Source organism: Neorhizobium sp. PAMB6716, assembly GCF_058242805.1.
In genome coordinates, this window is the sequence record NZ_CM177835.1 from 171,190 (window position 1) to 398,531 (window position 227,342).

General features: G+C 60.9%; 210 protein-coding genes and 1 tRNA gene (2 of these 211 only partly in view). 118 read left to right on the forward strand and 93 right to left on the reverse strand.

Going from position 1 to position 227,342, the window contains the following annotated elements:
- Together AC4CWH_RS00820 and AC4CWH_RS00825 are read right to left on the reverse strand one after the other, a co-directional pair.
- Nucleotides 1-153 carry the 5' portion of a hypothetical protein gene (locus AC4CWH_RS00820; RefSeq protein ID WP_491283736.1) on the reverse strand. 24 nt of this gene lie to the left of the window's left edge, so 153 of the gene's 177 nt are visible here — the first part of the coding sequence; its start codon is at nt 151-153; the stop codon falls past the left edge of the window.
- Between the two features lie 185 nt (nt 154-338).
- A complete protein-coding gene (locus AC4CWH_RS00825) occupies nt 339-713 on the reverse strand; it encodes a hypothetical protein (RefSeq protein ID WP_491319992.1) in 375 nt (124 codons plus the stop codon).
- A gap of 187 nt (nt 714-900) precedes the next feature.
- Here AC4CWH_RS00825 and AC4CWH_RS00830 point away from each other — a divergent pair, with 187 nt between their 5' ends.
- Nucleotides 901-1,401: a sigma-70 family RNA polymerase sigma factor gene (locus tag AC4CWH_RS00830; protein ID WP_491283738.1), complete on the forward strand. Its 501-nt coding sequence runs from the start codon at nt 901-903 to the stop codon at nt 1,399-1,401.
- A gap of 145 nt (nt 1,402-1,546) precedes the next feature.
- The gene (locus AC4CWH_RS00835; RefSeq protein WP_491319993.1) at nt 1,547-3,892 is read left to right on the forward strand and encodes a glucose/quinate/shikimate family membrane-bound PQQ-dependent dehydrogenase; all 2,346 of its coding nucleotides are present in this window, start codon (nt 1,547-1,549) and stop codon (nt 3,890-3,892) included.
- A gap of 77 nt (nt 3,893-3,969) precedes the next feature.
- On the opposite strand, the gene AC4CWH_RS00840 is transcribed toward AC4CWH_RS00835, so the two are convergent.
- The gene (locus tag AC4CWH_RS00840) at nt 3,970-4,245 is read right to left on the reverse strand and encodes a BON domain-containing protein (RefSeq protein WP_491283740.1); all 276 of its coding nucleotides are present in this window, start codon (nt 4,243-4,245) and stop codon (nt 3,970-3,972) included.
- Nucleotides 4,246-4,298: 53 nt separating this feature from the next.
- A complete protein-coding gene (locus AC4CWH_RS00845) occupies nt 4,299-5,855 on the reverse strand; it encodes a PAS domain-containing sensor histidine kinase (RefSeq protein WP_491319994.1) in 1,557 nt (518 codons plus the stop codon).
- 161 nt (nt 5,856-6,016) lie between these two features.
- Between AC4CWH_RS00845 and AC4CWH_RS00850 the strand changes: the two genes are divergently transcribed.
- From AC4CWH_RS00850 to AC4CWH_RS00880, 7 genes are all read left to right on the forward strand, one after another.
- On the forward strand, nt 6,017-6,622 hold the full coding sequence (locus tag AC4CWH_RS00850) for a TetR/AcrR family transcriptional regulator (RefSeq protein ID WP_491283742.1): 606 nt from the start codon (nt 6,017-6,019) through the stop codon (nt 6,620-6,622).
- Nucleotides 6,623-6,681: 59 nt separating this feature from the next.
- Nucleotides 6,682-7,815, forward strand: coding sequence for an efflux RND transporter periplasmic adaptor subunit (locus tag AC4CWH_RS00855; RefSeq protein WP_491319995.1), 1,134 nt, complete (start codon nt 6,682-6,684; stop codon nt 7,813-7,815).
- Nucleotides 7,816-7,843: 28 nt separating this feature from the next.
- Nucleotides 7,844-10,993 (forward strand): efflux RND transporter permease subunit, encoded by a 3,150-nt coding sequence (locus AC4CWH_RS00860; RefSeq protein WP_491319996.1) that lies wholly within the window; start codon nt 7,844-7,846, stop codon nt 10,991-10,993.
- A 213-nt stretch (nt 10,994-11,206) separates the two neighbouring features.
- Nucleotides 11,207-12,193 (forward strand): thiosulfate ABC transporter substrate-binding protein CysP, encoded by a 987-nt coding sequence (cysP, locus tag AC4CWH_RS00865; RefSeq protein ID WP_491319997.1) that lies wholly within the window; start codon nt 11,207-11,209, stop codon nt 12,191-12,193.
- Between the two features lie 99 nt (nt 12,194-12,292).
- Complete coding sequence (gene cysT, locus AC4CWH_RS00870; RefSeq protein WP_491319998.1) at nt 12,293-13,114, forward strand: sulfate ABC transporter permease subunit CysT; 822 nt, start codon at nt 12,293-12,295, stop codon at nt 13,112-13,114.
- Between the two features lie 4 nt (nt 13,115-13,118).
- A complete protein-coding gene (gene cysW / locus AC4CWH_RS00875) occupies nt 13,119-14,000 on the forward strand; it encodes a sulfate ABC transporter permease subunit CysW (RefSeq protein WP_491319999.1) in 882 nt (293 codons plus the stop codon).
- Complete coding sequence (locus AC4CWH_RS00880) at nt 13,997-15,019, forward strand: sulfate/molybdate ABC transporter ATP-binding protein (RefSeq protein ID WP_491320000.1); 1,023 nt, start codon at nt 13,997-13,999, stop codon at nt 15,017-15,019. The genes cysW and AC4CWH_RS00880 overlap by 4 nt, the downstream gene beginning before the upstream one ends.
- Nucleotides 15,020-15,022: 3 nt before the next feature.
- On the opposite strand, the gene AC4CWH_RS00885 is transcribed toward AC4CWH_RS00880, so the two are convergent.
- The 3 genes from AC4CWH_RS00885 to AC4CWH_RS00895 form a co-directional block, all read right to left on the reverse strand.
- Nucleotides 15,023-16,129, reverse strand: coding sequence for a DNA alkylation repair protein (locus tag AC4CWH_RS00885; protein WP_491320001.1), 1,107 nt, complete (start codon nt 16,127-16,129; stop codon nt 15,023-15,025).
- Nucleotides 16,130-16,252: 123 nt separating this feature from the next.
- On the reverse strand, nt 16,253-17,689 hold the full coding sequence (locus tag AC4CWH_RS00890) for an NAD-dependent succinate-semialdehyde dehydrogenase (protein WP_491320002.1): 1,437 nt from the start codon (nt 17,687-17,689) through the stop codon (nt 16,253-16,255).
- A 208-nt stretch (nt 17,690-17,897) separates the two neighbouring features.
- Nucleotides 17,898-19,085 (reverse strand): acyl-CoA dehydrogenase, encoded by a 1,188-nt coding sequence (locus tag AC4CWH_RS00895; RefSeq protein ID WP_491320003.1) that lies wholly within the window; start codon nt 19,083-19,085, stop codon nt 17,898-17,900.
- 99 nt (nt 19,086-19,184) lie between these two features.
- Here AC4CWH_RS00895 and AC4CWH_RS00900 point away from each other — a divergent pair, with 99 nt between their 5' ends.
- The 16 genes from AC4CWH_RS00900 to AC4CWH_RS00975 all read left to right on the forward strand — a co-directional run bounded on the left by AC4CWH_RS00900 (nt 19,185) and on the right by AC4CWH_RS00975 (nt 34,839).
- Nucleotides 19,185-20,102 carry a LysR family transcriptional regulator gene (locus AC4CWH_RS00900; RefSeq protein WP_491320004.1) on the forward strand — a complete coding sequence of 306 codons (918 nt, stop codon included), beginning with the start codon at nt 19,185-19,187 and terminating at the stop codon, nt 20,100-20,102.
- 13 nt (nt 20,103-20,115) lie between these two features.
- Nucleotides 20,116-20,790 carry a phosphoribosyltransferase gene (locus AC4CWH_RS00905; RefSeq protein ID WP_491320005.1) on the forward strand — a complete coding sequence of 225 codons (675 nt, stop codon included), beginning with the start codon at nt 20,116-20,118 and terminating at the stop codon, nt 20,788-20,790.
- A 112-nt stretch (nt 20,791-20,902) separates the two neighbouring features.
- Nucleotides 20,903-21,958 carry a dipeptidase gene (locus tag AC4CWH_RS00910; protein ID WP_491320006.1) on the forward strand — a complete coding sequence of 352 codons (1,056 nt, stop codon included), beginning with the start codon at nt 20,903-20,905 and terminating at the stop codon, nt 21,956-21,958.
- Between the two features lie 54 nt (nt 21,959-22,012).
- A complete protein-coding gene (locus AC4CWH_RS00915; protein ID WP_491321319.1) occupies nt 22,013-23,638 on the forward strand; it encodes an ABC transporter substrate-binding protein in 1,626 nt (541 codons plus the stop codon).
- Nucleotides 23,639-23,659: 21 nt separating this feature from the next.
- Complete coding sequence (locus tag AC4CWH_RS00920; RefSeq protein WP_491320007.1) at nt 23,660-24,724, forward strand: ABC transporter permease; 1,065 nt, start codon at nt 23,660-23,662, stop codon at nt 24,722-24,724.
- Nucleotides 24,721-25,653, forward strand: coding sequence for an ABC transporter permease (locus AC4CWH_RS00925; protein WP_491320008.1), 933 nt, complete (start codon nt 24,721-24,723; stop codon nt 25,651-25,653). The genes AC4CWH_RS00920 and AC4CWH_RS00925 overlap by 4 nt, the downstream gene beginning before the upstream one ends.
- Nucleotides 25,650-26,483, forward strand: coding sequence for an ABC transporter ATP-binding protein (locus AC4CWH_RS00930; RefSeq protein ID WP_491320009.1), 834 nt, complete (start codon nt 25,650-25,652; stop codon nt 26,481-26,483). Before AC4CWH_RS00925 ends, AC4CWH_RS00930 begins: the two co-directional genes overlap by 4 nt.
- Nucleotides 26,480-27,232: an ABC transporter ATP-binding protein gene (locus AC4CWH_RS00935; RefSeq protein ID WP_491283758.1), complete on the forward strand. Its 753-nt coding sequence runs from the start codon at nt 26,480-26,482 to the stop codon at nt 27,230-27,232. Before AC4CWH_RS00930 ends, AC4CWH_RS00935 begins: the two co-directional genes overlap by 4 nt.
- A 33-nt stretch (nt 27,233-27,265) precedes the next feature.
- Nucleotides 27,266-28,198, forward strand: a complete 933-nt coding sequence (locus AC4CWH_RS00940; RefSeq protein ID WP_491320010.1) for a LysR family transcriptional regulator — start codon at nt 27,266-27,268, stop codon at nt 28,196-28,198.
- A 137-nt stretch (nt 28,199-28,335) separates the two neighbouring features.
- Nucleotides 28,336-29,868, forward strand: a complete 1,533-nt coding sequence (locus AC4CWH_RS00945; protein ID WP_491320011.1) for an ABC transporter substrate-binding protein — start codon at nt 28,336-28,338, stop codon at nt 29,866-29,868.
- Between the two features lie 169 nt (nt 29,869-30,037).
- On the forward strand, nt 30,038-30,991 hold the full coding sequence (locus AC4CWH_RS00950) for an ABC transporter permease (protein ID WP_491320012.1): 954 nt from the start codon (nt 30,038-30,040) through the stop codon (nt 30,989-30,991).
- Entirely contained in the window at nt 30,991-31,809 is an 819-nt protein-coding gene (locus AC4CWH_RS00955) for an ABC transporter permease (protein ID WP_491320013.1), read from the forward strand. The genes AC4CWH_RS00950 and AC4CWH_RS00955 overlap by 1 nt, the downstream gene beginning before the upstream one ends.
- 21 nt (nt 31,810-31,830) lie before the next feature.
- Entirely contained in the window at nt 31,831-33,225 is a 1,395-nt protein-coding gene (locus tag AC4CWH_RS00960; protein ID WP_491320014.1) for an amidase, read from the forward strand.
- A 280-nt stretch (nt 33,226-33,505) separates the two neighbouring features.
- A complete protein-coding gene (locus AC4CWH_RS00965) occupies nt 33,506-33,826 on the forward strand; it encodes an ElaB/YgaM/YqjD family protein (RefSeq protein WP_491320015.1) in 321 nt (106 codons plus the stop codon).
- Nucleotides 33,827-33,828: 2 nt separating this feature from the next.
- Nucleotides 33,829-34,275, forward strand: a complete 447-nt coding sequence (locus AC4CWH_RS00970; RefSeq protein WP_491320016.1) for a hypothetical protein — start codon at nt 33,829-33,831, stop codon at nt 34,273-34,275.
- A 51-nt stretch (nt 34,276-34,326) separates the two neighbouring features.
- Nucleotides 34,327-34,839 (forward strand): Dps family protein, encoded by a 513-nt coding sequence (locus AC4CWH_RS00975; protein ID WP_491283767.1) that lies wholly within the window; start codon nt 34,327-34,329, stop codon nt 34,837-34,839.
- A 50-nt stretch (nt 34,840-34,889) separates the two neighbouring features.
- Here AC4CWH_RS00975 and AC4CWH_RS00980 read toward each other — a convergent pair whose 3' ends face one another.
- The gene (locus tag AC4CWH_RS00980; protein ID WP_491320017.1) at nt 34,890-35,648 is read right to left on the reverse strand and encodes a Crp/Fnr family transcriptional regulator; all 759 of its coding nucleotides are present in this window, start codon (nt 35,646-35,648) and stop codon (nt 34,890-34,892) included.
- 131 nt (nt 35,649-35,779) lie between these two features.
- On the opposite strand from AC4CWH_RS00980, the gene AC4CWH_RS00985 reads away from it, so the two are divergent.
- Complete coding sequence (locus AC4CWH_RS00985) at nt 35,780-36,160, forward strand: hypothetical protein (protein ID WP_491320018.1); 381 nt, start codon at nt 35,780-35,782, stop codon at nt 36,158-36,160.
- Here the strand turns inward: AC4CWH_RS00985 and AC4CWH_RS00990 are convergent.
- Nucleotides 36,140-36,706, reverse strand: coding sequence for an RNA polymerase sigma factor (locus AC4CWH_RS00990; RefSeq protein WP_491283770.1), 567 nt, complete (start codon nt 36,704-36,706; stop codon nt 36,140-36,142). The genes AC4CWH_RS00985 and AC4CWH_RS00990 overlap by 21 nt on opposite strands.
- The gene (locus tag AC4CWH_RS00995) at nt 36,703-36,885 is read right to left on the reverse strand and encodes a NepR family anti-sigma factor (protein ID WP_491285182.1); all 183 of its coding nucleotides are present in this window, start codon (nt 36,883-36,885) and stop codon (nt 36,703-36,705) included. Before AC4CWH_RS00995 ends, AC4CWH_RS00990 begins: the two co-directional genes overlap by 4 nt.
- Nucleotides 36,886-37,050: 165 nt before the next feature.
- Between AC4CWH_RS00995 and AC4CWH_RS01000 the strand changes: the two genes are divergently transcribed.
- Complete coding sequence (locus AC4CWH_RS01000; RefSeq protein WP_491283771.1) at nt 37,051-37,845, forward strand: response regulator; 795 nt, start codon at nt 37,051-37,053, stop codon at nt 37,843-37,845.
- 351 nt (nt 37,846-38,196) lie between these two features.
- On the forward strand, nt 38,197-39,207 hold the full coding sequence (locus tag AC4CWH_RS01005) for a sensor histidine kinase (protein ID WP_491283772.1): 1,011 nt from the start codon (nt 38,197-38,199) through the stop codon (nt 39,205-39,207).
- Nucleotides 39,208-39,531: 324 nt separating this feature from the next.
- On the opposite strand, the gene AC4CWH_RS01010 is transcribed toward AC4CWH_RS01005, so the two are convergent.
- The 3 genes from AC4CWH_RS01010 to AC4CWH_RS01020 form a co-directional block, all read right to left on the reverse strand.
- Nucleotides 39,532-40,395 carry an ABC transporter permease gene (locus AC4CWH_RS01010; protein WP_491285184.1) on the reverse strand — a complete coding sequence of 288 codons (864 nt, stop codon included), beginning with the start codon at nt 40,393-40,395 and terminating at the stop codon, nt 39,532-39,534.
- 49 nt (nt 40,396-40,444) lie between these two features.
- Entirely contained in the window at nt 40,445-41,455 is a 1,011-nt protein-coding gene (locus AC4CWH_RS01015) for an ABC transporter permease (protein ID WP_491320019.1), read from the reverse strand.
- A 71-nt stretch (nt 41,456-41,526) separates the two neighbouring features.
- Nucleotides 41,527-43,227, reverse strand: a complete 1,701-nt coding sequence (locus tag AC4CWH_RS01020) for a peptide ABC transporter substrate-binding protein (protein WP_491283774.1) — start codon at nt 43,225-43,227, stop codon at nt 41,527-41,529.
- 313 nt (nt 43,228-43,540) lie between these two features.
- On the opposite strand from AC4CWH_RS01020, the gene AC4CWH_RS01025 reads away from it, so the two are divergent.
- The 12 genes from AC4CWH_RS01025 to AC4CWH_RS01080 all read left to right on the forward strand — a co-directional run bounded on the left by AC4CWH_RS01025 (nt 43,541) and on the right by AC4CWH_RS01080 (nt 57,585).
- Nucleotides 43,541-44,704, forward strand: a complete 1,164-nt coding sequence (locus AC4CWH_RS01025) for a M20 aminoacylase family protein (RefSeq protein ID WP_491320020.1) — start codon at nt 43,541-43,543, stop codon at nt 44,702-44,704.
- A 27-nt stretch (nt 44,705-44,731) separates the two neighbouring features.
- A complete protein-coding gene (locus AC4CWH_RS01030; protein WP_491320021.1) occupies nt 44,732-46,579 on the forward strand; it encodes an ABC transporter ATP-binding protein in 1,848 nt (615 codons plus the stop codon).
- Between the two features lie 152 nt (nt 46,580-46,731).
- Complete coding sequence (locus AC4CWH_RS01035) at nt 46,732-47,685, forward strand: sugar-binding transcriptional regulator (protein ID WP_491320022.1); 954 nt, start codon at nt 46,732-46,734, stop codon at nt 47,683-47,685.
- 145 nt (nt 47,686-47,830) lie between these two features.
- Nucleotides 47,831-49,147: an ABC transporter substrate-binding protein gene (locus AC4CWH_RS01040; RefSeq protein ID WP_491320023.1), complete on the forward strand. Its 1,317-nt coding sequence runs from the start codon at nt 47,831-47,833 to the stop codon at nt 49,145-49,147.
- 224 nt (nt 49,148-49,371) lie between these two features.
- A complete protein-coding gene (locus AC4CWH_RS01045; RefSeq protein ID WP_491320024.1) occupies nt 49,372-50,244 on the forward strand; it encodes a carbohydrate ABC transporter permease in 873 nt (290 codons plus the stop codon).
- Nucleotides 50,245-50,247: 3 nt separating this feature from the next.
- Nucleotides 50,248-51,078, forward strand: a complete 831-nt coding sequence (locus AC4CWH_RS01050; protein WP_491283780.1) for a carbohydrate ABC transporter permease — start codon at nt 50,248-50,250, stop codon at nt 51,076-51,078.
- A gap of 28 nt (nt 51,079-51,106) precedes the next feature.
- On the forward strand, nt 51,107-52,105 hold the full coding sequence (locus AC4CWH_RS01055) for an ABC transporter ATP-binding protein (RefSeq protein WP_491320025.1): 999 nt from the start codon (nt 51,107-51,109) through the stop codon (nt 52,103-52,105).
- Nucleotides 52,102-52,878: an L-iditol 2-dehydrogenase gene (locus AC4CWH_RS01060; protein ID WP_491320026.1), complete on the forward strand. Its 777-nt coding sequence runs from the start codon at nt 52,102-52,104 to the stop codon at nt 52,876-52,878. Before AC4CWH_RS01055 ends, AC4CWH_RS01060 begins: the two co-directional genes overlap by 4 nt.
- A 62-nt stretch (nt 52,879-52,940) precedes the next feature.
- Nucleotides 52,941-54,422: a mannitol dehydrogenase family protein gene (locus AC4CWH_RS01065; RefSeq protein WP_491320027.1), complete on the forward strand. Its 1,482-nt coding sequence runs from the start codon at nt 52,941-52,943 to the stop codon at nt 54,420-54,422.
- Nucleotides 54,423-54,431: 9 nt separating this feature from the next.
- Nucleotides 54,432-55,118, forward strand: a complete 687-nt coding sequence (locus AC4CWH_RS01070) for an HAD family hydrolase (RefSeq protein WP_491320028.1) — start codon at nt 54,432-54,434, stop codon at nt 55,116-55,118.
- A gap of 74 nt (nt 55,119-55,192) precedes the next feature.
- Nucleotides 55,193-56,773 (forward strand): FGGY-family carbohydrate kinase, encoded by a 1,581-nt coding sequence (locus AC4CWH_RS01075; RefSeq protein ID WP_491320029.1) that lies wholly within the window; start codon nt 55,193-55,195, stop codon nt 56,771-56,773.
- Between the two features lie 65 nt (nt 56,774-56,838).
- The gene (locus AC4CWH_RS01080; protein ID WP_491320030.1) at nt 56,839-57,585 is read left to right on the forward strand and encodes a sulfate transporter family protein; all 747 of its coding nucleotides are present in this window, start codon (nt 56,839-56,841) and stop codon (nt 57,583-57,585) included.
- Here AC4CWH_RS01080 and nth read toward each other — a convergent pair.
- Nucleotides 57,538-58,290, reverse strand: coding sequence for an endonuclease III (gene nth / locus AC4CWH_RS01085; protein ID WP_491320031.1), 753 nt, complete (start codon nt 58,288-58,290; stop codon nt 57,538-57,540). The genes AC4CWH_RS01080 and nth overlap by 48 nt on opposite strands.
- 46 nt (nt 58,291-58,336) lie before the next feature.
- Between nth and AC4CWH_RS01090 the strand changes: the two genes are divergently transcribed.
- From AC4CWH_RS01090 to AC4CWH_RS01105, 4 genes are all read left to right on the forward strand, one after another.
- Nucleotides 58,337-58,846, forward strand: a complete 510-nt coding sequence (locus AC4CWH_RS01090) for a DUF2244 domain-containing protein (RefSeq protein ID WP_491320032.1) — start codon at nt 58,337-58,339, stop codon at nt 58,844-58,846.
- Between the two features lie 91 nt (nt 58,847-58,937).
- A complete protein-coding gene (locus tag AC4CWH_RS01095) occupies nt 58,938-59,816 on the forward strand; it encodes a methylated-DNA--[protein]-cysteine S-methyltransferase (protein WP_491320033.1) in 879 nt (292 codons plus the stop codon).
- Nucleotides 59,817-59,862: 46 nt separating this feature from the next.
- Nucleotides 59,863-60,099: a CopG family ribbon-helix-helix protein gene (locus AC4CWH_RS01100; RefSeq protein WP_491320034.1), complete on the forward strand. Its 237-nt coding sequence runs from the start codon at nt 59,863-59,865 to the stop codon at nt 60,097-60,099.
- Nucleotides 60,100-60,103: 4 nt separating this feature from the next.
- Entirely contained in the window at nt 60,104-60,391 is a 288-nt protein-coding gene (locus tag AC4CWH_RS01105) for a type II toxin-antitoxin system RelE/ParE family toxin (protein WP_491320035.1), read from the forward strand.
- A 12-nt stretch (nt 60,392-60,403) separates the two neighbouring features.
- On the opposite strand, the gene AC4CWH_RS01110 is transcribed toward AC4CWH_RS01105, so the two are convergent.
- On the reverse strand, nt 60,404-61,384 hold the full coding sequence (locus tag AC4CWH_RS01110; RefSeq protein ID WP_491320036.1) for a sugar-binding transcriptional regulator: 981 nt from the start codon (nt 61,382-61,384) through the stop codon (nt 60,404-60,406).
- Between the two features lie 178 nt (nt 61,385-61,562).
- Here AC4CWH_RS01110 and tal point away from each other — a divergent pair, with 178 nt between their 5' ends.
- Nucleotides 61,563-62,522, forward strand: coding sequence for a transaldolase (gene tal, locus AC4CWH_RS01115; RefSeq protein WP_491320037.1), 960 nt, complete (start codon nt 61,563-61,565; stop codon nt 62,520-62,522).
- A 61-nt stretch (nt 62,523-62,583) separates the two neighbouring features.
- On the opposite strand, the gene AC4CWH_RS01120 is transcribed toward tal, so the two are convergent.
- From AC4CWH_RS01120 to AC4CWH_RS01135, 4 genes are read right to left on the reverse strand one after another with little or no spacing between them, the layout of a single operon-like run.
- On the reverse strand, nt 62,584-63,426 hold the full coding sequence (locus AC4CWH_RS01120) for a metal ABC transporter permease (protein WP_491320038.1): 843 nt from the start codon (nt 63,424-63,426) through the stop codon (nt 62,584-62,586).
- Entirely contained in the window at nt 63,423-64,283 is an 861-nt protein-coding gene (locus AC4CWH_RS01125) for a metal ABC transporter permease (protein ID WP_491320039.1), read from the reverse strand. Before AC4CWH_RS01125 ends, AC4CWH_RS01120 begins: the two co-directional genes overlap by 4 nt.
- The gene (locus tag AC4CWH_RS01130) at nt 64,264-65,172 is read right to left on the reverse strand and encodes a manganese/iron ABC transporter ATP-binding protein (RefSeq protein WP_491320040.1); all 909 of its coding nucleotides are present in this window, start codon (nt 65,170-65,172) and stop codon (nt 64,264-64,266) included. Before AC4CWH_RS01130 ends, AC4CWH_RS01125 begins: the two co-directional genes overlap by 20 nt.
- Complete coding sequence (locus tag AC4CWH_RS01135; RefSeq protein WP_491321320.1) at nt 65,169-66,047, reverse strand: metal ABC transporter substrate-binding protein; 879 nt, start codon at nt 66,045-66,047, stop codon at nt 65,169-65,171. Before AC4CWH_RS01135 ends, AC4CWH_RS01130 begins: the two co-directional genes overlap by 4 nt.
- Nucleotides 66,048-66,318: 271 nt before the next feature.
- Here AC4CWH_RS01135 and AC4CWH_RS01140 point away from each other — a divergent pair, with 271 nt between their 5' ends.
- Nucleotides 66,319-67,503: a hypothetical protein gene (locus AC4CWH_RS01140; protein WP_491320041.1), complete on the forward strand. Its 1,185-nt coding sequence runs from the start codon at nt 66,319-66,321 to the stop codon at nt 67,501-67,503.
- A gap of 73 nt (nt 67,504-67,576) precedes the next feature.
- Here AC4CWH_RS01140 and lysS read toward each other — a convergent pair whose 3' ends face one another.
- The 5 genes from lysS to AC4CWH_RS01165 all read right to left on the reverse strand — a co-directional run bounded on the left by lysS (nt 67,577) and on the right by AC4CWH_RS01165 (nt 74,381).
- A complete protein-coding gene (gene lysS, locus AC4CWH_RS01145) occupies nt 67,577-69,073 on the reverse strand; it encodes a lysine--tRNA ligase (protein WP_491320042.1) in 1,497 nt (498 codons plus the stop codon).
- 177 nt (nt 69,074-69,250) lie between these two features.
- Nucleotides 69,251-70,708, reverse strand: a complete 1,458-nt coding sequence (gltX, locus tag AC4CWH_RS01150; protein WP_491320043.1) for a glutamate--tRNA ligase — start codon at nt 70,706-70,708, stop codon at nt 69,251-69,253.
- A gap of 112 nt (nt 70,709-70,820) precedes the next feature.
- Nucleotides 70,821-72,593, reverse strand: a complete 1,773-nt coding sequence (locus AC4CWH_RS01155; protein WP_491283800.1) for an SLC13 family permease — start codon at nt 72,591-72,593, stop codon at nt 70,821-70,823.
- A gap of 124 nt (nt 72,594-72,717) precedes the next feature.
- The gene (locus tag AC4CWH_RS01160; protein WP_491320044.1) at nt 72,718-73,482 is read right to left on the reverse strand and encodes a TerC family protein; all 765 of its coding nucleotides are present in this window, start codon (nt 73,480-73,482) and stop codon (nt 72,718-72,720) included.
- Between the two features lie 215 nt (nt 73,483-73,697).
- Entirely contained in the window at nt 73,698-74,381 is a 684-nt protein-coding gene (locus AC4CWH_RS01165) for a TetR/AcrR family transcriptional regulator (protein ID WP_491320045.1), read from the reverse strand.
- A 137-nt stretch (nt 74,382-74,518) separates the two neighbouring features.
- Here AC4CWH_RS01165 and AC4CWH_RS01170 point away from each other — a divergent pair, with 137 nt between their 5' ends.
- From AC4CWH_RS01170 to xylA, 5 genes are all read left to right on the forward strand, one after another.
- Nucleotides 74,519-75,733, forward strand: a complete 1,215-nt coding sequence (locus AC4CWH_RS01170; protein ID WP_491320046.1) for an HlyD family secretion protein — start codon at nt 74,519-74,521, stop codon at nt 75,731-75,733.
- Between the two features lie 30 nt (nt 75,734-75,763).
- A complete protein-coding gene (locus tag AC4CWH_RS01175; protein ID WP_491320047.1) occupies nt 75,764-77,341 on the forward strand; it encodes a DHA2 family efflux MFS transporter permease subunit in 1,578 nt (525 codons plus the stop codon).
- A gap of 141 nt (nt 77,342-77,482) precedes the next feature.
- Nucleotides 77,483-78,508, forward strand: a complete 1,026-nt coding sequence (locus tag AC4CWH_RS01180; RefSeq protein ID WP_491320048.1) for a LacI family DNA-binding transcriptional regulator — start codon at nt 77,483-77,485, stop codon at nt 78,506-78,508.
- 27 nt (nt 78,509-78,535) lie between these two features.
- The gene (xylB, locus tag AC4CWH_RS01185; RefSeq protein WP_491320049.1) at nt 78,536-79,990 is read left to right on the forward strand and encodes a xylulokinase; all 1,455 of its coding nucleotides are present in this window, start codon (nt 78,536-78,538) and stop codon (nt 79,988-79,990) included.
- A gap of 162 nt (nt 79,991-80,152) precedes the next feature.
- Complete coding sequence (gene xylA / locus AC4CWH_RS01190) at nt 80,153-81,463, forward strand: xylose isomerase (protein ID WP_491283806.1); 1,311 nt, start codon at nt 80,153-80,155, stop codon at nt 81,461-81,463.
- Nucleotides 81,464-81,529: 66 nt separating this feature from the next.
- Here the strand turns inward: xylA and AC4CWH_RS01195 are convergent, their stop codons facing one another.
- Entirely contained in the window at nt 81,530-81,931 is a 402-nt protein-coding gene (locus tag AC4CWH_RS01195) for a RidA family protein (RefSeq protein WP_491320050.1), read from the reverse strand.
- 141 nt (nt 81,932-82,072) lie between these two features.
- Here AC4CWH_RS01195 and AC4CWH_RS01200 point away from each other — a divergent pair, with 141 nt between their 5' ends.
- Nucleotides 82,073-82,666 carry a TetR/AcrR family transcriptional regulator gene (locus tag AC4CWH_RS01200; protein WP_491320051.1) on the forward strand — a complete coding sequence of 198 codons (594 nt, stop codon included), beginning with the start codon at nt 82,073-82,075 and terminating at the stop codon, nt 82,664-82,666.
- Between the two features lie 10 nt (nt 82,667-82,676).
- Here the strand turns inward: AC4CWH_RS01200 and AC4CWH_RS01205 are convergent, their stop codons facing one another.
- Nucleotides 82,677-83,696, reverse strand: coding sequence for a LacI family DNA-binding transcriptional regulator (locus AC4CWH_RS01205; RefSeq protein ID WP_491321321.1), 1,020 nt, complete (start codon nt 83,694-83,696; stop codon nt 82,677-82,679).
- A gap of 195 nt (nt 83,697-83,891) precedes the next feature.
- On the opposite strand from AC4CWH_RS01205, the gene AC4CWH_RS01210 reads away from it, so the two are divergent.
- The 4 genes from AC4CWH_RS01210 to AC4CWH_RS01225 all read left to right on the forward strand — a co-directional run bounded on the left by AC4CWH_RS01210 (nt 83,892) and on the right by AC4CWH_RS01225 (nt 88,733).
- Entirely contained in the window at nt 83,892-85,418 is a 1,527-nt protein-coding gene (locus tag AC4CWH_RS01210) for a sugar ABC transporter ATP-binding protein (RefSeq protein ID WP_491320052.1), read from the forward strand.
- 89 nt (nt 85,419-85,507) lie between these two features.
- A complete protein-coding gene (locus tag AC4CWH_RS01215) occupies nt 85,508-86,518 on the forward strand; it encodes an ABC transporter permease (protein WP_491320053.1) in 1,011 nt (336 codons plus the stop codon).
- A 75-nt stretch (nt 86,519-86,593) separates the two neighbouring features.
- Complete coding sequence (locus AC4CWH_RS01220; RefSeq protein ID WP_491320054.1) at nt 86,594-87,538, forward strand: substrate-binding domain-containing protein; 945 nt, start codon at nt 86,594-86,596, stop codon at nt 87,536-87,538.
- A 142-nt stretch (nt 87,539-87,680) separates the two neighbouring features.
- On the forward strand, nt 87,681-88,733 hold the full coding sequence (locus AC4CWH_RS01225) for a sugar phosphate isomerase/epimerase family protein (protein ID WP_491320055.1): 1,053 nt from the start codon (nt 87,681-87,683) through the stop codon (nt 88,731-88,733).
- Between the two features lie 265 nt (nt 88,734-88,998).
- Here AC4CWH_RS01225 and AC4CWH_RS01230 read toward each other — a convergent pair whose 3' ends face one another.
- Nucleotides 88,999-89,634: a CatB-related O-acetyltransferase gene (locus AC4CWH_RS01230; protein ID WP_491320056.1), complete on the reverse strand. Its 636-nt coding sequence runs from the start codon at nt 89,632-89,634 to the stop codon at nt 88,999-89,001.
- A 194-nt stretch (nt 89,635-89,828) separates the two neighbouring features.
- Here AC4CWH_RS01230 and AC4CWH_RS01235 point away from each other — a divergent pair, with 194 nt between their 5' ends.
- From AC4CWH_RS01235 to AC4CWH_RS01270, 8 genes are all read left to right on the forward strand, one after another.
- On the forward strand, nt 89,829-91,001 hold the full coding sequence (locus tag AC4CWH_RS01235) for a Gfo/Idh/MocA family protein (RefSeq protein WP_491320057.1): 1,173 nt from the start codon (nt 89,829-89,831) through the stop codon (nt 90,999-91,001).
- Between the two features lie 249 nt (nt 91,002-91,250).
- Complete coding sequence (locus tag AC4CWH_RS01240) at nt 91,251-92,624, forward strand: GH1 family beta-glucosidase (RefSeq protein ID WP_491320058.1); 1,374 nt, start codon at nt 91,251-91,253, stop codon at nt 92,622-92,624.
- 67 nt (nt 92,625-92,691) lie between these two features.
- Nucleotides 92,692-93,444: an EAL domain-containing protein gene (locus tag AC4CWH_RS01245; RefSeq protein WP_491320059.1), complete on the forward strand. Its 753-nt coding sequence runs from the start codon at nt 92,692-92,694 to the stop codon at nt 93,442-93,444.
- Nucleotides 93,445-93,597: 153 nt separating this feature from the next.
- On the forward strand, nt 93,598-94,230 hold the full coding sequence (locus AC4CWH_RS01250) for an NAD(P)H-dependent oxidoreductase (protein WP_491283822.1): 633 nt from the start codon (nt 93,598-93,600) through the stop codon (nt 94,228-94,230).
- Nucleotides 94,231-94,601: 371 nt separating this feature from the next.
- Nucleotides 94,602-95,669: a methionine ABC transporter ATP-binding protein gene (locus AC4CWH_RS01255; RefSeq protein WP_491321322.1), complete on the forward strand. Its 1,068-nt coding sequence runs from the start codon at nt 94,602-94,604 to the stop codon at nt 95,667-95,669.
- Nucleotides 95,659-96,327, forward strand: coding sequence for a methionine ABC transporter permease (locus AC4CWH_RS01260; RefSeq protein ID WP_491283823.1), 669 nt, complete (start codon nt 95,659-95,661; stop codon nt 96,325-96,327). Before AC4CWH_RS01255 ends, AC4CWH_RS01260 begins: the two co-directional genes overlap by 11 nt.
- Before the next feature lie 48 nt (nt 96,328-96,375).
- Nucleotides 96,376-97,155, forward strand: a complete 780-nt coding sequence (locus AC4CWH_RS01265; protein ID WP_491320060.1) for a MetQ/NlpA family ABC transporter substrate-binding protein — start codon at nt 96,376-96,378, stop codon at nt 97,153-97,155.
- 143 nt (nt 97,156-97,298) lie between these two features.
- The gene (locus AC4CWH_RS01270) at nt 97,299-99,503 is read left to right on the forward strand and encodes a putative bifunctional diguanylate cyclase/phosphodiesterase (RefSeq protein ID WP_491320061.1); all 2,205 of its coding nucleotides are present in this window, start codon (nt 97,299-97,301) and stop codon (nt 99,501-99,503) included.
- Between the two features lie 24 nt (nt 99,504-99,527).
- On the opposite strand, the gene trhO is transcribed toward AC4CWH_RS01270, so the two are convergent.
- The 5 genes from trhO to AC4CWH_RS01295 all read right to left on the reverse strand — a co-directional run bounded on the left by trhO (nt 99,528) and on the right by AC4CWH_RS01295 (nt 104,848).
- Nucleotides 99,528-100,472, reverse strand: coding sequence for an oxygen-dependent tRNA uridine(34) hydroxylase TrhO (trhO, locus tag AC4CWH_RS01275; RefSeq protein WP_491320062.1), 945 nt, complete (start codon nt 100,470-100,472; stop codon nt 99,528-99,530).
- A gap of 156 nt (nt 100,473-100,628) precedes the next feature.
- Entirely contained in the window at nt 100,629-102,365 is a 1,737-nt protein-coding gene (locus AC4CWH_RS01280; protein WP_491320063.1) for a methyl-accepting chemotaxis protein, read from the reverse strand.
- A gap of 82 nt (nt 102,366-102,447) precedes the next feature.
- Nucleotides 102,448-103,317 carry a hypothetical protein gene (locus AC4CWH_RS01285; RefSeq protein ID WP_491320064.1) on the reverse strand — a complete coding sequence of 290 codons (870 nt, stop codon included), beginning with the start codon at nt 103,315-103,317 and terminating at the stop codon, nt 102,448-102,450.
- A 141-nt stretch (nt 103,318-103,458) separates the two neighbouring features.
- On the reverse strand, nt 103,459-104,376 hold the full coding sequence (locus AC4CWH_RS01290) for a CHAD domain-containing protein (protein ID WP_491320065.1): 918 nt from the start codon (nt 104,374-104,376) through the stop codon (nt 103,459-103,461).
- On the reverse strand, nt 104,351-104,848 hold the full coding sequence (locus AC4CWH_RS01295) for a CYTH domain-containing protein (RefSeq protein ID WP_491320066.1): 498 nt from the start codon (nt 104,846-104,848) through the stop codon (nt 104,351-104,353). The genes AC4CWH_RS01290 and AC4CWH_RS01295 overlap by 26 nt, the downstream gene beginning before the upstream one ends.
- 170 nt (nt 104,849-105,018) lie before the next feature.
- On the opposite strand from AC4CWH_RS01295, the gene AC4CWH_RS01300 reads away from it, so the two are divergent.
- From AC4CWH_RS01300 to AC4CWH_RS01315, 4 genes are all read left to right on the forward strand, one after another.
- Complete coding sequence (locus AC4CWH_RS01300) at nt 105,019-105,657, forward strand: 2-dehydro-3-deoxy-phosphogluconate aldolase (RefSeq protein ID WP_491320067.1); 639 nt, start codon at nt 105,019-105,021, stop codon at nt 105,655-105,657.
- Nucleotides 105,658-105,731: 74 nt separating this feature from the next.
- Nucleotides 105,732-106,430 carry a tellurite resistance TerB family protein gene (locus AC4CWH_RS01305; RefSeq protein ID WP_491320068.1) on the forward strand — a complete coding sequence of 233 codons (699 nt, stop codon included), beginning with the start codon at nt 105,732-105,734 and terminating at the stop codon, nt 106,428-106,430.
- Nucleotides 106,431-106,525: 95 nt separating this feature from the next.
- Nucleotides 106,526-107,221, forward strand: a complete 696-nt coding sequence (locus AC4CWH_RS01310) for a GNAT family N-acetyltransferase (RefSeq protein WP_491320069.1) — start codon at nt 106,526-106,528, stop codon at nt 107,219-107,221.
- Complete coding sequence (locus AC4CWH_RS01315; RefSeq protein WP_491320070.1) at nt 107,218-107,427, forward strand: hypothetical protein; 210 nt, start codon at nt 107,218-107,220, stop codon at nt 107,425-107,427. The genes AC4CWH_RS01310 and AC4CWH_RS01315 overlap by 4 nt, the downstream gene beginning before the upstream one ends.
- 9 nt (nt 107,428-107,436) lie before the next feature.
- Here the strand turns inward: AC4CWH_RS01315 and AC4CWH_RS01320 are convergent, their stop codons facing one another.
- The 3 genes from AC4CWH_RS01320 to AC4CWH_RS01330 all read right to left on the reverse strand — a co-directional run bounded on the left by AC4CWH_RS01320 (nt 107,437) and on the right by AC4CWH_RS01330 (nt 110,085).
- On the reverse strand, nt 107,437-108,462 hold the full coding sequence (locus AC4CWH_RS01320) for a nickel/cobalt transporter (protein ID WP_491320071.1): 1,026 nt from the start codon (nt 108,460-108,462) through the stop codon (nt 107,437-107,439).
- On the reverse strand, nt 108,456-109,097 hold the full coding sequence (locus tag AC4CWH_RS01325; RefSeq protein ID WP_491320072.1) for a DUF1007 family protein: 642 nt from the start codon (nt 109,095-109,097) through the stop codon (nt 108,456-108,458). The genes AC4CWH_RS01320 and AC4CWH_RS01325 overlap by 7 nt, the downstream gene beginning before the upstream one ends.
- Nucleotides 109,098-109,191: 94 nt before the next feature.
- Nucleotides 109,192-110,085: a LysR family transcriptional regulator gene (locus tag AC4CWH_RS01330; RefSeq protein ID WP_491320073.1), complete on the reverse strand. Its 894-nt coding sequence runs from the start codon at nt 110,083-110,085 to the stop codon at nt 109,192-109,194.
- 528 nt (nt 110,086-110,613) lie between these two features.
- On the opposite strand from AC4CWH_RS01330, the gene odc2 reads away from it, so the two are divergent.
- The 6 genes from odc2 (at nt 110,614) to AC4CWH_RS01360 (ending at nt 115,720) form a co-directional block, all read left to right on the forward strand.
- On the forward strand, nt 110,614-111,747 hold the full coding sequence (gene odc2, locus AC4CWH_RS01335; protein ID WP_491283837.1) for an ornithine/lysine decarboxylase: 1,134 nt from the start codon (nt 110,614-110,616) through the stop codon (nt 111,745-111,747).
- Nucleotides 111,748-111,835: 88 nt separating this feature from the next.
- Entirely contained in the window at nt 111,836-112,426 is a 591-nt protein-coding gene (locus AC4CWH_RS01340) for a GNAT family N-acetyltransferase (protein WP_491283838.1), read from the forward strand.
- 214 nt (nt 112,427-112,640) lie between these two features.
- Entirely contained in the window at nt 112,641-113,327 is a 687-nt protein-coding gene (locus AC4CWH_RS01345) for an OmpW/AlkL family protein (RefSeq protein WP_491283839.1), read from the forward strand.
- Nucleotides 113,328-113,547: 220 nt separating this feature from the next.
- On the forward strand, nt 113,548-114,591 hold the full coding sequence (locus AC4CWH_RS01350) for a serine hydrolase domain-containing protein (protein WP_491320074.1): 1,044 nt from the start codon (nt 113,548-113,550) through the stop codon (nt 114,589-114,591).
- A 125-nt stretch (nt 114,592-114,716) separates the two neighbouring features.
- Complete coding sequence (locus AC4CWH_RS01355; protein ID WP_491283841.1) at nt 114,717-114,956, forward strand: hypothetical protein; 240 nt, start codon at nt 114,717-114,719, stop codon at nt 114,954-114,956.
- Between the two features lie 71 nt (nt 114,957-115,027).
- Complete coding sequence (locus tag AC4CWH_RS01360) at nt 115,028-115,720, forward strand: SDR family oxidoreductase (protein ID WP_491320075.1); 693 nt, start codon at nt 115,028-115,030, stop codon at nt 115,718-115,720.
- A gap of 30 nt (nt 115,721-115,750) precedes the next feature.
- Here the strand turns inward: AC4CWH_RS01360 and AC4CWH_RS01365 are convergent, their stop codons facing one another.
- From AC4CWH_RS01365 to AC4CWH_RS01385, 5 genes are all read right to left on the reverse strand, one after another.
- Nucleotides 115,751-116,737, reverse strand: a complete 987-nt coding sequence (locus AC4CWH_RS01365) for a WD40 repeat domain-containing protein (RefSeq protein ID WP_491283843.1) — start codon at nt 116,735-116,737, stop codon at nt 115,751-115,753.
- Between the two features lie 72 nt (nt 116,738-116,809).
- Nucleotides 116,810-117,946, reverse strand: a complete 1,137-nt coding sequence (locus AC4CWH_RS01370; RefSeq protein WP_491320076.1) for a CobW family GTP-binding protein — start codon at nt 117,944-117,946, stop codon at nt 116,810-116,812.
- 107 nt (nt 117,947-118,053) lie between these two features.
- Nucleotides 118,054-118,446 carry a type II toxin-antitoxin system VapC family toxin gene (locus AC4CWH_RS01375; RefSeq protein WP_491320077.1) on the reverse strand — a complete coding sequence of 131 codons (393 nt, stop codon included), beginning with the start codon at nt 118,444-118,446 and terminating at the stop codon, nt 118,054-118,056.
- A complete protein-coding gene (locus AC4CWH_RS01380; RefSeq protein WP_491320078.1) occupies nt 118,443-118,757 on the reverse strand; it encodes a type II toxin-antitoxin system Phd/YefM family antitoxin in 315 nt (104 codons plus the stop codon). The genes AC4CWH_RS01375 and AC4CWH_RS01380 overlap by 4 nt, the downstream gene beginning before the upstream one ends.
- A gap of 53 nt (nt 118,758-118,810) precedes the next feature.
- Nucleotides 118,811-119,608, reverse strand: a complete 798-nt coding sequence (locus AC4CWH_RS01385) for a creatininase family protein (RefSeq protein WP_491320079.1) — start codon at nt 119,606-119,608, stop codon at nt 118,811-118,813.
- 86 nt (nt 119,609-119,694) lie between these two features.
- On the opposite strand from AC4CWH_RS01385, the gene AC4CWH_RS01390 reads away from it, so the two are divergent.
- From AC4CWH_RS01390 to AC4CWH_RS01400, 3 genes are all read left to right on the forward strand, one after another.
- Nucleotides 119,695-120,204: a MarR family winged helix-turn-helix transcriptional regulator gene (locus tag AC4CWH_RS01390; protein WP_491320080.1), complete on the forward strand. Its 510-nt coding sequence runs from the start codon at nt 119,695-119,697 to the stop codon at nt 120,202-120,204.
- Between the two features lie 93 nt (nt 120,205-120,297).
- Nucleotides 120,298-121,320, forward strand: coding sequence for a LacI family DNA-binding transcriptional regulator (locus tag AC4CWH_RS01395; protein WP_491283850.1), 1,023 nt, complete (start codon nt 120,298-120,300; stop codon nt 121,318-121,320).
- Nucleotides 121,321-121,340: 20 nt separating this feature from the next.
- A complete protein-coding gene (locus tag AC4CWH_RS01400) occupies nt 121,341-122,303 on the forward strand; it encodes a 2-hydroxyacid dehydrogenase (RefSeq protein WP_491320081.1) in 963 nt (320 codons plus the stop codon).
- Nucleotides 122,304-122,310: 7 nt separating this feature from the next.
- Here the strand turns inward: AC4CWH_RS01400 and AC4CWH_RS01405 are convergent, their stop codons facing one another.
- Entirely contained in the window at nt 122,311-123,057 is a 747-nt protein-coding gene (locus tag AC4CWH_RS01405) for a gamma-glutamyl-gamma-aminobutyrate hydrolase family protein (protein ID WP_491320082.1), read from the reverse strand.
- A 288-nt stretch (nt 123,058-123,345) separates the two neighbouring features.
- Between AC4CWH_RS01405 and AC4CWH_RS01410 the strand changes: the two genes are divergently transcribed.
- Nucleotides 123,346-124,452 (forward strand): TRAP transporter substrate-binding protein, encoded by a 1,107-nt coding sequence (locus AC4CWH_RS01410; RefSeq protein WP_491320083.1) that lies wholly within the window; start codon nt 123,346-123,348, stop codon nt 124,450-124,452.
- 312 nt (nt 124,453-124,764) lie between these two features.
- On the opposite strand, the gene AC4CWH_RS01415 is transcribed toward AC4CWH_RS01410, so the two are convergent.
- A complete protein-coding gene (locus AC4CWH_RS01415) occupies nt 124,765-126,651 on the reverse strand; it encodes a TRAP transporter large permease (RefSeq protein ID WP_491321323.1) in 1,887 nt (628 codons plus the stop codon).
- A gap of 13 nt (nt 126,652-126,664) precedes the next feature.
- On the reverse strand, nt 126,665-127,225 hold the full coding sequence (locus AC4CWH_RS01420) for a TRAP transporter small permease subunit (RefSeq protein WP_491320084.1): 561 nt from the start codon (nt 127,223-127,225) through the stop codon (nt 126,665-126,667).
- A 308-nt stretch (nt 127,226-127,533) separates the two neighbouring features.
- Here AC4CWH_RS01420 and AC4CWH_RS01425 point away from each other — a divergent pair, with 308 nt between their 5' ends.
- The 4 genes from AC4CWH_RS01425 (at nt 127,534) to AC4CWH_RS01440 (ending at nt 130,948) form a co-directional block, all read left to right on the forward strand.
- Nucleotides 127,534-127,758 (forward strand): aa3-type cytochrome c oxidase subunit IV, encoded by a 225-nt coding sequence (locus tag AC4CWH_RS01425; RefSeq protein ID WP_491321324.1) that lies wholly within the window; start codon nt 127,534-127,536, stop codon nt 127,756-127,758.
- 88 nt (nt 127,759-127,846) lie between these two features.
- On the forward strand, nt 127,847-129,127 hold the full coding sequence (locus tag AC4CWH_RS01430) for a Re/Si-specific NAD(P)(+) transhydrogenase subunit alpha (protein ID WP_491320085.1): 1,281 nt from the start codon (nt 127,847-127,849) through the stop codon (nt 129,125-129,127).
- Entirely contained in the window at nt 129,127-129,537 is a 411-nt protein-coding gene (locus AC4CWH_RS01435; protein WP_491320086.1) for an NAD(P) transhydrogenase subunit alpha part 2, read from the forward strand. Before AC4CWH_RS01430 ends, AC4CWH_RS01435 begins: the two co-directional genes overlap by 1 nt.
- A gap of 10 nt (nt 129,538-129,547) precedes the next feature.
- Nucleotides 129,548-130,948, forward strand: coding sequence for an NAD(P)(+) transhydrogenase (Re/Si-specific) subunit beta (locus AC4CWH_RS01440; RefSeq protein ID WP_491320087.1), 1,401 nt, complete (start codon nt 129,548-129,550; stop codon nt 130,946-130,948).
- A 59-nt stretch (nt 130,949-131,007) separates the two neighbouring features.
- Here the strand turns inward: AC4CWH_RS01440 and AC4CWH_RS01445 are convergent, their stop codons facing one another.
- From AC4CWH_RS01445 to rpsU, 3 genes are all read right to left on the reverse strand, one after another.
- Nucleotides 131,008-131,895, reverse strand: coding sequence for a phosphotransferase (locus tag AC4CWH_RS01445; RefSeq protein ID WP_491320088.1), 888 nt, complete (start codon nt 131,893-131,895; stop codon nt 131,008-131,010).
- A gap of 58 nt (nt 131,896-131,953) precedes the next feature.
- A complete protein-coding gene (locus AC4CWH_RS01450; protein ID WP_491320089.1) occupies nt 131,954-132,853 on the reverse strand; it encodes a tetratricopeptide repeat protein in 900 nt (299 codons plus the stop codon).
- Nucleotides 132,854-132,972: 119 nt separating this feature from the next.
- Complete coding sequence (gene rpsU, locus AC4CWH_RS01455; RefSeq protein WP_491283862.1) at nt 132,973-133,203, reverse strand: 30S ribosomal protein S21; 231 nt, start codon at nt 133,201-133,203, stop codon at nt 132,973-132,975.
- Nucleotides 133,204-133,518: 315 nt separating this feature from the next.
- Here rpsU and AC4CWH_RS01460 point away from each other — a divergent pair, with 315 nt between their 5' ends.
- The 5 genes from AC4CWH_RS01460 (at nt 133,519) to AC4CWH_RS01480 (ending at nt 139,748) form a co-directional block, all read left to right on the forward strand.
- The gene (locus AC4CWH_RS01460; RefSeq protein WP_491320090.1) at nt 133,519-134,502 is read left to right on the forward strand and encodes a zinc-binding dehydrogenase; all 984 of its coding nucleotides are present in this window, start codon (nt 133,519-133,521) and stop codon (nt 134,500-134,502) included.
- 151 nt (nt 134,503-134,653) lie between these two features.
- A complete protein-coding gene (locus AC4CWH_RS01465; protein WP_491320091.1) occupies nt 134,654-135,907 on the forward strand; it encodes a sarcosine oxidase subunit beta family protein in 1,254 nt (417 codons plus the stop codon).
- A 13-nt stretch (nt 135,908-135,920) separates the two neighbouring features.
- Entirely contained in the window at nt 135,921-136,247 is a 327-nt protein-coding gene (locus AC4CWH_RS01470) for a sarcosine oxidase subunit delta (RefSeq protein ID WP_491320092.1), read from the forward strand.
- Complete coding sequence (locus AC4CWH_RS01475) at nt 136,244-139,207, forward strand: sarcosine oxidase subunit alpha (RefSeq protein ID WP_491320093.1); 2,964 nt, start codon at nt 136,244-136,246, stop codon at nt 139,205-139,207. The genes AC4CWH_RS01470 and AC4CWH_RS01475 overlap by 4 nt, the downstream gene beginning before the upstream one ends.
- Nucleotides 139,200-139,748 (forward strand): sarcosine oxidase subunit gamma, encoded by a 549-nt coding sequence (locus AC4CWH_RS01480; protein ID WP_491320094.1) that lies wholly within the window; start codon nt 139,200-139,202, stop codon nt 139,746-139,748. The genes AC4CWH_RS01475 and AC4CWH_RS01480 overlap by 8 nt, the downstream gene beginning before the upstream one ends.
- 69 nt (nt 139,749-139,817) lie before the next feature.
- Here the strand turns inward: AC4CWH_RS01480 and AC4CWH_RS01485 are convergent, their stop codons facing one another.
- The 3 genes from AC4CWH_RS01485 to glgX all read right to left on the reverse strand — a co-directional run bounded on the left by AC4CWH_RS01485 (nt 139,818) and on the right by glgX (nt 144,986).
- Nucleotides 139,818-142,082, reverse strand: a complete 2,265-nt coding sequence (locus AC4CWH_RS01485) for a methyl-accepting chemotaxis protein (protein ID WP_491320095.1) — start codon at nt 142,080-142,082, stop codon at nt 139,818-139,820.
- Between the two features lie 394 nt (nt 142,083-142,476).
- Nucleotides 142,477-142,962 carry a MaoC family dehydratase gene (locus AC4CWH_RS01490; protein ID WP_491320096.1) on the reverse strand — a complete coding sequence of 162 codons (486 nt, stop codon included), beginning with the start codon at nt 142,960-142,962 and terminating at the stop codon, nt 142,477-142,479.
- Between the two features lie 77 nt (nt 142,963-143,039).
- Entirely contained in the window at nt 143,040-144,986 is a 1,947-nt protein-coding gene (glgX, locus tag AC4CWH_RS01495; protein WP_491320097.1) for a glycogen debranching protein GlgX, read from the reverse strand.
- 122 nt (nt 144,987-145,108) lie between these two features.
- Here glgX and AC4CWH_RS01500 point away from each other — a divergent pair, with 122 nt between their 5' ends.
- Nucleotides 145,109-145,555 (forward strand): SRPBCC family protein, encoded by a 447-nt coding sequence (locus AC4CWH_RS01500; RefSeq protein WP_491320098.1) that lies wholly within the window; start codon nt 145,109-145,111, stop codon nt 145,553-145,555.
- A 46-nt stretch (nt 145,556-145,601) separates the two neighbouring features.
- Here AC4CWH_RS01500 and AC4CWH_RS01505 read toward each other — a convergent pair whose 3' ends face one another.
- The 10 genes from AC4CWH_RS01505 to AC4CWH_RS01550 all read right to left on the reverse strand — a co-directional run bounded on the left by AC4CWH_RS01505 (nt 145,602) and on the right by AC4CWH_RS01550 (nt 163,505).
- Nucleotides 145,602-147,230, reverse strand: coding sequence for an alpha-D-glucose phosphate-specific phosphoglucomutase (locus AC4CWH_RS01505; RefSeq protein WP_491320099.1), 1,629 nt, complete (start codon nt 147,228-147,230; stop codon nt 145,602-145,604).
- Entirely contained in the window at nt 147,230-148,675 is a 1,446-nt protein-coding gene (gene glgA / locus AC4CWH_RS01510; protein WP_491320100.1) for a glycogen synthase GlgA, read from the reverse strand. The genes AC4CWH_RS01505 and glgA overlap by 1 nt, the downstream gene beginning before the upstream one ends.
- Before the next feature lie 19 nt (nt 148,676-148,694).
- Entirely contained in the window at nt 148,695-149,957 is a 1,263-nt protein-coding gene (glgC, locus tag AC4CWH_RS01515; RefSeq protein ID WP_491320101.1) for a glucose-1-phosphate adenylyltransferase, read from the reverse strand.
- A gap of 28 nt (nt 149,958-149,985) precedes the next feature.
- A complete protein-coding gene (gene glgB, locus AC4CWH_RS01520) occupies nt 149,986-152,199 on the reverse strand; it encodes a 1,4-alpha-glucan branching protein GlgB (protein WP_491320102.1) in 2,214 nt (737 codons plus the stop codon).
- The gene (locus AC4CWH_RS01525) at nt 152,199-154,661 is read right to left on the reverse strand and encodes a glycogen/starch/alpha-glucan phosphorylase (RefSeq protein WP_491320103.1); all 2,463 of its coding nucleotides are present in this window, start codon (nt 154,659-154,661) and stop codon (nt 152,199-152,201) included. The genes glgB and AC4CWH_RS01525 overlap by 1 nt, the downstream gene beginning before the upstream one ends.
- 232 nt (nt 154,662-154,893) lie before the next feature.
- Complete coding sequence (locus AC4CWH_RS01530; RefSeq protein ID WP_491320104.1) at nt 154,894-156,171, reverse strand: TadE/TadG family type IV pilus assembly protein; 1,278 nt, start codon at nt 156,169-156,171, stop codon at nt 154,894-154,896.
- Between the two features lie 115 nt (nt 156,172-156,286).
- Entirely contained in the window at nt 156,287-157,168 is an 882-nt protein-coding gene (locus AC4CWH_RS01535) for a transglutaminase family protein (RefSeq protein ID WP_491320105.1), read from the reverse strand.
- 3 nt (nt 157,169-157,171) lie between these two features.
- The gene (locus AC4CWH_RS01540; RefSeq protein ID WP_491321325.1) at nt 157,172-159,574 is read right to left on the reverse strand and encodes a circularly permuted type 2 ATP-grasp protein; all 2,403 of its coding nucleotides are present in this window, start codon (nt 159,572-159,574) and stop codon (nt 157,172-157,174) included.
- A 10-nt stretch (nt 159,575-159,584) separates the two neighbouring features.
- A complete protein-coding gene (locus AC4CWH_RS01545) occupies nt 159,585-162,926 on the reverse strand; it encodes a transglutaminase family protein (RefSeq protein ID WP_491320106.1) in 3,342 nt (1,113 codons plus the stop codon).
- Nucleotides 162,927-163,301: 375 nt separating this feature from the next.
- The gene (locus AC4CWH_RS01550) at nt 163,302-163,505 is read right to left on the reverse strand and encodes a DUF2735 domain-containing protein (RefSeq protein WP_491283879.1); all 204 of its coding nucleotides are present in this window, start codon (nt 163,503-163,505) and stop codon (nt 163,302-163,304) included.
- 432 nt (nt 163,506-163,937) lie between these two features.
- On the opposite strand from AC4CWH_RS01550, the gene AC4CWH_RS01555 reads away from it, so the two are divergent.
- Nucleotides 163,938-164,978, forward strand: coding sequence for a glutamine synthetase beta-grasp domain-containing protein (locus AC4CWH_RS01555; protein ID WP_491285200.1), 1,041 nt, complete (start codon nt 163,938-163,940; stop codon nt 164,976-164,978).
- Nucleotides 164,979-165,089: 111 nt separating this feature from the next.
- Here the strand turns inward: AC4CWH_RS01555 and AC4CWH_RS01560 are convergent, their stop codons facing one another.
- Nucleotides 165,090-166,880 carry a chloride channel protein gene (locus AC4CWH_RS01560; RefSeq protein ID WP_491320107.1) on the reverse strand — a complete coding sequence of 597 codons (1,791 nt, stop codon included), beginning with the start codon at nt 166,878-166,880 and terminating at the stop codon, nt 165,090-165,092.
- A 328-nt stretch (nt 166,881-167,208) separates the two neighbouring features.
- Here AC4CWH_RS01560 and AC4CWH_RS01565 point away from each other — a divergent pair, with 328 nt between their 5' ends.
- Nucleotides 167,209-167,562: a hypothetical protein gene (locus tag AC4CWH_RS01565; protein WP_491283881.1), complete on the forward strand. Its 354-nt coding sequence runs from the start codon at nt 167,209-167,211 to the stop codon at nt 167,560-167,562.
- 109 nt (nt 167,563-167,671) lie between these two features.
- Here AC4CWH_RS01565 and AC4CWH_RS01570 read toward each other — a convergent pair whose 3' ends face one another.
- The 4 genes from AC4CWH_RS01570 to cpdR1 all read right to left on the reverse strand — a co-directional run bounded on the left by AC4CWH_RS01570 (nt 167,672) and on the right by cpdR1 (nt 169,737).
- Complete coding sequence (locus AC4CWH_RS01570; RefSeq protein ID WP_491320108.1) at nt 167,672-168,325, reverse strand: polysaccharide biosynthesis GNAT family N-acetyltransferase UppQ; 654 nt, start codon at nt 168,323-168,325, stop codon at nt 167,672-167,674.
- Between the two features lie 212 nt (nt 168,326-168,537).
- Nucleotides 168,538-168,915 (reverse strand): PH domain-containing protein, encoded by a 378-nt coding sequence (locus tag AC4CWH_RS01575; protein ID WP_491320109.1) that lies wholly within the window; start codon nt 168,913-168,915, stop codon nt 168,538-168,540.
- 279 nt (nt 168,916-169,194) lie between these two features.
- A tRNA-Val gene (locus tag AC4CWH_RS01580) sits at nt 169,195-169,269 on the reverse strand.
- 105 nt (nt 169,270-169,374) lie between these two features.
- Nucleotides 169,375-169,737: a response regulator CpdR1 gene (gene cpdR1, locus AC4CWH_RS01585; protein ID WP_210105567.1), complete on the reverse strand. Its 363-nt coding sequence runs from the start codon at nt 169,735-169,737 to the stop codon at nt 169,375-169,377.
- Nucleotides 169,738-169,915: 178 nt separating this feature from the next.
- On the opposite strand from cpdR1, the gene AC4CWH_RS01590 reads away from it, so the two are divergent.
- Both AC4CWH_RS01590 and hisN read left to right on the forward strand, forming a co-directional pair.
- Nucleotides 169,916-170,800: an N-formylglutamate amidohydrolase gene (locus AC4CWH_RS01590; protein ID WP_491320110.1), complete on the forward strand. Its 885-nt coding sequence runs from the start codon at nt 169,916-169,918 to the stop codon at nt 170,798-170,800.
- A gap of 306 nt (nt 170,801-171,106) precedes the next feature.
- On the forward strand, nt 171,107-171,877 hold the full coding sequence (gene hisN, locus AC4CWH_RS01595) for a histidinol-phosphatase (RefSeq protein ID WP_491320111.1): 771 nt from the start codon (nt 171,107-171,109) through the stop codon (nt 171,875-171,877).
- Between the two features lie 9 nt (nt 171,878-171,886).
- On the opposite strand, the gene AC4CWH_RS01600 is transcribed toward hisN, so the two are convergent.
- A complete protein-coding gene (locus tag AC4CWH_RS01600) occupies nt 171,887-172,855 on the reverse strand; it encodes an alpha/beta fold hydrolase (protein ID WP_491320112.1) in 969 nt (322 codons plus the stop codon).
- 501 nt (nt 172,856-173,356) lie between these two features.
- Here AC4CWH_RS01600 and AC4CWH_RS01605 point away from each other — a divergent pair.
- Nucleotides 173,357-173,839: an Hsp20 family protein gene (locus AC4CWH_RS01605; protein WP_491320113.1), complete on the forward strand. Its 483-nt coding sequence runs from the start codon at nt 173,357-173,359 to the stop codon at nt 173,837-173,839.
- 100 nt (nt 173,840-173,939) lie between these two features.
- Here the strand turns inward: AC4CWH_RS01605 and AC4CWH_RS01610 are convergent, their stop codons facing one another.
- The gene (locus AC4CWH_RS01610; protein ID WP_491320114.1) at nt 173,940-174,938 is read right to left on the reverse strand and encodes a bile acid:sodium symporter family protein; all 999 of its coding nucleotides are present in this window, start codon (nt 174,936-174,938) and stop codon (nt 173,940-173,942) included.
- Between the two features lie 87 nt (nt 174,939-175,025).
- Here AC4CWH_RS01610 and AC4CWH_RS01615 point away from each other — a divergent pair, with 87 nt between their 5' ends.
- Nucleotides 175,026-175,886, forward strand: a complete 861-nt coding sequence (locus AC4CWH_RS01615; protein ID WP_491320115.1) for a LysR family transcriptional regulator — start codon at nt 175,026-175,028, stop codon at nt 175,884-175,886.
- 18 nt (nt 175,887-175,904) lie between these two features.
- Here the strand turns inward: AC4CWH_RS01615 and AC4CWH_RS01620 are convergent, their stop codons facing one another.
- Complete coding sequence (locus tag AC4CWH_RS01620) at nt 175,905-176,957, reverse strand: threonine aldolase family protein (RefSeq protein WP_491320116.1); 1,053 nt, start codon at nt 176,955-176,957, stop codon at nt 175,905-175,907.
- A gap of 472 nt (nt 176,958-177,429) precedes the next feature.
- Between AC4CWH_RS01620 and gltB the strand changes: the two genes are divergently transcribed.
- From gltB to AC4CWH_RS01640, 4 genes are all read left to right on the forward strand, one after another.
- On the forward strand, nt 177,430-182,157 hold the full coding sequence (gltB, locus tag AC4CWH_RS01625; RefSeq protein ID WP_491320117.1) for a glutamate synthase large subunit: 4,728 nt from the start codon (nt 177,430-177,432) through the stop codon (nt 182,155-182,157).
- Between the two features lie 52 nt (nt 182,158-182,209).
- Entirely contained in the window at nt 182,210-182,452 is a 243-nt protein-coding gene (locus tag AC4CWH_RS01630; protein ID WP_491320118.1) for a hypothetical protein, read from the forward strand.
- A gap of 36 nt (nt 182,453-182,488) precedes the next feature.
- On the forward strand, nt 182,489-183,943 hold the full coding sequence (locus AC4CWH_RS01635) for a glutamate synthase subunit beta (RefSeq protein WP_491283893.1): 1,455 nt from the start codon (nt 182,489-182,491) through the stop codon (nt 183,941-183,943).
- Nucleotides 183,944-184,036: 93 nt separating this feature from the next.
- Nucleotides 184,037-184,627, forward strand: a complete 591-nt coding sequence (locus AC4CWH_RS01640; RefSeq protein WP_491320119.1) for a nucleoside 2-deoxyribosyltransferase — start codon at nt 184,037-184,039, stop codon at nt 184,625-184,627.
- Between the two features lie 3 nt (nt 184,628-184,630).
- On the opposite strand, the gene AC4CWH_RS01645 is transcribed toward AC4CWH_RS01640, so the two are convergent.
- Together AC4CWH_RS01645 and AC4CWH_RS01650 are read right to left on the reverse strand one after the other, a co-directional pair.
- On the reverse strand, nt 184,631-185,791 hold the full coding sequence (locus AC4CWH_RS01645; protein ID WP_491320120.1) for an SGNH/GDSL hydrolase family protein: 1,161 nt from the start codon (nt 185,789-185,791) through the stop codon (nt 184,631-184,633).
- 92 nt (nt 185,792-185,883) lie between these two features.
- On the reverse strand, nt 185,884-187,107 hold the full coding sequence (locus AC4CWH_RS01650; RefSeq protein WP_491320121.1) for a lytic murein transglycosylase: 1,224 nt from the start codon (nt 187,105-187,107) through the stop codon (nt 185,884-185,886).
- A gap of 206 nt (nt 187,108-187,313) precedes the next feature.
- On the opposite strand from AC4CWH_RS01650, the gene galU reads away from it, so the two are divergent.
- Nucleotides 187,314-188,198, forward strand: coding sequence for a UTP--glucose-1-phosphate uridylyltransferase GalU (gene galU / locus AC4CWH_RS01655; RefSeq protein ID WP_491283897.1), 885 nt, complete (start codon nt 187,314-187,316; stop codon nt 188,196-188,198).
- 66 nt (nt 188,199-188,264) lie between these two features.
- Here galU and AC4CWH_RS01660 read toward each other — a convergent pair whose 3' ends face one another.
- On the reverse strand, nt 188,265-189,722 hold the full coding sequence (locus AC4CWH_RS01660) for an outer membrane beta-barrel protein (protein ID WP_491320122.1): 1,458 nt from the start codon (nt 189,720-189,722) through the stop codon (nt 188,265-188,267).
- 190 nt (nt 189,723-189,912) lie between these two features.
- On the opposite strand from AC4CWH_RS01660, the gene AC4CWH_RS01665 reads away from it, so the two are divergent.
- Nucleotides 189,913-190,908 carry a KpsF/GutQ family sugar-phosphate isomerase gene (locus tag AC4CWH_RS01665; protein ID WP_491320123.1) on the forward strand — a complete coding sequence of 332 codons (996 nt, stop codon included), beginning with the start codon at nt 189,913-189,915 and terminating at the stop codon, nt 190,906-190,908.
- Between the two features lie 7 nt (nt 190,909-190,915).
- Here AC4CWH_RS01665 and AC4CWH_RS01670 read toward each other — a convergent pair whose 3' ends face one another.
- Nucleotides 190,916-191,377, reverse strand: coding sequence for an NfeD family protein (locus AC4CWH_RS01670; protein ID WP_491320124.1), 462 nt, complete (start codon nt 191,375-191,377; stop codon nt 190,916-190,918).
- 4 nt (nt 191,378-191,381) lie between these two features.
- Nucleotides 191,382-192,422, reverse strand: coding sequence for an SPFH domain-containing protein (locus AC4CWH_RS01675; protein WP_491320125.1), 1,041 nt, complete (start codon nt 192,420-192,422; stop codon nt 191,382-191,384).
- Between the two features lie 173 nt (nt 192,423-192,595).
- Here AC4CWH_RS01675 and queC point away from each other — a divergent pair, with 173 nt between their 5' ends.
- The 5 genes from queC to AC4CWH_RS01700 all read left to right on the forward strand — a co-directional run bounded on the left by queC (nt 192,596) and on the right by AC4CWH_RS01700 (nt 196,039).
- Nucleotides 192,596-193,303 (forward strand): 7-cyano-7-deazaguanine synthase QueC, encoded by a 708-nt coding sequence (gene queC / locus AC4CWH_RS01680; protein ID WP_491320126.1) that lies wholly within the window; start codon nt 192,596-192,598, stop codon nt 193,301-193,303.
- A 5-nt stretch (nt 193,304-193,308) separates the two neighbouring features.
- Complete coding sequence (gene queD / locus AC4CWH_RS01685) at nt 193,309-193,665, forward strand: 6-carboxytetrahydropterin synthase QueD (protein ID WP_491320127.1); 357 nt, start codon at nt 193,309-193,311, stop codon at nt 193,663-193,665.
- Complete coding sequence (gene queE, locus AC4CWH_RS01690) at nt 193,644-194,399, forward strand: 7-carboxy-7-deazaguanine synthase QueE (protein ID WP_491321326.1); 756 nt, start codon at nt 193,644-193,646, stop codon at nt 194,397-194,399. Before queD ends, queE begins: the two co-directional genes overlap by 22 nt.
- A gap of 78 nt (nt 194,400-194,477) precedes the next feature.
- Nucleotides 194,478-195,287, forward strand: coding sequence for a GNAT family N-acetyltransferase (locus AC4CWH_RS01695; RefSeq protein ID WP_491320128.1), 810 nt, complete (start codon nt 194,478-194,480; stop codon nt 195,285-195,287).
- Nucleotides 195,287-196,039: an MBL fold metallo-hydrolase gene (locus tag AC4CWH_RS01700; protein WP_491320129.1), complete on the forward strand. Its 753-nt coding sequence runs from the start codon at nt 195,287-195,289 to the stop codon at nt 196,037-196,039. Before AC4CWH_RS01695 ends, AC4CWH_RS01700 begins: the two co-directional genes overlap by 1 nt.
- Nucleotides 196,040-196,088: 49 nt before the next feature.
- Here AC4CWH_RS01700 and hemH read toward each other — a convergent pair whose 3' ends face one another.
- From hemH to AC4CWH_RS01725, 5 genes are all read right to left on the reverse strand, one after another.
- Nucleotides 196,089-197,123 carry a ferrochelatase gene (gene hemH, locus AC4CWH_RS01705; protein ID WP_210105667.1) on the reverse strand — a complete coding sequence of 345 codons (1,035 nt, stop codon included), beginning with the start codon at nt 197,121-197,123 and terminating at the stop codon, nt 196,089-196,091.
- A gap of 148 nt (nt 197,124-197,271) precedes the next feature.
- Nucleotides 197,272-199,203 carry a 5'-nucleotidase C-terminal domain-containing protein gene (locus AC4CWH_RS01710; RefSeq protein WP_491320130.1) on the reverse strand — a complete coding sequence of 644 codons (1,932 nt, stop codon included), beginning with the start codon at nt 199,201-199,203 and terminating at the stop codon, nt 197,272-197,274.
- 219 nt (nt 199,204-199,422) lie between these two features.
- On the reverse strand, nt 199,423-199,788 hold the full coding sequence (omp10, locus tag AC4CWH_RS01715) for an outer membrane lipoprotein Omp10 (RefSeq protein ID WP_491320131.1): 366 nt from the start codon (nt 199,786-199,788) through the stop codon (nt 199,423-199,425).
- 147 nt (nt 199,789-199,935) lie between these two features.
- Nucleotides 199,936-201,387, reverse strand: coding sequence for a homospermidine synthase (locus tag AC4CWH_RS01720; RefSeq protein ID WP_491283911.1), 1,452 nt, complete (start codon nt 201,385-201,387; stop codon nt 199,936-199,938).
- A 130-nt stretch (nt 201,388-201,517) separates the two neighbouring features.
- Entirely contained in the window at nt 201,518-202,432 is a 915-nt protein-coding gene (locus tag AC4CWH_RS01725) for a heme-dependent oxidative N-demethylase family protein (protein WP_491320132.1), read from the reverse strand.
- A gap of 75 nt (nt 202,433-202,507) precedes the next feature.
- Here AC4CWH_RS01725 and AC4CWH_RS01730 point away from each other — a divergent pair, with 75 nt between their 5' ends.
- Nucleotides 202,508-202,759, forward strand: a complete 252-nt coding sequence (locus AC4CWH_RS01730; RefSeq protein ID WP_491320133.1) for a hypothetical protein — start codon at nt 202,508-202,510, stop codon at nt 202,757-202,759.
- Between the two features lie 2 nt (nt 202,760-202,761).
- Nucleotides 202,762-203,052: a type II toxin-antitoxin system RelE/ParE family toxin gene (locus AC4CWH_RS01735; protein ID WP_491320134.1), complete on the forward strand. Its 291-nt coding sequence runs from the start codon at nt 202,762-202,764 to the stop codon at nt 203,050-203,052.
- 13 nt (nt 203,053-203,065) lie between these two features.
- Here the strand turns inward: AC4CWH_RS01735 and AC4CWH_RS01740 are convergent, their stop codons facing one another.
- From AC4CWH_RS01740 to AC4CWH_RS01750, 3 genes are all read right to left on the reverse strand, one after another.
- Nucleotides 203,066-203,728: an aminotransferase class IV family protein gene (locus tag AC4CWH_RS01740; RefSeq protein ID WP_491320135.1), complete on the reverse strand. Its 663-nt coding sequence runs from the start codon at nt 203,726-203,728 to the stop codon at nt 203,066-203,068.
- Nucleotides 203,677-204,852 carry an aminodeoxychorismate synthase component I gene (locus AC4CWH_RS01745; RefSeq protein ID WP_491320136.1) on the reverse strand — a complete coding sequence of 392 codons (1,176 nt, stop codon included), beginning with the start codon at nt 204,850-204,852 and terminating at the stop codon, nt 203,677-203,679. Before AC4CWH_RS01745 ends, AC4CWH_RS01740 begins: the two co-directional genes overlap by 52 nt.
- A gap of 127 nt (nt 204,853-204,979) precedes the next feature.
- The gene (locus AC4CWH_RS01750; protein WP_491321327.1) at nt 204,980-206,833 is read right to left on the reverse strand and encodes a M3 family oligoendopeptidase; all 1,854 of its coding nucleotides are present in this window, start codon (nt 206,831-206,833) and stop codon (nt 204,980-204,982) included.
- 206 nt (nt 206,834-207,039) lie between these two features.
- Between AC4CWH_RS01750 and AC4CWH_RS01755 the strand changes: the two genes are divergently transcribed.
- Nucleotides 207,040-208,572, forward strand: coding sequence for a sigma-54-dependent transcriptional regulator (locus AC4CWH_RS01755; RefSeq protein ID WP_491283917.1), 1,533 nt, complete (start codon nt 207,040-207,042; stop codon nt 208,570-208,572).
- Between the two features lie 361 nt (nt 208,573-208,933).
- Nucleotides 208,934-210,715, forward strand: coding sequence for a peptidoglycan L,D-endopeptidase MepK (locus AC4CWH_RS01760; protein WP_491320137.1), 1,782 nt, complete (start codon nt 208,934-208,936; stop codon nt 210,713-210,715).
- A 90-nt stretch (nt 210,716-210,805) separates the two neighbouring features.
- Here the strand turns inward: AC4CWH_RS01760 and AC4CWH_RS01765 are convergent, their stop codons facing one another.
- The 3 genes from AC4CWH_RS01765 to AC4CWH_RS01775 all read right to left on the reverse strand — a co-directional run bounded on the left by AC4CWH_RS01765 (nt 210,806) and on the right by AC4CWH_RS01775 (nt 212,294).
- Nucleotides 210,806-211,078: a DUF2312 domain-containing protein gene (locus AC4CWH_RS01765; RefSeq protein ID WP_491283920.1), complete on the reverse strand. Its 273-nt coding sequence runs from the start codon at nt 211,076-211,078 to the stop codon at nt 210,806-210,808.
- Between the two features lie 94 nt (nt 211,079-211,172).
- A complete protein-coding gene (locus AC4CWH_RS01770; protein WP_491320138.1) occupies nt 211,173-211,478 on the reverse strand; it encodes a DUF1244 domain-containing protein in 306 nt (101 codons plus the stop codon).
- A 24-nt stretch (nt 211,479-211,502) separates the two neighbouring features.
- Nucleotides 211,503-212,294, reverse strand: a complete 792-nt coding sequence (locus tag AC4CWH_RS01775; protein ID WP_491321328.1) for an N-formylglutamate amidohydrolase — start codon at nt 212,292-212,294, stop codon at nt 211,503-211,505.
- Between the two features lie 228 nt (nt 212,295-212,522).
- Here AC4CWH_RS01775 and AC4CWH_RS01780 point away from each other — a divergent pair, with 228 nt between their 5' ends.
- From AC4CWH_RS01780 to AC4CWH_RS01790, 3 genes are all read left to right on the forward strand, one after another.
- Entirely contained in the window at nt 212,523-212,954 is a 432-nt protein-coding gene (locus tag AC4CWH_RS01780; RefSeq protein ID WP_491285207.1) for a DUF1036 domain-containing protein, read from the forward strand.
- On the forward strand, nt 212,954-214,393 hold the full coding sequence (gene pyk / locus AC4CWH_RS01785) for a pyruvate kinase (RefSeq protein WP_491283922.1): 1,440 nt from the start codon (nt 212,954-212,956) through the stop codon (nt 214,391-214,393). Before AC4CWH_RS01780 ends, pyk begins: the two co-directional genes overlap by 1 nt.
- 130 nt (nt 214,394-214,523) lie before the next feature.
- Nucleotides 214,524-215,084 carry a pyridoxamine 5'-phosphate oxidase family protein gene (locus AC4CWH_RS01790; RefSeq protein ID WP_491320139.1) on the forward strand — a complete coding sequence of 187 codons (561 nt, stop codon included), beginning with the start codon at nt 214,524-214,526 and terminating at the stop codon, nt 215,082-215,084.
- 48 nt (nt 215,085-215,132) lie between these two features.
- Here the strand turns inward: AC4CWH_RS01790 and AC4CWH_RS01795 are convergent, their stop codons facing one another.
- From AC4CWH_RS01795 to AC4CWH_RS01825, 7 genes are all read right to left on the reverse strand, one after another.
- Nucleotides 215,133-215,747, reverse strand: a complete 615-nt coding sequence (locus AC4CWH_RS01795; protein WP_491320140.1) for a LysE family translocator — start codon at nt 215,745-215,747, stop codon at nt 215,133-215,135.
- Between the two features lie 310 nt (nt 215,748-216,057).
- Nucleotides 216,058-217,050, reverse strand: a complete 993-nt coding sequence (locus tag AC4CWH_RS01800; RefSeq protein WP_491320141.1) for an alpha/beta fold hydrolase — start codon at nt 217,048-217,050, stop codon at nt 216,058-216,060.
- Between the two features lie 46 nt (nt 217,051-217,096).
- Nucleotides 217,097-217,726: a hypothetical protein gene (locus tag AC4CWH_RS01805; protein ID WP_491320142.1), complete on the reverse strand. Its 630-nt coding sequence runs from the start codon at nt 217,724-217,726 to the stop codon at nt 217,097-217,099.
- A 111-nt stretch (nt 217,727-217,837) separates the two neighbouring features.
- Nucleotides 217,838-217,963, reverse strand: a complete 126-nt coding sequence (gene ykgO / locus AC4CWH_RS01810; protein ID WP_062279996.1) for a type B 50S ribosomal protein L36 — start codon at nt 217,961-217,963, stop codon at nt 217,838-217,840.
- Between the two features lie 146 nt (nt 217,964-218,109).
- Nucleotides 218,110-219,168, reverse strand: a complete 1,059-nt coding sequence (locus AC4CWH_RS01815) for a 5-(carboxyamino)imidazole ribonucleotide synthase (RefSeq protein WP_491320143.1) — start codon at nt 219,166-219,168, stop codon at nt 218,110-218,112.
- Nucleotides 219,165-219,632, reverse strand: a complete 468-nt coding sequence (gene purE, locus AC4CWH_RS01820; RefSeq protein WP_491321329.1) for a 5-(carboxyamino)imidazole ribonucleotide mutase — start codon at nt 219,630-219,632, stop codon at nt 219,165-219,167. Before purE ends, AC4CWH_RS01815 begins: the two co-directional genes overlap by 4 nt.
- A gap of 50 nt (nt 219,633-219,682) precedes the next feature.
- Complete coding sequence (locus AC4CWH_RS01825; RefSeq protein WP_210105600.1) at nt 219,683-219,886, reverse strand: YdcH family protein; 204 nt, start codon at nt 219,884-219,886, stop codon at nt 219,683-219,685.
- Between the two features lie 375 nt (nt 219,887-220,261).
- On the opposite strand from AC4CWH_RS01825, the gene AC4CWH_RS01830 reads away from it, so the two are divergent.
- On the forward strand, nt 220,262-220,438 hold the full coding sequence (locus tag AC4CWH_RS01830) for a YdcH family protein (RefSeq protein ID WP_491283928.1): 177 nt from the start codon (nt 220,262-220,264) through the stop codon (nt 220,436-220,438).
- 195 nt (nt 220,439-220,633) lie between these two features.
- Here the strand turns inward: AC4CWH_RS01830 and AC4CWH_RS01835 are convergent, their stop codons facing one another.
- Together AC4CWH_RS01835 and AC4CWH_RS01840 are read right to left on the reverse strand one after the other, a co-directional pair.
- Nucleotides 220,634-220,894, reverse strand: coding sequence for an ArsR/SmtB family transcription factor (locus tag AC4CWH_RS01835; protein WP_491283929.1), 261 nt, complete (start codon nt 220,892-220,894; stop codon nt 220,634-220,636).
- 84 nt (nt 220,895-220,978) lie between these two features.
- Complete coding sequence (locus AC4CWH_RS01840; protein WP_491320144.1) at nt 220,979-221,755, reverse strand: sulfite exporter TauE/SafE family protein; 777 nt, start codon at nt 221,753-221,755, stop codon at nt 220,979-220,981.
- A gap of 197 nt (nt 221,756-221,952) precedes the next feature.
- Between AC4CWH_RS01840 and AC4CWH_RS01845 the strand changes: the two genes are divergently transcribed.
- The 5 genes from AC4CWH_RS01845 (at nt 221,953) to AC4CWH_RS01865 (ending at nt 226,976) form a co-directional block, all read left to right on the forward strand.
- Nucleotides 221,953-222,606 carry a thiamine phosphate synthase gene (locus tag AC4CWH_RS01845; protein ID WP_491320145.1) on the forward strand — a complete coding sequence of 218 codons (654 nt, stop codon included), beginning with the start codon at nt 221,953-221,955 and terminating at the stop codon, nt 222,604-222,606.
- An 8-nt stretch (nt 222,607-222,614) separates the two neighbouring features.
- Nucleotides 222,615-223,778: a tetratricopeptide repeat protein gene (locus tag AC4CWH_RS01850; protein WP_491320146.1), complete on the forward strand. Its 1,164-nt coding sequence runs from the start codon at nt 222,615-222,617 to the stop codon at nt 223,776-223,778.
- 178 nt (nt 223,779-223,956) lie between these two features.
- Entirely contained in the window at nt 223,957-224,757 is an 801-nt protein-coding gene (locus AC4CWH_RS01855; protein WP_491283933.1) for an inositol monophosphatase family protein, read from the forward strand.
- Nucleotides 224,758-224,897: 140 nt separating this feature from the next.
- Nucleotides 224,898-225,941, forward strand: coding sequence for a flagellar motor protein MotA (locus tag AC4CWH_RS01860; protein WP_491320147.1), 1,044 nt, complete (start codon nt 224,898-224,900; stop codon nt 225,939-225,941).
- A 3-nt stretch (nt 225,942-225,944) separates the two neighbouring features.
- Nucleotides 225,945-226,976 carry a peptidoglycan -binding protein gene (locus AC4CWH_RS01865; RefSeq protein ID WP_491320148.1) on the forward strand — a complete coding sequence of 344 codons (1,032 nt, stop codon included), beginning with the start codon at nt 225,945-225,947 and terminating at the stop codon, nt 226,974-226,976.
- A 33-nt stretch (nt 226,977-227,009) separates the two neighbouring features.
- Here AC4CWH_RS01865 and AC4CWH_RS01870 read toward each other — a convergent pair whose 3' ends face one another.
- On the reverse strand, nt 227,010-227,342 hold the 3' end of the coding sequence (locus AC4CWH_RS01870) for a Bug family tripartite tricarboxylate transporter substrate binding protein (RefSeq protein WP_491320149.1). 639 nt of this gene lie beyond the right edge of the window; the window shows 333 of its 972 coding nt (coding positions 640-972); its start codon lies beyond the right edge, outside the window — the gene reads right to left on this strand; it ends in the stop codon at nt 227,010-227,012.

A 227,342-nucleotide genomic window follows, 5' to 3' on the forward strand; every position in this document is an offset into this window, starting at 1 on the left:
GTTCAGGGCTTTTTGTAGCTGACGCGCCAGATCAAGCAGCCGGTCCGGCACAGGTTCCTTTTCGATCTCGACGAGGAGATCGGCAACCTTGTCGCTGACTTTGGTTCCCAGAACTGTTTTTCCGCCGGCCATCTTACCCGAATTTCTCGTCATCCCGACCTCTCGGCGGAGCCTTTGCCTGTCCCAATCGGCTGCTGCGCACGTTCCCGTCTTACGGCAGCACCTTCTAAACTACTGGAAAGCGCGGAAAGGTCCCGCTTGTCAATGGGCACGGCACGCAAAGCAACGCCCGGCTGCACGATCTGCAGCCGGGCGTGACTTATCGATCAGTTTTTTATTCAGCTGCGGCCGGGGATCGAGGTGATGGTGGCCGAGACCGGATCGCTTGCCGGAAAGCTGTCTTCAAGCCCTTCATTCAGCTGCTTTTCGATGTCCTGCCCGTTGTGGCGATCGGATTCCAGCGGCCGCTGCGTGCCAGGGCGGGCTGCTTCCTGTGCCGGTGCCGCCTCCACCATCTCATCCGACAGTTCGCCCTGCGAGACAATACGGCCGAGAAATTCCTTTGCCTTTACAATGGCATTGCCGCGCGTCAGCTCGGATGTGTTCGAGCGCAGGCTGACGGACACCACATTACCATCCTCTTCGACGAATTCGACGGTATAACCGGCCTTGCCGCCACCTTCTGCAATCACCTGCGTGCCAACGATGCTCATGATGTAACCCTTTCCGGTTTCGTTTGTTGGGCAAAGAACGAAAACTGTCCTGAGTTTGTTCCGCAACGCGGCGGATCGCACCCCCTGGGAGGACAACTGCAGATCGACATATTCAAGCGGAACCAAATAGACGTAACCGACGTTTGCCACCTCGATCCCACCACCGATACTGGAGAGGTTTGCAACGGTGTCCGAATCACAGTTGAGTCGCGATCCTGCCCGCGCAGACATTGTCAGACTCATCCCCGCTCTCCGCGCGTTTGCCCGCACCTTTTGCCGCAATTCGTCCGATGCGGATGATCTGGTGCAGGAAACCCTGATGAAGGCCTTGGGGAACCTCGACAAGTTCGAGCCGGGAACCAAGTTGAAGTCCTGGCTCTTCACGATCATGCGCAACACATTTTATACCCGCGCCAAGGTGCTCGGCCGCGAAGCGCCGGGGCTGGAGGAATGCGTGTCTGGCGATACGCCGATGGAGGCGACGCAGGAAATCCAGGCAAGGGCTCGCGAGGTGCAAAAGGCACTGGCAAAGCTTCCGCCGCATTACCGTGAGGTCCTGACGCTCGTGGCCATCCTTGGCGAAAGTTATGAATCGGCCGCAGAAATCTGTGACTGCGCGATCGGAACGGTCAAAAGCCGCCTCAACCGCGCCCGTCACCAGATCCTGCAGGAGCTGGGCGAGGACTGACCGTCCCGTTCAGCCGGCGGCGGCGCAAATCCCATTATGGCAAGTTTCGGGCAAAACCTGGAACCTTTTTGTCCGTGTGCAGTTGTCCGGGCGGTTACGGCTTTGCGCCGTACTCCCTGCACACGATTTTTTTGGGATTTTCGATATGTCCGTTACGATCACAGCGGTCCTGTTCTCTTTGATCGGGATTGCTTTGGCGGCCGGTGGCGCCCAGCTTTTGATGCTGGGCGGAAGCGCCTATTACCTCATCACCGGCATTGCTTTTCTCCTCACCGCCATCCTGCTGTTCCTGCGCCGCGCGGCAGCGCTCTGGCTTTATTCGCTGATCATTCTCGGATCGCTCGGCTGGTCGCTGTGGGAGGTTGGCTTCGACTGGTGGCAGCTTGGGCCGCGGGGCGGCGTCATCATCGTGCTCGGCATCTGGTTGCTGATGCCGTGGATCCGCAGGCCGCTTGGCTTCAGGAGCCCGACAACCGGCTTCCGTTATGGCGCAAGTGCGGGACCGCTTGCCGCGTCGGTGACGCTGGCGATCGTCATTGCCGTCCTTTCGATGGTGATCGATACAACGGACACACATGGAAATCTGCCGGAAGAGCAGGTGGCTGCCGCGCCAAACCTCGGGGGCGATGTGCCGCCAGGCGAATGGCACCAGTATGGCCGCACGCCTTATGGCCAGCGTTATTCGCCGCTCGATCAGGTGAATGTCGAAAACGTTTCCAATCTGCAGGAAGTCTGGCGTTTCCAGACGGGCGACGTCAAACTTCCGCAGGATGTGGGTGAAACCACCTATCAGGTGACGCCGCTCAAGGTTGGAAACTCGCTTTTTGTCTGCACGCCGCACAATTGGGCAATCGCCATCGACGCGACCACAGGCAAGCAGCAGTGGAAGTATGACAGCAATTCCGGTCTCAACCCTGACCGCCAGCACCAGACATGCCGCGGCGTGACCTATTATGCGGATCCGGCCGCAGCGCCGGATGCTGCCTGCGCCACGCGCGTCTACCTGCCGACATCGGATGCCCGCCTCATCGCTCTCGATGCGAAGAATGGCGAAGTGTGCACGGATTTTGCAGACCAGGGTACGCTGCATCTGCAGGCCGGCATGCAATATAATCCGGCTGGCTATTATTATTCGACCTCACCGCCGGTCATCGTCGGCGGCAAGATCATCATCGGCGGTGCCGTCAACGACAACTACTCCACCCATTCGCAGTCCGGCGTCATCCGAGCCTTCGACGTGAAGACCGGTGCCCTGGTGTGGAACTGGGATTCGGGCAACCCGACGCAGACGGCGCCTTTGCCGGACGGTCAGAGCTATACGACCAATTCGCCCAACAGCTGGTCCGTCTTCAGCTATGACGAGGCTCTTGGGCTCGTCTATATTCCGCTCGGCAACCAGGTGCCCGACCAGCTCGGCATGAACCGCTCGGAAAGCGTCGAGAAATACTCCTCCTCCATCGTCGCACTCGATATCAACACCGGTGCCGATCGCTGGGTGCGCCAGACCGTGCATCATGACCTCTGGGACATGGACGTGCCGGCCCAGCCGGTGCTGATGGACCTGACCAAGGCGGACGGAACCCAGGTTCCGGCCCTGATCGGCCCGACCAAGCAGGGCGACATCTATGTACTCGACCGTCGCACCGGCGAGCCGATCATCGATGTCACCGAACAGCCGGCCCCCGGCGGTGCGATCCCTGAAGACCGCACATCGCCGACGCAGCCGATCTCGGCGCTCAACTTCCGCCCGCGTCCGCTGGAAGGCCGCGACATGTGGGGCGTCACCATGTTCGACCAGATGGTGTGCCGCATCCGCCTGAAGCAGCTGAAATACGAAGGCCAGTACACGCCGCCGTCGCTTCAGGGCTCGATCGTTTATCCCGGCAATTTCGGTACGTTCAACTGGGGCTCGGTTGCTGTCGATCCGGAGCGCATGGTCATGTTCGGCATGCCGACCTACCTTGCCTTCACCTCGCAGCTCGTTCCGCGCTCGGAAGTCCCGCCGAAGGGGTCTGACGAGAAAGGGTCCGAACAGGGGCTGAACCGTAATGAAGGCGCACCTTATGCCGTGCGCATGGGACCCTTCCTCGGCCCGCTGCAGATCCCCTGCCAGGCACCGCCTTGGGGTTATGTCTCCGGCACGAACCTGCGCACCGGTGATATCGCCTACAAGCTGAAGAACGGCACCGTCTACGACATGACGCCACTGCCGCTGCCCTTCAAGCTTGGCGTTCCCGGCATCGGTGGCCCGATGATCACCAAGGGCGGCGTCGCCTTCCTTGGGGCTGCCGTCGACAACTATCTGCGCGCCTACAACCTCACCAATGGCGAGCAGCTGTGGGAGGCACGGCTTCCGGCCGGTGGCCAGTCGACCCCGATGACCTATTCGGTGGAAGATGGCCGTCAGTTCGTGGTGATGGTGGCCGGCGGTCACGGCTCGGTCGGGACCAAGCCAGGTGACTATGTCATCGCCTACGCGCTTCCGCGCTAAGCGTCAGGTTCGGACAAAATAGAAAGCCCGGCGCGTGAACCTCACGCGCCGGGCTTTTGTCGTTCAAAAAGAGGATATCAGAGGGGTTGCTGCGCAGTGATGCTGTTGACGACCGATCGGATGCCCGGCACGGAGAGGGCAACTTCCTCGGCGCGGGCGACCTCTTGCGGGCGCAGCACCGTTCCGGCAAGGTTTGCCTGCGATCCCTTGACGACAACGGTCACGTCCGTCGCATCAAGTCCGCCGGCTCCCGCAAGCGCTGCTGCAACGTCGGTCTCAAGCACGGCTTGCGGCGGAACCTCGCGCTCCACCGTCGGCTCCTGTTCATGAAAGGTCTGTGGTTTGAAAACCATGGGGCATCCTCCTGAGGTTGCGGTCTGCTTCAACGCTTCAGGACGATGTTGGTTCAGCCTGCCTGCAGTGCAGAAACGATGGAGGCCTTCAGCTGCTGCTGGGAAAACGGTTTTGGCAGGCGGGGCAGCTGGATGGTTTCACCGGAGGGCAATTCCGCATAGCCGGTTGCCAGCACGATCGGCAACTGCGGCTGCGTTGCACGAATGCGGTGAGCAAGCTCGGCCCCCGTCATCTTCGGCATCGAATGGTCGGTGATCACCATATCCACCACCTGGCCGGATTCCAGAACCTTCAGCGCTTCTTCGCCATTATAGGCCTCGATCACCGTATGGCCGAGGTCTTCCAGCATCAGCGTCGTGTTCATGAGAACCAGCGCATCGTCATCGACGGCCAGAATGGTCAGCGCGCGGTGGAGATGGGGCATGTCGTTCATGGGGGTCACCTCTTCCTTCGGCAACAGGTGTACGGCATCCTCTGCGACGACCGCAGGCAGCAGCATCGTAACGGTGGTGCCGAGACCCTTTTCGCTTTCCAGCAGCAATTGCCCGCCGGATTGTTCCGTCAGGCCTTGCACCATTGATAGACCAAGTCCGGTGCCTTTGCCTATTCCCTTGGTGGTGAAGAACGGGCTCGTTGCGCGCGCCCGTGTCTCTTCATCCATGCCTTCGCCGGTATCGCTGACCGAAATGGCGACATGGGTGCCGGCTGCCAGCAGGCCCCGCGGTTTCGGAACCTCTCTGCTGGCTGCCGATATACGGATGGTGCCGCCCGACGGCATGGCATCGCGTGCATTGACGACAAGGTTGATCAGCGCCGTCTCGAACTGGTTGGCATCGGTCAGAATGCGCGGCAGGCCCGGTTCGCAGGCCACGTCGATCACCGTATTGGCGTCCAGCGAGCGGCGCACCAGTTCCAGCATGCCGTGAATCAGCTCCTCCACATCGACGGCGCGCACGTCGAGTTCCTGGCGGCGTGAAAAGGCCAGCAGCCGCTGCGTCAGCGCGGCACCTCGCTCGGCGCCGCGAATGGCATTGGTCACAAGCGGCATCAGCTGCGGATCATCGGGCATACGTTTTTGCAGGATCTGCAGGCTGCCGAGTACGGCCATCAGCAAATTGTTGAAATCATGCGCAATGCCGCCGGTCAGCTGGCCGATGGCTTCCAGCTTCTGTGCCTGGAACAGGTCTTCACGCGCCTTGGCCAGTGCCAGCTGCGTGTCGCGCTTTTCGCTGATGTCGCGGGTGATCTTGGCAAAGCCGAGAAGCGTGCCGGTGTCGTTGCGGATGGCGTCGATGACAACATTCGCCCAGAAGCGGCTGCCATCCTTGCGGATGCGCCAGCCTTCCTTTTCGAAGCGGCCCGTGCCGCGAGCAATCGCCAGCCCCCGTGCCGGTTCGCCGGCAGCCAGATCCTCCTCGGTATAGAAGCGTGAAAAATGCGCGCCGATGATTTCGGACGCGGCATAACCCTTCACCCTCTGCGCTCCGGGGTTCCAGCTCGCCACATAACCCTCGGGGTCGATCATGTAGATGGCATAATCGCTAATGGAATTGATCAGCAGCCGGTAGTGATCCCGCGTCTCCAGCTGCCCTTGGAGGCCATCGGCCATTGCACCCCTCATTCTCGCATGGGTTATGCGACCGCAGATAACGGCTGGCGTCTGAAATGGTTCCAAAAAATTGTGGGCCTGAACATTCAGATTGACAAAAAAGAGAGAAATGATACGACTGACGAAAATGTAAATTCGTCAGTCGTTATCTGAAAGCTTTCATGAACGATCAGCCCGCTCCGACCCAGGACACCACACGCAAGGACAACGTCCAGCGAATCCTTGATACGGCCGAGCGCCTGTTCATGCATTACGGCTATGCCAAGACGAATGTTGCGGATGTGGCGCGCGAACTGTCCATGTCGCCGGCCAATATCTACCGGTTCTTTTCTTCGAAGGCAGAGATCCACCAGGCGATAGCCCGGCGCATGCTGGAACATCAGTATGCCGTCCTGTCCGCCAATGCGCGCGCAAGTGCGTCTGCGGCGGAACGGCTGACAAATCACCTTCTTCTTCAGCATCGCGTCACGGTCGAGACCATGCTGGACGAGGAAAAGGTGCATGAAATGGTGCTGGTCGCCATGGAGCAGCAATGGCAGGTGATCCAGGAACATATTACGCGTCTGCGCGACCTGATCCGCTCGATCATCGAGGATGGTATTGCGGCGGGCGAATTCCGTGCGCAGGACAGTCTGTTGTCGGCCGAATGCTTCATGCAGGCGGCAACGGCTCTCTGTCATCCGCAAATAGTCTCGAAGAAAATGGCACAGGATGAAGTGGCCGAGCCGGCGGATCTGGCGGCCTTCATCCTGCGCGCCCTCAGATAAAACCTAAAAAGGCAGTGGATCCGCAGCGATCCCTCTTCGTATTTCGGTAGGAGCCGTCAATGTTGGCGCTAAAGACGATGTCATGGACCAAAATCGCGCTGGCTGTTTCGCTTGCAGCGCTTGTGGGTTGCAGCGAGGAAAAACAGGCGAGTGCGCCGGATGTGCGGCCGGTCAAGGTCGTGACGGTGACAGCGCCTGACGAGGGGCGCCTTCTGCAATATTCCGGTGCCGTCAAGGCGCGCCGTGAAATCGCACTCGGCTTCCGGGTGGACGGCAAGATCACCGAGCGCCTGGTCGATGTCGGTCAACGGGTAAAGTCCGACGACCTGCTCGCACGCCTCGACCCTGTCGATTACGAATTGTCCGTGCGCCAGGCGGAGGCCGAATTGGCGTCTGCCCAGAAACAGGTGGATATCACCCGGCTTGCGCTACGCCGCGCCGAGATCCTGCAGGAAAAGAACGTCACCTCGCAATCTTCGCTTGAGCAGAGCCAGCTGTCGCAGGATCAGGCTGTTGCCGCGCGCGATGCCGCCGTCTCGGCACTCGAACAGGCCCGCAACAAGGTGGCCTATGCCAGCCTCAACGCCGGTGTCGATGGCATTGTGACCGCCGTCAACGCGGAAGCGGGCCAAGTGGTTGCTGCCGGCTCTTCCGTCGTCACCGTTGCAGCCGATGGTGCAAAGGAAGTCGAAATCGCCGTTCCCGAAGTCGATATCGCGCAATTTTCCCCGGGCAAGGGGGTGAAGGTCACCTTCTGGTCCACAAGCGGCCTGACACTCGATGGCAAGGTGCGCGAAATCGCCGGCAGCGCCAGCAGCCAGTCCCGCACCTTTGCCGTGCGCGTCAGCCTTCCTGATGATCCGCAGGTGCGCCTTGGCATGACCGCAACGGTGAAAGCAAACACCGATGGTGCCACCCCCGCCTATGTTCTGCCGCTCCCGGCGCTTGCCAAACAGGATGGCAAGCCCGTCGTCTGGGTCTTCGACCAGACCACAGGCACGGTCCATATGCGCCCGATCACCGTTGGCGGTTTCTCCGATGACGGTGTGCGCGTGACCGAGGGCATTGCCGAGGGTGATGTCGTGGTGGCCGCCGGTACGCAGTTCATGCGCGAGGACATGAAGATCCGCCTTTATCAGCAGGCGCCCGAAACCGCAGGCGAGGCTCAGCCCACGCCTCCGGCCCGTTCTTGAACCCGCGGTTGAGGCCAGGAAAACAGCCATGACATCCTCCCGCAAAGACACATCCGGCAAACAGCCGTTCAACCTGTCGCGATGGGCGATTGCCCATCCAAGCATCGGCCGTTTCCTGTTCGGCATCATCATCGTCATCGGTGGCCTTGCCATCATGAACATGGGCCAGAAGGAAGATCCCGATTTTACCTTCCGCGTCATGGTGGTGCAGGCCGTCTGGCCGGGCGCTTCCATTGAGGAAATGCAGGATCAGGTGGTCAACAAGATCGAGCGCAAGCTGCAGGAAACCCCGCATCTCGACTGGGTGAAATCCTATACGCGCGCCGGCACCTCGATCACCACGCTGCAGATCAAGGGTGACACCAGCTCGGCCCAGGTGGCGGACGCCTTCTATCAGGTGCGCAAGAAGATCGGCGATATCGAGCAGGATCTGCCAAGCGGGCTTCTCGGCCCCTATTTCAACGACGAATTCGGCGATACCTATATCACGCTGCATGCGCTGACCGGTGAAGGCTACAGCTATCCCGAGCTGAAGACCTTTGCGACCGAAGCCCGCGATATGCTGCTTGCCACCAAGGGCGTCGAAAAAGTCTCGATCCTCGGGGCGCAGGACGAGAAGATCTATATCGACGTTTCGTCGAAGACACTTGCCGAACGCAATCTTACCTTTACCGATATCCAGAATGCGCTGGCCGGCCAGAACACTGTCGATCCCGCCGGCACCGTCCAGACCGCAACCCGTTCGGTGCGCATTTCGGTCGAAGGCGGCGTGCGCACACCTGAGGACATCCGCGAACTGCGCATCAAAAGCGGTAACCAGGTGTTTCGCCTCGGCGACATCGCGACCGTCAGCAACGGGCTGATCGAACCTTACGATCGCAAATTCCGCTTCAATGGCAAGGATGCTGTGGAAGTCGGCGTGGTCATGCAGAACGGTTACAAGGTCACCGATGTCGGCCAGTGGGTCGAGGAAACCTACAAGCGCTTCGAAGACGCGCTTCCGGTCGGCGTGGCCGTGGAGCAGATCTCCAACCAGCCGGAAGTGGTGCATGAGGCCGTCGGCGAGTTTTCGCAGGCGCTTCTCGAAGCGCTGGTCATCGTGCTTGTCGTATCGCTGCTGTCCATCGGCTGGCGTTCGGGCATCGTCATTGCCATCTCCATTCCGCTGGTGCTCGCCGCAACCCTTGCCATCATGTACGAGCTTGGCATCGAGCTGCAGCGTATCTCGCTTGGCGCCCTCATCATCGCGCTTGGCCTTCTGGTCGATGATGCGATGATCGTGGTGGAACTGATGGAGCGCAAGCTGGAGGAGGGGCTCGAAAAGCTCGACGCCGCCACGTTTGCCTATTCCTCAACCGCATTTCCGATGCTGACCGGCACGCTGATCACCACGGCCGGCTTCATCCCCGTCGGCTTTGCCGCCTCGACGGCCGGCGAATACGTGCGCTCGCTGTTTTTCGTCGTCGGCATCGCGTTGGTCACCTCCTGGTTCGTGGCGGTCTATTTCACGCCCTGGCTGGGTTATATGATCCTGAAGCAACGGGCCCATGCCGGCACCCATCACGACAGCTATGACACGCGCTTCTATCGCGGCTTGCGCGCGACGGTCGGCTGGGCGGTGAAACACCGTTTCCTCGTCATTCTGATGACGTTGATGGTGTTTGCGGGCTCCCTCTACAGTTTCAAGTTCATTCCGCAGAGCTTCTTCCCGCAGTCCTCGCGCCCGGAAATCCTGGTCGACATGTGGTTGCCAGAGGGCACTGCGATCGCGGAAGTCGAACGCCAGGCCAAGGCGCTCGAAGCAAAGATCATGGACGATCCGGACAAGAAGTTCGTCGCAACCTTCATCGGTGAAGGCGCGCCGCGTTTCTTCCTGCCGCTCGATCAGCAGCTGCGCAATCCGAATTTTGCCCAGCTTCTCATCATGTCGAACGGGCTTGAAGAGCGCGAGCGGATGATCGTCAAGCTGCGCAAGATCCTTGCTGACGATTTCCCGACGGTGCGCGGCAAAGTGGATCGCCTCTTCCTCGGTCCGCCGGTTGGCTGGGCCGTACAGATGCGCGTGACCGGTCCCGATCGTGCCGAAGTGCGCCGCATTGCCGATGAGGTGAAGGAACGTTTCCATCAGAACCCGGTTCTTGGCACCGTGCATGACGACTGGCTGGAGCCGGTCACCGCCATGAAACTCGTCATCGATCAGGATCGCGCTCGCGCGCTTGGTGTTACCTCCCAGCGTGTACGCCAGATGCTTTATGCCACGATGAGCGGCGCCTCGCTCGACCAGTTCCGCAATGGCGAGGAAACCGTCTCCATCGTCGTTCGCGAACCGGATGCGACCCGCAACCTGCTGACGGCGGTGGATTCGGTTTATATTCCGACTGACAGTGGAGGCTTCGTACCGCTCTCTCAGGTGGCCCGCGTGGAACCTGTGCAGGAAAACGGTATCGAGTGGCGCCGTGATCGCCTGCCGGCGGTCTCCGTCAAGGCAACCGTGCCGGATGGCGTGGAACCCAATGATCTGGCGCTGAAGATGTATGCCGGCATGGCCGATCTGCGCAGCGCTCTTCCGGCGGGTTACAAGGTCGAGATCCAGGGCGGTGCCGAAGATGCGGCGGAAAGCCAGATGTCGATTGCCGCCAAGGCGCCCGTCATGCTGTTCGTCATCGTCGCGCTTTTGATGATCCAGCTGCAGCATTTTGGCAAATCCATGCTGGTGCTGGCGACTGGTCCGCTGGCCATCATCGGGGCATCCGCCGCGCTGCTCATCACCGGGGCACCCTTCGGCTTCGTGGCGATCCTCGGCGTTATCGCGCTGCTTGGCATCATCATCCGCAACTCGATCATCCTTGTTGACCAGATCGACCAGGATATCGCGTCGGGCATGGCAAGGGCCGAAGCCATCGTTGGTGCTGCCGTACGCCGTTTCCGCCCGATCATGCTGACGGCGCTTGTGGCGGTTCTGGCGCTCATCCCCATCTCGCGCGGCCTGTTCTGGGGGCCGCTTGCCTATGCCATGATGGGCGGCATTCTTGTCGGCACGGTTCTGACCATTCTGGTTCTGCCGGCCGCCTATGCGCTGTTCTTCGTCCGCGAGCCGAAATCCAAACATACCACTGGCGAAAATGACGATCGCCGTACGGACCCATCGTCGCTCACTCTTCCCACCGCCGCGGAATGAGCGACAGGCGGGAAGCGGTACCCCTGCTGCTTCCCGCCACCCCTTTTGGCCTCCTTTCAGGAAGGAGTAAGGGCCATTGGAATGACTATCGCCGTTCGACCTCCGATTGAGTGGAAAATTCCCGAACGGTCGGCACCCGCAGGTGAGCGGTTTCTCGCGTTCCAACAGCCCAGACCGTAAGTTCCGCTCAATTGCAGTTGACCGGAGATTTCCATGAACCGCCTCCTTATTCTTGGCACAGCGCTTGCGGCACTTTTTGCAGCACCTGCCTTTGCCGATGGCCCGAACAAGCTTCTCAACGCTTCCTACGATGTCGCCCGTGAAGTGTTCGCCGCCGAAAACGAGGCTTTCATCAAAAGCCATCCGGGCATCACCATTGACCAGTCCCATGCCGGCACCTCCAAGCAGGCGCGCGCCATCGTCGAAGGTCTGGAAGCCGACGTGGTGACCTTCAACCAGATCACCGACATCGATTTCCTGGTGAAGCAGGGTTTTGTCTCCGCTGACTGGCAGAAGGATTTTCCGAACAACGCCTCACCCTTCTATTCCTTCCCGTCCTTTCTGGTGCGCGCCGGAAACCCGAAGAATATCAAGGATTGGAACGACCTTGCCCGCGACGACGTGAAGGTGATCTTCCCCAATCCGAAGACGTCAGGCAATGCCCGCTACACCTATCTGGCCGCCACCGCCTATGCCAAGGAAGCCTTCGGCGGCGACGAGGAAAAGGTGGAAGCCTTCCTGAAGAAGATCTTTGACAACGTGCCGGTCTTCGACACCGGAGGCCGTGCTGCCACCACCACTTTCGTGGAGCGTGAAACCGGCGACGTGCTGATCACGTTCGAGGCGGAAACGCGCGGCATTGCCAAGCAATACGGCGCCGACAAGGTCGAAGGTGTCATTCCTTCCGTCAGCCTGCTGGCCGAATTCCCGGTCGCCGTGGTCGACAAGGTTGCCAAGAAGCACGGCACGGAACAGCTGGCCAAGACCTATCTCGATTTCCTCTACAGCGAGGAAGGCCAGCGGGTTGCGGCTGAGTTCGGCCATCGCGTTCACAATGAAAAAGTATCTGCCGAGTTCAAGGACCAGTTCCCGGCCATCCGCCTCGTTAATGTCAATTATGTCTTCGGCGGCTGGGACAAGATCCAGAAGGAACAGTTTGCCTCCGGCGGCACGCTCGACAAGCTCTACGGCAGCCGTTAACGCCATCATCGGCAATCGATGCAAAGCCCGGCGGGATCTGTTCCGCCGGGCTTTGCCATGACGATAAGGAAAGACCATGATCCACGAAAGAGGCGCATCGTGAGACGCAATGTCCTGCCCGGACTGCATCTGTCGCTCGGCATCACCCTGTTTTATGTCGGCCTGATCGTGGTTCTGCCGCTGGCAGCGCTGATCTTCAAGGCATCCAGCCTGGGGTTTGCCGAATACTGGACGATCGTCTCGTCGCCGCGCTCGATTGCCAGCTACCGCGTCACGGCCTTGGCAGCTCTTGCCGCCACCGTCTTCAACCTGTTCTTTGGCCTGGCGCTCGCCTGGGTGCTGACGCGCTATCGTTTTCCCGGTCGCAGGCTCGTCGATGCCATGGTCGACCTGCCGTTTGCGCTGCCAACGGCGGTTGCCGGCATTTCGCTGACGGCGCTGTTTTCCGCCAATGGCTGGTTCGGGTCAGTTCTCTCGGATTTCGGCATAAAGGTTGCCTACACGCCTCTCGGCATCATGATTGCCATGTGTTTCACCAGCCTGCCGTTTATCGTGCGCACCGTGCAGCCGGTGCTGGAAGATCTCGATCCGGCGCTGGAAGAGGCGGCGCAGTCGCTCGGCGGTTCCGACTGGACGATCTTTCGCAAGGTCATCCTGCCGCTTCTGGCGCCGGCGCTTCTTGCCGGCACCTCGCTCTCCTTCGCCCGCTCGCTCGGCGAATTCGGCGCCATCATCTTCATCGCCGGCAACCAGCCGATGTCGACGGAGATCACCGCACTGCTGATCTTCATCCGGCTGGAGGAATATGATTATCAGGCGGCGGCTGCCATCGCCTCGGTGCTTCTGCTGACGGCTTTTGCGATGCTGGCCGTCACCAACTGGCTGCAGGCCCGCGCGCTGCGCTACACGGTGAAAGGATAACCGGATGAGCACCCTGCGCAGAAAACCGCCGCGCGTCGGCGACAATCCGCTCTTTCGCCGCCTGCTGATCGGCATCGTGCTGATCCTTGGCGCTTTGCTCATCCTTGCGCCGCTGATCGTCATCGGCGTCGAAGCGTTTCGCCAGGGCTGGAAGGTCTATGTCGCGACGCTCACCAATTCCGATACGCGCCATGCTATCCTACTGACGGTCATCACCGCGCTGATTGCCGTGCCGCTCAACACCATTTTTGGCGTGGCCGCCGCCTGGGCCATCACCAAGTTTGACTTTCGCGGCAAGCGGCTGCTGCTCGTCGTGACGGAAATACCCTTCTCCGTATCGCCCATCGTCGCCGGTGTCGCCTATCTCTTCGTTTATGGCCTGCAGGGCATTTTTGGCCCGCTGCTCGATGCCTATGACGTGAAAATACTGTTTGCGCTGCCGGGCATCGTTCTTGCCTCGATGTTCGTCACGGCGCCCTTCGTGGCGCGCGAACTGATCCCGTTGATGCAGGCGCAGGGGCGTGATCTGGAAGAGGCCGCCACTTCGCTTGGCGCATCCGGCTGGCGCACCTTCTTCTCCGTCACGCTGCCCAATGTGAAATGGGCGATGCTTTATGGCGTCGTGCTCTGCAACGCCCGTGTGATGGGCGAGTTCGGTGCCGTCTCCATCGTGTCGGGCAATATTCGCGGCCAGACCAACACGCTGCCGCTGCGTATCGAACTGCTGTACCATGATTATCAGGCCGCCGGCGCCTTTGCCTCGGCGTCGATCCTCGCGGTCATCGCCGTCTTTACCATCATCGCCAAGGTGGCGCTGGAAGGCCGGGGCGCCGGCCGCCGCGTCAAGCCTGCCGCCATTCTCGCCACGCCGGAAACACGCCCATGAAAATCCGCCTCGACACCGTCATCAAGACATTCGAGACCTTTCGCGCCGTGCATGGCGTCTCACTGGAGATTGAAAGCGGCGAGCTTGTCGCGCTGCTCGGCCCGTCCGGCTCCGGCAAGACAACCATTCTGCGCATGGTCGCCGGCCTCGAATATGCCGATGAGGGCCACATCTATTTTGGCGATCAGGATGCGACGGATATTCCCGTGCGCGACCGCGGCGTCGGCTTCGTCTTCCAGCATTACGCGCTTTTCCCGCATATGACGGTGGCTGAAAACATCGGCTTCGGCATGAAAGTGTCGAAGGTGAAACGCGACAGATCGGAGATCGCCGCCCGCGTCGCCGATCTTCTGCGCCTCGTGCGGCTCGAAGGCCTCGGCGACCGGTTCCCCGGCCAGATCTCCGGCGGCCAGCGGCAGCGTGTGGCGCTCGCCCGCGCGCTTGCCGTCGATCCGAAGGTGCTGCTGCTCGATGAACCTTTTGGCGCGCTGGATGCCAATGTGCGCCACGACCTGCGCCGCTGGCTGCGCGAGATCCATCAGGAGCTGGGCATCACGACCATCTTCGTCACCCACGATCAGGAAGAGGCGCTGGATCTCGCCGACCGCGTCGTGATCCTGAGAGAAGGCAAGATCGTCCAGCAGGGCACGCCGCAGCAGGTCTGCCGCGATCCGAAGGATGCGTTCGTCATGAAGTTTTTAGGGGATGCCAACCGGCTGACCGGCGCGGTAAGGGCAGGAATTGCCCATGTCGGCGATGCGCAGGTGGATGCCCAAGGCATCGCCGATGGCCCCGCCGAAATTTTCGCCCGCCCGCGCGATCTCGACTGGTCGAAAAGCGGGCCGGGCGTTGCGGCGACGGTTGATCGCGTGCTGGATCGTCCGGGGGAGCGCCGGGTCATTGCCACGGCTTCGACTGGCGAGACGCTGGAATTTGATGTGGAGCCGGAACAGGCTGTTGCGACGGGTGAGGCGGGTTTCGTCACCTTGCGCCGCGCAAAGGTGTTTGCGGTCTCCTGACCGTCAAAACACCAGTTCGAACTGCGCCGTGGCAAGAACGGCGCCGTTTACCATCAGGTCTACCCGGTGTGTGCCCGCATAATGCGTGCGTGTCGTGAAGTCGCGCATGGCGCGCCGGATGGATAGCGACAACGGGGCATCGGGCCCAAGCGTCAGTTCTTTCCATTTGAAAACCTTGGCGGAGGTCCCGCCGGATTTTTTCACATAGTGGACGACGTAATCCACCACCAATCGCTGCTCCCGCGTGCTCAAGGAAACGATATCCGCCGCGATTTCGACCGCGCTTCCGAGACTGACCTTTTCTGGGGTGGCGGTAAACCTGACGATGTCGATCTCCGCCGCCTGCCCGGCGCCCAATTGGGCCAGGGCGCGCGGAGTGCCTTTCTTCACGAGGCTCCGCAACGCCTGCCGGATGATCCACACCGTCTGCGGATTGCCTGACGGCCAAGCGGCCATCTTGTCCAGCACCCAGTCTGGATGGTCCTTGGTGATGTCGTTCAGGTGGTTTGCCACGGATTTTCGCACATAAAGGCTCGCATCGGCACGCAAGGTGTCAAGGATCGGCCAGACAGGATCGGGGTTGGCGATCAGGTCTTTCAACTGGAAGGACCACGGCAGTCGCGGGCGGCATCCCTCGCTTGCCAGCCGGCGCACATGTTCGTTTTCATCCGTGGCCCAGCGCTGCATGACGGCAAGTGTGCCCGTCATATCCTGCTGCAGGAAAGGCCGGACGGAAAATTCCGAGGAACCGAAACGCGTAAAAAAACGCAGGGCGTCCAGCGATATCTCGGGATGGTGCAGCCCATGCAACGCCACATATTCCGACAGCGTGATCGACGCAAAGCCGTGATTGATGCGCGGCGCAAGTGCCTTCAGGATCTCGAGATTTTCGAGATAACCACCGGGCAGGACCGCATGGAAACTCTGTGCGATCTGCCGCAATCTCTGCATGATCGAGAGGTCGGCGAGATTGTCGGACGCCAGTTCGATAAACCGCGTCTCGTCAAAGCCTTCATAAACAGCGCGTGTTTCGCGCGCGAAATGCGCAAGGCGATCACGGTTGAAAATCTCCTTCAGCAGGGGAGGTGAATCCGTTTCGCCTTCGACCATCTTGCCACCTTCGTGTTCACGATTTGTTTCGTAGCCTGTTCAAGGATTTTCGGCAAGAGGATATGAAAAAACCGGCCGACATGGGTCGGCCGGTTTCGTGGTCACGATAATGCGGGGATCGTATCAGCTCATCTGGCTGACGAAGCGGGTTTCCATGTAGGCTTCCACCGCTTCCGAGCCGCCTTCCGTGCCGTAGCCGGAATCCTTGATGCCGCCGAAAGGCACTTCCGGGATGGCAAAGCCATTGTGGTTGATGGTGAGCATGCCGGCTTCCATCTGGCGGCCAAGCGCGTGTGCGGTCTTGACCGAGCCGGTGAAGGCGTAAGATGCAAGACCGAACGGCAGGCGGTTGGCTTCTGCCATGGCATCATCGATCGTCGAGAAGCGGTTGACGATGGCGATCGGGCCAAAAGGCTCTTCGTTCATCATCTTGGCTGTCGTCGGCACGTCGACGAGAACCGTCGGCTCGAAGAAGTGTCCCTTGTTGCCGATGCGCTTGCCACCGGTCTTCAGGATGGCGCCCTTCGACACGGCATCATTGATCATGTCTTCCATGGCCGGGATGCGGCGCTCGTTGGCGAGCGGACCCATGGTCACATCACCTTCGAGGCCGTTGCCGACCTTCAGGCCCTCGGCATATTTCACGATGCCGTCGATGAACTGGTCGGCCACGCCGTCCTGGATGAGGAAGCGCGTCGGGGCAACGCAGACCTGGCCGGCATTGCGGAACTTGGCCGAGGCCGACACTTCGATGGCCTTTGCCAGATCGGCATCGTCGAAGACGACAACAGGCGCATGGCCGCCGAGTTCCATCGTTGCACGCTTCATGTGCTTGCCGGCAAGTGCCGCCAGATGTTTGCCAACCGGCGTGGAGCCGGTGAACGAGATCTTGCGGATAACCGGATGCGGAATGAGGTATTCCGAGATTTCGGCGGGAACGCCATAAACGAGGTTGACGACACCTGCGGGAATGCCGGCATCGGCAAAGGCGCGGATGAGTTCGGCCGGCGATGCCGGGGTTTCCTCAGGGGCCTTGATGATGATGGAGCAGCCGGTGGCAACGGCGGCCGAAAGCTTGCGCACGATCTGGTTGATCGGGAAGTTCCACGGTGTAAAGGCAGCAACCGGGCCGATCGGGAATTTGACCGCCATGTTCGACACGCCGCCGAAGCGGGCCGGGATGATCTGGCCATAGGTGCGGCGGGCTTCTTCGGCAAACCAGTCGATCGTGTCGGCGGCATTGATGATTTCAGCCTTGGACTGGCCAAGCGGCTTGCCCTGTTCGCGCGTCATCAGCCAGGCGATGTAATCGATGCGCTCGCGCAGAATGTCGGCGGCCTTGCGCATCATCTTGGAGCGTTCGAAGGCGGACGTGTCACGCCAGATCTTAAAACCCTTGTCGGCAGCCTCAAGCGCCAGGTCCAGATCGGCCTTTTCCGCATGGGCAATCTTGCCGATGATTTCCTGCGTTGCAGGGTCTTCCACGGTAATGGTCTTGCCGCTGATGGCATCGCGCCATTCGCCGTTGATGAAAAGCTTTACGTCAGGATAGCTATGCATGGAGGGGCCTCAATTCTTAGTCTTTTAAAACGGATGGTGTGGGAGGCAGGGCGTGGGAGGAGCGCCGCCTGTTCTGGAAGGTTCACCCCTCAGTTAGGACAAAAAGGCGCGACATTCAACGGCAGAGGCGAAAAGTATGACTAATAAAAAGGACCGGGAGAGGCATCTCCCGGTCCTTTTCAACTGTGTGCGGCGCTGTCTGAACGGATCAGAAAAACGCCTGGATGCCGGTCTGCGCGCGCCCGAGGATGAGCGCATGAACGTCATGCGTGCCCTCGTAGGTGTTGACGGTTTCGAGGTTCTGCGCGTGGCGCATGACATGGTATTCAATCTGGATGCCGTTGCCGCCATGCATGTCGCGGGCCTGGCGGGCAATATCGAGCGCCTTGCCGCAATTGTTGCGCTTCATGATGGAGATCATCTCCGGCGCCATCTTGTGTTCGTCCATCAGGCGGCCGACGCGAAGAGAGCCCTGCAGGCCAAGGGCGATCTCGGTCTGCATGTCGGCAAGCTTCTTCTGGTAAAGCTGCGTGCCGGCAAGCGGCTTTCCGAACTGCTTGCGATCGAGACCGTATTGACGCGCGCGCAGCCAGCAATCTTCGGCAGCGCCCATCACGCCCCAGGAAATGCCGTAGCGGGCACGGTTGAGGCAGCCGAACGGGCCTTTCAGGCCAGAGACGTTGGGCAGCAATGCATCTTCACCCACTTCGACGCTATCCATGACGATTTCGCCGGTGATCGAGGCGCGCAGCGACAGCTTGCCGCCGATTTTCGGCGCCGAAAGTCCCTTCATGCCCTTTTCCAGCACGAAGCCGCGGATCTCGTTATTGTGCGCTTCCGACTTTGCCCAGACGACGAAGACGTCGGCGATCGGCGCGTTGGAAATCCACATTTTGGAGCCGCGCAACCGGTAGCCGCCCTCGATCTTTTCGGCGCGCGTTTTCATGCCGCCGGGATCGGAGCCGGCATCCGGCTCGGTGAGGCCGAAACAGCCGATGAGTTCGCCAGACACGAGGCCCGGCAGATATTTCTGTTTCTGCTCGTCCGAGCCATAGGCAAAGATCGGGTAGATAACGAGGGAGGACTGCACGCTCATCATCGAGCGGTAACCGCTGTCGATGCGCTCCACTTCGCGGGCAACGAGGCCGTAAGCCACATAACCGGCATCGGCCGCGCCATATTCTTCCGGCAGGGTAACGCCCAATAGCCCGGCCTTGCCCATCAGCCGAAAAAGTTCCGGCTCGGTGGTTTCGGACAAATAGGCTTCCTGAATGCGGGGCAGAAGCTCGGCCTTGCCGAAGGCGGCGGCCGCATCGCGAATCATCCGCTCGTCTTCGCTCAACTGCTCATCGAGAAGAAAGGGATCTTCCCAGGAAAATGCTGCACGGTCGCTCAATGGAACCTCCACTTTCAAACTGTGGGGGAGTTATCGGCCATGCGCGCCTTAGCGTCCAGCGCCGTTTACTCACGATGACATGAGCTATAGGAATGCGGTATGTCCAATGTCAGCCGCAAGCTTTTACCCTCCACCAGCGCTCTCGCCGCCTTCGAATCCGTCGCGCGGCTCGGCAGCTTTTCCAATGCCGCCGACGAGCTTTCGTTGACGCAAGGGGCGATAAGCCGCCAGATTTCCGGCCTTGAGGACCAGCTCGGTATCCTGCTCTTTGATCGCTCCAGCCGGGGCGTGGCGCTGACGGAAGCCGGCCGCGCCTATGCCCGCGCCATCGGCGGCGCCCTGTCACAGATCCGTGCCGCCTCGCTGCAGGCCATGACCAAACGGCATGGCGATACGCTGAACCTTGCAATGTTGCCGACCTTTGGCACGCGATGGCTTTTGCCGCGCATTCCCCGTTTTGTCGCCGCCCATCCGGAGATTACGCTGAACTTTGCCACCCGCATCGGCATGTTCGATTTCGAGCAGGATGGGCTGGATGTCGCGATCCATATCGGCCAGCCCAACTGGCCGGGCGCCGATTGCACCTTCCTGATGGACGAGATGGTGGCGCCGGTGTGCAGCCCGGCATTCCTCGCAAAAAATCCGATTTCGCAGCCGGCCGATCTCCTGCCGCTGCCGCTTCTGCACATGGCGTCGCGCCCCGGCGCCTGGACGCATTTTTTCGAAAGCCTTGCAGTCTCAGGCACGCCGGCGCCGGGTATGCGGTTTGAACAGTTTTCAAGCGTGGCGCAGGCCTGTAGCGCTGGCCTTGGCGTGGCGCTGATGCCGCTGTTTCTCATCGAATCCGAACTTGCGGCGGGAGATCTGGTGCAGGCACTGCCGCAGCAGGTGCGCAGCCCCAGTTCCTATTATGTCGTTGCCCCCATCACCCGCGTCGAGTTCCGTCCGGTCAAGCTGTTTCGCGCCTGGCTGATCGAGGAAGTCGGCCGCTGGCGCGATGAGCCCTATTATGCCTGATCCGGAGTTTTTGATGCAGCCCCACGAGTTCTGGCAGGAGGTTCATCCCCCCGCAAGTTTTCCTGACGACGGCCCGTTCGAGACCTTTTATCCCGCAGGCTTTGCCGATGGCCGCCAGCTTCGCCTGCCGATCCGGCCGCTGCCGGATGGTCGCCATGCACTGGCCTCCCTTATCATCAACCAGGCCAGTTTTGCCGTGGTGGAGGCGCTCGCCGCAGATCTTGCAAACCGCATCGCGCCGCTGAAGCCGGATGTGGTCGTGGGGCTTCCGACACTGGGTCTGACGCTTGCCGCAGCCCTTGCCCGCCATCTTGGCCATCAGCGTTATGTGCCGCTCGGGACCTCTCGAAAATTCTGGTACGAGGAAGGTCTTTCCGTGCCGCTCTCTTCCATCACCACGCCCGAGCAGGTGAAGCGGCTTTATGTCGATCCGCGTATGCTGCCGCTGATGGAGGGCAGGCGCGTTGTCCTGGTCGATGACGTGATTTCGAGCGGCAGTTCGATTGTCGCGGGCCTCGGCCTCATGCAGGCGGTGGGCGTTGCACCGGTCGCCATAGGCGCCGCCATGCTGCAGTCGGAACGGTGGCATGCCACGCTTGATACCTCTGGGGCCGGGTGGCGGCCGCTGGTGCAGGGTGTGCTCAAAACGCCGATGCTGACGAAACTTGCAGACGGGCGCTGGCAGTAATCGCCGGCAGTAGTTGTGCGTTGCGGCACTTTCCTCCTTGCCGACAGTTTGTAGATAGGCCTAGGATCAACATCTGATCGAGTGCTTTTGTATGACAATTCGGAATTCTGTAATGGAACCTGTGTTCGACGGCCACAATGATGTTCTCCTGCGGCTGTGGCGCAACAAGCGCAATGGCGCCGATCCGGTGGCGGAATTCGTCAAGGGAACACGCGAGGGCCATATCGATGGGCCGCGCGCCCGCGCCGGCGGTCTGGTGGGCGGTCTTTGCGCCATCTACATTCCCTCCGGCGACCTCATCCTCAAGGAACCCGACGTCAACGGGCACTATTATACGCCGCTGGCCGCCCCGCTGGAACGCGCTGCTTCCTTGGATATTGCGCTCGAAAAATTTGCCATTGCGCTGAAGCTGCACGAAGCGGGCGCCTGGCGGATCTGCCGCTCCGTGTCGGAGATCCGCGAGGCCATCGGCGAAGGGCAGTTTGCCGCTGTCATCCATATGGAAGGCTGTGAGGCAATCGATCACGATCTGTCTGTGCTTGAGGTCTTTCATGCGGCCGGCCTGCGTTCGCTAGGCCCCGTCTGGAGCCGCCACAATGCCTTTGGCCATGGCGTGCCCTTTGCCTATCCGTTGTCGCCGGATACAGGGCCCGGCCTGACCGATCTCGGGTTTGAACTGGTGAAAGCCTGCGACCGGCTGGGCATCCTCATCGATCTCGCCCACATCACTGAAAAAGGTTTCTGGGATGTCGCAAACACATCGACCCAGCCGCTGGTGGCCAGCCATTCCAATGTCCATGCGCTAACGGCGGTGGCGCGCAATCTTACCGATCGGCAGATGGATGCGATCCGCGAACGCAAGGGCATTGTCGGTCTCAACTATGCCGTCACCATGTTGCGAGCCGATGCGCGCGATGACGCCAATACCAGCCTCGACCTGATGGTGCGCCACATTGATTATATGGTGGAGCGTATGGGCATCGATTGCGTCGGCCTGGGTTCCGACTTCGATGGCGCCACCGTTCCTGCTGATATCCGCGACGCCAGCGGCAACCAGAAACTGGTTGCGGCCCTGAAAGCTGCGGGCTACGCTTCCGAGGATCTTCAAAAACTGTGCCGCGAAAACTGGCTGCGGGTTCTGGCAACCGCCTGGCACGAGGCCGACTGAACGCTTTCCGACGTGTTTAAAAACCTATAAAAACAGGGGACCATCATGACTGTCATGCACCGCAACCTTAGCCTTCTGGCAACCAGCGCGCTGCTTTCGCTTGCCGTTCTGTCGGCGCCGCAGGCCTTTGCCGCAACACCCGCCGATACGCTGGTCGAAGGTTTTGCCATCGACGATATCATCACGCTCGATCCCGGCGAGGCGTTCGAGCTTTCGGCAGCGGAAGTCACCGCCAACACCTATAGCAAGCTCGTCATGCTCGATCCCAAGGACACGTCCAAGGTGATCGGCGAACTCGCCGACAGCTGGACGATTTCCGATGATGGCCTGACCTATACGTTCAAGATGAAGCCGGGCCTGAAGTTTGCCTCCGGCAACCCGATCACCGCAGCCGATGTGGCCTATTCCTTCGAGCGCGCCGTCAAGCTCGACAAGTCGCCGGCTTTCCTGCTGACGCAGTTCGGTCTCACCGGCGACAACATCACCGACAAGGCGAAAGCCGTCGATGACCTCACCTTCGCGTTCACCGTCGACAAGCCCTATGCGCCGAGCTTCGTGCTGAACGTGCTGACCGCAACGGTCGCCTCCGTCGTCGACAAGCAGTTTGTCGTCTCCAAGGCAAAGCCGGTGACGCCGACAGCCGAATACAAATACGACAACGATTTCGGCAACGAGTTCCTGAAAACCGGTTTTGCCGGTTCCGGCGCCTACAAGATCGTCACCTGGCGCGCCAACGAAGCCGTCGTGCTGGAAGCCAACCCGAACTTCTTCGGCGAAAAGGCCAAGATCAAGCGCGTCATCTATCGCCACATGAAGGAAAGCTCGGGCCAGCGTCTGGCGCTGGAAAATGGCGATATCGATATCGCCCGCAACCTCGAGCCGAACGACCTTGCTGCCATCTCGGGCAAGAAGGATCTCGCCACGATTTCCGCGCCGAAGGGCACGCTCTATTATTTCAGCCTCAACCAGAAGAACCCCAACCTTGCGAAGCCTGAAGTGCGCGAGGCATTCAAGTATCTGGTCGATTACGATGCCATCGGCGAAACGCTGATCAAGGGCATCGGCAAGATCCACCAGTCCTTCCTGCCGGAGGGACAGCTCGGCGCCTCCAGCGAAAACCCTTACAAGCTGGATGTGGCAAAGGCCAAGGAACTGCTGGCGAAGGCCGGCCTGAAGGACGGCTTCACCGTCACCATGGACGTGCGCAACACGCAGCCGGTGACGGGCATTGCCGAAGCCGTACAGCAGACGCTCGGGCAGGCTGGCATCAAGCTGGAAATCATCCCCGGCGATGGCAAGCAGACGCTGACGAAGTTCCGTGCCCGCACGCATGATATCTATATCGGTCAGTGGGGTTCGGACTATTTCGACCCGAACTCGAACGCGGAAACCTTCACCAGCAACTATGACAATTCCGACCAGGGCAAGACCAAGACGCTCGCCTGGCGCAATGCCTGGGACGTGCCGGAACTGACAAAGAAGTCGCAGTCGGCGCTTCTGGAAAAGGATTCCGCCAAACGCGCGGCGATCTATCAGGACCTGCAGAAGGAAGTTCTGCAGACGAGCCCCTTCGTCGTCATCTTCCAGCAGGTGGAAGTTGCCGGTTATTCGGCCAAGCTGAAGGATTTCAAGCTGGGTCCGAGCTTTGATACCAACTTCGTCTACACGATCTCGAAGTGATCCGCGGAAAGGTCTGATCCCTTGACGCTTCCTGAAACAACGGGTGCGGTGCGGCCACGTCGCCGCACCGCAAGCCCGGCCTGGGGCCTGCTGCGCTTTGCCGTCACTGTCGTGACGACATTCCTCGGCCTTCTCGCTGTGACCTTTTTCATCGGCCGGGTCATCCCCATCGATCCGGCGCTTGCCATCGTTGGCGATCGCGCGCCGGCCCATGTGGTGGAACGGGTGCGCGAGCAGCTGGGCCTCAATCTGCCGCTCTGGCACCAGTTCCTGCTGTATCTGAAGCAGGTTCTGTCTGGCGATTTCGGTATCTCGGTGCTGTCGTCCAATCCGGTCATGGAGGATATCCGCCGGGTCTTTCCGGCAACGCTGGAGCTTGCGACACTCGGCACGTTGATCGGTGCCGTCTTCGGCATTCCGCTTGGGGTGCTTGCAGCCGTGCGCCGGGGTAGTCTGGTGGACCAGGTAGTGCGTGTCATCGGCCTCATCGGTTATTCCGTGCCGGTGTTCTGGCTGGCGCTTCTGGCGCTGCTGTTCTTTTACGCCAAGCTCAACTGGGTCGCTTATCCCGGCCGCATCGATGTCGTTTACGAATACACGTTCACGCCGATCACCGGCCTTTTCATGCTCGATGCGATCATCCAGCGGCAATGGGATGTGCTGTGGGATCTCTTCCGCCACATCATCCTGCCAGCCTCGCTGCTCGGATATTTCTCGCTCGCCTATATCAGCCGCATGACGCGCTCCTTCATGCTGAACGAACTGGCGCAGGAATATATCGTTGCCGCCCGGGCCAAGGGTCTGTCTGAAACCCGCATCATCTGGTTCCACGCGCTGCGCAATGCCGCCGTGCCGCTGCTGACCGTGATTGCACTTTCCTATGCCGGCCTGCTCGAAGGCTCTGTGCTGACGGAGACGATCTTTGCCTGGCCGGGCATCGGGCTTTACATCACCAATTCGCTGCAGAACGCCGATATCAATGCCGTGCTCGGCGGCACCATCGTCATCGGTGCGGTCTTCATCACCATCAATCTTCTGTCCGATCTTCTCTACCGGACGCTCGATCCGAGGACGCGCAGACGATGAGCATGCCGGACACCACCTTGAAACCCTATAGCCGCGAATGGCTGCTGTCGGACCGTCCCACCTCGCGCCGTCAGGCAAAGCTCGGCCGTGCCTATGTGATCTGGCGGCGGTTTTCGGAAAACCGGCTGGCACTGCTCGGCCTGATGATCATCCTCGCGCTGATCGTCATTGCCGGCCTGGCCGATCTCATCTCGCCGTATAATCCTGTCATCGGTGATCTGCGCAATGCGCGCCTTCTGCCGCCGGGCGCCGATGGTTATATCCTCGGCACCGACGATCAGGGCCGCGACATTCTCTCGCGCCTCATCCACGGCTCGCGCCTCACGTTGCTCGTCGTGGTGCTGGTGGCCATCATTGCAGCCCCCATCGGCCTTATCGTCGGCACTGTCGCCGGTTATGCCGGCGGCTGGATCGATGCGGTGCTGATGCGCATTACCGACATTTTTCTGGCGTTTCCGAAGCTGGTGCTGGCGCTGGCGCTGGTGGCAGCGCTTGGTCCCGGCATTGAAAACGCCATTCTCGCCATCGCCGTCACCTCCTGGCCGCCCTATGCGCGTATTGCCCGGGCGGAAACGCTGACCTTCCGCAATTCGGAATTCATTGCCGCCGTGCAGTTGATGGGCGCCTCGCCGTTTCGCATCGTGTTGCGCCACGTCATTCCGCTCTGCACGTCCTCGCTCATCGTGCGCGTCACGCTCGACATGGCGGGCATCATTCTCACGGCGGCGGGCCTCGGTTTTCTCGGCCTCGGTGCGCAGCCGCCGCTTCCCGAATGGGGTGCGATGATTGCGTCTGGCCGCCGTTTCATTCTCGATCAATGGTGGGTCGCGGCCATGCCCGGTTTTGCCATCCTCATCGTCAGCCTCGGTTTCAACCTGCTCGGCGATGGCCTGCGCGATGCGCTCGATCCGAAGGAGGCCGGCCAATGAACCCGCTTCTGACGGTGGATGATCTGCGCGTGTCCTTCCCAACCCGCACGGGGCAGGTGGATGCGGTGCGCGGCGTGTCCTTCACGCTTGGCAAGGAACGATTGGGCATCGTCGGCGAATCCGGCTCCGGCAAGTCGCAGACCGGCCGCGCCATCATGGGCCTGACGCCCGGCCACGCAAAGATCAGCGCAAAAACGCTGTCCTTCGATGGCATCGATCTTCTCTCTGCGTCCGCCAAACAGCGCCGCAGCCTGCGCGGCAAGCGCGTTGCGATGATCCTGCAGGATCCGAAATATTCGCTGAACCCGGTCATGACCATCGGGCGCCAGATCATCGAGACCCTGCGCACCCACGAGCGGGTGTCGTTTAATGAGGGCAGGGCGCGTGCGCTTGCCATGCTGGAAGCGGTACAGATCAACGATCCCGAGCGCGTCTTCGAGCTTTATCCGCATGAAGTTTCCGGCGGCATGGGCCAGCGGGTGATGATCGCCATGATGCTGGTCTGCGGCCCCGAGCTTCTGATCGCCGACGAACCGACCTCTGCGCTCGACGTGACGGTGCAGCTGGAAGTGCTCGCCATCCTCGACAAGCTCGTCTCCGAACGCGGCATGGGCCTCATCTTCATCAGCCATGATCTGCGGCTGGTTTCGTCCTTCTGCGACCGCGTCATCGTCATGTATGCGGGACGCGTGGTGGAGGAACTGCCATCGGCCAATCTCTCCGAGGCGAAACACCCCTATACGCAAGGTCTTCTGAATTGCCTGCCGACGATTGGAACGCACCGCCATCCGCTTCCCGTTCTGGAACGCAAGCCGGAGTGGGCCTTATGAGCGCGTCAGCCCTTTCCGTCCGCAACATGGTGGTGGCCTTTGATGATTTCCTGGCGCTCGATGGCGTCAGCATTGATGTGCGCGAAGGCGAATCCTTCGGCATCGTTGGGGAATCGGGGTCTGGAAAATCGACGCTTCTGCGCGCCGTGGCCGGCTTGAACAGCTTTGAAAGCGGCAGCCTGACGGTTGCCGGCCAGAGCTACAAGGGCCAGAAGCGGACGAAGGAATTTTACCGCACCGTGCAGATGGTGTTTCAGGATCCCTATGGCTCGCTGCATCCGCGCCAGACGGTGGACCGGCTGCTGCTGGAACCGCTTGCTATCCACGGTTTTACCGATGTCGATGTCCGCATTGCCCGCGCGCTGGACGAAGTGGGCCTCGGCAGCGGTTTCCGCTTTCGTTATTCGCACCAGTTGTCCGGCGGCCAGCGCCAGCGTATCGCCATTGCCCGCGCGCTGATCCTGGAGCCGAAAATCCTGCTGCTCGATGAGCCGACCTCGGCGCTCGATGCCTCCATCCAGGCGGAAATCCTCAATCTTCTGGAACAGGCGCGCAGAGACCGCGGTCTCACCTTCGTCATGGTCAGCCACGACCTCGGCGTCATCAGCCACATGTGCGAACGCCTGACGGTGATGCGCAAGGGCGAGGTGGTGGAAACCGTGTCGGTCGAAGCGCTGGAAAAACGGGAATTTTCAGAGGATTATACCCGTGCGCTGCTGGTGGCGAGCGAAGGGTTTCGCCGGGATTGATGCGGCTTGGCGATGGCGCCACAGGATTAAGCGATGCAGCTTCGGGCCCTCATGTATTTCGACGAACTGGTGCGCACCAATTCGATGCGCGCGGCCGCCGAAAACCTCAATGTCGCGGCAACCGCCGTCAGCCGGCAGATCGAGAACCTTGAGCATTATTTTGGCACGGCGCTGGTGGAGCGCTCCAATCGCGGCATCAAGCTGACCGCTGCCGGCGAGCTTCTGGCGGCGCGTGCCGGGCGCACGCTGCGGGAACTCGAACATGTTCACCAGCTGATCGATGACCTCAAGGGCCTGCAACGCGGCAAGGTCACCATCTTTGCCAATGGCGCGACGGTTGCCAATCTGATTGCGCCTGTGCTGGCGGAATTCAGCCTGCGCTTTCCAAAGCTACGGTTCGAAGTGGCGATCACGAGCGCCAGACAGGCGCTCGATGCGCTGGCCTCTGCCGAAGCAGACCTCGTCGTCACCCTCTTTGCGCCAAAACTGTCGGGTGTTAAAGTGAGGCTGCGCTCCGAAATTACCTATGATCTGATCACTTCCGCCAATCATCCGGTGGCATTGCAGCCGGAGATTTCGCTGCGCGACATCGCCGCTCTGCCGCTGGCGCTGCCGGACAAGAGCTTTGGCGCACGGCAGGCTTTCGAGGAGCAGTTCTTGAAGATCGGCGTCGAACTCGATCCGGTTTTCGTGACCGGCTCACTGGAAATGCTGAAGGAACTGGTGCTGCGCGAGGCGGCAGTGACGCTTCTGCCGGCGCTTGCCGTCCACCGCGAAGTGCGCTCCGGCCAGCTGGCCGCCATCCCCATTTCTGCCGGCAAGGGCGTGCGCACGTCCATCGATCTCTGTGTGGCGCCGGATCGCCAATTGTCTTTTGCGGCCTCCAAGCTCGTCGATTTCATCGAAGCCTTCATGCGCGGCGCCGACCGGCCAAAACCCTCCGCGCGGGCGAAGAAATCGGTGTAGCGATTTCCGCTACACAGGGCACACAAAAATGCTAATTGTGTGTGCGCCTGCGAAGTGCCACTCTCTTCGCATAACCACGTTCCCCTTCGGCTTTACGCAAAGCAAAGGGCAGAGCGAGAACAAGGGGAAGTTCGAGAATGGGAAGCACATTCCTTCGTGCATCGACAGCGCTTTCGCGCCGCGCCGTGCTGGGGCTGGCACTGGCGGGAAGCCTCGTTGCCGGCCTCCACGGCACGGCCGAGGCAGCGGCAAAAACCACGCTGACGCTTGGCATGTCTGTCGAGCCGCCGGGACTTGATCCGACGGTTGCAGCCCCGGTCGCCGTGGGCCAGGTCACCTGGCAGAATGTCTTCGAAGGCCTCGTCACCATCAATGAAAAGGGCGAGATCAAGCCGCAGCTCGCCGAGAGCTGGGTGATTTCCGAGGATGGCCTCACCTATACGTTCAAGCTGCGCCAAGGCGTGACCTTCCACGATGGCGAGGCCTTCGATTCCGCCGTCGCGAAATTCACGCTCGACCGCGCCCGCGGGCCGGACAGCACCAATGGCCAGAAGCGCTTCTTCCAGGCAATCGATACGGTGGAGACGCCGGATGCCACGACGTTGGTCCTGAAGCTCAAGGCGCGTAACAGCAGCCTTCTCTACTGGCTCGGCTGGCCGGCCTCCGTCATGGTGGCGCCAAAAAATGCCGCAGATGCCAAGACCAACCCGATCGGCACCGGTCCGTTCAAATTCGTCAGCTGGACGAAGGGCGACCGCGTGGAGCTTGCCGCCAACCCGAACTATTGGGACAAGTCGGTCAAGGTGAAGCTGGAAAAGGTTGTCTTCCGCTTTGTCGCGGATGCGCAGGCTCAAGCGGCGGCCCTTAAATCCGGCGATATCGACGCCATCCCGGAATTTGCAGCCCCCGAACTCATCGAAGACCTGAAGGCCGACGACAAGCTCGCAACCGTCATCGGCAATACCGAGCTGAAGGTCGTGGCCGGCATGAACAGTGCCAAAAAGCCGTTCGATGACAAGCGTGTGCGCCAGGCGCTGATGATGGCGGTGGATCGCAAGACGCTGGTGGAAGGCGCTTGGTCCGGCTTCGGCACGCCCATCGGCAGCCATTATACGCCGAACGACCGCGGTTATGTGGACCTCACCGGCACGCATCCCTACGATCCGGAAAAGGCAAAGGCGCTACTGGCCGAAGCCGGTTATGGCAGCGGGCTCACCTTCACCATCAAGGCGCCGCAGATGGCCTATGCCCAGCGCTCCTCGCAGATGCTGCAGGCGATGTTTGCCGAAATTGGCGTGACGCTCAACATCGAAACCACCGAATTTCCGGCGAAATGGGTGGCGGATGTGTTCAAGGGCTCCAATTACGACATGACCATCGTTGCCCATGCCGAACCCATGGACATCGATATCTATGCGCGTGATCCCTATTACTTCAACTACAAGAACCCTGCTTTCAACGACGTGCTGAAGAAGGTGGAAGAAACCACCGATCCGGCAGCACAGGAAAAGCTCTATGGCGACGCGCAGAAGATCCTGGCCGACGATGTGCCGGCGCTTTATCTTTTCGTGATGCCGAAACTTGGCGTGTGGAACAAGAACCTCACCGGTCTCTGGGAACACGAGCCGATCCCCTCCAACGTGCTGACCAACGTCTCCTGGACGCAGTGATGCACGCCGGTCCCGGCGCCTGTTGCTCCGCCGGGACCCTTTTCCTCATCCACGAGACGGTTATGATCAGTTCAGGTGCTTGGCCCTTCTGCCACCATGCAGACGGGAAGGGGGATTTTGCGCACGGATTTCAGCCGTGCAGGCAAAGGCCCCGCTGCGGAGAAATGCGATGATCCTGTTGCTGGTCGCGCGGCGTTTTGCCGGGCTTTTGCTGACGCTCCTGATCGTGTCCGTGCTGATCTTCGTCATCATGGATCTTCTGCCGGGTGATCCTGCCTCCGTCATGCTCGGCACGTCGGCCACGCCGGAAACGCTGGCGGCGCTTCAGCGCCAGCTGGGGCTCGATCAGCCGCTGGCGCTTCGTTATCTTACCTGGATTGCGGCGGCCTTCCGGGGCGATCTCGGCACGTCCTATACCTATAGTGTGCCGGTGGCCGGCCTCATCGCCGAGCGGCTTGCGGTCACCGTGCCGCTGTCGCTGCTGGCGGTCGCGCTTTCCATGGCGATTGCCATTCCGCTCGGCGTCATCTCGGCAGGGCGGCGCAACAGCCTTGTCGATTACGGTGCAAGCGTCCTGTCGCAGGTGTTTATCGCGGTGCCCGGCTTCTGGGTCGGCCTGCTGCTGGTGCTGCTGTTTTCGGTCACGCTCGGCTGGATGCCGGCGGGCGGTTTCCCCGGCTGGGATAACGGTGTCTGGCCGGCGCTGAAGGCGCTGATCCTGCCGGCGGTGGCGCTGGCGCTGCCGCAGGCGGGCGTTCTCACCCGCGTTACCCGCACCGCCGTTCTGGAGGTGATGAACGAGGATTTCGTGCGCACCGCCCGCTCCAAGGGGCTTTCGGAAAAGACCGCGCTCTGGCTGCATGCGGTGCCCAATGCGCTGGTGCCGGTCGTCACCATTCTCGGGCTGCAATTCACCTTCCTGATTGCCGGTGCGGTGCTGGTGGAAAACGTCTTCAACCTGCCGGGCCTCGGGCGGCTTGCCTATCAGGCGCTGACACAGCGCGATATCATCGTCATGCAGAACGTCATCCTGTTTTTTTCCGGCCTCGTCATCATCATGAATTTCCTCGTGGATCTCGCCTATCTCGCGATCGATCCAAGGCTTCGGGCGGGAGTGCGCTGATGCGGTATCTGTTGCGCCGCCCGATCCTGCTCTCGGGTCTCGTCATCACCATCTTCCTCTTTGCCGTGGCACTTCTCTCGCTGGTCTGGACGCCGCTGCCGCCGACAAAGATGCAGATCATCCACAAGCTGAAGCCGCCGCTCGATGTCGGCCTTCTCGGCACCGATCATTTCGGCCGGGATATCGCCTCGATGTTGATGGTCGGCGCGTGGAATTCGCTGTCCACCTCGCTTCTGGCCGTCGCGATTGGGGCAACGCTCGGCACGCTGGTCGGCGTGTTTGTGGCGGCCGTGCGCGGTTTTACCGAAACTCTGGTCATGCGCGGCTGCGATATCATCTTTGCCGTGCCACCCATCCTGTCGGCGATGATGCTCGGCGCCTTCATGGGGTCGGGCCGGTTTACTGCAATCATCGCCATTGCCGTTTTCATGGTGCCGGTTTTTGCCCGCGTGACCCTTGGGGCGGCCAACCAGATCTGGACCCGGGATTACGTGACGGCCGCCATCGGCATGGGCCGCAACCGGGCAAAGATTACCATCACCCATATCCTGCCCAATATTTCAAACCAGATCATCGTGCAGGTGACGATCCAGCTCGGCCTTGCCATCCTCACCGAAGCCGGCCTCAGTTTTCTCGGGCTCGGCATGCCGCCGCCGACGCCCACATGGGGGCGCATGCTGTCTGATGCGCAGACCTATCTTGGCCAGGCGCCGTGGATGGCGCTGATGCCGGGCATGGCCATCGCGCTTGCGGTGCTCGGCCTCAATATGCTGGGCGATGGCCTGCGCGACCTTTTAGACCCTCGTGACCAATCCTGATTTCAGATCGAAGACATCACCATGAATGAATTGCTGACACTGACCATCCGGCAGGTCCGGACCCTCTTTGCCGAAAAAAACCTGTCGCCGCTCGAATACTGGCAGGCGGTGGAAGAGCGGATTGCCGCGTTCGAGCCGCATATCGCAGCCCTTTACCTCTATGCCCCCGAAAGCGCCCGCGCCCAGGCAAAAGCCTCCGGCGAGCGCTGGATGAAGGGCGAAACGCTCGGGCCCCTCGATGGCATTCCGGTGACGCTGAAGGAGCTGATTGCGACGAAGGGCGATCCGGTGCCGCTCGGCACCAAGGCCGTCGAACTGGTGCCGGCGCTTGCCGATGCGCCAATTGCCGCCCGCTGCCGGGAAGATGGCGCGGTGATCTTTGCCAAGACCACATGCCCTGATTACGGCATGTTGTCATCGGGCCTGTCGAGCTTCCACAAGCTGAGCCGCAACCCGTGGAATGTCAGCCAGAACCCCGGCGGATCGAGTGCGGGGGCGTCTGCGGCCGCCGCCGCCGGCTTCGGCCCTCTGCATGTCGGCACCGATATCGGCGGCTCCGTGCGGCTTCCGGCCGGCTGGACCGGCATTTTCGGCTTCAAGCCCAGCCAGGGGCGTATCCCGGTCGATCCCTATTATGTCGGGCGCTGCGCCGGGCCGATGACCCGAACGGTGGAAGACGCCGCCTTTTCCATGGAAACGCTGTCGCGGCCCGACTGGCGTGATGGCACGTCGCTGCCGCCCAACGCATTCGACTGGCTGGACCTCGATATGGATGTCCGTGGCCTGAAGATCGGCCTGATGCTGGATGCCGGAACCGGCCTTGCGCTGGAAGAAGAGGTCCGCGACGCGGTGGTGGCGGCAGCACGGATTTTCGAACAGGCCGGTGCTGAAATCGTGCCCGTCGGGCCGGTTATCACCCGTGCCATGCTGGATGGTCTCGACAATTTCTGGCGCTCCCGGTTCTGGGGCGATATCGAGGCGATGCCGGAGAGCCGTCGCGAAACGATCCTGCCCTATATCTATGACTGGGCAAGGGGCGGCGCCGATGTCTCTGGCGTCGATGCCGTGCGCGGCTTTAACCAGACCATCGAGATGCGAAAAACCTGCGGAAAGCTGTTCACCACCGTGGATGCAGTGATTTCGCCGACCAATCCCATTGTCTCCTATCCCGCCGAATGGGCCTCTCCCACCAATGATCCCGCCGCCCCCTTCGAACATATCGCCTTTACCGTGCCGTGGAACATGTCGGAACAGCCGGCCTCCTCGATCAATTGCGGTTTTTCGCGCTCGGGCATGCCGATCGGCCTGCAGATCGTCGGGCCGCGTTATGCAGATCAGTTCGTGCTGAAACTGTCAAAACTGTTCGAAACCCTGTCGGGCGGCATGCCGCGCTGGCCGGAACCGCCTGTGGGCTGACGCTTCCTCACGGCCGTGGTTGATCTCGCTCAAGGCTTCTTCGCGTGCGCGTCTTTAGAACGCAAGAAGCCTTCCAGCTTGTGTGCATCGAGGTTCAACCGGGGCGCCGACATCCTTTGGAACAAAACGACGGCATCGTCGTTGACGGGCGAACCATTGCAGCGCCGGGCATTTGTGAACAATGCGGGAAGGCTGTCTGTAACGCAGTCAGGAGCTTGTCTCGCACGAGGTAGATGCGGGCCAGGCCGTGTCGTCACGTTTCAAGGAGAACCGAATGTCCATGAACTCGCCGAATGAATTTCCGCGCACCGGCTCGCAGGCCGATATCGAATTGCAGCTTCAGCAGCTGCGCGAAGATATTGCAGCGCTTGCCCGCACCGTCGCCGCTGCCGGCTCCAACAAGGCGGAAGATCTGAAGGGCCGCGCCAAGCGCGCTTCGCATGATGCCATGGATGCTTCCGCCCAGATGATGGACGCAGCAAAGGCCCAGGCGATGTCGATGGAACGCGATCTTGAGCGCCAGATCCGCACCAAGCCGTTGCAGTCGGTAGCCATTGCCGCCGGTGTCGGCTTCCTGTTCGCGCTCCTGTCGCGCCGCTGATCATGGGCGGTCTTGCGCCTCTCCTGATGTCGCTGGTGTCGATGGACGTCAGCGCCACCGTCAGCCGGCTTCGACGCAACACGGTTCTTTATGTCATCGCGGCTCTGTTCGTGCTGACGGCCTATGGGGCTGCGGTTGCAGCCTTTGCCGTCTATCTTGCGACCATGATGAGTATTGCCGCAGCGCTCGGCATCGTTGCCGTTCTGGCGCTCGCTTTTGCGCTGATCGTGTTTTCCGTGGTTCTCCTCAAGAACAAGGCCGATGAAAGGCGAAGGCGGGAACAGGCGTCCAGCAACCGTGCGCTGATGATCACGGCCGCACTCTCGGCATTGCCGATCCTCATGAAATCGCGGCCGCTCGCGGCTGCAACCATCCTGGGCGGCATCACGCTCTTTGCGATGCGCGCAATGGGTGGCAACCCTGATGATCCTGCGCAGCCGGACCCGTAACGCCGGCTGCCCTTCCAAATGCTTGATACTTCCCGAAGAAGGAGACGTCCCATGGCGACTGCATCCGCTGTCCTGAAACACAAGTCCCACGACGAGAACATCAATATCGGTCTCGAAAAGGCCTACCGGGATTCCATCGCAGAAAGCCTGTCGCAGATCCTTGCGGCCACCTATCGGCTGACGATCAAGAGCCACATCTACCATTGGAACGTTGTCGGCCCGCTGTTCAAGCCATTGCATGAACTCACCGAGGAGCATTACGGAAAGCTGTTTGCCGCCGTCGACATCATTGCCGAGCGCATCCGCGCCCTTGGTCATCTGGCCCCGGCAACCCTCGGCGAAGCGGCCGATTTCGCCCCAAAATCAGGCGATGTCGGCAAACTGACGGCGCTTGCCATGGTCGAGGACCTGATTTCCGACCATGAAACGGCAGTCAAGGCCATGCGCAAGGCGGCCGAAGACGCGGATGAAGCCGGTGACGTGGTGACGGCAGACATGCTGACCGATCGCCTAGCCTTCCATGAAAAGGCGCTGTGGATGCTGCGCGCCATCGTGTCGGAATAGTCAGCCTCACCGGACACTGGATACGGTTTGTTTCCTCGGGCCAGCGCTCCTCAGATAAAGGGGCGCTGGCCTTCTTCCGTCGGCCGCCAGCCGGCAATGTCGAACAGCTTTTCGCGCTCCAGCACTTCCGAGCCGCGATCGAGCCAGCGCAACACATGGGCGTCTGAAAGGCGGCGTAGCGTCTTGTTGGTGTGAACCAGCGACAGGCCAAGCGTATCGGCCACATGCTGCTGGGTCAGCGGCAGGATCTTTGGGCCTTCCTCGTTGAAGATGCCGGTCACATGGGCGCGGTGATCGAGGAAGGCAAGAAGATAGGCCGCCCGTTCCAGCGCCGTGCGCCGCCCGATGCTCAAGAGGTGCTCGTCCAGCATGGATTCCTCGCGCGAGGCAATCCACGTCAGGTCGTAACCGAGCGACGGATGCTGGCGAAACAGCGAGGTCAGCCGATCGCGTTCGAAGATGCACAGCGTCATCCGCGTCAGGGCTTCCACGGAATGCAGCATTTCGCGCATCAGGTTGCCCTGCAGGCCGACGAGATCGCCGGGCAGGATGTAATTGAGGATCTGCCGACGACCATCCTCCAGGATCTTGTAGCGAAACCCCCAGCCGGCCATCACCGTATAAAGCTGCGGATGCATCTCACCCTCGACGATGATCGTGGCGCCTGGATCGGCGGCCAGTTCGCCGATCTTGAAGCTGGAGACGAAGCCCAGTTCATCCTGCGTGAAATCGCGAAAGTTTTCGCGGCGCCGCAGCGGGCAGAGATTGCAGGGGATGCGGGGAGGACTGAATGGTTTCATTTGAGCCATGAACGGACCGGAGGCGAAAGATTGAACCATTCTAACCCAAGAATGCGACACAGCATGTGTCTTTTTTAAATGACCCCCTGCGATGGGAGTGGTCTACGGCATTGCTCACGTCATCAACCGGGAAACACCGTGTGCATGTCCTCGTTATCGATGTCGAATATCTCGTGGCTCTCGAGGCTGAACAGGTCTTGACCGAACGACTGGGGTGTATGGTGGATATCGCTGTCCCCCGCGAGATCCCGCAATCCCTGGAAAGCCGCCGGTTCGACGTTCTTTTCCTGAACACATTCCTGTTGTCGCCAGCAGTGGAAGACACCGTCCGGCGTCTGCAGGCATCTGGCGTTGGTGTGGTATTCTCATCGATCGATCGCATGCATCAGCGCGGGATGCCGGCTTTTCCCGGCATCCGCGTGATTAAACGTCCATTTGATGATCAGGAGCTTGTGGAAAGCGTGAGCGATGCAGCCGGCGTTCGTGACGCCGTGCGCAGATCAGCTGCCGAAGGCGCGTGAGGTAATTGCCGCATCGCCTGGATCCGGGCCGAAATCGCTTTCGCCGGAAACACCGAGAATTTCCTGCAGTCTTGAGCGGGCGCGGGAGACGCGGCTCTTGATCGTGCCGACGGCACATCCGCAGATCGTCGCGGCTTCCTCATAGGCAAAGCCGGCAGCACCGACCAGAATGATGGCCTCGCGCTGATCGTCAGGCAGCGTGTCGAGCGCCTTGCGGAAATCCTGCAGATCGAGACGGCCATATTGTTCGGGGTGAACGGAAAACCGCTCGCTGAACAGGCCATCGGTATCTTGCACTTCGCGGCCGCGCTTGCGCATCTGGCTGTAGAATTCGTTGCGCAGGATGGTAAAAAGCCAGGCGCGCATGTTCGTGCCCGCCGTGAAGCTGCCCTGGTTTGCCCAGGCCTTCATGATCGTGTCCTGCACCAGATCGTCCGCCTTATCGTGGCGTCCTGTCAGGGACACGGCGAAGGCGCGAAGATTGGGCAAAGATGCCAATAGGTCGCGCTTGAAGGCGCGATCGACGTCCTCGTCCTTGGTGGTCATTTTGATTTTACCGCCTTGGCGTTTTTTTCCGCCTCGTCCAGACGCTCGAGAAGTTCCAGAAACCGATCCGGAATGCCTTCCTCTTGCACAGCGTCGTAGAATTCCCGCAATTTTCGGGATATCGACGCGTTCGGCTGCATTGCGCCCGGCCGGAAGTTGTTCGATTGTGCTGTTGTCATCTTATCTTTGTTTCTGGTCTCGTCGTCACTCATCACAGGCGCCTGTTGCGATATCGTTCCGTTAAATGCGTAGCTCGAAAAAAAGTTCCGCGTGTTTGGAACTTTTTTTTGCCGCATCCGTTGATACCACGTTAATTGCCCGCTGGGCATCAGGGGAGATTCTGAATGTCACTTACCTCACGCGTTGCGTCCCACCTTCCTTACCTGCGCCGCTACGCCCGCGCAGTCACAGGATCGCAGACCTCGGGGGACGCATATGTTGCTGCGGTCTTGGAGGCATTGATTGCAGATGTTTCCATTTTTCCGGAAACGTCCAAGGACCGCGTTTCGCTTTACAAACTCTTTGTCGCCATTTTTGGTTCCACGTCGATCGAGATCCGTCCGATCGAGTCTCCCTTTGCCTGGGAGCAGCGGGCCGTGGCCAATCTTGCCAATTTGCCCTCGCAGGCACGCCATGCCTTCCTGCTGATTTCGGTGGAAGGTTTCACCATCGAGGAAACGGCAGAAATTCTGGGCGCGGAAGTCGAAGAGGCCACGCGCCTGCTCGATGAGGCCTCGCGCGAGATTTCCCGCCAGGTCGCAACGGACATCATGATCATCGAGGACGAGCCGTTGATCGCGCTCGACATCGAGCAGATGGTGCAGGATCTCGGCCATCGCGTCACCGGCATTGCCCGCACGCATAAGGAAGCGGTTGCTCTCTTCCAGACATCGCAGCCCAAGATGGTTCTGGCCGATATTCAGCTCGCCGACGGAAGTTCGGGCATCGATGCGGTGAACGAAATCCTGAAATCCTCCAGCGTGCCGGTGATCTTCATCACCGCCTTCCCGGAACGTCTTCTGACCGGCGAACGTCCGGAACCGGCTTTCCTGGTCACCAAGCCTTTTAACCCTGATATGGTCAAGGCGCTGATCAGCCAGGCGCTGTTCTTCAATGATACGGTGAAGGCTGCGGCCTGATCTGTGTCAAAACATTTCGACGCCCATGATGGCATGACGGTTTTTCGGGAACATTCGTTAGAGCGATGCGTTCAGTCGCAGCTAACAATCATCGGAAGTCGCTCTGTCATCATGGTGTCGAGTGCTTCCCATCAAGAAAAGAAGACAGTTACGGCCGTTGCGCATCTGGCGCGGTTTTAAGATGACGCGTGCCGATAAGGGCATCGGCACCTGTCTTCATTGTGGTTTATTCATGGCCGGTTGGGTTGTCCCTCCCTGGCTTAGGGCCTATAAAGGCGTTTCATTGGCCGGGTTGCGGCGTTTGCAACCTGCATGTTTTTAAGGCCAATAGGAAAGGGCGGAGTAGAATTGTTGTCGCATCAGCTGACATGGCAACAGGCTGGTGAAAGTGACGACAAGCTGCGTGAGTTCTTCATGCCTGCCCTTGTCGATCTGGGTGCCAGCGTGATCATCCAGGATCTCGATCGCAATTACCTGTTTGTGACCAATCTCCCGTCCGTATGGACCGCCGGTTTGACCGAATCCCCGAGCGACAGAAGTCTTTTCGGTGACGATATCGCTGAAAAGCTCAGAATGCTGAAGGATGGCATTACCGAAGCGGGCGTGAAGAAACATCTGGAGATTTCCGTCAATTCCGATGAGATCTACGAGTTTCGGGTCCAGGCCGTCGCCTTGTCGGCAGGCGGCCTTCATCTTGTCACAACCATCGTCGACCGATCGGAGGAGCGCCATCGCGAGCGGCTGCTGCGTGCACTTCTGCGCGAGGTCAGCCACCGCTCGAAGAACCTTTTGGCGATCATCCAGAGCATTGCCCTGCAAACGGCGCGATATTCCGTCTCGCTCGACATGTTTCTCAACAAGTTCCGCGGCCGGCTTTATTCGCTGTCGCAGTCGCAGGATCTGATCACCGATTCCAGCTGGCGCGGCGCCTATTTCTTTGAACTGGTGCGTCAGCAGACGGACAAGTACCTGCCGGAAAACCAGCAGCAGGTGAAGGTGAGCGGTGATGACGTTCTTCTGTCGCCGAATGCGTCGCTTCATCTGGGGCTTGCCCTTCACGAACTGATCGTCAACGCCGTCAGCCATGGTTCACTCGTCAAGAGCGGGCGTGCCATCGGCATCAGCTGTAACCGTGTCCAGGCAAACGGTCAGGATTCGCTGGAAGTGCGCTGGGACGAGGGGCTTGCGCCGATGGCGAACCGCACCGATCCGCGTGAAGAGGAAAACCTCAAGGCGCATTTCGGCAGCACTGTGCTGGAACGTGTTGTGCCGGCGTCCGTCAATGGCAAGGCCCATTACGTGATCACGCCTGAGCGTATCAGCTACAGTCTGGTCTTCCCGCTGGAACACGCATCCGAATAATTGTTTAGCGCGGTCGCTCATGGGCGGCCCATGTCCTCCCGAGTTTTCCCGAAAGTTGCAAGGAACATTTCTGCATAAAAAAACGGTCTCGATTTCCGGGGAAATCGAGACCGTTGGTCTCTTCGAGGGGGATGAAGAGGCATCTGGAAGCTTTGAAGGGCGGGGGACGGGGGCGCTTCCAGATGTACTAAGAACGAGCGGCCCGCTTCTTGGTTCCGCAGTTTCTCAAAAAAATCATTATTTTTTTCGAACCCCGATGCGGCGACCTTACGCCATGGAAAAGGCGCCCCCGAGAGGGCGCCTTACCAGGTGGTTTGTATGGTCTCAGTTGGTGACGGTGCGGGGATCGAGCGCGTCGCGCACGGCATCGCCGACATAGTTGATGCTCAACACCGTCAGCGAGATTGCAAGCCCCGGCCACATGACACGCGAGGGCGTGATCTGCAGAAAGTTCGTGCCGTCAAACAACAGGCGCCCCCAGGTCGGGAAGTCGGAGGGAAAACCGAGCCCGAGGAAAGACAGCGCCGATTCGGTGATGATGGCGGAGGCAATGCCAAGCGTTGCCGAGACCATGATCGATGAGAGCACGTTCGGCAGGATATGCCGGAGCACGATGCGATATTCCCGCATGCCGCTGCTTTTGGCCGCCAGGATGAATTCCTGGCTTTTGACCGCCAGCACATCGCCGCGCACGATGCGGGCAGTGTGCATCCAGCTCGTAATGCCGATGACGAAGACGATCAGGATGAAGATGCCGGTTTCCGGGCCGAAGGCTGTGCGCAGCGTATCGCGAAACAGCAGGATGATCACCAGCAGGAGCGGCAGGAGCGGCAGCGCCAGAAAGAGGTCGGTCAGCCGCATCAGAGGCCCGTCCAGCCGGCGGAAATAACCGGAGAGCACGCCGACCAGTGTGCCGAGCAGCAGCGACAGCAGCATGGCGGTCATGCCCACGGCAAGCGAGATCTGGCCGCCCGCCATCACCTGCGCCAGCATGTCGTGCCCCAGATTGTCGGTGCCGAACGGATGCAGCAGCGATGGCCCCTGGTTCTTGGCGCGGATATCGATCTTGTTCGGGTCGATCGTGTGGATGAACGGCCCGACATAAACGATGAGCAGGATGGCGATGAACACGATGAGGCCGGCAACACCGCCCTTATGAGCGGCAAATTTGCGCCGGAACAGCGCCATCGGCGTCTCATTGGCGGCGCGGGTATCGGCGAGAATTGCGGCGGCTGTGTCAGTCATAGCGGATCCTCGGATCAAGGATGCCGTAGAGCACATCGGCAATCAGATTGAACAAAACGATGAGGACGGCAAAGATGAAGGTCAGCGTCTGCACCAGCGGAATATCGGCGCCCTGCACGGCGGTGATGAGCAATTGTCCAAGCCCGTTCACGCGAAAGATCTGCTCGGTGATGATGGCGCCGGAAAAGATCGTGGGCACGCCAAGCGCAATGACGGTGACGACAGGGATCAGGCTGTTGCGCAGCACATGCACCAGAAGCACGGCCTTTTCCTTGACACCCTTGGCACGCGCCGTGCGCACATAATCCTGGCTGAGATTATCCAGCATGGAGGCGCGCACGAACCGGGTGATCTGCGATGCATTGTAGAGCGACAGCACAAGAACCGGCAGGAACATCTGGCGCATCTGCGCAATCAGGCTCGACCAGTCGTTGACGACGAGATTGGTGTCGTAGATCGACGGAAACCACTGCAGCCAGGACGAAAAGATCACGATCAGCAGCACGCCGGTGAAGAAGGTCGGAACCGAATAACCGACCATGGTGACGAAGGTGCCAACCTGATCGAAGATCGAATATTGCCGATAGGCGGAGATGACGCCGACAGGAATGGCAAGCAGGATGCCAAACACATAGGCCATGCCAACAACCCAGAGCGTTTGCGGCATGCGCTGGACAATGAGGTCCACCACGGGGCTGCGGGTGGCCCAGGAGAGCACGCGCATGCGGTTGCCATCGCCGAACTGCCAACCGGTCATCTGTTCGATGATGTTAAGCGGTTCATTAACGAAGAACTGCTGCAGCCATTTCAGATAGCGGAAAATGAAGGGCTGATCGAGGCCCATGGCGGCACGGATCTGTTCGCGCACTTCCGGCGGAATGGTCAGCGGCAGGTCGCCGAGCGGGTCGTTCGGCGCCAGATCGAGCAGCGCGAAGATGACGAAACTTATGACAAGCAGCGTCGGTACGGCAAACATCAGTCGCCGGATCGTGTAGGTAAACATTCATTGGTCTCCAGACGTCCGCGGAGAAGCAAATGCCGGTTCCGCAGAGAGCGGAACCGGCGTTCAGTGTGTTACTTCTTGCGGGACCAGTCTGCGACGTTCCACAGTTCGGAATCCCAGGCATTCATCTTGACGCCCTGAAGCGTCACGGCCGTTGCCGAAATCTGGCCGCGGTGAATGAGGGGAATGTGGGCGCCTTCGGCCGTCAGCATGTCATTGGCCTTCTTGGCCAGTTCCGCGCGCTGCTTCAGGTCGGCCGTCTTGGACAGCTCGGCGACGATCTTGTCATAGGCCGGGTTGCAGTAACGCGGCATGTTCTGGCCCTGCCAGCCGTTGGCCGGGGCCGGGATTTTGTTGCACAGCCATTCGGTCAGGTATTTTTCCGGGTCTGTGCCATCGAAGTTGTTGGTGTACATTTCAACGTCGGCATAGAACTTCTGGAATGTGTCAGGGCTTGCCGGGTCACCGCCGAAGAAGACGGAGGCCGAGATGTTGCGCAGCTCGCTGGCCACGCCGATCTGCTGCCACCAATCCTTGACGAGAGCCTGGGTGCCCTGGCGAACCGAATTGGTCGAGGTCTGGTAGAGGTAGGAAAGCTTGACGCCATCCTTGGCGCGGATGCCATCGCCACCCTTTTTCCAGCCGGCATCGTCGAGCAGTTTGTTGGCACCTTCGATATCCTGCTTCAGGCACCAGTCATTGGCCGTCGAAATGTAGATATCCGGGGCCGGTACGATGTTGCAGGTGGGCTTGCCGGCTGCGCCATACCCGGCTTCGTTGATGATGTCGCGGTCGATGGCCATCGACAGCGCCTTGCGCACGGCCGGATCCGACAGCGACGGATGTTTGCCGCCTTCGACGGTCGAACGCTTGTCGCCAAGCGCCGGATCGGGGTTCGTCCAGTTGAGGTTGATACGCTCGACCTGCGTACCGAACGCCGTGACGAGCGTGCCCTTGCCGGCCTTCATCATGGTTTCGAGCACTTCCGGCTCGACCTGCATGTTCCAGCCATAATCGAATTCGCCGGTTTCCAGAACCGCACGCGCCGCCGAGGCCGCATCGCCACCGCCCTTCAGGGTGACGGAGGCAAAGGCCGGCTTTGCCGCATCCCGAAAATTCGGGTTGGCGGTAAAGGTGATCACGTCGTTCGGCTTGAATTCCTTGACGACGAAGGGACCAGTACCGATCGGGCCGAAATTGGCGGACGTGCAGCCGGGAGCCTTGGCGCCGACGCAATCCTTGAACTGCGCCTTCTGGATGACAGGAGACTGGGCGCCGACAAAAGCACCGTAGGGATAATATTTCGGCTCGGCGAAGGACACTTTGACCGTCTGCGGATCGACGGCTTCGACCTTCGTGATGCCTTCATACTGGGCCTTCTGGGCGCAACCGCCATCGGGTGCCGTGCAATACTGCCAGGTGAAGACGACGTCGTCAGCCGTAAACGCACTGCCGTCCGACCACTTGACGCCCGGCTTGATCTTCCAGGTGATGCTCTTCATGTCGGAGGCGACGCCGCCATTGGCAACCGTCGGGATTTCGCTTACCAGCCATGGCACCAGCGTTCCGGTTTCGTCGTAACGCGCCAGCGGTTCGATGACCATGGAAGAGCTGTAGACTTCTTTTGTGCCGCCGGAGAGATACGGGTTGAGGGTGGAGACCGCCTGCCAGAACAGGATTTTCAGGTCGCCATCGGTGCCCCGCGCCTGCGCTGCGCCGCCAAGCGCCAGTGCGGCCACGGTGCCGGCCAGCAGGATTTTCAAGCTCTTCATTCTTTTCCCCTTGAAGATATATTTTTGAGATGTCTTGGCCGCGCCTCGGCCCTGGTCGTTTCAGACCTATTCCTGCCCCGCTGTTTCCTCCCAGCCGGGCAGTGAATTGCTTTCCTCGTCTCCTTGCGTGACGGTATCCCGCTGCCGGCCTTTCCGGCTCGTGCAGAGGACTTTGACCAAAATTTAAGCTATCTAAGCACAAGCCTATTTTACGTTCAAGGACGAAAATTGAAGCTTGCAAAATGCGCGAAGGACGTCGCAATATCCCCGTCATCTGAGGGAAACAGCTTAAAAGACAAACGAGGTTGCATCAATGCCAGTTCTCAATCGCGCTGCCGAAATGCAGGACGAAGTCGCCGGGTGGAGACGTCATCTGCATGAAAACCCGGAGCTTTTGTATGATGTCATCCACACCTCCTCGTTTGTTGCGCAAAAACTGAAGGCCTTCGGCTGCGATGTGGTGGAGACCGGCATCGGCCGCACCGGCGTGGTCGGCCTCATCAAGGGAACGCTGGGAGATGGCCCGGTCATCGGCATGCGCGCCGATATGGATGCCCTGCCGATCCTCGAAGACACCGGCGTTCCGTGGGCCTCGAAGACCCCCGGCAAGGCCCATTCCTGCGGCCATGACGGGCACACCGCCATGCTGCTCGGAGCGGCCCAGTATCTCTGCGAGACCCGCCGTTTCGCAGGCTCGGTCGCTGTCATCTTCCAGCCGGCCGAAGAAGGTGGCGCTGGCGGCCTTGCGATGGTCGAGGACGGCATGATGGAGAAGTTTGCCATCAAGGAAGTGTATGGCATGCACAATTCTCCCGGCCTGCCGCTGGGCGACTTTTCGCTGCGCAAGGGTGGCCTGATGGCGGCTGCCGATTCCTTCGATATCGTCGTGAAGGGCAAGGGCAGCCATGCCGCCCAGCCGCATGTCTCCGTCGACCCGGTGCTGACATCCGCCCACATCATCATTGCGTTGCAGTCGATTGCGTCGCGCGGCGTCGATCCCCTGAAATCGGTTGTCGTCTCCGTCACCACGACCCATGGCGGCGATGCCTATAATGTCATTCCGATGGAAGTGAAGCTCACCGGCACGGTGCGCACGCTGGACCCTGACGTGCGCGAGTTTGCCGCAAAACGCCTCGTCGAAGTGGCAGAGGGCACAGCCCTTGCCCATGGTGCGGTGGCCGAAGTCACCTATCACCGCGGTTACCCGGTGACCGTCAACCATCCCGACCAGACGGATTTTGCAGCCTCTGTCGCGGCAAATGTGTCCGGCGAAAAGCGGGTGGAAACCAATGCGGCGCCGAAAATGGGCGCGGAAGATTTTTCCTACATGCTGGAAGCGCGCCCGGGTGCCTTCATTTTCCTCGGCGTCGGCGAAACGGCAAACCTGCACCACCCGGCCTATGACTTCAATGACGAGGCGATCCCTTATGGCATCAGCTACTGGGTCACGCTTGCCGAAACGGCGCTTGCGGCCTGAACCGTCAGCCAGATTAAGGGGAATTTCGTGCTTCTGTCAGACACATTTTCAGCAGGCGCCGGCGGAGCGGTAACACCCGTTCTCTCCGTCGAAAATCTCACCACGTCCTTCCGGGTCAACGGCCACTGGCGCTCGGTGGTGCGAGATATGAGCTTTTCCATTGCCCCGCGCGAGACGGTGGCCATCGTCGGCGAATCCGGCTCCGGCAAGAGCGTCACCTCGCTCTCCCTGATGCGGCTTTTGCCAAAATCGTCCAGCAAGATCGAAGGCAAGGTCATGCTCGGCGGCCGCGATCTTCTGTCGCTGCCGGAAGAGGAGATGCGCAAGGTTCGCGGCAACGACATCTCCATGATCTTCCAAGAGCCGATGACCTCGCTCAACCCGATCTTCCCGATCGGCAAGCAGATCGCCGAAGCGCTCACCGTCCATCAGAACATTTCCTTTGCTGATGCCAAGACGGAAGTGCTGCGGCTGCTCGACAAGGTGCGCATCCCCAATGCCAAGGGGCGCTTTGACGAATATCCGCACCAGTTTTCCGGCGGCATGCGCCAGCGCGTGATGATTGCCATGGCGCTTGCCTCGCGTCCGAAACTGCTGATCGCCGATGAGCCGACGACGGCGCTCGACGTCACCATCCAGGGCCAGATCCTCGATCTCATCAAGGATCTGCAGGAAGAGGAGGGCATGGCGGTTCTCTTCATCACCCATGACATGGGCGTTGTGGCCGAGATTGCCGACCGCACCATCGTGATGTTCCGCGGCGATACGGTGGAAACCGGCGCCACTGACGACATTTTCCATCGCGGCCGGCATCCTTATACCCGCGCGCTGCTGGCAGCTGTGCCGCGCCTCGGCTCGATGCAGGATCGTACGCTGCCGGCGCGGTTCCCGATTATCGATATCCAGTCCGGCGATGCCATGCCGCTCATCGACGTCACCGATACGGTCGCCAAGGGCAAGACGCCGATCCTCGAAGTGAAGGATCTGACGACGCGTTTTGCCATCCGCTCGGGCATTTTCGGGCGCCAGACCGGCGCGGTCCATGCCGTGGAGAAAGTGTCCTTCGATCTCTACGAGGGCGAAACCCTGTCGCTGGTCGGCGAATCCGGCTGTGGAAAATCGACCACCGGCCGCTCGGTCACGCGCCTTGTGGAACCGACCAGCGGGCAGGTGACGCTCGACGGCTATAATGTGATGAACCTCGACCGCACGACGCTGCGCACCATGCGCCGCTCCGTGCAGATGGTTTTTCAGGATCCCTTCGCCAGCCTCAATCCGCGCATGAGTGTCGGGTCTGCGGTCATGGAGCCGTTCATCGAGCACAATCTCGGCTCGAAATCCGACGCACGCGACAAGGCGGCCGATCTCCTCAAAAAGGTCGGTCTGTCGCCGGACATGATGCGGCGTTACCCGCATGAATTTTCCGGCGGCCAGCGCCAGCGCATCGCCATTGCCCGCTCGCTGATGCTCGATCCGAAGGTGATCGTGGCCGACGAGGCGGTGTCTGCGCTCGACGTGTCGATCAAGGCGCAGGTGTGCAACCTGCTTCTCGATCTGCAGCAGAGCCTCAACCTCGCCTACCTGTTCATTTCTCATGATATGGCGGTGGTCGAGCGGGTCAGCCACCGCGTGGCGGTGATGTATCTCGGCGAAATCGTCGAAATCGGCCCACGCGCCGCCGTCTTCGACAATCCGCAGCATCCCTATACGAAAAAGCTGATGGCCGCCGTGCCGGTGCCGGATCCCGCCCGCCGCAGGATCAAGCGCAACTTGTCGACGGACGAGATCAAGAGCCCGGTGCGTGCCGCCGGTTACGTGCCGCCGGTGCGCGAATATCGGCAGGTGTCGGAGGGGCATCTGGTGCAGGTGGAATAGGCTACGGCACAGTAGAAACCGGGCCACACGGCTTGGGCCTTGGCGGTAGTTTGCACGTCCGCGCCGGGCAGGGCGCGGGCATACTGCCCATTTGACAGGGCCGGCACAATCATGCCAGCAACTGAGGCGGGGTTGTTTGCAAGGGTTACCAGATGGCGAGACGGTCGGACACGCAAGGCAGGCTGGACGATGCGGCGCGCGCCGGATGGCTCTATTATGTCGCCGGCCGCACGCAGGATGAGATTGCCGCGGCCATGGGTATCTCGCGCCAGTCGGCGCAACGCCTCGTGTCGCTGGCTGTTGCCGAACGGCTGATCAAGGTCCGGGTCGATCATCCGATTGCTGCCTGCCTTGAACTGTCTGCCGCCTTGAAGGCAAAATTCGATCTCTCTTACGTCGAGGTGGTGCCGTCCGATCCGGCAGGAACCTCCTCGACCGTCGGGATCGCCGAGGCTGCCGCTGCCGAAATCGAGCGCTGGCTGAAAAACCCCGAACCCATCGTGCTCGCCATCGGCACCGGACGCACGCTGAAGGCCGCCGTCGACCAGTTGCCGCCGATGGAATGCCCGCAGCATCGTATCGTCTCGCTCACCGGCAATATCGGGCCGGATGGGTCTGCGGCCTATTACAACGTCATCTTTTCCATGGCCGATGCCATCAAGGCCAGGCATTTTCCAATGCCGCTGCCGGTTCTGTGCTCGTCTGCCGATGAACGCGACCTCCTGCATCTCCAGCCGATCGTGCAATCCACGCTGAAGCTCGGGGCCATGGCCAATGTCACCTTTGTCGGCATCGGCGAACTGGGTATCGATGCGCCGCTCTGTGTCGATGGCTTTCTGGCACCGGAGGAAATGGCGGACCTGATGGCATCGGGTGCGTCCGGCGAGATCTGCGGCTGGATGTTCGATCAGGCCGGGCACCTGCTGGATGATCCGATCAATGATCGCGTCGCCAGTGTGCCCATCCCGCCGCGCGAGAGTGGAACGGTGATTGGCGTGGCGCTTGGAAAACGCAAGGAAAACGCCCTTGCTGCGGCCCTGAAGGGCCGGTTGATCAATGGTCTGATCACCGACGAGGCGACTGCCGGGCATATGCTCGCTCTCTGAGCAAAATTTATTCACTGGAAAATCAAAGGCATGAGCGCTTCGCGCTGCATCGCAGCGATGAATCATGCTTGACATTTGTTGGAGTAAAATGAGTAATTGCCCATGAGCAAAGCGAATGCTCGCAATATTCTTCTGGGAGGAAGATATGACATTGAAGACAATTCTGCTCGGCGCCGTTTCCGCGCTGGCATTTTCCGGCCTTGCCTCGGCCGAAACCCTGACCATCGCCACCGTCAACAACGGCGATATGATCCGCATGCAGAAGCTGACGGATGACTTCAAGGCAAAGAACCCCGGCATCGATCTGGAATGGGTAACGCTGGAAGAAAACGTTCTTCGCCAGCGCGTGACCACTGATATCGCCACCAAAAGCGGCCAGTACGACATCATGACTATCGGCACCTATGAGGTTCCGATCTGGGCCAAGCAGGGCTGGCTGCTGCCGCTCGACAATCTCGGCGCCAAATATGACCAGGCAGACCTTCTGCCAGCGATCAAGGATGCCGTCTCTGTCGATGGTAAGCTTTATGCGGCCCCGTTTTATGGCGAAAGCGCCATGATCATGTACCGCAAGGACCTCTTCGATAAGGCCGGCCTGAAAATGCCGGAAAACCCCAAGTGGGATTTTATTGCCGATGCGGCCCGCAAGATCACCGACAAGGGCTCGGAAACCTACGGCATCTGCCTGCGCGGCAAGGCCGGCTGGGGTGAAAACATGGCTTTCATCACGGCGCTTGCCAATTCCTTTGGCGGCCGCTGGTTCGATGAGAGCTGGAAGGCGCAGTTCGACCAGCCCGAGTGGAAACAGGCGCTGTCCTTCTACGTCAACCTGATGAAGGATGCCGGACCTCCCGGCGCGTCGTCGAACGGCTTCAATGAAAACCTCGCGCTCTTCCAGACCGGCAAGTGCGGCATGTGGATCGATGCGACGGTTGCTGCTTCCTTCGTGTCGAACCCGAAGGAATCCAAGGTTGCCGACAAGGTGGGTTATGCGCTCTTCCCGACCTCGGGTGAACTGACCAACCATGGCAACTGGCTCTGGGCTTGGAACCTCGGCGTTCCCGCCGGCACCAAGAAGGCGGAAGCGGCACAGAAGTTCATCTCCTGGGCAACCGACAAGGCCTATACGGAACTGGTGGCATCGAAGGATGGCTGGGCAAACGTTCCCCCGGGCACGCGCACCTCGCTCTACACCAACCCGGAATACCAGAAGGCCGCACCGTTTGCCGCGATGACTGAGAAGGCGATGACGGCTGCCAATACGGCAAAGCCAACCGTGAAGCCGGTTCCCTATACGGGCGGCCAGTTCGTGGCGATCCCGGAATTCCAGGGCATCGGCACGGCCGTCGGCCAGCAGTTTTCGGCAGCTCTTGCAGGCCAGATGACGGTGGATCAGGCCCTGCAGGGCGCCCAGCAGCTGACCAGCCGCGAAATGGCCAAGGCCGGTTATCCGAAGAAGTAAGAGGCAATAAGCCCTCTCTGCCCTGCCGGGCATCTCCCCCACAAGGGGGGAGAAACCGGGCTGACGCCTTTTGGCCTGCGTCACTGTTCCCAAGGGAACGCCGTGATGCGCCGGTCTTGTCCGGCACGGGTTGCGGCACGTGTCTCCCCCTTGTGGGGGAGATGGCGGCAGCCAGAGAGGGCTTTTTTCCAGTTTCACACTCCAGACAGTAAGCCGGGGCTCCCATGGCAACGACCCACACCCATTCCGCAGCACGGCTGATGATGGCGCCATCGGTCATCCTGCTTTTCGCCTGGATGGCCGTGCCGCTCGGCATGACGATCTACTTCTCCTTCCTGCGCTACAATCTTCTGATGCCGGGCATGGAGGAATATACGGGCTTCCTCAACTACCAGTATTTCCTCACCGATCCCGCCTTCTTGGCAGCGCTCACCAACACGCTTCTGCTGGTCGGCGGGGTGTTGGCCATTACGATTGTCGGCGGCATTGCCTTTGCGCTTCTGCTCGATCAGCCGATTTTTGGCCAAGGCGTCGTGCGCATTCTGGTGATTGCGCCGTTCTTCGTCATGCCGACGGTGTCAGCGCTGGTCTGGAAGAACATGTTTATGAACCCGGTGAACGGGTTGTTTGCCTGGATTGCGCGCAGCCTCGGCTTTGCGCCGGTGGATTTTCTGGCTTCCATCCCGCTGTTGTCGATCATCATCATCGTTGCCTGGCAGTGGCTGCCGTTTGCCACGCTGATCATGCTGACCGCACTTCAGTCTCTCGATGAGGAACAGAAGGATGCCGCTGAAATGGATGGGGCAGGGGCCGTCTCGCGCTTCATCTATATCGTGCTGCCGCACATGGCGCGCGCCATTACCGTCGTCATCCTGATCGAGACGATCTTCCTCCTTTCGGTGTTTGCCGAAATCCTTGTCACCACCAATGGCGGACCGGGCACGGCCAGCACCAATCTCACCTACCTCGTTTATGCGCAGGCACTCCTGCAGTTCGATATCGGCGGAGCATCGGCAGGCGGTATCGTCGCCGTCATCCTCGCCAATATCGTCGCCATCTTCCTCGTGCGCCTTATCGGCAAGAATCTGGAGGCCTGATCCATGGCACGCAAGGTTTCCACCCGCCGCAAACTGGTGATGAGCGCCATCGCCTGGACGCTCGGCATCCTCATCTTCTTCCCCATCCTCTGGACCGTCCTCACCAGCTTCAAGACGGAAGCGGAAGCCGTGGCCTCGCCGCCGTCGTTTCTGTTCTTCCACTGGACGACGGAAAACTATGCGCAGGTTCAGGAGCGTTCGGATTACTTCCTGCACTTCATGAACTCGGTCGTGGTGTCGCTCGGCTCCACCTTCCTCGGTCTCCTCATCGCAATTCCGGCCGCCTGGGCCATGGCGTTTTCGCCAACCAAGCGCACCAAGGACGTGCTGATGTGGATGCTGTCGACAAAAATGATGCCGCCGGTCGGCGCGCTGATCCCGATCTACCTGATCTTCCGCGATGGCGGCCTGCTCGATACCCGCACCGGCCTCGTTATCGTGCTGACGCTGATCAACCTGCCGATCATCGTGTGGATGCTCTACACCTATTTCAAGGAAATCCCCGGCGAGATCCTGGAAGCGGCGCGCATGGATGGTGCCTCGCTGATCAAGGAGATCATCTATGTGCTAACGCCGATGGCGATCCCCGGCATTGCCTCGACGCTTCTGCTCAACATCATCCTCTCCTGGAACGAAGCTTTCTGGACGCTGAACCTAAGCGCCTCGAAAGCCGCACCGCTCACGGCCTTCATCGCCTCCTATTCGAGCCCGGAAGGCCTGTTTTACGCCAAGCTTTCGGCGGCATCGACCATGGCGATTGCGCCGATCCTCATCATGGGCTGGTTCAGCCAGAAACAACTCGTTCGCGGCCTCACCTTCGGTGCGGTCAAGTAGGCGGCGCGGTCAACAAGGAATAAAGACGATGGGCAGTATCACCCTCCGCAATGTCTCCAAGATCTTCGGCGAAGCAAAAGTCATTCCGTCGATCGACCTCGATATCGAAGATGGCGAATTCGTCGTTTTCGTCGGCCCCTCCGGCTGCGGCAAGTCCACGCTGCTGCGCCTGATCGCGGGTCTCGAGGATGTCTCCGGCGGCGAGATCGTCATTGACGGCAAGCCGGCCACCGATGCGCCGCCGGCACGGCGCGGCCTTGCCATGGTCTTCCAGTCCTATGCGCTTTATCCGCATATGAGCGTGCGCTCCAACATCGCCTTTCCGCTGAAAATGGCGGGCATGGACAAGGCCGAGATCGACCGCAAGGTGGCCGATGCCGCCAAGGTGCTGAACCTTACCGATTATCTGGAGCGCAAGCCGCGCCAGCTTTCGGGCGGTCAGCGCCAGCGTGTGGCCATCGGCCGCGCCATCGTGCGCCAGCCGAAGGCGTTCCTGTTCGATGAGCCGCTGTCCAATCTCGATGCGGCACTGCGCGTCAACATGCGGCTGGAAATCAGCGAGCTGCACCAGCAATTGCAGACCACGATGATCTACGTCACCCACGATCAGGTGGAAGCCATGACGATGGCCGACAAGATCGTCGTCCTGAACAAGGGCCGGATTGAGCAGGTCGGCTCGCCGCTCGATCTTTACCGCAAGCCGGCAAACCTTTTTGTTGCGGGCTTCATCGGCTCGCCGAAGATGAACCTCATCGAAGGTGCCTACGCGCAAGCGAATGGCGCCAAAACCGTGGGCATCCGGCCGGAGCACATGGCGCTCTCGCATGATAGCGGCAGCTGGACCGGCACGGTTACCATCGCCGAACATCTGGGTTCCGACACTTTTATGCATATCGATGTCGATGGCATCGGCACGGTGACGGCCCGCGCCGACGGCGATTTCGCCTGCCGCCACGGCGACCGGGTGTACATGACGCCGGACCAGAACCGGCTCTATCGCTTTGACGAGAAAGGACTTGCCCTATGAGCGGAAGACTTCACGGCAAATCCGCCATCATCACCGGCTCGGCCCGTGGCATCGGCCGGGCGTTTGCGGAAGCCTATGTGCGCGAAGGTGCAACCGTTGCCATTGCCGATATCAATCTGGACCGGGCACGGGCCACGGCTTCTGAAATCGGCGCAAATGCCTATGCGGTGGAACTTGATGTGACACAGCAGGCCTCCATTGATGCCGCCGCCAAGGCCGTCGAGGAAAAGGCCGGCGGCGTCGATATCCTCATCAACAATGCCGCGCTGTTTGATCTCGCGCCCATCGTGGAGATTACCCGCGAAAGCTATCAAAAACTGTTTTCGATCAATGTCGAAGGCTCCCTCTTCATGCTGCAGGCGGTGGCGAAATCGATGATCGCCAAGGGCAAGGGTGGCAAGATCATCAACATGGCAAGCCAGGCAGGACGGCGCGGCGAAGCGCTGGTGGCGGTCTACTGCGCCACCAAGGCTGCGATGATTTCGCTGACGCAATCGGCAGGGCTCGATCTCATCCGCCACGGCATCAACGTCAATGCCATTGCGCCTGGTGTCGTGGATGGCGAACACTGGGACGGCGTCGATGCGCTGTTTGCCCGCCACGAAAACCTGCCGCCCGGCGAAAAGAAACGTCAGGTGGGTGCGGCCGTGCCCTTCGGCCGCATGGGCCGCGCCGAGGACCTGACCGGCATGGCCGTGTTTCTTGCCTCGCCGGACGCCGATTACATCGTTGCCCAGACCTACAATGTCGACGGCGGCAACTGGATGAGCTGATCGCCCGCAACCGGGCGTCCGCACTCTGACCTTACAATATGGGACCCTTCGAGGACCGCGCCATGACTGTCAAAATCTCGCTTTCCACCCTTTCCGATGCGGCGGCAACGGCCGCCATTCCCGCCTATGACCGGGCGGCTCTTTCCGCCGGCATCCTGCATTTCGGCGTCGGCAATTTTCACCGGGCGCATCAGGCGGTTTATCTGGATGACCTGTTTAATGAGGGGCAGGATCACGACTGGGCCATTGTCGGCGCCGGCGTTTTACCGTCCGATCAAGCGATGCGCGAAAAGCTGGCGGCGCAGGATTTCCTGACCACCGTGGTGGAGCAGGACAACAACCGGACGGCGGCCCGCGTCACCGCCCCGATGGTCGATATCCTGCCGGTCGGCGACCGCGCAGCCATCATCGAAGCCTTGGCCGATCCCAAAATCCGTATCGTCTCGATGACCATTACCGAGGGTGGTTATTTCATCGATGCCAATGGCGACTTCAATCCGGCGCATCCGTCCATCGTCGCCGATGCGGAAAATCCTGACGCGCCGAGCACCGTCTTCGGCCTCATCATCGCCGGGCTGAAGGCGCGCCGGGAGAAGGGGCTTTCGCCCTTCACCGTGATGTCCTGCGACAACATTCCCGGCAATGGCCATGTGACGGCAAACACCGTCTGCGGGCTGGCAAAACTGTCGGATCCGGATTTTGCTGCCTGGATCCATGACAATGTCGCTTTTCCGAATTCCATGGTCGACCGCATCACGCCGGCAACCGGCGCCCGCGAGATCGACTTCCTGAAAGACACCTTCAACATTGACGACAACTGGCCGGTGTTCTGCGAAGAGTTCAAGCAATGGGTGATGGAGGATCATTTCCCCGCGGGCCGTCCGGCGCTGGAAAAGGTCGGCGTGCAGTTTGTCGAGGACGTGGCGCCCTACGAGTTGATGAAGATCCGTATCCTCAACGGTGGCCATGCTACGATTGCTTATCCGGCAGCGCTACTCGATATCCATTTCGTCCATGAGGCGATGGAGCATCCGCTGATCCGCGCGTTCCTGGCCAAGCTCGAAAAAGAGGAAATCATCCCCATCGTGCCGCCGGTGCCGGATACCAGCCTCGATGCCTATTACGACCTCATCGAGCGACGGTTCCTCAACCCTAAGATCGGCGACACCATTCCGCGCCTCGCGCAGGATGGCTCCAACCGCCAGCCGAAATTTATCCTGCCCTCGACCGTTGATCGTTTGCAGCGCGGCGAGGACATCATTGGCCTGTCACTGGTCTCGGCCCTGTGGTGCCGTTATTTCGCGGGCACGTCCGATAGCGGCAAGACGATTGTCTTTAATGATGCGAGCGCCGAAAAACTGCAGGCCGCAGCGCTTGCCGCCAAAACCGATCCAATGGCCTTCCTTGCGTTTGACGAAATCTTCGGCGCGGTTTCGGGCTCTGACCATTTCCGCGAGCGTTTTGCCCATGCGCTTCAGACATTGTGGACAAAAGGCACCGCTGCCACGCTTCAGCTCTATCTCGACGGCCAGCTGGTGAGCTAGAGTGCTTTCATGATGGAACGGGCGCCGCTGATAATCTTCGACTGTGATGGGGTGCTGGTGGATAGCGAGCCGCTGTCGATCCGTGTTCTCGTGGATACGGTAAAGGCCCACGGCGGCGAACTGGATGAGGCGGAAGCCTACCGGCGGTTTCTCGGGCGAAGCCTCGCCACCATGGTCTCCGTGCTGGACGAGACGTTTGGCGTCGAGGCCGACCAGGCCTTTCTGGACCGGATGCGGGCGGATCTCTACGCCCGGTTCGAGCAGGAACTGCAACCCATCGCCGGTATTGCTGCAGTGCTTCAGACGCTGGACTGGCGGTTCTGCGTGGCCTCTTCCAGCCAGCCGGAACGTATCCGCCTGTCGCTGGGGCTGACCGGCCTTGTCGATTTCTTCGAGCCGCATATATTCAGCGCCACCATGGTGAAGAACGGCAAGCCGGCGCCGGATCTTTTCCTTTACGCGGCAGAGCAGATGGGCGTGGCCCCGCAAAACTGCATTGTGATCGAAGATAGTCCCGCCGGCATTCTGGCGGCACAGAGGGCCGGAATGGCGGTTTTTGCCTTCACCGGCGGCTCGCATGCGGACCGGGAGGAATATCGGGCAGACATCAAGGCGCTGGCACCCGATGTCGAGTTTGACGCCATGTCCGATTTGATCCACCTTGTTCAACACTATATTGAAGGTTGCAACCGGTAGAAGCCAGCCGGCGCACCTTAAGCGCCAGATCTGCAAGTCGTTAGCTTTCCGGGGAAGATGGGGAATATGACCTGATGCGTGCGCACCTGGTGGCGGTCGATGTGGGAACGACCAGCGCGCGGGCCGGCATTTTCGACCGCGACGGCAGGCTTCTTGCCAAGGCGCGGCATCCGATCCTGATGCGGCGCGACGGCGAAATCTTTGCAGAGCACGATTCGGAAAACATCTGGCAGGCCGTGTGCCATGCGGTGCGCGCTGCCATCGCTGAAGCGGGTCTTGCCGCCACCGACATTGCCGCCATCGGCTTCGATGCCACCTGTTCGCTGGTGGTGCGCGACCGCGACGGCGCGCCGCTCACAGTCTCCAACAGTGGCGAGGACCGGTTCGATACCGTCGTCTGGCTCGATCATCGCGCCGTCTTTGAGGCCGAGCAGCTGAGCGCCACTCACCATCCGGTGCTGCGATTTTCAGGCGGCTCGCTGTCGCCGGAAATGCAGATCCCCAAGCTGATGTGGCTGAAGGCGCATCTGCCTGACAGTTGGCAGCGGGCCGGCTATTTTTTCGATCTCGCCGATTTTCTCACCTGGCGCGCCACCGGATCGAGCGCCCGCTCGCGCTCGACGCTGACGGCCAAGTGGAATTACCTTTCGCATGAACCGAGCGGCTGGAACGCGGATTTTCTCGCCACCGCAGGGCTTGCAGACCTCCTCAAAAAAGGCGCGCTGCCGCAGGAAACACTGGCGGTCGGGGCCGCCGTCGGCAGGCTGTCCGCCTCGGCTTCCGCAGACCTCGGCCTTGATGAGCATTGTATCGTGGCCGCCGGTCAGATCGATGCCTATGCCGGTGCGCTCGGTGCTCTGGGGGCAGTGGCCGGCCGGGCGGATCTGCCACGCAATCTCGCGCTGATCGGCGGCACATCGAGCTGCCTGGTTGCGCTGTCGCGCCAGCCGCTGCCGGGACATAGCCTCTGGGGGCCGTATTTTGAGGCGCTGTTATCCGGTCACTGGCTTATCGAAGGCAGCCAATCGGCCACAGGCGCGCTTCTCGACCATATGGTGCGCATGCATGCGGCCGGTGGTGAACCAACGGCAGCCCTGCACCAGCGCATCATTGATCGCATTGCCGAGCTGCGTGCCATTGAAGGCCATCGCCTTGGGGAGGGGATCTTCATCCTGCCGGATTTCCACGGCAACCGTTCGCCGCTTGCCGATCCGCGTGCCACCGGCGTTATCAGCGGCCTGACGCTCGATGCGTCCTTCGACGGGCTTTGCCGGCTTTACTGGCGAACCTGCGTGGCGCTGGTGCTCGCCATCCGCCACATCCTCGAAACCATGGCCGCGTTCGGTTACGGTTTCGACATGCTGCATGTCGCCGGCGGCCATGTGCAAAACCCGCTTCTGGTGGAGCTGTATGCTGATATCACCGGTCACCCGGTGCGTGTGCCGGCAGCGCCCGATGCGGTTTTATCCGGCACGGCGATGGCGACAGCGGTTGCCGGCGGTTTTTATCCGGGTCTTGCCGAAGCGGGGCTCGCCATGGACCGGGGTGGCGCAATCCGCCAACCGAATGAAGCGATGCGCGCCGCCTATGGCCGGGATTACCGCCGGTTCCTCGCCATGTATCGCCATCGCGCCGAGCTTGAAGCGATCACCTGATCCGCTCCTTATTGTTCCTGTTGTGCGGGGCACCTACATTGCGGACAAGAACGGAGACCGCCTGCATGATCCTACAGTCCGCCCGATTGTCCCTCTTGAACCTTTTTGCGCTTGAAACGCGCTCGGCCTTCTGGAAAGTGCTGGGGCTGACGATCCTCGTTCTGATCGGCCTATGGTTTGCGCTGCGCGGCGTGTTCATCGGTTATATCTGGCCTTATGTCGCCGATCTTCTGCCGAGCGTACCGGATTGGGCGGGCTGGCTGACCTTCATCTTCGCTATTCTTGCCGGCATCGGGCTGGCGCTTGGCCTTGCGCTGCTGATCGCCCCGGTGACGGCGCTGATTGCCGGCCTGTTTCTCGATGACGTCGCCGAAGTGGTGGAAAAGCGCGATTACCCGGATGATCCCGCCGGCACGGAAATGCCGCTTGGCCGGGCCATGATCGAATCCGTGCAGTTTTTAGGCGTCGTCATCCTCGGCAACATCATCGCGCTGTTTCTGCTTTTCCTGCCCGGCATCAATCTTATCGCCTTCTTCCTTGTGAACGGCTATCTGCTGGGGCGCGAGTTCTTCGAATTTGCCGCCATGCGCTTTCGCCCGCCGCATCAGGCAAAGGCGTTTCGCCGCAAGCACCAGGGCACGGTGTTTCTGGCCGGTCTGTTGATTGCCGGATTTCTGGCAATCCCGATCCTCAACCTCTTGACGCCGCTCTTTGCCGCCGGCCTGATGGTGCATTTGCACAAGGCGTTGAGCGTGCGCGATCCCTCATTCGCCGTCGTGGAGGGCGCCCGCGCTCAACATCTGCGCGGGTAGTTCTGCAAGCGGCGCCGGCACGTCGCAGGTCTTGGCCGGATAGCGACAGAGATCGGCCACCACGCAGGCCTCGCATTCCGGCCTTCGCGCCTTGCAGGTGTAACGTCCATGCAGGATCAGCCAGTGATGCGCGTGGAAGAGATAGGCTTTCGGGATGACCCGCAGGAGGTTTTCCTCCACCGCATCCGGCGTCGTGCCCGGGGCAAGCTTCATGCGGTTCGCCAGCCGGAAGACGTGCGTATCGACGGCAAGCGTCGGGATTCCGAACGCCATCGACATCACCACATTGGCGGTCTTTCGCCCGACACCCGGCAGGCGCATAAGCTCTTCGCGCGTTTTCGGTACTTCGCTTCCGAACTCCTCGATCAGCATGCGAGAGAGCGCAATGACGTTCTTGGCCTTGTTGCGGTAAAGCCCGATGGTCTTGATATGCTGGATGACACCCTCTTGGCCGAGCGCCAGCATCTTTTCCGGCGTATCGGCGATCTCGAACAGCTTTCTTGTGGCGCGGTTGACGCCGATATCGGTTGCCTGCGCTGAGAGCGCCACGGCAACGACGAGGGTGAACGGGTTCACATGCTCCAGTTCGCCCTTCGGCTCCGGCCGCTGGATGCTGAGGCGGCGGAAGATTTCTTCGATCTCCGCCTTGCTGTAGGCGGAGCGGGCATGCCTGCGGCTTCTCGCCGCGCCATTTGACTTTTGCAAGGTTTGCCTATGGGATTGTCACTTCGAAATTGCCATCATAGCTTCTATGACAAGGCACGCGAGGGAAGGCAACGTGGACAGGCTGGACGATAACCCGGTTTTTGCAGCGGAGTTGACGCCTTATCGCTCGCTCGGGCGAAAAGGTTTTCGTGTGTTACTCGCCATCAGCGGCGGCTTTTGCCTGCTGCACGGGCTGTTTTTCATGGCAACCGGCGCCTGGCCCATCGGAATTTTCTTCGGGCTGGATTTCCTGCTGCTCTACGGCGCTTTCTGGCTGAACTACCGCGCCGGCCGCGCCCGCGAGGAAGTGACGGTGTCGCGCACCAATGTCTCCATCCGCAAATTCTCGCCGGCAGGCCGCATGGTGGAGCATCGGTTCAATCCGTTCTGGGCCCGCTTTCGCGTGCGCCGTCACCAGGAATACGGCATCACCTCGATGCATGTGACGGGCGAGGGCCGCCTGACCGATGTCGGCTCCTTCCTCAACCCGGATGACCGGGAAAGCTTTGCCAAGGCGTTTCGCGGAGCGCTGGCGACGGTCAAGCAGCGGATTTGAGAGCGGGCAACAAAGCTGGCTTTGCGCAAGAAACGGGTGGCGTCTTCCACCTGCCCGTGCTGAATTCATCCTCGAAATGAGGACCTTTCCGATGAACGCCTTTTCGCCCGCACCCGCCACAGACATCACGCCAGAGGGCGAGGATTATGCTGTCGTCAAGCAGGTGATCGAACTCATCACGCTCGATTATCGCGACCAGCCCTCGCTGGAAAGGATTGCCGCCGAACTCAACCGTTCGCCGACGCAGTTGCAAAAGGTATTCACCCGCTGGGCGGGCCTCAGCCCCAAGGCGTTTTTGCAGGCGGTAACGCTCGACCATGCCAAGCGTCTGCTGGGGCATGAGCAATTGCCGCTTATGGAAACCTCCTATGAGGTTGGCCTGTCCGGACCCGGCCGCCTTCACGATCTCTTTGTCACCCATGAGGCGATGAGCCCGGGCGAATGGAAAGCGAAAGGTGGCGGCATCACGATCTCCTACGGCTTCCATCCGTCGCCCTTCGGTCTGGCGCTGGTCATGGCAACCGAGCGCGGCCTTGCCGGCCTTGCCTTTGCCGATGACGAGGGCGGACGCGATGCCTGCTTCGCGGATATGGCAAAACGCTGGCCGAATGCCGCCTATGTGGAAGATCAGGCTGCCACCGCACCCTACATCGCCCGCGCCTTCGAGCCCGGCCGCTGGTGTGCCGAAGAACCGCTGCGCGTCGTCCTCATCGGCTCGGATTTTCAGGTCCGCGTCTGGCAGAGCCTCCTAAAAATCCCTTTCGGCAAGGCCGTCACCTATTCCGATGTCGCCCGCGACATTGGCCAACCTACAGCCAGCCGTGCGGTCGGCGCTGCCATCGGCCGTAACCCGATTTCCTTCGTCGTGCCTTGCCATCGCGCTCTCGGCAAAAGCGGTGCGCTGACCGGCTATCACTGGGGGCTCACACGCAAGCGGGCCATTTTGGGCTGGGAGGCGGGGAAGGTGTGAGGGGATTTTCTTTGCGGAGATAGCCTTGATATGAGAGACTGAACGCATGAAAAACGCCGTCGACCTCCCGGATGACATCTCTCGCCGCATCGACCGTCTGGCCGAGCGTACGAGCCTGACGCGCAGCCGGATTGTCGAGGATGCGCTTTCCCACGGCCGATCTCTCGCGTGGCAGGAAAAATGGATCGCCGGTGTTCAGGCCGGTATCGCGGACGCCGACGAGGGCGAATTTGCCTCGCCGGCTGAAATCGATGCGCTGCTGACCCGATACGATCAGGCCTGACCGGATGCATGTCGTCTGGACGCGGCGGTCTCTCCGGGAACTCGCAGCCATCGGCGATTATATTGCTGAGCATAACCCACCGGCCGCAGCCAGGGTTGTCAGGGACATCCACCGCAGAACCGCCCAGCTTTTATCAGCCAATCCGTTCATCGGTCGCAGCGGCGAGATCGAGGGGACGCGTGAATTGGTGCTGCCGAACCTGCCCTATATCGTTGCCTACCGTGTGCGGGATGAGCAGGTCGAAGTGCTCTTCGTGCAGCACGCGGCACGCGAATGGCCGGACGAGTTCTGAAGCAGGCGTTGCCTACACCTCCGCCAACGCCAACAGTTCCCGCGCTGCTGCCTCGTCGGTGATCAGCGTGTTGCAGCCGATGCGGCGGATGGTGGCGCGGATGGCGAGGGCCCGGTGGGCGCCGCCCGATGACAGCACGATGTGCCGCGCCTTCTTCAGCGTATCAAGATCGACCGACATCACCCGTTCGTTGATCGGGTGGTCGATGGTTTTGCCATCCGCATCGAGAAAATTGAACATGGTGTCGCAGACGCAGCCGGCCGCCACCAGTTCCTCAAGTGCGGCGTGGCTGATGAAGCCTTCCGACAGCGAGGTGGAATGCGGGCCGATATCGCCGCAGGAGACGATGGCGAGGTCGAGGTTTTCGGCGAGATCGTAGAGCGTCTTCAGCCCGCATTCCTCGATCAGCGCCCGCTTGGTCGCAACCGAATCGACCAGAAGCGGCGCCAGAAACATGTAGCATTCGGCGCCGAGCTGGCTTGCCAGCCGCCAAGTATAGTCGATCGGGTTCGTCTGGTGGACAGCAACGATGCCGCCGAGGAGCGAGACGACCTTGCAGTTTTCCCGCCTTGGCGGACGAAAGCCTGAGAGCGATGCCGTCATGGTGCGGCCCCAGCCGACGCCGATGGTGAGATTGTCGGTGACGACTTCCGTCAGAAACTGGCCAAGCGCCAGGCCAACGGCTTTTGCAATCGCACCCGCTTCCGTGCTTTCAGGGGAGGGCACGACCACAGCCTCATCCAAGCCATAGGTCTTTTCCAGCTTCACCGCGAGGTCGACGCAATCGTCGATGCCTTCGCTGATCCAGATCTGCACTTCCGAGCGTTTCAGCGCCTCGTCCAGCAACCGGATGACGGTGGAGCGGCTGACGCCGAGCTTTTCCGCCACATCCTTCTGCGTCAGGCCCTGGTTGTAATAGAGCCAGGCAGCGCGCAACCGGAGCGACGCGGCTTCCGAATAGGCAATATGCGTGTCGCGTCTGAGTTTCGCCACGGCGATCCGGCATCCTTGTTCTGTCGTGAGGCAGATTTCACTATCAGGCGGCATGAAACAAATGTCAAATACACTAGGCAAATGTCTTGACTTTCAGGCGTGTGACCGCAGATACTAAGGATAACGGGAGATGGATTTTCTCCCTCGTTTTTCGATCCAACTTTCAAGGATATTTCGGATGGCGTCCAAGCTCGAACAACTCCGTTCCATGACCACGGTCGTCGCCGATACCGGCGATATCGAGGCTGTGGCGCGCCTGAAGCCGGTGGATTGCACCACCAACCCCACCATCGTGCTGAAGGCGCTCGGCACGCCGATGTTTGCCGACGATGTGAAGGAAGCCGTGTCCTGGGGCAAAAAGCAGGGCGGCAATGAGGACGCGGTGATTTCCGCCGTGTCCGATCGTCTGGCAATTTCCGTTGGTGCGGCGCTCTCCAAGCTCGTTCCCGGCCGCGTGTCGACCGAAGTCGATGCCGATCTTTCTTTCGATACGGAAGCCTCCATCAAGAAGGCGTATGGCATTATCGCCGCCTACAAGGAGCGCGGCATCGAGCGTGACCGCATCCTGATCAAGCTTGCCTCCACCTGGGAAGGCATCAAGGCCGCCGAAGTGCTGCAGACGGAAGGCATCGACTGCAACCTGACGCTTCTCTTCTCGAAGGCTCAGGCGATTGCCTGCGCGGATGCAAAAGCCTTCCTCATCTCGCCCTTCGTCGGGCGCATTCTCGACTGGTACAAGAAGTCCACCGGTGAAGACTACACGTCGGAAACCGATCCGGGCGTCGTTTCCGTGCGCCAGATCTACAACTACTACAAGGCGAACGGCATTGAGACCATCGTCATGGGCGCTTCCTTCCGTAACGCCGGCGAAATCGAAGCGCTGGCCGGCTGCGACCGCCTGACCATCAGCCCGGCGCTGCTGGACGAGCTGGACAAGGCCGAGGGCACGCTGGAGCGCAAGCTGTCTCCCGACAACATCACCGAGGATGCCTTCTTCCCGATTGACGAGAAGAAGTTCCGCTGGATGCTGAACGAGGATGCGATGGCAACTGAAAAGCTGTCGGAAGGCATCCGCTCGTTTGCCAAGGACCTGATCGGCCTGCGCACCATGGTGAAGAAGGAACTGGCTGCGGCCTGACCGCACCCACCTCAAGAAAATCGAAAACGGCTCGCCTCTGGCGGGCCGTTTTTCGTTGTGGTCAGGGTTTCGCCACAATCCGTCGGGCGCGGATCGAGGTGCGGATGAAGGCGGCAATGAAGGCAGCGCTCATCAGCAGCACGATGGTCGGGGCCGGGGCGCTGTCGATGAAGAAGCTCAAATAGATGCCGAGGAAGGATGAGGTCAGCGCAATAGCCACCGCCACCAGCATCATCGTGTGAAAGCGGCGCGTCAGCAGGAAGGCAATGGCGCCGGGGGCAACGAGGATTGCGACGGAGAGGATGATGCCGACCGCCGTCAGTGCGCCGACGACGGTGAGCGACAGCACCGTTAGCAACCCGTAATGCAACAGTTTTACCGGTAGGCCTATGGCCTGCGCATGCTGGGGATCGAAGGCATGCACCAGCAGATCCTTGCGCAGCACGCCGAGAAAGATCACGCAGGCAAGCGCAATCAGGCCCGTCTCGATGAGATCGGACGGTGCGATGCCGAGCATGTCGCCAAACAGGATGTGGTCGAGATGCACGTCGCTCTGGACGGCGACGAACATCACGAGGCCGAGGCCGAACATGCCGGAAAACACGATGCCGAGAACCGTATCCTCCTTGATGCGGCTGTTATCCTTGAGATAACCGGTCGCGAGCGCGCAAACGAGGCCTGCCACAAAGGCGCCGAGCGACAGCGGCAGCGACAGCATGTAGGCAATGACCACACCCGGCAGCACGGCATGGGAGACGGCATCGCCCATCAGCGACCAGCCCTTCAGCACCAGAAAGCAGGAGAGCATCGCCATCGGCACGGCAATCATCATGGTCACGATGAAGGCGTTCTGCATGAAGGGCAGTTGGAACGGCAGGATGGCCAGTTGCATTGTCTCGCTCATGCTGGCTCCTCCAGTGCATGAGCGCGACGGCGGCGGGCGGCGATCAGGCCGTGCTTCGGGGCAAAAACGAAGGCGGACAGAAAGATCAGCGTCTGCAGCACCACGATGATGCCGCCGGTCGCGCCGTTGAGGAAATAGCTGGCATAGGCGCCGACAAAGCTGGTGACGGCACCGATGCCGGCTGCCAGCACGATCAGCCGCTGGAACCGGTCGGTGATGAGGTAGGCGGTGGCACCCGGCGTCACCACCATGGCAACGACCAGGAAGGCGCCGACCGTTTGCAGGGCGGCAACCGTGGAGGCAGCCAGCAGCGTAAAGAACAGCGCCTTCAAAAAGTCCGGGCGCAGGCCAATGGTGCGCGCATGGTTTTCATCGAAGAAGGCCACCATCAGGTCCTTCCACTTCAAAAGAAGGATGACGAGGCTGATGCCGCCAATCAGCACCAGTTGCACCGTATCTTGCGGCGTGATGGCCAGGATATTGCCGAGCACAATGGTCTGGATGTTGACCGAGGTGGGCGACAGCGACACCATGAAGAGGCCAAGGCCGAAAAAGGCGGTGAATATCAGGCCAATTATCGCGTCTTCCTTCAGCTTGGTGCGCTGGTTGAGGAAAAGCATGGCAACCGCCGCAAGCCCGCCGGAGAGGAAGGCGCCGAGCGCAAACGGCAGGCCCAGCATATAGGCGCCGGCAACGCCGGGAACGATGGCATGCGACAGCGCATCGCCGATCAGCGACCAGCCTTTCAGCATCAGATAGGCGGAGAGAAAACCGCAGACGCCGCCGACCAGAGCGCTTACCCAGATGGCGTTCAGCATATAGCCATAGGTGAAGGGCTCAAGAAGCGTCTGGAGCATCCGTCGCCTCCTTCGGCTTCTGGATCGCCGTCTTGCGGGTGCCATTGCCATAGGTCACGTAGGGGCGCTCGTCGTCGGTGATAACGCGCACATGGCGGGCATCCTCGTCATCATGCAGGTCGCGGCCGCCGAGAACGAAATGGCGCAGCACGCCACCAAACGCCTTTTCGAGGTTTTCCTCGTTGAACGTGTCTTCCGTTTTGCCATAGGCGGTCACGGTGCCCTTCACGAAAACGGTGCGGTCGCAGAAGTCAGGCACGCTGCCGAGATTGTGGGTGGAGACCAGCATCACGCGGCCTTCGTCGCGCAGGGATTTCAGCAGCGTGATGATCTGTTCTTCGGTGCCGACGTCAACGCCGGTAAACGGCTCGTCAAGCAGGATCACCTGGCCTTCCTGGGCAAGTGCGCGAGCAAGAAACACCCGCTTGCGCTGGCCGCCGGACAACTCGCCGATCTGGCGCTTGCGAAACTCCACCATGTTGACGCGCTGAAGCGCCTCACTCACCATCTCATGGTCGCGTCGGGTGGGGATGCGCAGGAAATTCATGTGGCCGTAGCGGCCCATCATCACCACGTCTTCGACGAGAACAGGAAAATTCCAGTCCACCTCTTCCGATTGAGGCACATAGGCGATGAGGTTTTTCTTGAGCGCCTGGGCAGCGCTCATGCCGAGGATTTCGACTGTGCCGCCCGAGAGAGGCACGAAACCCATGATGGCCTTGAAGAGGGTGGACTTGCCGGCGCCGTTGACGCCGACCAGAGCGGTGATGGTGCCCTTGGGAACCGTGAAGCTTGCATGCCGCAGGGCTGTGTGCCCGTTGCGGTAGGAGACTGTGACGTCATCGACTCGGATGCCTGAAGGCTGCTGCTTCACCTTTCCCATCATCATTGCGAAAGACCTTTCGCAATCGTGCCCGTCGTGACCTTCAGAAGATCCAGATAGGTGGGAACGGGGCCATCCGGATCACTGAGACTGTCGACATAAAGCACTCCGCCATATTTCGCCCCCGTCTCGCGCGCTACCTGCTGGGCTGGATTGGGGGAAACCGTGCTTTCGGAAAAGATCACCCCGATCTTGTCGGCCCGCATGGCATCGATCACGGCTTTTACCTGCTGGGGCGTGCCCTGGCTGTCAGCATTGACCGGCCAGAGATAAAGCTCCTTCAGGCCGAAATCTCGGGCGAGATAGGAAAAGGCGCCTTCGCTCGTAACCAGAAATCGATGATTTTCCGGAAGCGCATTCAGCGTATCGCGAATGGGCTGTACGGTGGCGCGGATCTTGTCAGAATAGGCCTTGGCGTTTGCGGCGTAGAGATCGGCATGGGGCGGATCGATTTGAGCCAGCGCCTTGCGGATGTTTTCCACATAGATCAGCGCGTTTTCCGGCGACATCCAGGCGTGCGGGTTGGGGCGGCCCTGATAGGCGCCGCCAGCGATCGCCATGGGCACCACCCCGTCAGACACCGTGACACTGGGGACATCGCCGAGGTTCACGAGGAATTTTTCAAACCACTGTTCGAGGTTCAGCCCGTTGCGCAAAACCAGGTTGGCATTGCGGGCACGCAGGATGTCGCGCGGCGTCGGCTGGTAGTTGTGAATCTCCGCACCGGGTTTGGTAATACTTTCGACGTCGGCGGCATCGCCGGCCACGTTCTTCGCCATGTCGGCGATAATGGTGAAGGTGGTAACCACCTTGGGCTTTTCCGCGGCGTTCGAAACAGCCGGCGATAGGCTAAGAACGGTCGCAAGACCGGCAGCGAGCATGCGCAGTAGCACGGAATTCATCCTCTAATGCAACTCATTTGCAATCTAACTTAGCCTCGCTTTTCCACATGTCAATGCTATTGCAAATCATTCGCAACTTCGTGAAGCCTGATTTAACGCGATGTCGTTGTGCCGGGACGGTGCAGGAGGGATCACCCGAAAGCCATCGTCGGTTAAAGCATTCTTCAATGCTCATGGATAAAGATGGCGGCTCGGCCCTGTTGGCCTCAGTTTTGCGTTGAGTGGAGTTGTGCATGCCGGAGTTGCGGGCGTGAAGGGCGTAAAGATACGGCTGTCACGCACCCTCGTGCTGGTTCTCGGTGGCGTCGTGCTTCTCGGCGGCGGCAGCGGCGCCTTGGCGCTTTACATCGGCGCCGACAAGCTCCTTGGCCCCTCCTATCTGGAGATCAACGGGCTGGAATGCACCACGGTGCAGCTGGTGAAGATCAAGCGCGACCACCGCTACTGGGTGCGCAAATATGTCGTCACGGAACCGGGTGATGGTTCGGCGCGGCTCAAAACTGCGCTGCGCGTCGCAAAATCCGTGCAGGCGGCGGAAAAGGCTGATCTGGTGCAGGTCAGCATCCTCGATAAATCCGGGCCGACGCAACGGGCGGGCATGCGTGGGCGCGCCATCGGTGCGCAGGTGGTGTACATTCCGGAGCCTTCGAAAGAGGCGGATGCCTCCGATCCCGTTTACTCCGCCTTCTATTATGATGGTCCTGTTGCGCCGAACGGCGAATATTTCGGATTGCGCATCGATCCGCCGCTGGAGGATATCGAAAAGCTGGCGGCAAGCCTGACCGATAGCGCCGATTGCGTCTCGCCGGTGTCTGAAAGCGATGCCAAGGGCGATGGCCATGGCGCGGCCAAGGGCAAGGACGCCCATGGCGGTGGTCATGAAGCAGCCCCGCCGGCGCATGGTGCAGAGGCAGGCGCCGATGCCGGCCACGGCGGAAAGACCGATGAGCATGGCGCTCCACCTGCTGCGGCAGGCGGCCATGGCGGAGAAGCCGCGCCAGAACCTGAAAGCGGCGGCCTGATCAGTTCGCTGAAAAACATGGTGTTTGGCAAGTCTGAGGAGACGGCTGACGCCAAGGCGCCGGTGGATGCGCATGGCGCAACGGACAAGCCTACTGACACGGCGGATGCCGCCGCGCATGCCGAGCCCAACGTCCAGCCCAGCCCCGAGCATACGGCCGTTGCCGCCGAGCCCGGCCTGTTTTCCCGCATGAAGGCGATGGTGTTTGGCGCGGATGCGCCGAAAACCGTTGTCGAACAGGTGCCGCCAGCACCGACAACCGGCGAACCGCCGCAATCCCATGCCGCAGCGCCAGCGCATGATGGCATTGACCCGATGAAGGTTGCTGCCCCGACGGATGCGAAAGACGCACCGCCAGAACCTGCCGCGCGCCAAGCGGAGCCGGCCGCCAAGGCGGCCACTGTCTCACACTGAGTTTTCCCGACAGCGTCAAACAGAAACGGCCCGCCTGAAGCGAGCCGTTTGATTGTTCTTGCCTGTCGGCTTCTCAGTCTGCCTTGTTGCGGCGGGCCGGGAAGAGGATGATGTCGCGGATCGACGGAGAATTGGTGAGCAGCATGATCAACCGGTCGACGCCAATGCCGAGGCCACCGGCGGGCGGCATGCCCTGGTCGATGGCATCCAGAAACTCGTCGTCGAGCTGCTTGTCCTTTTCGCCGCGGGCATGGGCCTGTTCCAGCTGCTCGACCATGCGCTTGCGCTGTTCTTCCGGATCGTTCAGTTCGGAAAACGCATTGCCCACTTCCCAGGCGTTGCAATAGGTCTCGAAGCGTTCAACAAGACGCGGCTCGCCCGGCACTTCCTTGGCAAAGGGCGAGATGTCTTTTGGAAAATGCGTGACATGGCTCGGCTGGATCAGCGTGCCCTCGACCTTTTCCTCAAAGATGAAGGCGAGGCATTCACCCCAGGTCCAGTCCTTTTCAACCGCAAAACCGGCAGCCTTGGCAGCAGTGCGGGCTTCCTCGTCGGTCTTCATCGCGAGGAAATCGATGCCGGTTGCGTCCTTGACCGCATCCGGCATCGGAACGCGCTTGAACGGGCCCTTGAAGGACAAAGTCTTGTCGGCAAATTCCACATCCGTCGTGCCATGGATCGACAGTGCCAGCGTTTCGAACAGGCGTTCGACCAGCCCCATCATGTCCTCGTAATCGGCATAGGCCCAGTAGCACTCCATCATGGTGAATTCTGGGTTGTGCCGTGTGGAGACGCCTTCGTTGCGGAAGTTGCGGTTGATCTCGAACACCTTGTCGGAGAGACCGGAGACCAGCGTGCGCTTCAAGAACAGTTCCGGCGCAATGCGCAGGTACATGTCCATCTTCAGCGTGTTGTGGAAGGTCTTGAACGGATCGGCCGTCGCGCCGCCATAGACGGTCTGCAGCATCGGCGTTTCGACTTCGAGAAAGCCTTCGTTCTCCAGGAAGCGGCGGAAGCCGGACACGATCTTCGAGCGCTGCTGGAAACGCAGCTTGCTCTCGTCATTGCTCAGGATGTCGAGGTGGCGCTTGCGGTAGCGAATTTCGACGTCAGCAATGCCGTTCCACTTTTCCGGCATCGGCAGTAGCGACTTTGTGAGCATGGTGATTTCATGCGCGTTGATCGTCAGCTCGCCGCGTTTGGTGCGGCGCACGACACCGGTGACGCCGATGATGTCGCCGATATCGATGAGGGCCAGCATCTCGCGGGCAGCTTCCGGCGTGGTGTCCTTGTGGGAAAAGATCTGCACCTTGCCCGAGGCATCGCGCAGATCCATGAACATGCCGGAATTGCGCGAGGAATAAACGCGGCCGGCAACGGTGACGATATCGCCGGTCTCGACGTCGGCCTCGAGGCTCTCGTATTTTTCCGCCAGTTCCGCATTGGTCAACGTGCGGTGGAAATGCGCCGGATAAACGTCGCCCACCTTTTCGCGCAGCAGCGCCAGTTTCTGGCGGCGCACTTGCGTGGCGTCGGAGGAGAGGGCGGTTTCGGTCTTCTGTTCGGTCATCGGTTTTCGCCTTCGAGGCTGGTTGTTCTGGTTCACCGGTGCGGCGGGCTCGGCCAACCCTCCCCCTTGTGGGGAGGGTCGGAGCGTAGCGACGGGGAGGGGTAACCCGGATTGAGAAAGAAAAGGCCCCTCCCTAACCCTCCCCACAAGGGGGAGGGAACCCGTCGCCGCTGGGAATTACTTTTCTGCACCCACCATGGATGCCACCACGGTTGCGGCAATTTTGAGCCGCTGGCGCACGACCGAGCGGCCGAGCAGCGCCATCGAGTCAAACAGGGGCAGCGAGCGCGACGAACCGGACATGGCAACGAACAGCGGCGGCGTCACCACGCGCAGCTTTTTGCCGAGCTTGTCGGCGATGGTGCGCAGTTCCTGGTCGATGCTCTCCACCGACCATTCCGGCATCTTTTCGAAATCGGCCTGTACGGTGTTGATGATCTCAAGCGTATCGGCAGGCGTCGTCTTCAGCCCGGCAAACGAGGCAGGCGTCAGGCCAACGTCGTTGGACAGCAGGAAGCCGGCGAGCTGCGGCAGTTCGCCGAGCTTGGAAATGCGGCTCTGCGAAAGCTTCAGGCCTTCCGTCAGGCGCTGGTTTTCAGAGGCCCATTCGAAGGTGCGCGCAATGAACTCTTCCGGTGTCAGCTTTTCGCGCAGCCAGCGGCCGTTCAGCCAGTCCAGCTTCTGGATGTCGAAGATGGCGCCGGCCTTGGAAAGATTGTCCGGATCGAACTTTTCCGTCAGCTCGTCCATCGTCAGCAGTTCCTCGCCTTCGGCGATCTGCACGAAGAACAGGCCGAGGAAGTTCATCAGTGCTTCCGGCAGGTAACCGAGCGCCGAATAATACGAGATCGAGGTCGGGTTCTTGCGCTTCGACAGTTTTGACTTGTCGGCATTGCGCATCAGCGAGAGATGCATGAACTTCGGCTCATCCCAGCCGAAATACCGATAAAGCAGGATGTGCTTCGGCACAGACGCCAGCCACTCTTCGCCGCGCGCCACATGGGTGATCTTCATCAGATGGTCGTCGATGACGTTTGCCATATGATAGGTCGGCATGCCGTCGGCCTTGATCAGCACCTGCATGTCGACCGAATTCCACGGGATCGAGACGTCGCCATAAACGCCGTCGTTGAATTCGCAGGCACCTTCGGTCGGGATCTTCATGCGCACGACGGATGCTTCGCCGGCCTCCATCTTGGCGGTGACTTCTTCGGCCGAATAGCGCAGGCAGAGGCCATCATAGCCCGGCGCCTTGCCGGCGGCGCGCTGGTCTTCGCGCATCTTGTCCAGCCGCTCGGGCGTGCAGAAACAGCGAAACGCATGGCCCTTGTCGAGAAGGTCCTGCGCGTAGGGCCAGTACATGTCCTTGCGGTCGGACTGGCGATAGGGGCCGTAGGGGCCGCCGACATCGGGGCCTTCGCTCCACTCAAGGCCTGCCCAGCGCAGCGCGTCGAGCACTTTCTGCTCGTATTCCGGCGTCGAGCGCGAGGCATCGGTGTCCTCGATGCGCAAAATGAACTCGCCGCCCATCTTCTTGGCGAAGAGATAGTTGAAAAGCGCGATATAGACCGTGCCGACATGCGGCTCGCCGGTCGGGGAAGGTGCGATACGGACGCGGACGCCGGAAGTGGTCATGGGTGCCTGCTCGAACTGGAAAAGCGCCCGGAAGGGCGCGATTTTTGTTTTCGGGATTGGCAGGCCTTAGCGCATATTCTGCGGGAAGCGTCAAGATTTATGCGGCAGTCCGTCAGTTCACCGGCCAGAACCACATCAGCGCGGGTACGCTCACCAGCACGATCAGAAGCGACAGCGGCAGGCCAAGGCGCGGGTAATCCGAGAACTTGTAGCCGCCCGGTCCCATCACCAGTGTGTTGCACTGGTGGCCGACGGGGGTGAGGAAATCCGAACCGGCACCGATGGCAACCGCCATCAGAAACGCTTCCGGCCGAAAGTGGAGCGTCGTTGCGAAGGAAACGGCAATCGGGCCCATCACCAGCACGGTCGCGGCGTTGTTGAGGAAGGGCGTCACGGCCATGGCAGTGACGAGAATGAGGGTGAGCGCCCCCCAGGGCGGCAGGCTGTGGGCGACCGTTCCAAGCCAGCCGGCAATCAACTCGCTGCCGCCGGACGTTCGCAGCGAATCCGACACCGGGATCAGCGCCCCGAGCATCACAAGGATCGGGCCATCGACGGCCTTGTAGATGTCGCTGATCGGCACGGCCCGGAAAACGGCCATGCCGAGTGCGGCGGCAAAGAAGGCAACGGCGACCGGCGCATAACCGAGCGCCGTGGTGATCATGGCAAGCGCCAGGATGGCGAGCGGGATCAGGGCGCGTCGTTGCGTGCCGAGCATGATTTCCTGCTGCGCCAGCGGCAGAAGCGCCAGATCCTGAAGCACGGTCGGCAGCGTCTTTCGCCCGCCCTGCAGCACGATCACGTCCCCTTCGCGCAGCACAAGGTCACGCAGGCGGTCGCGTACCCGTTCACCACGCCGGCTGACGGCGAGAAGATTGACACCACGCGTATAAGAGAGCGCAAGCTCGCGCGCCGAAAGTCCCGCCAGCGCCGATTGCCGTGAGATCACGCATTCGATGGAAACCAGATCCTGCAGCGGCTGGCCGCTTTCACGCAGCACTTTTCCGGAAAGCTGTAGTTTGGCCCGGGAAATCGCCCGTTCCAGCGCAGAGGACCGGCCCTCCAGCAGGATGGAATCATCCTCGCGCAGGATGAGATCGGGAAACGGCGACATGCGGGCTGAGCCGCGCAGCACCGCGGTTGCCACCACTTCATTGTCGCCGAGTTTCAACAGATCGCCCAGTGGCCTGCCCATCACCGTCGACTGGCCGGTGACCACGGCCTCCGAAGCGTAATTGGAGATTTCGACGGCGTCCTCGATGGAATTGTTCTGCTTGGTACGTTCCGGCACCAGCCAGTAGAAAAACAAGAGGAAGGTGACGCCGACCAGCGTCAGGAGGCCGCCAACGGGGGTGAAATCGAACATGGTGAAGGGCGTGCCGGTCATTTCGCCGCGCAGGCGTGACACGACGATATTCGGCGAGGTGCCGATCTGCGTCATCAGCCCGCCGAGCAATGCCGAAAACGCCATCGGCATCAGGTAACGCGAGGGGGAAACACCGGCCCGGCGCGAAAACTGGAAGGCGACGGGGATCATGATCGCCAGCGCGCCGATATTCTTGATGAAGGCCGACAGGATCGCCACGACGATCATCAGGAGCGCGATCTGTGCGCGCACCGAACTGAGGTTCGGGAAAAATTTCTTGATGGCGATTTCCACAACGCCGGAGCGGGCAACGCCGGCACTGACGACAAGCGCGCTGCCGACGATGATGACGATATCATCGGAAAAACCGGAAAAGGCCTGGTTTGCCGGCACCACGCCGAGAATGACCGCCACCACCAGTGCCGTGCAGGCAACGACGTCGTAGCGAAAGCGATCCCAGATAAACACCGCCATCATGGCGCCGATTACGGAGAAGGCGAGGATCTGTTGCGTGGTCATGCCGCTCCGGGGGAGGGGCGGCGAAGGGCTGCCGCCGGGATAGGAACTTTGGGTGCCACCTCAAATACAGCGGCGCGATAAAAGTTCCAAGCCCGGCGAGAGCCTTGTCGTCAGATCTTCGGCGTCAGTGTGCCGTATCGTGCTTGATGTCACCGTGTTTGCGCTTGCGGGCATTACGCGAGAACATGTTCAGTACCTCCACAAGCGCCGAAAACGCCATCGCGGCATAGACGTAGCCCTTCGGCACATGGAAGCCCATGCCTTCGGCAATCAGCGTCGTACCGATCATCAGCAGGAAAGCCAGCGCCAGCATGACGATGGTGGGGTTCCTCTCGATGAAATTGGCAAGAGGCGTTGCAGCCACCAGCATTACGGTGACGGCGGCGACCACGGCAATGACCATGATCGGCACATGCGGCGTCATGCCGACAGCGGTGATGATGCTGTCGATGGAGAAAACGAGGTCGAGAAGCAGGATCTGACCGATAGCTGCGGCAAAACTGGTTGCCACCTGACCGCCGACCATGTCTTCCTTGTGGTCTTCCGGATCGACGCTGTGGTGGATTTCCTTGGTTGCCTTCCACACAAGGAACAGGCCGCCGGCGATGAGGATGATGTCCTTCCACGAAAAGCCCTGGCCGAATACTTCAAAGACCGGCGTGGTCAGCTGGACGATCCAGGCCACGGTGCCGAGCAGGCCGAGGCGCATCACAAGGGCAAGACCGATGCCGATCTTGCGGGCCTTTTCACGATTTTCGGGCGGCAGCTTGTTGGTGAGGATGGAGATGAAGATCAGGTTGTCGATGCCGAGCACGATCTCCATCACCACCAGGGTGACGAGTGCGACCCAGGCGGCCGGATCCTGGACGAGTATCATCAGGTTTTGCATGTGTGGTGCCCCTTGGCGCCGCAGGAGTGCTGGCGTTCGAAATGTAGACGGGATGTCCGACGAATCAAGCTTCAGCAGCGGGATAAATTTTAGCTATCTGGCTTCTGCGGCGTAAAAAAATGATCAATGAATTTGATGGCTTACGGCGCCTCTTTGTGGTCGAGACGCACGCAATCCCTCCGTTGCGCAAACGGTATACGCAACCTGTGCCCGATTTATTGCATGGACGGGTCAGATTTTTTTACGCCGTAGCCCGCCATGAACAGCTTCATGGCGCCTGTTACCACACGCTCGATCTCTGACGTCGATGGCGGCGTCCGGGCAACGCCGAACAGACAGAGCTTGAAGAAGGTGCCCGTACACAGCTCGATATATTGGCGGGCAGCAAGCGGGATGTCATCGACGCGCAGCGTGCCCCGCGCCACCTGCTGTTCAAGGAAATGTTCCAGCACCGTGCGCACGTTGAGCGTCTCCTGCTGGAAAAACTGCCCGGAGAGCTGCGGCATGCGCGAGGCAACGGCGATCATCGTGCGCATCGCCGACACGGTGCCAACGGCGGTGACCTGCTGGGCAAAGCCGACGCCATAGCGAAACAGCCCTTCTTCCACATCCTCGACACCGGACAGGATATCCAAGAGGGATTGCGCAAGCTGCATCCGCTCGCGCTCCATGATGGCGGCGAACAGTTCGTCCTTGTTGGCGAAATAGACGTAGATCGTGCTTTTCGAGACGCCGGCCTCGCGCGTGATGTCGTTCATGCTGGCCGCGTCGAAGCCCACCGACATGAAGACGCGCTTTGCCCCGTCGAGGATCTGCTCGCGCTTGACCGGATCTTCCCCGGCAGCAAACCGGCCGGCTTGCGCCGCCGTATCGCAGGAGACGGATCTCTCGTCAGACATTTGTGATCCTGAAAGTTAACCTTTTCGAACCGAGTGGTTCGATTGCACTTGATATGTCGGATGGAACTGTCTATGTCAACCTCAATTGAACCGATCGGTTCGATCCGATCGTTCTCCCTGATCAATGGTGCTCCCCCATGAACGCATCCACGAACTCTGGCTCTCTGCGCGTCGTTTCCACAGACGCCGAGGGCGCCGAAAAGGCTGAACTGCGCCAGGAAGCGCCTGTTGGCGAAAAGTCGGCAACGGCCAAGCCCGCAGGTCCGGATGGCAGCCCGGGTGCCGACGCGCCCAAGAAAAAGAGACGCAGCTTTGTCCTGCCGATCCTGGCGGTGGCACTTGTTGGTGCAGGCGGCTGGTATGGCTATAACTGGTGGACCGATGGCCGTTTCCTGGTCTCGACTGATGATGCCTATATCTCCGGCGATATCGCGGTCATTTCGCCAAAAGTGTCCGGTTATGTTGAAAAGGTCAACGTGGTCGAGAACCAGACGGTGAAGGCCGGCGATCCTCTTGTCACGCTCGATCAGGGTGACTACCGCATCGCGCTGGAACAGGCGCAGGCTAATGTCGAAAGCGCCAATCTCGCCGTTTCGCGCATGGATGCGCAGATCGCTGTCGGCGAGGCGAGCCTGAAGCAGTCGCAGGCGCAGCTGGGCGCCCTTCAGGCGGTTCTTCGCGGGGCTGAAATCACCCTGAAGCGCCAGACCGAACTGGCCGCAAAGTCCGTTGGCACCACGGCCGATCTCGACAATGCCCAGATTGCACTGGAGCAGGCGCAGGCAAACCTTGCCGCAGGCGATGCCGCCGTCACCTCCGCCAGCGCCAATATCGATCTTCTGCGCGCCCAGCGCACGGAAGCCGTCAACACTGTTCGCGTGCAGGAACTGGCCGTCGAGCAGGCCAAGCGCGACCTCGATTTTACCGTGCTGAAGGCGCCTTATGACGGCACGATCGGCAATCTCTCCGTCCAGACCGGTGATCTCGTTTCCAGCGGCAAGCGGCTGGCTTCGCTGGTGCCGCTCGATGCGCTTTATATCGACGCCAATTACAAGGAAACGCAGCTTGGCCATATCGTGCCGGGCGCCAAGGTTCGCGTCCATGTCGATGCATTCGACGAGGACACCATTGAGGGGACGGTCGAATCCATCGCGCCGGCCTCGGGTGCCGTCTTCTCGCTGCTGCCGCCTGAAAATGCCACGGGCAATTTCACCAAGGTTGTCCAGCGCGTGCCGGTCCGCATCGCGATCCCACAGGATGTTCTGAACGAGCGCCGGTTGCGCGCGGGCATGAGCGTCGTTGCCGATGTCGACATGCGCACCGGTCCGTCTGCAACCGCTGCCGCCAAGTAACAGCCTCGGTTCGGGCAAAGGAGAACCATCATGGCCGCCACCACAGCGACTGCGGGCGCCATGCCTGTCGATCCCCCCATGGATAAAAGAAAGCTGATTGCTTTCTTTGCCATGGTGGTCGGCATGTTCATGTCCATCCTCGATATCCAGATCGTCTCGGCATCCCTGTCGGAAATCCAGGCGGGTCTTTCGGCAGGCTCGGACGAGGTCGCCTGGGTGCAGACCTCCTACCTGATCGCGGAAGTCATCATGATCCCGCTATCGGGCACGCTGGCGCGTATTCTCTCGACGCGGGTACTGTTTACCGTTTGTGCGGCAGGCTTCACGATGTCGAGCGCGCTCTGCGCCACGGCCACCAACATCGACCAGATGATCATCTACCGCGCCATCCAGGGTTTTATCGGCGGTGGCATGATCCCGTCGGTGTTTGCAGCCGCCTTCACCATCTTCCCGCCCTCCAAGCGCGCCGTGGTCTCCCCGATCATCGGTCTCATCGCCACGCTTGCCCCCACCATCGGGCCGACGGTGGGCGGTTATCTCAGCAACGCGTTTTCCTGGCACTGGCTGTTTCTCGTCAATATCGTGCCGGGCATCATCGTCACGCTGATGGCCTGGACCTTCATCGATTTCGACAAGCCCAACCATGCCCTGATGAAACGGTTCGACTGGTGGGGACTGCTCTCCATGGCCGTCTTCCTCGGCTCGCTCGAATACGTGCTGGAAGAGGGCAACAGCAAGGACTGGTTCAGCGACGAGCATATCGTGCTCGGCACCGTCGCCATGGTCATCGGCGCTGTGGTGTTCTTCTGGCGTGCCTTCAAGGTGGATTTTCCGGTGGTGGATCTCAAAGCCTTCACCAACCGCAATTTTGCCTTCGGTTCGCTGTTTTCCTTCGTCATGGGGGTCGGTCTCTATGGCCTCACCTATATCTACCCGCTCTATCTGGCGCGCATTCGCGGTTACGATGCGCTGATGATCGGCGAGACCATGTTTGTGTCCGGCCTTGCGATGTTCATGACGGCGCCGATTGCCGGCATGCTGTCCACCAAGATGGACCCGCGTGCGATGATGGCGATCGGCTTTTTCGGTTTTGCCTGCGGCACCTATCTGATGACCGGCCTGACAGCCGACTGGGATTTTTACGAATTGCTGGTGCCGCAGATCCTGCGCGGTTGCTCGCTGATGCTGTGCATGGTGCCGATCAACAACGTGGCGCTCGGCACGCTGCCGCCGCAGCGCATCCAGAATGCCTCGGGTCTTTATAACCTGACGCGAAACCTCGGCGGTGCCGTGGGCCTTGCCGTGATCAACACCATGCTGACGCAACGCTCGGACGAACATTATGCACGGCTGTCCGAGCATGTGAATTACGGAAACCCGGCAGCTCTCGAATGGCTGGACAGCGTTGGTGCCAATTTCAACGCCTATGGCATCGATGGCTCCAGTGCCGCCCTTTCCAAGCTCTCCGGTATCGTCACACAGCAGGCAACGGTCATGTCCTTCATAGATGTGTTCATGGGGCTGACCGGCTTGTTTGCCAGCCTCATCCTGCTTGTCATGATGATTTCCAAACCGAAGGCTGCCCCGCCACCCGGCGCCGGCCACTAGGCTTTCAACCTTTTAAGAGATCCACCGCCGACGAAGGGTCGCCGCTTATGCGGCGGCCTTTCTCGCTTATGGGTGCGGTCGTTCCCGAAATTTTGATTTACGTACCTCAAATCTGGCGTTATGTGTTCTCGCGGAGGAAACATGAAGCCAACGGTTCACGATATCGCAGCCCATGCAGGCGTCAGCCTTGCCACCGTCGACCGTGTGTTGAACGGAAGAGCGGGCGTGCGCGAGGTGACGCGGCTGCGCGTGGAGGAGGCGGTAACGGCCCTTGGTTTCGTGCGCGATGTGGCCGCCGCCAATCTTGCCAAGGGCCGGGTCTACACGTTCACCTTCATTCTGCCGGCCAATGACAATTCCTTCATGATCGGCCTTCGCGCCGAAGTGGAGCAGGCGGCGCGGCGCGCATCGGGCGAGCGGATGGCAATCCGCATTGTCGATGTTCCCGCTTTCGATACGGGCGCGCTGGTGGCCACGCTTAACGAAGCGCGTGGCGAGATGCCTGATGGGGTCGCCTTTGTCGCGATCGATGCAGCCGAAGTGCGCGCGGCCGCCGAAAGCCTGCTCGCGGCGGGAATTGCAGTCGTCACGCTCGTCTCCGATTTGGGCGGCACGGCCCGCACACATTATGCCGGCATCGACAATATCGCCGCCGGGCGCACCGCCGGCATGCTGACCGGGCGGTTCCTGTCCGGGCGAGCAGGGCCGGTTCTGCCGCTTGCGGGATCGCTGATGGTGCGCGACCACCGCGAACGTCTGCAGGGGTTTTCCGCCGTCATGGCCGAGCGGTTTCCCGAGCGGGCGATCCTTGCTCCGGTCGAAGGGCGCGATGATCCGGCGACCGCCGAACGGCTGGTTGAAGAAGCGCTTGCCGCCCATGACGGGCTCTCCGGCATCTACAGTTTTGGCGCGGGCAATCGCGGCCTGATCCGCGCCATCGAGCGGCTGCCTGCGCAGATGCGGCCGGTCGTCATCCTGCACGAACTCACCGATGTCACACGTTTGGCACTTGTGGCTGATCAGATCGATGCCGTGCTCAATCAGGATGCCGGCCATGAGGTGCGCAGCGCCATTCGGGTTCTGAAGGCGGCAGCGGATGGTTCAAAAGTGGTGGAGGCGCAGGAGCGCATCCGCATCGACATTTTTTTGAAAGATAACCTGCCCTGAGCGGCAGGCATGAGGAGGACAGGCACCATGTATCTCGGTCTCGATCTCGGCACGTCCGGCGTCAAAGCCATGTTGATCGATGCGGACCAGCGCGTCATCGGCTCGGCCACGGCTGCCATCGATGTCTCGCGGCCCCATCCCGGCTGGTCGGAGCAGAACCCGGCCGACTGGATCCGTGCGACGGAAGAAGCCGTGGCCGGCCTGAAGGCCACCCATGGTGAAGCGCTGGCTTCCGTAAAGGGCATCGGCCTCTCCGGCCATATGCATGGTGCAACGCTGATCGATGTGGACGACAAGGTGCTGCGTCCCTGCATCCTGTGGAACGACACCCGCTCATTTGCGGAGGCTGCAAGCCTCGATGCCGATCCGCGTTTTCGCGCCTTGACCGGCAATATCGTATTTCCCGGCTTCACCGCGCCAAAACTCGTCTGGGTCAAAAACAACGAGCCGGAGATTTTTGCCAAGGTGGCAAAGGTGCTGCTGCCGAAGGATTTTCTGCGCCTCTGGCTGTCGGGTGAGCATATCTCCGAAATGTCGGATTCGGCCGGCACGTCCTGGCTCGATACGGGCAAGCGCGCCTGGTCCGATGAGCTTCTGGAGGCAACGGACCTGACGCGGGCGCAGATGCCGGCGCTGGTGGAAGGCACCGCCGAGGCCGGCCGTCTTCGTCCCGAGCTTGCCGCATCCTGGGGCATGACGCAAAGCGTCGTGATAGCTGGTGGCGCCGGCGATAATGCCGCCTCTGCCTGCGGCATGGGAACGGTTGCGGAAGGCCATGCCTTCGTATCGCTTGGCACATCCGGCGTGCTGTTTGCCGCAAACGGCTCCTATCTGCCAAAGCCGGAAAGCGCGGTGCATGCCTTCTGCCACGCGCTGCCCAACACCTGGCATCAGATGGGCGTCATCCTGTCGGCCACCGATGCGCTGAACTGGCACGCAAAAGTGACGGCTAAGACCGCCGGCGAACTGGCCGCCGAAGTGGGCGACACGCTGCATGCCCCGACCGGCGTCACCTTCCTGCCCTATCTCTCGGGCGAACGCACGCCGCACAATGACGCAAAGATCCGCGGCGCCTTCATCGGCCTTGGCCATGAGACAGACCGTGCAGCACTCACCCAGGCGGTGATGGAAGGCGTGACCTTCGCCATCCGCGACAGCCTCGAAGCCTTGAAATCCGCCGGCACCCGCATTGACCGCGTCACCGCCATCGGCGGCGGTTCGCGCTCGCGCTACTGGCTGGCCTCGATTGCAACGGCGCTCAACGTTCCCGTCGATATCCCAGCCGACGGCGATTTCGGTGCAGCCTTCGGGGCCGCCCGCCTTGGGCTGATTGCTGCGACCGGTGCCGATCCGCTTTCCGTCTGCACCGCGCCGGTCACGGCCGAGACGGTGGAGCCGGTTTCTGCGCTGACGGGCGCCTATGATGCGGCTTACGGGCGCTACCGGGCGCTTTATCCGGCGATCCGGTCGCTTGGCGGCTGAGATCCCCCTCATCCGCCTGCCGGCACCTTCTCCCCGAGGGGAGAAGGGGCAAGCGGCACGCACCGACTTCCCCTCTCCCCCGCGGGGAGAGGGCAGGGTGAGGGGGCCTCACCCGCAACGCTTTTGACCATTCAATGACCCACCACCAAGGAGGAACTACCCATGTCGACAGGCTTTTTCGGCGATATCGCCAAAATCCAGTATGAAGGTCCAGACAGCACCAACCCGCTGGCCTTCCGTCACTACCAGCCCGATGAAATCGTACTCGGCAAACGCATGGAAGATCACCTGCGTTTTGCCGTTGCCTATTGGCACACGTTCGTGTGGCCGGGCACCGATCCCTTCGGCGGCAACACGTTCGAGCGTCCGTGGTTCAAGGACACGATGGATGCGGCAAAACTCAAGGCCGATGTGGCCTTTGAATTCTTCCAGCTGCTCGGCGCCCCCTATTATTGCTTCCACGATGCAGACGTGCGCCCGGAAGGCAGCAATTTTGCCGAAAACACCAAGAACCTCAACGAAATCGTCGATCACTTCGAAAAGAAGCAGGCCGAAACCGGCGTGAAGCTTCTCTGGGGCACGGCGAACATGTTCTCGCATCGCCGTTACATGTCGGGTGCTGCGACCAACCCGGATCCGGAAGTCTTTGCTTTTGCGGCTGCAACGGTGAAGACCTGCATGGATGCCACGCAGCGTCTCGGCGGCGAGAACTATGTGCTGTGGGGCGGCCGCGAAGGCTATGAAACGCTCCTCAATACGGATCTCAAGAAGGAACTGGACCAGATGGGCCGCTTCCTCAACCTCGTTGTGGAATACAAGCACAAGATCGGTTTCAAGGGCGCCATCCTCATCGAGCCGAAGCCGCAGGAGCCTTCCAAGCACCAGTACGACTATGACGTCGCCACCGTTTACGGCTTCCTGAAGAAGTACGGCCTTGAAAACGAGGTGAAGGTGAACATCGAGCAGGGCCACGCGATCCTCGCCGGCCACACGTTCGAGCACGAGCTGGCGCTGGCCAATGCGCTTGGCATCTTCGGTTCCATCGACATGAACCGCAACGACTACCAGTCCGGCTGGGATACCGACCAGTTCCCCAACAACGTGCCGGAAATGGCGCTCGCCTATTACCAGGTTTTGGCCGGCGGCGGCTTCACCTCTGGTGGCACCAACTTCGATGCCAAGCTGCGTCGCCAGTCGATCGATCCGGCAGATCTGCTGATCGGCCATATCGGCGGCATGGATTGCTGCGCCCGCGGTCTGAAGGCGGCAGCCAAGATGATCGAGGACAAGGCCCTGTCGGGACCGCTCGACACGCGTTATGCCGGCTGGGCTTCCAGCGAAAGCCAGAAGATGCTGCGTGGCGAGCTGTCGCTCGACGAGATCGCAGCGCATGTCGAAGCCAAGGACATCAACCCGCAGCCGAAATCCGGCCAGCAGGAGTTTTTGGAAAACGTCGTCAACCGTTACGTCTGATCCAGCGTTTCATGTCTGAAGCTGAGCCGGGGCGCCAAGGTGCCCCGGCTTTTTTGTATTCGCCAATCAGGCGTCGCCGGAGGGCATGCGGGCGATGACCTTGATCTCAAAATCGAAACCGGCAAGCCATGTCACGCCGACCGCCGTCCAGGTGGGGTAGGGCGGCGTACCGAGAAACTGTTGCTTGACGGCCATCATCGTCTCCAGCTGGTTTTCTGGGTCGGTGTGGAAGGTCGTCACATCGATGATGTCGTCAAACGTGCAGCCGGCGGCGGCAAGCGTTGCCTTCAGGTTCTCGAAGGCCTGGGTGATCTGGCCGGCCAGATCCGGCACGGGGGAACCGTCGGTCCTGCTGCCGACCTGTCCGGAGACGAACAGGAGCCCGCCCGCCGGAACGGCTGCCGAATAGCCGTGCTTCTCGTAGAGTGCATGGCGGCCTTCCGGAAAAATTGCCTGGCGCTTTGTCATCTGTCACTTCTCCTGTCTGGTGTGCATGAGGTGTTGCCGCACTTCAAAATCGATGCGGCATCTGATATACGCTGCGTATGTTTAATCCGGATACGGCGCGTATGTCAAATTATATACGCCGCGTATCTGAATGGGGTTGCGATGGCCAGACGACGTGCGGAGACAATGGAGGAAAACCGGGCAAAGCTGATCGCGGCAGCGCGGAAGGCCTTCGCCGAGAAGGGTTATGCTTCAGCCTCGATGGACGACCTGACGGCCGAGGTCGGCCTGACGCGGGGCGCCCTTTACCACAATTTTGGCGACAAGCGGGGGCTACTGGCGGCGGTCGTCCACCAGATCGATTCGGACATGGCCTCCCGAGCCCAAGCCATCGGTGCCCTCCAAAGCAATGAGTGGGATGCGTTGCTGGCCGAGGGGCGCGCCTATATCGAGATGGCGCTTGATCAGGAGGTGCAACGGATCGTCCTTCTCGATGGCCCCGCCGTGCTCGGCGATCCCTCGCAGTGGCCGAGCCAGAGTGATTGCCTGAAGGCAACGCAGCGGGCGATCGAGCATCTTATCGCCGATGGGATCTGCAAACCGCTCGATGCGGAAGCGGCAGCAAGGCTTGTCGGCGGTGCAGCGCTCAATGCTGCGCTGTGGGTGGCGGCGAGCGATCATCCGCAGGCGGTTCTGCCCAAGGCCATCGCGGCGTTTCATGCTTTGGCGGAAGGGCTTTTGGTCAAGCCTCGCTAAACCCCCGGGCTTAACGTCTTCCCGGTTCCGTCACTGATCCGCGCACGATAAGATCCGGCAGAATGAGGATTTCGCGGTGCTCGGGGGCCGTCTGGCCCAGATTTTCGAGCAGCAGTGCCATGGCCTGGCGGCCGATGGCCGAGCGCGGCTGGCGGATGGTGGTGAGCGCCGGCTTCACATAGGTCGCCTGCGGCACGTCATCAAAGCCGATGACCGAGAAATCGCGCGGCAGGTCATAGCCGCGTGCCGATAGCCCACTGATGACGCCAAGTGCCGTCGCATCGTTGACGCAGCAAAAAGCCGTCGGCAGCGTATCGCGCATGAACAGTTGTTCGACGGCAAGCCGTCCGCTTTCAATCGTGCCGTCGCCATCCAGCACCATGCGCTGGTCGGGTGGAATGCGCGCGGCATCCATGGCGAGATCATAACCCTTGCGGCGGCGCTGGTGGCCAAGTCGCGTCCGGCTGTCGCCGATAAAGGCAATGCGGCGGTGGCCGGAGGAGAGAAGGTGTTCCGCCGCCTTTCGCCCGCCCGCCTGATCGTCCACGCCCACATAGGGCGTCGCGCTGCCGAAGACCGGTTCGAACACGGCAACAGACGGCGGCAACCGTTCCGTCATCACCTGATGGCCAAACGGCTGGTGGCCGGTAAACAGCACCATGCCGGCGGCCTGACTGGAGCTTAGAAACTTCAGGTACTCCAACCCGCGCTCCGGGTCGTTCTGCGTGTGGCCGATCAGCACGCCATAACCGTGGGCGCGTGCCTCGTTTTCCAGCCCGATCAGGATCGAGGAAAAATTGGGGTCGCCGATATCGGGCGCCAGCACCAAAATCATGTTGGAGCGGCCCATGCGCAGCGAACGCGCCATGGCATTGGTGGTGTAGCCGGTGATCGCGATGGCCTGGTTGACGCGCTGGCGGGTGGATTTCGCCACCTTGTCCGGCATGTGGATGGCGCGGCTGACCGTTGCAATCGACACCTCGGCGAGGCGTGCAACATCTTCGATTGTGGCTGGCGCGGAACTGGACAAGGCTTGGGCGACCATCTGCTGGAGGTATCCGGCCTTGGACGCCCGGATAGCCGGAGACGTTAGCGGTGCAAACACACAAGAGGAAGCCAGTCGAAGCCGGTAATCCCCTGATTTCGGACAATGTAAACCTTTACATTTGGCGTGTAAAGGTTTACACAGGATCCGGCGGTTGAGGAGCTGCCGGGGAGAGTTTGCATGATATCGGGCAGGGACGAAGCGCGGTTACCCGTGCTCGTGGGGGAGCGTATCTCCAAATCTTTTGGCGAGGTGCAGGTGCTGTTCAGCGTCGATTTCGACGTGGCGCCGGGCGAAATCCATGCGCTGATGGGTGAAAACGGCGCCGGTAAATCCACGCTCGTCAAAATCCTCTCCGGCTTCGAGCAGCCGACCTCGGGCCGCATCCTTCTCGATGGCGAGCCGGTGGTGCTGCCGCGCAATGGTGCGGCCGAAAGCCTCGGTATCGTCATCATCCACCAGGAATTTAATCTGGCCGAACATCTGACGGTGGCGGAAAGTCTTTATCTCGGCCGTGAAGTCAGCCGTTTCGGCATTCTGGACCGGCGTTTCATGCGTCGTGAAACCCGCCGCGTGCTGGACGAGCTGGGCTCGCATATCGATGAAAACGCGCTGATCGGATCGCTCGCCGTCGCCGACAAGCAGATGGTGGAAATTGCCAAGGCGATCAGCCGCGATGCCCGCATCATCTTCATGGACGAGCCGACGGCGGTTCTGTCGCGCGACGAAACGGCGATCCTGTTTCGCGAGGTGCGCAAGCTGCGCGAAAAGGGCACGAGCTTCGTTTTCGTCTCCCACAAGCTGGACGAGGTGATGGAACTGACCGACCGCGTCACCGTGCTGCGCGATGGTCAATGGGTCAAAACCGCGCCGACCACGGCGCTCGATGGTGAAGCGATTGCCCAGCTGATGGTCGGGCGCGAGCTATCGAGCCTTTATCCGGCAAAACACGAGCCTGATGTCGATGAAGAGGTGGTGCTCTCGGTCAAGGGCTTGTCCACCGGTTACGTGCGCGATGCGTCTTTTGATCTGCGCAAGGGTGAGGTTCTAGGCTTTTCCGGCCTGATCGGCTCCGGCCGCACCGAACTCATGGAGGCGGTGGCCGGCCTTCGCCCGCGCGCATCCGGCGAGGTGGCGATTCGTGGGAAGCGTCTCGTGCCGGGGGATTTTCGCGCGGCAAACGCCGAAGGTCTCGCCTACATGACGAAGGACCGCAAGGGGCGGGGCCTGCTGCTCGGCGAGGGCATGACGGTCAACCTCACGCTGCAGGCCATCGACCAGCACCTGCGCCACGGTTATCTCGACCCGAAAAGCGAAGCAAAGGCGATGCTGCGGGCGAAGCGGCGCTTCGATATCCGCGTGCGCGACGATCATGTGCGGGCCGGTCGCATGTCCGGCGGCAACCAGCAGAAGCTGTTGCTCGCCAAGATCATGGAAATCGAGCCGAACATCATCATCATCGATGAGCCGACGCGCGGCATCGATGTCGGCACCAAGCAGCAGATCTATCATTTCATTGCAGCGCTTGCCCGCGAGGGCCGCTCGATCGTCGTGGTGTCCTCGGAAATGCCCGAGGTAATCGGCCTTTGCACCCGCGTTGCGGTCATGCGTGAGGGGCGGATCGTCGGCATGCTGGAGGGCGAGGAAATTTCCGAGCAGCAGATCATGCGCTATGCGGCGGGCCTGCGGCGGCAGCTGGCAAGCTGAGAAAATAAGCCTGTCCAGAGGGCAGGAAAGAACAAGACGACGAGAGGCAGACCGCCGGATGCGGGATCTGCCGGGGAGCCAGAGAACACATGACGAGCGACACTCAAGAGGACGTAAAGCTGCGCCGGGCCAGAACCTGGCGCGATATCGATCTTCGGGCCGTGGCCCCGTTTGCAGCGCTGTTTTTGCTGCTCATCGTCGGCGCCATGGTCAACCCGAACTTCATCGGGCTGAACAACCTCTCCAATGTCGCGACCCGCTCGGCCTTTATTGCCATCATCGCGGTCGGCGCCACCTTCGTCATATCCTCGGGCGATCTCGATCTCTCGGTCGGCTCCATGGTGGCGTTTGTCGCGAGCATCATGATCCTGTTCATGAATTCCGGCGTGATTGCCGATCCGGGGCTGATGCTGCTGGCCGCCATGGTGCTGACGCTCGTCATCGGCTCGCTTTGCGGGCTGGTGAACGGCCTCATCACCACACTCGGCCGCATCGAACCGTTTATCGCAACGCTTGGCACCATGGGTATCTATCGCGGCTTGACCACCTGGCTGAGCCAAGGCGGTGCCATTACGCTGCGCTCGGCCGAACAGCAGGCGCTTTATCGGCCCGCCTATTTCGGTTCGGTGCTGGGGCTTCCGGTGCCGATCCTCGTCATCCTCATCGTCACCGCAATTGCAGCCTTCATCCTCTATCGCACCCGTTATGGCCGCCACGTGACGGCCGTGGGGTCCAGCCGGGATGTCGCGCGTTATTCCGGCATTGCGGTCGACCGGGTGCGCACGATGGCCTTCATCATCCAGGGGCTCTGTGTGGCGATTGCCGTGCTGCTTTACGTGCCACGCCTCGGCTCCACATCGGCGACCACGGGCATGCTTTGGGAATTGCAGGCAATTACCGCCGTCGTTGTCGGCGGTACGGCGCTGAAGGGCGGCGCGGGCCGCGTCTGGGGCACCATCTGCGGCGCCTTCATTCTCGAGCTTGTCGGCAACATCATGCTTCTGTCGAATTTTATCTCGGAATACCTGATCGGCGCCATTCAGGGCACGATCATCATCATCGCAATGCTCGTCCAGCGCTCGCTGGCGCGCAAAACGTGACCTGACCGGGCCTTCGGGGTCGCCCGGTCTCTGTCGAGAACCAAGATCCTGGACACAATGGGAGGAGAACAGGCAATGAAGAAAAGTATTTTGGGACTGGCCTTGGCCATGTCGACGGTGTTCGGCGCCGCGCACGCGGCGGATACCAAAACCATCGGCGTTTCCATTCCGGCCGCCGACCACGGCTGGACGGCCGGCGTCGTCTACCATGCCAATCGCGTGGCAGAGCTGCTGATGAAGGAACATCCGGGTCTCAAGGTCGTCGTCAAGACCTCGCCGGATCCTGCAACGCAGGCAAACGCCCTGCAGGATCTGGAAATCCAGGGCATCGATGCGCTCGTCATCCTGCCGACCGATCCGGATCCGCTGGTCAACGCCATCAAGGAAGTGAAGGGCAAGGGCACGTTCGTCTCCATCGTCGACCGCGCCCCGTCCGTCAACGACAACTCGGTGCGCGATCTCTATGTCGCCGGCAACAACCCGGCGCTTGGCCAGGTGGCTGGCGAATATATCAAGGCCAACACGCCGGAAGCACAGGTTGTCATCATCCGCGGCCTGCCGATCCCGATCGACCAGCAGCGCCAGGACGGTTTCGACAAGGGCATTGCCGGCTCTAAGGTCAAGGTGCTCGACCGCCAGTTCGGCAACTGGAACCGCGACGATGCCTTCAAGGTCATGCAGGATTACCTGACCAAATACCCGAAGATCGACGTGGTCTGGTGCCAGGATGACGACATGGCTGTCGGCGTGCTGCAGGCCATCGAACAGGCCAAGCGCACCGATATCAAATATGTGGTCGGCGGTGCCGGCTCCAAGGACATGATCAAGAAGGTCATGGACGGTGACAAGATGATCCCGGTCGACGTTCTCTATCCGCCGTCGATGGTGGGCACGGCGATGGAACTGACGGCGGCTGCCATCTACGACCAGGTTCCCGTTCACGGCACCTATACGCTGGATGCGACGCTGATCACCAAGGACAACGCGAAGAACTACTATTTCCCCGATTCGCCGTTCTGATCCAAAAACCTTTCCGCTGACTGCGCTGCCCGGGTTTTTCCCGGGCAGATGTTTGCCGCCTTCACATTGCGGTTGTGTCGAAATTCCATCTCCTGTAATCGTTTACGGAAACGTTGCAGGAAGACTCTAGGGAGGAGAATTCATGAAGACGATCAAGGGCCCCGCCATCTTTCTCGGCCAGTTCGCGGGCGATGCCGCACCGTTCAATTCCTGGGATGCGATCACCAAATGGGCCGCCGACAAGGGGTATGCCGGCGTGCAGGTGCCGACCTGGGCCGGCCAGCTGATCGACCTCAAAAAGGCATCGGACTCCAAGGATTATTGCGACGAGTTCGCCGGTGTCGCGCGTGAAAACGGCATCGAGATCACCGAGCTTTCGACCCATCTGCAGGGCCAGCTTGTTGCCGTGCATCCGGCCTATGACGAGGCGTTTGACGGTTTTGCAGCGCCGGAAGTGCGCGGCAATCCTAGGGCACGGCAGGAATGGGCAGTCGAGCAAGTGAAGATGGCGCTGAAGGCGTCGCATCATCTCGGCATCAAGGCGCATGCCACCTTTTCCGGCGCGCTTGCCTGGCCCTACATCTATCCGTGGCCGCAGCGCCCGGCAGGTCTTGTCGAAACTGCCTTCGATGAGCTGGCCCGCCGCTGGAAACCCATCCTCGATTTCGCCGACGAGCAGGGCGTCGACGTCTGTTATGAAATCCATCCCGGCGAAGACCTGCATGATGGCGTGACGTTCGAGATGTTCCTTGAGCGCGTCGGCAACCATGCCCGCGCCAACATGCTCTACGATCCCTCGCATTACGTGCTGCAATGCCTGGATTATCTCGACAATATCGACATCTACAAAGACCGCATCAAGATGTTCCACGTCAAGGATGCGGAGTTCAACCCGACGGGCCGGCAGGGCGTTTATGGCGGTTATCAGGGCTGGGTGGGCCGTGCCGGCCGCTTCCGCTCGCTGGGTGACGGTCAGGTGGATTTCGGCGCGGTGTTTTCCAAGCTGACGGCCAATGATTTCGACGGCTGGGCCGTGGTCGAATGGGAATGCGCGCTGAAAAACTCCGAGGATGGTGCGCGCGAAGGCGCCGAATTCGTCAAGGCGCACATCATCAAGGTCACCGACAAGGCATTTGACGATTTCGCTGCCGGTGGCACTGATGACGCCGCTAACCGGCGCATGCTGGGGCTTTGATCCAAAGACTGCCCAACCCTCTCTCCGTAAGCGGGGAGAGGCAACGCAGAACACGACACTGCCGATGCATCGAATGTCGATGCAGGCAGGAGACGGCGCGGCATATCCCTTCTCCCCGTCCTGACGGGGAGAAGGGTCCGCAGGACGCAGCCGGATGAGGGGCCGTCTGATCGGAACAAGGAGGACACCCATGACCATTAAGGCAGGCAGACCGCGAGCGCCTATCGCAAAAGCGCACCGTGTCCTTACGGGTGCCTGACGCATGTCAGCACACGGCCTCCAGCGCATCGATGTCACCCCGTTCCAGAAGCGGCAGATGAGCCTCGACCTTGTCCAGCGGCCAATCCCACCAGGCGATCTGCAGCAATCGGGCAATAACATCGTCGGGATAACGCATGCGGATCAGCCGTGCCGGATTTCCGCCGACGATGGCGTATGGAGGCACATCGCGCGTCACCACCGATTCCGCCGCCACGATCGCACCATGACCGATGGTGACGCCGGACATGATCGTGGCATTGTGGCAGATCCAGACATCGTGCCCGACGATGGTATCGCGGTACGGCAGGTCGGCATAACCAAAAGTTTCCGGCCTGAAGATGCGGAACGGATAGGTCGTGACGCCCCCCATGGGATGGTTTGCATCGGCACTGATGAAGTAACTGCCGCGGGCGATCTGGGCATAGCGCCCGATGACCAACTTTTCCCGGCTGGTGGGGAAGAGGTAAGGCGCAAGAATGCCCGCCGTTTCCTCAACCGTTCCCGAATGAGTGAAATAGCTGAAGTCGCCGATCTCCATCCGGGGATGGGTAACCGCATGTTTAAGGTGGACGGTATCTTTATAGATGGTGCCGTCGGGAAGCGTGATGGGATGCACGGCATCCGTGTTCAGAAGGGGCATGACAGACCTTTTGTCCTGAGTTTTTCAGCGCGCCGCAGACTGTTGCCGGCGCGCGATGGAGCGGTTCAGGAGCCTCAGCGGAGGCGGGTCTTCGTGTTCATTGCCGTTCTTCCTTCTGCAGGCTGCAAGACTAACCGAGATCGGGCCCGAAGGCTACTTTAGGCTTTTAAAAAAATCCAAGGAGGAGAAAAATCATGACCATCGAAGCCAGCAAATCCGAACAACGTGCGGCAAAAATCCGTCTCGGCATGGTCGGTGGTGGGCAGGGGGCGTTTATTGGCGCCGTGCATCGCATGGCAGCGCGGCTGGACGATCATTATGATCTGGTGGCCGGTGCGCTGTCTTCCACGCCTGAAAAATCGCTCGCCTCGGGCCGTGATCTCGGGCTTGACCCAGAGCGTTGCTACGGCTCGTTCGAGGAGATGGCTGAGAAGGAAGCGGCCCGCGAAGACGGCATCGAGGCTGTCTCCATCGTGACGCCGAACCACGTGCATTTTGCCGCCGCCAAGGCCTTTCTGGAACGCGGCATCCACGTGATCTGCGACAAGCCGCTCACCTCCAATCTGGAAGACGCCAAGGCGCTGAAGGACGTGGCAGACAAGGCAAGCGCGCTTTTCATCCTCACCCATAATTATACCGGTTATCCCATGGTGCGCCACGCGCGCGAACTGGTCGCAAGCGGCGAACTCGGCGATATCCGTCTGGTGCAGATGGAATATCCGCAGGATTGGCTGGCCGAACCGGTGGAACAGACCGGCGCGAAACAGGCCGTCTGGCGCACCGATCCGGCGCAATCGGGCGTCGGCGGCTCCACCGGCGATATCGGCACGCATGCCTATAATCTCGGTTGCTTCATCTCCGGGCTGGAGCTGGATGAACTGGCAGCCGACGTTCACACGTTTGTCGAGGGACGCCGGCTGGATGACAATGCCCATGTGATGTTGCGTTTCAAGGGTGGGGCCAAGGGTCTGCTCTGGTGCAGCCAGGTGGCGACCGGCAATGAAAATGGCCTTAAAGTTCGCATCTATGGCACGAAGGCTGGCATCGAGTGGACGCAGGCCGATCCGAACTATCTCTGGTTCACACGGCTGGGGGAACCCAAGCAGTTGATCACTCGCGGTGGTGCCGGCGCCGGTTCATCTGCTGCCCGCGTCACCCGCATTCCGAGCGGCCACCCGGAAGGTTATCTCGAAGCTTTTGCGACGATCTATTCGGAGGCCGCCGTCGCCATCCAGGCGGCGAGATCCGGTGCGGCGGTTGATCCGGCGGTGATCTATCCGACCGTGGATGACGGTGTGAAGGGCGTCGCCTTCGTCACGGCCTGCATCGAAAGCGGCAAAAAGAATGGCGGCTGGGTGAAGGTGTAAGGCGGGTGTTCGCGTGATCTTAATCAGGGGCGTCGGGCTGAAGGTTGAAGGCAGCCCCTCACCCTGTCCTTTACCGGTAAAGGATGAGGGAACTGCGTCTCCAGGCAGGGAATTGTGAATGAAAACTGCAACGTTGCAGTTTTTAATATCACCCTGTCTTCCCGCGCAAATGCGATTGGTCTAAACCTCAGCGGGAGTTTCAAGGGCGCGCTCCAGCGCCTGTCGCCTGAAATGTGAAGGGAAATCTGCATGATCGATGCAAAAACGCTGGCCGCCCGGTTTCCCGGAGATTTCCTCTTTGGTGTGGCAACCGCTGCCTACCAGATCGAGGGCGCGACCAAGGCCGATGGCCGCAAGCCGTGCATCTGGGATGCCTTTTCCAACATGCCGGGCCGGGTGTTCAACCGCGATAATGGTGATATCGCCTGCGATCATTACAACCGGCTGGATGAGGATCTCGATCTCATCAAGGAGATGGGCGTCGAGGCCTACCGGTTTTCCATCGCCTGGCCGCGGGTGATCCCTGAGGGTGTCGGGCGCATCAACGAGCCGGGGCTTGATTTCTATGACCGGCTGGTTGATGGCTGCAAGGCGCGCGGCATCAAGACCTATGCAACGCTTTATCACTGGGACCTGCCGCTGGCGCTGATGGGCGATGGCGGCTGGACGGCGCGCGCCACATCTTATGCCTTCCAGCGTTATGCCAAGGTGGTGATGGCGCGGCTCGGTGATCGGCTGGATGCGGTCGCAACCTTCAACGAACCCTGGTGCTCCGTGTGGCTGAGCCACCTCTACGGCGTGCATGCGCCGGGCGAAAAGAATATGGAAGCGGCACTTCACGCGCTGCATTACACCAATCTCGCCCATGGCCTGGCCGTCGAGGCGATCCGCCATGTCAGCCCCACTGTGCCGGTGGGCCTTGTGCTGAACGCCCATTCGGTCGTTGCCGGTTCAGAAGCTAAGGCCGATACGGCCGCCGCCGCGCGCGCCTTCGATTTCCACAACGGCGCCTTTTTTGATCCGGTCTTTAAGGGCCACTATCCCGAAAGCCTTGTGGCAGCACTCGGAGACAAGATGCCTGTCATCGAGGATGGCGATCTGGCCGTCATCAGCCAGAAGCTCGATTGGTGGGGCCTCAACTATTATACGCCGATGCGCGTTGCCGATGATGCAACTGTTGGCGCCGAATTTCCGGCAACCGTGCCGGCCCCCTTCGTCAACGAGGAAAAGACCGATATCGGCTGGGAGATCTTTCCGTCTGCGATGACCGACATGGTGGCGGATCTTTATCGTCGTTACGATCTGCCCGACATGTACATTACCGAAAACGGCGCCGCCTATAACACGGGCGTGGTGGATGGCGAGGTGGATGACCAGCCGCGGCTGGATTATTACGCCGCACATCTTTCGGCCGCTGCCGATCTCGTGCGTGATGGTTTTCCGCTGAAGGGCTATTTCGCCTGGAGCCTCATGGATAATTTCGAGTGGGCGGAAGGGTATCGCATGCGCTTCGGCCTCGTGCATGTGGATTACGAGACGCAGGTGCGCACAGTGAAAAAGAGCGGCAAGTGGTACCGCGATCTGGCCGAACATTTCCCGAAAGGTAACCATAAGTTGCCATAACGGGTAAGGGCGGCTGGAACTTCGCGCATGTGCCCTCGTTTCGCCAGCGACAGCAGGGAGAGCGATAATGGCGACAGGATGTGTGGCGTGCAGGGATGGCAAGGCGTTTGACCAGCCGTTTTCCATGGCCTTCCAACCGATCCTTGATCTGACGAGCGGCAACGTTTTTGCGCAGGAAGCCCTTGTGCGCGGCCCCGCCGGGGAAGGGGCGGGCCATGTTCTGTCTGCCGTCACCGATACCAACCGTTATGCTTTCGATCAGCAATGCCGGGTGCGCGCACTGGAGCTTGCCGCCCGCCTGTCGCCGCAAACATCATCGCCGCAGAGGCTGTCGATCAATTTCATGCCGAATGCCGTCTATGAGCCGCGCGCCTGCATCCGGCTGACGCTGGAAACGGCCGAGCGTGTCGGCTTTCCGCCGGATCGGATCATTTTCGAATTCACCGAAAGCGAACGCGTCGATACCGATCATCTCCTCGCCATCCTCACCACCTATCGCTCGATCGGATTCATGACGGCAATCGATGATTTCGGCGCCGGCCATTCGGGTCTCAATCTCCTGGCACGTTTCCAGCCGGATATCGTCAAGCTGGACATGGATCTGATCCGCGCCATTGACCGGGAACCGGCCAAGCGCACCGTGGTGCGTCACACGCTGGCGATGCTTGCCGATTTCGGCATAACACCGGTTTGCGAAGGCGTGGAAACAGTCGGCGAACTGTCTGTCCTGCGCGATATGGGGGTTGAACTCGTGCAGGGTTATCTTCTGGCAAAGCCCGCCTTCGAACATTTCGTCATGCCAGCGGTCCCGGCGGTCTGACGCCGCCTCGCCCTCTTTTGCCTCCCCCTTTTGACCGGCTCCGGGTGGTTTTCAAAAGCGGCCCCCCTTGCGTGGAACATTGGCGTCTTTATCTAGGCCTTGGCCCCCATGTCCTCCCGCAGGGGCCAATACATTTCAAGGAAAGCCCGCTTCATGCTGCTCGAAAAGCTCAACTGGCGTTACGCCGCAAAGAAAATGGACCCCTCCAAGGCGGTCTCCGAAGACAAGGTGGCGCGCATCGTCGAAGCCGCCCGTCTGGCGCCGACCTCCAGCGGCCTGCAACCGTTCGAAGTCATCGTCGTCACCAATCCGGATGTGCGTGCAAAAATCCAGGCGGTCGCCTGGAACCAGGCGCAGATTACCGATGGTTCGCATCTGCTCGTGTTTGCCGCCTGGGACAATTACACCGCCGAGCGCATCAACACGATGTTCGACCTTGTCAACAAGGAGCGTAACGTCACCAACGAAGGTTGGGAAAACTACCGCAAGATGCTGCTCGACACCTATCCGCCGCGCGATGCGGAGGTCAATTTTGAGCACGCCGCGCGCCAGGCCTATATCGCCTTCGGGCTTGCCACGGCCCAGGCTGCCTTTGAAGGCGTCGACGCCACGCCCATGGAAGGTTTTGAACCTGCCAAGGTCGATGAAATCCTCGGCCTTCGCGCGCGTGGCCTGCGCTCGGTCACCCTCCTGCCGCTCGGTTATCGCCAGGCCGATGGCGATTGGCTGGTCAACCTGAAGAAGGTCCGCCGCCCAACGGACGAGTTCGTTTCCTACGTGAAGTGAAACCGGCGGCGCCGCGGAGAAATTCACGGCGCCAATGCACCAGGCGCGCATTTATATTCTCTCCGTTGCGCCTTTCGGGAAAAAGCATCCCTCGGATTCTCCAGCGCCGGATGTCATAAGCTGTCTCACGGTTTGCACCACAGGCAGACCACCCCATCAAAGTGCGTTTTCGAAAGAGGTTCAGGGATGTTGGAGCGACGTCTGATGCGTCGAATGTGTTGCCGGCTTTAAAGCCGGCTGACGCCCCCATCCCGATGGGCCGTAGCGCCTTGCCTTTCTGCGGAAAGCCTCATCTCCCCCAAGAGTTTTGCATGCACACTGTTTCAAATCCGCCGGCGCCCGGGCGCGCCGTTTTACCCTCCGGCGCCGAGATGGCCCCGCCTGTCGCCGCAAGCCCCATGGTTTCCTTCCGTGGCGTCACCAAGCGTTTTGCCGATCGCGGCAGCAAGGGGGAGTTTATCGCTCTCGCCGGCGTCGATCTTGAAGTGCCGAAAGGTGCCATCACCGGCATAATCGGCCGCTCGGGGGCGGGAAAATCGACGCTGATCCGGTTGGTCAACGGGTTGGAAATCCCGACATCCGGCAGTGTGCTGGTCGATGGCGTTGATGTCGGCGGGCTTGACGAGACGAACCTGCGCGGGCTTCGCCGTCAGGTCGGCATGATTTTTCAGCACTTCAACCTGCTGTCGTCGCGCACCGTTTATGGCAATATCGCGCTGCCGCTTGAAATCGCCGGCCTGTCGCGCGCAGCGATCAAGGCGCGCGTGGCGCCGCTCATCGATCTCGTCGGCCTCTCCGACAAGGCGGGCCGTTATCCGGCGGAACTGTCCGGCGGCCAGAAGCAGCGCGTCGGCATTGCACGCGCGTTGGCCACAGAGCCGAAGCTGCTTTTGTCGGATGAGGCAACGTCGGCGCTCGATCCGGAAACCACCCAGTCGATCCTTGATCTCCTGAAAACCATCAACCGCGATCTTGGCCTGACGGTTCTGTTGATCACCCACGAGATGGAGGTGGTCAAATCCATCGCCTCCGAAGTGGCCGTCATCGACAAGGGGCTGATCGTCGAAAGCGGGCGCACCTTCGATGTGTTCACCCGGCCGCGCCACGAAACAACGCGGGCTCTGCTGTCGGGGCTTCCCGGCACAAAACTTCCCGATGCCATCACTCGGAGATTGAAGGCGGACGGCGGCACTGGTGACCGGATCTACACGCGCCTCACCTTCTTTGGTGCAACGGCCGAACAGCCGCTGATCGCGCGCCTGATGAGCGAGCTTGGCGCCGAGGTCAACATCATCACCGGCACGATCGATGAGATTGCCGGCGAACCTTATGGGTCGCTGGTCGTCTCCTATAGCGCCGACCCTGCGGTGCTTTCGCGCGCCGAAGCGTTTTATGCCCAGACGGGCCTGTCGACGGAGGTTTTAGGTTATGGCGCCTGACATGCTTCTTGCCCTTCTCTGGAAGGCGCTCGTCCAGACGGTTCACATGGTTGCCGTCGCTGGCCTCATCGGCACGCTGGTCGGACTTCCGATCGGCGTTTTCCTCGCCAATAGCGGCAGGGGCGAACTGTTTGCCGCCCCCATGGTCAACCGCATCGTTGGCCTCATCGTTAATGCGACGCGCTCGACGCCCTTCATCATTCTGGTCGTGGCGATCATTCCCTTTACCCGGCTGGTTGCCGGCACCTCGATCGGCACCAGTGCCGCCATCGTGCCGCTGACGCTGGCCACCATTCCCTTTGTCGCCCGCCTCATCGAAGCGGCCATCCGTGAGGTGGACCGGGGCCTGATCGAGGCAGCCCGTGCCATGGGTGCAAGCCGCTGGCAGATCGTCACCAAGGTGCTGATTGCCGAGGCCCGTCCCGGCATCACGCTTGCGCTCACCCTGACGCTGGTCAGCCTCATCGGTTATTCGGCCATGGTCGGCGCCGTCGGCGGCGGCGGGCTTGGCGATCTCGGCATCCGTTACGGCTATCAGCGCTTCATGCCGGAGGTGATGGCAGCCGTGGTGGTGGTGCTGATCCTTCTCGTCCAGGCGGTGCAGAGTGCTGGCGACGCGCTGGCGCGCCGTTTTGACAAGCGCAACCGCCAGACCTGATTTTCCAGAACAAGACCAAGACTTTCAAATCGTCCCAAGGAGAACACCATGAAGACGCTCATTCTCGCGGCCTCCCTTGCCGCTCTCATTTCCGCCGGCTCGGCGCTCGCCGAAACCATCAAGATCGGCGTCACCCCCGGTCCGCACGCGCAGATCATGGAACAGGTCAAGAAGGTCGCTGCCGAAAAGGGGCTGGACCTCGAGATCCTCGAGTTTTCCGATTATGTCGTTCCCAATCAGGCACTGGCCGATGGCGACCTGCAGGCCAATTCCTTCCAGCACCAGCCCTATCTCGACAACCAGGTGAAGGATCGCGGTTTTGATCTGGTCAGCGTCGGCCAGACGGTCAACTTCCCGATGGGCATCTATTCCAAGAAAGTAAAGAACCTGGATGAGTTGAAGGACGGCGCCTCGGTCGCCATTCCGAACGATCCCACCAATGGTGGCCGCGCGCTTCTGATCCTTGCCGACAAGGGCCTGATCAAGATCCGCGATGGCGCGGGCCTCAAGGTCTCGCCGGCCGATGTGGTCGAAAATCCGAAGAACATCACCTTTGCCGAACTGGATGCCGCCCAGCTGCCGCGTGCGCTCGATGATGTCGATGCCTCTGTCATCAACACCAATTATGCGCTGGAAGCAGGGCTTGACCCGGCCAAGGATCCGATTGCCCGCGAAGGCGAAAAGGCCCCTTACATCAACGTCATCGCGGTGCAGGCAAAGAACAAGGATGCCGCCTGGGTGAAGACGCTGGTGGAATCCTATCACAGCGCGCCGGTGAAGCAGTTCGTCGCCACCCAGTTCAAGGGCGCCGTCCTCGCCGCCTGGTAAGACAAAGACGTCAAAGTTTGGGAGATAGCTCTTTCCCTTTGCCGGGAAGGAGCTATTTTGCATTTGGCATGCGGCCGGCATCTGGTATTAAGCAAAAGCGAATACATGATCGGCATTGTTCGCATAAGTGCCAGGGCTGACGAATGCGGTTTGTGCCGATTACGTTGAAACACTCCGCTGCCAAGGTCGACCGCCGCTCCGCGGTGCGCTCGATGCTGCTTATTTTTGCAGCGGTGGTGATAGCGGTAACAGGGATGGTTTTTACCGCCCTCGATCGTGTCGGCCATTACGCCAACCAGTTGGACGAGGAACGCTCGCGCGAATCCGTCAGCGGCGCGCTGCAGACATTCCAGCGTCAGCTTGCCGCCACCCTGCATGATTACGCCGCCTGGGACGATGCCGCCGATCACGTCTACCGCTCCTCTGGCCTTGTCTGGGCAAAGCGCAATTTCGGCGCCATGACTGACAACAATGAGCTGTTCGACGTGGCAATCATCGTCGATCACACCGGCCGTATCGTGCTCGGTTATTCCGAAGGAGAGCCGGTCACCGGCAGCCTTGAGGACTATATCACGCCGGAAGTCTGGTCTCTGCTCGACAAGATCCGCTCCGTTCGCGAAGGCGTACTTCCCGAAGAAACCAGCTTTACACGCACGTCCCGTGGTGCGGCGGCTTTCGGCGTTGCCCTCATCCGGATGAAATCCGGCCAGCTGGTGGCGCCACAGGGCGAAGGGCGTTACGTGATCTTCATGCGCCATCTGACGGAGGCGACTGTCGATCGGCTGGCCAACGCCTATGTGCTGCCGGGCCTTCGCATCGAACAGCCGCTGGAGCAGAAGTCGCACCGGGTCCTTATCCTGTCGCCCGCGGGCAAGCCGATCGCGTCGCTGCGCTGGGAGCCGCGTTCGCCGGGCAATATCAGCCTTGCGCAGGTGCGCCCGCTTGTCTGGTGCGCCGTTGCTATGGTGGCGATCTATTTCGTGCTGCTTTTCGTCAGCGGCAGCCAGGCGCTGGCGCGGCTTTCAGCCGACGAGGAAGCGGCGATCAAGCTGTCGCTGACGGACCGGCTGAGCGGCCTTCCCAACCGCACCGGCCTGTTTGCCGATCTTTCCGAACTGGTGGGCACAGCGCAAAGGTCGGGCCTCGATGTGGCCTTGCTTTATCTCGACCTCGACGGTTTCAAGGAGGTCAACGACGCCTATGGTCACGCCACCGGCGACCAGCTGATCCGCGCCGTCTCTGCAGGCCTTGCCGTGCTGGTGGGCGAGGGGGCCGTGCTGGCAAGGCTTGGCGGTGATGAGTTTGCCATCGGTTTCCTCAGCAAGAATGCCGAGGCGGACGCGGCAGCGCTTGCCGAGCGCGTGATGGAATTTCTCGGCGAGCCGCTCACCATGGGCGATCGCATCGCGGTCATCGGCTGCAGCATCGGCATTGCCTGTTCGCCCCTTGGCGCTGTGGCTGGCGAGGAAGTTCTGCGGCGGGCCGACATGGCCATGTACCGCGCCAAGGAAGAAGGCCGCGGCCGCTGGTCGGCCTACGATCCGGCGATGGACGCCGAACGCGAGGAGCGCAACCGGCTGGAGCTGGATCTGCGGCAGGCCATCGAGCGCGAGGAAATTTCCGTCGCCTTCCAGCCGGTCGTGGATGCCCAGCATATGCGCCTTTCCGGCGTCGAGGCTTTGGCGCGCTGGACACGCCAAGGTCATGGGCCGGTGCCGCCGGATGTGTTCATTCCGATTGCCGAAAGCACAGGGCTGATCGACCAGTTGGGCCTTTGCGTCTTGCGCACCGCCTGCGAGGCCCTGCGCGACTGGCCGGAACTGACGCTTGCCGTCAATGTTTCGCCGGGCCAGTTCCGCGATCCCGCCTTTGCTGAGCGGGTGGCGCTGGTTTTTCAGGAAACCGAGATGGATCCGGCCCGCATTACGCTGGAAATGACGGAAACCTATTTCATCCAGAACCCGGCCCGCGCCCGCGATACCCTCAACCGGCTGAAGAAGACCGGGGTGCATATCGCACTCGATGATTTTGGCGCCGGCTTCTCCAGCGTCGGTTATCTGCGCCAGTTCGGCTTTGACCGGATGAAGATCGACCGCTCGCTGGTGGCCGCTGCCGATCTGGGCGGGCGTGCGGTGGATATGCTGCAGGCAACGGTCGCGCTTGCCCGCTCGCTCGATATTCCGGTGACGGCAGAGGGGGTGGAAACCAATGCGCAGGCCGTGGCGCTGCGCATTGCCGGCTGCGATCAGCTGCAGGGTTTCCTGTTTGGAAAGCCGATGCCGATTGCCGAGATCGCAAGGCTTCGCCAGCGTGAAGAACCCCTGTTCAGGCTTTCAGGCCTCGCCTGACCTCCCGACCTTGCGGGATGAACGTCAGCTGCCGAGATGTTTTGCGCCGCGCTTGCGGGCAAGCTCGATCTGCAATTGCCGCTGGCGATAACGGTCCCGATCGGCTTCGCTGCGTGTGTCATAACAATGCGGGCAGGAGACACCTTCCTCGAATTTCGGCGACAGGCGTACATCCGGCGTGATCGGCTCGCGGCAGGCGTGGCAGAGCTTGTGGTCACCTTCCTTCAGGCCGTGCGTCACCGACACCCGCTCGTCGAACACGAAACAGGCGCCTTCCCACAGGCTTTCTTCTTCCGGCACGGTTTCGAGATATTTGAGAATGCCGCCCTTCAGGTGGTAGACCTCGTCAAAACCTTGCTCCTTCATGAAGGCGGTCGCCTTCTCGCAGCGAATGCCGCCGGTGCAGTACATGGCGATCTTCGGCTTGTTGTGCAGGCCGGTATTGTTCTTCACCCAGTCGGGAAACTCGCGGAAGGTTTTCGTCTGGGGATCGACCGCGCCCTTGAAAATGCCGATGGCCGTTTCGTAATCGTTGCGGGTATCGATGAGGATCGTTTCGGGATCGGAGATGAGGTCGTTCCAGTCCTTCGGCTCTACATAGGTGCCGACGATCTTGTTGGGGTCGATATCCTCGACGCCCATGGTAACGATCTCTTTCTTTAGCCGCACTTTCATGCGCAGAAACGGCATCTTGGAGGCCCGGCTTTCCTTGTGCTCGAGGTTTGCAAACTCGGGCAACGATCGCAGGTAGGAGAGCACGCGCGCAATGCCGTCATCGGTGCCGGCAATCGTGCCGTTGATGCCCTCGTGGGCCACAAGCAGTGTGCCCTTCACGCCGTTTTCCTCGCACAGCGCCTGAAGCGGTGCGCGCAGCGCCTCGCAGCGCTCGAACCGCGCAAAATGATAGAGCGCGGCAACAAGGAAAGAGCCGGAAACGCTGCCGGCGGCGGTGGCTTGAATATCGGTCATGATGTCCGCGAAATACTGCCTCTGGCGGCCGGACGCAATGGATTTTAGCTTTCGCGCCGCACTTTGCCTTTTGTCAATCCGCCGATGCTTCGACATGGCAACGGCCCCTGCCGTGGGCGGAAGGGGCCGTTCGGTGTGCCATCGGACGGCAGCAGATCAGGCGGCGCGCGAAGATCGTGGCCGCATTGCTTGGTGTTCAAGCGTGAACTGCACCATCAGGTCACGCAGCCGTGCCGATTCCGCGGCAAGCGCTGCGGAGGCCGCCGAGGTTTCCTCCACCATGGCCGCGTTCTTCTGCGTGCTCTGGTCCATGTGGTTGACGGCGGTATTGATCTCGGCAAGGCCGGTTGACTGTTCGCGGGCAGAGGTTGCGATGGCACCGACATGTTCGTTGATCGTCACGATCAACTGGCCGATGCCGGTGAGGGCCGAGCCGGTGTTGGAGACGAGCTTGACGCCGGCTTCCACTTCGCTTGTCGAGTTCTGGATGAGCATCTTGATCTCGCGGGCGGCATTTGCTGAGCGCTGCGCCAGTTCCCGCACTTCCTGCGCCACCACGGCAAAGCCCTTTCCGGCTTCTCCGGCGCGTGCCGCCTCGACGCCGGCGTTCAGCGCAAGCAGGTTCGTCTGGAAGGCGATCTCGTCGATCACGCTGATGATGGAGGAGATCTGCGAGGCGCTTGCTTCGATCCGGCTCATGGCCTCCACTGCCTGGGCCACCACCTGACCGGACTTGACGGCGCTGTGATTGGCCTCGGTTGCCACCCGGCGTGCTTCTTCCGTCAGATGCAGGGAGGAGGAGACATTGGTGGTGATTTCATCCAGTGCTGCGGCCGTTTCCTCCAGCGATGCCGCCTGTTGCTCCGTGCGGCGCGACAGATCGTTGGTGTTGTCGGCAATGTCGCGGGTTCCGGCATCGATGTTCATCGCGGCCGTCACGACAACCGAAAGCGTCTTGCGCAACTGGCTGACTGCATCGTTGAAATTGGTGCGCAGTTCCTCGTAGTCGGGGGCGAACCGGTCTTCGATCTGCACCGTCAGATCCCCGAGCGAAAGCGCCCGCAGGCCGTCCGCCAGCCCGTTCGTCGCTTTCATCATGCCATTGAGGCGCCGGTTGTCTGCCTCTTCCTGTGCGGCGCGCTGCTGTTCCAGCAGGTCCCGGCTGGTATCGGCGTCGCGCCGCAGCGTCTGGGCCTGATGCACGCTGTCCTTGAAATACTGGACGGCACGCGACATTTCGCCGATTTCATCGACGCGGTTCTGGTTCGGCACCTCCGTATCCAGCGCGCCGGAGGACAGCTTGTTCATCACCTGCGCCAGCGAAATCAGCGGCCGGGTGATCGAACGCAGCAAGGCCATCAGCGCAAGTGCCGAGGCCAGAAGCGTCAGGCCGGCAATGGCTGCAAGCCCGAGCAGCGAACTCCACGTGTTGCGCATGATCGACTGGGCGTCAAACACCAGAACCATGGTGCCGATACCCATGTCCTTGCCTTCTTCGGCATGGCGCAAGGGCACGACGGAGAAACGCAGGTCTGCCGCGTTGTCGCGTGTCTCGCCCGATGTGGAGCGAAGGCCGGCTGCCACCGCATCGGCCTCACCGGAAGAGAAGAACGCCTTGCCGGTGGCATCGAGCACAAGGGCGGCGCGGAAGTCGGGATCGGTGGTCACAGGGTCGAAGGTCGCCTGGGCAAGGCCCTTGTCGAATTGCCACATGGCCAGACTGGCTCCCGCTGCCGTCATGGAGGCGGTGAGTTTCACCTTCCGGTCGAACATGTCACGCGCGGTTTCAGCCTGTGACCAGCCGGAATAAAGGCTGAGCGCCACGCAGCCCGACAGAATAAGCGCAAGCGATGGCAACATCACCTGCATGCGAATGGACTTGCTCTTGAACATGATCAAATTCCTTAAAAATAAGGGAGAACGGCGATGTTTGGACAGGGCATCCGGAAGGCAGTCGGCGCGCGGTGCGGCCCCGTCACTCCTGCGGGTCGAACCAGTATTGTGCGTCCATCGCGAGGATGTCGTCCGGCAGGTTGGGGTTATCGACCTTGATGATCCTGCGTGTCTTCAGGTTGCCCTTGTCCAGGGCAAGCCGGATATCGGGATAGGAAAGGAAGACCTCCTCGAAGGAACCGTCCTGCCACGCCGCCTGCAGACCGCGCATGAGATCGTCGCGCAGGTCAGGTTTGGATTTCGACACATAAAAGATCGAAGCGGACGGATATTGCAGAACCAGCGTCTTCTCCACGGCAAGGCCGGGCGCATCGGGTGCCTGCTTGATCTGTTCGCTGAGAGCCTCGTTGACGCCGCGCGGAAAATAGTCGCCACGCTTTCCGATGGTCATGCGGTAGAGGTTTTTTTGCGGGCCGGTGCGCACGGTGAGGCCCGCCTTGCGCAGCACGTCCACATCGGCCCAGCCGGTGCCCTGCAGCGCTATGAAAGCCTTGAGCGCCTGGAGGTTCTGAACGCGTGCAAATTCATCCTGGCGGGCCGCATCGATGAGGAACAGGCGATAACCGCCAAGCCCCCTGTCGACGGGGAAGGGAACCGAAAGAAGCTTTGCCGAAACCGCCTTTGATGCATTGACCCAGGCAATGTCGATCTGCGCGCCATTGGCGATGGCGTCCACCATGCCGGCATTGGAACTGTAGCCGGCCGGTGATGGCTTCAGCACATACGGTTTTCCGGATTTTTCGATTGCGAGTTGAAGAACCTGGAAACCCAGCGTGTTTTCCTTGTTGCCCGCCGAATTGTAGTAGATCTCGTGCTGTTCGGCACTGTGTGCAACGCATGCCAGAAAGCTCGTTGCCAAAACCAGAGCGCGCAGAAATGTCCGCTGTAACACCACTCAATCTCCCCTGCCGATTGTGAGGAAGACTCCGCTTTTCGGTTTAACAAGACCTGAAAGCCGGACTGCAAGATTTGCAGTCGCAGCGCTGCGAAAGGGCGGCTTGTCAAAGGCAGAGGTGGCTCTGGCGAATGACGCTCACGACAGCGCGTCCGCCGCTTCCAGCCAGAGCCTGCCGATGATGCGGGCTTCGCGCCTGGGCTGGTCTGGAAAGACGACCGCGGCAAGGGACAGCGCTTCGGCGCGGATTGCCTGCTGGCGCGTGATGATGGCGCCGATCAGAAGCGCCAGCGTGTCGCTGTCACCAAACAGTTCCGGGCTCTCGTTGATCGTCTGCGTCAGCACGCTCAGATCATGCTCATGGCCGAGCAGGTCGACCAATTGTTTTGTCTCGCGCTTCTGGGCGGCCATGGCCGATGGCCAGAGATCGGAAAACAGCGTCAGGTACATCCAGCTGGTCTGCCCGCATTTGCGCAGGTCATGGAAGGCTTCGGCGGAATGATCTTCATTGCAGGTGGCAAGTGCTGCAGCCGCCTTCAGACCCTGTTTGCGAAAGGCCTTGACGACACGTCGTGCCGTGCGTGCATTGCCGCGCGGCAGGTTCAACCCGTGAAGCGCTTCCAATGCGTCTTCACAGGCGGCGATCGCTGTCTCGATCGTGTCTGCAAGGTCGCCTTGTGTCGAGGCGATCCGGTCGCGTCGTTCAATCAGCGCGCGGGAAGCAAAGCCGAGCGCTGTAAGCTCTTCGGCGGATACGGCAAGGCCGGCCAGATAGTCGACGGTTTCGACAAGGGCTGTTGCGTCGCGCGCGCCGGACAGGCTTTGGGCTACGGTGCGGATACGAGCGTTTTCCGTGCGCCGGAACTCCTTTGCATCCGGTTCAACCAGTCGGTAGAGGGCGCGCAGCCGCTTGAAGCGTTTGCGCGCCGCATGGATCGCCTGATGCTCTCCTTCGGGGCGTTCGCGCAATACCTCGATGGCACGCCGCAACTGGCTTTCGGCAATGCGGCAAAATTCAGCGGCAAAAGGTTCAGAGGGCCGAATGCGAAATGCCATGCACCAACTCCCCGGCCAGGTCTTCGGTCGCCAGGACCATGTTGGAATAACGGCGGTCGCTGGTCACTTCGCGGCCGATCCAGGACGGCAGCGGCGGGTTTTCCGCCTCGCTCTCCAGTTCCACCTCGGCCACGACAAGGCCGCTGTAGAAGCCGGTGAACACGTCCACTTCCCAGGTGAAGCCGGCGTGCGGCACAAGATAGCGGGTCTTTTCGATGACGGTGCCGATGGCGGCGCGCACCAGTTCCTCGGCATCCTCGACCGGAATGGCGTATTCATATTCGTTGCGAGACAACATGCCGTGGCCGATCTTGATGGTGAGGCGTGCGCTTTCACCATCGATCAGCCGCACCCGGACATTGCGGTCTTCACCAACGGCCACATAGGCCTGCATGTAGGATGCGCCGGGGCTTGCAGTGTCGCGCCACGCCTCGCTTGAAACGAGAAACTTGCGTTCGATTTCCTTGGCCATGCCCATTCCCGTTTTCATCACGAACCTGATACAAACTATTGCAAAGGCTTGGCGGCGACCAGAGCCGAATGCCTGGCAGTGGTCCGTTTTTTCTCGACACTGCCTTTGCCCCGCGCTATCTCAGCGTGGAGTTTCAATCGTTTCAATCCGTCCTGTCCGGGAGGTTCCTCATGAACGCCAAGAGCCAAGCCCTGCTTGCCATCCTGAAGCTGCAACCGGTCGTGCCGGTTCTGATCGTCGATGATGCGGCCTCTGCCGTGCATCTGGCCCGCGCGCTGGTTGCCGGCGGCTTGAAGGCGATCGAGATCACCATGCGCACGCCGGCAGCCCTTGATGCGGTGAAGGCCGTTGCTGCGGAAGTGGAAGGCGCCCATGTCGGTGCTGGCACCATCCTCAACGCGCGGGATTTCGATGCAGCCGTCAAGGCCGGCTCGACGTTCATCGTCAGCCCGGGCGTGGCACCGGGCGTGCTGTCGGCGGCCAAGGATTCCGACGTGCCGCTTCTGCCGGGTGCTGCCACCGCGAGCGAAGTGATGACGCTGCGCGAAGCTGGGTATGACGTCCTCAAATTCTTCCCCGCCGAACAGGCCGGCGGTGCCGCCTATCTCAAGGCGCTGTCCTCCCCGCTCGCCGGCACTGTCTTTTGCCCGACCGGCGGCATTTCGCTGAAGAACGCCCGCGATTACCTGTCGCTGCCCAATGTTGTCTGCGTCGGCGGCTCCTGGGTTGCGCCGAAGGAACTGGTGGCTGCCGGCGATTGGGCGGGCATCACGGCATTGGCATCGGAAGCCTCTGCCCTCAAGGGCTGATTACCCCCTCTATCGTTTGTAAAATGACTTTGGCGTCCTATCTCTCCCTGTGACACAACAGGGAGAGTTTGTTTATGTTCGACGCCAAGAAGCTTCTGGACCAGTTCCTCGGATCCAAGGTTCCCGGTCTTTCGGGAACCTTGCAGGGGAAGGCAGGCCAGGTCACAGACCTTGCGCGCAACAACCCGATGAAGGCCGGCGCGCTGGCGGCCGCCCTTCTCGGCACCAAGACCGGCCGCAAGCTTGCCGGCAATGTCGCAGCCGTCGGCGGCGTGGCCGCCATTGCCGGCCTTGGTTATCTCGCCTACCGAAACTATCAGTCGGGCAAGGCACCAGCCGGCGTCGCCCCTGATGCGCCGGTCATCGAGCCGCCGGTCGATTCACCCTTCAGCCTCCATTCGCCAAGCCTCAGCAATGATTTTGCGCTGACCCTGTTGCGCGCGATGATTGCCGCGGCAAAGGCCGATGGCCATATCGATGCGAACGAGCGCCAGCGCATCATGGAAAAGGTGCATGCCGTGGATCTGGGCGCCGAGGCCGAAGCCTTCATCGCAAAGGAACTCGCCGATCCGATCGATCTCGATGCGCTGGTGGCAGCCGGTCGCACGGAAGAGCAGCGGGTGGAGATCTACACGGCCTCCAGGCTTGCCATCGACCCCGATACCCGCGCCGAACGCGGTTATCTCGATCTTCTCGCCGGCCGGCTGAAACTGCCCGATCCGCTGATCGATCATATCGAGGCGACCGTCTCCTCGGCGAAGGTTTCGCTCTGATCCGTTGTCGGTGTTTTGCCGTGTCCGACGGCAAAGCAGCGATTGCGTTTGGGCGCGCCCTCGCTTAATTCTCTTGGCAGGTGAGGGGATGTTTCATGCGTGATCTCAAGAATTTCAGTGGTTGCCCGGCGCCTCGGCCGGTGCGGCTCGAGGGCCATTATGTCATTGCCGAGCCCTATGAACGGGCGGTGCATATTCAGACGCTGTGGGAGGCACTGGGTGGCGATGAGGGGCTGAACGACCTCATCCATTATTTCCCCAACAAGCTCTACAGCGCGCCGGCAGAATTTGCCGACTGGCTGGAGGGCATGAACAAGGCCGGCAACCTCATCACGCTTGTCTTTCGCGACAAGGAGGATGGCGAGGTTGTGGGCATGGCAAGTTATATGCGGCCGGACCCCGCCAATGGCGTGATCGAGGTGGGCTCGGTGGCGCATGGTGCTGCCATGAAGCGCTCGCCGCTGTCGACCGAAGCGCATTACCTGATGGCCCGCCACGTGTTCGAGGATCTGGGTTACCGTCGTTACGAGTGGAAGTGCCACAACGAAAACGAGCCGAGCAAGAAGACCGCAACGCGTTACGGCTTTACCTTCGAAGGCGTGTTTCGCCAGCACATGGTGTCCAAGGGCGCCAACCGCGATACCGCCTGGTTTTCGATGATCGACGGTGAATGGCCGCTCATCGCCAAGGCCTTCGAAACATGGCTGCAGCCGGAGAATTTTGACGATCACGGCCACCAGAAAGAACGGCTGGAAGATATCCGCGCCGGGCTTCAGGCGGTGGCAGCGTGAGCGGCGGCAAGACACGTTCACCGGCCATTGCGGCCGCCATCATCTTTTTCGGCTTCACACTGCTGTTTCTGGTCATGCCCAGCATCGTTCTGTGGCTGGCGCAGTTTTCGCCGTGGCTGGCGGCAGGTTTCGGCGTTCTGGCTGTCCTGTCGTTTTTCCTGATCTTCTGGCTGCGGGCCCGCCATCAAAGGCGAGACGGTCACTGACTCCTCGGGCTACGCCTGAAGGGCAGCGCCGAGCAGCGAAACGCCCATCAGGATGATGAACAGCGCGCCTGCGATCTCGATGCCGTTGGTAATGCGGCCTGCCGTGCGTGATCCCTTGCCGGCAAAACGCACGGCCAGGTCCTTGGCCGAGACTGCCATCAGCGCCAGCAGTGATACGGTGATCGCGGTGCCCAGCGACATGAACAGCACCGACAGCGCGCCCCCGAGATAAAGCCCGTTGAGGATGGAAAAGCTCATCACCAGGATGGCGCCGGAACAGGGGCGAAGGCCAACGGCAACGATCGCCGACCATGCCTCGTGCAGGCTGAAATCGCGCCCGCCGATGGCCTGCGGGTCGGGAAGGTGCATTTGCCCGCAATCCATGCAGTAGTCACCGGCTGCAAGCTGATCGTGATCATGGCCCACTTCGGTTGCGCGAAACGAAAGGCCCGTCGGACCCGAGGCGGGACTGGCGCTGGCAAAGATCGGTAGCGAAGAGCGGTGCGGGCGAAGCGCATAAAGCTTGCGGGCCAGAAGCCAGCCGCCGAACAGGGCGATCATGGCAAAACTTGCCACCTCCATCGCCTGCGTGGCGCGCGTCATGGTGATGCCGGTGCCGCGCAGAACGATATAGGCCGCAGCGACAAGCCCGATGGCAACGATCCCCTGCAACAGTGCCGAGACGAGCGAAATGACGATGCCGCGCTTCAGTGCGGTCTCGTTGGCGATCATGTAGGAGGAGATGACCGCCTTGCCGTGGCCGGGACCGGCGGCATGAAAGACACCATAGGCAAAGGACAGTGTCACCAGCCCCTTCACCGCCCACGGATCTTCCCGCATGGCTTTCAGCGAGCCGGTCAGCGCCCGATAAAAACTCTGCTGGTAGGCATTGATGAAACCGAAGAAGGGGCCGAGAAATCCGCCGGTGCTGAACGAAGGTTCCGCCGAGCCGACGCCGAGCGGGGATTGCGCATGGGCAAGCGCAAAGGCCCCGAGTGTCATCACGAGGGCAAGGGGAAGGCTGCGTCTCAGCATGTCACCTCCAGGCGCGTCGCAAACAGTTTGGTCATGTCGGTGCCGGTGGGATCATTGAAGAAGGCATCCGTCAGGCTGGTCTTGTTCTGCGCGATCACCTCGTCCGGATCAGGCCTGACGACCTGGTGTTTGCAGGCGGCAAAGGCCTTGCCTTCCGGCACCAGATCGGCATCCGAGGGAAAATCGATCGCGGTATAAAGCGAGGGATCGTAGATGCCGAATGTCATGCGGCCCTTGAGGTGGACCGGCTCCGTTGGCCTCACTGCAAAGAACACCAACACCTGCCCGTCCTTGTAGCTCACATGGATCACATCCGGCTGGGCAATCGGGATCGTCTTGCCGTTCTGGGTGATCGTGGTGAAATAGTGAAAATCCTTGAGCGAGGTGCGCATGACTTCGCCGAGATCGGCCAGTTCGTGCTCGTCGAGCTTCAGGTCGGTGTTCTTGTCGAAGTCGAGAAGCACGCTGGAGGAAAACAATTCGTCGAAGCGCCAGACATTACGCAGTTCGGCAATGGTGCCGTCATCGGCGGCCAGCACTTCCAGCCGCGCATCGACAAAGATGTGCGGATGCGCGAAGGCCGGAAACGGCGCCAGAAGAAAGAGAGTGGCAGAAAGCCACTTTTTGAAAAACATGACCAGATCCCGTCGCGCGTTGTTGCTGCGGTGTGTCGTGCAAATGGGACGGAATTTCGGCTAGCGTCAATCGGGGGGTGAGATCACGAAGCCCTTAACTCTGCTGACGGAACCACGCGGAGAGAAAATCGACGAAACTCCTGACCTTTGCCGGCAGGTAACGGCGGTGCGGGTAGACCGCATAGATGCCGCGATCGGTCGGGATATAGTCATCAAACAGCGAGACCAGTTCGCCCGTCTTCAGGTAAGGCAGCGCGATGAAATCCGGCACCATGGCAACGCCAAGCCCGGCGCGGGCGGCTCTGACCGTGCCCTGCGGGCTGTTGACCTCGATGGAGCCCGCGACGGGAACCGAAAAGAAAGCGCCATCGGGCGCCTGGAAGCGGATGCTGTTGTGCGAGCGAAGGTTCGTATCGATGATGACGGGTTTGCCGGCAAGATCCTGCGGGTGGGCGAAGGGACCGTACTGCGCCACATAAGCGGCCGTCGCGCAGGCATACACGCGAAAATCGGAGAGCTTGCGGGCAATCATGCCCGAATCCTCAAGCTTGGTGATTCGGATGGCGAGATCGAAGCTTTCTTCGATGAGGTCGACGAATCGGTCTTCCGCGACGATATCGAGCGAGACATCCGGGTGTTCGGTGGCAAAATCGATGACAGACTGGCCGACATCGGCATCCATGAAGGTGCGCGGCACCGAGATTCGCAGGCGCCCCTTCAGGTCGGCATTGTTCTCGCGCACGAGGTCGGCGAGATTGTCGATCTCCTTCAGGATATCGGCGGCGGTGCGGAAATAGGTATGGCCCGCTTCCGTCAGCGAAAACTGCCGTGTCGTGCGGTTCAAGAGCAGCGCGCCCAGATCGTCTTCCAGTTCGCGCACATATTTGGAAAGCAGCGCTTTCGAACGTCCGGTGCGACGGGCGGCGGCGGAAAACCCTTCGGCTTCCACCACATCGATGAATGCGCGCATGCGCGTCAGAGTATCCACACCATCATCCTTTTTTCCTGACCTTCTAGGTGGAGTTCGAGCTTTCGTCCTGCAATGTGAAATTTGCGAGGCAGCCAAAAAAATCTCTTGATTATGAAGGCGAATGTTCTTATCTCCCGGTCAGCCCAAAGTCGCACGTGCCCGTGGGTGTCCGCCGACCCTCTATTTGGTGAGGTCATCGGTAAGGTACCTGGAATTAACCCCTCCAGTCGCTATTCCGGCCATCCGGGAAATGCGAGGACATCTGAAGCAACGACGGTGCGGGCCTTTTTGTTCTCTCCCGGCTTTCCAACAGCCGGGGTTACTGAAGAGGCACACCATCATTGCCGGAAGTGCGGTAGGGTTCTCCCTCCAATCCATGGCAGACAAAGCCGGATCATCGTTCTTGGCAGAGCGTTGTTCCACTTACCGCGCGTTTGAGCGTGTCAGGGAATCGGTGTCTCCACCGACTGGTTCCCGGCGCATGTTCATTCGTCCTTTGTCCTCCGGTTCGCAAGCCGGAGCCTTGAGACCTGGAAGGGATTGACCATGACCACTGCTCGCATCCGCGACTTCCTGCGCACCGAACGTCCGGAAGGCCCTTGCCTTGTCGTTGACCTCGATGTCGTGCGCGACAATTTCAAAGCCTTCCGTCATGCCCTGCCGGACAGCGCCATCTATTACGCCGTCAAGGCAAACCCGGAACCGGAAATCCTGAAGCTGCTCGCCTCCATGGGCTCGAGCTTCGACTGCGCTTCCGTTGCCGAAATCCAGATGGCGCTTGCCGCCGGTGCCACGGCTGACCGTATCTCGTTTGGCAATACCATCAAGAAGGAACGCGATGTTGCGCGCGCCTTCGAACTGGGCGTCGGCCTGTTTGCCGTCGACAGCCATGAGGAAGTCGAAAAGGTTGCCCGTGCAGCCCCCGGCGCCCGCGTGTTCTGCCGCGTTCTCACCGATGGCGAAGGTGCCGAATGGCCGCTGTCGCGCAAGTTCGGCTGCGTTCCGCAGATGGCCGTCGACGTGCTTGTTTATGCCCACCAGCTGGGTCTCGAATCCTACGGCGTTTCGTTCCATGTCGGTTCGCAGATGACCAAGGTCGATGCCTGGGATGCAGCCCTTTCCGATGCAAAGCGTGTTTTCGCGCAGCTCGCCAAGCAGGGCATCGTCCTGCAGATGGTCAACATGGGCGGTGGTTTTCCGACCAAGTACCTGCGTGACGTGCCTTCGGCCGAAGCTTATGGCCAGGCGATCTTTGCCGCCCTGCGCAAGCATTTCGGCAACAGCCTGCCCAAGACCATCATCGAGCCGGGCCGCGGCATGGTTGGCAATGCCGGTGTGATCAAGGCGGAAGTCATCCTCGTCTCGCGCAAGTCGGACAATGACACGCATCGCTGGGTCTTCCTCGACATCGGCAAGTTCGGTGGTCTGGCTGAAACCATGGACGAAGCCATTCGTTATCCGATCCGCACCGAGCGTGACGGCGACGACATGGAGCCCTGCGTTCTGGCCGGCCCGACCTGCGATTCGGCCGACGTGATGTACGAGAAGAACATGTATCCGCTGCCGATCACGCTTTCGATCGGCGACGAGGTTCTGATCGAGGGCACCGGTGCCTATACCACGACCTATTCGGCGGTTGCCTTTAATGGCTTTGATCCGCTGAAGGCCTATGTGATCTGATTTCGCAGGCTCCGGCCGTTTCGCCGGAGCCGCACTCACCCTTTGATTTTTGTGCCGCTTAGACCGGTTTTGAGCTTCGGAGGCCAAGATGGCCGCTGTTCTTGACGCTGTGCGCGCGTTCCTCGCGCCAAATGCTTTTGTCATCACGGAAGAAAACCCCGCAGACGTGGTTGCTCGCGAAAACCTGCTCGATCGCGCCATGGGCCGCGACCGCCGCAAGAAGTCGTCGGAAAAGCTGCGCCGGGGCCGCGTGCCGGCGCAGGGGCTGGCCCTTGTCGCGCGTGACCGCGATGGTCACGTGATCGGCACCGTGCGGCTGTGGAACGTCGAAGCCGGCGTTGGCCGCCACGGCGGGCCTGTGGATGCGCTGTTGCTGGGCCCCCTGGCCGTCGATGCGGCCCATGAGGGCAAGGGAATCGGCGCTGCCCTGATGCGGGCCGCCATTGCCGAGGCGCATGGCCGTGGCCACGGCGCTATCCTGCTGGTCGGCGATGCGCCCTACTATGAGCGATTCGGCTTCTTTGCTGAAAAGGCCCAGCATCTCGTCATGCCGGGTCCGTTTGCGCGCCACCGGTTCCTGGCGCTTGAGCTGAAGTCCGGCTGGCTCGATGGCGCCGCCGGCATGCTGACCGCCAGCGGCCGCAAGTTGTCGCAGCAGGTTGAGCGTCGCGCCGCCTGATCGCTTGAAAGTTCAAGTTCTCCAGTCTGCCCCTTCCCGGATCCACCCGGGGAGGGGCATTTTCGTTTGAGACGACAGGTTCGACGGACACTTTTTGCCGCAAAAGCGCTACGGACTTGACCGCCGTCAAGTCGGGTTGATCGAGATCAACGGCCTGCCCTGGCGGGGTTGATAGCCATGCGACATCAAAAGACGATGTCGCAAGGAGAATGACATGATCAGGAACGCAGCCGCCATCGCAGCCCTTCTGGGAACTGCAACGGTCGTTCTTTCAGGCGCGGTACAGGCCGCCGATATGGCGCCGCAAGCCCCGGCACCGGTTGCCGCAGATGCGGTCTCGGCCAAAAGCCCCTGGCAGGTTCGCGTGCGCGCCCTTGGCGTCATCCCAAATGACAAGGGTTCGGTCAACGGGGTTGCAGGCTCTGACCTCAACTACTCGAACTCGGTCACGCCGGAACTCGATATCAGCTATTTCTTCACCGACAACATTGCGGCCGAACTCATTCTCGGCACGACCAGTTCGAAGATTTCCGGTGCCGGTTCGCTTGCCGGCGTCAATGTCGGCAAGACCTGGCTCCTGCCGCCGACGCTCACCCTGCAGTATCATTTCACCGATTTTGGTCCCTTCAAGCCTTATGTCGGCGCAGGCGTGAACTACACCTTCTTCTATAACGAAAGCACGCAACCCGGCTTCAGCAACCTGAAGGTCGATTCGCATGTCGGCGCCGCCCTGCAGGTCGGTTTCGACTATATGCTCAACGAACACTGGGGCCTGAACGTCGACGCGAAGAAGCTGTTTCTCGAAACCAATTGGAGCGCCGACATGGGTGGCACGCCGATTTCCGGCAAGGCCAAGCTTGATCCCTGGCTGATCGGCGCCGGCGTGACCTACCGCTTCTAATCCTACGCGGAGCCACCCAGGCTGAAGCATCGTCCGGATGGGGGCATCCGGCACCGTGGCAGGTAGCTTCAGCCTTGAGGGGAAGGGACGGGAACTGGTGCGATTTTCGCACCGGTTCCCGTTTCCGTTATGGAGGCCGCAGTTGTCGCTGTCGTCACAAGCGTGTGAAACAGCACGCCCTGCCATGGTTCTTGCCCCAAAGCGCGCTATCTTTGAGTCCATGCTGGACAGACGCCGTTTCATTGCCGCACTGCCTCTTCTCTTTGCCGGGATTGGCGCGCGTGCCGAGGAGCAGCCCTCCCCGGAAGCGTTGCAATCTTCCGGCAGTCCTCCCACGAACGGTTCGCTCTCCGACGTGCTGGCGCGCGCCGAAGAGTTGGCGCCGCTGAAGGCGGTTCTGGTGTCGCGACAGGGGGAGCAGCTGGCGGCCCGCGGTTATCATGGTTATTCGCCGGACAGCTCGACCAATATCAAGTCCGCCTCCAAGTCGATCCTGTCGGCCATGGTCGGCATTGCCATCGGCAAGGGCCTCCTGGACGGAGCGGACCAGACTATCGCCCCAATCCTCAAGGCGGATCTTCCCGCAGATCCCGATCCGCGACTGGCAACCGTAACAATCGGCAATCTTCTCTCCATGCAATCGGGTCTCGATCCCTTGTCCGGCCCGAATTACGGACGGTTTGTTGCAAGCCGAAACTGGGTGCGTTTCGCGCTTGCGCAGGATTTCGTCCAGGATCCCGGCGGGCCGATGCTGTATTCCACCGCCTCCACCCATCTTCTGTCCGCCATTCTCACCCGCGTCGGCGGGCAGTCGACGCTTGCACTTGCACGCGCGTGGTTTGCGCCGATCAACGGTTTTCGCATCGGCTCCTGGGATCGCGACCGCCAGGGCATCTATCTCGGCGGCAACCAGATGGCCATGACGTCACGGTCACTTCATGCTTTTGGCGAGGTCTATCGACGCGGCGGGCGCACGGCAGACGGCGTGCAGGTGGTGCCGGAAGACTGGGTGGCCACCTCTTTCGAGCCGCGCACAAATTCGCGGTATTCCGGTGATGGTTATGGCTACGGCTGGTTCTTGAAGAGCATTGGCGGTGAGGATGTGCGCTTCGCCTGGGGTTACGGCGGGCAGATGCTGTATATAGTGCCGTCGCGCGGGCTCACCGTCACCATGACGTCAGAAGCCGATTCGCCTTCAGCCGCCAATGGTTACCGCGACCGTCTTCACGATCTTCTGGCCGCAATCATCGGGGCCACCGCCTGACGCCGGGCGGGATTTCCGCACACGTTTTGTTAAACGCTCTCCGTTCTAACGGCGGCTCCTGATGCAGACGCCAAAGGTTTGCGAACCGCATCCCTGCAGACTTTCGATAAAGAAAGACCATCGATATGAGATTGATCCGCCTTGTCCTGATCCTTGCCATCGGCTTTGCAGGCGTTATCGGCAGCCGCTGGTACAGCTATGTCACCAATACGGAGAGCCCCTATAACGAGACCGGCATCGAGATCAACAGCCGCATGCCCGGCCCTTTGCGCAAATGGGGATGCGACAAGCTGCACGTGACTTTCGGCACTATGCTGCCGCCCTATGGTTGCCAGGCCGGGTCAGAAGGTCGCGACTGGCTTTGAATTTTCCCTTTCGTCCAGTGCGTCGATAGACGGGCTGGACGAACCCCCGGCACGGTCCTATCTGCTTGCCCATGAAAAAAGCCATCATCACAGGCGGTGCCGGCCTTATCGGCACAGGGATCTGCCGGCTTCTCGTTGAGGCCGGGTGGGACGTTGCCTCCTTCGACATGAAGGATACGAGCCAGGACCTGCAGGAGAAGGGTGTCATCCACGTCTTCTGCGATGTCTCGGACGAGGCCTCGGTTGCCGGTGCCTTTGCCGAGCTTGGCTGGGAAAGCCTTGATCTCCTCGTTAACAATGCCGGCATTGCAGCCCCGGTAACCGGGCCGATCGAGGCCTTGTCGCTTGAGGACTGGCGGCGGGTGACCGACAGTCACCTGACGGCTGCCTTCCTGATGACGCGCGCGGCAGTTCCCCTGATGAACGAGGGCGCCAGCATTATCAACATGGCGTCGACCCGCGCCGTCATGTCGGAACCGCAGACGGAAGCCTATGCGGCGTCAAAGGGCGGGTTGGTGGCGCTGAGCCATGCGCTTGCGGTAAGCCTTGGCCCTAAAATCCGCGTTAATGCCATCGCGCCGGGCTGGATTTCCGGCGACGAGGATCTGCGGCGGGAAGACCATGCGCAGCATCCGGCTGGCCGTGTCGGACACGCGCAGGATATTGCCGACGCCGTCCTTTACCTGACGGGCGCCGATTTCATGACGGGTGAGGTGCTGACACTGGACGGCGGCATGACGCGCAAGATGATCTACGCGCCCTGACAGGGCCTGTCCTTGAGGCAGACGAACCGGTTATGCGGAAATGTCGATAATGCCGCAATCGCCGGCTTCCGAGCCGAAGGCGATCAGTTTGCCATTGCCGCTCCAGCTCATGGCGGTGATGGCGCCCTTGCCGGGACGCCGCAGCAGAGCCTCTTTGCCGTCACCGATCCGGACGCCCAATATCATGCCATCGATGAAACCGATGGCCAGCACCTCTTCGACCGGATGGAAGGCGACGCAGGTGGCCATGATATTGGCGCGGGTGCCAAGCTCCAGCGGTGCCTTGCCCATCGGACCGTCCTTGCCGGAAAACGGCCAGACAATGGCCGCCGGCGCGCCGGAGGAGGCAAGCCACTTGCCCTTGGCCGACCAGGACAGCGATTTCACCTTGGCCGGATAACCTGTCATGCGCATGTGACGGGCTTCGCCGGGCTTTCCGTCCAGCTTCCAGCCATGCAGGGCGTTTTCCTGCATCTGGGTCACGACGAACTTGCCGTCCGGCGAGAAGGTGACGCCGTTATGGGCGCCCTTCCACTCCAGATCGACAGCCGCAGAGGTCGTGGCCACCCAATGCAGCGAAACGCCATTGTAGCGGGCCGCGGCAATCCGCAGGCCCTTCGGTGCAAAGGCCAGCGCCTCTACCGTGCGTTCCTCGGCAAATTCCTTCACCGTGCCATCAGCCAGCACAACCGTGCTCGCCTTGCCATAGGCATAAGCGACAGCCCCCTGCGGGCCACCGGCCACCACCGTCACCCACTTGCGCGGCGCTTCGGCGACAAGCGTTGCGCTGCCATCGGCTGCAATGCGCATGACCTTGCCATCCTCGCCGCCGGTGATCAGGCTGACGCTGAACGGATCGCGGATGCAGGTCAGAAGGCCGTTATGGGCCTCCGTCACCTTTTCGCCCCCGTCCAGCCGGCGGATTTCGCCGGCAGCGGTTGCAAAGAAAGGGACATCGCCGAGAAAATGCGTGGCGATGACATGGCCATCGAGATCGAGCGGGGCAACGGTGGGCATCAGGCAGTCTTTCTGGTGGACATCTTGCTTTCCGGGCAAAGCGGCCCGAAGACCGCTTCACCCGGCAGGGGGTCAGGCCGTTGCCTGGCAGGCAAAGAAGCTCTGTTCGATCTTTGCGCGGTCGAGATCACGGCCGATGAAGACCAACCGGCTTTCGCGCTTTTCGCCATCCTTCCAGGCCCGCTGGTGATCGCCCTCGATGATCATGTGGACGCCCTGAACCACATACCGTTCCTCGTCGCCCTTGAAGGCGATGATGCCCTTGAGGCGCAGGATGTTCGGCCCGTCCGTCTGGGTGATCTTCTGGATCCAGGGGAAAAAGCGGTCCGGGTTCATCTCGCCGCCGCGCAGCGAGATGGACTTCACCGTCACGTCATGAATGGCGGATGCCACGGCATGGCCGTGATCGTGACCATGATGATGGTCGTGTCCATGATCATGCCCGTGGTCGTGCCCATGGTCGTGATGATGATCGTGGTCATGTCCATGGTGTCCGTGATCATGGTCATGATGATCGCAGTCGGGGCCGCACACATGGTCTTCGTGGCCGTGCTCAAGGAAATGCGGATCGTTTTCCAGCGCCCGTTCCAGGTTGAACGCCCCCTGATCCAGCACGCGGGAAAGATCGACGCCCGAGCGGGTCGTCTTGTAGATGCGGGCCGTCGGGTTGATGGCGCGAACAATATCCTCGATCACGGCCAGTTCTTCCGGCGTCACGAGATCGGTCTTGTTGACGACGACGACATCGGCAAAGGCGATCTGGTCTTCAGCTTCGCGGCTGTCTTTCAGGCGAAGCGGCAGGTGTTTCGCATCGACCAGCGCCACCACGGCATCAAGCTCAGTCTTGGCGCGCACGTCCTCGTCCATGAAGAAGGTCTGGGCCACCGGAACCGGATCGGCAAGGCCGGTGGTTTCCACGATAATTCCGTCGAAACGGCCGGGGCGGCGCATCAGGCCTTCCACCACGCGGATCAGGTCTCCACGCACGGTGCAGCAGATGCAGCCATTGTTCATTTCATAGATTTCTTCGTCCGACTCGACGATCAGGTCGTTGTCGATGCCGATTTCGCCGAACTCGTTGACGATGACGGCGTATTTTTTGCCGTGGCTTTCGGTGAGGATGCGGTTGAGCAGTGTCGTTTTTCCGGCGCCGAGATAGCCGGTGAGAACGGTGACGGGAATGGGCTTTGCGATTGCAGTATCGGCCATAAAAACCTCCGGGGATGGGCGCTCGCAAGATGGAGCGGCAGCGGTTGGGGACCATATAAGGCCTTGGGTCCGGCAGTTCAAAGGCTTTTGTATGTTATAAGATCACATCAGGCTTTCGCCCGCGCCGCGGCGATATCGGTCAGCGCAAAATCATCGCCGATATAAAGCAGCGGGCAGGAAAGCTCACGCGCCAGCCCATAGGCAAAGCAGTCACCGAAATTAAGGCTTGCGGGGTGAAAGCCCTTGCCGAAGCGACGGTAGGCGGAGGCGGCCGCATCGGCGCGGGCGGCGGTGACGTCGATGATGTCAGTGACCACCAGAGCGATGAGATCGACCATTTCCAATTGGAAATCGCGTCGCGCTGAAACAATCAATGCTTCCGTCAGGGTGCCGGTGGACATTGCAACGCCCTTTGCGTGGCGTAGAGCTTCAAAGCAGGATTTTGCTTCCGGTTCGTCCTTCAGGATGGCGATGAGCGCAGACGTATCAACCACGATCACCGGGGCAAGCCATCATCGTCGTAGAGAAAGTCCTGGCTATTTTCGGCCCGTTCTTCTGGAAAAGGATCTGCCTTCCGGCGAACACGTTCCTGTAGGGCGGCTATGTCCTGAAGCCTTTTCTCTGGCGACGCTTTTTCGGACCGGTTTTGCGAACTGAGCATCGTTGCTGCTGGCTGCCGCTGTTCCAGATTGACAGATACGAGACGTGCAACCGCTCGACCGTCTCTCGTCAGATAAATGTCTTCGCCCTGCTCGGCGCGATCCAGAAGATCGCCGAGACTATTTTGGGCATCTCTGACAGAAATCTGCATGCGATAATCCTCGCTGGCATCTTTCTGCAAGATAAGGGCCTTTTGAACGTCAATCAACTCTTGTCGAAACCCGACACATCAAACCGCTTCACATCGTCCAGCAGCTCCAGAATGCCGCGCACCGCGTGCGTCATCAGCGCCTCGCCACGTTCTGCCGTGGCGGCCGCCGCATTGCCGGCGACGCCCTCTTGGTTGAGGTCGGACATCTTCCAGCCGAAGGCGTGCGGTCCGTAAGCGCGCAGGTGGCGGAAGTCTTTGGCAAATTCCGTCTGGCGGGAGGGAAAGGCGGCAGCCTTTGTCATGTCCACGCGCTCCGGGTAGAGCGCCAGCATGACGGAGGTTTCGATATCGCCGCCATGGATGTCGATGGCCTTGTCCTGCGGTGTAATCCAGCCGTCCGGCTGTCCGAAGCGCGTCCAGCTGGTGGCGACCGCCAGCATGTTCAGCCGCACCCGCGCCTCGGTTGCCACCACCGTCATCAGCGCGGAATTGCCGCCATGGGCGTTCAGCATCACCAGCTTGCGGATGCCGATATCGCTGAGACTTTCGGCAATCGTCAGCCAGCGGTTGATCACCTGGCCAAAGGTCAGCGTGCGGGTGCCCGCGACATCCATATGCTCGACGGAATAACCGATGCGCTCGACGGGCAGGAAGGTGAGCGGCAGGTCGGCTGGCTTTTGTGCGATGAGGCGCTCGACAATTCCGCGAGCAATCAGGCTGTCGGTGTCGAAGGGCAGGTGCGGGCCGTGCTGTTCATGCGCCCCAAGCGGCAGCACGGCGATCCAGTCCGCGCGCTCTGTCGGGGAAAGGCTGCGGTCATTGTCGTCAAAGCGGGGTGTGGGCAGCGGCATCTGGCGGTAACCTCCTGCTTTCGCTATGGATGGTCGCGCACCGTCTATAGCGGGTGTGATCGAGGCGGGAAACCCGGACGGAGCCAATGGCGAAAAAGAAGGGCGATAAAAAGGACGAAAAGAAGGAAAAGGGGACCCGCAAGAAGGACCTCTCGTCACTTGGTGATCTGGCGCCGGTCCTCACGCAGGCAGCGCGCTCGCTGCGCACGGCATTGTCGCATCATCTCGCCGATGCCGGCCTTTATGCCGGTCAGGATGGCGTGATCCTGCTTCTGTCCGACGAGCCGGGTCTGACACCGGGGCAATTGGCGCAGCGCCTTGCCGTGAAGGCGCCGACGATGACGCGCACCATCGGACGCATGGAGGTGCAAGGCTTCGTGGAGCGCAAGGCCGATGGCGCCGATGGCCGGCTGATCAAGGTTTTCCTCACCGAAACGGGCCAGAAGAGCGTGCAGGCGATCCAGTCCGCCATTGCCGAAAGCGGCGCGGCGGCCATCCGAGGCTTTTCGGACAAGGAGGTCCGCACATTGGTCAAGCTCCTGAAAGCGCTCGACCGCAACCTCAATGGCGTGGCCGTGGAGGAAGACGAGGATTGAATTGAAACGTCATTGTGACAAACGATTGCCTACCGGAATTAAAATGTTTAAATAATTTAAATTCGGTAGGGCGAATCCGCCAGGGGAGGGGTTGTGGTTCAAAAGATAAAGCTGTCCACCATTGCAGAAAGTCTCGGGCTTTCGACGGCAACCATATCGCTGGCGCTGAGAGATAGCCCGCTGGTGGCCATAGACACGCGTGAAAAGATCAAGGATCAGGCCCGCGCGCTGGGTTACATCTACAACCGTCGTGCCGCCAGCCTGCGCACCTCGCGCTCCGGCATTATCGGGGTCGTCGTGCATGACATCATGAACCCGTTCTACGGCGAAATTCTCAAAGCCATCGAGAGCGAGCTGGATCGCAGCCGCCACACCTTCATCCTGTCCAACCATTATGACTCGGTGGAAAAGCAGCGCACCTTCATCGAGACGCTGCTGCAGCTTGGCGGCGACGGCGTCATAATGTCGCCGGCCATCGGCACGCCGATCGAGGACGTAAAACTTGCCGAAGCCAATGGCATGCCGGCCATTCTGGTCGCCCGTTCCATGGATGGCGTCGATCTGCCGACCTATCGCGGCGATGACAGCTATGGCATTTCGCTGGCCACCAACCACCTGATCGGCCTTGGCCACCGCACCATCGCCATGATCGGCGGCACCGACCAGACATCGACCGGCCGCGACCGTTATCAGGGGTATGTCAACGCGCTGCGCAAGGCCAATATCGAGGTCGATCCGAACCTGCGTATTCCAGGGCCTCGCTCCAAGCAGGGCGGCTTTGAGGCGGCGGTGCATTTTCTGTCGCTGCCGCAAAAGCCGACGGCTGCCGTCTGCTGGAACGATCTGGTTGCCATCGGGTTGATGAACGGCATTGCGCGTGCCGGGCTTGTGCCGGGCCAAGATATTTCGGTGACCGGTTATGACGATCTGGAGGAAGCCTCCATTGCAACGCCGGCGCTCACCACCGTGTGGAACGGCCAGACGGAAGTGGGCCGGCTTGCCGCCCGCGCGCTGCTCGACCGTCTCTCCGGAAGTCATGATCCGGATGGCATTCACCTCATCAAGCCGGAAATGCGCATCCGGCAATCCACCAGTCCACACCACCCTCGTGCCTGACACAAACAGGATTTAAGCCGATGACCGAACAGAAGACCACCGTGCTCATTCCGGGCCGCATGCATCCCCGCGCACTGGAGCGCCTTCAGGCAGCCTTTGAGGTTGTGCAGACCGCGCCCGGTGCCGAACTCGACCTGCCGGCCGAAACGGTGTCAAAAATCCGCGGCGTTGCGACGCTGAACGGCATGCGCGCCGCGTGGATCGACGCATTGCCGAACCTCGAAATCATCTCGAATTTCGGCGTGGGTTATGACGGCGTCGATGCCAAACATGCCGCGACCAAGGGCGTTCTCGTCACCAACACGCCCGACGTGCTGAACGACGAAGTGGCCGATACCACGATTGGCCTCCTGATCAACACCGTGCGTCGCCTGCCGGTAGCGGAAAATTATCTGCGGGCCGGCCGTTGGGAAAAGGAGGGCCCGTTCGCGCTGACGCCGCTGTCGCTCAAGAACCGCCATGTCGGCCTTCTCGGCCTTGGCCGTATCGGCCTTGAAATCGCCAAGCGGCTGGAGCCGTTCAAGGTGAAGATCAGCTATCACACCCGCACCGAGCGCAAGGATGTGCCCTACACCTATGCAGCCTCGTTGATGGAGCTTGCAACATCGGTCGACACGCTGATCTCGATCATTCCGGCAACGCCTGAAACCCACAAGATCATCAATGCCGATGTGCTGGCAGCGCTTGGCGAACACGGCGTGTTCATCAATGTCGGTCGTGGCACGAGCGTGGACGAGGAGGCGCTGATCGCAGCCCTCAAGAACAAGGTGATTGCGGCTGCCGGTCTCGATGTCTTCTATGATGAACCGCGTGTGCCGGCAGGCCTTTTCGACCTCGAAAACGCCTGCCTGCTTCCGCATGTCGCCTCGGCCTCGGTGCCGACGCGCAATGACATGGCTGATCTCGTCGTCGACAACCTCATCGGCTGGTTCACCGAGCGCAAGGTGCTGACGCCGGTGCCGGAAACTCCCGTCAAGGGATAAGGCTTGTTCAGCAGTTGCGGGCGTAGGTCCGCACCGCCTCGCCGAAGGCTTCGAACAGGGCGCGAGACGGGCTGTCCGTCTCCGCCCAGTATTCCGGATGCCACTGCACGCCGACCGCAAAACCCTTGGCATTGATGACCGAGACCGCCTCGATGGTTCCGTCCTCGGCGGTCGCTTCCACCTGCAACGAAGGGGCAGTTTGTGCAATCGCCTGCCGGTGCAGCGAATTGACCTCTACCGCACCCGACAGGCCAAGGTGATTGGCAATGCACGATCCCTCGCGCACGAACACCGGCTGGCGGATGGCATACATCTCGTCACGGCTTTCCACCGGCGGCTTGCGGTGATCCCAGATGCCCGGCTGTTCCTGGATTTCGCTGGCGAGCGTGCCGCCCAGCGCGACATTCAGCTCCTGAATGCCGCGGCAGATGGCAAGCAGCGGAATACCGCGCTCGATGGCGCGGCGGATGAGCGGAAGCGAGGTCGCATCGCGCGCTGGGTCGAATGGCCCGTCAGCCTCGGTTGCCTCGCGGCCGTAAAGCGACGGATGCACATTGCTTGCCGAGCCAGAAATCAGCACGCCGTCTACCCGGTCGAGAACACCGTCGATGTCATGGCCATCTTCGAGCGCCGGGATGAGCATCGGAATGGCACCGGACACTTTGACGGCCGCATCGACATATTGCCGCTGCACGCCATGCCAGATGGTGTTGTCAAAGCTGCGGATGTCGGCGGGAATGGCGATGAACGGCATGGGGTCTGTCTCCGGCGGGATTATCGCCCGCGTTCTTGATCCGCCGCATCGCCCAAGTCAAGCACGTGCGCGTGGCGCCCCTGAGTGCTTCCGAGGTGTGTCGGCCACGCTATGGTTCTGTCGGACAAGCCTTATTAGACGAAAGTCTCGTGCGTTTGGACACCTTGCGACGCATGAATATTAGCTGGCGCCTTGCCAGCCTTTGCCTGCCATGGTTACTTTCGCAAAGGGCCGGGAGATGGGGGAGAATGGACCTCTCGCGGGCCATCAACAAACGGGAGGGTATTCATGGATCGTCGTTCATTTTTCAAGAAAGCGGCTGTGACCGGTGTCGGCGCTGCCGGTGCGGTGGGCCTTGCGGCTCCGGCCATTGCGCAATCGATGCCGAAGATCACCTGGCGTCTCACCTCATCGTTTCCGAAGTCGCTGGACACGATCTATGGCGGCGCTGAAGATATCGCAAAGCATGTCGCCGCCGCAACCGACGGCAATTTCACCATCCAGACCTTTGCCGGTGGCGAAATCGTGCCGGGCCTGCAGGCCGCCGATGCGGTATCGGCCGGCACCGTCGAAATGTGCCATACCTGCTCTTATTATTACGTCGGCAAGGATCCGACCTTCGCGATCGGCACGGCCATTCCCTTCGGCCTCAACGCCCGCCTCACCAACAGCTGGTTCTATCAGGGTAATGGCAACAAGCTGCTGAACGAATTTTATGCGACGCATGGCCTCGTTGGTTATATCGCCGGCAATACGGGCGCGCAGATGGGTGGCTGGTTCCGCAAGGAGATCAACACGGTCGACGATTTCAAGGGCGTCAAGATGCGCATCGCCGGTCTTGCTGGCCGCGTGGTCGAGAAGCTTGGTGTCGTGCCGCAGCAGATCGCCGGCGGTGATATCTATGCGTCGCTCGAAAAAGGCACCATCGATGCCGCCGAATGGGTCGGTCCCTATGACGACCAGAAGCTCGGTTTCTACAAGGTTGCCAAATATTATTATTACCCGGCCTTCTGGGAAGGCGGCCCGGTTATCCACGCTTTCATGAACAAGGCCAAGTTCGAAGCTCTGCCGAAATCCTATCAGGCCATCCTGCAGGATGCCTGCGCCTTCGCCAACACCAACATGATGGCGAAATACGATATCAAGAACCCGATTGCCATCAAGGAACTGGTTTCGCAGGGCACCGTTCTTCGCCCCTTCAGCCAGGAAATCCTCGAGGCCTGCTTTAATGCCTCCAAGGAAGTTTATGCCGATATCAGCGGCAAGAACGAGTGGTTCAAGAAGATCTACGAAGACCAGGTGGCCTTCAAGAAGGAAGGTTATCTGTGGATGCAGCTGTCTGAATACACCTATGACACGTTCATGATGATCCAGCAGCGCAACGGCAAGCTCTGACAGTCCATCCCAGAATTCCCGCTGGCGGGCTGCAAATGGCAATTTCTGCTTGTCCGGTGCTCACGTGCGTTAAGTACGCTCCGCTCCGGTTCTCGAAATCACCATTTTCGCCACGCCAACGGAAATTCTTGAACAGTCTGTGAGCCAACGCCTGCTTCAATGCTTTCGGCATTAAAACCCCGGCGCAAGATTTGCGCCGGGGTTTTTCATTGTATCCCGAAAACCTCATCCTCGGCGAAAACTGTCTCTGGCTTTGCCCAGAAACGACAAAGGCCCCACGCGGGTGCCTCTGCCTTGTTTCTGTGTCGTCCGTCAAAACTTTGGCGGCTGGCTGAGATCCGGCTGTGCCGGCTTGGCAACTGCCGCTGCCGGAGGCTGCTGGCCGGGCAGCCCGTCCAGCGGTGGCAGGCCGAAGGCTGGCGGGGCGGATGTCGCGGGTGCCGTTGCCGGCGCATCATTGCCGAAGTTGAGTGGCGGCAGGCCCATCTGCGGGGCTGAACCACCGGCACCGCCAGCCGGCTGGAGCGGCGGCAGGCCGAAGGCCGGCATCGTGCCATTGCCCGAGGACGAGCCCTGGTTTCCAAGACCCTGAAGCTGGATCTGCACATCGGCCGGGCTCAGGGTCGTCTGCTCGCTCTTGTAGTGCATGACGAGCCCCGGCACGAAGATCACCACCATGATCATGATGAACTGGATGATGATGAAGGGAACGACACCAAGATAGATCTCACTGGTGCGGACCCCCGGCATGGTCTTGCCCGTCACCTTGTCCACCCAATTGCCGGCCGGCGCGATGGAGCGCAGGAAGAACAGCGAGAAGCCGAAGGGCGGCGTCAGGAACGAGGTCTGCAGGTTGATGCCGAGGATAACGCCGAACCAGACAAGATCGATGCCCAGCTTGTCTGCGACCGGTGCCAGAAGCGGCACCATGATAAAGGCGATCTCGAAGAAATCGAGGAAGCAGCCGAGGATGAAGACGATGATGGTGACGACGATGAGGAAGCCGTATTCGCCGCCGGGAAGCGCCAGCAGCAGTTCTTCGATCCACACATTGCCGTTGATGCCATAGAAGGTGAGGCCGAAGACGCGCGCCCCGATGAGGATCATCATGACGAAGGCGGAAAGGCGCGTGGTCGCGTCAAGCGCGGTCTTGATGGAGGTGAGGGTCAACCGCCCCTTGGCAAGCGCCAGCAGCAGCGCGCCGGTGGCACCCATGGCGCCGCCTTCCGTTGGCGTGGCGATGCCGAGGAAGATGGTGCCAAGCACGAGAAAGATCAGCGCCAGCGGCGGCACCAGCACGATGATCACCTGTTCGGCGAGCCGCGAGATGATCTTTTTGTCCACGCGGCTGTTGAAAATGGCAACGCCATAGGTGGCAAGCACTGCAAAGGCCATAGCGGCCACCAGACGCCATTCCTCGCTGCCGATGCCGGTAAACAGGATGTGGATGCCGAGGAAATAGAGGCCAACCGCAATGGCGATCATCACGATGAGGGACGTGACGCCGTTGCCGAGCGTACGCGCCTCCTTCGGCAGTGCCGGCGCCCATTCCGGTTTGATCAGCGAAACGGCAAAGACGTAGAGGCAGTAGGCGAAAACGATCAGGATGGCCGGATAAAGCGCGCCGACATACATGTCGCCCACGGACCGGCCGAGCTGGTCGGCCATGACGATCAGCACCAGCGAGGGCGGCACGATCTGCGCCAGCGTGCCGGAGGCGGCAATCGTGCCGGCAACGAACGGCCGATTATAGCCATAGCGCATCATGATTGGCATCGAGATGAGGCCCATGGCCATGACGGAAGCGGCAACGACGCCGGTGGTGGCGCCGAGAAGCGCGCCGACCAGGATGACCGCATAGGCAAGGCCGCCGCGCACCGGGCCGAACAGCTGGCCGATCGTGTCCAGCAGGTCTTCGGCCATGCGCGACCGCTCCAGGATGATGCCCATGAAGGTGAAGAACGGGATCGCCAGCAGCGTGTCATTATACATGATCCCGTAGATACGCTCGGGATGCGATTGCAGCAGCGGCCAGAACAGGCGGATATCCGGCGAGATCGTCGACAGTTCCACACCGAAGACGAAGAAGATGAGGCCACCCGCGGCCAGCGTGAAGGCCACGGGATAACCGAGCAGCAGCATGGCCATGACCGTCGTGAACATCACGAGCGGCAGGTTATGCGCGATGATATGGATGATTTCCGCCAGCATCTCAGACCTCCGAAGCCGGGTTTGCCGGGACGGCGTGCTTGTCTTCGCGCGGATCGTCAATGCGGCCCGTCACCACGGCAAAACGCTTGATGATTTCGGAGAAGGCCTGCGCCAGAAGCAGCATGAAGCCGGCCAGCACGACGAATTTCGCCGGCCAGATCGGCAGGCCGCCGGCATTGGAAGAGATTTCGCCGGAGGAATAGGATAGCCAGAACCACGACCAGGAGAGGTAGCTCATCAAGCCGGCGAAGGGCAGGAGGAAGATGATGTGCAGAACGAGATCCATGAGGTCACGGGTGCGCTTGGACCAGCTGCCCGACAGGATGTCGATGCGCACATGCTCGTTCTTCAACAGCGCATAGGCGGCCGCCAGCATGAAGACGGTGCCGTAGAGATACCACTGCACTTCCAGCCAGGCATTGGACGAGATATCGAATGCCTTGCGCATGATGGCATTGCCGGCGCTGATCAGCACGGCGGCAAGCAGCAGCCAGGAAACCCAGCGGCCGATAAAGCTCGTCACCGCATCAATGATGCGGCTGACGGCAAGCAGGATGCTCATATTTTCCCCCAACCCATTTAGTCTTGTTTTATCTTTTCTATGTCTAAAACGCATACCGGCGCAACGCTACGAACGTCGCGAAGACCGCTATTCCCGCACTTCGTTTCGCAAAACCCTCTATGCGCGCAAGCAATGAAAAGCAATCATGGGCAATTGCGCATTCGGCTGTCCGCCGGGCCGCCTCAACACCCATTGCAACACATTGCTCTTTCTGGCCATTTTGTGTAAGGCCTTTACTTGGTAGGTAGGAAATGAGCTTCGCATCGGATGTGTTTTCCGGCGCGGTGCCTGTGTGGGAGAGACGCAATATGGATGATCATCACGGCGGAACGGTCGAAACCGGCGCACCCATGGATTACCGGGAGCACGAAAAGACCTATTCCATGTTCCTCGCCGGTGCCAAGTGGGGCACGATGATGGTGGTCGTGCTGATGCTGGCCATGGTCGGTGGTTTTTATGCCGGCGGCGGCCTGTTTGGCGGCCTCATTCTTTTCATCATCCTGAACGCGGCCGGCTTTTACCTGCTGCGTTGATGCATGCTTTCAGCGGTGGCGTCTGAACGGCCCGTTGCGGCCGAGCGATGGCGCATGGCCGCATTATCCATGAGCGGAAGGGACGGATTTGACAAAGCTGATTTTTGTCGGCCGGGAGGCCGGAGAGGAGAGCCGTGTCGCCGCATCGCCGGAAACGGTGAAGCGGTTGATCGGGCTTGGATTTGAGATCATCGTTGAAAGCGGCGCGGGTCTGCGCTCCGGCGTTCCGGATGCGGATTTTGCCGCAGCCGGCGCCACGGTCGGAACCGCCGCCGATGCCGGCCGCGCCGATATCCTCCTGCAGGTTATCTGCCCGCCAGACGCGGTGATCACTGCTGCAAAACCCGGCGCGCTGCTGCTGGCCACGCTCAACCCTTACGATTCCGCCGAGACGCTGAACCGCCTTGCCGATGCCGGCATCACCGCCCTTGCGATGGAATTGATGCCGCGCATCACGCGCGCCCAGTCCATGGACGTGCTGTCCAGCCAGGCAAACCTTGCCGGCTACCGGGCAGTGATCGATGCCGCCCATGAATATGGCCGCGCCATGCCGATGATGATGACGGCAGCCGGCACCGTTCCGGCCGCAAAGGTCTTCGTCATGGGCGCCGGCGTTGCCGGTCTCCAGGCGATTGCCACGGCCCGCCGTCTGGGCGCTGTCGTGACCGCAACCGATGTGCGCCCCGCCGCCAAGGAACAGGTCGCCTCGCTCGGCGCAAAATTCATCGCGGTGGAGGACGAGGAATTCAAGGCAGCCGAAACCGCTGCCGGTTATGCCAAGCCGATGTCGGAGGCCTATCAGGCCAAGCAGGCGGCGCTTGTTGCCGAGCATATCGCCAAGCAGGATATCGTCATCACGACAGCGCTCATCCCCGGCCGCGCCGCGCCACGGCTTGTGACCCGCGCGATGCTTTCCGCCATGAAGCCCGGCTCCATCGCGGTGGATCTCGCCGTGGAGCGCGGTGGCAATATCGAGGGCTCGGTTGCCGGCACTATTGCCGATGTCGATGGGGTGAAGGTCATCGGTTACGCCAATGTGCCCGGCCGCGTTGCCGCCTCGGCTTCTGCGCTTTATGCGCGCAACCTCTATGCCTTCCTTGAGACTATGGTCGACAAGGCATCGAAGGAATTTTCGTTCAACCCGGACGAGGAACTGGTGAAGGCGACCATGCTGACGCATGAAGGTGCCGTGGTTCACCCGAGTTTTCGCGAGGCCGCCGACGCCGCCCGTCTGGCTGCACCCGCCGTCGTGACACCGCCAACGGAACTGCCAAGCGCGCCAAAACCGCGCGCCCGCCGCAAGGCGGCAGAGAAGATCGAAACACCTGAAGCACCGATGGACATCCTGGACAAGAAGGAGGAGCTGTGATGGCGAACGAAACCATGAACACGGCGCTGAACGCCCTTGATCAGGCCGTCGCTGCCGTCAAATCTGCCGCCGAACAGGCACCCGATGCGGTGAGCCTTGCGGCCCACGGCGTTTCCGGCGGTGCCATCGATCCCTTCGTCTTTCAGCTTGCGATCTTCGTGCTGTCGATCTTCGTCGGTTATTACGTTGTCTGGTCGGTTACGCCGGCACTGCACACGCCGCTGATGGCCGTCACCAATGCCATTTCCTCGGTCATCGTCGTTGGCGCTCTGCTGGCAGTCGGTGTGTCGCTGAGCGGCCTTGCCACCGGTTTTGGTTTTGTGGCGCTGGTGCTGGTCTCGGTCAACATCTTCGGTGGTTTCCTCGTCACCAGCCGGATGCTCGCCATGTACAAGAAAAAAGATCGCTGAGGTCGGCCGGATGTCCCAGAATATTGCAGCCTTCCTCTACCTCGTCTCCGGTGTCATGTTCATCATGGCGCTGCGCGGGCTTTCGCATCCGACGACCAGCCGCAAGGGCAATATCTACGGCATGGCGGGCATGGCAATCGCCATCGTCACGACGCTTCTGCTGGCCACGCCGAATTTCGGCGGCTTCGTGCTGATCGTGCTGGCCATTGCCATCGGCGGTGGCGGCGGTGCCTATATCGCCCGCACCATTCCGATGACCTCCATGCCGCAGCTGATTGCCGGCTTTCACTCGCTGGTCGGTTTTGCCGCCATCATGGTGGCCGCGGCAGCGCTGTATTCTCCAGCCGCCTTCGGCATTGGCGAAATCGGCTCCATCCACGGCCAGGCGCTGGTCGAAATGGCGCTGGGGGCAGCCATCGGCGCGGTCACCTTTACCGGCTCCATCATCGCTTACCTGAAGCTTGACGGGCGCATGTCCGGCAAGCCGATCCTCTTGCCCTACCGCCATGTCATCAACGCCACGCTTCTGGTGCTGACGGTTCTGGCGATTGCAAGCCTTGCCACGAGCGAAAGCCACCTGGCCTTCTGGCTGATCGTTGTGCTGGCGCTGGTGCTGGGCGTGCTCATCATCGCGCCGATCGGTGGCGCCGATATGCCGGTCGTGGTGTCGATGCTGAATTCCTATTCCGGTTGGGCGGCTGCCGGTATCGGCTTTACGCTCGGCAATCTCGCGCTCATCATCACCGGCGCGCTGGTGGGGTCCTCGGGCGCCATCCTCTCCTACATCATGTGCAAGGGCATGAACCGCTCGTTCATATCCGTCATCCTCGGCGGTTTCGGCGGTGAAACGGCAGCCGCCAGCGCCGACGATGGCGTGCAGCGCACGGTGAAGCAGGGCTCTGCCGATGATGCCGCCTTCCTCATGCAGAACGCCACCAAGGTCATCATCGTGCCCGGTTACGGCATGGCGGTTGCCCAGGCGCAGCATGCGCTGCGGGAGCTTGCCGATACGCTGAAGGAACACGGCGTCGAGGTGAAATATGCTATCCACCCAGTGGCTGGCCGCATGCCCGGCCACATGAACGTGCTGCTTGCCGAAGCAAACGTGCCTTATGACGAGGTGTTCGAGCTGGAAGACATCAACGCCGAATTCGCCCAGGCCGACGTCGCCTATGTGATCGGCGCCAATGACGTGACCAACCCGGCCGCCCGCGACGACAAGACCTCGCCGATCTATGGCATGCCGATCCTCGACGTCGACAAGGCCAAGACCTGCCTCTTCGTCAAACGCTCGCTCGGTTCCGGTTATGCCGGCATCGACAACACGCTGTTCTACAAGGACGGCACGATGATGCTGCTCGGCGATGCCAAGAAGATGACCGAGGACATCGTGAAAGCGATGAAACACTGACACTGAAAGAGGCCCGGAGCGATCCGGGCTTTTTCATGCCTGTCGCGCAACGACTTTAATCACAGCAACAGGCCGAGCCGCGTGAGCGTCTGGCGCGATTGACGGCACAAGGCCTCGTTCTTGCCGCCGCGGTAATAGCTGAGGGCGATGACGGCGCCGTAGAGTGCCCAGGCCTTGGCGCGGTGCCAGTCGCCATCCTCGATCGCGCAGTGCGTGCGAAAGACGTCGCGCGCGGACGGGGCTACCCAGGACCAGGCGCTGGCGTAATCGGCGGCGGGATCTCCAACCGCTGCCAGACCCCAGTCGAGGACGCCGGCAAGCGCGCTGCGTCTCGCAATCAGGTTGTCGGCCTTCAGGTCCCCATGCAGCCAGACGCCGGGGCCGGCATAAGGTGCGCCGAGCCCCTCGTGCCAGATGGCTTTTGCTGCGGACACGTCGATCTCATCGCAAAGGGTGTCGATGGAGGACAGCGTGACGTCGTTGAGGTCTTGGAGCGGCACGCCGCGGCGGCTGTTGCGCGGCCCGGCTCTTGGTGCGTCGAGCGTGCTTTTTGCCTGCAGTGACAGGAGAAACCGGGCAAGCGCCTGCGCCGCATCGGCCCAGTTTGTGATGGCATCGGTGGACGCGATGTCGCCGTCCATCCAGTCGAAAATGCCGAATTCGCAAAGGGTGCCAAGATCGGCATGGCCGCGGAAACGAAGATGCGGGACATCGAGGGACAGGCCCTGAAGATGCGGCAGCCAGTCAAGCTCCTTTGCCATCAGGGCGATGGCGGATGGCCGACGTGGCAACCGCAGGACCTGCGCGTCGCCAAGGCGAAAGAGCCAGTTGTCCGTACCCGTCGATGCAAGCGGAGACAGGGCAAGGCCAGCCCATTCGGGCGCCTGCACAGCTATGAGACGGGAAACCGCCTCCTCATCCGCAATGAGTTCATCGACATGCATCATACGGCCGATCTATCAGGCGCGAATGAACCCTCGGTGACAGGCGGATTGCTGTCGGCCCTCAGCCGGCGACGCCACCTGCGCGGGTGCGGGCAACACCGTCCTGCGCGGGCTTGTACTTGGGGTCGAGGCGGGCGGCGTGGTTGTAGGACTTGAAGGCGCGGGCCATGTCGCCCTTGCGTTCATAGACCAGCGCCTGATTGACCCAGGATTCCGCCAGCTTGTTGTTGAGATCGATGGCGTGGTTGAAATCGGCGAAGGCATTTTCGTCGTCGTTCAGCGCCAGATAGGAAACGCCACGGCCGTTATAGGGCTCAGGCGAGGAGGGCGACAGCGAGATGGCCTTGGAAAAATCTTCGATCGCCTGCGCATGCTGGTTGCGCAACTGGTAGATCAGGCCGCGATTGTGGAAGGCGCGTCCATCGGTCGTGTCGAGCTGGATGGCGCGGTTGAAATCGTTGAACGCTTCGTTGGTGCGTCCGGCCTGGCGATAGATATTGCCACGACCGATCAGCGCCACGTCGTAATTCGGATTGATCTGAATGGCCGCGTTGTAATCGTTCACCGCCTCGTTCGGCTTGCCCATGTTGCGATAGACGAGCGCACGGTTCGCATAGGCCTGATAATAGCGCGGGTTCAGTTGCAGGGCGCGGTTGAAATCGTCGAGCGCGTTGCGGAAATCGCCGGCGCGACCATAGGCCGTGCCGCGCACGTTATAACCTTCCGGATCCTGCGGATTGGACTGGATGACGGAGGAGAGCGAGGCGATGTTCTGCTCGGAGCCCTGCGCACGATCCAGACGGATAAGGTCTGTGCTTGTATTGGTCTGGCAGCCGGCAAGGGCCAAGCCTGCCAGAAGAAGAGCTGCTCCCGGCAGGCCACCGCGCGAAATGCGCTTTCTGCGAGTCGGTTCAAAGGACGGGCAGGCAGCATGCGAATTTGCGGCGGTCTTGGCAGCCATCAGGCGCAGATCCTCGTGTCATTCAAGGGAATGGGGCGGTGCGGATAAACCGAAAAAGCGGTGGCGAAAAGATTCGCCCCCGCCCTTAAATCACGGAAAAACGTCGAAAAAACGGCCGATTAACGGGCGACGGGACGCGGTGCAGCAATCAGGCCTTCGCGCTGCATGCGCTTGCGGGCCAGCTTGCGAACGCGGCGAACGGCTTCGGCCTTTTCGCGAGCGCGCTTCTGCGAGGGCTTCTCGTAGTAGTCGCGCATCTTCATTTCACGGAAAATGCCTTCGCGCTGCATCTTCTTCTTGAGAGCGCGGAGAGCCTGATCGACATTATTGTCGCGGACAAGTACCTGCACGTGAATCCCGTTCCTTTGGTTTTGTAAAATCGACCGCCCCGAAACTGCCCAGTCCGGAACAAAACAAATGTGTCGCGCGGCAAAGGCCGTGCAATTCGGGAAGGCACATAACAGAAGGTTTTTTCAAAGTCTAGCGGCCTTCAGCCACGCCAAACGAAATTCTCACGAAATCCCCGCATCCCTTATGCCATAGGGCCTGCACGCCGTTTCAACGCGCCTCGAAACGGGATTTGCGGTTTGCAATCCGGGCCCCCGGCACCATGTTGAGCCCCTGGCCTCGGTTGAGTCTCCCCTTCACGCTTTAAGGAGTTTTCCATGCACAGTTTATCCTATTCCCGTTTCGGCAAGCCCGCCGATGTGCTTGAGCTTTCGGATCAGCCCCAGCCCCAGCCGGGTGCCGGTGAGGTGCGGCTGAAGATGCATCTGTCGCCGATCCACAACCATGATCTGCTGACGATCAGCGGCCAATATGGCTACAAGCCGGACCTGCCGGCGCTTTCGGGCAGCGAAGGCATGGGTGTGGTGGATGCGCTGGGCGAGGGCGTCGAGGGTATTTCCATCGGCCAGCGCGTGGCCGCAAGCGGTCTCAAGGGCGCATGGAGCAATTTTGCCATTACGCGTGCCGCCTCCGTCGTGCCGTTGCCGGATGCAATTTCCGATGAGGTCGGCGCGCAGCTGATCGCGATGCCGCTCAGCGCGCTGACGCTTCTGGACTTCACGGGCATCAAGCAAGGTGAGTGGCTGATCCAGAACGCTGCAAACGGCGCGGTCGCCAAGGTCGTCTCGCAGCTTGCCCGCACCCGCGGCATCCACGTGGTCAATCTCGTTCGCCGTGCCGAAGCCGTTGCGGAACTGAAAGACCTTGGCATCGACAATGTCGTGGCAACCTCCGAGGACGGCTGGAAGGATCGTATGGCCGAGATGACCGGTGGCGCACCGATTGCGGTCGGCGTTGATGGCGTTGGCGGCACGGCCTCCGGTGACCTGCTGTCGCTTCTCGGCGAGGGCGGGCAGCTGATTTCATTTGGCCTGATGTCCGGCCAGCCGATGCAGATTTCGTCCGGTGACCTCATCTTCAAGCAGGCGGTGGTGAAAGGCTTTTGGCTCGCCAAGCTGATGACGGTGATGGAGCCGGAACGCATGCGCCGGCTGCTGTCTGAACTGGTGACGCGGGCGGCAAGCGGCGAGATGCGGCTTCAGGTGGATGGCATTTATACGATGAAGGACGCTGCTGCCGCGATGACCGCCGCCACCGAGCCCGGCCGCAAGGGCAAGGTTCTGCTCAGCCTTCAGGATTGATGGGGGCGGCACGCACAAGCGTGTCGTTATTTCCGCCCGTGTCGAAACAAGAGACAAAATGCGTCGCAAAGCAGCCATTGCGACGCCGGTTGATTTGCGATCAGTATGGCTCTACCCAAGGCTTGGGGTGGCGAAGGAGCTATAGGCGAACATGCGCAAATATTCGGTCTTTGCTGTGGCCCGCGAGGCCATGCGCAGCCACAAGGGTTGGGAACCGCAATGGGTCTCCCCGGAGCCGCGAGCGAGTTATGATGTCATCATCATCGGCGGCGGTGGCCATGGCCTGGGCGCTGCCTATTACCTCGCCAAGGAACACGGCATCACCAATGTCGCGGTCATCGAAAAAGGCTGGCTCGGCGGCGGCAATACCGGCCGCAACACCACCATCATCCGCTCCAACTATCTCTATGAAGAGAGCATGGATATGTACGAGCACTCCCTGAAACTGTGGGAGGGCTTGAGCCAGGAGCTGAACTACAACGTCATGTATTCGCCGCGCGGCGTGATGATGCTGTCGCACAACACCCATGACCAGCAGAGCTTCAAGCGCCATATCAATGCCAACCGCCTCTATGGCATCGACAATGAATGGCTGACGCCGGAACAGGCAAAGGCCTTCTGTCCGCCGCTCGATATTGCAAAGACCGCGCGTTATCCGATCAATGGCGCAGCGCTGCAGAAGCGCGGCGGCACGGCCCGTCACGATGCGGTCGCGTGGGGTTATGCGCGTGCGGCCTCCGACATGGGCGTCCACATCATCCAGAATTGCGAAGTCACCGGCATCCGCCGTGGGCCGAATGGCGAAGTGACGGGCGTTGAAACCGCACGCGGCTTCATCGGCGCAAAAAAGATTGGCGTCTCGGCATCGGGCCATTCGTCCATGCTGATGCAGATGGCCGATGTGCGCGTGCCCTTGACCAGCAATCCCCTGCAGGCGCTGGTTTCCGAACCGCTGAAACCGATCTTCCCCTGCGTCGTCATGTCGAACACAGTACATGCCTATATCTCGCAGTCCGACAAGGGAGAACTGGTGATCGGTGCTGGCACCGACCAGTATCATTCCTACAGCCAGACCGGCGGTTTGCAGATCATCACCCATACGCTGGATGCCATCTGCGAACTGTTCCCGATCTTCCGGCGCGTCAAGATGATGCGTCAGTGGGGCGGCATTACCGACAACACGCCGGATCGTTCGGCCATTCAGAGCGTGACGCCGGTCAAGAACCTGTTCGTCAACTGCGGATGGGGCACCGGCGGCTTCAAGGCAACGCCCGGCTCGGCCAACCTGTTTGCACATCTCATTGCCCGCGGCGAACCGCATCGTCTGGCGTCGGGCCTGACGCTCGACCGTTTCCGCACCGGCCGGCTTATCGACGAAGCGGCTGCCGCCGCCGTCGCGCATTGAGGGGAGGGACACCATGTTTCTGATCAAATGCCCCTATTGCGGCGAGAACCGCTCCGAACTGGAATTCCGCTGGGCCGGCGAGGCGCATATTGCGCGGCCGGAAAACATCGCGGCGATTTCCAATGAGGAATTTGCCGAGTATTTTTTCCTGCGCGACAATACCAAGGGTGTGGCTTACGAGCGCTGGCGCCATATCCATGGCTGCGGCCGCTTCTTTAATGCCATCCGCGATACCGTGAGCGATAATTTCCTCCTGACCTACAAGGCCGGCCTGCCGCGCCAGCCGGTGCCCGGCAGCGCCCCGGTTTCTCCTGATGCCCCTGAAGGCGGTGCCGCATGACGAAAAAATCCTTCCGCATCAAGGGTGCCGGTCGCCTGACGCCGGCCCGCACCGCCCGCTTCACCTTCGATGGCAAGACCTATACGGCCTATGAGGGCGACACGGTGGCGTCCGCACTTCTTGCGAGCGGCATCCACCTGATGGGCCGCTCGTTCAAGTATCACCGCGCCCGTGGTGTGCTGTCGGCCGGTGCCGAGGAGCCGAACGCGCTGATCGACGTGGCGCGCGATGCTGCCCGTCGCCAGCCGAATGTGCGCGCAAGCGTGCAGGAAGTGTTCGACGGCGCCATCATCCAGTCGCAGAACCGCTGGCCGACGCTGGCCTTCGATACGGGCGCGATCAACAATCTTCTGTCGCCCTTCTTCGCCGCCGGTTTCTACTACAAGACCTTCATGTGGCCGAAGGAGGCCTGGGCCAAGCTTTATGAGCCGATCATCCGCCGCGCGGCAGGCCTTGGCGTTGCGCCGAAGGAAGAAGATCCCGATCATTATGCCAACCGATTTGCCCATTGCGATGTGCTGGTGGCCGGTGCCGGTGTTGCCGGTCTGACGGCGGCGCTCTCTGCGGCTGAAACCGGCGCCGAGGTGATCCTTGTCGACGAGCGTGCCGATGTCGGCGGCGCACTGCTGTTTGATACGTCCACGATGATCGACGGCAGACCCGGTTATGACTGGGCGCAGGACGTGCTGGCCCGGCTGAAGGCCATGGCGAACGTCACGGTGCTCACCCGCACCACGGCCTTCGGTTATTACACCCACAATTTTATCGGCCTTGCCGAGCGCGTTACCGACCATCTGCCGCGCCCCAGCAAAAACCTGCCGCGCGAGCGGTTGTGGCAGGTGCGGGCGAAAAAGGTGATCATGGCAACCGGCGCCATCGAACGCCACATGGTGTTTGCCAACAATGATCGCCCCGGCATCATGCTCGCCTCTGCCGCGCGCACCTATCTCAACCATTATGGCGTGGCCGTTGGTGAAAAGATCGGTGTCTACACCGCCCATGACAGCGCCTATGAGGCGGCCATCGACCTGAAACACGCAGGCGTCGAGATTGCCGCCATCGTGGATTGCCGTGCCAATCCCGGCGAGGCCGTGATGTCTGCCGCCCGCGCGCTCGGCATCGAGGTTCTGACGGGCCATTGCGTGCTCGATACCAGCGGGCGCCTGCGCGTCTCCTCCATGACCGTCTCGCCCAATGGTGGTGATGCCAAGCGCCGCATCACTATTGATGCGCTGTTGATGTCCGGCGGCTGGACACCTTCCGTGCATCTCTTCTCGCAATCGCGCGGCAAGCTGAAATTCGACAAGGCCAATGACCGCTTCCTGCCCGATATTCATGTGCAGCAGGGTGTTTCCATCGGCGCCTGCAACGGCACCGACGACCTCTCGGCCCTGCTTGCCGAGGCGGCGGCTGCCGGCGGCGGGCCGCTGTCCGTCTCCGGCAGTTCTGCCTATGGCTGGACAGGCGGCATGATCGGTGCCGCCGAGGGGGCTGGCAAGGACACGGTGGTCAAAGCCTTCGTCGATTTCCAGCACGACGTGACGGCAAAGGACATCCGCCTTGCGGTGCGCGAGGGCATGCATTCCATCGAGCATATCAAGCGCTTCACCACGAACGGCATGGCGTCGGACCAGGGCAAGCTATCCAACATGCACGGTCTGGCGATTGCCGCCGAAGTGCTGGGCAAGGAGATCCCGCAGGTCGGCCTCACCACCTTCCGTGCGCCCTATACGCCCGTGAGCTACGGCACGCTGATTGCGCATTCGCGCGGTGATCTGTTCGATCCCGCCCGCAAGACGCCGCTGCATGGCGAACTGGTGAAGGAAGGCGCCGAGTTCGAGGATGTCGGCAACTGGAAACGCGCCTGGTATTTTCCCCGTCGCGGTGAAGACATGCATCAGGCCGTCAACCGCGAATGCCGCACGGCGCGCGAGACGGCCGGCATTTTTGATGCCTCGACGCTTGGCAAGATCGAGGTTGTCGGGCCGGATGCGGCAAAGTTCCTGAACCTCCTCTATACCAATGCCTGGGATACGCTGAAGCCCGGCAAATGCCGTTATGGCATCATGACCCGCGAAGACGGTTTCATCTATGACGATGGCGTCGTCGGGCGCCTGTCGGACGATCGTTTCCATGTGACGACGACAACGGGCGGCGCACCGCGCGTGCTCGCCCATATGGAAGATTATCTGCAGACGGAATTCCCGGACCTCAAGGTCTGGCTGACATCGACCACCGAACAATGGGCGGTGATTGCCGTTCAGGGCCCGAAAGCGCGAGACATCATCGCGCCACTGGTCGAGGGGCTGGACCTGTCGACCGAGGCCTTCCCGCACATGAGCGTGGCCGAATGCACGGTTATGGGCGTGCCTGCACGCCTCTTCCGCGTGTCGTTCACCGGCGAGATCGGTTTTGAAATCAACGTGCCTGCCGATTATGGCGCGTCGGTGTGGAAAGCGATCTGGGAGCGTGGGCAAGCGCTCGGCGCCTGCCTTTACGGTACCGAGACCATGCACGTGCTGCGCGCCGAAAAGGGCTATCTCATCGTCGGCCAGGATACCGACGGCACGGTCACGCCTGATGATGCCGGTTATGGCTGGGCCGTGTCGAAGAAGAAGCCGGATTTCGTCGGCATCCGTGGCCTGAAGCGCCCTGATCTTATCCGCGATAACCGCAAGCAGCTCGTTGGCCTTTTGACAAAGGATCCGACCGAGGTGCTGGAAGAGGGTGGCCAGATCGTTGCCGATCCGAACCAGCCGAAACCGATGACTATGCTCGGCCATGTCACATCGGCCTACTGGTCGGAAAATCTCGGTCGCTCCATCGCCATTGCCCTGGTGGCCGGCGGTCGCGCGAAGATGGGCGAGACGCTCTACGTGCCGATGAAGGACAAGACGATTGCCGTCGAAGTCACCGACATGGTGTTCTTCGACAAGGACGGAGGCCGCATCCATGGTTGAGTTTGCTACCCGCACCCTGCCGCTGACCGGCTTTCACGGCGGCTCCTCTGTCGCAAGCCTCACGCCCGCCGCCGCCGCACAGCGGGTGTCGCTGCGCGCCCGGCCGGAGGATGTGGCAGCCCTTTCGGCAGCCCTTGGCCTCCCGCTTCCCACCAGCGCGAAAACCTCAGCGTCCGCCGGCCAGCGCACGGCGCTTTGGCTCGGCCCCGACGAATGGCTGGTGATTGATGAGGGTGAGGGCGGTCTGATGGCGGCGCTTGAAACATCGGGCGCGCTCCATTCGGCAACCGATGTCTCCCACCGCAACACGGCAGTTCTCATCTCCGGCGCTGGCGCTTCAAAAACGCTGAACGGCGGATGCCCGCTCGACCTGTCGCTGAAGGCAATCCCCGTTGGCGCCTGCGCGCGCACGCTGTTTGGCAAGATCGAGGTGGTGGTGTTGCGCACCGGCGAAACAGAATTCCGCCTGGAGTTCTGGCGGTCCTTCTCCGATTACGCCTTCGGCCTGCTTGCCGAAGCCGCGGAAGATGCCGCGATCTGATTTTTCCTCTACGTTTACAAGACATAAAGGCGCCGCACGAAATATCCGGGCGGCGCCTTTTTGTTTGGATCAGAAATCCGACCATTCCTTGGTGGCTGCACCGCCTGATGTGGCCATGCGGCGTGCCGGCCGGGCAGACGATGCCTGGCTTGTGCCGGCCGCCATGGAGCGGGAGACATCGCGCAGGGCGCGGGCATCACCAGCGCCATTGTCCAGCTGGAACTGTTCCACAAGGTCGCGCAGTTTTGCCGCTTCCAGGGCAAGCGACGAGGATGCCGCTGTCGATTGCTCCACCATCGCGGCGTTCTGCTGGGTGGTCTGGTCCATGGAATTGACCGCCGAGTTGACCTCCATCAGACCGGTGGACTGCTCCCGCGATGAGGTCGCGATGGAATCCATGTGGCCGTTGATCTCCACGATAAAGCCGCTGATCGTCTTCAGCGCACCGCCGGCATTACGCACCAAGCGCACGCCAGTCTCAACCTCGTTGGAGGAGTTCTGGATGAGCCCCTTGATCTCGCGCGCCGCGTTTGCCGCACGCTGAGCCAATTCGCGCACCTCCTGCGCCACCACGGCAAACCCCTTGCCGGCTTCTCCGGCGCGGGCGGCCTCAACGCCTGCATTGAGCGCGAGCAGGTTGGTCTGGAAAGAGATTTCGTCGATGACGCCGATAATGTTGGAGATCTGCTGTGACGATTCCTCGATCTTGGTCATGGCAAGTTCCGCTTGAGAAACCACCTCGGCTGATTTCGTGGCGGCACTGGTTGCCTGCAGGGCGACGCCACGCGCCTCTTGCGTGCGTTTGCTGGAATTGGTCACGTTGACGGTGATCTCGTCCAGCGCTGCGGCGGTTTCTTCAAGTGCTGCGGCCTGCTGTTCTGTCCGTCGTGACAGGTCGTTGGCGCCCTGGCTCAGTTCTCGCGAACCGCTGTCGATGGCCGCTGTCGTGACGGCAACAGAGTTCATCGCATCGCGTAGCTGCTCCACGGCAGCGTTGAAGTCGCTGCGCAGCCCCTCGAAATCGCTGGCGAAGGGGTCGCGGAAACTGAAGGTCAGGTCACCGGCAGCAATCTGCTTCAATCCGTTCGCAAGGCTGGCGGTGGCGTGCTGCATCTCAACGGAGCGCTTGCGGTCAAGGGTTGACGTGCGGTTGCGTTCTTCTTCACTGATCTGGCGATTGTGATTGGCCTCTTCTTCCAGCCTTCTGGCCTTCAGGCCGTTTTCCTTGAAGATCTGCACGGCCTCGGCCATGCTGCCGATCTCATCCGGGCGGCCGGTTCCGGGAACGTCGACTTGCAGTTCTCCGTTTGCCAGACGTTTCATGGCGCTGGTCATGGCGGCAATCGGCTGCGAGATGGAGCGCGACACCAGCCACATGGCGGCAATGCCGGCGAGAAGCACGGCAAGACCGACGGCTGTCTGCGTCCAGGCGGCGGTCGTGTTGCGGCCTGCAAGAGCCGTGTCGAGTGCGGTCGCCTGGGCAAGCGCCACATCCGCCGGCACCTGAATGAGAACGGACCAAGGGGTTGTTGTTCGGCCAAGCTTGATCGGCGCCAGCGCCCGGAAGGTCCGGTTGCTTTCTGCTGCATCCGGCTTTCCGGCCTGAATGGTCGGCAGCAGGTCTTTCAGCGACGGATCGAGCTTTTCAACGGCGGCGCCAACAAGATCCGGCCGCTCGCTGGAGGCGACCACGAGGCCCTTGTAGCTGATGATGCTGACGGAGGCTTTTCCATCAAACAGGCCGGCCTTGACCTCACCTGCCAGGCGCTGGACGAAGGACAGGTCGAAGTCAGCACCGGCAACGCCGGCAAATTTGCCGTTGACGGTGACCGGCACGGACATGGTGGCGAGAAAGACGTTCTTGCCCTGCACGATATAGGGCAGCGGATCGAGAATGCTTTCGCCCTTGCCGCTCTTCGGGCCAAGATACCAGCCGCCCTTCATCACGCCGTTTGGATGAAGGTCAGCGCTGTCATATTCCACCAGCGGCTGGATGGCGATCTTGCCATCGGCGCCGCGGGTCCAGTAGGGCAGGAAACGGCCGGTCGCATCGGACCCGACCTTGGCATTGTTGCGGTAGGTGTCATCCTGCCCGTCCAGCGCATTCGGCTCCCAAGCGCTATAGGTGCCATTGAACTGCGGATTGTCCTTGAGCAGGTTCAGGAGAACCGCGTTGAACTGCGCGCGCCGCTCGGCGGTCGGAATGGCTGTATTGCCGGCCATCGCCTCAAAGCTGCGGGCGGTGTTGCGGGCGGCATCGAAGGCCTCGTTCAACGTTCCCTGGATCGTTCCGGCCTGCGTGGAAGCGATCGTGCTCAAGCTCTTGATCGTCATTTCTTGTGTCAGCTTCGAAAGATTTTCGCTGACATAGTGCTGGTTGCTGAGGCCGCCAGAATGCCATAACCCAATAACCCGCCCACCGCCGAGAGGACGCAGAAGCCGGAAAGAACGGCGATTTTCATTTTTAGTGATCGGAATTGCATGTGTATCGTCCCCAAGCATTTGTCCGGGAACGGTGCGTATATTATATTTTAGAAATCATTAATTGACAAAGGGCAGGGAAATATTCAGATTTAGACGTAAAGAGCAATCGTCTCAACAGCTTGCAGAGGCCACAGGGTTTGTTCCGAGCCGACGTCGTACGACTTCAGTATAAGAAATAATTTTCATGGAGACGTGCAAAGAGACTATAGTTGCAGGTCTGGATTGTTTTATCGTTGGCACCACCTTAGAGATCCGGCCGGTCCTTCGGATCGAACTGGATAATGGTGCTCCAGGAGGCGGAAAGCGCCGGTTTCTTTTCCTCTTCGATCTCCACCGTCACGTCATAGGTGACCATCAGCATGTGGGCGCCGCGAAAGCGGGCCTCGGTCAGCGTGAAATGCCCGCGCACCCGCCGTCCGGCGCGCACCGGCGAGCCGAAGCGGATCTTGTCAAACCCGTAATTGAGCCCCATCGTCTGTTCGCGGATCGTGGGCACGGCGGAATAGTTCATGGCCGACAGCAGCGAGAGCGTCAGGAAACCGTGCGCGATCGTGCCGCCAAACGGGCTTTCGGCCGCCGCCCGCTCCGGATCGGTATGGATGAACTGGTGGTCATGAGTGGCATCGGCGAAAGTATCGATCATCGTCTGGTCCACGGTGATCCAGTCGGAGACACCGATTTCCTGTCCGACCAGATCCTTCACATCGCTCAGCGAAATCTCGCGCGGCATGGCATTTCCTGTCGTTGATGAACCTGCGGGAAAGTCTTACAGCAAATCGAAGGCTTCGATAGGGTGCAGTGCACACATCAGCATCTGCTTGCCCAGACCACGCTGCGGGGCGGCAATTCGGGCTGGGAGAATCTGTCGCCCGTGACAAGATCCTGCCACTCGCCGTCGGGAAGGCTGATCTTGAGGGGCGCCCCCCCACGGTTAAACAGCACGGCCAGATACGTTTCGCCGCCGGCCTGCCGGTCGTGCGTCTTCAAAACCATCGTCAACTGCGCACAGTCCGGCGTTTCCCAATCGGCAATGGTCATGGGCTGGCCGAGCGCGTTCAGCCAGGCGATATCGCCGGTATCCCCCTTGAAGAAACCGGTTTCAGAAAACACGGAAAATCGCCGGCGCATCGCTGCAAGCTGCGCCGTATGTGTCACCAGCGTGTCATCGAGCAAGGCCCAATTCAGCCAGGTGAGGGCATTGTCCTGCGCATAGGCATTGTTGTTGCCCTTTTGCGAACGCCCGCCTTCATCTCCGGCGGTCAGCATGATGGTGCCGCGCGTGGCAAAGAGCGTGGCCAGCAGCGCTTTTATATCGTCCCGCCGCGCGTCCTGCACGCCACGATCATGGCTTTCACCTTCCACGCCGTTGTTCCATGAATGGTTTTCGTTGTGGCCGTCGCGGTTGTCCTCGCCGTTCGCCTTATTGTGCTTGTGTTCGTGGGAGACGAGATCCATCAGCGTGAACCCGTCATGGGCGGCGAGAAAATTCACACTGCGCGTCGCCGTCTGCCCATGGGCTGAAAACAGCTGCGAGGAGCCGGCAAGGGCAGAGGCGAGTGTTCCGGTCTTGCCCGCATCGCCGCGCCAGAAACACCTGATATCGTCGCGTGCCCGGTCGTTCCATTCGAGGAACGGCGCCGGGAATTGACCGAGCTGGTACCCTCCGGGGCCGATGTCCCAGGGTTCGGCAATCATCACCCGATCCGCCAGCACCTCGTCGTGAAGAATGGCGGCCAAAGTTTCGCTGTCGCGGGAAAAGCCCTGCATGCTGCGCCCGAGAATGGTCGCGAGATCGAAACGGAAGCCGTCTATGCCGGCATGGATCACGAAATGGCGCAAGGTATCGACAATCAGCTGGCGCACCACCGGATGATCGCAGGCCACCGTATTGCCGGTGCCGGTATCGTTGACGAGAACGCCGGGATCATCCGGCATGTGATGGTAATAGGTGAGATTATCGAGCCCGCGCAGCGACAGCGTCGCGCCGAACCGGTCGCTTTCGCCGGTATGGTTGAAGACAAGATCGAGGATCACGCCGATGCCGTTGTCGTGCAGGGTTTTGACGGTTGCCGCAAGCTCGGCCATTCCACCAGGCACGAGGCGCGGATCGAGCGCCATGAAGGCGACGGGATTATAGCCCCAACCGTTGGTGAGACCGAGTGTCGGCAGGTGCCGTTCATCAATCCAGGCGGTGATCGGCATCAGTTCCACCGCATCGACGCCGAGGCGTTTCAGATGCGCGATGATGGCGGGATGGGCAAGGGCTGCCACCGTGCCACGCTGGTTTTCCGGCACATCCGGATGCAGCATGGTGAAGGGCCGCACGGCAACTTCATAGATGAGGCCGCCCGTCTGAAAGCGTGGTTTTTCGCGCTGAACCGGGGCGTGCTGCCGCACCACGGCCTTCGGCACCAGCGGTGCCGTATCGATGCCGACTTGCGAAAGGCTGGGATCGTGCCGGTAGGGGCGATCCAGCTCCGTCGCATAAGGATCGGTCAGCAGCTTGGAGGGATCAAACCACAGGCCGCGGTCGGGATCGTAGACCCCGTCGGCGCGAAAACCGTAGCACGTGCCCGGCTCGATGCCGGCAACGTGAAGGCTGAACAGGCCTTCACCGTCAGGTGAAAGGGGAAGGCGGGTCGTTTCCCGCTCGCCGTCGAACAGGCAGAGGTCGATTTTTTGGGCATGGGCGGAGAAGACGGTAAACCGGATGCCGTCATCCTGAAGAACGGCGCCGAGCGGGCGATGGGTCATGAACACTCCGGCTTTGTTTTCAAGCGGTGCCTTAAAAAAAACGCCGCCCGGCAGGGAAATGTGGCGCGTGCGCCCTAACTTTTCGAACCATAACCTGTGGCGCTTAACGAGGAGGAAAAGCCATGCCTTTCACCATTCGCCTGCACCGTGTTTTCAAAGCCCCGGTCGAACGTGTCTTTCGTGCCTTTACCGATGCGGATGCCATGGTGAAATGGAACCCGCCGCATGGTTTCACCGCCCACATGCATGAGTGTAATCCGGTGGTGGGCGGCAAATTCCGCATGTCCTTCACCAACTTTTCGAGCCGGCAAAGCCATTCCTTCGGCGGAACCTATCTGGAAATCGTCACTGATCGCAAGATCAGCTATTCCGACCAGTTCGACGATCCGGCGCTGCCCGGCGAGATGATCACCACCGTCGAATTTAAATCGGTCACCGTCGGCACGGAAATCCACATCATGCAGGCGGGGATCCCGGACATGATCCCGGAATCCGCCTGTTATCTCGGCTGGCAGGAATCGCTTCGGCAGCTGGCATTTCTGGTGGAGCCGGAGATTTCCGAAGCCTGAGTGCTTCCCTTCGCTTGAAGGCAAAGGGATGCACGCAAGCTACGGATCAGGTGATCACCGTCGGTGCGTCGCGGCCGGTGCGGGTCTTGATCTCGGCGATCTCGTCGGCAACTGCGATGAGGTCGGCCAGTGCTGCCTGCGTCTCGATGCCGTGGCGCGACGCGTCCGGCTCATAACGTTCCACGTAAAGGCGAAGCGTCGCACCTGACGTGCCGGTGCCCGACAGGCGGAAGACGATGCGGCTGCCGCCGGCAAACAGGATGCGGATGCCCTGGTTCTTCGACACCGAGCCATCGACCGGATCGAGATAAGCGAAGTCGTCGGCGCTTTCGACGGTGAGTGCGCCGAACGTCGTGCCGGGCAGGCTTGCCAGCTTGTCGCGCAGGTTGGCAACAAGGCCGTTTGCCGCGTCGGTATCCACTTCTTCATAGTCGTGGCGCGAATAGTAGTTGCGGCCGTATTCGGCCCAATGGCTTTCCACGATTTGGCTGACGCTCTCCTTGCGGGCCGCAACGATGTTCAGCCAGAACAGCACGGCCCAGAGACCGTCCTTTTCACGCACATGGCTCGATCCGGTGCCGAAGCTTTCCTCGCCGCAGACGGTGACCTTGCCGGCATCCATCAAGTTGCCAAAATATTTCCAGCCGGTCGGCGTTTCATACATGCCGATGCCGAGCTTTTCGGCCACGCGGTCGGCGGCAGCACTTGTGGGCATAGAGCGGGCGATGCCGGCAATGCCGGCCTTGTAGCCGGGGGCGCAGGTGGCATTGGCGGCAATCACCGCAAGGCTGTCGGAAGGCGTCACGAACATGCCCTTGCCAACCACCATGTTGCGGTCGCCGTCGCCATCGGAAGCGGCGCCGAAATCGGGGCCTTCGGCGCTCATCACATCGTCATAGAGTTCCTTGGCGTGAACGAGGTTCGGGTCCGGGTGGTGGTGGCCGAAATCGGGCAGCGGAATTTCGTTGCGCACCGAGCCCTTGGCGGCGCCGAGACGCTTTTCGAGGATTTCGACGGCATAGGGGCCGGTCACCGCGCTCATGGAATCGATGACAACGCGGAAACCGGAACCGATCAGGTCGCGGATGGCTGCAAAATCGAACAGCGTTTCCATGAGGTCGGCATAATCGGTCACGGGATCGATGACCTCGACCACCATGCCGGCGAGATCGAAACTGCCGACCGTATCGAGATCGATATCGGCAACATCAACCGTCTTGTAGCTGTCGATCACCTTGGTGCGGGCAAAGATCGCGTCGGTAATCTTTTCCGGCGCCGGTCCGCCATTGCCGATATTGTACTTGATGCCGAAATCTTCGGTGGGGCCGCCGGGATTATGGCTGGCAGACAGAACGATGCCGCCGAAGGCGCCGTATTTGCGGATGACGTGGGAGGCCGCCGGCGTCGACAAAATGCCGCCCTGGCCGACCATGACCTTGCCGAAGCCGGCAGCGGCCGCCATTTTCAGCGCCTTCTGGATGACTTCGCGGTTGTAATACCGGCCGTCGCCGCCGATCACCAGCGTCTTGCCCTCAAAACCTTCCAGGCTGTCGAAAATCGACTGGATGAAGTTTTCGGCATAGTTTTCCTGGGCGAAAACCGGAACCTTCTTGCGAAGGCCAGACGTGCCGGGCTTCTGGTCCTGATAGGGCGTGGTGGAAACGGTCTTGATCATCAATGCGAACCTTTCGGTAGAAGACTGGAATACAGTTTGGCGTAAAGGGCAGCGCTCTTGTCCCAGGAGACATCGCTGGCCATGCCTTGTGTCTGGAGGGAGGCCCAGGTGTCGGGCTCCCGGTAAAGCCGGATGCTGCGGCGGATGGCGCGCTTCAACCCGTCGAGCGTGACGGGGCCGAAGGAGATACCGGTGGCGCTGCCACTGGCAAGCGCTGCCGGATTGGCGTCGATGACGGTATCGTTCAAGCCGCCGGTCCGTGACACCACGGGCACGCAGCCGTAACGCAGGCCGTAAAGCTGGGTGAGGCCGCAGGGCTCGAAGCGTGAGGGAATGAGAATGGCGTCGGAACCGGCCTGCATCAGGTGTGACAGCGGTTCGTTATAGCCGACGGTGATCGCCACCCGGCCAGGATGGCGCGCGGCGGCGTCACGAAGGGCAGCCACCAGCGCCTCGTCGCCGGAGCCGAGCACGGCAAGTTTGCCACCAAGCGCCACCAGATCATCGACGGCGTCCGCCACCAGATCCATGCCTTTTTGCCAGGTGAGACGCGAGATGACGCAAAACAGCGGCGCGTCATCCTGATCAAGGCCGAACTGCGCCTCCATCGCCCGCTTGTTGGCACGTCTTGCCGAGGTGTCGGCGGCCGAATAATCGCGCTCGATCAGAGGATCGATGGCAGGGTTCCACACATCCGTGTCGATGCCGTTGACGATGCCGTGAAGGTCGAGCGTGCGCCGGTTGAGCAGGCCCTCCAGCCCCATGCCGAATTCGGGCGTCAGGATCTCCTCGGCATAGGAGGGGCTGACGGTGCTGATGGCCCAGGCGGTCTGGAGGCCGGCCTTCAGATAACCGACCATGCCGTAATATTCGACGCCTTCCATGGCAAGGGCATGCGCCGGCAACCCAAGCTCGGGGAAGATGGCGGCGGAAAAATTGCCCTGGAACGCGATGTTGTGAATGGTCATCACGCTGGGGATAGCCGGCTTCTCGCCGTACAGCATGTAGGCGGGCAAAAGCCCGGTCTGCCAGTCATGCACATGCACCAGATCCGGCTGCCAGCCGGCAAGCGCGCCGCCGGCAATCTCGGCGCCAGCCTTGGAAAGGGCCGCAAAGCGGCGCCAGTTGTCGGGATAATCTTTACCATCGGTGCCGAGATAGGGCCCGCCCGGCCGATCGAAAAGGGCAGGCGCGTCAAGAACCAGCAGGTCGAGCCCGCCAACACTGGCTTCCAGCACATCGGCGGGCGATCCCAGAAGGTCCTCGAACCGCAGAATGGATTGCGCGGCGCCAATCGCTGCCATCACGGCCGGATAACCCGGCACCAGCGTTTTCGTCTCCACCCCTTGCGCCTTCAGCGCAAGCGGCAGGGCGCCCGCCACGTCGGCGAGCCCCCCGGTTTTGACCAGCGGAAAAATTTCGGAAGCAACCGAAAGAACCTTCATCGTGTCTCCGTGATCCGCCCTAGAGGTCCAGCTTGTCGATCATCGCCTGCGTGATCAGGCAGATGCCATTTTCGCTGCGGCGAAAGCGCTTTGCATCCATGTCCACATCTTCACCGACCACCAATCCTTCGGGAATGGTTACACCGGCATCGATGACGACATTGCGAAGCTGGGCATGACGGCCGATGCGCACGTTCGGCAGGATGACCGCTCCCTCCAGGCGCGAATAGGAATTGGCCCGGACCCCGGTAAACAGCAGGGAGTTGTAAAGCGAGCAGCCGGAAATGATGCAATCGCCTGAAACAACCGAGGAGACGGCCGAGCCACGACGGTTTTCGTCGTCATGGACGAATTTGGCTGGCGGGGTGATTTCCGCATAGGTCCAGATCGGCCAGGACTTGTCGTAGATATCAAGCTCGGGAACGATGCCGGTCAGGTCGATATTGGCCTGCCAGTAGGCGTCGATCGTGCCCACATCGCGCCAGTAGGCCTGCTTTTCGAAATCCGAACGCACGCAGGATTCGTTGAAGCGATGCGCCACCGCCTTGCCGTTCGCCACAATCCACGGAATGATGTCCTTGCCGAAATCGCGGCTGGAATTGGGGTCGGCCGCATCGCGGCGCAGGCATTCCATCAAAAATTTCGTGTGGAAGACGTAGATGCCCATGGAGGCCAGCGCAAAATCCGGCTTGTCGGGCATGCCCGGCGGATCGGCGGGTTTTTCCACGAAGGCGATGATCCGGTCCTTGTCATCCACATGCATGACGCCGAAGCCGGTTGCTTCCATGCGCGGCACTTCCAGGCAGCCGATGGTCACGTCGGCGCCGGAGTCCACGTGCTGCTGCAGCATCAGCTCGTAGTCCATCTTGTAGATGTGGTCACCGGCGAGGATCACCATGTATTCCGGGTTATAGGGCTCGATGATGTCGATGTTCTGGAACACCGCATCGGCCGTGCCTTCATACCACTGCGTTTCGGAAACGCGCTGCGAGGCCGGCAGGATGTCAAAGCTCTCATTCCGCTCCGGGCGAAAAAAGTCCCAGCCGCGTTGCAGGTGGCGGATCAGCGAATGGGCTTTGTACTGGGTGGCAACGCCAATGCGGCGGATACCGGAATTCAGGGCGTTGGAGAGGGCAAAATCGATGATGCGGGCCTTGCCGCCAAAATAGACGGCCGGCTTGGCGCGCCGGTCTGTCAGTTCCTTCAGGCGGCTCCCCCGGCCGCCGGCCAACACATAGGCCATGGCATCGCGTGCCAGCGGCTGTACTCGTTTTGTTGTCATTGATATCCCTCCCTATAGTTTTTGGTGCTCAGATTTCCGGTTCCAGCATGATGGTGGCAAGCGGCGGCAATGTGACCTCCGCATGGATGACGCCGCCGGCAGACACCGCCTGCACCTTGCCGCCATTGCCCTTGCCGCTGCCGCCATAGATTTCCGCATCGGTGTTTAAAACCTCGCGCCAGCGGCCGGCGCTCGGCAGCGGCACGCGGTAGTTCTCACGCAGGACCGGGGTGAAGTTGGTGATGACAGCCACCGGCTTTTCACCCGGCGCCTTGCGCAGCCACGCATAAACAGAGTTTTCCGAATCGTCGGCAATCAGCCACTCGAACCCTTCCGGTTCGCAGTCGCGCTGGTGCAGCGCCTTCTTGGAGCGGTAGGTGAAGTTGAGATCGCGCACCAGCCGGCGCATGCCCTCGTGCGGGTTGTAATGCAGAAGGTTCCAGTCGAGCGACCGCGCCTCGCTCCATTCGCTCCACTGGGCAAACTCCTGCCCCATGAACAGCAGTTTCTTGCCGGGATAACCCCACATGAAACCGTAATAGGCGCGCAGATTGGCAAACTTCTGCCAGTCGTCGCCGGCCATTTTGGCAATCAGTGAACCCTTGCCGTGGACCACCTCATCGTGGCTCAGCGGCAGCACGAAGTTTTCCGAAAAACCGTAGAGCAGGCCGAAGGTCAGCTCGTTATGATGGTGCTTGCGATGCACCGGCTCCCGCTTCAGGTAGCTCAGCGTGTCATGCATGAAGCCCATGTTCCACTTGAAGCCGAAGCCCAGCCCGCCTTCATGCACCGGATGCGACACCTTTGGCCAGGACGTGCTTTCCTCGGCAATGGTCATGACGCCGGGATGGGTGGAATAGCTCACGGTATTGAGCTTCTGGAGGAAACGCACCGTCTCGAGATTTTCGCGCCCGCCATATTCGTTGGGCACCCACTCGCCATCCTTGCGCGAATAATCAAGGTAAAGCATCGAGGCGACCGCATCGACCCGCAGCCCGTCGAGGTGGAATTTCTCCGACCAGTAGAGCGCATTGTTGACGAGGTAGGCGAGCACTTCCAGCCGGCCGAAATTGTAGATCGCCGTATTCCAGTCCGGGTGAAAACCCTGGCGGGGATCGGCATGTTCGTAAAGGGCGGTGCCGTCAAACTCGCGAAGCCCGTGGGCATCGGTCGGGAAATGCGCCGGCACCCAGTCGAGGATCACGCCGACGCCAACCTTGTGACAGCCGTTGACGAAGCGGGCAAACCCTTCCGGCTCGCCGAACCGGGCGCTCGGGGCATAAAGCCCGGTCGTCTGGTAACCCCACGAGGGATCATAGGGATGTTCGGTGATGGGCAGGAATTCGATATGGGTAAAACCCATGTCGACCACGTAAGGGATGAGATCGGTCGCCAGTTCGTCCCAGCTCATGAAGGTGCCGTCAGCGCGGCGTTTCCACGATCCGGCATGCACTTCGTAGATGGAAATCGGCTGGCGGCGATGATCGGCCTTGGCCCAGAACTCGCGGTGGGCGGCATCCTCCCATTTCTGCACCAGTTCCGGCGTAGCGACGGAGGCGGTCTGCGGGCGAAGCTCGGCACGGCGCGCATAAGGATCGGCCTTCAGCGGCAACACTTCACCGGTTTTGCCGACGATCTCGAATTTGTAGGTCGCACCGGGGCGCACATCCGGCGCAAAGATTTCCCAGATACCGGTATCGACGCGCAACCGCATCACGTGGCGACGCCCGTCCCAGGCATTGAAATCGCCGACCACCGAAACGCGTGCGGCATTGGGCGCCCAGACGGCAAAGTGGAACCCGTCCACGCCCTCATGTTTTAGCGGATGCGCGCCCATCTTGTCGAACAGCCGCAGATGCGACCCCTCGCGCAAGAAATAGTCGTCCATCGGGCCGAGCACCGGGCCAAAACTATAGGGGTCGGTCAGCGCCCATTCCACGTCACCACGCCTTGCGCGGTAACGGATGCCGCGGGGTGCGGCAAGCGACACCACGCCTTCGAAAAAACCGTCGGCGTGGCGCAGTGTCAGTTCGCCAATCTCGGCTCCATCGAGCGAAAGCGCGGTGACGGCTTCCGCGCCTGGAATGAAACAGCGGGCAATAACCCCGCTGCCGGCTTTGTGGGTGCCGAGAACTGCGAAGGGATTGCCGTGTGAACCGCGGATGATCGCCTCGATCTCGGGAAGGGAAAGTTCAGTCGTGCCTGGTGCGTCCTTGCCGAGGTGTGTGGGCGTCTGGTTCATCAGGCTCTCCAGATCTCCGTCGCATACTGGCGGATGGTGCGGTCGGAAGAGAACCAGCCCATGCGCGCGGTGTTGCGGATCGTCTTGCCGTACCAGGACGTCTGGTCGGCCCAGATCTGGTCTACCTCGCGCTGCGCGTTGGCATAGGCGTCGAAATCACCTGCCACGAGGAACCAGTCGCTGGTGTAGATGCCGTCGATCAGTTCGGCAAAACGCGAGCGGTCGTCGGGCGAAAACACGCCGGAGGCAATCGCAGCCAGCGCCTGCGAAAGTTCGCGCGAGCCTTCGATGATGGCGCGGGGATCATACCCTTCGGTCCGCACACGCGACACTTCTTCTGCCGTCATGCCGAAGATCACGATGTTTTCGGCCCCAACATGGTCGCGCATTTCGACATTGGCCCCGTCGAGCGTGCCGATGGTGAGCGCGCCGTTCAGCGCAAACTTCATGTTGCCGGTGCCGGACGCTTCCATGCCCGCCGTTGAGATCTGTTCGGAGAGATCGGCTGCCGGCACAATGGTTTCCGCCAGCGTGACATTGTAGTTCGGGATGAACACGACCTTCAACAGGCCACGTACGGCCGGATCGTTGTTGATCACGCGGGCCACGTCATTGGCGAGCTTGATGATCAGCTTGGCATTGTGATAGCTCGGCGCCGCCTTGCCGGCGAACAGTTTTACGCGCGGCACCCAGTCGAGTTCCGGATGCGAGCGGATCTGGTCGTAGAGCGCTACGGCTTCGACGATATTGAGGAGCTGGCGTTTGTATTCATGGATGCGCTTGATCTGGATGTCGAACATGGCCGACGGATCAAGCCTGATGCCCATGCGGCTGCCAACAAGGTTGGCAAGCTTCACCTTGTTTGCCCGCTTCACGGCGGCGAACTTTTCCTGGAAAGTCTTGTCATCGGCAAAGGCATCGAGCGCCTTCAGCGCGTCGGTGTCATCCTCGAAACTGTCGCCGATCGTCTCGCGCAGGAGCCCGGTAAGCCCCGGATTGCACTGCATCAGCCAGCGGCGCGGCGTAATGCCGTTGGTCTTGTTGTTGATGCGCGCCGGGTAAAGCGCATGAAGGTCGGCAAACACCGTTTCCTTCATCAACTCAGTGTGCAGCGCCGAGACGCCGTTGATGGAGTGCGAGCCGACAAAGGCAAGGTTGCCCATGCGCACGCGCCGGTCGCCGTTTTCGTCGATCAGCGAGATCGAGCGGATCTGCCCGTCGCTGAACTTCTTGCCCTTGCGCGCATCGAGCAGGATCTTGGTGTTGATCGCATAAACGATCTGCATCAGGCGCGGTAAAAGGCGCTCGAACAGCGGCACGGGCCAGCTTTCCAGCGCTTCGGGCAAAAGCGTGTGGTTGGTGTAGGAGAAGGTCTTGCGGGTGATTTCCCAGGCCTCTTCCATGTCCATGCCATGCACGTCAACGAGAAGGCGGATGAGTTCGGCAATCGAAATGGCCGGGTGGGTGTCGTTGAGCTGGATCGCCACCTTGTCGTGCAGGTTGGTGAAATCGGGATATTGTTGCAGGTGGCGGCGCAGGATGTCCTGCAGTGACGCTGACGAGAAGAAATATTCCTGGCGCAGGCGCAGTTCCTGACCTGCCGGATTGGCGTCTGCCGGATAAAGAACGCGGGTCAGGGCTTCGGCCTTGTTGCTTTCACGCAGCGCCCCGATGTGGTCGCCGGCATTAAAGGCATCGAGTAGGATCGGGTCGATCGGCTGCGCCGACCAGAGGCGCAGCGTATTGACGCGTTTGCCGCGCCAGCCGACGATCGGCGTATCATAGGCCATGGCGATGACACGCTCGGCCGGCTTCCACACATAACGCGGCACATCGTCGTAACCGCCGACGCTTTCCACCGATCCGCCGTAACCGATCTCGTAGGAGCTTTCACGGCGCTCGAATTCCCAGGGGTTGCCGTGGGCAAGCCAGGTTTCCGGCAGTTCCACCTGCCAGCCGTCAGCCATCTGCTGGCGAAACAGGCCGTGGACATAACGAATGCCGTAGCCGTAGGCGGGAATTTCGACGGTGGCCATGCTCTCCATGAAACAGGCAGCCAGTCGGCCGAGACCACCATTGCCGAGCGCTGCATCAGGCTCAAGCCCGGAAATCACGTTGATATCGACGCCGAGCGAGGTCAGCGCATCGGTGATTTCTTCCATCAGGCCGAGATTGCTCACGGCATCGCGCATCAGGCGGCCGATGAGGAACTCCAGCGACAGATAATAGACGCGCTTGTCGCCGGTCGCATAGACCTTGCGGGTCGATTCCATCCAGCGATCGATGATGCGGTCGCGCACCACCAGGATCGTTGCCGTCAACCAGTCGTGCGGTTTTGCGACCTTGGCATCCTTGCCGATGCGGTAGGTCAGGCGCTCGATGATTTCTTCGGCCATGATCTCCGGGTTCGAGCTGCGGGGTGCCGGCTGCGGGATATCGACCGGGGAAACGCTGTTGTTCATGAGATCACCCAACTTTGCTTTCTGAAACGAGGAGGGACGGTTCTCAACGAACAATCCGCCATGGTGTCGGAACACAGTTTATGCATCGTTGGCAGGCACTTGCAATCATCCTCTGCAATGTTCTTGGCGTTCATCGTGTCGTGCGCTGGAAACCCCTCAACATCCTGAGAAAAAACGACAAGCCGCAGGCTGTCTGATCGGCTGCCGCAGCAAGCTGCATTGCCGCAAGAGCTTAGTTGGTCAGCCGCACCGCTGTCCTTGCGGCCTTGCGGCCGATATCGCCGAACGCCGTCACCAGGTCGCTCATGTCGGAAGAGGCATAATAATTGTCGGGGCCGCTGGCGCAGGCCTGCAGCAGCGCCTTGCCGCGATCAGGCGCCATGAAGGCCACGGTAAAGATGGTGATCTTGTCGTCCTTGGCCTGCTGGCAGGCGGCGCGCACCTTGTCATCGATCGAGCGGTTCCAGGCGTTGCTGTAGCCGGTCATTTCACCATCGGTCATCAGCACGATGAAACGGGCAAAATTGTCATTACCCTTGGCCTTGTGGGCCCTGGCTTCGGCAGGATTGGCCGATTTCAGGTCGGAGAAGGCAACGGCCATCGCGCCGCTTGCATCCGTGCCGCCGGCCGGCACTGCCGGCAGGGCGGTCACGTATGCGGCAGCCGCCGTCGTGCCCCAGGCCGGTTCCTGCGGCGTCTGTGTTTCGTGGGTATAGGAGACGGCACCGATGCGCATGAGGGTGCGGGCAGCCGTCTCCTGCGCGCTGGCATTTGTCGTGTCCGGGGCTGACGCCTTTTTCAACTCGGCAAACATCACGGCTGCGGCGGATTTGAGGGCTGAAATCTTCGTGACGTAATTGGCAACGGTTGCTGTGCCCGGCCGCGTGCAGGTCCGCCAGCCGCAGGAATACTGTTCCTGCACGCTGACTGTCTTTGTCGGGTTGACGGGATCGAGCGTCGTGGTGTCCTCTGCCATGGAGCCGGATTCGTCGAGCACAAGCAACATCGATAGCGCATTACCCTCGCGTGCGCTCTCAGCCGTGCTGGTCACGTTGACCGGCATGGTCTCAAATCCGAGAACGCGGGTCAGGGCGCTCAGCGGCACAAGGGTGCCGGTTGAAAGCGTGACCTCGAAAGCCTTTGAGGAGCCACCGGTGGCGGTGGTCGTGGCGGCAATCTCCGTTTTTGCTACCAGCGCCTCGCGTGCGGCATCCAGTTCAGCCTTCGATGCGCCCGACTGCTCGAGATCGGCCAGGTACTGGCTCGTGAGATAGTTCCGCGCCATCGCCATGGCACTCTCTTCGCTCAAATCTTCATTCGACATGCGGGACGCTGCCGCCAGCGTTGCGGCGTCGGCAATCGATTGCAGGTTTGACTTCTGCTGCATGACATGGGTGACATCGACGGCAATGCCTGTGCCGCCGATCAGCACCGGCAGGAGAATGGCGGTCATCAGAGCGAAATTGCCGCTTCGGTCGCAAAGCAGCCCGTGAAGGGAAAACCTCGCCATTATCGCCTCCATCAACCCATCAATCAGAACCGATGGACTGGATAGGCGCCGAGGCCTCTGAAAATCCCTAATATATTCGGTTGTATTTGATCAAGCCGCACCAGAACCGGGCGTCTCAGGCCTTGACCGGGATGACGTCGACGGCCTGTTCGGTCTTGTGTTTGCCATAGCTTTTCACCACGCCAATCACCGGCGCGACATCGGAATAATCGCGGCCGTAACCGACAACGATATGATCGCAGCTGGCGGCAATATTGTTGGTCGGGTCAAGCTCGATATAACCGGCGGCCTTGCCGCACCAGATCCTGACCCAGGCATGCATGGCATCGGCGCCCTCCAGCCGCTCCTTGCCGGGCGGCGGCAGCGTGCGCAGGAAACCGCTGACATACCCGGCGGGAATGCCCAGGCTGCGAAGGGCGACAATCATGATATGGGAAAAATCCTGGCAGACGCCCCGCTTCAGCCGGAACCCGTCGCGCGGGGTCGTATCGACGGTGGTGGCATCGGGATCGTATTTGAAGTCCTTGTGGATGCGGGCGCAGAGCGCCGTGGCGATTTCGCGCACCGTCTGGCCCGGCTTTAACCCCTCGCGGGCATAGGCGGCAATTTCGGCCACATCCGGCAAAAGCGGGCTGGCGCCCGACAGGTGGTGCGGCGAGGTGGCATCGACCGAAAGAAGGTTCTGCAGCTCCTGGCGCAGTTTTGGGAGTTCCGGCGAAAGGTCGGCCGTTAGGGCCACGCTTTCCACCTGCACGCGCGCCTGCATGCGGATATCCAGCCGGTCATGCAGGGCACGAAACAGGATGGATGTCGTCTGCTGGCCAAAGAAATCGGTAAATGTGCTGCGCTCGTCGGCCGTTGGCGAGACGGTCAGCGATCCCGCAATCAGTCTTTGCCGGTCGGGAAGCGACAGCGGCATGAGACGCAGCATATGCCGCGCGCCGGAGGCGGCCGCCTCGTAGTGATAACCCATGTGCAGCGACAGATCGTAAAGCATGGATTATCCGAAATAGGTCTGGCCGATGAGATCGGAAAGCTTTTCCATCTCCATCTCCAGCTTGCTGTAAATGTCGGTGCTCATGCCTTCCGGCGTCATCACCGCAAGGCTGGAATGCAGGCGCATGGCTTCACGGTCCAGCGCCGACATCTGCCCGTTGCCGAACGGATGCGGCAATTGCTCCACTTCCGTGCGGATCTCGTTCAGCTGGAACAGCACCGAGCGCGGGTTGAGCGGATCGAGCGCCAGAAGATCGGTGACGGTGAGGCGCGCCGTGTTGACATTGTAGCGGCGGCGATGGGTCATCACGCTGTCGCCGATTTCCAAGAGCATATCGAGCGATCCATCGGGCGCATCGGGGCCTGACATATGGCCGAGAAGCCGCGTCATGTGCAGCCCGCGTTCCAGATAACGGCCGATGGAGAGAAAACGCCAGCCGGTGAAGCGATACATGTTTTCATGCACGAGACCGGCAAAACCCGCAAGCTTGCGCAACAGCACGGTCATCGCATGGGCGGCGTCATCGCCACCCTGCACGGCCTCATGGAAGCGGCGGGCGGTCTTTGCCAGATCGTTCAACGCCAGCCAGCCATCGGGCGAAAACCGGTCGCGGATGTTGCTGGCGGAATAGATGGCGCTGTCGATGTTACGGATCAAAGGCTCCGGCACGGCCTTGACCATCTCCATGTCGGTGCCTTCGAGGTAGCGCGCCACGTCGGCTAGCAGCGGCTGCTCGGGATCGGCGGATTCGGCGTAGCGCATGTGCCAGGCGCGCAGAATGCGCAGCGCCCCTTCCGCCCGCTCGATGTAACGGCCAAGCCAGAACAGGTTGTCGGCAGCCCGGCTCGGCAGGCTGCCGGGCATGTTGCGTGAAAAACTTTCCTCCGGTGGCAAAAGCGTCTGGCGCTCCACCGGCTTGTCGGAGACGATCCAGACGTCGGCGGCGGTACCGCCCGCCTGCATGGCAATGGCTGCCACATCGGCGCCGGAGCCGATACGGGCAAAACCGCCGGGCATGATCTGCCAGCCGTTTTCGGTGCGGGCGGCAAAAACGCGCAGCGACATCGGCCGCGGCGTCAGCTTGCCATCGACATAGGCCGGTGTGGTGGAGAGGGTGACGACTTCCTGACCCACGAGCTGACTGCCTTCGGCGGTCAGCCATTCCTCGACCGATTGTTTTGCGTTCTTACGGGGTGCTCCCAGAACGGACTGGCCGCCGTCATCAAAGAAGGGCAGGCGCGAATAGGCGGGGCCGATGACCATGCGGCCAATATTGTCGGCCACGTGCTGGCGCTCGGCCTTTTGCCCGCACCACCATGTGGCGATGGAGGGCAGGATCAGCTCTTCGTTCAGCAGATGATGACAGATGGTGGGCGTGAAGGCGAGCAGTGCCCGCGTTTCAAGGATGCCGGACCCCAGTGCATTGACGATGGAAACCGAACCGGCGCGCAGCGCCTGCACCATGCCGGGTGTTCCGATATGCGAGCTTTGGTTGAGTTCCAGCGGATCGGCATAGGCGGCATCGAGACGGCGCCAGAGAACGCCGACGGGCTTGAGGCCCGCCACCGTGCGCACCATCACCTTGTCGTTGACAACAGTCAGATCCTCGCCCTCGAGCAGCATGAAGCCGAGGTAACGGGCGATATAGGCGTGTTCGAAATAGGTTTCGTTGGCGGGGCCGGGCGTCAGAACCGCGATACGATCATCAGGGCTTTTTTTGTGCGCCTGCAGAGCATTGCGAAACGCGCCAAAGAAGGAGGCGAGCCGATGGACATGGGTTTCGCCATAAATGTCGGAGAAGGCGCGCGTGGTCGCCACGCGGTTTTCGAGCGCAAAACCGGCACCGGAGGGCGCCTGCGTGCGGTCGGCCAGCACCCACCAGTTGCCATCGGGACCGCGGCCGATCTCGAACGAACAGAAATGCAGGTAATGTCCATTGGCCGGTTTGACGCCGACGAGCGGGCGCAAAAATTCCGGATTGTTGGCGACAAGCGCCGGCGGCAGGATGCCCTCCTGCACCAGCGTGTTGTCACCGTAGATATCGGCGACGATCTTTTCCAGAAGATCGGCGCGCTGGATAAGGCCCGCGGAGACCTTTTCCCACTCCTTGCCGTCGATCAGAACCGGAACGTGCGAGATCGGCCAGCTGCGTTCGCCGCTGCCCTTGGGGCCATAGGCCCGGTAGAACACGCCGGCATCGCGCAGATAACGATCGGCGCGGGCAAAACGTTCGTGCAGTTCGGCCTCCGACAGGCGACTGAGCGCATCGATCATGGTCTGCCAGACCGGCCGGATCTCACCGTCGCGGTCGAGCATTTCGTCGGAAACGCCGGGCAGCGCGCGATAACCGAGGATGGGATCCTCGCCAATCGCCTCGCTTTGCGCCTTCAGGTCGCCCGCCCGGATCACTGCCACATCACACTCCTATCGGCCGGCGCATGTCGAGCGTCAGCGGAAACTCCGGCGAGACCCGTTCTGGCGTCACGTCGTAACGGCCAGCCGTATGCCCCCAAGGTTCAAAGCGCGCAAGCCTGCGGGCCTCCGCCTCGTTACCATTGACGGGGAAAGTCTCGTAATTGCGTCCGCCCGGATGCGCCACATGATAAACGCAACCGCCGATGGAGCGGCTGGACCAGGTGTCATAGATATCGAAGGTGAGCGGCGTGTTGACCGGGAGAACCGGATGCAGGCCGGCCGCCGGCTGCCAGGCCTTGAAGCGCACGCCGGCAACCGAAACGCCGGATGTGCCTGTCGGCGCAAGCGGCACGGCACGGCCATTGCAGGTAACCCGGTAACGCTGAGGATTATCCGTCTGCAGCGTGACCTGCAGGCGTTCCACGGAGGAATCCACATAACGTACGGTGCCACCAATGGCGCCCTGTTCGCCCATCACGTTCCACGGTTCCAGCGCCTGGCGCAGTTCCAGCTTCACGCCCTCGTATTCCACCTCGCCGAAGAAGGGGAAGCGGAATTCCAGCTGTGCGGCAAACCATTCCGGGCGGAAATCGAAACCGTTCTGCCTCAAGTCCGCGAGCACGTCCATGAAATCCGCCCAGACGTAATGCGGTAGCATGAAACGGTCGGCGAGCGCCGTGCCCCAGCGCACGAAGGAGCCCTGCAGCGGGTTTTTCCAGAAGCGGGCGATGAGCGCGCGCACCAGAAGTTGCTGGGCCAGCGACATGCGGGCGTTCGGCGGCATTTCGAAACCACGGAATTCCACAAGGCCAAGCCGGCCTGTCGGCCCATCCGGCGAAAACAGCTTGTCGATGCAGATTTCCGAGCGGTGGGTATTGCCGGTGACGTCGGTCAGAAGATTGCGGAACAGGCGGTCCACCAGCCAGGGCAGGGGGGCTGGCCCCGTGCCGGGCAGGGGCACCTGCGCCATGGCGATTTCGAGTTCGTAGAGGCTGTCGTGGCGGGCCTCATCGATGCGCGGGGCCTGACTGGTCGGGCCGATGAACAGGCCGGAGAACAGATAGGACAGCGCCGGATGGCGCTGCCAGTGCAGGACAAGGCTTTTCAGGAGATCTGGACGGCGCAGGAACGGGCTGTCATTCGGATTGGCACCGCCGACCACCACATGGTTGCCACCGCCGGTGCCGGTATGGCGCCCGTCGATCATGAACTTGTCGGCCCCGAGCCTGCTCTGGCGGGCTTCCTCATAGATGGCCGTCGTGATGTCGACGCAGTCCTGCCAGTTGGAGGCGGGGTGAATGTTGACCTCGATGACGCCGGGATCGGGAGCGACGCGGATAACGTTCAGCCGCTCGTCCTGCGGCGGCGCATAACCTTCGATGTGGACGGCAAGGCCAAGCTGGGTCGCGGCGCGTTCAGCAGACGCGATCAGATCGAGATATTCCTCGATGCTGACGGTCGGCGGCATGAAGACGCAAAGGCGCCCGTCACGCGCTTCCACGCTGATGGCCGTGCGCACAAAACCGATGATTTCTTCGCTCACCCGCTGTTGCGGCTGCGCATTTTCGGCGGTCGGCTCGAAATGTGCCGCCGAAAGCTTGCGCTCCTTCTTGCCCTCGGCCGTCGGTTCCTCGTGGAAATCCGGCAGCGGTGTGCGCTCGATGCTCGGGTCCATCGGGTTGATATAGGGATATTGCGAGGGCGGGATATAGGGCAGCGCGTTCAGCGGCAGGCGATAGCCGACGGGGCTGTCGCCCGGCACCAGAAAGACGCGGCCGCGCCGCGTGCGCCATTTTTCGCTGACCCAGCGCGGCCCGGAGGCGCGGCTGTTCCACGCCTGCACCGGCAGCACATACCCGGAGGGGCGGGTGAGGCCGCGTTCGAACACGCGGGCGAGGCGATTGCGCTCTTCCGGGTCCTTCAGCTTGGAATTGGCCGGATCGACATTGTCGGGCAGGTTTGCCTCACGCAAAATCCATTCGCCCGGATCCTCGAAGGCCGGCACCACCATGTCAGGCGTAATGTCGAGTTCGCTGGCAATGGCAGACAGAAGGCGCCCGGCATCCTCTTCGGTCACCTCGTAGTCCTGGCCTTCCTCGGCAATCAGGCTGGGATCGCGCCAGATCGGCTTTTCGTCACGGCGCCAATAAAGCGAAAAGGTCCAGCGCGGCAGGCTTTCGCCCGGATACCACTTGCCCTGGCCGTAATGCAGGAAACCGCCCGGCGCAAAACGTTCGCGCAGCTTGCGGATGAGGATATCGGCCTTGTCGCGTTTGGTCGGGCCAACGGCTGCCGTATTCCATTCCTCCGACTGGAAATCGTCGATGGAGACGAAAGTCGGTTCGCCACCCATGGTAAGCCGCACATCTTCAGCCGCCAGCACCTGATCCACCTTGCGGCCGAGCGTGTCGAGCGCCTGCCAGCTTTCCTCGGAAAACGGCTTGGTGATGCGCGGATGTTCGGCGACGCGCGTGACGCGCATGTCGAATTCGAACGCGGTCTCGGCTTCACCGAAATAACCGCCGGAAATCGGCGCGGCATTGCGGAAATGCGGGGTGGCGGCGAGCGGAATGTGGCTTTCGCCGGTCAAAAGCCCGGAGGTCGGGTCAAGGCCGATCCAGCCGGCGCCGGGAAGATAGACTTCCGCCCAGGCATGCAAGTCGGTGAAATCCACTTCCGTGCCGGAGGGGCCGTCAAGCGCCTTCAGGTCCGGCGTCAGCTGGATGAGGTAACCGGAGACGAAACGAGCGGCAAGACCGAGATGGCGCAGCACCTGCACCAGCAGCCAGCTTGTATCGCGGCACGATCCGAGCGCCGTCTCCAGCGTCTTTTCCGGCGTCTGCACGCCGGGCTCCATGCGGATGACATAACCGATATCGCGCTGCAGGCGGGCGTTGAGGCCAACCACCATATCAACGGTCGGCTGATCCGGTGACCAGTCCACCGTTTTCATGAAGGCCGAGAGCAGCGGGCCTGCCGGTTCCGGCTTGCGGTAGATGGAGAGATCCTCGACGAGATCTTCCGGATAATCGAAGGGCCAGCGGCTGGCCTCTTCTTCTACGAAGAAATCGAACGGATTGTAGACCGTCATGTCGGCAACGAGATCGACTTCGATCTTCAGTTCCGTCACCGGTTCTGGAAAAACGTAGCGGGCAAGATAATTGCCGTAAGGGTCCTGCTGAAGATTGACGAAATGGTTCGCCGGCGAAACCTTGAGCGAGTGACTGATCACGCGCGTTCTGGAATGCGCGGCCGGTTTCAAGCGAATGATCTGCGGCCCGAGGCGGACCGGCCTGTCATATTTATAATGCGTCAGGTGATAAATGCTGGCCTTGATCGACATGGAACTCCTAGTCGGGCCCCTTCAGATGGACCCGGCGCGCATGAAGGGCCGGAGTTTGTGCAATGCAGGAGAAGAAAGCAAGGCACTTCGGCGCTTATCCCGCAAAGCGGGCGCGCCTTGCCAAAGCAAAGTGCAAGATGATTCCGAAACGGCAGGCCATAATGGTTGTTTTCACACCAAGGCCTTTCACAAGATCCCGGCTGTATGGTGCGAAGATCTTGATTTCCTGCCCTTTTATGTTTCTGGCTGCCCTAATATCAGGCGCTTGTGGGAGCGACCCGGAACCGTGGAAGCGGGCATTGCGTGCGAAATGCCCAATCAAAAGGCTTTCGCACAATATTTGCGCTCAAGTGCCTGTCGGATGTGCAAATGTGCTCAGCTGAGCTTGCCGGTCGGAGGGGTCGGGCCAGAGATGGCTTCTTCATGATACCAGCAACCGCCGAACGCGAGATCCGTGTGGTGGGCAGCCTCAGCCTCGAGCTTGACCTCGGGACGCTGGTTGCGCTCACGCAGTCGGCGGACGCCGCCAACGGGGAAGGGAATGATCTGCGCAGTGGTGGGTTCGATTGCCGTGGCCATGGTCTTATCCTTTGTACATTCTTCCATTCCAAAAGGCGATTATGCCTAAATTTCGATCACGATGCATTATTTTGCATCTTTTTGGTGGTCTAATTTTATGCATTATGCCTAGAATCTGGACATTTGGCAACTGTGATAAGTGAGGACTGAGGAATGAGGGCGGAGCGGCTGTTGCGCGCACCCCGACCCTTTCCCTTCAACACGGCGCAGTGCCTGCGGTTCCCCGGAGCGGGGGCAGAAAGCCCCTGTCGCCTACCAGGATCGCGCCGGCAATCGGCATGGTGCGGGCCTCGAAAACCGCAAAACGCGGCCGATGCCGTCAACTGGCACGCAATATGCATTTCCTCTGACAGTCCCGGCGGTGGCGCCCATGATGTGGTGCCCTGGCGCGGGATGTGCTCACACCTCGCAGCATAGAAACGAGAGATGACTATGACGAAATACAAGCTCGAGTATATTTGGCTCGATGGTTACAAGCCGGTCGCCAATCTTCGTGGCAAGACGCAGATCAAGGAATTCGACGAATTCCCGACGCTGGAGCAGCTGCCGCTCTGGGGTTTTGACGGTTCGTCCACCATGCAGGCCGAAGGTCATAGCTCCGATTGCGTCCTGAAGCCCGTCGCCATCTATCCCGATCCGGCCCGCACCAACGGTGCGCTGGTCATGTGCGAAGTCATGATGCCCGATGGCGTCACGCCGCATGCAACCAACAGCCGCGCCACGATCCTTGACGACGAAGGCGCCTGGTTCGGTTTCGAACAGGAATATTTCTTCTACGAAAACGGTCGTCCGCTCGGCTTCCCGGAACAGGGTTATCCCGCTCCGCAGGGTCCGTATTACACGGGCGTCGGCTACAAGAACGTCGGTTCGGTTGCCCGCGAAATCGTTGAAGAGCACCTGGATCTGTGCCTTGCTGCCGGCATCAACCACGAAGGCATCAATGCCGAAGTGGCCAAGGGCCAGTGGGAATTCCAGATTTTCGGCAAGGGCTCCAAGCGCGCCGCCGACCAGATCTGGATCGCCCGTTACCTGCTGCTGCGCCTTTGCGAACAGTACGGCATCGACGTCGAATTCCATTGCAAGCCGCTCGGCGATACCGACTGGAACGGCTCGGGCATGCACTGCAACTTCTCCACCACCTTCCTGCGCGAAGTTGGCGGCAAGGAGTATTTCGAAGCCCTCATGGCCGCTTTTGCCAAGAACTGGGAAGAGCATATCGCCGTCTACGGTCCGGACAACCACCTGCGCCTGACCGGCAAGCACGAAACCGCTCCGTGGAACAAGTTCTCCTACGGCGTTGCTGACCGTGGTGCCTCGATCCGCGTTCCGCATTCCTTCGTCAACAACGGTTACAAGGGTTACCTGGAAGACCGCCGCCCGAATTCGCAGGGCTGCCCTTACCAGATCGCTTCGGTCGTTCTGAAGACGATCGCCGAAGTACCGACTGCCGATTACGCCAAGAACGCTGCATAAGCTTTCTTACCCCAAGACTTTTCATGACGAACGGGCACCGGAGCAATCCGGTGCCTTTTTTCATGGGCGTGGCGGAATGAGAGACAATGTGGCGGTCGGCGCGCCGAAGTTTCAGACCTCGCCCACGGCCTCGCGGCGGCGGCGGTCCAGTTCTTCGCTGTAGCGGCGCAGGGTATGGGCTTCGCTGAGCTGGCCGAGAACCCGCCGCTCGATGAGGTTGTTGATCACAGGCAGCGCTTCGGCGCGGGCCTGGTCGAAGATTTCGGCGGCCTGTTTGGCATTCATCTGCGGCAGCAGGAAATCGTTCTTGTGGCTGATGAAATCCGCGACATCGGTGCGTGGCTGGGCAACATCGGCCTCATCGGCATAGATATCCGGCAGCGAGATCAGGCCGGCATAACGATCCTGGTCGTCGAGCAGGATGACGCGCTTGGCCGAGCCCAGCGGAAACGCCTCGCGAAATTCCGCAAGCGAGGTGCCGAGTTTTGCGCATTTCACATCCGCGCGCATCAACTTGTCCACCGTGAGGTTGCGGATCCAGCCGACGTCATGGGCGCTGCGGATGCTTTCGCCGCGCAGGTGAAAACGCCAGGTGGCAAAGGAATAACCGAATGTGTTGCGAACGACGAGCGACGAGGTGATGACGGCCGCCAGAACCAGCGCCGTGATCGGAAAATCGGCGGTGATTTCGAGCGCCAGAAACGTCATGGTGAGCGGCCCGCCGATGATGGCAACGGCCAGCGAACTCATGCCGACGACGGCAAGGACGGTGGGCGTCAGCGTGCCGGTGGTGATAAAATCGGCCGGCGTGCCAAAGATCTTGCCGATCAGCGAACCCATGAACAGCGACGCAAAAAACAGGCCGCCGCGAAAGCCGGAGCCGATGGAGACGGCAGAGGCCAGCGATTTCAAGAGCAGGATGCCAATGAGGATTTTTGCCGGGGCCTCGCTGTCGAGGTTGAGGTGCAGCGCGCCATGGCCGGCAGACAGAACCTGTGGCGTGATCATCGCCAGAAGCCCGACGACAATGCCGCCGAGCGCCGGACGCACGTAAGGTGGCAACGAGCTTTTGCGCGCCATCTCCTCGACCAGGGCAACGCCCTGCATGATGAGGATGCCGACGCCGGCGCAGATGGCGCCGAGTGCAATGGCCGGCACGTAGTCTGCCGGTGTGATGATGCCGATCTCACCGACTTCGATGATAAAGCTGTTGCCGGAAAAGGCACGCGCCGCAAAGGTTGCGATAATGGCGGCCACCACGACGGGCGCCAGCGCCACCATGCTGTAGGTGCCGATGATCAGCTCGAAGGCGTAGAAGGCGCCGGTCAGCGGCGCATTGAAGGCAGCGGCAATGGCGCCGGCTGCCCCGCAGCCAACGAGGATGCGCATGTCCTCGCGCCGCAGATTGAGTTTGGTGCCGAGCTTGGAGGCAATGCCCGCGGAAAGCTGCGTATAACCGGCCTCCAGCCCCACAGAGGCGCCAAAGCCGTTGGAGATGAGGTTCTGGCCGGCAACGATAATGCTGTCGGTCAGCGAAATGCGCCCGCCATAAAGCGCGTTTGCCTCGATGGGGTCGATGATGGCGCGCTTGCGCCGTTTGGCGAGGATAAAGAGGACGATGCCGAGAAGCACACCGCCGGCAATGGGGGCGGCGAGCACGATCAGCTTGTTTTCGATGGTCGAGGAACTCAGCCAATCCCCCATTGTGATGCCGAAGATCAGGCTGTGCAGGCTGCGTGAAATCCAGCTCATGCCACTGACGGCGGCACCCGCGGCAAGCCCGATCACCATGGCGGACAGCACCAGGCCGATTTCGCTGCCGCGGGCAAAGGCCTTTTTCTTGGCAAGTTTTGTCCAGGTCTGGACCAGACGGATAAACGATGCGGTGGAGAGCGTCTTCATCGGGCTGTTCGCCCTCCTGCATGGGTCTTCTGCCTGATGGCAATCAGTTGCGGCTGTGTCGCCGGTTTTCCGCCACGCTTCGCGGGCGGGTCAAAGCACAAGTCCTGTCCGGGTTTCAAGCTCTTCTCGCGGTTCCAGTCATAGCTAGGCGATTTCCGTCGAATTCGAGGCCGCCATAAACGTTTTTCATGAAAATCATACGTTGGCCGCCAGTTTTCCGCCCGTTTGTAACATCTGCAGGCCCGATGAAGGATGAATGGAGGATTCAGCGAAGGTTCAGGCGGCCGGCTCAATTCTCTGCCCGTCGACTGACACGAGGTAGATGACCATGAAGGCCCTTATTCTTGCTGCCGCACTTGCCACCGTACCGGCCCTGACGGGCACGGGCACGAGCTTTGCCCAGCCCCTGCCGTCTTCGTTTTCCTTCACGCAACAGCAGGCTTTTGAGCCCGGTCTGGTCCAGAAGGTGGATTATGCCTGCGGTCGCGGCTGGCGCCTGACCCGCTGGGGCGAATGTGTGCCGCGTCGCGGTCCGCCGCCGCCGCGCTACTACCGCCCGCCACCGCCCGACTGGGGCTGGGGACCGCCGCCACCCCGTCATCGCCCGCGTGGCGATTGGGGCCCACCGCCACGGGGCGATTGGGGCCCGCCACCGCGGCACTGGGGTGGTGACCGCTGGTAATGTCTCCAGGATAGCCTCTCAAGGCATGAGGAGAGTAACAATCGACAAGGGCGAGCCTGAGATCCGGCCCGCCCTTGTTCTTTAGTGTATGCCTTCAAGCTGTTGCGGATCAGCGCGACGCTGTCTGGCGTAGCAGGCGACAGAGATTGACCAGTGCCGCATCATAGCTTGATGCGTTGATGGTGGCGCAGCGCACCATCATCTGCCGGCGCTCGTCGCCCGACATATTGCGCAGCGTCTGCATCTGGGCGGGCGTCAGGCTTCCGGGGCTACCGTTGCCCGGAGTGCCATTCCCTGGATTGGCGCCCGGGTTGCCGCCGGGATTACCGCCCGGGTTGCCGCCGCCGGGCCGCGTGCCTCCGATCCCGACATTTGCATCCACGTCAACGCCGCGTCCGCCACCGACACCGACGCCAACATCGGCATTAACGCCGCGGCTGCCGCCGATGGAGGCTGTGGCGCCCGCGTCAATGCCGCTTCCGCCGCCAACATTGGCATCGGCCCCGGCGTTCACGCCATTGCTGCCGCCAACCGAGGCGTTGACATCGGCGCCGGCAACGCTTCCGCCGCCGACATTTGCATCCGCGCTGGCGTTAACGCCATTGCTGCCGCCAGCAGACACGTCGGCTCCAACACCCACGCCATTGCTCGTGTTCACATCAACGCCGGCGCTGATGCCGCCAACGGAGACGCCGATATCCTGTGCGAAAGACTGGTATGGCAAAGGTGCAGCAAAAGCGGCACTGACCAACAGTACACTCATGAATTTTTGCATTTTCTCCTCCACTTTTTAAAGTTGTACAGTGGTAGAACGACACGAATGACGAGTCTGTTTCCGAGTGGAGGAGGTGTTAACGCAATTGTGAAGAGAAGTTCTCAAGCAGTCTCGGAACACGGCCGGACTTTTACCTGGGAACGCGTGCGCCCCGATCAGGCAATAGGGCTTGAAGGGGAGGGCGGAGCCGGTGAAGCCATTTAACGGCAGACGCCGGTGGCAAGCGCCCGCTGGATACCGCGCACGTTGCTTCCCTTGCCAAGCGTCCGCTGGATCGGGGTCGCACTTCCCGAGACCCAGATCCGCAGTTCCGATTCGAGATCAAACGTGCCGGCGGTTTCCACCGAAAAGCGTGTGATGGCGCGGTAGGGCACGCTGGTATACTCGACCTTGCTGCCGGTCATGCCCTGGATATCCACAAGGATCAGCCGGTGCTGGGTGAAGACGAAAAAATCCCGCACGATGCGAAATGCCAGTTGCGGCGCCTCGCCATCGATCAGCACGCCATCGAGGCGTTTGGCAAGATCGGCAGGATCGACCTTGGATCCATGTCCCATCAGGCTATCAAAAAGTCCCATCGTCTCGCTCCCATGGCAGGTGGTTGATGAGCAAGAGATAGGCAGCCGATGGAAAAATGCATCCCCGGCATTCTCGCAGCGGATGTGAAAGGTGGGGCTTCACCCTGTGGATAAGTTTCAAAGACGGTGCTGAAGGGCAAGCGGCGGCACCGAGCAGCGGTGCTTTTTTGCCGACAGGGCGGCCGGCTAACAGGCGGAGAAAGAAGGCGATGAAAATCCGTCGAGAGCCCTAAAACGGAGAAATCCGCCGAAGCGGATTTCTCAACGTTTAGAATGGAATGGTGGGCGTGACAGGGATTGAACCTGTGACCCCTACGATGTCAACGTAGTGCTCTCCCGCTGAGCTACACGCCCTTCCGTGACGCGGCATAGACCATAACAGGCTCTGTCCGTCAACCGCTTTTTTCGCCGGTCATGACTGTTTTTTGACAGTCGCTTCCGGAAGCCCGGAATCCCGGCTCAGGCGGCCAGAAGCTTGTTCACTTCGTCCACAAGATCGCGCAGGTGGAAGGGCTTGGACAGCACCTTGGCATCCTTCGGGGCCTTCGAATCGGAATTCAGCGCCACGGCGGCAAAGCCGGTGATGAACATCACCTTGAGGTCCGGATCGAGTTCGGTGGCGCGGCGTGCCAGTTCGATGCCGTCCATCTCGGGCATGACGATGTCGGTGAGCAGCAGCGAAAACGGTTCTTCGCGCAGCCGGTCATAGGCGCTTGCGCCATTGTCGAAGGACGCCACCTTGTAGCCGGCCTTTTCCAGCGCCTTAACCAGGAAGCGGCGCATATCGTTATCATCTTCGGCAAGAAGGATTTTTTGCATCATCAGGACCGTTTATGGTTTCTCATGGTTCGGAGGTTCTGCACCTTACGGATCCGCAGTAAAAAACCTGTGAATGCGCGCGGCGACAACGTCCATGGGCGTGGTTGTAGATAGTATGGACTTCACTGCTGGCAACTGGCAACATGGGGTTAAGACAAGTTCACGGCATGGTAAAGGGCAGATGGATTGGGTGACGGGCGATTTTGACCCCTTCGAGGTACGCGAGCCTGACACGCAGACAATTCCCTTCGTGTTCAACTCTCCCCATAGCGGGCGCCAGTATCCGGCAGAGTTTCTGAAGGCTTCACGTCTCGACCAGATCGGCATCCGCCGCTCGGAAGATCATTATGTCGATGAGCTGTTTGCCGATGCGACCATGCTGGGTGCGCCGTTTCTTGTGGCAAATTTTCCCCGCGCCTATCTCGATGTCAATCGCGAGCCCTATGAACTCGACCCGCGCATGTTTGATGGCGCGCTGCCATCCTATGCCAATATCGGTTCCATGCGGGTGGCGGGCGGCCTTGGCACCGTGCCGCGCATCGTTGCCGAAAACATGGAGATCTATGCGCGCCGGCTTTCGGTGGATGAGGCGCTGTCACGCATCGAAACCATCTACAAACCCTACCACGCCTGCCTTCGCCGGCTGATTGCGCGCACCCATGCGCGTTTTGGTCTGGCGATCCTCATCGATTGCCATTCCATGCCGGGCACGATCCGGCTTGCGGGCTCGGATGTGCGCCCGGATTTCATCATCGGGGACCGTTACGGCACCAGCGCATCGGCCGAACTGTCACGCGCGGCGCTGCATTTTCTCGAAGACATGGGCTTTAACGCCGTGCGCAACAAACCCTATGCGGGCGGTTTCATCACCGAACATTACGGGCGCCCGGTGCGCGGCCTGCATGCGCTGCAGATCGAGGTCAACCGTGCGCTTTACGTGGATGAGGTGACATTGCAGCGGCGGCCGGATTTTGATCTGATTGCCGGCGCGCTCTCCACCTTCATGCGCCAGATGGTGGAATTTTCCGTCGGTTTCAGCGTCGATGCGGCGCTGGCGGCCGAATAGGCCTCGCTTTTCCTACTTCTTTTTCCGCAACCCCTGCGCTGTTCCTTCAGGCCTTTGCACGCCTGCGGCTAACGTGTGGCCAAAAAAAACCGCGCCTACGGGCGCGGCTAAGTCTAGGGAGGAAACACCCAAGGAGGGTATTTACAGTCCGAAGACTGCGAGAGTGACTTTGCCGCGATACTGCTCAATTGTCAAGCATTTATTGTTCGTGATTAATTGTAAGGCAGGTGCCTTTTGACAGATCAGCCTTGCCCGGCAGCAACGTTCGGCTAGAAAGGATGGATCGCTTCAAGAACGGGATGTCCCATGCTGCCTGACCGCGCCTTTTTCGATGCCCTTGCCGATGCCGCACGCCGCGAAACCCTGCCGCGCTTTCGCACTGGAACGCTTGTTGCAAACAAGCTCTCAGGCGGGTTCGATCCGGTGACGGAGGCGGATCGCGCCGCTGAAACCGCCATCCGTGATCTCATCACCGCGAGTTTTCCAGATCACGGCGTGCTGGGCGAAGAGCACGAATCGGTTGGGCTCGACCGCGAGCATGTCTGGGTCATCGATCCGATCGACGGCACCCGCGCCTTCATTTCCGGCGTTCCCTCCTGGGGCACGCTGATCGGGTTTTATTCAAACGGTCGCAGCGTGATGGGCTTGATGGATCAGCCGTTTACCGGCGAGCGTTATTTCGCCGATGGCAACAACGCCTGGTATCGCGGCCCCGATGGCGAGCGGCAGATCCGCACGCGCGATTGCGCGACACTTGCCAATGCGACGCTGTTTACCACCTCGCCGCACATCTTCGAGGGCGATGACCTCAAGCGCTACCGTGCCGTTGAGGAAAAGGTGCAACTGTTCCGCTACGGGATGGATTGTTATGCCTACACGCTGCTGGCGGCTGGCCACATCGATCTCGTCATCGAAAACAACCTGAAGCCTTATGACGTCGGTGCGCTGATTGCGATCATCGAGCAGGCCGGCGGCATCATCACCACCTGGGAGGGCGGCCGGCCGGAAGCGGGCGGTAGCATTATCGCCGCAGGTAGCCGCGCCGTTTATGAAGAGGCGATCGCCTATCTGACGTAAGCGGGCAGATCAGGCGGCCGATTCGGAAAACTCCGGCATCGGTTCGCTGCCGGGCATAAAGGCCTGGATGGCCGCCAGAGCCTGAGCGCGAAAAATGTCGCGCTCCTGAAAGATCTCGTGGCGGGCGCCGGTGATGGTGATCAATTGTCCGGCGCGAAAATTGCGCGACAGCCGCTCCTGCGCCAGATAGGGCACGACGCCATCCAGCATCGGCGCGATCAGCAGTGTCGGTATGGTGATTTTTGTTAAGTGCGCCTGGGCCGAGACGCGGCCTGCCGTTTTCAGCGTCTCGTACAGCCAGCGGGCCGTCGGTGGGCCGATGGTCAGATCCGGCCGTGCGGCAATCATTTCGGCATTGCGGTCAAAGCGCTGCCGGTCCGATGTCAGCGGGTTGTTTTGAAACGGGCGTCGGCTGCGGTCCGCGCCGAGCGTCCTTGCTCCGAAGCCAAGGGTGGAGAGGAGCGTCGAAAGCCGCCGGATCCAGGGCTCGGGAAGCGATTGGCCGGTCAGCGCCACATAAGGGGCGGCCAGCGCCATGCGGTCGATGCGGTTCTGCAGGCGAGGGGCCGCCGAAAGTGCAATCAGCGCGCCGGTGGAATGGGCGATCAGGAAGAAGGGTAGGCGGGCATCCGGCAGCACGATCTTTTCGAGAAACAGTTCCAGATCCCGCTCATAATCGGCAAAGCGGCGCACATGGCCCTTGCGAACCTCTTTCAGCAGCCGCTCCGAACCGCCCTGGCCACGTAGATCGTAGGTCGCCACCCACAGCCCTTGCGCGTTGAGATCGCGGATCGTCTCGTAATATTTCTCGATGAACTCGTTGCGGCCCTGAACCAGCACCACGGTGCCGCGTGCCGGCGAGACATCCGAGCGAAACAGGGCGTAACGCAGTCGCGTGCCGCGATGGCCTTCGAAAAAACCGGCTGTGTGGTTTTCCGGAACGGGATTGCCGGGTGTGGAAAAGAGGATGTCGTCCATCGGGTGTCGCCTTGCTATGCGACGCGCGCCGGCACGGACGCGGCAAGGGTCGCTTGTCTGCTTCAACCGGCTGCCGGATGTCTGTGCGTGCAAACCACCGGGCTTGCGAACCATCGGGCAGGCTGCATGAGCAAGCGATAGGATCTTGCGCTGCGCGCGTCAAAGAAAAAAGCCGGAGCCGGATCGCCGGCCCCGACCAAATGACACTGAAGAGAAGGGACGTGACTTCAGTGGCCGGAGGCAGATCCGTCCGGTTGCCGCCTTTATGCAAGACTGCGCCTGAACGCTGCCGGAACCGGTCGTTCACCCGCCATTCAGGGACAAATCCGGCGGCCGGGGCCTCTCCCATTTTTTCAAACGCGAAGGTCTTGAAGCGGAATTTTGCAACTCCCATCTGTCTGTCACGGACGCCAAACGGGTCCGTAACCCAAGGGTGGCACCGCCAGAACGGGGTGCCGCCTCCAGACAAAACTTCGCAAACGTCGCTTCAAGGAGGACATCATGCGTCACGTCGATTTTTCGCCGCTCTATCGCTCCACCGTCGGTTTCGACCGTCTCTTTTCCATGCTCGATGGCGTGAGCCAGCCTGAGCAGGCCCAGACCTATCCGCCCTACAACATCGAACGCACCGGTGAGACCACCTACCGCGTGACCATGGCCGTGGCCGGTTTCGATGAAACCGAACTTAGCATCGAGGCCCATGCCAATGTGCTGACCGTGAAGGGTGAAAAGTCCGAGGAAGAGGGTGCGGAAAAGAGCGAATATCTCTATCGCGGCATTGCCAAGCGCGCCTTCGAGCGTCGCTTCCAGCTGGCAGACCATGTGGAAGTGCAGGCCGCCTCGCTGAAGAACGGTCTTCTGCACATCGATCTTCTGCGCAATATTCCGGAAACGCTAAAGCCCCGTCGCATCGCGATTGCCGCCGACGTGGTGGATGCCCCGAAGACCATCGAGGCCCAGCCGGCTCCGCAGCAGGTCAACTGATCCACACGTTCCCGATTAGTGGATTTTGTGAGGGCCTCTCCCAGACGGGAGGGGCCTTTTTGCTATGGGCGTAACATAGCTGCGAAAGTCCGGCCGACGGTCACACCTTGGCGGGATCGACGGCCATGTCGACGCTCACGGCTTTCTGTCTTGTTGCGTATTTCTGGGCAATGACGGCGCAGACCATCAGCTGGATCTGGTGGAACAGCATCAGCGGCAAAACGATGGCGCCGATGCTCTGGCCGGCAAAGATGGCGCCGGCCATCGGAACGCCGGAGGCAAGGCTTTTCTTCGAGCCGCAGAAGGTGATGGTGATCTCATCCTGCTTGTTGAAGCCCAGAAGCCGGCTGCCGAACATGGTGATGGAAAGAACAATGGCGAGCAGCACTGCATCAAGCGCGATCACCACGCCGATATCGGTGATGGAAAAGGTCTGCCACAGACCTTCGTTCACCGATTCGGAAAAGGCGAGATAAACCACCATCAGGATCGAGCCACGATCGACAGGCATCAGCAGTTTTTTGCGCGCCCGGATCCATTTGCCGATCCACGGCTCCAGCAGCTGGCCGAGGATGAACGGGGCGAGAAGCTGGAGAAGGATGGTTTCCAGCGCATCCAGCGAAAAGCCGGAGGTGCCGCTTGTCGTCATCAGCAGGCCGACGAGCAGCGGCGTCAAAAACATGCCGAACAGGTTGGAGGCGGATGCCGAGCAGATCGCGGCCGGCACATTGCCGCCAGCAATTGAAGTAAAGGCGATCGACGACTGCACGGTGGATGGCAGCACGCAGAGAAAGAGGATGCCGACATAAAGCTCCGGCTTCAGGATTTCGCCGGGAATAAAGCCGGCGGCAAGCCCGAGCAGCGGAAAGATCGCATAGGTGACGGCGAGAATGGTGAGGTGCAGGCGCCAGTGCAGCACGCCGGCCACCACCACATCCCGCGACAGGCGCGCGCCATGCAGGAAAAACAGAAGAGCGATGGCGCAATCGGTGGCGACACCGAAATATTCGGCGAAATCACCCTTTGCCGGCAGAAGCGAAGCGATGATGACCGTCGTCACCAGCATCAGGGTGAAACGATCCGGCAGAAAACGGCTCATGGGGCATCCTATCGTGCAATGAGGATTTACGTCTCGCTCATCATGAAGCAAGATGCAAACACTAACAGTTATCACGGATCGCGATAAATGCTGAACCTCACCCACCTCTCGAGCTTCGTCATGCTGCAGCAGACCGGCAGTTTTACGCTGGCGGCCGAGCGTCTCGGGCTTGGCCAGTCCACCATCAGCCAGCATATCCAGCGATTGGAAAAGGCGCTCGGGCGCCAGTTGATCGACCGTACGACGCATCAGGTGAAGCTGACGGCGGAGGGGGAGGCGCTGATCGGTTATGCGCGCGGCATGCTGGATATGAACCGAAGGGTGATGTCGCTGTTTTCGCAAACCCGGCTGCGCGGGCGCCTGCGGCTCGGCGTTTCCGAGGATGTGGTGGCAAACCGGCTCACCGGCATTTTGGAGGATTTCATCCGGCTTTATCCGCTGGTCGATCTGGAGCTGACGGTGGCGCTCAGCGCAACGCTGACCCAGATGCAGGAGGTGGGCGATCTCGACCTCGTGCTTGCCAAGCGCCATCCGGGGGAAACCCATGGGCGGTTTCTCTACCGCGAACCGCTGGTCTGGCTGGCGCGCGATCCGGATCTGGTGCGCCTGCAGGAGGATAAGCCGCTGCCGCTCATCGCCTTTCCGCCGCCGAGCATTACCCGCAAGGCAGCCCAAGATGCGCTGGACCGGGAAAAAATCCCGTGGCGGATCGTCTGTACCTGCGCGAGCCTCAGCGGGCTTACGGCAGCGGCCCGCGCCGGCATGGGCGTGCTGGTGCAGCCGCGCAGCATGGCGCCCTCAGGCCTTCGCGAGGTGACCGGCGCGCGCCTTCCGGTTCTGGAAGATGTGGAATTTGTCGCGGTGGCCCGACGCGGCGCCGATCAGGCGCTGGTGGAGGCGCTGTCGAGCCTCATCGTGCAGCACATCACCCCGCAGGCGGCGGCGTGATGGCGGGTTTTAACTGCCTCAGCCGGCGGCGATCACGTCGAGGAAGGCGTCGACGTCTTCCTTTTCTGTGGCAAAGCTGGTGACGAGGCGGATCAGCATTTCGCCGTCCTGCACCGGTTCGGCCATGTCGCGTGGCTCCAGCCAGTCGTAGAATTTCGCGCCCTTGGCGTCCGCGGCCTTGGCGGTCTCCTTCGGAATGACGGCAAAAACCTCATTGGACGTGGTGTCCCAGGCAAGGCGAGCGCTGTTTGAAGCGGAAAGGCCGGCGCGCAGGCGGTCGGCCATGGCATTGGCGTGGCGGGCAAGGCCAAGCCAGAGGTCGTCCTGCAGATAGGCCTCGAACTGGGCGGCGATGAAGCGCGACTTGGAAAACAACTGCGCCGAGCGCTTGCGGATGAAGGGCAGTTCCTTCGCCGTATCAGGATTAAAGAACACGATGGCTTCGGCGCACCAGCAGCCGTTCTTCGTGCCACCGAAGGACAGGACGTCGACACCGCGCTTCCAGGTCATTTCGGCCGGGCTCACGTCCAGCTGCACCAGCGCATTGGCAAAACGGGCGCCATCCATATGCAGCGGCAGGCCGTTTGCCTTGGCGACGCGGGAAATCTCCTCGATTTCGGCAAGCGTGTAGATCGTGCCGACTTCAGTCGCCTGCGTCATGGTAACGGCCGTGGCCCGGCCGTGATGCACGGCATCCTGCGGATAACGCGCGATGCGGCTTGCGAGGATCTTGGGGTCCATCTTGCCGCCAGAACCTTCGACAGGGGACATGCGCATGCCGCTGAAGAAATCCGGCGCGCCGCATTCGTCCTCGATCACATGCGCCTCGGAATGGCAGAAGGTCACGCCGCCGGGCTTGGCAAGGCTTGCCAGCGACAGCGAATTGGCTGCCGTGCCGGTCGCGACGAAAAACACCGATACCTCGCGCTCAAAAATCTCGTTGAAACGTTGCTCGATGGCCTGGTCGAGCGCGCTGGTGCCATAGGCGGCGGCAAAGCGGGTCGATTCCTTCATCAGCCGCTCGTTGATGGCATGATGGGCGCCAGCCCAGTTGTCCGAAGCAAAAAACATGGGATTTGAGACTTTCAAAGAAGCATGGGATCGGGCGTGGAGACGACAACGCGACGGCAGCCGTTCGTGCCCGGAGATTAGGCCGATCCTGACTGCGATCAATAGGTTTTGGCCGTGTTGGAGGTGCGGTCCTGTTTCTGAGGTATGAAAGATGATAAAGATCCTCACCTACGCGTAATATTATTGCTTGCGTGTGTGCGATCCGGAAATTTTCGGGCGAAATGGCGCTCAGAATTTTGTGGCGGCCACCTTGCGCGATCACCGTATTTCTGTCATAGAAAATGAGAATTAGGGCAGTCTTGCTGTCCTAATTTGCCAGATGAGGGCGCAGAATTCCGTTAACCTTTGTTTTTGAAGGGTTGCTGTCTTCTGCGCTACGCGTGTGGCCTCTATGATGACGGTGGGCTCGGGGGTACGGGTTCATCAATCCGGTCAACCTTGTCCGCTTGTGCGGCCTGTAGGAGGAAAGACGATGACGAAGGTTCATGCACCAGAAGGTTCTGCGGTCGGCTCGGCCGAAACCGTGAAAGCCGCCATGCCTTTCCGCCGCCTGTCCGCCTCCGGCGTGCCGCTGGCGCAGGGTCTTTACGACCCGAAGAACGAACACGATGCCTGCGGCGTCGGTTTCATCGCCCATATGAAGGGCGTCAAGTCGCACCAGATCGTCAAGGACGGCCTGTTCATCCTGGAAAACCTGACGCACCGCGGTGCCGTCGGTGCCGATCCGCTGATGGGCGATGGCGCCGGCATTCTGGTGCAGATCCCCGACCGCTTTTTCCGCGAGGAAATGGCAAAGCAGGGCGTCACCCTGCCGAAGGCTGGCGAATATGCCGTCGGCCACATCTTCATGCCGGCAGAGCCTGAGCAGATCGAACACTTCAAGAAGGTGATGATCGATGTCATCGCCGAAGAAGGCCAGCAGTTCCTCGGCTTCCGCGATGTGCCCGTTGACAATTCCTCGCTGTCGAAGGCGCCGGATATTGCCGCGACCGAACCCTATCACTGTCAGGTCTTCATCGGCGCTGGCCGCGATGCCGCGACGAACCATGATTTCGAGCGCAAGCTGTTTTTGCTGCGCAAGGTGATTTCCAACCGCATCTACGATGCCTTCGGCGGCCAGGAAACCGGCTTCTATCCGGTCTCGCTGTCGTCCTCCACCATCGTCTACAAGGGCATGTTCCTCGCCTATCAGGTGGGCGCCTATTACAAGGATCTCTCCGATCCGCGTTTTGAAAGCGCCGTTGCCCTCGTGCATCAGCGTTTTTCCACCAACACCTTCCCGTCGTGGAAGCTCGCGCACCCCTATCGCATGGTCGCCCATAACGGCGAAATCAACACGCTGCGCGGCAACGTCAACTGGATGGCGGCGCGTCAGGCATCGGTCTCCTCGCCCTTCTTCGGCGATGATATCTCCAAGCTCTGGCCGATCTCCTACGAGGGCCAGTCGGATACGGCCTGCTTTGACAACGCGCTCGAATTCCTCGTGCGCGGTGGTTATTCGCTCGCCCATGCGGTGATGATGCTGATCCCCGAGGCCTGGGCCGGCAACCAGTCGATGTCGCCTGAGCGCAAGGCATTTTACGAATATCATGCCGCCCTGATGGAGCCGTGGGACGGACCCGCTGCCGTTGCCTTCACCGATGGCCGCCAGATCGGCGCAACGCTTGACCGTAACGGCCTGCGTCCCGCCCGGTATGTCGTGACGGACGACGACCGCATCATCATGGCATCTGAAGCCGGCGTTCTCCCGGTGCCGGAAGAAACCATCATCAAGAAGTGGCGCCTGCAGCCGGGCAAGATGCTGCTCATCGACATGGAAAAGGGCCGCATCGTTTCCGACGAGGAAGTGAAGCTGGAGCTTGCCACCAAGCATCCCTATCGCACCTGGCTCGACCGTACCCAGCTGATCCTGGAAGAGCTGAAGCCCGTGGAGCCGCGCGCGCTGCGCCGCGACGTGTCGCTGCTCGATCGCCAGCAGGCTTTTGGCTACACCTCGGAAGACACCCGCATCCTGATGTCGCCGATGGCAACCACGGGCCAGGAAGCCATCGGCTCCATGGGCACCGATACGCCGATCTCGGCCATGTCGTCGAAGTCAAAACTGCTTTACACCTATTTCAAGCAGAACTTCGCCCAGGTCACCAACCCGCCGATCGATCCGATCCGCGAGGAACTGGTGATGAGCCTTGTTTCCTTCATCGGTCCGCGCCCGAACATTCTCGATCATGAAGGGGCAGCCAAGGCCAAGCGCCTGGAAGTGCGCCAGCCGATCCTCACCAACGGCGATCTTGAAAAGATCCGCTCCATCGGCCACACGGAAGACCGTTTCGACACGAAGACGCTCGACTTCACCTATGATGTGGAGCGCGGCGCCGAAGGCATGCCGGAAATGCTCGATCGCCTCTGCGAGCGGGCGGAAGCGGCCGTCAAGGGCGGCTATAACATCATCGTGCTCTCGGACCGCCAGATCGGGCCTGATCGTATTGCGATCCCGGCACTTCTCGCGACTGCCGCCGTTCACCATCACCTGATCCGCAAGGGGCTTCGCACCTCCGTTGGCCTCGTGGTCGAATCGGGCGAGCCGCGCGAGATCCATCATTTCTGCTGTCTCGCCGGTTTCGGCGCCGAAGCCATCAACCCCTATCTCGCCTTCGATACGCTGACCGATATGCATGCACGCGGCGAATTTCCGAAGGAAGTCGATGCGAGCGAGGTCGTCTATCGCTACATCAAGGCGGTCGGCAAGGGCATCCTCAAGGTCATGTCCAAGATGGGCATTTCCACCTACCAGTCCTATTGTGGCGCGCAGATCTTTGATGCGATCGGCCTGTCATCGGAACTGGTGGAGAAGTATTTCTTCGGCACCGCCACCTCCATCGAAGGCATCGGCCTCAATGAAATCGCCGAGGAAACGGTCACCCGCCACACATCGGCCTTCGGCAAGGACCCGATCCTTGCCACCACGCTGGATATAGGCGGCGAATATGCCTATCGCATGCGCGGCGAAAGCCATGCCTGGACGCCGGATGCGGTTGCCTCGCTTCAGCATGCCGTGCGCGGCAACAGCCAGGATCGTTACCGCGAATTTGCCGCGATGATGAACGAGACGGCGCTGCGGATGAACACCATTCGCGGCCTGTTCAAGGTGAAGAGCGCCGAACAGCTCGGCCGCACGCCGATCTCCGTCGATGAGGTCGAGCCGGCGGTCGATATCGTCAAGCGCTTTTCCACGGGCGCCATGTCCTTCGGCTCGATTTCCCGCGAGGCGCATACGACGCTTGCGATTGCCATGAACCGCATCGGCGGCAAGTCGAACACCGGTGAGGGTGGCGAGGAAAGCGATCGTTACCTGCCGCTCGCCAACGGCAACCAGAACCCGGAACGCTCGGCCATCAAGCAGATCGCCTCCGGCCGTTTCGGCGTGACCACGGAATATCTCGTCAATGCCGACATGCTGCAGATCAAGGTGGCGCAGGGTGCAAAGCCCGGCGAAGGCGGCCAGCTGCCCGGCCACAAGGTGGATGCGACGGTTGCCAAGACCCGCCATTCCACGCCGGGTGTCGGCCTCATCTCGCCGCCGCCGCACCATGACATCTATTCGATCGAGGATCTGGCGCAGCTGATCTTCGACCTGAAAAACGTCAACCCGACAGCCGATATCTCGGTGAAGCTGGTGTCTGAAGTCGGTGTCGGCACGGTGGCGGCAGGCGTTGCAAAGGCGCGCGCCGATCATATCACGGTGGCCGGTTTCGACGGTGGCACCGGCGCGTCGCCGCTCACCTCGCTGAAGCATGCCGGTTCCCCCTGGGAAATCGGCCTTGCCGAAACGCAGCAGACGCTGGTGCTGAACGGCCTTCGTTCGCGCATCGCGCTGCAGGTGGATGGCGGCCTGAAGACCGGCCGCGATGTCATCATCGGCGCGCTTCTGGGGGCTGACGAGTTCGGCTTTGCGACGGCTCCCCTGATTGCCGCCGGCTGCATCATGATGCGCAAGTGCCATCTGAACACCTGCCCCGTTGGCGTTGCCACCCAGGACCCGGTTCTGCGCAAGCGCTTCAAGGGCACGCCCGAGCATGTCATCAACTACTTCTTCTTCGTCGCTGAAGAAGTGCGTGAAATGCTGGCATCGCTCGGCTACAGCCGTCTCGATGAGATCATCGGCGCTTCCGAGCTTCTGGAAAAGGACGAGATGATCGCCCACTGGAAGTCGAAGGGTCTGGACTTCTCAAAGATCTTCCACAAGGTCGACGCGCCGAAGGCGGCAACCTTCTGGACGGAACGCCAGAAGCACCCGATCGACGATGTGCTCGATCGCAAGCTGATCGAAAAGTCGCTGCCGGCGCTGGAATCCAAGGAGCCGGTTGTCTTCGAAGTGCCGATCAAGAACGTCGACCGTTCCGCCGGTGCCATGCTGTCTGGCGCACTTGCCAAGCGCTGGGGTCACAAGGGCCTGAAGGACGATACGATCCATGTCACGCTGCGTGGCACGGCCGGCCAGTCGTTTGGCGCCTTCCTCGCGCGCGGCATCACGTTCGATCTCGTGGGTGACGGCAACGACTATGTCGGCAAGGGGCTCTCGGGTGGCCGCATCATCGTGCGCCCGCCGGAAAATTCACGGCTTGCCGCCGAGCATTCGATCATCGTCGGCAACACGGTGCTCTATGGTGCGATCACCGGCGAGTGCTATTTCCGCGGCGTCGCCGGCGAACGCTTTGCCGTGCGCAACTCCGGTGCGATTGCCGTTGTCGAAGGCGTGGGTGACCACGGCTGCGAATACATGACGGGCGGCATCGTGGTGGTCCTCGGCGAAACCGGCCGCAACTTTGCAGCCGGCATGTCCGGCGGCGTCGCCTATGTTCTCGATGAAACCGGCGATTTCGCCAAGCGCTGCAACATGGCGATGGTGGAACTTGAGCCGGTGCCGGAAGAGGACGACATGCTGGAGAAGCTGCACCATCACGGCGGCGACCTCATGCACAAGGGCCGCGTTGACGTGTCGGAAGACATGACGCGCCACGACGAGGAACGCCTTTACCAGATGATTTCCAACCATCTCCACTACACCGGCTCCAACCGGGCCAAGGAGATCCTGGACCGCTGGACGGAATACCGCCCGAAATTCCGCAAGGTCATGCCGGTGGAATACCGTCGTGCGCTTGAGGAAATGGAACGCATGCGCATGGGCGTTGCGGCGGAATAGTTCAACTGTGGGCGCCTTGTGTTATGAGCTTAAGCTCATGATGGAGGCGCCCATGGGACCACTACCAAAAGAACGCGAAAGCGAAATCATCAGAGAGGGTAAGCGTCGTCTCGTTGCTATTCCCGATGACTTCTTCCTTGAGGGGGACAAGATCATCATCCGACAGGAGAAGGACGGAATAATATCTGTCCATCCTGCGGAGCAGACAGCACGTGAGGCTATGAGTTCCAGGTTCAGCCCATTCGGTGATTGGGAAGATGATACCGGGCCCGAGACGGCGAGACCTGTTGAGTAAATGGCTGCGCTAGCGGCGAAGATTGAGGGATGAAACATGGGCAAGGTTACGGGTTTCATGGAAATCGACCGGCAGGTGGCAAAGTACCAGCCGGCGTCTGACCGCATTCGCCATTTTCGCGAGTTCACGATCCCCATGTCGGAACCGGAAGTGCAAAAGCAGGCCGCGCGCTGCATGGACTGTGGCATTCCCTATTGCCATGGCCCGACCGGATGTCCTGTTCATAACCAGATCCCGGACTGGAATGATCTCGTTTATAACAACAAGTGGGAGGAGGCGATCCGCAACCTCCATTCCACCAACAATTTTCCGGAATTCACCGGCCGCGTCTGCCCGGCGCCGTGCGAGGAAGCCTGCACGCTGAACCTGGAAGATGCGCCCGTCGCCATCAAGACGGTCGAGCAGGCGATTGCCGACAAGGCTTATGAGCTTGGTTTCATCGCGCCGCAGCCGGCCACCATCCACACCGGCAAGAAGGTTGCTGTCATCGGCTCGGGTCCTGCAGGACTTGCCGCTGCCCAGCAGCTTGGCCGCGCCGGCCATGAAGTGCATGTCTATGAGCGCGAGTCCAAGCCCGGCGGGCTGCTGCGCTACGGCATTCCGGACTTCAAGATGGAGAAGAATTTCATCGATCGCCGCGTCGAGCAGATCAAGGGCGAGGGCGTAACCTTCCATTGCGGCGTCAATATCGGCGTCGACCTGCCCATGCAGCAGCTCATCGACGAGCATGACGCCGTGGTTTATTGCGGCGGATCGGAAACCCCGCGTCCGGCCGGCATTCCAGGCGTCGACCTGCACGGCGTCTACGATGCGATGCCCTATCTCGTGCAGCAGAACCGCCGCGTTGGCCGCGAAAACATCGACAGCGTCGGTTGGCCGTCGGAGCCGATCCTTGCCGGTGCAAAACATGTCGTCGTCGTCGGCGGTGGCGATACGGCGTCGGACTGCGTCGGCACGGCGTTTCGCCAGGGCGCCGTGAAGGTCACCCAGCTCGACATCCGCCCGATGCCGCCGGAAAAGGAAGACAAGCTTGCCGTCTGGCCGTTCTGGGCCACGAAGATGCGCACCTCGTCTTCGCAGGCCGAAGGCGCAAACCGCGAGTTTCAGGTGGCAACGCTGGAATTCGTCGGTGAGGACGGTCAGCTGACCGGCGTGCGCTGCTGCCAGGTGGACGAGCGCCGCAAGCCGATTGCCGGCACCGATTTCATCATCAAGGCCGATCTTGCCTTCATCGCCATCGGTTTCTCCGGCCCGGCAACGGACGGCGTGCTCTCCGAAATGGAAGGCAAGCTGGCGCTGAATGTCGACCGTCGCGGCTCGACCAACGTCATCGCCAATGAGCGCGACTACAAAACCTCCGTCGATAAGCTCTGGGCGGCAGGCGACGTGCGCCGCGGCCAGTCGCTGGTCGTCTGGGCCATCCGCGAGGGTCGTCAGGTGGCACGCGCCATTGACGAGGCGCTGATGGGCGCCTCCGTCCTGCCGGCCTGAACCATTTCCCCGCCTGTCAGCCCGGTTCGCCGGGCTGACCCTTTTTAAAAACCATCCTTTTCCAAACCCTTCTTTTTGCCGGATACCGGTTCCATGATTTTGAAGCTTTACCTTGCCGGGCCGGAGGTTTTTCTGCCCAACGCCCGCGAAACTCTGGATGCCAAGGCCGCGATGACGCGTGCCTATGGTTTTGAGCCGATCTGCCCCGGCGATGTGAGCATCGAGCCGGCACCCACGCGACACGGTTTTGGACTGAAGATCAGCGGCGTCGATGAGGACATGATGAACCGCGCCGATGGCGTGATCGCCAATCTCACGCCGTTTCGTGGCATTGCAGCCGATGTCGGCACGGCTTTTGAGCTGGGTTACATGTGCGCGCAGGGCAAGCTGGTGGCCGCCTACACGAACATGACCGCCAACCATTTCGCTCGCACCCGCGATTTTTATGCGGGCGATATCCGCGAAGGCGCAGATGGGCGCAAGCGCGGCCCGGACGGTCTGTCGCTCGAGGATTTCGACATGATCGAGAACCTCATGCTGCATGGCGGCATTGAGCGGCGCGGCGGCCATATTGCCGTGCATGATGCCGCAGCTGATGCGCTTTACACGGATCTTACAGCGTTCGAGGAATGTCTGGCGGTTCTGGTAAAAAGCCAGATGGTAAAAGCTGCCATCACGGCATGATCGTCATTGGGTCGCGCCGGTGACCTCGGTGCGATAATAATCAACGCGGCCGATGGGGGCGTCCTTCACTTCCCCCTTGGTCACCAGCAGGTCGCGAGGACTATCGGTTGTCGCTGTTTTCGGTGGGCTGGCGCTTGCGCCCAAAAGTGTTTCACCGCCGTCGAGGGCGGGATCGGAGAGGCTGATCGGCTGGGTCTTCACCGGTATCTCGGCCTGCGGCGGCAGGCTGGATAGAAGCGGCAGGTCACCGGCATCGAGGCGGATCAGATCAGAAATGCTGAGGTCGCCGAGATGGCGGCGGGCGAGCTTTTCCACGTAGAAGGCCAGCTTGCGTTTGCCTGCATCGGTAAAACCGATCCCATCCTGGGAACGCAGGCGCACCGGCTGACCGTTGACATCTGAGCCGCTGACGATGAACTGGCCGCCTTCGCTGACGAACCCATCCCAGATGTCGACGAATTCGCCGCCCGCCGTCTCCACCTGCTTCTGGTAGATGCTGTTGAGCGTCACCGCATCGGCCGTCAGCGAGGGCGACTGGAAGGGCGGCAGGCCCACCCAGAGCAATGGCAGCTTGTGCGCGGTGACGATGCCGGCGAGCTGCGACACGCGGGCTTCATATTCACTGAGCCACTTGTCCGTGCGAAAACGTTCGCGTCCGCCGTCGACCTGCAATGTCTGGCGGTCATTGGCGCCGATCATCACGACGACCAGCTTCGGTTTTTCAGCGGCAATCAGCCGTTCCAGTTCCTGTGGCCAGTTGAAGTGGTCGTCCCGCACCAGGCCGGAGGCGACCGATCCCTGTTCGGCGACCACCACAGACGGATCTTCCGCAAAGGCTTCCGTCAGTCCCTTGCCAAGACCCATGGCGGTGAAATCGCCGACGACGAGGATCTTGCGGGCGTTTTCCATTTTTTCGACCACAGGGGTGGCGGTCACGGCCGGTGTGGCGGTGGCACTGGCGCCTGCTGCCGGAGCGCGCTCGGGCCGGGGCGCACTTGTTCTTGCCGGCTGGCGCCGGCGCTGCGGCTGGCTGTTGAGATTGATGATCGAACGTTCCTGCACCTGCCGGCGATTGCCGAAAAACAGGTCCATCAGCGTGCGCCGCTCCTGCGCGGAGGCCTCAGGCAGGCCGAGCGGAAACGCCAGCACGGTGCATAAAAGCACGCGTCGCCACCGCCGCCCGTTGCTGCCGTTCTTCCTCGTCACCACGCGCCTTTCCGTGTTGGCGGCTTTTCGCTTCACGTCACGTCTTCACGTTATTTGCGGATACGCTTCAGCAATGTCTGCGACGGCTCGCCGTCCGCATCCATGCCAAGGCGTGATTGCAGGGCGCTGATCGCAGCCTTCGAGCCGGAGCCGAAATTGCCGTCGATCTCGCCATTGTAATAACCAAGCTCCTTCAGGCGGCTCTGCAACTCGAATTTCTCCTTCATGTCGAGCGCACCGGTCGGGCGTGGCCAGGACTGCGCCACCCCGCCGTAACCGGCAATTTCGTCAGCCAGAAGGCCAACCGCCAGCGCATAGCTGTCGGCCGCGTTATAACGCTTGATGACGAAGAAGTTCTTGACCATCAGGAAGGCCGGGCCATTGGCGCCGGCCATCAGCTTCAGTTCGGCCCGATCGCTGTGGCGGGGAAAGCCCTTGCCGTTCGGGCGGGTGAAGCCGAGTGCTTCCCATTGGGCTAGCGTTTTCGTCTGGCCCTCGTAACGGGCCGCGCCGCGCGGCAGAACTGCCTCATATCCCCAGGTCTTGCCCCCTTGCCAGCCGTTCTTCGCGAGAAGATTGGCAGAGCTTGCCAGCGCATCGGGAATGGAATTCCAGATGTCGCGGCGGCCATCGCCATCGGCATCCACCGCATAAAGCAGGTAGCTTGTCGGGATGAACTGCGTGTGGCCCATGGCGCCGGCCCAGGAGCCGGTGAGGTGGCGCGGCGTGATGTCGCCCGATTGCAGGATCTTCAACGCTGCCACAAGCTGCGTGCGGGCAAATTTCGAGCGCTTGGGGTCGGCCCAGCCAAGCGTTGCTAAGGCCTGCGGCACATGGTGCAGGCGATCGGGCTTTTCGAGAACAGAGCCATAATTGGATTCCATAGACCAGATGGCAAGCAGGATATGCTTGTCGACGCCGAAATGGTTCTCAAGACCCGCCAGCAGACGTCCATGTTTTGCAAGCATCTCGCGGCCGATACGCACGGTAAACGGATTGACGCGCGAATCCAGATACTGCCAGATTTCGGATTTGAACTCCGGCTGGTAGCCTGCTTTCTGCAAAACGTCTTCGTCAGGGCCTGTTATGCCGGCGAAAGCTTTGTTATAGGTCGCGCGGGTGATGCCGCTGGCAGCAGCGGTCTGATAGAAATTGGAAACCCAGGACTTGAAACCCTGATCCGCTCTGGCATCTATTGCGGTGCCCGAAAACGTGATCGCGGCGATCACGGAGAGGGCCAACCCAGCGAAACGATGTTTGGAGAAAATGCTCATCGGCAGTCGCGTTCCTTCTGTCCGGTCTGAAAATCGCCAGGATCGGGAACCACGCCCTGGCATTGACCGGAGGTTAGACGGACAATGTCAATAAATTCTTTACCATGTGAACACGGATCTGTCATTGTTTGTGATTATGTGATGATTATCCGCTAGCAGTTTTTTGCGTCGCACCACAATGAATGTAAGTGCTTTAGGAGGCATGATTGGCACAACAGAAAATTCGTAAAGCCGTATTCCCCGTCGCAGGACTGGGAACTCGCTTCCTTCCGGCCACCAAGGCTGTTCCGAAAGAAATGCTGACTGTCGTCGACAAACCGGTCATCCAGTATGTCGTCGATGAAGCGGCAGAAGCCGGCATCGAGCATTTCGTTTTTGTCACCGGTCGTGGCAAGGGTGTCATCGAAGACTATTTCGACATTCAGTTCGAACTCGAGCAGATGCTGCGCGAGCGCAACAAGAATGCCGAACTGACGCTGCTGTCGGATCTACTGCCGGTTGCCGGCACTGCAAGCTTTACCCGCCAGCAGGTTCCGCTCGGTCTCGGCCACGCCGTCTGGTGCGCCCGCGATATCGTCGGTGACGAGCCGTTTGCGGTTCTCCTGCCCGACATGATCATGTCGTCGGAAAAGAGCTGCCTGAAGGGCATGGTCGAGCTTTATGACAAGACCGGCGGCAATGTTCTCGCCGTCGAGGAATGCGCTCCCGACCAGGCCCACAAATATGGCATCGTCGGCGTTGGCGACAAGGTTGGCGACGAAGGCTTCAAGATCACCGAGATGGTCGAAAAGCCTGCCAAGGGCACCGCGCCTTCGAACTTCTTCATCAACGGCCGTTACATCCTGCAGCCGGAAATCTTCAAGATCCTCGAAACCCAGGAACGTGGCGCCGGCAACGAAATCCAGCTGACCGATGGCATGCTGGCGCTTGCCAAGGCACAGGAATTCGCTGGTTACCACTTCAAGGGCGAAACCTATGACTGCGGCGCCAAGGATGGTTTCATCCTGGCAAACCTTGCCTTCGCCCTGAAGCGCGGCGACATCCGCCCGCTGATCGAAGGCCCGCTCAAGGACATGGTCTCCAAGATCTGATTTTTTATCATCTAAGTGAAAAGGCCCTGCGGATACCTGCGGGGCCTTTTTCATATCCGGACCCGGTCAGCGCTTGAGGCTGAGGCCTAAGCCGACGCGCCAGAGATTGCTGTCGGTCCCGCCGGCATTGGCGGTGTGCTCGTAACCGAAATTGGCCGTCGCGTCGAAATAGCGGTTGACGCTCCAGATGAGACCGGCGCCGGCCTGCCAGTCAGTTTCATCCGTTGCCGAGGGGAAATCGCGCCGCGTGGCAGAGGCAGTCAAACGGCCGGTGAGGTTGTTGAGGATCTGGTGCGACAGGCCGGCGGTGAGGAGATATTCGCTCCAGCCGCTGGCGCCCGCCGTTGCGGCATCCTGAAGGGTCGTGCGAAGCCCCAGATCCACATCCGTGCCCCGGCGCGGCGACCAGAACACGGTGCCATCGAGTGTCAGGGCATTGAGGCTTGCCAGACGGGAATCCTCGTAATCCACCGTCGCATAACCGATGCCGAGTTCGCCACGCAGCTTCTCACTGAAATCGAACTGCAGCCCACCGCGCCCACTATGGCTCATCGATGAGCGCTCGTAGCCGGAGGCATCGCGTCTGGCGTCATAGACGGCGCGGCCAAGGTTTGCCTCGATGAACGGGATCAGCGCCGGCGACAGCTCGTAGCCGAGGCGAACACGGCCTTCGACGGCGGTACGGTCGCGGTCGCTTAAGGAAAGGCTGCTGCCATCGGCGAGACGGGCCGTGCCATAGGTGGTGCGCGTCGCATCGATGGCGGCGGTGGCGCGCAACACGCCAAAATCCCGCTCCAGCGAGGCGCCGCCGGTGTAGCGGTTGACGCCGGCCTGCGTCGTGGCCCCACTGACCGCATTCGGATCGCCGGTATCCTCGCGCTCGAAGGCGTAACCGCCAGTGATGTGGCCTGTTGTATTGCCGGAGAGATCGAGACGCAGATCGGCATCCAGCCGCCCCTCCGGATCTGTGCTGCCGCGCCCGCTGACATTGCGCTCATAGGTGCCTTCTCCTGATACTGTCAGCTGGTGGCGGCCCCAGTCGGAGGTCAGTGTGCCGTTTGCGGTGGTAGCGAGATAGCTGCGGGTGGTTTTTATCCCGCCGCTTTTCGTCGTTTCGCTGTTGATGCTCTGGTTGATCGTCGGGCGAAGGGTGAACGTGCCAAGCCGGATGCCGCTGCCATCATCCGCCCGGGCGGATCCTTCGCCGGCATCGATGCCGGGTTCCGGCTGGTTCTCCGGTCCTTCGATCAACTGGTTGATATCGTCGGCATCTGTCCCATCGGCCCCTGCGAGCGGAACACCCTGCACCATGCCGCCACGCAATTGCGTCTCGCCCGGAGCCTCGGCGCTGACCTCGGCCGCAGCGGGAGCAAAGGGTTGCGCCACATCCGCCGTCTGCGCCAGTGCTCCCGAGGACAGAGCAAGTATGCCTGTGGACAGAGCAAGCACCGCCGTCGCCATCATCCGCGCAGCCGGCATCCGGTGCCGGGCAACAAGAGCGGCGAGGTGAGGGGAGAGGGTCATTACGCTGCCTGACGGGGGAACGGGCATGGAACGGGAACAGAGTTAGCCAAAGCTAAAGCAGCGTGGTTAACGTTTGGTTGCCCAGGGGTTGCGCCCTGTCGCGCGCTGAGGCCTTACCGGCCTTTATCCCTTGCGTTGCGCGACGTTCGGCGCATGGACTTCGCCAAAAAACAGCGTTATGGCATCGCTCATGAACACGAACGCCTTGCTTTCCGAAGGTTTCGACGCCGTGGCTTCGGCGTTGCGAACCATTGCCACCGAAAAACGCGGCCTTGCGGCGCTGGAGACGGCGCTTACCGATGGCCTTGGCGCGCCCATGCGCGAGGCGATCACGCGCATCTCCGGCATCACCGGCCGCGTCATCGTGACGGGTGTGGGCAAGAGCGGACATATCGGCGCCAAGATCGCCGCGACCCTTGCCTCGACAGGCACGCCGGCCTCTTTCGTCCATGCGGCGGAAGCCAATCACGGCGACCTCGGCATGATTGCCGGCAACGATCTGGTGCTGGCGATTTCCAAGGGCGGCGAAAGTGCCGAGCTGAAAAGCATCATCGCCTATACGCGCCGTTTTTCCATTCCACTGGTGTCGCTCACCTGCGCGCCGTCCTCGTCGCTGGCGCGTGAAAGCGATGTCGTGCTACTTCTGCCGGCCGAGCAGGAAGCCTGCCCGCATGGCTTGGCACCCACTACTTCGACGCTGATGCAGCTTGCCATCGGCGATGCGCTGGCGGTGGCGCTTCTGGAAGCACGCGGTTTTACGCCGACCGATTTCCACGTCTTCCATCCCGGCGGCAAACTGGGCGCGAGCCTCACCCATGTGCGCGACATCATGCACACCGGCGATCGCCTGCCGCTGGTGGCTGAGGGAACGCCGATGGTGGAGGCGGTGCGCACGCTGTCGCACAAGCACTTCGGCTGCGTCATCGTGCTCGATGGCGACGGCCGGCTGGCCGGCATCGTCACCGAAGGCGACATGGCGCGCAACCTCACCCGCAATCTCGGCGAACTCTGCGTCGATGATGTGATGACGAGGACCCCGAAGACGATTGCGCCGAATACGCTTGCAACGGCAGCGCTTGGCCTCATCAACAAGCACAATATCGGCGCCTTGATCGTTCTCGACGACGAGCGCCATCCGGTCGGCCTCGTGCATTTCCACGATCTGCTGCGGATCGGCGTCGCCTGACGACAGATTAGGCCACCGGCTCCACGATCAGCTCTCTTCCCGTCCAGTCGGCCACGCGCACGCGCATGCCGGCGGGAAGATCAGGCCCCGTCACCGACCACCAGGTATCGTCAAGACGGATGCGGCCGCGGCCTTCACGGATGGGCTCCACCAGCGTTGATGTGCGCCCGACAAGGCTGTCGCCGCGCCGGTTCAGCAACGGCTGATCGCTTTCGCTGTCCTTGCGGGCAAAGTAGCTGCGGCCGGCAAGGGTCAGTGCCACCGAAAGAGCGGCAAACAGCACCAGTTGCAGCTGCCAGCTCCACCAGACCTCACCCCAGAGCGCCAGCGAGGCCGCGCCGACCACCATCGCCGCAAGCCCGATCCAGATCAGGAAAACGCCGGGGGCCGCCAGTTCGGCGGCCAGCAGAACCATGCCGAGGATCCACCAGCTCCACGGCCCAAGGCTTGCAACGAGGTTGATCAGCATGACCTCAGGTCTCGGTTCTGGGCTGGTTGAACGGGTTTATCGCAGGCGTGGTGCGCGCCGAGGCCTGCTGCGGCTGTGCTGGCACGGTCTGAGCTGGAACACGCTTCGGTTGCGGTGCATTCGGCGTCTCGCCAAACACCTCGCGGGCAATGGCGCCGATACCGGCGAGCGACCCGATCAGCGAAGAGGCCTCCATCGGCATCAGCACGATCTTGGAGTTCGGCGCCGTACCGATGGCGGCCATGGCTTCGGTGTATTTCTGCGCGACGAAATAGTTGATGGCGTTGACGTCGCCGGCGGCAATCGCTTCGGAAACGACGCGGGTGGCCTTGGCTTCGGCTTCGGCCAGACGCTCGCGGGCTTCTGCTTCGCGGAAAGCGGCTTCCCGGTCGCCTTCGGCCTTCAGAACGGCGGCCTGCTTGGCACCTTCGGCGCGCAGGATCTGCGCGTTGCGCGAGCCTTCGGCCTCAAGAACCTGCGCGCGCTTTTCACGCTCGGCCTTCATCTGCCGGCCCATGGATTCCACGAGATCGCGTGGCGGCTGGATATCCTTGATTTCGACGCGGGTGACCTTGATGCCCCAGGGGCCGACGGCATCATCCACCACACGCAGCAGCCGTTCGTTGATGACCTCGCGGTTCGACAGAAGTTCATCGAGATCCATCGAGCCCATGACCGAGCGGATATTGGTCATGGTGAGGTTCTGGATGGCGTTTTCGAGGTTGGAGATCTGGTAGGCGGCCTGCGCGGGGTTAAGGATCTGGTAGAAGGCTACGGCATCGGCGGACACGCTGGCATTGTCCTTGGTGATCACTTCCTGCGTCGGCACATCCAGCACCTGTTCCATCACGTTCATCTTGGCGCCGAGGCGATCAATGAAGGGGATGATGAGGTTGAGGCCGGGATCGAGCGTGCGCGTATAACGCCCAAAACGCTCCACCGTGTAGCGATAGCCCTGCGGCACGGTCTTGATGCCGGCAATCAGCACCAGCACGACGAAGGCCACAAGGGCGATGACGACGATATCGAAGCCGGAGAAATTCATGGAGCCCCTCCAAAGGGTTTAATCGGTATCCCTCATGTAGGCCATGCACCCCTGCTAAGCCAGAGGCGAACCGGATGTGGGGCATGATTTGCGCTCGCTCGTCTTTTGCTGTATCCGCCGTGCGCAGAAATATCCGGTCGCAGCCTACCCGGTTAAAACAAGGACCCTGACCTATGAAGACACTCGTCGTCTGCTCCGGCGGACTCGATTCCGTTTCGCTTGCCCACAAGGTGGCGAAAGAACACACCCTGATCGGCCTCATCTCCTTCGATTATGGCCAGCGCCACAAAAAAGAGCTGGAGTTTGCCGCGCGTGCCGCCACCCGTCTCGGGGTGCCGCACGATATCATCGACATCTCCGGCATCGGCCGCCATCTCTCCGGCTCGGCGCTGACGGATAATCTCGATGTGCCCGACGGCCATTATGCCGAAGAGACCATGAAGGTGACGGTGGTGCCGAACCGCAATGCCATCATGCTCGCCATCGCCTTTGGTCTGGCCGCTGCCCGCAAGGCGGATGCGGTGGCTGTTGCCGTCCATGGCGGCGATCATTTCATCTATCCCGATTGCCGCCCGGGCTTCATCGAAAGCTTTCAGGCGATGCAGAAAGAGGCTCTGGACGGTTATGCCGACGTGACGCTGATGGCGCCGTTCGTCAACGGGTCCAAAGCCGATATCGTCACCGAAGGGGCGCGCCACGGCACGCCGTTCGCCGAAACCTGGTCCTGCTACAAGGGCGGCGAAAAGCATTGTGGCCGTTGCGGCACCTGCGTCGAGCGGCGCGAAGCGTTTTTCCTCGCCGGCATCGAAGACCCCACAGACTACACGGACCCGGATTTCTGGAAGGCCGCGACATCAGGCTTCAAGGCCGAGGAGGTGTAACGCCGATGTTTCGCATCACCAAGGAATTCCACTTTTCCGCCTCCCACCAGCTGACCCACCTGCCGGCCGACCACCAGTGTGCGAGGCTTCACGGCCACAACTACATCGTGGTGGTGGAGCTTGCCGGCGAAACCTTGAACGCCGATGGCTTTGTGCGCGATTACCATGAGCTGAAGGTGCTGAAGGCCTATATCGATGAGGAATTCGACCACCGTCACCTCAACGAGGTCATGGGTACGTCGATGTCGACGGCGGAAAACCTCGCCCGGCATTTTTATGAGTGGTGCAAGGCGCGCTTTCCGGAAACGTCTGCGGTGAAAGTCAGCGAAACCCCAAAGACCTGGGCGGAGTATCGGCCGTGACGGTGGCCGAAACCGCGCTGATCCGCATCGCCGAAATCTTTGGGCCGACCATTCAGGGCGAGGGTGTGCTGATCGGCCAGCCAACGGTGTTCGTGCGCACCGGCGGCTGCGATTACCGCTGCTCCTGGTGCGACAGCCTTCATGCGGTGGAAAGCCGTTTTCGCGCCGACTGGCAGCCGATGACGGTGGAGGCGATCTGGCGCGAGGTGTCCATGCTTTCCGGCGGGCGGCCGCTGATGGTGTCGCTGTCCGGCGGCAATCCGGCGATCCAGCCGCTCGGGCCGCTGATTGCCCATGGCCACGGGCTCGGTTATCGTTTTGCGCTGGAAACGCAAGGGTCCGTCGTAAAACCGTGGTTTGCCGATCTCGATGTGCTGGTTCTCTCGCCAAAGCCGCCGTCGAGCGGCATGGAAACGGATTTTCCAGCCCTTGCCGACTGTCTGGAGAAGGCGGGAGACAAGCCGCGCACGGTGCTGAAATTCGTCATCTTCGACGATGCCGATTATGCCTTTGCCCGCGATGTCGCCGCCCGTCATCCCGATTTGCCGGTCTATCTCCAGCCCGGCAACCACACGCCGCCACCGCCCGAAGTAGACGATGCGGTGATCGATCTCGACGGCATCATGGCGCGCATGCATTGGCTGGTGGACAAGGTGGTGGAAGACCACTGGTTTTCCGCAACCGTTTTGCCGCAGCTGCATGTGCTGTTGTGGGGTAACCGGCGCGGGGTGTGATGCCCGCTCCCATTCCATCTCTTGATTGGTGCATCATCGCGTTCTGTCGCAGTCTGGCGCCATGCCGGAACCTGCGCCATGACAAACGATGTGTTGACCTATCTGAGCCGCCAGCCGCTCAGGACGATTTCCCTTTCAAAATATCTGCATGCCTGCCCGCAGGACACCCAAGCTTTTCATGTGCGGGGACAATCCGGCGAGGCGGTTCTGGTTCTCCTGCGCGTGAACGCCAGTGCCTATGATCGCGAGACCTATCCCGAGGCCCGGTTCGTCTGCTTCATCGCCAGCGACGGCCCGGAACTGACGACCCGGTTGCTTGCCCATATCCCCCGTGATGTCAGCCTCGTGTTCAAGCTTGGCGAAGAGGCGGATCGCGCGGTGGTGGCAGAGGAGTTTGATCTTCAGCGCACGACAAGCTTCCTGTCTTTTACAGGTCACGGTCCGGTTCGATCGGCCGAACCTGATCTGCTGGCACCGATAACCGGCGATCTTTCGCCGGACGCGTGGTCGCTGTTTGAAGCCAGGGGTTATGAACGCGACTGGCTGATGCCGCTTCTCAAAACCGGTTGCGCCTTCGTGGTGGAGGCTTGCCACGAAGGTTCTGCCGTTTCGGTCTGTTTCGCCTTCCAGAATAGTGGCGACCTCTGGGAAGTCGGCGGCCTCTCCACCCGTCCCGATGCGCGCCGCAAGGGCCATGCCGCCCGCGTGGTGCGCGCAGCCTTTGCCGAACTGGAGAGGCGCAGCCTGCAGGGCCGCTATGTCGTGGAAGAGACGAACCTTGCATCCTTGCAGCTTGCCCGGTCGATCGGCTTGCAGCACAAGCTGACGCTGACGCATTTTTTCGCCCTTGCGCCGGATGCCTGCGGCCTCGTCACGGAGAGTGCCTGATGAAACTGCAGCTGATCCGCAATGCGACGCTGAAACTTGTCTATGGCGGGCGCACGATCCTGATCGATCCGTATCTCGCCCCGCGCCACAGCCTGCCCTCCTTCATGGGCAAGTCGCCGAACCCGCTGGTCGAGCTGCCGTGTTCCATCGAGGATATTCTCGACGGCGTCGAACTGGTGATCGTCTCGCATCTTCATTCGGATCACTTCGACAGCGTTGCCAAGGCACGGTTGCCAAAGAAGCTGCCGATCCTTTGCCAGCCCGGCGATGAGGAGACGATCCGGGCGGCAGGCTTTCGCGACGTCACGCCGCTGGACGACAGCGTTCAGTGGCAGGGCATCACCATCACCCGCCAACAGGGCAGCCATGGCCTGGGGCCGGTGCGTGCAAAGATGGGCTCCGTCATGGGTCTTTCGCTCAAAGCACCCGGCGAGCCTCAAATCTACTGGGCGGGCGATACGGTGCTTTATCCGCCCGTTCTCGATCAGGTGGCGATGATACGCCCGGATGTGATCGTCACGCATTCCTGCGGAGCGCTCTGGGATGGCGACCTGATTGTCATGGATGCGGTTCAGACGGTCGAACTTTGCAAGGCCGCACCCTTCTCAACCGTGATTGCCACCCATATGGAAGCGCTCGATCACGCCACCACCAGCCGTGCCGATCTGCGGACGGCCGCCGATGCCGCAGGAATTTTGGCCGTGCGCCTGCTCATCCCTGATGATGGTGACGAGATCAGTCTCGACGCCTGAGACCGGATCAATCGGCGCCGGTTGGGCCGGCCGCCGCCTGTCTTTGCCCTTACACCCAGCCTTTAAGCTCGTTGCGCACCACATGCTCGATCACGCGCATGCCATCGGGGCTGTCGTTGAGACAGGGGATATGGGTGAATTTCTCGCCGCCATTGTGCAGAAAGATCTCGCCGGCTTCCTCGGCAATTTCTTCCAGCGTTTCCAGGCAGTCGGAGACGAAGCCGGGGTTCAGCACGGCAATGCGCTTGACGCCGTCCTTGGCGAGCTGTTCCACCGTCTTGTCCGTATAGGGCTGCAGCCATTCTTCCGGCCCGAAGCGCGACTGAAAGGTCAGCATCAGCTTTTCCTTCGGCCAGCCGAGACGGTCACGCAGCAGGCGCGTCGTCTTGTAGCACTGGCAGTGATAGGGATCGCCCTTCTTGAAGTATGACATCGGAATGCCGTGATAGGAGGTGATCACCAGTTCCGGTTCCCAGTCGAGCTTGGCCAGATGCTGCTCGATGGAGTTGGCGAGCGCGTCGACATAAACGGCATCGTCATGGTACCGGGGCACGGTGCGCAGCGCCGGTTGCCAGCGCATTTTGAGAAGCGCCTTGAAGGCCTCGTCATTGACGGTTGCAGTCGTTGCCGCCGCATATTGCGGATAGAGCGGATAGAGCAGGATCTTTTCGCATCCCGCCTTCTGCATCTCGTCCATCTTTGCCTGGATCGCGGGCTGTCCGTAGCGCATGGCCCAATCGACATGTACATGCGGCAGATCTTTCAGCGATTCGGCGAGTTTTTCGGCCTGACTGCGGGTGTAGGTGCGCAGGTAACTTTCGTCGAGATCGTTGTTCCAGATGCTCTTGTAGGCCTCGCCGACCTTTTGTGGGCGCTTGTTCAAAACGATACCGTAGAGGATCGGATACCAGAGCAGCCGCGACCATTCGATGACGCGCCGGTCTGTCAGGAATTCCGCGAGATAACGCCGCATCGACTTGTAATCGGTGCCGTCAGGCGTGCCAAGATTGACCAGGAGAACGCCAACCTTGCCGAAGCGAACCGGAGGGTGATCGGACGGAAGGTGATTTTCAGCGGCGTTCATCATCGAAAGTTTTCCCGGACATGTCGTGTGGATGCACCGATGGTTACGCAGATCGGATGCAATCGGTTCTATCTAGAAATAAAAAACGGCCCGGGGAAGCCCCGGACCGGTTTCTTGCGCGTGGCAATTGGTCCTTAAAGACCTGCGGTTACTTCGCCGGCAGTTCCAGTTCAGCGCCGATGGCGATGATGTTGGGGTTGCGCAGCGTGTTGGCCTTGGCAATCTTCGACCATGCCTCGCCATCGCCATAGGTGCTTTCAGCAATCTTCCAGAGCGAATCGCCCTTGACGACCGTGTATGTCTTCGGTGCCGAAGCGGCAGCCGGTGCCGGTGCAGCCGGAGCGGCAGCAGCCGGAGCAGGGGCTGGAGCCGCTGCGGGGGCAGCAACAGGGGCAGCCGGAGCAGCCGGAGCAGGCGTTGCCGGAGCGGGGGCAGCAGCAGCAGGAGCCTTGGCAGGCGCGACATAACCGGCCGGCGTCAGGTCGGTGATGCGGCCGTCCGTATAAGGCTTGTAGGGCGAGTTGGCGGCAATGTAGTCAGCCACGGCCTGTTCGAGGTTCGGCCCGAAGTCGTAAGGGTTGACCGCGTTGGTTGCGAACATCTTGAAGCCATCGCCGCCGCCGCGCACATAGTTGTTGGTAACGACGCCGTAGGTCTTGGCCGGATCGATGGCAACAAAGGCATCGCCTTCCTTGACCATCACCGCGCTGACGCGGCTGCCGACCGGCTTGGAGCGGTCGAACGAATATTTCATGCCGCCGACTTGCGCAAAACGTCCAGCGCCATCTTCCATCTGGCTCGTGCCGTTTTCAAGCGCTGCCACCAGGTCTGCACCCTTGATCTGGAAGGTTGCGATGGTGTTCTGGAACGGCAGAACCGTCAGCACTTCGCCCATCGTCACATCGCCCTGGTCGATGGAGGCGCGAAGACCACCACCGTTGACGATAGCAATCGTGATCCCCTGTTCCTTGACCTTGGCAAGCGACGCATCCGCCACGAGATTGCCCATCGAGCACTCGACGGCGCGGCAGGACTTGCGGTCGCCATCGATCAGCCCTTCGGACGTGCCGACAACCTTCTTCTTCAGCTCTTCCAGCGGTGCGCCAAGCTCCTTGACCTTGGCGGTATAGGCTTCATCCGGGGTGACGGACGCGTCGAGCAGCTTTGGCGCACCGGTTGCGGATTTCACCACGCCCTTGTCGTCGAAGGTCACCTTCAGTTCGCCGAGATATTTCGAATAGGCATAAGCCGTCACGACAGGGATTTCGGCGCCAGACGGGTTCTTGACGAGCGTCGGATAGGGGCCGGAGGATTTCGGGTCGGTGGAGGACAGGTAGGTATGGCTGTGGCCGCCAACCACCACGTCGATACCGTCAACGGCAGCGGCAATTTCCTTGTCCTTGTTGTAGCCGACATGGGTGAGCGCAATGATCTTGTTGACGCCCTGGCCCTGCAGGTCGGCAACGGCGCTCTTCAGGTAGGTGATTTCATCTTCGAACGAGATATCCGGGCCGGGCGAGGAGGTTTCGCCGCTATCGGTTGCCAGAACCGAGACGACGGCGACCTTCTGGCCGCCGATGTCCTTCACCACATAACCCTTGTATTTGCCGTCGAGCAGCGAGCCCTTCTTGGCGATGGTATTGCCGGAGATGATCGGGAATTTCAGCGCGCCGATAAATTTGTTAAGCTCTTCCGGGCCGTCGTCGAATTCGTGGTTGCCGATTGCCATGGCGTCAAAGCCGATGCCGTTCATGAAATCGGCAACCGGGGCGCTCTTGAAGGTGGAGTAATAGAGCGAGCCCTGGAACTGGTCACCGGCATCGAGAACGATGATGTTTGCGCCCGCATTGTCCTTGCGGAAACCATCGATGGCGCTTTTGACGCGCGCAATGCCGCCGAAGCATTCCTTGGCGTCGGCTTCCTTCTGCGAGCAGGTGGCGTCGGACTTGTTGATCGCCTCGATGCGCGAGTGCAGATCGTTGATGTGCAGGATATCGAGCTGGTAATCGGCAAAGGCCACCCCGGAGGACAGAGCGAGCACCGTCGCTGCGATTACACTGAAACCTATACGTCTGATCATCCTGGTCTGCTCCTGTTGCAAGGCGCGGTGTCGACGCGCTGTTCCGCCTGATTGTAGTTTTGGTTTGTGACACCCGTTTCGCTTTTCATGTTTCCATCAAGGGAAAGCGACTTCAAGCGAAATATGACAATGGTGCAGGAGGCGTGGCGTACAATCAAAACACGAAACCCCGCCGAAGCGGGGTTTTGCGAAATGAGACGGCTGTGGATAACGGTGGCGTCAGCCGCGACGGGTCAGCGAGAACTGCGAGCCGGTATCGGCGGTGCAGTTGAGCTGGCTTGGCGAAACAAGCGCGCAGTTCACACGCGACTGGGTCTGGCGCACGATGGAGGTCATGTTGATCTCCACCAGCGTCGGCGACACATTGGTGTAGGTGCCGCTGGCCAGAAGCGCGTTGTTGTCCGTCGAGCGTGTGCTGAATGTGCCGCCCTGGAAGGTGGATACGATGCCGTTCGGATCGACCCAGCTGCCGTCTACGCCCTGCGGCTGTGCAACAGGGGGAAGCGCACGTTGCGTCGGCTGCGATACGCAGGCGCTCAGCATCAGGGCGGCGGACACGAGCACGAGGCTCTGTTTGATCTTCATAACGTGGTCTCCCGCGATTCGGATGCATCGTGCGGTCGGCCACGATGCTGCGAACCCTTAATCTAATGCAAGGCGGGCGGTTGCACAGTCCGCCTTGCAAGGTTTTGACCTGTTTTCCCCGGCTGACTGCCGGGGAGGGTTCAAGGATCAGGTGCGAACCAGGATGTTCTTGAACTGCCAGGCGTCTTTCTCGTCGAGATCTTCCGGGAAGAGACCCGGGCGACCGTCAAGCGGGGTCCAGTCGGTATAGTGGCCTTCAACCGGGCCGAGATAAGGCGACTGCACTTCAAGGCAACGCTTGTAATCGACTTCGTCGGCTTCAACGATGCCGGCGTTCGGGTTTTCCAGCGCCCAGACCATGCCGGCGAGAACCGCAGACGTTACCTGCAGGCCGGTTGCGTTCTGGTAAGGGGCAATGCGGCGGGTTTCTTCCAGCGACAGGCGCGAGCCGAACCAGTAGGCATTCTTCTCGTGGCCGTAGAGCAGCACGCCGAGTTCGTCGATGCCTTCCTCCAGCTCGTCCTCGTCGAGAACGTGCAGGACAGGCTGCTGGTGACCGCCATTGCCGAACATTTCGTGCAAGGAGAGAACCGCGTCATTGGCCGGGTGATAGGCATAATGGCAGGTGGGGCGATAAACGACTTCGCCGTCCTTCTCGACCGTGAAATAATCGGCAATCGAGATGGATTCGTTGTGGGTGACGAGGAAGCCGTATTGCGGGCCAGGCGTCGGGCACCAGGTGCGCACGCGGGTGTTGGCGCCGGGCTGTTCCAGATAGATGGCGGCCTTGCAGCCCTTCTTGTGCTTCTTGGCGTTCTTCGGCATCCAGTTTTCGTGCGTGCCCCAGCCGAGTTCTGCCGGCTGCAGACCTTCCGAGATGAAGCCTTCGACCGACCAGGTGTTCCAGAAGACGTTCAGCGGCTTCGGATGTTTGGTCAGCTGCGTGTCGCGTTCGGCAATGTGAATGCCCTTGACGCCGAGCTTCTTCATCAGCTTGGCCCAACCTTCGCGGTCGTTCTGGTCCGGCTCGTCGAACTTCAGGCCGGTATCGTTGGCAAGGTTGACCAGCGCCTGCTTGACGAACCAGGAGACCATGCCCGGATTTGCGCCGCAGGTGGAAACGGCGGTCGTGCCACCGGGGTTCTTGCGCTTTTCGGTGCGCACGGTTTCGCGCAGCGCATAATTGGTGCGCTCGGAATTCTTCATGTTCTTGTCGAAGTAGAAACCGAGCCAGGGCTCAACGACGGTATCGATGTAGAGCACGTCTAGCTTGCGGCACAGCTTCATCAGGTCGAGCGAGCCGGTATCGACCGACAGGTTGACGCAAAAGCCCTGGCCTTCGCCTTCGGTCAGGAGCGGCTTCAGCAGTTCCTTGTAGTTTTCCTTGGTCACATGCGCCTTGATGTGGCGCACGCCGTGCTTTTCAAGGATCGCCATGTCGGACGGTTCTTCGCGCGGGTCGATGACGACCATCCGGCTCTTGTCGAACTTGAAGTGACGCTCGATGAGCGGCAGGGTGCCGCGGCCGATGGAGCCGAAGCCGATCATGACGATGGGCCCGGTGATTTCGGCATAAACCGGATGGGTAGTTTCAGTCATCTGTTGCTCCTTCGGCCCGCGGCTTGGTGCCGCTGAGGACCGTGTTTCCTACGCAAGTTTCGCATGCGCTGATTGGCGGCGGTCTAGATCATAAAACGCCTTCACAATAAAGAGGGCGAACACAACAAGCCTATGGCAGAAGCGGCGAATAATCACCGGTTTCCGCGGCTTTCTGCAAAAGCGCGATCATCGCCGGGCGTTTGTGCGACAGCCCCTTGTAGGCGGCCTGTTCCGGGGTCATTGCCGCAAGTTGTGCCGCAAGCGATGTCATGAGCCGGGCCGCATCCGGCTCGCGGGCCAGCTGTGCCAGCGGATCGAGATAGATGCGGATGGTGAAAACGATATCGCCCGAGCCTGGCAGCTTGCGGAGCGTCTGACGCTCGACGCGCAAAAAATGCGCATGAGGGGCCACATCGGCCATGACCCGCTGGCTCTTGGATTTCGGAAGGAAAAGGTCATGGGTGGCATTCACCGACCAGTTCATCCGGCTGACCAACCGGTCGCCGGGCAGCTTGTCGAACATGCGGTTGATCAGCTCGGCATTGCGACTGCCACCTTCAAAATCCGGCACGTCGGCATGGACTTCATCCATCACCCGCCCGAATTTTTCCTCCAGCGACCAGGAGGAGGGGAAGGCAACAAAGGCGGCGGCAATACGCCAGCCGTTTTCGCCACGCCGCATCAGAACGAGATCATCGGCCACCAGCAGGCCCGCTCGGATGAGTGCGGGCATCGCCTCATTGGCAATGTCCACATCCTGCGCACCGGCAATCTCCATCCGTTTATCGGCAAGGCGATAAATCTCGGGATAGCGCGCCGGCAGATAATTAGAGAGCAGTGCCAACAATTCCTGCTGCGCCTCTTGCGTCCCCGGCTCGGCACGAAAGATGGCCTCGCGGTGCTCACCCAGCAGGCGCGCCTTTTCCTGGAGAGCGGCGCCGAGCCGCTCATCCGGCTCAATCCAGTTCTCCGCCTCAAGCTGCGAAAGCCCGATGGAGAAGGGTTGCGACGAGCCGTCATAGGGGGTGTAGGGCAGAGAGGACATGAAACACTCAATCTTCATTTGCTGCCCAGCATCGGTATTGCTAATCTTGTCGTCAAGCAAACGGGATGCTGATCAATGAAACAAACCGCTGATGTTGAGATCCCTGCCGATGTTCTCCGTCGCCTCGATGCCCTCTCGCGCCGGACGCAACGCCCGATGTCGGATATCGCGACTGAGGCGCTGAGCGATTATCTCGATGCGCGAGACGCAGTTGTTCAGGAGCCAGAACTTTTCGTCTCCAACGCAACCGTTCTTGGTTGGCTGAAGACTTGGGGCACAGCCGATGAAACCGATGCACCGGTGGCTGACATCCGAAAACCATCCTGACCATGCCCGTCCTCTGGGCTAGGCTTGCAGTTCAGGATCTGGTCTCGATCCGAAACTATATTGGTGTTCACCATCCGCCGGCCGCCCGGCGTTTCGCAGCCGAGATGGTCGAGACGGCGGAACTGCTGGCGGCAAATCCTCACCTGGGCACAGCTCTTGCGAGGCCTGGATACAGACGACTTGTCGTTGGCGGTTCGGTCTATGTCCTGATTTACAGGATCACCCCGGAGGCAACCGAAATTCTAGAGGTTTTCGATGCGCGACGCAGAAAGCCGAGAACCGTCTTGACCTGACAGTCGCCCCGCCTCAGCTTTCCGTCACCAGTTCCGCTGCCATCAGCCCCCGTAGCGAATTGCCGACAAAGATCCGGCGACCTTTCAGATCCGCCGGCCGCAACGTCTCTGAACGGGCCTTGCGTTCGCGGATGAGGTCGGCGCGCAGGATGCCGGGCAAGAGGCCGCTGTTAAGCGGGGGGGTCAGCAGCTGCCCGTCTTCGGCTTCGACAAACAGATTGGTGATGGTGCCCTCGCAAAGCTCGCCGCGCTCGTTGAGCAGCAGAACCTCGTCGGCTTCGTCGCTCGAAAATTCCGCCCGTGCCGCCTCATAAGGCTCGCGCCGTGTCGTCTTGTGGCGGTAGAGTGTATCGTCGGAGGACAGCCGCTGGCGGGCGATGCGCAGGCGCCAGATTTTTTCCGGCGGTTCCGCGACAAAAGGTGTCGCGGTAATCTCGATTTTGCCGCGATAGGTCATGGTGAGGCGCACCCGCAAGGGGGTGTCGCCGCTGACGGCGTCTGCAAGCAGTGCCGGCGCATCCTGCGGCTGGCGAAATCCCAGCGCATCGGCCGAGCGGGCAAGCCGGCGCAGGTGCTGGTCGAGTCGCAGGAAGCCCGCGTCTGGTTCCCAGCGCAGGGTCTCGATCAGCGAGAAATCGGCTGATGGCTTACTGCGAAGCGCGCTTTTAGCAGACATTCTTCATATTCCGTCTCGGCCTTCGAATCGTAGACAATGCCGCCGCCGACATTGAAGACGGCATTTCCGGTGTTGAAAAGGGTCAGTGTGCGGATGGCCACTGAAAAACGCATTGGCCCCTTCGGATCGCACCAGCCGATCGCCCCGCAATAGATGTCGCGCGGCCCCTCTTCCAGCCCGGCCAGAATCTGCATTGCCCACATCTTGGGCGCACCGGTGATCGAGCCGCAGGGAAAGAGGGCGGCAAGAATGTCCGGCAGGCCGATGCCCTCAAGGAGTTTTGCCCTGACATGGCTCACCATCTGGTGGACCGTCGGATAGGTTTCGATGTCGAACAGCTTTGGCACGGTGAGCGTGCCCACCTCAGAAATCGCCGAGACGTCGTTGCGCAGGAGATCGACGATCATGCGGTTTTCGGCCTGCGTTTTTTCGTCCGACAGCATCGCGGCAATGATGGCCTTGTCCTCCTCGGCCGTCTTTCCCCGCGCGGCCGTGCCCTTCATCGGATGCGTTTCAATAAAACCGTCTTCATCCACCTTGAAGAACAGTTCCGGCGAGCGCGACAGGATCTTTGGGCCGCCGAAATCGATCAGCGCGCCATAACGCACCGGCTGGCGGGCCACGAGCGACCAGAAGGCGGCGACGGGATCGCCGCTCCAGCGGGCCGTGATCGGCATGGTGAGGTTTGCCTGGTAACAATCGCCCCGGCGGATATGGGCGTGCAGCGCCTCGAAGCGTTCGCGATACGTCGCAAGATCCCATGCAGCGTGCGGATCGGTGATGAAGGGCGCTTCGGCCTCGTCGTCGGACACGATGTTATCAGGCGGGCGCGACAGCGGATGCGCCTCGTCGGCGGGGCCTTCAAAAATGCCCATGGCAATCAGCGGCGTGTCCCGGTTCGCCACGATCAGCGGCGCAAGCTTTTCCTCGAACACATGGCCGGCTTCATAGGAGAGATAGCCGGCAAGCCACTGCCCGTCCTGTCGTGCCGCTTCCAGACGCGCCAGTGCCGGCCGGATCTCCTCGGCCGTGCGGGCCGTGATGATCTCCAGCGGCCGGTCAAAGACGAGGCTTTTTCCGGCGCGGTCGTCGCGGAAAAGGGCAAAGGGGGTTTTGGTCTGCATTGTCCTGATGGGGCGGGATCTCGGTCCCGGCTGGTTGCGGCTTTTGCCTTGTTATCGCAGCGGGACAGGAGAAAACAGGGGGCACCATGCGCCCCTTGCAAGGGCAGGGGCGCATGGTTTTTGCTCGTCAGGCCTGTCGGTCTGCCTGCAACTGCTTGTCAAGCGCCTCCAGCTCGTCGATCAGGCCCTCGATCATCGACAGGCCCTTCGACCAGAAGGTCGGGTCCGTGGCGTCGAGGCCGAAGGGGGCGAGAAGTTCGGAATGGTGCTTGGTGCCGCCGGCCTTCAGGAGATCGAAGTACTTTTGCTGAAAACCCTCCTCGGCGTTCTGGTAGACGGCATAAAGCGAGTTCACCAGGCAGTCGCCAAAGGCATAGGCATAAACGTAGAAGGGCGAATGGATGAAGTGGGGGATATAGGTCCACCAGGTCTCGTAACCCTCGGAAATGCGGATGGCCGGGCCGAGGCTTTCTTGCTGCACGGACAGCCACAGTTCGCCTATCTGCTCGGAGGTGAGTTCACCCTCCTTGCGGGCCGTGTGCAGCTTGCGCTCGAAATCATAAAAGGCGATCTGGCGCACGACCGTGTTGATCATGTCCTCCACCTTCTGCGCAAGCATCGCTTTTCGCTCGCGCGGATCGGTGGTCTTTTCCAGGAGCGCGCGAAATGTCAGCATTTCGCCGAACACGGAAGCGGTTTCCGCAAGCGTCAGCGGCGTCTGGCACATCAGCGCGCCCTGTCCACCGGCCAGCACCTGATGCACGCCATGGCCAAGCTCGTGGGCAAGCGTCATCACGTCCCGCGGTTTGCCGAGATAATTGACCAGCACGTAAGGGTGCGCGGAGGGCACAACGGGATGGGCAAAGGCGCCGGGTGCCTTGCCGGGACGGGCCGGCGCATCGATCCACTGCTCGTCGAAGAAACGGCGGGCAATGCCGGCCATGTCGAGCGAGAACTGGCCGTAGGCGGAAAGCACCATCTCCTGCGCATCGCTCCAGGGGATCAGCGCCTTCGGTGTTTCCGGCAGCGGGGCGTTGCGATCCCAGAAATTCATCTGCTCCATGCCCAGCCATTTGGCCTTCATCGCATAATAACGATGCGACAGGCGCGGATAGGCCTCCTTGACGGCAGCGGCCAGCGCATCGACCACCTCGCGCTCGACCCTGTTCGACAAATGGCGCGAATCAGCAATGTCCTCAAAGCCGCGCCAGCGGTCGGCAATTTCCTTGTCCTTGGCGAGCGTATTGGTGATGAGGGTGAAGACGCGCAGGTTTTCCCCAAAAGTTTTGGAAAGGGCGGCAGCTGCCTTGGCGCGGCTTTCGCCATCCGGTTCCTGCAGGAGGTTCAGCGTGCGCTCCAGCGGCAGCATCTCGCCGTCGATCTCGAAGCGCAGTTCCGCCATCGTCTCGTCGAAGAGGCGGTTGAAAGCGGCCGCACTCGTCATGGATTTTTCGAGAAACAGCTGTTCCAGCCGGTCCTCCAGTTGGAACGGCTTGTCCTTGCGAAGATCGAGCAGCCACGGTGCGTAATGGGCGGCTTGCGGGTCACGACCAAGGCAGGTCTCGACAACATCATCCGCGATTCGGTTCAGTTCCAGCGCGAAGAACAGCAGATGCGCGGACAGATCGGTCAGTTTCGACTGGATGTCGCCGTAGAATTTGCCATTGGCGGGATTGGACGTATCGGAAAAATAGGTGAGGCCGGCAAAGGAGCCGATCTTGCCCACAAGGTCGTCAATCGCTTCATATTCGGCGATTGCGGCCCCCAGTCCCTCGGTGCCAGTCTTGGCCGCAGCATCGGCAAGTTTGCCTTTCCACTTTATTTCGAATGCAAGGGCCATTGCATCCGCACGCGAAACATCGTTAACAAATACTGCGCTATCGCGGGACGGATAGAGATCTTCCAGCCGCCAGGTGGGCAAGTTACCTAGGGCGGCATCGGCCGTGATCGAGGAAACAGCGTCTGCTGCTGCGAAACGCATGTGTCGGAGGAGGTTTTTGTGGTGGGTGAAAGTGGTGGATGTCACGTTCTGGCTCCCTGTTCTCTCTCGTCTGTCTTTAATTTGGTTGTTTTCACGGGCGGCAGGTAAAATGCAAGCATTTCTCAAAACGGGATGTTTAAGCCCGCGTGACACAACCTTGCATACAGGGTCCCGCTGTGGGACAAGGACATGATTTTGGAGCGAGCATGACGGCCCATATTCTTGTTGTCGACGATGATCCGGTTCAGCGGCGCCTCTTGAAGAACGCGGTCGAGCGGTATGGCCATGCGGCGCATCTTGCCGAGAACGGCCGCATCGCTCTTGAGTTCCTCAAGAGAAACCCAACACAGTTCAACGTCATCGTGCTGGATCTGATGATGCCGGAGCTGGATGGCCTCGGTTTCCTTCAGGCCACCGGCGAAATGGGTATCGATATTCCCGTCATCGTCCAGACGGGGCAGGGCGGTATCGAGACCGTGGTGCAGGCCATGCGGGCCGGCGCTTTTGATTTCGTGGTGAAGCCGGTTTCGCCGGAACGCATCGCTGCCTCCATTTCCAATGCGCTGAAGCTCGATCACCGCGAGGCAAAGGTGCGCGCGGTGCGCGGCGTAAAGCCCGCCAATGTCAGTTTCGGCGATATCGTCTCGGCAAGCCCGGACATGCTGCGGGTGATCGATCTGGCGCAGCGCGCGTCGCATTCCAACATTCCGGTCGTGCTTGAGGGCGAATCGGGCGTTGGCAAGGAAATGATCGCACGCGCCATCCAGGCCAGCGGCGAGCGGGCCTCAAAACCGTTCATCACGGTCAATTGCGGCGCCATTCCCTCCAATCTCGTCGAAAGCATCCTGTTCGGGCATGAGAAGGGCGCCTTCACCGGCGCGACCGAACGCCACACCGGCAAGTTCATGGAAGCCGATGGCGGCACCCTGTTCCTGGATGAAATCGGTGATCTGCCGCTGGATGTGCAGGTGAAACTTCTGCGCGCGGTGCAGCAGGGCGAGATTGAAACCGTCGGTGCCGCCAAGGTGCAGAAGGTGGATGTGCGGCTGATTTCAGCGACCAACCGGGATCTGATCGAAGAGGTTCGCGCCGGACGCTTCCGCGAGGATCTCTATTATCGCCTGAACGTCTTCCCGATCACCATTCCGGCGCTGCGCCGTCGCAAGGAAGACATTCCGCATCTGGCGCGGGTGTTTACCCAGCGCTTTTCGAGCGAACAGAAGCTGGAGCACGTGCTGCAGGTGGGGGCCGGCGCCATGGCGCTTCTGACCGCCTATGACTGGCCCGGCAATATCCGCCAGCTGGAAAACGCCATCTTCCGCGCCGTGGTGCTGGCCGAAGGGCCGGAACTGACGGAAAAGGATTTTCCGCAGATTGCTGCCCAGATTCCGGATTTCCAGAGCCCGGAACTGCGCGCAACGGCGATTGCGAACGATATCACAATAGACAACGACCCGGCCGAAGCGGCCATGTCGGAGGCCTTGCGCCTTGCCCGCGCCGAATCGGCGCTGACGCAGATGTTCGGGGGACCCGAGAACATCATCGTGAGCACCGATGACGCCGGCGAAGTGCGAAAGCTTGCCGATGTGGAAGAGGAGTTGATCCGCTTTGCGCTGAAATTCTATCGCGGGCAGATGAGCCAGGTGGCGCGCAAGCTCGGCATCGGCCGCTCGACGCTCTACCGCAAGCTCAAGGATTACGGGATAGACCCTGACGACCCTTTGAAGGAGGCGGCGTAAACCCCACGTCGCCTCAACCGGACGATCCATGACAAACAGACCGGACGCGGCATGCCGCGTTCGCTTGGTCCCCTGGGGCAGATGCGGGTCTGTTAATTTTCAGGCAAGTATGTTTTGTTACACCTCGTCAACCTTTCGGTAGTCATTTATTGACTAAGAAAGTAGCGCGTGTGCATGTGTGGCACATTTGCCATCGTGTAAACGCAATTCACGGTCATGTGAGGCAGCACCGGATGCTGTCAATCAGACGGGGAACGACTTGCCGTATCAGTATGCACATTCAACGCCTACGGGTGACAACGGACGGCGTCCCCTGGCGCGCATGGTCCGGTCTTTCGTCAAGCGTATAACCGCTGTTTTCATGTCGCTGGCACTCATCGTGTCGGCGGTCGCCGTTCCGGCATCCACGGCGGCAGCGGCCGGCGAAACACGCACGTTGAAGCTTTATTTCGTCCACACCGGCGAACGGGCTGAGATCACCTTCAAGCGCAACGGGCGGTATGACCCGAAGGGCCTGCAGGAAATCAACCGCTTCCTGCGTGACTGGCGCCGCAACGAGCCGACACGCATGGATCCGCGCCTCTTCGATCTCGTCTGGGAAGTCTATCGCCGTTCCGGTGCCACCGATTACATCCACGTCGTTTCCGCGTATCGCTCGCCGGCCACCAACGGCATGTTGCGCTCGCGCACCAAGGGCGTTGCAAAAAGCAGCCAGCACATGCTGGGCAAGGCGATGGACTTTTTCATTCCCGGCGTGAAGCTGGCCACCCTGCGCGGCATTGCCATGCAGATGCAGGTGGGCGGCGTTGGTTATTATCCGACCTCCGGTTCGCCTTTTGTGCATCTGGATGTGGGAGGCGTGCGCGCCTGGCCGCGCATGTCGCGCCAGGAACTGGTGCAGCTTTTCCCCAAGGGCAATACCATGCACCTGCCGGCCGATGGCAATCCGTTGCCGGGTTATGAGCAGGCGGTTGCAGATTACAAACGCCGCGTTTCCTCCGATTCCATCCAGCTGGCCAGCACGGCAGGCGGTTCGACGGCGACGCGCGCAAAACGCCAGAACACGCTGGCGGCAATGCTGTTTGGCGGTGGTGCCGACGAGGAGGAAGATTCCGAATCGGTTGCAGCACCCGTCGCCAGGGCCCAACGCAATATACCGCCAGCTCCGGTTGCTGCCGAACCCGACGAAGAGGCGCCCGTTGCCGTGGCGTCTGCAGCACCCGCCATGCCGAATGTTGCAGCCCCCGTTCCGGTTTCGCGCCCGGATCTCCAGCAATTGCAGGCAGGCCCGCAATCGCAGGGCGCTTTGGCGACTGCACTTTACCAGCCACCGCGCAATGCCGCCCAGGATGCGCTGCAGGCGGCTCTGCCGGCCACCCCGGTTCTGCCGATGGCGCGCCCGGACGCGCCGGGTGAAACCTTCGTCGATCTGGCCAGCATGAGTATTCCCGTTCCGACCCTGCTCGGCCCGCGTGGCCTCAAGGGGGATGCGGAGGCAACCGGCCTGATGACCGCTTCTGCCGGTCCGGGCGAAGGCGATCCGATGTTGATGGCAGCCATTCCGGTGCCGGCCCACCGGCCGGAGATCGCAGCCCCGGCAGCAGCCCGGACCGCCAGCCTGTCTGCTGCGCCACCTGCGCCGCCGCCAGCCGTGGCATCCGCCTCCGAACAGCGTGAATTGACGCCGGAACTGGTGGCAAGCCTTGCGGCAAGCGCCGACTATTCGAGAACCCCGGCAGTGCCTGTTGAAAAACCTGCCCGGCTTGAAAAACCGATGCAGATGGCGTCGGCTTCGCCAAGCCCTGCGGCAAGTGGTGCCATGGTGTTCAACGACGGTTTTGATACGCCGAAGCCCGCTGCAAAACCCGGCCCGACCAAGGTGGTGAAGGGCGGCGCGGTCACCAAACTTGGCGGCAATCCGGCAACGCCCGGGCCGAAGGTGCTGACTGGCCATATGCTGGCCCAATGGGCAAGCGCCAACAATCGCACCGAAGCCGTCGCCTCCATGAAGGCGCCGCGCCTGATCACCCGCGCCCTGAACAGCGAATATTCCGCAGCCTATAGCGGTGGTTTCCGGCCGGTCTCGGCGGCCGTGGCGGTAGACCCCAACCGTTTCAGCGGCGCAAACCAGGTGAAGCCGTAAGGCTCGTATCTGCCGGATACAACAGAAAAGGCCCGCCGTTTCAGATGTGAACGGCGGGCCTTTTCGTATGCGCAGAGTTTTAAAAGACGATTATGCGGCTTCTTCTTCAGGCGCCAGCACCATGCCGAGAGCGGCGAGATAGGTGTCGAGGATCAAGTCCTCTTCCATCCGCTCCTGCTCGTCCTTCTTGCGAAGCGCGATGACCTTTTTCAGGATCTTGGTGTCGAAGCCCATCGATTTGGCTTCGCCATAGACGTCCTTGATGTCGTCGGCGATGGTCTTCTTTTCTTCTTCCAGCCGTTCGATGCGCTCGACAAAGGCGCGGAGTTGGTCACGGGCGACGCCGTGGGCAGCATCAGACATCGGGGTCTCCTGTTTCTAAAAGGGCGATCTGTGTGAGTGGTGTCACCTGCCGTGAAGTCCCGGCAAGGTCAAGGCGTTTCGCAAACACCGTGGTTTATTTGTGCGGGGTGTTGAGGGCAAATGCCGCTTTTTGTGTGGCGTCGGCCTCGCCCTGGTGCAGGTTTTTCCAGTCCTCGTAGGGCATGCCATAGACCATTTCGCGCGAGGCGTCCTTGCTGACGGGAAGGCCTTTTTCCTCGGCCGCCTCCCGGTACCAGTTGGACAGGCAGTTGCGGCAGAAGCCGGCGAGATTCATCATGTCGATGTTCTGCACGTCGGTACGGTCGCGAAGGTGTTGCACCAACCGGCGAAAGGCTGCCGCCTCCAGTTCCATGCGCTGCTGTTCGCTCAAGTCTGTCATCGAAATCTCCTTCTGCCGCGTCTGTCAGGCATAAGGCCCGGTGCGCGAGGCAAAGAGTTGCGTTTGGTGAAGGCGAGGATCCGCGTTCAATTCGGCAAAGATCGGCGCGAGGCGGTCTGACCAGGCCGAAATCCCGTCTGCGTCGCCGATCAGATCCTGGCGCACTTCCAGAAGCGCATGCGCCCGACCTTTTTCCATGCAGTGACGATACATCGTATCGCCCTTCAGCGCACCATCATAAGGTTCGTTATCTCCCACAAGGATATCACCGGGGCGGCGCAGAAGATCAAGAAGCGGCAGAACAGCCCGGTCATCCGTGTCCCACAGAACCGCCGCATGCCAGGGGCGGGGGATGCCCTTCCAGGCCGGCGTATAGGAATGCAGCGACAGCACCAGCGGTGCCTTGCCGCTTGCCTGCGCCACCGCCTGCAATTCCTCTTCCACGGCATGGTGATAGGGCCGGTGATAGGTGTCCAGCCGGTGCTGCCATTCGTCCGGCGTTATCCGATGATTGCCGGGGATGATCGCGCCGTCGGAGATCTTCATGATCAGCGTCGGGTCATCCTCGCCGCGGTTCGGATCGATCAACAGGCGCGAAAAGCAGGAGATGACGGCTGGAACGCCAAGACGCGCCGCAAGCTCGCGCGTCAGCCCCTCGACGCCGATATCGTAGGCGATGTGACGCTCGAAGGCGCTCGCATCAAGCCCGAGCGTGCCATAGCGAGGTGGCAGCCGGTTCATCGCATGGTCACCCAGAAGCACCATGCCGCTGTCACGATTGCCGTGTATCACTTCATGCGAACTGAAAGTCTGCATCGCCATCCGCTTGCCTGATTTAAGATGTCTCTAACCCATGCTGTTCGCATGCCAGAGGCCCCCCGCGCAAGCGCGTGTCTGATGAAGTCAACCGGTAACCACGCACTTATAATCGATTAGATTTCATTGACTTTCCACCGACGGCAGGCGAAGACAGTGCATATGATCTCTCATGGAGTCCCAGCGGAAGCCGTGTCGAAAAGTCTATTGTCCCAGATATCGCTGAAATTGCTGCCCTCGCTTGCGTTTGCTTTTGTCAGTGTTCCCGCCGTCATGATTGCCGATGTCGCGCATGCTGATTTTCGTGTGTGCAACGGCACGCAGAACCTTGTCGGGGTGGCGATTGGCTACCGCGCCGGCGAGGGATGGATTTCGGAAGGCTGGTGGCAGGTTCCCGCCTCCAGCTGCGCCACACTGATCGAGGGCGAGTTGCAGTCTCGCTATTATTATCTCTACGCGGAGGATGCCGCACGCGGCGGCCGCTGGACCGGCGACGTCAACATGTGCGTCGCCGAAAACGAGTTCAAGATCACCGGCGTCGGGGACTGCTTTGCCCGCGGTTTCCAGCGCATGGGTTTCAAGGAATATGACACCGGTCGTCAGGGAAGCTGGATGGTCCAGCTGTCTGATACACCGGGTACGCAAGAAGGCCAGAATTGATGAAGCGCAACCGCAAAGTAAAGATCCTCGCAACCCTCGGACCGGCGTCTTCCGAAGAGGCGATGATCGAGAAGTTGCATCAGGCCGGCGCCGATCTGTTCCGCATCAACATGAGCCATGCCAGCCATGACGTGATGCGCACATTGATCGCCCGTATCCGGTCTGTCGAAGCCCGCTGTGGCCGCCCGATCGGCATTTTGGCCGACCTTCAGGGCCCGAAACTGCGCGTCGGCAAATTTGCCGAAACGAAGGTCACGCTGGTTGCCGGCCAGACCTTTACGCTCGACAATAACGAAGCGCCGGGTGATACCAACCGCGTGTTCCTGCCGCATCCGGAAATTCTGGAATCGGTGAAGCCGGGCGATCGCCTGCTGATCGACGATGGCAAGCTGCACCTGCGCGCTGAAAAATGCGATGGCAAGAGCATTGTCACCACGGTTGTTTCCGGCACCTCGATCTCCGACCGCAAGGGCGTGAGCCTTCCCGATACGCTGCTCGCCGTCGGCGTGTTGACCGACAAGGACCGTCTGGACCTCGACGCCGTGCTTGCCACCAACGAGGTGGATTGGGTTGCTCTCTCCTTCGTGCAGCGTCCTGAGGATTTGGCGGAAGTGCGCAAGATCTCGCGCGGCCGCGTCGGCCTGATGTCGAAGATCGAAAAGCCGCAGGCCATCGAGCGTATCGAGGAAATCATCGAGCTGTCGGATGCACTGATGGTCGCCCGTGGCGATCTCGGCGTCGAAATGCCGCTGGAAGCGGTTCCCGGCCTGCAGAAGCAGTTGACCCGCGCATGTCGTCGTGCCGGCAAGCCTGTGGTCGTTGCCACGCAGATGCTGGAATCGATGATCACCGCCGCCGTTCCGACGCGCGCCGAAGTCTCCGACGTTGCAACGGCCGTCTTCGAAGGCGCCGATGCGATCATGCTGTCTGCCGAATCGGCGTCCGGCCAGTATCCGGTCGAAGCCGTCTCGACCATGGCCTCGATTGCCAGCACGGTCGAAAAAGACCCGTATTATTCCAACATCATCTACGCGCAGCGCCCGCAGCCGGAAGCAACCGGCGCCGATGCGATTTCGCTCGCCGCCCGCCAAATTGCCGAAACGCTGAAACTGTCGGCCATCGTCACCTATACCTCTTCAGGCACGACCGGTCTTCGCGCCGCCCGCGAGCGCCCGCAGGTGCCGATCATCGCGCTGTCGCCCATCGTCCAGACGGCCCGTCGCCTGTCGGTCGTCTGGGGCCTGCACTGCGTGGTGGCCGAAGAGCCGGCTGACATGGACGACATGGTCAACAAGGCCTGCCGCATCGTCGCCTCCGAAGGGTTCGGCAAGCCGGGCGACCGCGTCATCATTTCGGCTGGCGTGCCGCTTGGCACGCCCGGTGCAACCAACATGCTGCGCATCGCCTATATCGGCCCCGACGGCCAGTCGGGCGTCTGACACCGGATTAAAAGAAGGGGGCTCCGTTTTCGCCCCCTTTTTTGTTGTCTGCTGACGCGGCCTCGGCTGATCCTCGACGCTCAGGAGGCTTTGGCACGCGATCCATTCCAGAGAAACTTTCGGCACAGCCATGGCAAAACAATTCCAGCAGTTGAATGATCATCATGTTCGGTTCATTGCCGATCAGCATCTGTTTTTTACGGCATCGGCTGCACCCGTTGGCCATGTGAATGTGTCTCCGCGCAGCACGGACATGTTCCGGGTCCTGTCGGACACCACCGTGATGTATCTCGACAGAACGGGAAGCAGCAATGAGACCGCAGCGCACCTGAAGGAAGACGGTCGCCTGACGATCATGTTCTGTGCCGTGGATGGCCCTCCGTTGATCATGCGCCTTTACGGAACGGGCCGGGTCATTCACCGGGAGGATCCTGAGTTTGCCGCAAGGCTTGCGCAGCATTTCAACGGCAATGCGCCGCTTGGCGCGCGCCAGATGGTCCATCTCGATATCCACATGGTCCAGACATCCTGTGGTTATGGGGTGCCGCTCTTTGACTACCGGGAAGAACGTCCGCAGATGGATGCCTGGGCCCGATCCAAAGGCACCGATGGCATCGAGCAGTACTGGCGGGAAAAGAATCGCATCAGCCTCGACGGGTTGCCGACCGGACTGTTTGACGAGGACGAGTGAGCGACACGGACAGGCAGGTCCTCAGGGGCGCCTTTCTTATCTCGATGATTAATTTCGTGTTGCGATAGCGGCGGCTGCCCCGCCCAGAGTGACGGCTCCAATCCGGTTGGCAATCCGTGTGGCACGAGGGGTTCGCAACAGAAGCCGCGCCTTGTGGGCAAGGAAGGTCCAGGTCAGATCGATCGCAGCCAGCGTCATCAGCGTGACGGCGGCGAGGATCGCCCATTCCCGAACTCCCGTCTCCGAAAGGTCGACCAGGGACGGCAGAAGGGCAAGGTAGAACACCATGATCTTTGGGTTGCCCAGGGTGAGCGCCATGCCCGCACCGAACATGGACAAGGGCGAAGCCCGTCGAGGAAGATCGTCAGCAGCCTCGCCCACCGGCTTGCGCCACATCTTGAACGCCAGCCAGCAGAGATAGGCGACGCCGAGCCACTTCAGGACATGAAAACCGAACTGAAATGTCTGCGCCAGCGCGGTGAGTCCAGCCATCGCCATCGTGAGCCAGATCACCTCGCCAATCCACATGGCAGCGACAAAAGGAATAACGTCGCGCCAACCGCTGGTGATCACACGCGACACCAGTGCGGCGATGCTCGGGCCTGGCGTTCCCGCATTCAGAAGCAGGGCACCGGCAAAGATGGCAACAGACATGAATTCCATGGCTTCCTCGGGTTAGTTTGACCTAGAAAACAAATCATAGCCCATCAATGACCGCTCTTCTATGCAGTCGCAAATAACCCAATGACAGCGCCGGTTTGCGATTGAAATTTTTAAGGTCGAAAAAGCCAGCATGGCGCGGCAGGTGAGGGCGCAGAATGCTTCAAGACGAAATTTCCCGCAAGATAAACCGCCCCAAACACCTATTCTACAAGGGGCTGGCACCCGTACCCACTTGGACATCTCGGTTAGGGGCGCCGATTTCGCCCCCTTTTTTTCTTTGGTGACCGTTGCCGCCGCGCCGTTGCGTCGCTTACTCGGCCTGCGCCTGCGTCAGGTTTTCCGCGGCAAGGCGCTTTTCATCAAGCGCGGCAATTGCCTGCAGGTCGCGGTCCTTGCCCGCCAGCTTTTCAATCGCGGCGATGGCGAGATCTGTCACGACGTAATCCGGCTTGTGGCCAAGGCCTTTTACCCAGATCAGTTCCGAATGCTCCAGATCACGCTTCAGGCCGGTTGAGTGGATATTGGCGAGCACGATGGGATCGCTGTCGCCGGTGATGATCACCGCCGGGCTTTTGATCTCCGTGTAGCGCGGCGCAACGCGCGTCACGTAGGAGAGCAGGTTTGCGACATCCGTAGCGTTGTTGCGAAAGGTTTCCGGGCGCAGCACAAGGGCAGGGGCGCCGTCTTCGAGATAATTTTCGCGGGGGCGGTTGGGGCGGAAGACGCCGCGCGTGGCGGGGTCCAGCATCATCATGCCCGCCGGCATCACCAGCGTGTGGCTGAACAGCCAGCCGATGACCGGCGTTGCCGTCAGCCGGTAATGCCAGTCTATGCCGCCCGGCCAGGGGTGGGTGGCGGCTGAGAGAAACACCGTGCCGATCACCTTGTCGGGGTGGGTGAGCGCAAAACTTGCGGCAATCGCACCGCCGAAGGAATGCGCAACGATGATCGCCTTGGCGATGCCGCGCTTTTCCATGAGGCGCGCAATGGCATCCGCCTGGCCATCGGGAAAATCATTTTCCGGCCCGCCGCGCTCGGAATAACCGTGGCCTGGGCGGTCAACGAACAGCATCTCGGCACGGCCTTCCAGAGGCGCGCGAAACGCCGCCTCCTGATCCCGCAGGTTGCCGCTGGCGCCGTGGATGAAGACGATGGGCGGAAGGTCAGGATTTGGCCCCGGCGCCACGGAGAGCGCGTTGAGGCTATAGCCGCCGATATCGGTCAGCGTGCCGGTATTGGGAAATTCGCGCTCGATTTTGGCCGATTCGAAGGCTGTAAAGCCGAAGGCCGCGGCAAGCAGCATGGCGAGAATGGCAAGGGAAATCAGGATATAAGACAGGGGATGCGCCTCAGGTGCGGCTGCCGGCGAGCTTGTCGGAGAGTTTCAGCATATTCTCCTGGGCATCGCGGTCGGCGGGATAAATCGCGAGATAACGCTCCCATGCCTTCAGGGCAAGCGCGTCCTCGCCCGAATCGGTGAGGATCGTCGCCATGCCGGCAATGGCTGGAAAATAGCGCGGATCCTTGCGCAGAACCTGATTGATGTCGGCCATGGATTTGCGCAAGTCGCCCATCGTGTAATGCAGTGTGGCGCGCCGGTTCCAGGCTTCCGCATAATCCGGCTGCAGCACCGTCACCTGATCGAGAAAATCGAGCGCTGCACCATTGTTCTTGTCGTTGACGGATTTGGACGCCCACTGCATCAGGAGATCGACCGTGGCGCTGCCGGACTGTCGCCAGTTGGAGACGATCTGCTGGGCGATGCTGCGGGCCTTGTCGGCATCGCGCTCGCGCTTCAGGGCGTCAAACAGCGTCTGCTGCGTGGCATGGGCGGAAGGCGCGTTGGCGGCAGCCTGTGCTTCTGTAGGCGCCGGCTTGGCGCTTTCAGAACCTTGAGGCATGCTCTCCTGCGCAAGGGCAGGGGCCAAGGCCGCAAGGCTGGTCAGAAGAATCGCGAGGGACAAACGGAAAAAGCGCATGCAGATAAGGTAATCCGCATGCGCTCTAGTGGAAACCGAAATTTCGAAGGTTTTCGAGAAAGTGATCTTCAGGAGCCGGCGATAACAAGATCATGCCGGTTCGACCGCCGATCAGCCCTGACGAGCCTTGAAACGCGGGTTAGCCTTGTTGATGATGTAAACGCGACCCTTGCGGCGAACCAGGCGGTTATCGCGGTGACGGGCCTTAAGCGCTTTAAGCGAGTTCTTGATCTTCATTGTTCTGATCCGCGGTATCGAGGGCGCTTGGGCCACTCATGTCTCTGACAAACAAAGGATGCCATGGGCACCCCCTTTAGGATGGGAGGCTGATACAGGTTCACCACCTGCCTGTCAACCGCGCCTGCCTTGGCAGCCAAGGCATTTCACCGCAAAAGCTGTGTGACATGGCCCATCTTGCGGCCGGGGCGCGCCTCGCTCTTGCCGTAGAGATGGACGAGCACATCGGGCTTTGCCAGCCATTGCGGCACGTCGTTCATGTCGCCGCCAATGAGATTGGTCATCACGCAATCGGAATGACGGGCGGGATCGCCGAGCGAAAGCCCCATCACGGCGCGAATATGCTGCTCGAACTGCGAGACCACGCAGGCCGCTTCCGTCCAGTGGCCGGAATTGTGAACGCGCGGCGCAATCTCGTTGGCAATCAAGGTCCCATCCGGCATCACGAAAAATTCCATGCCGATGACGCCGACATAATCGAGCGCCGACAGCAGCCGTTCGGCAGCTGTTCTGGCCATCTCCTGCGTCTCGGCAGTGATTCTCGCCGGAAGCGTGGAGGTATGGAGAATGCCGTTGCGGTGGACATTTTCGGCCACGTCGTAGCTTTTGACCGTGCCGTCGATGGCGCGGGCGGCAATCACGGACACTTCGCGCTCGAAGGCGACGAAACTTTCGAGAATCAGCGGCACGCCACCCATCGCGGCAAAGACGCCGTCGGCGCTGTCGCCGGGGCCGCGAAACACGCGCTGACCCTTGCCGTCATAACCCATGCGGCGTGTCTTCAGCACGCCTTGGCCGCCGAAATCGGCAAGTGCGGCGACAAGATCCGAATCGCTGTCGACGGCGTGAAAACGTGCCGTCTCGATGCCGCAGCCGTTGAGAAAACGCTTTTCGCTCAATCGGTCCTGCGCCACATCAAGCGCCTTGGCCGGCGGATAGACCGGGCGCGAGGCTGAGAGATGCATGGCGGCCGAGACCGGCACGTTTTCGAATTCGTAGGTGATCACGTCGCAGGCAGCGGCGAGCTCATCGAGGGCTGCCGGATCGTCATAGGCGGCAACGATCTGGCTGTTCGCCACCTGCGCTGCCGGACAATCCGGCTGCGGTTCGAGAATCACTGTCTGGAAATTGAGCCTGGCTGCGGCCATCGCCAGCATGCGGCCCAGCTGGCCGCCGCCGATGATACCAAGGGTCTTGAGCGTCATGGCGCCTCGTCGATGGGATAGTCTGCAATAGCGGCCGTCTGGCGGGCGCGGTAATCGTCCAGCCGGTCGGCCAGGTCGTCATCGGACAGGGCAAGAACGGCCGCAGCGATCAACGCGGCATTCACCGCGCCGGCGCGGCCGATGGCAAGCGTTCCCACGGGAATGCCGGCCGGCATCTGCACGATGGAATAAAGACTGTCGAGGCCGGACATGGATTTCGACTGCACGGGAACGCCAAACACCGGAAGCGGCGTCAGTGCCGCTACCATGCCGGGCAGGTGGGCAGCACCGCCGGCTCCGGCAATGATGATCTGGAACCCTTCTGCGCGTGCGCCCTTGGCAAAGGCCACCATGCGCTCCGGTGTGCGGTGGGCGGATATGATCCGCGCCTCATAACCGACATCGAGAGCATCCAGCGTGTCGGCGGCGTTCTTCATGGTCTCCCAGTCCGACTGGCTTCCCATGATGATGGCAACGGGCGGTCTCTCTTGCAGCAAGCTCACGTCCTCTGTCGTCACGCGATGATGTCTGGAATGATCTGGTCTTCGAGCTGCGTCATCTTGTCCTTGATGGCGAGCTTCTTTTTCTTCATGCGCTGGATACGCAGCGCCTCGCAGCCTGTCTGGATCATGGCATTGATGGCGGCGTCATAGTCTTCGTGTTCCTGGCGCAGCCGCGCCAGCGTCAGCCTGATGTCCGCCTGTTCCTGATCAGCCATGGATCCCGTGTCCCCTTGTCTTCATTCCGGTCTTTGTCTCGCCGGGGAATGCCCGCAAGCTCCTACCATCAAACCGTGTGAACGACTAGAGCGATGGGCGGCAAATCTCCGCCCCATTCGAGCCAGAGACGCGCCGATTAATCAACGCCTAATGTCGCTTTGGGTAAATGCTTCGCAGTGTTCTCAAGCGAGGCAGGGCAGGCGAAGAGTTTTCCAAGCCTTCATCTGTCTTTAAACACGCGCACCGATTTGCCCCGGAGATGTCACGATTTCGCCTTCGACAAAGCCATCGGATCGTGTCACAATTCCTTTGCAAACCTGAAGCCACGGGCTCACGGAGAGCCGGTGGCAGGAAAAAAGGGAAGGACGTGCCACATGACCATACAGGCTCATATCGCATCGCTCGAAAAGAAGCATGGTGCTCTTGAGGAGGAGCTTCAGACTATTCTTGCGTCCCCATCCTCCGATGACAAGGAAATCGCTGACCTGAAGCGCCGCAAATTGCGCATCAAGGATCAGATGGAGCGGTTGAGGAGCGACACACGCCACTGACCTTTCGACGAGAGCCTATGAGTTCTTGCATGCGTTATTGACAAAACCCAGCCGCCGCCCGCTCAAGGCGAGACGCCATACGAGGCGGCGGTTTTATTTTTTGGAAGTTTCGTGCGTTCCGGCGCGCGTATGATTTGAAGGCTGGCCGGCGCGACAATGCTTTCAGCCCCCACGCGCCCACGTCCCAACAATCCTTCAGGACCAGAACTGATCGAGCCAGAGGTTGAGCTTCTGGAAGCCCTTGCTGTTTAACGCATAGATGCGCTTCGTGCCCTCGGCCGTCACCGTGACCAGGTTGCTGTCGAGCAGCGCCTTCAGGTGCTGCGATACTGCGGGCCGACTGATCGGCAGGCCTTCTGCCAGCTGGTTGACCGTGCGCGGGGCACGCCTCAACTCCTCCAGCAAGTAACGCCGGTTCGGATCAGCAATAGCGGAAAATGGATCGATTGTCGTCATGGCATGCAACTTACGCGAGGAAGTCTAGCGCGGCAAGACTATTCTTGTGCGCCGCAGCATCCAAAGCAAAATTAGTTGTATTTTTTAGAAAGGCATCACATCCCAAAGTAATTTGAGCGCGGCCAGCAGTCCTAATCCATACGCCAGCGGGTAAAACACCTCCGGCTTCAATCGCCGCACGATCACTGCGCCGGCCATGGTTGCTACAAGGGCGACCGGCAGGAGCGTCAGCGAAATCGACAGGTTTTTCGTGTCGAGCGCGCCAAGCGCCACATAGGGAATGACCTTGATGGCGTTGACCAGCGCGAAAAAGCGGACGCTCGCGCCCGTATACGCCTTGGGGTCAAGCCGCAGCGGCAGCGCATAGATCTGGAACGGCGGGCCGCCGGCATGGGCCACGAAACTGCCATAGCCGCACAGCGTGCCCCAGAACAGCGCAGGCCCGGTGCGATGGCCGGCAGGGGCGGGCAGTTCGCCCTTGCTCGGGCCGTAGACCTGATAGAAATAACGCAGGGCAAACAGGATCATCAAGACGGCGATGACGAAACGCAGGACATCCGGTGGCACATAGGCCGATGTCGCCCAGCCGAGCGCCACGCCCACCATGCCACCGGGCAGGAAGGCCAGCAGCAGCTTGCGGTCGTTATGCTTGCGCCAGGCGTAGAGCGCCACCATGTCCATCACGATGAGGATCGGCAGGAAGATGGCGGCCGCATCGACGGGGCTGACGACGAGCGCCATCAGCGGCACGCCGATCAGCGCGAACGCACCGCCAAGGCCGCCCTTGGAAAGGCCGACCAACGCAACAGCCGGGACGGCTGCGGCAAAAAAGGTGAGACTGGGGAGAGCAAAGCCGAGCATGGAGCGCCAGGGGGCAAGTCTAGGGTGTTGATCGGAAGGCCGGACCGGTCTATCGGACTTAGGACGGGATGACGAGCCCCAAACCGGATCGAGCCTGCATTTTAAGACATGCAGTCGGTCAAGGCGCCGCAGACCCATAGACACAGACATGATATTGGCCAGATCCCCGGCCAGAGACCTGCCAGATTGGACACGCCATGACACTTCCGGAAGACCGCTGCCGCCTCGTGCTGATCGTGCCCGATGCTGAAGACGATGCAGCTCTTTCCGAAAAGCTGGAGCATGCCTTGCGCGGCGGCGACGTGGCCTCGGTCATCGTGCCGCAATACGGCCTGGACGAGGTGTCCTTCCAGAAGCGCGCGGAAAAGCTGGTGGCCATCGTCCAGGAAGCTGGCGCTGCTGCCCTTGTTGCCGGCGACAGCCGGGTTGCCGGCCGCGCCAAGGCGGACGGTCTCCACATTGTCGGCAAGGTCGAGGAGCTGGCAGAGGCGATTGAAAAATTCACGCCGAAGATGATCGTCGGCGCGGGCTCCGCCGCCGACCGTCACACGGCGCTGGAAGTGGGCGAGGCGCGTCCCGATTACATCTTTTTCGGCAAGCTCGACGGCGACATCAAGCCGGATGCGCATCCGAAGAACCTGGCGCTTGGCGAATGGTGGGCCTCGATGGTGGAGATCCCCTGCATCGTGATGGGCGGCACCGATATCGCCTCCGTGCTGCAGGTGGCCGAAACCGGCGCCGAGTTCGTCGCCCTTCGCCTGGCCGTTTTCGATCATCCGGCGGGGACTGCGGCCGCAATCTCTGAAATCAACGCCCTGTTGGACGAAAAAGCGCCACGGTTTGGCGCTTGAAGATCGGCATGCGCCTCAGATCTCGCCTGCTCATCGCCCCCGCCCTTTTTCTCTCCTGCCTGGCCGGCGGGAAGGAAGGGGTGCGCCCGGCGCAGGCGCAAGGATCAGAGCGCGCCGTTACCCGACCCGTGCCCGAAGGCGCCGATCTTCTGCGCAAGGCGCCGGCTGCGGCCGGTGATGCCGCAAAGGAGAAGGATACCGGCAATGGTGCCGCAGCCGGTGCGACCGGTGACAAGGCTGCCCGCCCCGGCGATGACCCTTACCCGTCCTCCGGCGTGACGCTTTATGAGCGTATGGGCACGGCCCTTCCTCCGGTTCCTCCGGAAAAACCCTACAAGGGCCCAATTGACGAGGCCTACGGCGCCTATCAGCGCGGCCTTTACGTGACAGCTCTCAACAAGGCGCTGCCGCGCGCCGAGGCCGGCGATGCCGCCGCCCAGACGCTGGTGGCGGAAATGATGACCCGCGGCCTTGGCATCGTTCATGATCCCAAGGGCGCTGCCTTCTGGTACAGCGAGGCGGCGAAACGCGGCGATCCCGCCGCCATGTTCCAGTATGCGCTTCTCCTGATGGAGGGCCGCAATGTCGAGCGCGACAAGACAAAGGCCGATGATTACATGCGCCGCGCCGCAGATGCCGGCAACGCATCGGCCCAGTTCAACTGGGGCCAGATCCTGGTGGCCGACAATCCCGGCGAAAAAGGCCTGAAGCTGGCTCTGCCGTTTTACGAAAAGTCCGGTGAGCAGGGCGTCGCCGATGCGCAATATGCGGTGTCCCAGCTTTATGAGGCGATCAAGGACATTGCGCCGGAAAAAAAGGCAAAGGCCCGCGAATGGCTGATCCGCGCCGCAAAAGCCGGGTATGACACCGCCCAGCTCGATGCCGGCATCTGGTTCGTCAACGGTATTGCTGGCCCGCGCGATTATGATCAGGGTTTCGAATGGCTGCGGATTGCTGCCACCCGCGGCAATGTGGTGGCGCAGAACAAGCTGGCGCATCTCTACATCAACGCGCTCGGCACCCGCCCCAATCCGGTTGAAGCGGCCAAATGGTATGTGCTGTCCCGCCGCGCCGGCCTTGCCGATCCCGTTCTCGAGGATTTCTATCTCGGCATCAACGAGGACCAGCAGAAGCAGGCGATCGATGCCGCAAACCGTTTCCGGCGCGGCTGAACCGGCGCCTTTGCTGCCGGCCGTTCACCGTAATGCCATCCATTGCGGCCTTATCCGGTCGCGTCACTTGAATTATCCCCGGTTTTGTGGTTCTGAACGCGCCTATTCATAAAAGTTCAGATCGACGTTCGTTCCTGTTCGACAGGGACACCCGCCCTATACCCGCAAGGAACCCCCAATGGCTCGTTCAGCCCTTCTCAATGTCATGGTTCAGTCCGCCATCAAGGCCGGCAAGTCATTGTCTCGCGATTTCGGCGAAGTGCAGAACCTCCAGGTATCGGTAAAGGGGCCGGGTGATTTCGTTTCGCAGGCGGATATGAAGGCCGAAAAGATCGTCCATGACGAGCTGATGAAATCGCGCCCCACCTATGGTTTCCTCGGCGAAGAGGGCGAAGAGGAAAAGGGCACCGACGGCGCGCATCGCTGGATTGTCGATCCGCTCGATGGCACGACCAACTTCCTGCACGGCATTCCGCAGTTTGCCGTCTCCATCGCGCTGGAGCGCAATGGCGAAGTGGTGGCCGGCGTGATCTTCAACCCGGCAACCGATGAGCTGTTTACCGCTGAAAAGGGCGGCGGCGCATTTCTGAACGATCGCCGCATCCGCGTTGGCGCCCGCCGCGTGCTGTCCGATTGCGTCATCGGCTGCGGCGTGCCGAATCTCGGCCGCGGCAACCACGGCAAGTTCCTGGTGGAACTGCGCCATGTGATGGGCGAAGTGGCCGGCGTTCGCCGCTTCGGTGCGCCCTCGCTCGATCTTGCCTATGTGGCGGCCGGTCGTCTCGATGGTTTCTGGGAAGTCGGCCTTGCCCCCTGGGACATGGCAGCCGGCCTTATCCTCATTCGCGAAGCCGGCGGCTTCATCAGCGATTTCAAGGGCGGCAACGATATGATGGACGAGGGAAGCGTGGTGGCCGGCAACGAGCTGATCCAGAAGCAGCTTCTCGAGGTCAGCAACCGCCCGGTGCCGACCCGCTGATCGCGTATTCATCCGTTACAGGGTGAATGAAAGATGAAAGCCGTGGGCATTGCGTCGATTTCCGAGTGCCCATCACTTCAATTCGTCTCATTTTTGCACTAGCTTCCGCCGCGTTGTAATGCGGAGAGGTTGCGTGCACCATGGCGAATGAGACCCTCGGGGATGTGAACGGTTCGGAATTGGCACCCCGCTCACAGGGCTACAAGCTTTCAAACCCGGTGCCGTTTCTTTGGACCATGATGATCTTCCTGATCATCATTGGCTTCATTGTGGCCATCCTCTACCGGCAGGCCCATACGGCCTTCATGACCAATCCGGGCCTGAACGGCCTGATCCTCGGCGTTCTCGCCATCGGCGTGATCCTGATCTTCGTGCAGGTCGCGAGCCTTATTCCGGAAGTGCGCTGGTTCAACTCGTTCCGCGCCGCCGGAAGCGCCGACCGCGTCGGGCGCGATCCGCGGCTTCTGGCGCCGATGCGCTCGCTTCTCGGGCGAAGCCAGCGGCTGGCGCTTTCCACCAACATGCTGCGCTCCATCCTTGATTCGATCGGAACCCGGCTCGACGAATCACGCGATATCTCGCGTTATCTGATTGGACTTCTCGTCTTTCTTGGCCTGCTCGGCACTTTCTGGGGCTTGATCGGCACGATTGGCTCGATCAGCGAGGTCATCCAGAGCCTCGATCCCAGCTCCGGCAACAATAACGACATCCTGACGGCGCTGAAAAGCGGGCTGACAGCACCGCTTTCCGGCATGGGCACGGCGTTTTCCTCCTCGCTGCTCGGCCTCTCCGGTTCGCTGATTCTCGGTTTTCTCGATCTGCAGGCCGGCCGCGCCCAGAACCGGTTTTACACGGAACTGGAAAACTGGCTGTCATCGGTCACCGAAGTCGGTGGCGAACTGCCGGTTACCGGCGTGCCCGCCGCCGATGGCTCGGCCGAAGAGCTGCGTCGCGTTGCGGACCAGTTGCGCAAACTGATCGCTGCACAGTCCAAGACCGAAACGGCCCAGAACGAACGGTCGCTCGCCGCCATGAACAGCCTTGCCGAGGGCATTCAGGGTCTCGTCAAGAACATGCGCAACGAACAGCAGATGCTGCGCGACTGGATCGAGGCGCAGCAGGAAGAATCAAAAGCCATGCGCCGCACGCTCGACCGCCTGTCCGACAAGATCGGGGGGAAATAAGCGATGGCCCTTGGCCGCAACCGCCGGCGGGAACGCGGCGTCGATTACTGGCCCGGTTTCGTCGATGCCCTGTCGACGCTGCTTCTGGCCATCATGTTCCTGCTCACGGTGTTCGTGCTGGCGCAGTTCATTCTCGGCCGCGAGATTTCCGGTCGCGATACGGTGCTAAACCAGTTGAACAGCCAGATCGCGGAACTCACCCAGCTTCTGGCGCTGGAAAAAAGCGGCAAGCAGGATGTCGAGGATACGCTCGCCAACCTGCAGGCCTCGCTGTCGCAATCGGAAAGCGAACGCTCGCGTCTCCAGGCGCTTCTGGAACGTGGTGCCGGCTCCAGCGATGCCGCCAATGCCCGCGTTGGTGCGCTCACCGACCAGCTTTCCAAGGAACAGCAGGCCAGCGCCCGCGCCATGAGCCAGGTGGAATTGCTCAACCAGCAGATCGCCGCGCTGCGGGCCCAGATCGCCGCTGTGGAGCAGGCTCTGCAGGCGTCTGAGGCCAAGGACCAGTCGTCGCAGGCGCGTATCTCCGATCTCGGTCGGCGCCTCAACGTAGCCCTTGCCCAGCGGGTGCAGGAACTGAACCGCTACCGGTCCGATTTCTTCGGCCGCCTGCGCGAAATCCTCTCCGACCGGCAGAATATCCGCATCGTCGGAGATCGTTTCGTTTTCCAGTCGGAAGTGCTGTTTCCTGTCGGCGGCGCCGATCTGGATGATGCCGGCCGCGCCGAAATGGATAAGCTCGCCACGGCGATCCTCGAACTTGCGCAGGAAATCCCGCCTGAGATCAACTGGGTGCTGCGCGTCGACGGACATACGGACAACGCGCCTCTGTCAGGCTCCGGCCGTTACCGAGACAACTGGGAGCTTTCGTCTGCCCGCGCGACTTCGGTGGTCAAGTATCTGATTTCCAAAGGTGTTGCTGCCAACCGGCTGGTCGCCGCAGGTTTTGGTGAATACCAGCCGATTGCAGAGGGTGATACGCCTGATGTCCGTTCCCAGAACCGGCGTATCGAGCTGAAGCTGACGGAGCGGTAATCCGCTCCGTCTCTTTGCACGATCAAGGACAGATCAATCCATCTGCACGTTGGCGTTTTTCACCACGGGCGTCCATTTGGCGATTTCGACCTTCACATGCGTGGCAAGCTCTTCCGGAGAGGAGGCGACGATGGTGGCGCTGAAGTCCTTCATGCGTTCCGCCACGGCAGGATCGGCCATCGCCGCCTTGGCGGCGGCATTCAGCCGGGCAACGATCGCCTGCGGCGTCTTGGCCGGAGCAAAGAGCGCGTTCCACGTATAGGTCTCGTAGCCGGGAATGCCGGATTCAGCGATGGTCGGCACATCCGGGAAGGATGGCGCGCGCTGTGGCGTGGTGACGGCAAGAGCCCTCAGCGTGCCCGCCTT

Excerpts from the sequence above, each read along its gene's own strand:
- AC4CWH_RS01615 (WP_491320115.1), top strand. The coding sequence starts at position 175,026 with ATGCTGAACCTCACCCACCTCTCGAGCTTCGTCATGCTGCAGCAGACC.
- AC4CWH_RS01590 (WP_491320110.1), top strand. The coding sequence starts at position 169,916 with ATGGATTGGGTGACGGGCGATTTTGACCCCTTCGAGGTACGCGAGCCT.
- AC4CWH_RS01325 (WP_491320072.1), bottom strand. The coding sequence starts at position 109,097 with ATGTTTTTCAAAAAGTGGCTTTCTGCCACTCTCTTTCTTCTGGCGCCG.
- AC4CWH_RS01600 (WP_491320112.1), bottom strand. The coding sequence starts at position 172,855 with ATGGACGACATCCTCTTTTCCACACCCGGCAATCCCGTTCCGGAAAAC.
- AC4CWH_RS00860 (WP_491319996.1), top strand. The coding sequence starts at position 7,844 with ATGACATCCTCCCGCAAAGACACATCCGGCAAACAGCCGTTCAACCTG.
- AC4CWH_RS01220 (WP_491320054.1), top strand. The coding sequence starts at position 86,594 with ATGAAGAAAAGTATTTTGGGACTGGCCTTGGCCATGTCGACGGTGTTC.
- AC4CWH_RS01465 (WP_491320091.1), top strand. The coding sequence starts at position 134,654 with ATGCGCAAATATTCGGTCTTTGCTGTGGCCCGCGAGGCCATGCGCAGC.
- AC4CWH_RS01060 (WP_491320026.1), top strand. The coding sequence starts at position 52,102 with ATGAGCGGAAGACTTCACGGCAAATCCGCCATCATCACCGGCTCGGCC.
- AC4CWH_RS01675 (WP_491320125.1), bottom strand. The coding sequence starts at position 192,422 with ATGAATTTCTCCGGCTTCGATATCGTCGTCATCGCCCTTGTGGCCTTC.
- AC4CWH_RS01860 (WP_491320147.1), top strand. The coding sequence starts at position 224,898 with ATGGCGAATGAGACCCTCGGGGATGTGAACGGTTCGGAATTGGCACCC.
- AC4CWH_RS01565 (WP_491283881.1), top strand. The coding sequence starts at position 167,209 with ATGAAGGCCCTTATTCTTGCTGCCGCACTTGCCACCGTACCGGCCCTG.
- omp10 (WP_491320131.1), bottom strand. The coding sequence starts at position 199,788 with ATGAAGATCAAACAGAGCCTCGTGCTCGTGTCCGCCGCCCTGATGCTG.
- glgB (WP_491320102.1), bottom strand. The coding sequence starts at position 152,199 with ATGAACCAGACGCCCACACACCTCGGCAAGGACGCACCAGGCACGACT.
- AC4CWH_RS01865 (WP_491320148.1), top strand. The coding sequence starts at position 225,945 with ATGGCCCTTGGCCGCAACCGCCGGCGGGAACGCGGCGTCGATTACTGG.
- AC4CWH_RS01180 (WP_491320048.1), top strand. The coding sequence starts at position 77,483 with ATGAAGCCAACGGTTCACGATATCGCAGCCCATGCAGGCGTCAGCCTT.
- AC4CWH_RS01790 (WP_491320139.1), top strand. The coding sequence starts at position 214,524 with ATGGCAAAACAATTCCAGCAGTTGAATGATCATCATGTTCGGTTCATT.
- AC4CWH_RS01815 (WP_491320143.1), bottom strand. The coding sequence starts at position 219,168 with ATGACGCTCAAGACCCTTGGTATCATCGGCGGCGGCCAGCTGGGCCGC.
- AC4CWH_RS01035 (WP_491320022.1), top strand. The coding sequence starts at position 46,732 with ATGGCGAGACGGTCGGACACGCAAGGCAGGCTGGACGATGCGGCGCGC.
- AC4CWH_RS01090 (WP_491320032.1), top strand. The coding sequence starts at position 58,337 with ATGACAAGGCACGCGAGGGAAGGCAACGTGGACAGGCTGGACGATAAC.
- AC4CWH_RS01310 (WP_491320069.1), top strand. The coding sequence starts at position 106,526 with ATGCGTGATCTCAAGAATTTCAGTGGTTGCCCGGCGCCTCGGCCGGTG.
- AC4CWH_RS01075 (WP_491320029.1), top strand. The coding sequence starts at position 55,193 with ATGCGTGCGCACCTGGTGGCGGTCGATGTGGGAACGACCAGCGCGCGG.
- AC4CWH_RS01435 (WP_491320086.1), top strand. The coding sequence starts at position 129,127 with ATGGCGAACGAAACCATGAACACGGCGCTGAACGCCCTTGATCAGGCC.
- gltB (WP_491320117.1), top strand. The coding sequence starts at position 177,430 with ATGACGAAGGTTCATGCACCAGAAGGTTCTGCGGTCGGCTCGGCCGAA.
- AC4CWH_RS01160 (WP_491320044.1), bottom strand. The coding sequence starts at position 73,482 with ATGCAAAACCTGATGATACTCGTCCAGGATCCGGCCGCCTGGGTCGCA.
- gltX (WP_491320043.1), bottom strand. The coding sequence starts at position 70,708 with ATGACCACTTCCGGCGTCCGCGTCCGTATCGCACCTTCCCCGACCGGC.
- AC4CWH_RS01695 (WP_491320128.1), top strand. The coding sequence starts at position 194,478 with ATGACAAACGATGTGTTGACCTATCTGAGCCGCCAGCCGCTCAGGACG.
- AC4CWH_RS00970 (WP_491320016.1), top strand. The coding sequence starts at position 33,829 with ATGGGCGGTCTTGCGCCTCTCCTGATGTCGCTGGTGTCGATGGACGTC.
- AC4CWH_RS01535 (WP_491320105.1), bottom strand. The coding sequence starts at position 157,168 with ATGCTTTACGATCTGTCGCTGCACATGGGTTATCACTACGAGGCGGCC.
- AC4CWH_RS01775 (WP_491321328.1), bottom strand. The coding sequence starts at position 212,294 with ATGCAGACTTTCAGTTCGCATGAAGTGATACACGGCAATCGTGACAGC.
- AC4CWH_RS01665 (WP_491320123.1), top strand. The coding sequence starts at position 189,913 with ATGAACACGAACGCCTTGCTTTCCGAAGGTTTCGACGCCGTGGCTTCG.
- AC4CWH_RS01230 (WP_491320056.1), bottom strand. The coding sequence starts at position 89,634 with ATGCCCCTTCTGAACACGGATGCCGTGCATCCCATCACGCTTCCCGAC.
- AC4CWH_RS01650 (WP_491320121.1), bottom strand. The coding sequence starts at position 187,107 with ATGAGCATTTTCTCCAAACATCGTTTCGCTGGGTTGGCCCTCTCCGTG.
- AC4CWH_RS01200 (WP_491320051.1), top strand. The coding sequence starts at position 82,073 with ATGGCCAGACGACGTGCGGAGACAATGGAGGAAAACCGGGCAAAGCTG.
- AC4CWH_RS01045 (WP_491320024.1), top strand. The coding sequence starts at position 49,372 with ATGGCAACGACCCACACCCATTCCGCAGCACGGCTGATGATGGCGCCA.
- AC4CWH_RS01210 (WP_491320052.1), top strand. The coding sequence starts at position 83,892 with ATGATATCGGGCAGGGACGAAGCGCGGTTACCCGTGCTCGTGGGGGAG.
- AC4CWH_RS00900 (WP_491320004.1), top strand. The coding sequence starts at position 19,185 with ATGTCCAATGTCAGCCGCAAGCTTTTACCCTCCACCAGCGCTCTCGCC.
- AC4CWH_RS01255 (WP_491321322.1), top strand. The coding sequence starts at position 94,602 with ATGGCCCCGCCTGTCGCCGCAAGCCCCATGGTTTCCTTCCGTGGCGTC.
- AC4CWH_RS01845 (WP_491320145.1), top strand. The coding sequence starts at position 221,953 with ATGACACTTCCGGAAGACCGCTGCCGCCTCGTGCTGATCGTGCCCGAT.
- AC4CWH_RS01025 (WP_491320020.1), top strand. The coding sequence starts at position 43,541 with ATGCCAGTTCTCAATCGCGCTGCCGAAATGCAGGACGAAGTCGCCGGG.
- AC4CWH_RS00835 (WP_491319993.1), top strand. The coding sequence starts at position 1,547 with ATGTCCGTTACGATCACAGCGGTCCTGTTCTCTTTGATCGGGATTGCT.
- AC4CWH_RS01835 (WP_491283929.1), bottom strand. The coding sequence starts at position 220,894 with ATGACGACAATCGATCCATTTTCCGCTATTGCTGATCCGAACCGGCGT.
- AC4CWH_RS01760 (WP_491320137.1), top strand. The coding sequence starts at position 208,934 with ATGTCGCTGGCACTCATCGTGTCGGCGGTCGCCGTTCCGGCATCCACG.
- cpdR1 (WP_210105567.1), bottom strand. The coding sequence starts at position 169,737 with ATGATGCAAAAAATCCTTCTTGCCGAAGATGATAACGATATGCGCCGC.
- AC4CWH_RS01385 (WP_491320079.1), bottom strand. The coding sequence starts at position 119,608 with ATGCCGCTGCCCACACCCCGCTTTGACGACAATGACCGCAGCCTTTCC.
- AC4CWH_RS01345 (WP_491283839.1), top strand. The coding sequence starts at position 112,641 with ATGATCAGGAACGCAGCCGCCATCGCAGCCCTTCTGGGAACTGCAACG.
- odc2 (WP_491283837.1), top strand. The coding sequence starts at position 110,614 with ATGACCACTGCTCGCATCCGCGACTTCCTGCGCACCGAACGTCCGGAA.
- AC4CWH_RS01405 (WP_491320082.1), bottom strand. The coding sequence starts at position 123,057 with ATGCCGTTCATCGCCATTCCCGCCGACATCCGCAGCTTTGACAACACC.
- AC4CWH_RS01280 (WP_491320063.1), bottom strand. The coding sequence starts at position 102,365 with ATGTTCAAGAGCAAGTCCATTCGCATGCAGGTGATGTTGCCATCGCTT.
- AC4CWH_RS01620 (WP_491320116.1), bottom strand. The coding sequence starts at position 176,957 with ATGTTTTTTGCTTCGGACAACTGGGCTGGCGCCCATCATGCCATCAAC.
- AC4CWH_RS01855 (WP_491283933.1), top strand. The coding sequence starts at position 223,957 with ATGGCTCGTTCAGCCCTTCTCAATGTCATGGTTCAGTCCGCCATCAAG.
- AC4CWH_RS01295 (WP_491320066.1), bottom strand. The coding sequence starts at position 104,848 with ATGGCCAAGGAAATCGAACGCAAGTTTCTCGTTTCAAGCGAGGCGTGG.
- AC4CWH_RS01795 (WP_491320140.1), bottom strand. The coding sequence starts at position 215,747 with ATGGAATTCATGTCTGTTGCCATCTTTGCCGGTGCCCTGCTTCTGAAT.
- AC4CWH_RS01355 (WP_491283841.1), top strand. The coding sequence starts at position 114,717 with ATGAGATTGATCCGCCTTGTCCTGATCCTTGCCATCGGCTTTGCAGGC.
- AC4CWH_RS01830 (WP_491283928.1), top strand. The coding sequence starts at position 220,262 with ATGACCATACAGGCTCATATCGCATCGCTCGAAAAGAAGCATGGTGCT.
- AC4CWH_RS01100 (WP_491320034.1), top strand. The coding sequence starts at position 59,863 with ATGAAAAACGCCGTCGACCTCCCGGATGACATCTCTCGCCGCATCGAC.
- AC4CWH_RS00915 (WP_491321319.1), top strand. The coding sequence starts at position 22,013 with ATGCACCGCAACCTTAGCCTTCTGGCAACCAGCGCGCTGCTTTCGCTT.
- AC4CWH_RS01750 (WP_491321327.1), bottom strand. The coding sequence starts at position 206,833 with ATGCGTTTCGCAGCAGCAGACGCTGTTTCCTCGATCACGGCCGATGCC.
- AC4CWH_RS01530 (WP_491320104.1), bottom strand. The coding sequence starts at position 156,171 with ATGGCGAGGTTTTCCCTTCACGGGCTGCTTTGCGACCGAAGCGGCAAT.
- AC4CWH_RS01480 (WP_491320094.1), top strand. The coding sequence starts at position 139,200 with ATGGTTGAGTTTGCTACCCGCACCCTGCCGCTGACCGGCTTTCACGGC.
- AC4CWH_RS01080 (WP_491320030.1), top strand. The coding sequence starts at position 56,839 with ATGATCCTACAGTCCGCCCGATTGTCCCTCTTGAACCTTTTTGCGCTT.
- AC4CWH_RS01120 (WP_491320038.1), bottom strand. The coding sequence starts at position 63,426 with ATGAGCGAGACAATGCAACTGGCCATCCTGCCGTTCCAACTGCCCTTC.
- AC4CWH_RS01240 (WP_491320058.1), top strand. The coding sequence starts at position 91,251 with ATGATCGATGCAAAAACGCTGGCCGCCCGGTTTCCCGGAGATTTCCTC.
- AC4CWH_RS01485 (WP_491320095.1), bottom strand. The coding sequence starts at position 142,082 with ATGACGATCAAGAGCTTGAGCACGATCGCTTCCACGCAGGCCGGAACG.
- AC4CWH_RS01505 (WP_491320099.1), bottom strand. The coding sequence starts at position 147,230 with ATGATCAAGACCGTTTCCACCACGCCCTATCAGGACCAGAAGCCCGGC.
- AC4CWH_RS00935 (WP_491283758.1), top strand. The coding sequence starts at position 26,480 with ATGAGCGCGTCAGCCCTTTCCGTCCGCAACATGGTGGTGGCCTTTGAT.
- AC4CWH_RS01560 (WP_491320107.1), bottom strand. The coding sequence starts at position 166,880 with ATGAAGACGCTCTCCACCGCATCGTTTATCCGTCTGGTCCAGACCTGG.
- AC4CWH_RS01550 (WP_491283879.1), bottom strand. The coding sequence starts at position 163,505 with ATGGCCACGGCAATCGAACCCACCACTGCGCAGATCATTCCCTTCCCC.
- AC4CWH_RS01105 (WP_491320035.1), top strand. The coding sequence starts at position 60,104 with ATGCATGTCGTCTGGACGCGGCGGTCTCTCCGGGAACTCGCAGCCATC.
- pyk (WP_491283922.1), top strand. The coding sequence starts at position 212,954 with ATGAAGCGCAACCGCAAAGTAAAGATCCTCGCAACCCTCGGACCGGCG.
- AC4CWH_RS01800 (WP_491320141.1), bottom strand. The coding sequence starts at position 217,050 with ATGCTGCTTGCCGCGGCCTTCGGCTTTACAGCCTTCGAATCGGCCAAA.
- AC4CWH_RS01170 (WP_491320046.1), top strand. The coding sequence starts at position 74,519 with ATGAACGCATCCACGAACTCTGGCTCTCTGCGCGTCGTTTCCACAGAC.
- AC4CWH_RS01745 (WP_491320136.1), bottom strand. The coding sequence starts at position 204,852 with ATGCAGACCAAAACCCCCTTTGCCCTTTTCCGCGACGACCGCGCCGGA.
- AC4CWH_RS00845 (WP_491319994.1), bottom strand. The coding sequence starts at position 5,855 with ATGGCCGATGGCCTCCAAGGGCAGCTGGAGACGCGGGATCACTACCGG.
- AC4CWH_RS01235 (WP_491320057.1), top strand. The coding sequence starts at position 89,829 with ATGACCATCGAAGCCAGCAAATCCGAACAACGTGCGGCAAAAATCCGT.
- glgC (WP_491320101.1), bottom strand. The coding sequence starts at position 149,957 with ATGACAACAAAACGAGTACAGCCGCTGGCACGCGATGCCATGGCCTAT.
- AC4CWH_RS00995 (WP_491285182.1), bottom strand. The coding sequence starts at position 36,885 with ATGACAACAGCACAATCGAACAACTTCCGGCCGGGCGCAATGCAGCCG.
- cysP (WP_491319997.1), top strand. The coding sequence starts at position 11,207 with ATGAACCGCCTCCTTATTCTTGGCACAGCGCTTGCGGCACTTTTTGCA.
- queC (WP_491320126.1), top strand. The coding sequence starts at position 192,596 with ATGAAGACACTCGTCGTCTGCTCCGGCGGACTCGATTCCGTTTCGCTT.
- AC4CWH_RS01840 (WP_491320144.1), bottom strand. The coding sequence starts at position 221,755 with ATGCTCGGCTTTGCTCTCCCCAGTCTCACCTTTTTTGCCGCAGCCGTC.
- AC4CWH_RS01700 (WP_491320129.1), top strand. The coding sequence starts at position 195,287 with ATGAAACTGCAGCTGATCCGCAATGCGACGCTGAAACTTGTCTATGGC.
- AC4CWH_RS00910 (WP_491320006.1), top strand. The coding sequence starts at position 20,903 with ATGGAACCTGTGTTCGACGGCCACAATGATGTTCTCCTGCGGCTGTGG.
- AC4CWH_RS01525 (WP_491320103.1), bottom strand. The coding sequence starts at position 154,661 with ATGAACAACAGCGTTTCCCCGGTCGATATCCCGCAGCCGGCACCCCGC.
- AC4CWH_RS01710 (WP_491320130.1), bottom strand. The coding sequence starts at position 199,203 with ATGATCAGACGTATAGGTTTCAGTGTAATCGCAGCGACGGTGCTCGCT.
- AC4CWH_RS01450 (WP_491320089.1), bottom strand. The coding sequence starts at position 132,853 with ATGGCTGCCAAGACCGCCGCAAATTCGCATGCTGCCTGCCCGTCCTTT.
- trhO (WP_491320062.1), bottom strand. The coding sequence starts at position 100,472 with ATGACCGATATTCAAGCCACCGCCGCCGGCAGCGTTTCCGGCTCTTTC.
- AC4CWH_RS01195 (WP_491320050.1), bottom strand. The coding sequence starts at position 81,931 with ATGACAAAGCGCCAGGCAATTTTTCCGGAAGGCCGCCATGCACTCTAC.
- AC4CWH_RS01735 (WP_491320134.1), top strand. The coding sequence starts at position 202,762 with ATGCCCGTCCTCTGGGCTAGGCTTGCAGTTCAGGATCTGGTCTCGATC.
- AC4CWH_RS01720 (WP_491283911.1), bottom strand. The coding sequence starts at position 201,387 with ATGACTGAAACTACCCATCCGGTTTATGCCGAAATCACCGGGCCCATC.
- cysW (WP_491319999.1), top strand. The coding sequence starts at position 13,119 with ATGAGCACCCTGCGCAGAAAACCGCCGCGCGTCGGCGACAATCCGCTC.
- AC4CWH_RS00940 (WP_491320010.1), top strand. The coding sequence starts at position 27,266 with ATGCAGCTTCGGGCCCTCATGTATTTCGACGAACTGGTGCGCACCAAT.
- AC4CWH_RS01350 (WP_491320074.1), top strand. The coding sequence starts at position 113,548 with ATGCTGGACAGACGCCGTTTCATTGCCGCACTGCCTCTTCTCTTTGCC.
- AC4CWH_RS01755 (WP_491283917.1), top strand. The coding sequence starts at position 207,040 with ATGACGGCCCATATTCTTGTTGTCGACGATGATCCGGTTCAGCGGCGC.
- AC4CWH_RS01365 (WP_491283843.1), bottom strand. The coding sequence starts at position 116,737 with ATGCCCACCGTTGCCCCGCTCGATCTCGATGGCCATGTCATCGCCACG.
- AC4CWH_RS01490 (WP_491320096.1), bottom strand. The coding sequence starts at position 142,962 with ATGCCGCGCGAGATTTCGCTGAGCGATGTGAAGGATCTGGTCGGACAG.
- AC4CWH_RS01570 (WP_491320108.1), bottom strand. The coding sequence starts at position 168,325 with ATGAGTGTACTGTTGGTCAGTGCCGCTTTTGCTGCACCTTTGCCATAC.
- AC4CWH_RS01250 (WP_491283822.1), top strand. The coding sequence starts at position 93,598 with ATGCTGCTCGAAAAGCTCAACTGGCGTTACGCCGCAAAGAAAATGGAC.
- AC4CWH_RS01635 (WP_491283893.1), top strand. The coding sequence starts at position 182,489 with ATGGGCAAGGTTACGGGTTTCATGGAAATCGACCGGCAGGTGGCAAAG.
- glgA (WP_491320100.1), bottom strand. The coding sequence starts at position 148,675 with ATGAAGGTTCTTTCGGTTGCTTCCGAAATTTTTCCGCTGGTCAAAACC.
- AC4CWH_RS01555 (WP_491285200.1), top strand. The coding sequence starts at position 163,938 with ATGACGAAATACAAGCTCGAGTATATTTGGCTCGATGGTTACAAGCCG.
- AC4CWH_RS01010 (WP_491285184.1), bottom strand. The coding sequence starts at position 40,395 with ATGGCGCTGTTCCGGCGCAAATTTGCCGCTCATAAGGGCGGTGTTGCC.
- AC4CWH_RS00905 (WP_491320005.1), top strand. The coding sequence starts at position 20,116 with ATGCAGCCCCACGAGTTCTGGCAGGAGGTTCATCCCCCCGCAAGTTTT.
- AC4CWH_RS01410 (WP_491320083.1), top strand. The coding sequence starts at position 123,346 with ATGGATCGTCGTTCATTTTTCAAGAAAGCGGCTGTGACCGGTGTCGGC.
- AC4CWH_RS01740 (WP_491320135.1), bottom strand. The coding sequence starts at position 203,728 with ATGTCTGCTAAAAGCGCGCTTCGCAGTAAGCCATCAGCCGATTTCTCG.
- AC4CWH_RS01155 (WP_491283800.1), bottom strand. The coding sequence starts at position 72,593 with ATGACCACGCAACAGATCCTCGCCTTCTCCGTAATCGGCGCCATGATG.
- AC4CWH_RS01765 (WP_491283920.1), bottom strand. The coding sequence starts at position 211,078 with ATGTCTGATGCTGCCCACGGCGTCGCCCGTGACCAACTCCGCGCCTTT.
- AC4CWH_RS00890 (WP_491320002.1), bottom strand. The coding sequence starts at position 17,689 with ATGCATAGCTATCCTGACGTAAAGCTTTTCATCAACGGCGAATGGCGC.
- glgX (WP_491320097.1), bottom strand. The coding sequence starts at position 144,986 with ATGACCCATCGCCCGCTCGGCGCCGTTCTTCAGGATGACGGCATCCGG.
- tal (WP_491320037.1), top strand. The coding sequence starts at position 61,563 with ATGGCGTCCAAGCTCGAACAACTCCGTTCCATGACCACGGTCGTCGCC.
- AC4CWH_RS01320 (WP_491320071.1), bottom strand. The coding sequence starts at position 108,462 with ATGCTGAGACGCAGCCTTCCCCTTGCCCTCGTGATGACACTCGGGGCC.
- xylA (WP_491283806.1), top strand. The coding sequence starts at position 80,153 with ATGTCGACAGGCTTTTTCGGCGATATCGCCAAAATCCAGTATGAAGGT.
- AC4CWH_RS01545 (WP_491320106.1), bottom strand. The coding sequence starts at position 162,926 with ATGTCGATCAAGGCCAGCATTTATCACCTGACGCATTATAAATATGAC.
- AC4CWH_RS00950 (WP_491320012.1), top strand. The coding sequence starts at position 30,038 with ATGATCCTGTTGCTGGTCGCGCGGCGTTTTGCCGGGCTTTTGCTGACG.
- lysS (WP_491320042.1), bottom strand. The coding sequence starts at position 69,073 with ATGACCGAACAGAAGACCGAAACCGCCCTCTCCTCCGACGCCACGCAA.
- AC4CWH_RS00960 (WP_491320014.1), top strand. The coding sequence starts at position 31,831 with ATGAATGAATTGCTGACACTGACCATCCGGCAGGTCCGGACCCTCTTT.
- AC4CWH_RS01175 (WP_491320047.1), top strand. The coding sequence starts at position 75,764 with ATGGCCGCCACCACAGCGACTGCGGGCGCCATGCCTGTCGATCCCCCC.
- AC4CWH_RS01445 (WP_491320088.1), bottom strand. The coding sequence starts at position 131,895 with ATGATGCATGTCGATGAACTCATTGCGGATGAGGAGGCGGTTTCCCGT.
- AC4CWH_RS01425 (WP_491321324.1), top strand. The coding sequence starts at position 127,534 with ATGGATGATCATCACGGCGGAACGGTCGAAACCGGCGCACCCATGGAT.
- AC4CWH_RS01575 (WP_491320109.1), bottom strand. The coding sequence starts at position 168,915 with ATGGGACTTTTTGATAGCCTGATGGGACATGGATCCAAGGTCGATCCT.
- AC4CWH_RS01805 (WP_491320142.1), bottom strand. The coding sequence starts at position 217,726 with ATGCGCTTTTTCCGTTTGTCCCTCGCGATTCTTCTGACCAGCCTTGCG.
- AC4CWH_RS01290 (WP_491320065.1), bottom strand. The coding sequence starts at position 104,376 with ATGGCATTTCGCATTCGGCCCTCTGAACCTTTTGCCGCTGAATTTTGC.
- AC4CWH_RS01630 (WP_491320118.1), top strand. The coding sequence starts at position 182,210 with ATGGGACCACTACCAAAAGAACGCGAAAGCGAAATCATCAGAGAGGGT.
- ykgO (WP_062279996.1), bottom strand. The coding sequence starts at position 217,963 with ATGAAGATCAAGAACTCGCTTAAAGCGCTTAAGGCCCGTCACCGCGAT.
- AC4CWH_RS01475 (WP_491320093.1), top strand. The coding sequence starts at position 136,244 with ATGACGAAAAAATCCTTCCGCATCAAGGGTGCCGGTCGCCTGACGCCG.
- AC4CWH_RS01460 (WP_491320090.1), top strand. The coding sequence starts at position 133,519 with ATGCACAGTTTATCCTATTCCCGTTTCGGCAAGCCCGCCGATGTGCTT.
- AC4CWH_RS01500 (WP_491320098.1), top strand. The coding sequence starts at position 145,109 with ATGCCTTTCACCATTCGCCTGCACCGTGTTTTCAAAGCCCCGGTCGAA.
- AC4CWH_RS00885 (WP_491320001.1), bottom strand. The coding sequence starts at position 16,129 with ATGGTCGAAGGCGAAACGGATTCACCTCCCCTGCTGAAGGAGATTTTC.
- AC4CWH_RS00945 (WP_491320011.1), top strand. The coding sequence starts at position 28,336 with ATGGGAAGCACATTCCTTCGTGCATCGACAGCGCTTTCGCGCCGCGCC.
- AC4CWH_RS01270 (WP_491320061.1), top strand. The coding sequence starts at position 97,299 with ATGCGGTTTGTGCCGATTACGTTGAAACACTCCGCTGCCAAGGTCGAC.
- AC4CWH_RS00990 (WP_491283770.1), bottom strand. The coding sequence starts at position 36,706 with ATGACCACCAAGGACGAGGACGTCGATCGCGCCTTCAAGCGCGACCTA.
- AC4CWH_RS01610 (WP_491320114.1), bottom strand. The coding sequence starts at position 174,938 with ATGAGCCGTTTTCTGCCGGATCGTTTCACCCTGATGCTGGTGACGACG.
- AC4CWH_RS00930 (WP_491320009.1), top strand. The coding sequence starts at position 25,650 with ATGAACCCGCTTCTGACGGTGGATGATCTGCGCGTGTCCTTCCCAACC.
- AC4CWH_RS01040 (WP_491320023.1), top strand. The coding sequence starts at position 47,831 with ATGACATTGAAGACAATTCTGCTCGGCGCCGTTTCCGCGCTGGCATTT.
- AC4CWH_RS01380 (WP_491320078.1), bottom strand. The coding sequence starts at position 118,757 with ATGCAGATTTCTGTCAGAGATGCCCAAAATAGTCTCGGCGATCTTCTG.
- AC4CWH_RS01850 (WP_491320146.1), top strand. The coding sequence starts at position 222,615 with ATGCGCCTCAGATCTCGCCTGCTCATCGCCCCCGCCCTTTTTCTCTCC.
- AC4CWH_RS01015 (WP_491320019.1), bottom strand. The coding sequence starts at position 41,455 with ATGTTTACCTACACGATCCGGCGACTGATGTTTGCCGTACCGACGCTG.
- AC4CWH_RS01125 (WP_491320039.1), bottom strand. The coding sequence starts at position 64,283 with ATGCTCCAGACGCTTCTTGAGCCCTTCACCTATGGCTATATGCTGAAC.
- AC4CWH_RS00825 (WP_491319992.1), bottom strand. The coding sequence starts at position 713 with ATGAGCATCGTTGGCACGCAGGTGATTGCAGAAGGTGGCGGCAAGGCC.
- AC4CWH_RS01400 (WP_491320081.1), top strand. The coding sequence starts at position 121,341 with ATGACCGAACAGAAGACCACCGTGCTCATTCCGGGCCGCATGCATCCC.
- AC4CWH_RS01135 (WP_491321320.1), bottom strand. The coding sequence starts at position 66,047 with ATGCTCGCTGCCGGTCTTGCGACCGTTCTTAGCCTATCGCCGGCTGTT.
- purE (WP_491321329.1), bottom strand. The coding sequence starts at position 219,632 with ATGGGAAGCCAGTCGGACTGGGAGACCATGAAGAACGCCGCCGACACG.
- AC4CWH_RS01265 (WP_491320060.1), top strand. The coding sequence starts at position 96,376 with ATGAAGACGCTCATTCTCGCGGCCTCCCTTGCCGCTCTCATTTCCGCC.
- AC4CWH_RS01070 (WP_491320028.1), top strand. The coding sequence starts at position 54,432 with ATGATGGAACGGGCGCCGCTGATAATCTTCGACTGTGATGGGGTGCTG.
- AC4CWH_RS00925 (WP_491320008.1), top strand. The coding sequence starts at position 24,721 with ATGAGCATGCCGGACACCACCTTGAAACCCTATAGCCGCGAATGGCTG.
- AC4CWH_RS01300 (WP_491320067.1), top strand. The coding sequence starts at position 105,019 with ATGAACGCCAAGAGCCAAGCCCTGCTTGCCATCCTGAAGCTGCAACCG.
- hemH (WP_210105667.1), bottom strand. The coding sequence starts at position 197,123 with ATGAACGCCGCTGAAAATCACCTTCCGTCCGATCACCCTCCGGTTCGC.
- queD (WP_491320127.1), top strand. The coding sequence starts at position 193,309 with ATGTTTCGCATCACCAAGGAATTCCACTTTTCCGCCTCCCACCAGCTG.
- AC4CWH_RS01000 (WP_491283771.1), top strand. The coding sequence starts at position 37,051 with ATGTCACTTACCTCACGCGTTGCGTCCCACCTTCCTTACCTGCGCCGC.
- AC4CWH_RS01370 (WP_491320076.1), bottom strand. The coding sequence starts at position 117,946 with ATGGCCGATACTGCAATCGCAAAGCCCATTCCCGTCACCGTTCTCACC.
- AC4CWH_RS01730 (WP_491320133.1), top strand. The coding sequence starts at position 202,508 with ATGAAACAAACCGCTGATGTTGAGATCCCTGCCGATGTTCTCCGTCGC.
- AC4CWH_RS01245 (WP_491320059.1), top strand. The coding sequence starts at position 92,692 with ATGGCGACAGGATGTGTGGCGTGCAGGGATGGCAAGGCGTTTGACCAG.
- AC4CWH_RS01020 (WP_491283774.1), bottom strand. The coding sequence starts at position 43,227 with ATGAAGAGCTTGAAAATCCTGCTGGCCGGCACCGTGGCCGCACTGGCG.
- AC4CWH_RS00880 (WP_491320000.1), top strand. The coding sequence starts at position 13,997 with ATGAAAATCCGCCTCGACACCGTCATCAAGACATTCGAGACCTTTCGC.
- AC4CWH_RS01605 (WP_491320113.1), top strand. The coding sequence starts at position 173,357 with ATGCGTCACGTCGATTTTTCGCCGCTCTATCGCTCCACCGTCGGTTTC.
- AC4CWH_RS01770 (WP_491320138.1), bottom strand. The coding sequence starts at position 211,478 with ATGACAGACTTGAGCGAACAGCAGCGCATGGAACTGGAGGCGGCAGCC.
- AC4CWH_RS01095 (WP_491320033.1), top strand. The coding sequence starts at position 58,938 with ATGAACGCCTTTTCGCCCGCACCCGCCACAGACATCACGCCAGAGGGC.
- AC4CWH_RS01055 (WP_491320025.1), top strand. The coding sequence starts at position 51,107 with ATGGGCAGTATCACCCTCCGCAATGTCTCCAAGATCTTCGGCGAAGCA.
- hisN (WP_491320111.1), top strand. The coding sequence starts at position 171,107 with ATGCTGCCTGACCGCGCCTTTTTCGATGCCCTTGCCGATGCCGCACGC.
- AC4CWH_RS01215 (WP_491320053.1), top strand. The coding sequence starts at position 85,508 with ATGACGAGCGACACTCAAGAGGACGTAAAGCTGCGCCGGGCCAGAACC.
- AC4CWH_RS01305 (WP_491320068.1), top strand. The coding sequence starts at position 105,732 with ATGTTCGACGCCAAGAAGCTTCTGGACCAGTTCCTCGGATCCAAGGTT.
- AC4CWH_RS01640 (WP_491320119.1), top strand. The coding sequence starts at position 184,037 with ATGATTTTGAAGCTTTACCTTGCCGGGCCGGAGGTTTTTCTGCCCAAC.
- AC4CWH_RS01670 (WP_491320124.1), bottom strand. The coding sequence starts at position 191,377 with ATGCTGATCAACCTCGTTGCAAGCCTTGGGCCGTGGAGCTGGTGGATC.
- AC4CWH_RS01440 (WP_491320087.1), top strand. The coding sequence starts at position 129,548 with ATGTCCCAGAATATTGCAGCCTTCCTCTACCTCGTCTCCGGTGTCATG.
- AC4CWH_RS01225 (WP_491320055.1), top strand. The coding sequence starts at position 87,681 with ATGAAGACGATCAAGGGCCCCGCCATCTTTCTCGGCCAGTTCGCGGGC.
- AC4CWH_RS00850 (WP_491283742.1), top strand. The coding sequence starts at position 6,017 with ATGAACGATCAGCCCGCTCCGACCCAGGACACCACACGCAAGGACAAC.
- AC4CWH_RS01725 (WP_491320132.1), bottom strand. The coding sequence starts at position 202,432 with ATGTCCTCTCTGCCCTACACCCCCTATGACGGCTCGTCGCAACCCTTC.
- AC4CWH_RS00955 (WP_491320013.1), top strand. The coding sequence starts at position 30,991 with ATGCGGTATCTGTTGCGCCGCCCGATCCTGCTCTCGGGTCTCGTCATC.
- AC4CWH_RS01470 (WP_491320092.1), top strand. The coding sequence starts at position 135,921 with ATGTTTCTGATCAAATGCCCCTATTGCGGCGAGAACCGCTCCGAACTG.
- AC4CWH_RS00840 (WP_491283740.1), bottom strand. The coding sequence starts at position 4,245 with ATGGTTTTCAAACCACAGACCTTTCATGAACAGGAGCCGACGGTGGAG.
- AC4CWH_RS01390 (WP_491320080.1), top strand. The coding sequence starts at position 119,695 with ATGGCGAAAAAGAAGGGCGATAAAAAGGACGAAAAGAAGGAAAAGGGG.
- AC4CWH_RS00980 (WP_491320017.1), bottom strand. The coding sequence starts at position 35,648 with ATGGCTCAAATGAAACCATTCAGTCCTCCCCGCATCCCCTGCAATCTC.
- AC4CWH_RS01050 (WP_491283780.1), top strand. The coding sequence starts at position 50,248 with ATGGCACGCAAGGTTTCCACCCGCCGCAAACTGGTGATGAGCGCCATC.
- AC4CWH_RS01420 (WP_491320084.1), bottom strand. The coding sequence starts at position 127,225 with ATGAGCATCCTGCTTGCCGTCAGCCGCATCATTGATGCGGTGACGAGC.
- AC4CWH_RS00965 (WP_491320015.1), top strand. The coding sequence starts at position 33,506 with ATGAACTCGCCGAATGAATTTCCGCGCACCGGCTCGCAGGCCGATATC.
- AC4CWH_RS00855 (WP_491319995.1), top strand. The coding sequence starts at position 6,682 with ATGTTGGCGCTAAAGACGATGTCATGGACCAAAATCGCGCTGGCTGTT.
- AC4CWH_RS01340 (WP_491283838.1), top strand. The coding sequence starts at position 111,836 with ATGGCCGCTGTTCTTGACGCTGTGCGCGCGTTCCTCGCGCCAAATGCT.
- AC4CWH_RS00975 (WP_491283767.1), top strand. The coding sequence starts at position 34,327 with ATGGCGACTGCATCCGCTGTCCTGAAACACAAGTCCCACGACGAGAAC.
- AC4CWH_RS01360 (WP_491320075.1), top strand. The coding sequence starts at position 115,028 with ATGAAAAAAGCCATCATCACAGGCGGTGCCGGCCTTATCGGCACAGGG.
- xylB (WP_491320049.1), top strand. The coding sequence starts at position 78,536 with ATGTATCTCGGTCTCGATCTCGGCACGTCCGGCGTCAAAGCCATGTTG.
- AC4CWH_RS01825 (WP_210105600.1), bottom strand. The coding sequence starts at position 219,886 with ATGGCTGATCAGGAACAGGCGGACATCAGGCTGACGCTGGCGCGGCTG.
- AC4CWH_RS01065 (WP_491320027.1), top strand. The coding sequence starts at position 52,941 with ATGACTGTCAAAATCTCGCTTTCCACCCTTTCCGATGCGGCGGCAACG.
- AC4CWH_RS01130 (WP_491320040.1), bottom strand. The coding sequence starts at position 65,172 with ATGATGATGGGAAAGGTGAAGCAGCAGCCTTCAGGCATCCGAGTCGAT.
- AC4CWH_RS01660 (WP_491320122.1), bottom strand. The coding sequence starts at position 189,722 with ATGACCCTCTCCCCTCACCTCGCCGCTCTTGTTGCCCGGCACCGGATG.
- AC4CWH_RS01260 (WP_491283823.1), top strand. The coding sequence starts at position 95,659 with ATGGCGCCTGACATGCTTCTTGCCCTTCTCTGGAAGGCGCTCGTCCAG.
- AC4CWH_RS01165 (WP_491320045.1), bottom strand. The coding sequence starts at position 74,381 with ATGTCTGACGAGAGATCCGTCTCCTGCGATACGGCGGCGCAAGCCGGC.